This is a genomic window from Bradyrhizobium sp. CCH5-F6, assembly GCF_001556045.1.
GTDB lineage: Bacteria > Pseudomonadota > Alphaproteobacteria > Rhizobiales > Xanthobacteraceae > Bradyrhizobium.
Genome location: NZ_LSIC01000094.1, coordinates 1 through 227,286 on the forward strand (window position 1 = coordinate 1; position 227,286 = coordinate 227,286).

The window sequence follows — 227,286 nt, forward strand, 5'->3', positions numbered from 1 at the left end:
GGGGCTTCTCCCTGGTCATCGACATTGAAGGACGGGCGGTCGGCGCGTGGCGGCGCCGGCGCCGGTCGCGTGCGCGGCGGGGCCGGCTGCGATGTGGAGGCGCTGCCTTCCGCTGCGCGGGTGCTGGCCCGGCGGAAGGCATCGCCACTGCCGCCGGGGCGGGCGCCGCCACCGGGACGCGAGGCCTCGCGGGCGCGCTGGGCGGCCTCCGATTCGACCTTGCGGACAGCCTCTTCCAGCGACAGCCGCTCGCGCGTGATCTCGGATTCGGAAAGCGGCGGCTGCACGCTGCGCAGCTGCGCGATCAACGCCGTCCTCGCCCGTTCATAGAGCGCGCGACGGCTTTCGCCGGGAGCGTTGGGGTCCAGGGCGGCAATAGCGCGGGCGATCAGCGGATAGTAATCAGCCATTTCAACTCAACTATATCCGCGTCCTGGTAAGAGATCGTTAAGCTTCAAACGGATTTTGCACCAGGATAGTATCCTCGCGTTCAGGGCTGGTGGAAAGCAGCGCGACCGGGCAGCCCACCAATTCCTCGATCCGGCGGACATATTTGATGGCCTGGGCCGGCAGGTCGGCCCAGGACCGCGCATTGGCGGTCGGCTCCTTCCAGCCTTCGATGGTCTCGTAGATCGGCTCGACCCGGGCCTGGGCGCCCTCGCCCGCCGGGAAATGGTCGATCTCCTTGCCGTCGAGCTTGTAACCGGTGCAAACCTCGATCGAATCGAAGCCGTCGAGGATGTCCAGCTTGGTCAGCGCCAGCCCGTTGATGCCGCAGGTCCGGACCGCCTGGCGGACCAGCACGGCGTCGAACCAGCCACAGCGGCGGGGACGGCCGGTGTTGGTGCCGAACTCGCGACCGCGCTCGCCGATCTTGCGGCCGACCTCGTTGTCCTGCTCCGTCGGAAACGGGCCCTGGCCGACGCGGGTCGTGTAGGCCTTGCACAGGCCGAGCACGTAGCCGACCGCGCCCGGCCCGACGCCGGCGCCGGTCGCGGCCTGCGCGGCCACCGTGTTGGACGAGGTGACGTAAGGATAGGTGCCGTGGTCGACGTCAAGCAGCGCGCCCTGGGCGCCCTCGAACAGCATGCGCTTGCCTTCGCGCCGCTTGATGTCGAGCAGCCGCCACACCGTCTCGGCATAAGGCAGGAGCTGCGGCGCCAGCGCGGTCAGTTCCTTCAGGATCTCCTTGCCGTCGAACTCCGGCAAATTGAGCCCGCGGCGCAATGCGTTGTGGTGGGCAAGGAGCCGGTCGATCTTGTGCGGGAGCGTGTCGAGGTCGGCGAGATCCATCAGGCGGATGGCGCGGCGGCCGACCTTGTCCTCATAGGCAGGACCGATGCCGCGGCGGGTGGTGCCGATCGCAGTCGCCGCGTTGGCCGATTCGCGATGCGCGTCGAGTTCGCGGTGCAGCGGCAGGATCAGCGTGACGTTCTCGGCGACGCGCAGATTGTCCGGAGAGACCGCAACGCCCTGCGACCTCAGCCTGGTGACCTCGTCGAGAAAGGCGGAGGGATCGAACACCACGCCGTTGCCGATCACGGACAGCTTGCCCTCGCGCAGCACGCCGGAGGGCAGCAGCGCGAGCTTGTAGGTCTTGCCGTTGATCACCAGCGTGTGGCCGGCGTTGTGGCCGCCCTGGAAGCGGACGACGATGTCGGCCTGTTCCGACAACCAGTCGACGATCTTGCCCTTCCCTTCGTCGCCCCACTGGGCGCCGACGACGACAACGTTGGCCATTCGCGGGTAATCCTATTCAATCTGTCTCTCGGGCATGATCCTCGCGGAAAACCGGTGCCCACTCTTCCGGGTCATGCCTGCGCCAAGCCCAATCGGCGGCCGCAGCCGCCCGCGCGCAAGGCAGCCAACCGGATAAAGGAAGCAGCCCCTCTAGGCAAGCAAGAACGGGGCTTTTTCGGTGCCCAAAGCCCAACCCAAGCCTTTGATATCCCCTTAAAATCCTCTCCTCGCCGGAGCTCTTTGCGTCCTCAGGCGCGGATGCGGCCGTCGATCACTTCGATGATGCGGTCGCAGCGCCGCGCCAGGTCCATATTGTGGGTGACGAGGAGGAAGCTCGTCCCGCTGTCCCGGTTGACCTGCCGCATCAGCTCGAACACGGCATCCGCCGACCGGGTGTCGAGATTGCCCGTCGGCTCGTCCGCCAGCACGAGGTCGGGCTTCATGGCGAGCGCGCGCGCCACCGCCACCCGCTGCTGCTGGCCGCCCGACATGTTGTTGGCGAGGTTGCCGGCGAATTTCTCCAGCCCGATCTGCGCCAGCAGCCGGTCCGCCCGGGCCTCGATCTCCTCGTTCGGAAAGCCGCGGTCGACGAGCATGGGCATCATGACGTTCTCCCGTGCGGTGAAGGCCGAGATCAGGAGATGGTGCTGGAACACGAAGCCGATGGTGTGGCCGCGCAGATGCGTGATCTCGGCATCGCCGAGTGCGGCGGTGTCCTGACCCTTGATCAGGAGCCGGCCCGAGGTCGGGCGGTCGAGCAGGCCGACGATGTTGAGCAGCGTGCTCTTGCCCGAGCCGGACGGGCCGATCAGCGCGAGGAACTCGCCATGATCGAGCTCGAGGTCGATGTCGTGCAGCACCTCGGTCTGGTTCGGCTGACCGACGTTGTAGGCCTTGCAGACCTTCTCGAGCCTGAGGATTTCGCTAGCCACGGATCGCCACCACCGGATCGAGCTTGGCGGCGCGCACCGCCGGCGCCATCGCCGCGAGCAGTCCCGTGACGGTGGCGAGCAGCGCGGTGTAGACGAACAGGCTGCGCTCCATCACGAGCGGAAACAGTTCGGTGCCGTCGGCCTGGCGCGCCACCGAATGCCAATAGACCAGCGCGGCCGCACCCAACGTTGCGCCGAACAGCGAGCCGACGAAGCCGAGCAGCCCGCCCTGGATCAGGAACACGCGCAGCACCTGGCCGCGCGACGTGCCCATCGCGCGCAGGATGCCGATGTCCTTGGAGCGCTGGATGACCGAGACCACCAGCACCGCCGCGATGCCGAAGGCGACAGACAGCCCGACGAAGATGCGGATCAAGGTGTTGGTGTTCTGCTGGGCCTGCACCGCGCTGAAGAACTGCGCATTGGTCTTGATCCAGCTCTCCGCCTCGACCACGTTGGCGGCCTGGATGCGTTGGGCGATCTCCTCCGCCGCGTAGATGTCGGTGACGGTGATGTCGATGGTGGTGATGCCGCCGATCATGCCGAGCAGCGACTGCCCGGTGCGCAAGGCGACATAGCAGACGCGCTGGTTGACGCTCTTGTTGCCGAGGTCGACGAGGCCGGAGATGGTGAGCACGCGCGTCGCACCGGACGCGGCCCGGATATTGAGCTTGTCGCCGACGGTGGCGCCGAGATCCCTGGCGAGCTCGATGCCGATGATGACGTCTTCGCTGGTCAGGCGCGCATCGCCCGCGACGATGTAGTCCGGCACCCTGACGATCTTGAAATAGGAGTCCGGCTCGACGCCGGACAGATTGACCGAACGGCTGGCATCGCCGCGGATCGCGAGCACCGAGCCGAGAATCGTCGGCGAAACCGCGACCACCTCGGGCATGGCCTGCATCTGGGCCCTGATCTTCGGCCATTGATCGATCGAGATCACCCGCTGGCTCGGACGCTGCACCGCCGCGTCCTCGATCTCGCCGGGCGCGTTGCGGAGCGGACGCGCGACCTGGTCCGGCGCCAGCAGCTGGATCTGCGGCTGCGATGTCAGCACGCGCTTGATGAAATTGGCCTGCAGCCCCACCAGCATCGCCGACATGAACACGATGACCCCGACGCCGATCGCGATGCCGCCGATGATGAAGATGGTCTGGAGCCGCCCCTCGCGCAGGAAGCGCACCGCCATGGTCCACTCGATCGGCACCCAGTGGTTCATTGCAGGACGGGACGCAGGCGCTGGCCGACGAGGATGCGGGAGCTCTGCGGGATGGCGAGGTCGCCGGCACCAAGACCACTGGCGATCTCGACATGGCTGTTGCCGCGCAGGCCGACCTTCACCGGCCGCTGCACGGCGCGGCCGTCCTTGATGCCGAGCACCCAGGGATTGCCGGACAGGATGTCGTGCACGGCGCGGAGCGGCAGCACCAGCGCGTCGTCCTTCGCGGCCGTCTCGATATCGACCGACACGGTCATGTCCTGGCGCAGATAGTCCGGCGGATCGGCGACGGTCAGCTTCACCTCGACCGAGGCGCGCGAGATGTCGATGCCGGGATTGATGTAGGTGATGGCGGCACCGAAGCGCCGGTCCGGATAGGCGTCGGCCGAGGCGATCGCCTTCTGGCCGAGTGCGATCCTGCCGAGATTGCGCTCGTCGATCTGCAGCACGAGCTGGGCATCGCCCGCCGGGGCCAGCACCAGCAGGGTCTTGCCGGGCTGCACCACGGTGCCGCGCTCGACATTGCGGGTGATCAGGACGCCATCGCGGGGTGCGACGATGGTGGCGTAGTCGAGGCGGGATTCGGCGGTGTCGAGATTGGCGCGGGCCTGATTGAGCAGCGTCTGGGCCATCACGTAGTCGCTGCCGCCGGGGCTTGCGGTGTAGACCTGAAACTCGGCGGCGCGCATCTGGGCGCGGGCGACGTCGAGGGTCTTCTGGGCGTCGTCGAGCGCAGCGCGCGTCGCATAGCCGTTGCGCTCGAGCTGGGCGGTACGGTCATAGGTCTGCTGGGCATTGAGCAGCGTCGCCCTGGCCTGCGTCAGCGCCTGCTGCGCCGAAGGCAGGGTCAGCTCCTGGAGCTGGCGGATGCGCGCCTCGGCCTGGGCCACCGCGCCCTGCGCCTGCACCACGCTGGCCTTGAGCTCGCGCGATTCCAGCGCGATCAGCGGCTGGCCCTTGACGACCTTCTCGCCCTGATGGACCAGCACATCCTGCACCGTGCCGGTGAGCTGGCTGCCGATCTCGACGCGGTAAGGCGTTTCGACATGGCCGCTCGCCACCACGGTCTCGATCAGGCGTCCCCGTGCGACCCGGTCGACGACGACGGCCGGCCCCAGGATCGCGCGCACGCCCTGCCAGGCGCCCAGCGCCAGTAACACCGCCAGGGCCAGGATGAACCATTTGTGACTGAGGAATCCTGTCCATAGCGTCGCGACGGAGAACCGTCGCTTGTGCTGCGGCAGGACGATGGTTTGCTCGACCATGACAACGCCATGCGGATCGTGCCGGGCCTGCCGGCGGATTCCAGTTTCGATTTCGACGCCCGGCATGACCGGGTGACTGGATGCCACGCTAGCGTGCGATCGGAAAACGGGATTGCTCTAGGTCAAGAGGTTACGCCGAGTTTAGATGCATTGCCGTCCGGCAGATGCCCTCGAACCGAGAGTTTCGCGTGCCGGACTGTGAAACGCATGCCGAACCCGATTTCTGGCGGCGCTCTCCCGCGGAGCTCGCCAGCCATCTGGGTTGCGGCCTCACCGGCCTGACCTCGGCCGAGGCTGCCGAGCGCATCGACCGGTTCGGGCCGAACAGCGACGCGCCGCCGCGCATCGAAGGCGCGGCGCGCGCCGTCCTGCGCCGCCTGCTCGAGCCGCTCTCGCTGATCCTGCTGGTCGCTGGCCTGGTTTCGATGCTGACCGGCGACGAGATCGGCGGGCTGATCATCGTCCTTATACTGACGCTCTCGATCGGTCTCGACACGGTCCAGGAGGGCCACGCGGTCCGTGCCGCCGAGATTCTCCGCCGTTCGGTGGCGCTCAAGACCGAAGTGAAGCGCGACGGCGTCTTCCGCGACATCGACGTCGATCACGTCGTGCCCGGCGACCTCGTGCGCGTCCGTTCCGGCGACATCATTCCGGCCGACGCGCTGATCCTGGAGAGCACGGCCTTCACCGCCGGCGAGGCGGCGCTCACGGGTGAGCCCTACCCGGTCGCGAAGCGCGCCGGCGCGGCGACCGATCCCGATGATAGCTCGAACGCATTGTTCCGCGGCGCCGTCGCACAGACCGGCGAGGCCCTTGCGCTGGTGGTTCGGACCGGCCGCGACACCGTCTTCGGAGCGGCGGCCTCGGCGCTGGCGGAAGCCCAGGCGCCCTCCCCGTTCGAACGCGATCTGCGCGAATTCGGCCTCGTCGTGGCGCGCGCCACGCTGGCGCTCGTGCTGATCGTCCTGACCGTGCGCGTGGTGTTCGGCCGCCCGGTGCTGGACTCACTCTTGTTCGCGGTCGCGCTCGCGGTCGGACTGACACCGGAACTCCTTCCGATGATCACCACGGTGACGCTGTCGCGCGGCGCGCTGCGCATGGCCCGACGCAAGGTGATCGTCAAGCGGCTCACCGCGATCCACGATCTCGGCGCGATGTCGGTGCTGTGCACGGACAAGACCGGCACGCTGACCTCGGCGGAGATCACGCTGGCGCGAAGCCTCGATGCCGCCGGCGAGGACGCCCCGCGTGCCGCGCAGCTTGGCGCGGTCGCCGCATCGCTCGGCGGCGACCGGGGGTCGCTCGATGCCGCGCTGGTCGCCGGCCGGCCGGGCGCCGCCGACGGCTGGACGCTGGCCGGACGGCAGGCGTTCGACTTCTCGCGCAGGCTCGGCTCGGTGCTCGCGACGGGCCCGGAGGGCGCGCTGCTGATCGTCAAGGGCGCACCGGAGGCCGTGCTTGCCCTGTGCCGCATGGACGAGGCAGTGCGCGAGGCCGCGATGGCCCGCGTGCACGCGCTCGCGACCGAAGGCCTGCGCAGCGTGGCCATCGCCTCGCGGGCCTGGACCGGCGCGTTGCGCGAGGTCGAGACCGAGGACGAGACCGATCTCGTCTTCGAGGGATTTTGCGCCTTTGCCGATCCGCCGAAGCCGACGGCCGCCGCCGCCATCGCCCGGCTCGCGGCGCGCGGCGTGAGCCTGAAGATCCTGTCGGGGGACGATCCCGTGGTGGTGAAGCGGCTCGCGAGCCTGGTCGGTCTGAACGCGGAGCGCGTGCTGTCGGGCGCCGACATTGCCGAACTCAGCGATGACGCGCTTGCCGTGCAGGTGCGGTCCGCCGACGCCTTCGGCCGGCTCGCGCCGGACCAGAAGTCGCGCATCGTCAAGGCGCTCCAGGCCGGCGGCGAGGTGGTCGGCTTTCTCGGCGACGGCATCAACGACGCGCCGGCGCTGAAGGTCGCCGATGTCGGCCTGTCGGTGGACGGAGCGACCGCCGTGGCGCAGGCCGCCGCCGACATGATCCTGCTCGCGTCCGATCTCGAAGTCGTCGCCGACGGTGTCGAGGAGGGACGGCGCACCTTCGCCAACATCCTCAAATATGTCCGCATGGGCGCCAGCTCGAATTTCGGCAACATGCTCTCGATGGCGGCGGCCTCGATCGCGCTGCCGTTCCTGCCGATGCTGCCGACGCAGATCCTGCTCAACAACCTGCTCTACGACCTCTCCGAGCTCGGCATCCCCTTCGACCGCGTTGGACCGCAAGCGATCACAAAGCCGCAGGTCTGGAGCATGTCGCGCCTGGTGCGCTTTGCCGCGATCATGGGGCCGCTGTCCTCCGTCTTCGACGTGCTGACCTTCGTGGCGCTGCTGTACCTGTTCAAGGCCTCGCCCGAGGAATTCCGCACCGCCTGGTTCGTCGAATCCATGGCGACGCAGATCCTGGTGATCTTCGTCATCCGCACCTACGGGCGGCCGTGGCAGAACTGGCCCGATCCCGTGCTGGCGGCGTCCTCGCTGATCGCCCTTGTCGTCGCGATGGTGCTGCCGTTCACGCCGGTCGGGAGCTGGTTCGGCTTCGTCACGCCGCCGCCGCTGATGATGGCCGGCATCGCCGGTCTCGTCGTGATTTATCTCGTCTGCACCGAGCTGCTGAAGCCATTCGCGATCCGCATCCGCGGCAAGCGCTGAGGTTCCCCGCATCGCCCGCGCATGGAGGCGATGCAGGGCGCCCCGTTGAAATCCGAACCGTTTCCGTGTCTTTGGACAGGCCGGGCGACGATCCGGCCCGGACGAATGCCGGGCCGGGCCCCGGCTCATGCGGGGCCAAAACAATCACAATGTCCGCCACCGGCCAGACCACCAGCGCGGAGACATCCGGCCACGGCTGGATCGCCAACCAGCCTTATGTACTGCTCAGCATCACCGCGCTGTGCTGGGCCGGCAACGCGATCGTCGGACGGCTCGCCGCCGGCCACATCCCGCCGGTCACGCTGTCGTTCCTGCGCTGGTTCTTCGCCTTCCTGCTGGTGCTGCCGTTTGCCTTCAAGCACCTGGTGCAGGACTGGCCGGCCATCCGCGGCAAGCTCGGCCTGATGATCACGCTCTCGATCACCGGGATCGGCGCCTTCAACACGATGCAATATTGGGCGCTGGAGCATACCCAGGCGCTCAATACGTTGCTGTTGCAGTCGGCCGCGCCGCTGCTCGTGGCGCTGTGGTCGCTGATCATCCTCGGGATCCGGCTCACCGCGGCGCAGGCTTTCGGTGTGCTGCTGTCGATGTGCGGCGTGCTGACCATCCTGCTGCACGGCGATTTCACGACGCTGTCGAACATCGACTTCAACAAGGGCGACCTGATCTTCGTCTTCGCACTCTTGATCTTCGCGCTCTATTCAGTGCTGTCGCTGAAGCGGCCGCCGATGCACGGCCTCTCGTTTCTCGCCTTCACCTTCGGCTGCGGCGCCGCCTGCCTCATTCCGCTGGAGATCTGGGAACTGTCCGCACGCCCGGTCATGAAGCTCGACGGGCCGAACCTGCTGACCCTGTTCTACGTCGCCGTCTTCCCCTCGGCGCTCGCCTATCTCTGCTTCAATCGCGGCGTCCGCCTCATCGGCGCCAACCGCGCCGCGCCGTTCTTCCACGTCGTGCCGGTGTTCGGCTCGATCATGGCGATGGCATTTCTGGGCGAACACCCGCAGGCGTTCCACTTCATCGGCTTCGCCCTGGTGCTGGCGGGCGTGTTCGCGGCGTCGAGGAAGCAGACGGCGGTGCCGCAAGCTACTTCCTGAACTTGCTGTACGCTTCGCTGGTGGCGATAATGACATGTTCGGCACAGCCGTTGACGCGATGCGGATCGGCTTCGCGCTCGTAAGCCTCCGACGTCATCATGTCGACAAAGGCCGAGACGGACGGGTAATGGACCAGCGCGACGAAATCCCATTCGTTGCCTGCGTGCGGACCGAGTGCGACCGCCCTGGCCTCGCCGGTCCAGAGCAGCGTGCCGCCGCGCGCCTTGATCATCGGCACCGTGACGGCGCTGTAGCGCAGATAGGCGTCCCAGCCCGAACCGTCGCCGTCGCGCGAGCGCACGTGGAAACGCATCAGGTTCAGCATCACCACCGATTGATTCGGATCGAGCCGTTCCAGCCCCTCGATGTTCAACATATTAACCGGCAATGGCACCTCCCCGGGTCATGGCTGCATTGTAGCATTGCGACGCTGTCACTTGTGGCGCATCGGCAATCCGGCGCAAGCTCTCATCAAACGCAATGACGACCGCTTCGCCCGCGCCACCGGCCTCGAATCCGGCCAGCTGGCTCAACAACCAGCCTTATCTGCTGCTCAGCCTGACCTCGCTGTTCTGGGCCGGCAACATCGTGCTCGCACGCCATGTCGGTGCGCATGTGCCGCCGCTGACGGTGACCACGATCCGCTGGTACGGCGTGTTCCTGATTCTGTTGCCGTTCGCCTGGCCGCACCTGAAGCGCGACTGGCCCGCCCTGCGCAAGAGCCTGCCGCTGATGCTGTTCCTGTCGCTGGTCGGCTTCGCCTTCAACAACGCGATCTCGTACTGGGCGATGCAATACACCGAGGCGCTGAACGCGCTCTTGATCCAGTCGGCAGGCCCCCTGTTCGTGGCGCTGTGGTCGCTGGTGCTGTTCGGCGTGCGCCTCACCGGCGCGCAGCTCGCCGGCATCGCCATCTCCCTGCTCGGAGTCCTGATCATCATCCTGCGCGGCGATCTCGCCGCGCTCAAGAGCATCAGCTTCAACCGGGGCGACCTCATGTTCGCCTCCTCGCTGGTGGCGTTCGGGATCTACTCCGCCTTCATCCCGCGGCGGCCGAAGATCCATCAGCTCTCCTTCCTGTCCTTCACCACCTGCTGCGGCGCGACCATGCTGCTGCCGACGGCGATCTGGGAGGCCGCTAGTGGCCGCGTGCTGCAATTCGACCTGATAACGCTGGCGACGCTGGGCTACATCCTGATCTTTCCCTCCACCCTCGCCTACCTCTTCTTCAACCGCGGGGTGGCGCTGATCGGGCCGAACCGGGCGGCGCCGTTCTTCCATCTGGTGCCGGTGTTCGGCTCTGCGATGGCGATCCTGCTGCTCGGCGAAAAGCTGCAGGCGTTCCACCTGATCGGCTACGTGCTGGTGCTGGCCGGCGTCGTGATCGCATCGCGCCAGGGCTCGGCGGTGAAGTAATTCCGCGGGACGGACGCGCTCACGACCTACAGCCACCTTTCGAATCCGGTTCGGACAAGCTAGGTTCCCCGCCAACGAAAAAGAGGGAACGTCCAGACATGATTTCAGCGTTGATTCGACACCTGCGGACCGTCGGCGCGGCCGCACTTTGCCTCGCCACTGCCTCCACGGCGCAGGCCGACAACTATCCCAGCCGCAACATCACGCTGGTCTTGCCGTTCGCGGCCGGCAGCGGCACCGACACCACGACGCGGCTGATCTCGCAGCATCTGTCGCAGGCGCTCGGCGTCGGCATCGTGATCGAGAACAAGGCGGGCGCCAACGGCATGCTCGCGGCGACCTATGTCGCGAAGGCCGCCCCCGACGGCTACACGCTGCTGGTGACGACCAACACCACGCATTCGGCCAATCCCTATCTGCTCAAGAGCCTGACTTACGATCCGGTCAAGGATTTCACCCCGATCGCGCGCACCGGCGACTTGCCGTTCATGCTGGTCGTCAATCCGGAAGTGCCGGCCAAGTCCGTCGCCGAACTCGTCGCCTACGGCAAGGCCAATCCGGGCAAGCTGAGCTACGCCTCGGGCTCGTCGTCGGCGATCGTCTCGGGCGCGACCTTCGCGCACAATGCCGGGCTCGACCTGCTGCACGTGCCCTACAAGAGCTCGCCGCCGGCGCTCAACGACGTCATGGGCGGCCGCGTCTCGATGATGTTCGTGGACATCCTGACCGGCCTGCCCCACGTCAACGGCAACGCCCTGCGCGCGCTCGCGGTCACCACCAAGGAGCGATCGCCGCTGGTGCCGCATCTGCCCTCGATGCAGGAGGCCGGCGTGCCCGACTTCGACATCTCGTCCTGGCAGGGCTATTTCGGGCCGGCCGGCCTGCCGAAGGAGATCGTGGTCCGGCTCAACACCGAGATCAGGAAGATCGTCGAGAATCCGGAGATCAAGGCCAAGCTCGCCACGCTCGGCATGGACGCCTTCTCGGGGACGCCGGAGCAGCTCGGCACCTTCGTGAACGAACAGCTCGTGCTGTGGGAGAAGCTCATCACGAACGCGAAGATCGAGAAGCAGTAGGACGTGCTCCTCGGACAATGTCATCGTCCGCGAAGGCGGACGATCCAGTATTCCAGAGGCGCCTGTACTTGAGCCGAGAGGCCGCGGCGTACTGGATGCCCGCCTTCGCGGGGCATGACAGTCGAGAGAAAAAGGTGGGCACGACGCTTCGCGTCTTTGCCCACCTTACGAATTCAGCAAGAGATTACGCCGCGCGCACCTTGGCGAGGAAGTTGTCGACGGCGCTGCGCAGCGCGCCGGACTGGTTGTCCAGCTCGCGGGCGTTGGTGAGCACGTCGGTGGCTGCACTGCCGGTCGCTTCCGCGGCCGAGGTGACGCTGCCGATATGGGCGTTGATCTCGCTCGATCCGGCCGCGACCGACTGGATGTTGCGGGCGATTTCGCGGGTCGCCTCGCCCTGCTGCTCGATCGAGGCGGAAATGCCGGCGGTGATCTCGCTCATCTCGGCGATGGTCTGGGTGATGCCGGAGATGGCCGTGACCGCGTCGCTGGTCGAGGTCTGCATCGCCGCGACCTGCGCGGAGATCTCCTCGGTCGCCTTCGCCGTCTGGTTGGCGAGCGCCTTGACTTCGGAGGCGACGACCGCGAAGCCGCGGCCGGACTCACCGGCACGGGCCGCCTCGATGGTGGCATTGAGCGCGAGCAGATTGGTCTGCGCGGCAATCGAATGGATCAGCTTGACGACTTCGCCGATCTTCTCGGCGCCGGTCGAGAGCACCTGCACGGTGGCGTTGGTACGCTCGGCGTCGCTGACGGCGCGGCTCGCGACTTCCGTCGAGCGCGTGACCTGACGAGAGATCTCCGTAACCGAGCTCGACAGCTCTTCGGCGGCAGCCGCGACCGTGCCGACATTGCCTGAGGCCTTTTGCGAGGCCGCGCCGACCGTCGCGGCACGCGAGGAGGCGTCGCTGGCGGTTGCCGTCATCGACTGCGCCGTCGTCTGCATGCCGGCGGCGGCCGAGGAGACCGAGCGGACGATGCCGTTGACGCTGCGTTCGAAGTCGTTGGCGATCTCTTCCATCGCACTGCGACGTTCCGCCGCGGCGCGTTCCTTGGCATCGGCCTCGGTCTTCTCGAGGTCGCGGATGCGAACTGCGTTGTCCTTGAATATCTGCACGGTCGCGGCCATCGCGCCGACCTCGTCGCCGCGGCCGACGCCCGGAATGTCGCCCTCGAGCTTGCCGTCGGCGAGGTCCTTCATGCGGGTGCCGAGCAGCGCCAGCGGGCGGCTGATGCCGCGGCCGATCAGCCAGGCAACGCTGCCGGCGACGATGACGATGGCGAGCATCGCAAGGCCGAGCATCCAGTAGAGCGGCCCCATCTTGGCATCGATGTCGTCGAGATAGGCGCCGGTGCCGAGATACATGTCGAGGCCGGGCACCGCGACCGCGTAACCGATCTTGCGGATCGGCTTCTCCTGACCGGGCTTCACATATTCGTAGTACAGCAGGATCGACCCGTTGGCCTTGACGCCGTCCATCAGCTCGACGGACAGCTTGCGGCCGTTGGTCATGGCGTCCATGCGGTTCGTACCGATCACCTTCGGGTCGGGCGCAAGCTGCGTGATGCCGTCGTATGAGGTGCCGAACAGGTAACCGGCGCCGTTGTCATAGGTCATCGCGTTGCCGTAGCGGCGAAGCTCGGCCATGGCCGCGTCCTTCGTGATCTCGCCGGCGTCGACGCGTTTCTTGAGCGCGACAGCATAGTTGCGCGCCATCTCCACGATCGCCTTGGCCTGGTCGATGCGTGCGCTCACCATCTCCTGCTTCATCAGGTAGCCGGCGAGGACACCGGAGATGCAGAGACCCAACAGCGTCACGCCGACGAGAATGCCGAGCTTCGGGGCGATCTTCAAATCACTCAATTTCACGGCATGGCTCCGGCAAATGATGGAATACGGCGGGGCGAGATCGACCAAATTCGAATCAACTTTTAGTGCGGGGCCCTTAGCAACTTACTTACGTGCCTCCGTAGAAACCCGGACGCCACCGACGAAATCGGCGGATTTACTCCGCTCCGACAACCGTGAATTGTACGCGACAACGTCGATTTCGCGTAAAAGACGCAAAGATCCCGCCTGCGGGTGCGGGTCGCAACAAGAACCGACAAACCAAATCGGGAGCGGAGAATGCCGAAATACAGGGTGGTGACGCCGAAGGGCGCGAGTTTCACGGTCGCCGGCAGCGATTATTCCTACGAGCGCGAGGCGCTCGATCCGATCGACGCGGAGATCGTCGAGGCTCCGGCCGACGAGGCCGGGTTCATCGCCGCCGCGCAGAATGCCGACGCCATCTACGCCAAGGGCATTCCGATCACCAAGACCATCATCGACAGTTTGCAGAGCTGCAAGGTGATCACGCTCGGCTCGGTCGGCGTCGACAGCGTCGACGTCAAGGCCGCCACCGCGCGCGGCATTCCCGTCACCAACATCCCCGACACCTTCATCGAGGAGGTGGCCGACCACGCCATGATGCTGCTGCTCGCGGGCTTCCGCCGCCTGGTCGAGCAGGACCGCATGGTGCGCGACGGGCGCTGGGCCGAGGGCCGGCCGGCGCTGCTCAAGATCCCCAGGCTGATGGGCCAGACGCTCGGCTTCATCTCGTTCGGCCGCGTCGCGCGCGCGGTTGCGAAGCGCGCCGCCCCGTTCGGCCTGCGCATGATGGCCTATGATCCCTTCATCCAGGAGACTCTGATGTACGACCACGGCGTCATCCCCGCGACGCTGAACGAGGTGCTGTCGCAATCCGACTTCGTCTCGATGCATGCTCCGGCAAGGCCCGAGGTGCATCACATGCTGACGGAGAAGCACTTCCGGCAGATGAAGAAGGGCTCGATCTTCATCAACACCGGCCGCGGCGCCACGGTGGACGAGGAGAGCCTGATCAAGGCTCTGCAGGAGGGCTGGATCGCGCATGCCGCCCTCGACGTGCTGGAGAAGGAACCGCCATCCCACAACAATCCGCTGCTCGGCATGGACAACGTGACCCTGACCGCCCACGTCGCCTCGGCCTCGGCACGGTTCGACGAGGCGCGCAAGCGCCGGGTGGGCTACGAATTGTCACTGGTGCTTCAGGGCATGTGGCCGGTAAGCTGCGTCAATCCGTCGGTGCTGCAGAACACCGCGCTCCGCCGCTGGCAGCCCGTCAGCATGGACCGCGGACCGAACAGCTAGGCGGCCGGCGTAGAACGCGCCGACGACCGAAACGGCCCTTCACCGGCGATCAACGCCGGGAGGGGAGACATCATAGGGAGGAACCAATGAGGAACGACATCACACGTCGTGATGCCTTGGCGCTGGGTCTATCCGCTGCAACGCTCGCAGCCACCGGTGCTGCAGCGCAAACACAGACGTCGACGATCAAGGCCGCCGACGTGCCCGCGCCCAAGCGCGATATCGAAAAGGGCGCATCCTTGCGCATGCTGCGCCCGGTGCGCTTCGTCCAGGCCGACGAGGACGTCTTCCGCGCCAATGCGGCGAAGTTCACCAAGGAGACCGGGGTCGAGGTCAAGGTCGACTTCGTCGGCTGGGAAGACATCAACCAGCAGACCGCGGTGACCGCCAATTCCGGCGCCGGCCCCGACATCATCATCGGCTTCTCGGATGCGCCGCACATCTACATCGACAAGCTGATCGAGCTGACCGACGTCGCGGACTATGTCGGCAAGCGGTACGGCGGCTGGCTGCCGCTGGCGCAACGCTACGGCAAGAAGAACAAGAGCGACGCCTGGATCGGACTGCCGTTCGGTGCCACCGCGGGCCCCCTGATCTACCGCAAGTCGATCCTGCAATCGGTCGGCTTCGACAAGGTGCCGGAAGACCATGCCGGGATTCTCGACCTGTGCCAGAAGCTGCACAAGGCCGGCAAGCCGGCCGGCTTCGCGCTGGGCAACGCCAAGGGCGACGGCAACGGCTTCGCAAACTGGGCGCTATGGTCGCACAACGGCTCCCTGCTCGACGAGGAAGGCAACGTCGTCATCAACAGCAAGGAGACGATCGCCGCGCTGAACTGGGTCAAGCAGCTCTATCCGACCTTCATCGCCGGCACGCCATCATGGAACGACGTCAGCAACAACCGCGCCTACTCCTCGCAGGAGATCTCGCTGACCGCCAACGGCGTCTCGCTGTACTTCTCGCTGAAGAATGATCCGGCGACCAAGGCGATTGCCGAGGACAGCGAGCATCAGCTGCTGCCCAAGGGCGTTGCGAAGATTTCGCCCATGGCGGGCCTGACCCTGAACGCCATGCTGTTCAAGCACAGCCAGTATCCCAACGCCGCAAAGGCCTTCCTGCAATACATGCTGGAAAAGGACCAGTACGAGCCGTGGCTCAATGCCAACTCCGGCTACTGGTCCCAGCCGCTGGCCGCCTATGCCGAGGCCGCCGTGTGGTCGCAGGATCCCAAGGTCAAGCTGTTCAAGGACACGATGAACAGCACCTATTACGACGGCTACAAGGGCCCGATATCGACGGCGACGGGTGCCGTCAGCGCCGACTACGTGCTCATCCAGATGTTCTCTGCGGTTGCGACGGGGTCTGCCACGCCGGAGGCCGCGGCCGCGGAAGCCGAGCAGCGCTGCAAGCGGTACTTCCGGCGGCAGAAGTAACGGCCGTCATTTGGCGCGAAGCGAAGCAATCCAGTCCGCACAGCGCGGCTACAGCCTGGATTGCTTCGTCGCTACAGCGCAAAATTGCTACGCAATTTTGTCGCGAGCTCCTCGCAATGACGGTGAAGTGACTTACACAGACAGGACAACGAACTGATGTCCGTGACGACACTTTCCTCCTCCGCCCTGGCGCATCGTCAGCCCTCCTGGCTGGTCCGCCTGTTCGACTACAAGCCGTTCCTGATCGTGATGTGCCTCGCGCCCGCGATCGGCCTGCTCACCGTGTTCCTGACCTATCCGCTCGGTCTCGGCATCTGGCTTGCTTTCACCGACACCACGATCGGCCGGCGCGGCGTCTATGTGGGAATCGAGAACTTCCAGTACCTGCTCACCGACTCCCTTTGGTGGAACGCGGTATTCTACAGCATTCTCTACACGGGCGTCGCCACGTTCGGAAAGTTCGCCCTCGGCTTCTGGCTGGCGCTGCTGCTCAACAACCATTTTCCGTTCAAGAGCGTCCTGCGTGCGATCATCCTGCTGCCCTGGATCGTGCCGACCGTGCTGTCGGCGCTGGCGTTCTGGTGGATCTACGATCCGCAGTTCTCGATCATCTCTTACCTCCTGGTCGACGTGCTGCACTGGCGGTCGAGCAATATCGACTTCCTCGGCTCGCCCTGGCCGGCGCGCTTTTCGCTGATCGCCGCCAACATCTGGCGCGGCATTCCCTTCGTCGCGATCTCGCTGCTGGCGGGCCTGCAGACCATCTCGCCCTCGCTGTACGAGGCGGCGATGCTCGACGGCGCCAGCGCTTGGCAGCGCTTCCGCTACATCACGTTCCCGATGATGATGCCGATCCTCGCCATCGTCATGACTTTCTCGATCATCTTCACCTTTACTGACTTCCAGCTCGTCTACGCCATCACGCGCGGTGGCCCCGGCAACTCGACTCACCTGCTCGCAACACTGGCTTTCCAGCGCGGCATCGCCGGCGGAGAACTTGGCGAAGGGGCGGCGATCGCAGTGTCGATGATCCCGTTCCTGGTGTTCGCGACGCTGTTCTCCTATTTCGGTTTGGCCCGCCGCAAATGGCAGCAGGGAGAAAGCAATGACTGATAGTGTCGTCCAACCGGCGGTCGCGGACGCGAAGGCGGCGCCCGACACCATGGCCTGGGATTCCGGGCTGCGGCGCCTGATGATGATCTACCTCCCGCTCGGCTGCTTCGTCCTGATCCTCCTGTTTCCGTTCTACTGGATGGCGATCACCTCGTTCAAGCCGAACGCGGAGCTGATGAACTACAAGGATCACAACCCGTTCTGGATCTCCTCGCCGACGCTGGCGCACATCAAGCATCTGCTGTTCAACACGGCCTATCCGCATTGGCTATGGACGACGATGCTGGTGGCGATCGGGTCGACCACGCTGTCGTTGATCGCGAGCACGCTCGCCGCCTATGCCATCGAGCGCCTGCGCTTCCGCGGCAGCCCCTATGTCGGCCTCGGCATCTATCTCGCCTATCTGGTGCCGCCGTCGATCCTGTTCATTCCGCTCGCCACCGTCGTCGTGCAGTTCGGCCTGTTCGACTCGCCGCTTGCCCTGATCCTGGTCTATCCGACCTTCCTGGTACCGTTCTGCACCTGGCTCCTGATCGGCTACTTCAAGTCGATCCCCTACGAGCTCGAGGAATGTGCGCTGGTCGATGGTGCCACACGGCTGCAGATCCTGCGGCGGATCACGCTGCCGCTCGCGGTGCCCGGGCTGATCTCGGCCGGCATCTTCTCCTTCACGTTGTCCTGGAACGAGTTCATCTACGCGCTCGCCTTCATCCAGAGCGGCGCCAACAAGACCGTGCCGGTCGCGATCCTGACCGAGCTCGTCACCGGCGACGTCTACCAGTGGGGCGCGCTGATGGCGGGATCGCTGCTCGGCTCGCTGCCGGTCGCGATCTTCTACTCGCTGTTCGTGGATTACTACGTCTCGTCGCTGACCGGAGCGGTGAAGGAGTAGCCGGCGGCTGCGGCGTTTGGCCCGGCTTCACAAAACTGCAATGTGCCGTCCGCATAACGCATGCGTCCGCCAACAGGAGACGCACATGCGCGCGACTTTTCTCAGCACCGTCGCAACGATCATTCTGGCCGCGAGCTCCGCGCTCGCGCAGAGCGAAGGCGAATTCCCGGCCAAGCTCGCCGGCCACGTGGTGATGCCGGCCGCCTCGTTCATCGATGCGCCGGCTGACGCACCCGCCGATCTCAAGACGTCGGGCAAATACACCACCGGCAAGCGGGTCGATGCGATCGGCACCGTCATGGGCAAGTCCTATGAGCGCGCGACCGGCGTGTCGCTGCCGTTCAAGGGCCAGCCGCTCCAGGGGCATTCGGGCATCAAGACCATGTCCGACGGCAGTTTCTGGGTCATCACCGACAACGGCATGGGTGCCCGCGCCAACTCGCCGGATTCGATGCTGTACCTGAACCGCTACAAGATGGATTGGGCGAGCGGCAAGATCGAGCGACAGGAAACCATCTTCCTGCACGATCCCGACAAGAAGGTGCCCTTCCGCATCGTGCACGAGGATACCCAGAAGCGCTATCTCACCGGCTCCGATTTCGACACCGAGGGCTTCCAGATCGTCGGTGACACCTTCTGGATCGGCGACGAGTTCGGCCCCTACATCCTCAAGGCCGACAAGACCGGCAAGATCCTCGGCGTGTTCGATACGGTCGCCGACGGCAAGCCGGTGCGCTCGCCCGACAATTGGGCCGTGGGAACGCCGGCCGCGCCCGGCGCGACCTACACCAACGTCAACCTCCGCCGCTCCAAGGGCTATGAGGGCTTTGCGGCGTCCAAGGACGGCAAGTTCCTCTATGGCCTGCTCGAAGGCCCGCTGTGGGATGCCGAGAAGAAGGACTGGGAGAAGGTCGACGGCAAGGAAGCCGCCCGCATCCTCGAATTCGACGTCGCTGCCGAAAAGTTCACCGGCCGTTACTGGCAGTATGTGTTCGAGCAGAACGGCAACGCCATCGGCGACTTCAACATGATCGACCAGGCCTCCGGCCTCATCATCGAGCGCGACAACGGCGAAGGCACCGCCGACAAGGCCTGCCCGCAAGGCACCCGCGGCGAGAACTGCTTTCCCGATCTCGCCAAGTTCAAGCGGGTCTACAAGATCGAGCTCACCGACGCCAATGTCGGCAAGCCCGTGCGCAAGATCGGCTATATCGACCTGATGAAGATCAAGGATCCCGACAAGAAGGCGAAGAAGCCGCTCAACGACGGCGTCTACACCTTCCCGTTCTTCACCATCGAGAACGTCGATCGCGTCGACGACACCCACATCATCGTCGGCAACGACAACAACCTGCCGTTCTCCTCCAGCCGCGATCCCAACAAGGCCGACGACAACGAGTTCGTGCTGCTCGAGGTCGCGGATTTCCTGAAGGCGAAGTGAGCGAACCCCGCTCGCTATTCCTCTTTCCTCTTCCCGCTCCCGCGGGAGGAGGTTTGGAACGATAGCGGCTCTCCTCACCCGCCGTCATTGCGAGCGCAGCGAAGCAATCTAGCTAACCTACGCGGAAAGATTCTGGATTGCTTCGCGGCGCTCGCAATGACGAGGATAGAACTCCATTCCCACGCTGACGATGGGTTTGCAGAGACAGCCTCTCACGCTCTCCCGTTAGGATGGGGATAGGGAGTGAGAGGAAGCGTCACCGCACCGTAAAGTCCACGGGAATAGTGAAGTCCATCGAGCTGTTCCTGATTTCCGGCGGGAATGGCGGGAACGGCGCGGCCTGCCGGATCATCGACAGCGCCTTGGCATCGAACGCGGGAACGCCGGACGGGCTGATGCGGCTGGATATGATCTGGCCGTTGCGTCCGATCGTGAAACTCACCCGGACCAGCCCTCGTTGATCGTTGCCGCTCGACGGATAGGAATGAAAGCGCATCAGGTGCGCTCGAACGCGCTGATTATAGGTTGCAACCAGAGACGCGAGAGCGCCCGCGCTCATGGCTGACGCCGCAGGCGCCTCGCGCTCGGCACGCGGCGGCGCGCTGGTGCGCGGCGCGGGCGGCGCCTCCGACGGCTTCCTGGCCTCGCGACGAACCACCTTCGGCTTTTCGGACGCAGGCTTTTCTTGCGGTACGATCTTCGCCGGCTCGGGCCTGGCCGGCGTGGGCTCCAATTTATGCTCCGGAGGTGCAACCACGTCCGGCTTTTCCAGCGGCGGTGTAGGCGCGATGGTTTCCTCGACCGTCTGCCGCTGCATGGGCTCCGGCGGCGAAGCGTCGGCCTCTTCCATCACTGGCCCCGGCGCGGTGTCGACCGGCGTCGATTGCGGCGCTGACGTCACCGGCGCCATGTCGATCATGATCGCCGGCAGGCTGACGCCCTGCTCCGGCTGCGACCTGATCCAGTGCATCGCCAGCAGCGCAGCGCCGATGTGCAACGCCACGATCACGGCCGCCGAGACGCCCCAGCGCGCGCTTTCGCGCTCGCCGAGCGGCTCGTGCAGGGCAAACGCGTTCGCGGCCATCAGCTGCGCCCGTCTAGGCCCACCAGGGCGACCTTGAGATAGCCGGCATTGCGCAAGCCGTTCATCACCTCCATCAGGTCGCCGTAGCTCACGGACTTGTCGGCGCGCAGATAGATGCGCTCGTCCTTGCGGCCCTTGGTGGCGGCAGCGAGCGAGGTGCCGAGCGTGTCGCGGGTAACGAGCTCCTCGCCGACTGCAACCGAAAGATCCGGCTTCACGGTGACAAAGACCGGCTTGTCTGGCCGCGGCGCGGGCTCGGCGGCGGTCGCCGGCAGTTCGACGCCGATGTCGACCGTGGCAAGCGGTGCGGCCACCATGAAGATGATCAGCAGCACCAGCATCACGTCGATGAACGGCGTGACGTTGATCTCATGAGTCACGTCGAGCTCGCCCGCGTCGCCGCGCGAGCCGAGCTTCGATGCGCTGAGCTTTGCCGCCATGGCTCTACTCCGCCGCCCGCGCCAGACGAAATTCCCTGTGGTCGCGCTGGCGGCTGACCAGCAGCATGAGCTGTGCCGAGGCGTCGCCAAGCAGCGCGCGGTAATTGGCAACGCCTCGGACGAGGTGGTTGTAGATCACGACTGCCGGGATCGCGGCGACGAGCCCGAGCGCGGTGGCAAGCAGCGCCTCCGCGATGCCGGGCGCGACCACTGCAAGGCTGGTGGTGTGGCTCTCGGAGATGCCGATAAAGGCATTCATGATGCCCCAGACCGTGCCGAACAGGCCGACGAACGGCGCGGTGGCGCCGATGGTCGCGAGCACGCCGGTGCCCCGCGCGATCTGCCTGGACATCGCCGCCTCGACCCGCTCCAGCCGCAGCGCGACCCGCTCCTGAAGTCCGTCGTCGAGCACGCCGCCCGACAGCTCCGCCTCCCTGGCGCAGGACTGGATGAGCTGGGCGACCGCATCGCGCGCATCGCCGGCCCGTGCGGATGCCTCGGCCAGCGTGATGTTGCCTTCGAGCGCGCGCGTCCGCTGCAAGGCGAGCAAGCCCTTGCGTCGCAGCTCGATGGTCTTGGCAAGCCACACCGTCCACGTCACCAGCGAGGCGATGGCCAGTCCCACCATCACCGTTTTCACGACGATGTCGGCGCCCTGGAACATGCCCCACGGTGACAAATTGCGCGGCAACAACGCCTGGTCAATTGCGAAGGCGGGTGCCGGTGCAACCGCCACCGCGATTGTCATGATCACATGCCCAAGCCCGAATTTGCCCTGCATCCTGATCTCCCGACAGACAGAGGGAAAGTTACGCCACGGGCTGCGCCGCGATCCGGTCCGCAAGTTGCCGAAACCGCGCCAACTGGTCTCCGCGCAGCGCCCGGGTCTCGTCGCGGCCGACGAAGACCTTGAACATGATGCCGCCGTCGGCGTTCACGAAAGCGACGAAGGCGGACGTCTTGCCCATGAAGGGACGTTCGACGAAGGCGAGGGCCGCACAGCGCTCGTGGCGGAGATGGCCGTGCAGTCCCTTCGGCTGCATCAGGTTGAAATAGCCGCGGCCGATCTCGCCCGCGGGAATACGACCTGTGAACTCGAAGATCGCATCGTCCGTGTGCACGATGAGCGTGACCTCGCCCCATTCGGCGATGTCCTGCATGGCGGCGGCGAAATGCTCGCCGCCTCCCACGCGCACCATGGACGACGGCAGCGCCTCGATCACCGCGCGCGGAGTGACCTTGCGCTCGCGCGCAACGTCCTCGATCACCGCGCCGGGATTGTCCGCCATATACGCCTTGAGATCGGCGAGATCGGTGCTCAGCATGTGCGGCTTCCTATCGTGATCCGCCGCGATCTAAGCGGCCGCGTTCGTCTTGCGCTCGGTCATGATGACTTCGAACCCCTCGAACTTGGGATGGCCGAGATAGAGGCTCTCGCCGGTCTTGTTGTCGGCACGCGCATGAGCACGGCGGAACTCCTCCGAGCGCGTCCAGGCTTCGAAGGCGGCCTTGTCCACCCACACGGTGTGCGAGGAATACAGCGTATGGTCCTCGAGCACCGGCCCTTTGAGCAAATGGAATTCGACGAAGCCGGCCATGCTGCCGAGATAGGATTCGCGTGTGCGCCAGACGGTCTCGAACGCCGCTTCCGAGCCTGGCTTCACTTGAAAACGATTCATTGCGATGAACATGAAAGTCTCTCCTTCTGATCTGGACGAAAACGCACCGAAGCCGCGCTGGAGCATCAGCGCGGCCCGGCGGAGGTTGTGATGCTGCGGCACCGGTCGGCTTACGCACCTCCAAAATGGATCTTCATTCCGGCCTTGTAGACTCTGCCCGGACCCGGGCTCGACCACAGCACGTCATTCTGCGAGGTGCCGTCCGTCGAGCTGCCGGGAATGGCGTAAGGCCGGTAGTACTGGTTCAGAAGATTGTCGATCGAGGCCGTGAACACGATGTCCTTGGTCGCGTTGTAGGTCAGGTACAGATTGACCAGTTCGTAACCGGTCGCCGGGAGATAGCCGGCGGGCACATCGTTGTTGGCGCCGAACGAGGCCCACTGCGCCGTCAGGATCAGCGTGCGATCGAGCAGGCGAACACCTCCGGTCGTGACGACCTTCCGCGGAGTGATGGTCGCGAGCCCGATGTTGGTAGCGACGTTCTTGCCCTTGATGTAGTGACCGGCGACACCAATGAACCAGCTGCCGGCATCGTACATCGTCTCCGCCTCGAAGCCCTCGATGCGGGCATTGGCGATGTTCTGGTATTGGTAGTACTGGCTGAACGAACCGAATGGCGGCACCGGGGTCGGTGCCGAGGCGACGAGGTCGATGTAGTCGCTGACATCGTTGCGGAAGAGATTGATCTTGCCGCGGAACGAGTCATTGGCACTGAAGATGTTGTCATACTTCAGGTTGAAGCCGACTTCCTTGTTCTTGCCCACCTCGGGACGGAGGTTCGGGTTGGGCAGGAAGCAAAACAGGCCGACCGTGCCGTCGGGGCAGTTGAAGAAAGCAGGACCACCACCCGTCGCATGCGCACCGGAGATCACTGTCTCAGTGATGGACGGCGCGCGATAGCCTTCGGCGTAGCTGACATAGGGCTGGAAGCCCGGCACTGGCGTGACGCCGAGGGTAATCTTCGGCGAGAAGCGATCGCCACCGGCGTTGGTCCTGCCGGAGTCGAGGTCGTAACGGTCATAGCGGATCGCGCTCACCGCCTCGAACCAGGTGCTGTAGTTCTGCTTCAGCTGAATGAAACCGCCGGACACGGTGCGGATGCCGCTCGGCGTGGTGATGTTGGAGTTGCCGCGGCTGTCGGTCGTGATCACGTCGTCCTGGAAGGCATCGACACCCCAGGTGACAGCGTTGCGCCAGTCGCCCACGTTGAAGCGCGTGGTGTTGTTGACGTCGATGCCGTAGGTATTGAGGACATAGCCACGCTTGTCGCCGACGCAGCCCGAGATGTTGTTGCCGAAATTGCCGGTCCCGCAATAGGCGCCGCCGGACGTGGAGTAGTGATAGGTCTTGGTCTGGTCATTGTCGACGCGATTGCCGTAGACCGACATATGCCAGTCGAACAAATTGTCGCTCGGCAGCGAATAGTTCCAGGTGATGGTCCCGGTGTAGTTCTTCGCATCGGAGGCGTAGACCGACGAGCCCTGATAGAGCGCGCGTTGTGCCGCCGTTGCCACCGGACCGCGGTTGAACTGGCCGATATCGTATTGATAGTCCTGGAAGACGGCACCGAACTTGACCTCGTGACCGAGAGCCGGCCGGACCGTGAGCTTCATCAGGCCGCTCTCGACCTGGTTACCGGTGTTGCCGATCTCGCTGCCGTTGCCGTCCTTGTAGTTGCCTTGCGTGCGGTAGACCGCGCCGCCGAAGATATCGACATCGGGCGTGGCGCGCACGCCGCCGAACACCGAACCCAGCCCGCGATTGTTGTTGGACCCGTAGGAACCCGAGAGATCGACGCCCCAGCGCTCGCCGGGGCGCAGCACGTCGTTGATGTCCTTGGTGCGGAACGAAACCAGGCCGCCGATCGCGCCGGAGCCGTAGATGTTGGCGGTCGGTCCGCGCACCACATCGACGCCGCCGATCAGTTCGGGATCGAGGAAGAAGGAGCCGTTGGCATTGTGGCCGGTGCGCTGGTAGTTCTGCCGCGCGCCATCGACGACGACCGCGACGCGACCGAAATCCTGCAAGCCGCGGATGTTGATGACGGTCGCAGGATCGTCGCCGCGCTCCTGGAACGACACGCCGGGCACGGCATAGAAGATACCCGACAAACGGTTGGGCTGAAGCCCCTGGATCTGGTCGAGCGAAATCGAGCTGACCGGCGCGAGCGAGTCGATCGCGCGCTCCTTGGTCTTCGTTGCCGCAGCCGTGATGGTATCGAGCGCCTGAACGCCGACAACCACCTGGGCGCGGGCATTCATCACCTCAGGCGCCGCCTGCTGCGCGACCAGCGGCTTGGCCGGCTTGCGCTTGGCCTGCTTCGGCCGCTCTGACGACGCACTTTCGGCTTGCGGCGACGCGGTCTGCGCGAGGCTGCTCTCCGTCACCAATGCCGCGATTGAAACCACCGACGCGCCCAAGATCAGGGCGCGCGAATACCTAGCCCCGTCAGCCATATCAGCCCCAGCCTGCACTTCACTTTGATTTTGGAGTCTCTTGGCTGGCGTGCGCTCGCAACGCGAACGACTGGCTGGCTCGTTTCTCTAACCGCGGGAAGTCACCCCGCTGCCATAATTGGTTACGTGGCAACACTCTGACGGTCAATGACAACTGATTGCAGTTTATATCGATTGTAAATTGCCGCCGTTGGAATGCGCCTCGCGCCGCTTATACAAAGCAGGACACATCTGACTTTTCGAAGGCGCATCACAACAACAATGTCAGCAACATCCGGAGACGGCGGCGGCGTCGCGGCAGAGCCAACAACGAGAACCCTCACCATGCGAGGGAGCCGGATCGACAGCCGCGAGCTGTTTGCGGCCGAGCGCGAGATCATCATCGCGCATGGCGAGGACAGCTATCGCCTGCGCCTGACCTCGCAGAACAAGCTGATCCTGACGAAGTGAATCGCAATGGCATTTTGTCGCATCTTCGCTTGTCTCCTGCTCTCCGCTACGTTCGCGTTCGTGTCCGGCGCATACGCTGCCGGCATCAAAGTGCATGATGCGCGAAACCGCGATGTTGCCATCACCGACTTCGCGCGCACCGTCTCGATCGGCGGCGCCATCACCGAGATCCTCTATGCGCTCGGGCTCGAGAGCCGGCTGGTCGGCGTCGATACGACGAGCCTCTATCCGCCGGCGGCGCTGCACGACAAACCCAATGTCGGCTACATGCGCCAGATCTCGGCCGAGGGCGTGCTGGGCCTCAACCCCTCCCTGATCCTTGCGATCCAGGGATCGGGCCCGCGCGAGACCATGGACATCCTGGAGGCGGCCAAGGTGCCGCTGGTGCTGGTGCCTGAGACCTTCTCCGAGGAAGGCCTGATCGAGAAGATAAGACTGGTCGGCCACGCCATGGGCGCCGACGCGCGTGCCGAATGTCTGAGCGCCGCTGTCGGCGCCGATCTCGCGCAGCTCCGCGCACTGCGCGCCAAGGTGACGAAGCCGATGCGCGTGATGTTCGTGATGTCGCTCCAGAACGGACGGGCGATGGTCGCCGGGCACAAGACCGCAGCTGACGAGATCATCCGGCTCGCCGGCGCGGCCAACGCGGTTGATGATTACGATGGCTACAAGATCATCGGCGACGAGGCGATCGTGGCGGCGAAGCCCGACGTCGCACTGTCGATCGAGCGGGGCAAGGAGTCGCTCCAGGCCGACGCGGTTTATGCCCATCCCGGTTTCGCGCTGACGCCGGTCGCGGCCAACAAGAGCTTCATCACCATGGACGGGCTCTATCTGCTCGGCTTCGGGCCGCGGACGGCAGCGGCGGCGCGCGATCTTTCCGTCAAGCTCTATCCGGCATTGGCCGGCGGCGGCACGTTCACGTCGGCCTTGTCGGCGGCGAACTGCCGACAATGAGCGTGGCGGCCGGGATCGAAGCACAGAGCGCGCGACGGCGGTCCGCATCGTTCGCGATCCCCACTCTGCTCACGGTGCTGCTGGTCACCGTCATCGTCGCGCTCACGGTCGGCGCGGCGGGCATCCCCCTCTCCCGGCTGCCTGCCGCGCTGGGCCTGTCCGGCGAAAGCACTGCCATGACGGCCCGCGACCAGCTCGTGCTGTGGTCGATCCGCATTCCCCGGGTGGCGGCGGCCGCGATGATCGGCGGCCTGCTTGCCGCGGCCGGCGCGATCATGCAGGGGCTGTTTCGCAACCCGCTCGCCGATCCCGCCCTGGTCGGCGTCTCCAGCGGCGGCGCGCTCGCCGCCGCATGCGCAATCGTCTTCACGGATTCGCGCTTCGGCGAGGCGCTGCGCTTTCTCCAGACCGAGCTGTTGCCGCTGGCGGCATTTGCGGGCTCGCTGGCGACGACCGCAATTCTCTATGGCATCTCGAGCCGCTCGGGACGGACCTCGATCGCGATCTTCCTGCTCGCCGGCGTCGCCATCACCGCCATCACCAACGCCGGCATCGGCCTCCTGGTGTTCATCGCCGACGACGTCCAGCTCCGCGACATCACGTTCTGGATGCTGGGCTCGATGAGCGGCGCGACCTGGACCAAGGCCGCCGTGCTCGCGCCGGTCCTCGTCATCGGACTTGCCGCCTGCGCCTTCATCGCGCGCGGTCTCGATCTGCTGGTGCTTGGCGAGGCCGACGCCTTTCACGGCGGGGTCGATGTCGAGCGTCTGAAGCGGATCTCGATCGTCATGGTCTCCGCCATGACCGGCGTCGCCGTGTCGATCAGTGGCGTCATCGGCTTCGTCGGCATCGTCGTGCCGCATCTGCTCCGCCTCGTGATCGGGCCTGCGCATCGCCTGCTGCTGCCGGCCTCGATGCTATCAGGCGCCATCCTGATGGTCGGCGCCGACACGCTGGCGCGCACCATCGTGGCGCCGGCCGAGATGCCGATCGGCATTCTGACCGCCGCGGTCGGCGCACCGGTCTTTCTCTTCATCCTGCTGCGGCAGCGCGGGCTCGCCGCATTATGACCGCCGTCATCGAGGCCCGGGCTCTGAGCAAGCGCGCCGGCCGCGCGACGCTGCTCGATGGCGTCAGCCTCGCCGTCGAAGCCGGCGAGATGGTCGCGATCATCGGCCCGAACGGCGCCGGCAAATCGACGCTGCTACGGCTGCTCTCCGGCGATCTTCGCCCGAGCGCAGGCGAGGTGAGACTCGAGCAGCGCGACATCCGCCGCTTCACGCCGCGCGAGCTCGCCGCGCGCCGCGCCATGCTGTCCCAACACATCAACGTCACCTTCCCGTTCACGGTCGAGGAGATCGTGCTGATGGGAGCAGGCGAGCGCAGCTTGCACGAGGCTGGACCGCTCGTCGACTCGGCCCTGAACGAGGTCGGCCTCGCACGTTTCCGCGAACGGCAATTGCCGACGCTGTCGGGCGGGGAGCAGCAGCGCGCCCATTTCGCCCGCGTGCTGGTTCAGCTCGCCTGCGGCGAGGCCGAGCACGGTCCGGGACTTTTACTGCTGGACGAGCCGACCTCGAGCCTCGATCTGCGTCACCAGATCGACCTCGTCGAAGCGGCCCGCCGCCGCGCTGCCACCGGCACGGCCGTCATCGCGATCCTGCACGACCTCAACCTCGCGATCCGCTTCGCCGATCGGCTGATCGTGCTGAATGGCGGCAGGGTTGCCGCTGACGGGCCGCGCGCGGAGGTCGTCACGCGGCAGACCATCCGGGACATTTTCGAGATCGACGCCGTCGTCCATCAGACCGACGACGGCGTGCCATTCGTGCTACCGCAATCGATGCGGGCGGTGCTTCCGCAAAGTTGATGCGCTCCCCGCTTGCGGGGAGCGCTGGGGAGAGAGTGTCTCAACGACGAAGACTCCCCCACACGAAAGAGCCCTCACCCCAACCCTCTCCCGCAAGCGGGAGAGGGAGCGCACCTCGTTTGTGGCTGGCAACCTACCCCGCCGGGACGATCACTATGCTCTTGTCCTTCGGCCAGCGGATGCGCCAGGCGAAGTTGATGTCCTTGACTTCGCCGGGCCTGGCGTCGAACGACCATTCCAGCACGCCGCGCCTGTCGCGGATGTTGCTTGCGGTCGGCTGGGTACTCGAGGGCAGCATCTCGACGACGATGTCCTCGTTCTCGCTGATCGGCAATTGATCCTCGATTGCGACCTTGATCGGGAAGTCGTGGCCGTTGCGGATCGTGGTCTTGAACGAACGCTCGTCGGTCTTCGACGTCGTCACGAGCAGGCCGGCCGAACCTTCGTTGCGCTTGACCACCGCCCGCTCGATTCTGACCTTGTCGTCGGCGCCGAAGCCGAGCCGCACGATGTCGTCCTTGGCGGACGCCGTGATCTTGCCGCGGCCAACGAAAGTGCCATCACGGTAAATCGCGATCTTGCCCGGCAAGAGGCTGGTATCGTCGGTCTGCTTGAAGCTGGCTTCGAGGAAGGCAGTCGGATCCATCACCGGTGCCGCGCGCACTGCGAGATCGGCCGGTACGGTCATTGAAGCGATGCGCAGGCTCTTGGCGCCCTCGGCGGCGCCGAGGCTGACGCGGCCGGGAATTTTGAAAGTGGCCTGGAAGTCGCCGATCTCGGCGACCGCCTGTTGCTCGTCTGCGCGCTCGCGCGACTCAGTCGCCTCCGCGATCTTGGCCATGGCCGGCGATTGCGCCTGGCGCGTCATCGGCGCCGGTCGCGCCAGATCGGAAGCCGTGCCGAGAGCCAGCGGCTTGGGAACATGCGGATATTGCGCGACCAGCGAGTTCAGCTCGGGGGCGCTGCCGCCGCGGCCGATGCGGACCGTGGAAACGCCGAGCGTCACGTTCGACCAGTCCTCGCCGGTCGATTGCGTGACCTCGGCGCGGCGGACGAGTTCGAGCTGCGGTTTGCGGTCCTTGGCGCCGGTGTCGAGCCGGGCGTCATAGAGCGGCACCCAGCGCGCGTTGCGCACGGCGTAGGTCACTCGCAGCGTCGCCTTGGTCGCCGCGGCTGAGGCAACGTCGATCCGCACCTCCAGCTTGCTCGGCGGCTTCGCCGAGCGCTCGGCCTCGAGCTGTGCGATCTGGCGATCGATCTCGCGCTGCTTTCGTGTGGCATCGCGGATCGCGGTATCGGCGGTCGCGACCTCCTCGGCGACGGCGGCAAAGGCCGCTCGCCATTCGGCGATCGGCCGGGCCTCGCCCTTGTCGCCGAGGCCGGCGGGAGAGGCTTCGGCGAAATGATCCGCAAATTTGCGCCGGGCATTGGCCGAGTCGATCGCACCCTGCAGATCGGCCCGCTGATCTCTCAGCGCTTCGATGCGCTTGTCGAGCTCGGGCAAGTTCGCGGGCGCGGCGGCCTTCGGCGGCCGCGCGTCGATCGTGCCGATGGTGAGCTTGGCGCCCGCCTCGCCTTCCACGCGGAGGGACGACGGATCGAGCGAGAGCGGAAAATCCCTGGCGACCAGCGTCGAATCGCCGGAGGCGAGATCCAGCGAAATGACGCGGGTGACGGTGGCGCCGTCGGGATAGACGGTCACCGTGTCGATCGCCGACGTGGCGTCCACGTTGGCCGCCCATGACGGCCATGCGATGGCCGCGGCCACAAGGACCAGGCTCGTGGTTGCCAACCATTTGGCGGTGATGCGCATAAAGTCCCTCCTGCCGGTATCGCCGCGCCGCCAGCCGGACGCGCGCGATGAAATGCCTCGCCATCGTGATGAGACGCGGCAGGCAAGGAACTGGTTCGATTGGGGTTTCCGTGGGGCGTCGGTACGGCAGCACCATGACCGCGGAACGCGTAGCCGCGACCGCGGCCGAGACTCAGGCTTCTGTTTGCGAGCCTTTGCCGAAGATGCGCCGGAGCAGATCGGTCACGTTGCGGGCGCCGGCCTTCCGCAGGATGCTGGCGCGGTAACCCTCGACCGTCCGCGCACTCAGATGCATCCGCCGGGCGATCTCCTTGTTGGTGAGGCCCGCGGCGAGATGCTCGAGCACGTCGGCCTCGCGCGCGGTCAGGGGTTCGCAACCTGGGAGCCAGCGCTGCCGGGTCGCGCCAGGTTGCGCGAATTCGTCGATGGCGGCATCGATCCGGTCGACGACGTCCCGGGTGCGGAACGGCTTCTCGATGAAGTCGGCCGCGCCGCTCCTGATCGCATCGACTGCCATCGCGATGCTGCCATTCGCAGATGTCACCAGGACCGGCGCCATGCAATTCTCCTCGCGCAGCCGCCTGAGCACGTCGAGCGCGGAGCGATCCGGCGGCATCTCCAGCAGCACGCAGGCCGGCATCCGTGCCTTCGCTTCCGAGAGCAGGGACGCACCGTCGGCGAAGCAGATCACGTCATAGGCGCTCTGCTGGAGCGCCTTGGAAAGTAGGTCGCGTGAGGCTGCGTCAGTTTCAATGACGAATACCTCACCCTTGGAAAGCGTGTTTCCCGGCATAATCCCGATCCAGCAATGTCTTGGTCGAATGATCCGTGACGGTCGCGGGCCCGTCGCCCTGCCGCGCCGCCATGCGCACGGCATTCACGCCAGTGCTTCGGTTTTCGTTATGTATATTCCAGGCTGTTCCCGGATTTGACGGATCGGGACAGAAATTTTACATTACGGGACATCTGCGGGCATGGCTGGCAGGAACGGTTCGCATGACCGACCTCATTCGCAGCGCAGGCTTGAGCTACTTTCCGGAGGTTGCCCGGTCGGTTGGGCTCGACCCCAGGCAGATGATGCGCAAGGTCAGGCTGCCGCTGGCCTGCCTCGACGAGCCGGATACCCCCATCGCCGTAACCGGCCTGCGCCGCCTGCTCGAATTGTCGGCCGAGGCTTCCGGTGCTGAAGATTTCGGCCTGCGCCTGGCCGAGCGCGGCGGCCTGACCAATTTCGGCGCAGTCGGCCTCATCGTGCGCGAACAGGCGACCGTTGGTGAGGCCATCGATGCATTCTCGCGCTTCATCCATATCCATCACGACGGCATGCGGCTGGACGTGACGCGCGGCAAGCAGACCGTGACGGTCACGATGCACTTGCGCGGCCGGCAGCCGCGTGCGCCCCGACAGTCGATCGACATGGCGCTCGGCAGCGTCCACCGCATCATCCAGTCGCTGTTCGGCAGCGATTGGCGGCCGCAGGAGGTGCACCTGCACTATCCGCCGCCGCACGACCGCAAGCGCTACCGCGACTTCTTCGGATGCCGCGTGATCTTCAATGCGGATGACGATTCGATCCTGCTGTCGGCGCACGACATGGAGCGCCGCATCCCGAGCGCGCATCCCTTGATCGCGAACTATCTGCGCAAGCGGATCGAGGCGATCGAGACCCGGCCGGCAAATTGGGAGCAGAAGGTCGACGAGGTGGTGCGGACCCTGCTCGCCAGCGGCGATTGCACGGTCGAGCGCGTGGCCGAGCATCTCGCCTGTACTCGCCGCACCATCCATCGCCGCCTCGCCGCATCGGGCACCAGCTTCTCGGCCATCCTCGACGCGCAGCGCGCCGATCTCGTGACGCAGCTGATCGACGACCCCGCCCGGCCGCTGTCCGACATCGCGGTGCAGCTTGGCTTCTCCGCGCAGAGCGTGATGGCGCGGTGGTTCCGCGACCGCTTCGGCTGCACCATCACCGACTGGCGCAAGGGCCAGCGGCCTCCGACGGCGCCTGCAGTCGAGTTCAGCGCGCCGGAGCGGGTACGCCCATCGTAGCGAGGGCACGCCACCGGCTGCCGGCGAGCAGCGGGCCGAACGCCACGGCAAACCCCAGGAAGGCGACGACCCAGCCGCAGGCGGCGACGTGCAACAACACGTCGTCATGCGCGGGCAACATGACGGCAGCGATCCGAGCCAGAGCCGCAATGACGATTGCAGCATAGATTCCCTGGATCGCCGGCGAAGCCGTCAAGGCCTGTCCGGTATGGCCGAGGCTCGCGCGTGTCATCACTGCGAGCGTCATGGTGCCGGCCGCACCCGCCATCCAAGCGTGGATGCCGGCGCTTGGCGGCAGCACATCGAGAACCGCCAGCGCATGAAGGATGAAACCGAACGGCACGAAGAAGTAGCCGACATGCAGGATCACGAGCAGCCGCTCGCGGAACGTGCGATCGCCGGCCCAGCGCGCAAGCCGCACCAGGTGCAGCCCGCCGACGAGAGCCATCAGGATACCGGTAACGACATTCAGCGGCGCCACGATCCACGAGACGAGCGCGAGCGCACTGCATCCGATCACTGCGCCATCGAAGCGTCCGAACGGCACGGGCAGACGGCCGGGATTGAACTTGACCAGCCAATTGCGGGTGAAGCTCGGAATGATGCGGCCGCCGATCAAGGCGATCAGCAGAACGACCACGCCGATGCCGACGCGGATGCTGACATTGGCCCCGCCCTCGTAATGCGCTTCGACATGAAAGGCGACGTTGCCGGCGAGCAGAACGAGCACCAGCCCCACGACGGGCAGGTTGCGCCAGTTGCCGCCTGCGATGATCTCGCGAGTCGCGGCCGCGACGACCAATGCCAGGAAGGCGGCATCGACGATCAGCGCAAACGCCCAGCCGATATTGGCCGACACCGTCACCGCGATCCGCCCGGCAAGCCAGACAGTCAGCAACGCCCCCAACGGCATACCCTGGATCGGCAGCCGCCCAGTCCAGTTCGGGATCGCCGTGAACAGGAAGCCAGTGATGACGGCCGGCAGGAAGCCGTAGAGCATCTCGTGGACGTGCCAGTCGCGCGGTGCGAATGCGGAACTCACCGACAATTCCCCATGGAACATCGGCAGCCAGACCAGGATCGACAGCGCCGCCTGGATCGCGGCAAGCAGAAAGAAGGGCCGAAAGCTGTTCGCAAACAGCGGCCAGCCCGCAAAGTTGCGGGATCGGGCGCCAGCCATGAGGTCAACTCCAACGAATTCAGTCCGTTGTCTGGAAAAATACTGCCAGCCTGCCGGGCTGCTTTGCGCTATCGCAAACTACCTGACGATTGCAGGTGCCATGACACTCCCGAGCGCCAAGGAGGCAGAATGGCCAAGGTCGACACATCGCTGGTTGCGCATTTGCCGCTGTTTGCCGGGGTGACGCCGGAAGCTCTGGACGAGATTCTGCGTGAGGCCCGCTCGGCGCGCTATCCCAAGAACAGTGCCATCTTCGAGCAGGGGGCGGACGCGCAGTCCTTCTTCCTGCTGCTGCACGGCCATGTCCGCGCGGCCAAGACCACGCCGACCGGCGAGCAGATCGTGGTGCGCTATGTCTCGCCCGGCGAGACATTCGGCCTCGCGATGGCGATCGGAGCCGCGCGCTATCCGGCGACGGCGTTGGCGGTCGATGACAGCGTCGTGCTGATCTGGCCGAATTCGGCCTGGCCGCGGCTGGTCGAGCGGTTTCCGGCACTCGCCGCCAACACGCTCCAGACCGTCGGCACGCGGCTTCAGGAGAGTCACACCCGCATCCTGGAAATGTCGACCCAGCAGGTCGAGCAACGCGTCGCGCACGCGCTGCTGCGCCTCGCCAAGCAATCCGGCAGGAAGCTCGACCACGGCATCGAGATCGACTTCCCGATCAGCCGCCAGGACATCGCACAGATGACTGGAACCACGCTGCACACCGTCAGCCGCATCCTGAGCGGCTGGGAGAGCCAGGGCCTCGTCGAGAGCGGCCGCCAGCGCATCGTCCTGCGCGAGCCGCACAAGATCGTCGTGTTGGCGGAGCGGAACGCCGACAGCGGCGCGACGTGAGAGCCGCCGAGGACATCTCCGCCCGAGATAGGGGTCAGGGGCGCTTCCACTGACGGCGAAGGCGCTCCCTCACCGCGAATCCGCGCGCGCCCGCGCGAATTCCAGACGTTCACGCCGGCACGCAATCGCTCAGTGCGGCGAGGAATTTCTGGCGGTCGATGCCATGCTCGCGGCAGGCGTCGTCCACGGTGTGGAAGGTCGCGATCGGACAGCCGACACAAGCCATCCTGAAGGCGAGGAACACCCGGACCGTGTGCGGTGCCGTGCGCATGATGTCATCGACCAGATCGTCGGATCGGAAGGGCATGGACAACTCCGTTCCGAACAGACGATAGCGGCGCGTGCGAGAGTCTCTTTGTTGAAGCGCAAGCTGTCCCCAGTTCCTCAGCTCGTCATTCCGGGGCGCGCCACTTGGCGCGAGCCCGGAATCCATCGTGCAGCAGATGACGCGGAGAAATGGATTCCGGGCTCGCGCTTCGCGCGCCCCGGAATGACGGGCTACACCGCCCTGCTATGCAGCTGCTTCCCCGGATCCAGATGCGCGTCGAAAGCGGCGGCGACGCTGCGCACCAGGAAGCGCGAATCCTTGGCGACGGCGAGCCGGTCGCCGTCCAACCTCACGATGCCGTCAGAGATCAGCGGCTTCAGACGCGCCGCCGATTTCAGCATCGTGCCTGCCTCGGCACCATGGCGCGCACAGATGTCGCCGAGATCGGCACCGAACTCGCACATGATGCGTTCGATGATGTCGGCGCGCAGCCGGTCGTCGTCGGTAAGCCCATAGCCCTTCGCGGTGGCGAGGCGGCCGGCGGCGATGCTCTGCGCATAAGCGCCGATCTGCACCTCGTTCTGGACATAGCCCTGCGGCAGATGTCCGATCGCGCTGGCGCCGAAGCCGAGCAGGACTTCACTCTTGTCGGTGGTGTAGCCCTGAAAATTTCGCCGCAGCGTCCGCTGCTCGAGCGCCACGGCCATGGAATCGCCGGGGCGCGCGAAATGATCGAGCCCGATCTGCACGTAACCGGCCTCCTTCAGGGCATTCGCGATCGCGCAGGACTGGTCGTGACGCGCAAGGCCGTCGGCCAGCACGGCCTCATTGATCATGCGCTGGTGCTTCTTGAAATCAGGCACATGAGCATAGCCGAACACCGAGAAGCGGTCGGGCGCGAGCGCGAGGCTGCGCCGCACGGTGTCCAGGCACGAAGCGACGGTCTGGTGCGGCAGCCCGTAGATCAGATCGAAATTGATCCCCTCGATCCCGGCGCGACGGAGCATGTCGACCACGGAAGCCGTCTGCTCGAAACTCTGCACCCGGTTGATCGCCCGCTGCACCACGGGATCGAAGCTCTGCACGCCAAGGCTGGCGCGGTTGACGCCGGACAGCCGCATGGCCTCGACCATGTCGGCGGTCAATGTGCGGGGATCGATCTCGACCGCGATTTCGGCCGAAGGCAGCACGAAGAACTTCTGGCGCATCGTCGCCATCAGTTCGACGAGGGCCTCCGGCGCCATGATCGTCGGCGTACCGCCGCCGAAATGGATGTGCTCGACCTTGATACGTCGGCCGATGGTCTCGGCGGCCAGCGCGATTTCGCTGCGTAGCGTCCGCTGGTAGCCGGCGATCAGCTCGTCGCGGCGGACGATCTGGGTATGGCAGCCGCAGTACCAGCACATCTCGCGGCAGAACGGCACGTGCAGATAAAGTGACGCGCTGGCGCCCGCCGGCAGTTCCGCGAGCCACCGGGCATAGGTGTCGGGTCCGATCGCGGGCGAAAAGTGCGGTGCCGTCGGATAGCTCGTGTAGCGTGGAAGACGTTCCTCGCCGTAGATCGCCGCAAGATCAGCTCTCATGTCTTACCCAATCGTAAATTTCCGCCGCGCAGACATCACGGCAAATCACGGAATGAACTCAATTAACCCGGATGCGCGGAAGTGACTTTGCGCTTGCTCAAAGCGCGGCGGCCGGCTTCCGGCCATGATCGGAACAATTCGCGCGGCCATCCGGAGCGTTCGCCATGAGCCTTCTCGCATTCGAACTCATTCTCTCCCTGCTCGACATCCGCGGCCATATTCCGCGTTTCGATGACTTCCGGCCGGCCCCGGCCACATCAGCTCCTATCGGCATCGTGCGCGCCCTGGCCGCGGCAATCGCCGTCTTCGCCGTGCTGTCGCTGGGGGTCTGGGCAACGGTCTGGCTTGCCGTGCACCTCCTCTAGCCCTCTAGCCGAGACTTTTTCACTGATCTCGGTGCTGAAAAGGCTATGCCGAACGTTACGGTCTCGCCCGGACGCACCGGACCGGTCGAGATCGCCATTCAGCTGGAAGATGCGAACGACTTGCCGCTGATGCGGTTACGCTGAGGCTCGGCCATCCCGAGCATGGTTGGCGCCGGTAACCGCAAACGCCGAACGCGACGGCAACGATCAGTGACGTGCCAGAATGTCGACACCGCTGCCCGGCTGGCAGTCGCTCGGCTCGACATCCGCATTACGCCTTCGGAGGCGGTCAACGTCCCGCCACCGACCCCGCTCCGTTGAGGGCAAGCTAGGTATCATCGCGGAGGTGAATCACGGCAGAAGCTTGTCGCAGCGCAAACACGCTTGTCGCGATCGGCGCACACTGCATTCCGTCATCAAAACCTTTTCAGATGAAGGATGCTTCCAATGTTCACACGCAGAGCCGCATTGATCAGCGCCGCCGCGACCGCCCTGACGTTGGCGGCGCCGGCCTTCGCAGCCAGCGACCTCAAGCTGCCGCGTCAGAAGGTGGAGCTGGTCGCCCCGCCCTTCGTGCATGCGCATGAGCAGGCCACGACGCAGACACCCAAGATCGTCGAGTTCAAGCTGACCGTCGAGGAGAAGAAGGTCATCATCGACGACAAGGGCACCACCTTCCAGGCGATGACGTTCAACGGCTCGATGCCGGGACCGCTCATGGTCGTCCACGAGGGCGACTATGTCGAGCTGACGCTGGTCAATCCCGCCACCAACACCATGCCGCACAACATCGACTTCCATTCCGCGACCGGCGCGCTCGGTGGCGGCGAGCTCACGCTCGTCAATCCCGGCGAACAGGTCGTGCTGCGCTGGAAGGCGACCAAGACCGGCGTGTTCGTCTATCACTGCGCACCGGGCGGCCCGATGATCCCCTGGCACGTCGTCTCCGGCATGAACGGTGCCGTGATGGTGCTGCCGCGCGACGGGCTGAACGACGGCAAGGGCCGCGCGCTGAAATACGACAAGGTCTACTATATCGGCGAGCAGGACATGTACGTGCCGCGCGACGAGAAGGGCAACTTCAAGTCCTACGAATCGCCCGGAGAAGCCTTTACCGACACGGAAGAGGTGATGAACAAGCTGATCCCCACCCATGTCGTCTTCAACGGCAAGGTCGGCGCGCTCACCGGCAAGAACGCGCTCACCGCCAAGGTCGGGGAGAACGTGCTGATCGTGCATTCGCAAGCCAATCGCGACAGCCGTCCGCATCTGATCGGCGGCCATGGCGATTACGTCTGGGAGACCGGCAAGTTCGGCAATGCACCTGAGGTCGGGCTCGAGACCTGGTTCATCCGCGGCGGGTCGGCGGGAGCTGCACTGTACAAATTCCAGCAACCCGGCATCTACGCCTATGTCACGCACAATCTGATCGAGGCGGCCAATCTCGGCGCCACCGCGCACTTCAAGGTCGAAGGCAAGTGGAACGACGATCTGATGATGCAAGTGAAGGCGCCTGCGGAGATACCGCCTGCCAGCACCAACTAGACGCGACGAGGGGCCGGTGATCGATCTCCGGCCCCTTCTTTCTTCGGGGGAAGAACCATGCTGATCGCATTCAAACTCAAGCTGGCGCTCGCCTGCGCGGCCGGGCTCGCGGGGCCACTGGCCGTCACGCCTCTGGTTTCCGAGATGACGAGGCACGACGCGCGCGGCGAGCCGGCGACGGTCGCGGTTGCCCCCTCCAGCTTCTCATATCGTGAGGCCGGCGATTTCACCCGCGGCGGGCAGCAGGCGGAAGCGCCGCTGCGCACGATCCGGATGGAGCGGCCGCTGCACATCATGCGGAATCAGGTCTCCTCATCCGACTATCGGCTTTGCGTGCAGGACGGCGCCTGCCGCGCGCTCGACCGCGACGTCGCGATCGCCGCCGATCGCCCCGCGGTGCAGGTGAGCTGGCACGATGCCGAGGCCTATGCGGGCTGGCTGTCGCGCAAGACCGGCCACCATTATCGCCTGCCGAGCGACGAGGAATGGGCCTTTGCCGCCGGCTCCAGATTCAAGGACGATGGCGTGCCGGTCGATGCAAGCGACCCTTCGAAGCGCTGGATCAGCCGCTACGAGCGCGAGTCCGAACGCGACGTCTCCGACACCGCGGCCCACCCGTTCGGCAAGTTCGGCCAGAACGAGCATGGCATCGAAGATCTCGCCGGCAACGTCTGGGAGTGGACCGCGACCTGCTTCGTGCGCTCGCGGGTTGACGAGAGCGGCAATGCGATCCGCCCGACCGTGAACTGCGGCGTGCGCGTCGCAGAAGGCGCGCACCGCGCCTATGTCACCGACTTCATCCGCGACGCCCGCGCCGGCGGCTGCGCCCAAGGCGTGCCGCCCGCCAATCTCGGCTTCCGCCTGGTGCGGGAGGAGGCGTCATGGCTGGTCAGCGTGTCGCAGCGCCTGGGTAAAACGTGGCCGGCTAGATCATGATGTTAGCGGCGTCCATCGTTTTCTCATCAACGTCTCGCCCCGCTAATTAGAATCGATCTAAACAAATATTGGAATCTCTCTAAGTCATGTCTCTCGCGACATCGCGTCGCTGACTTTACCGCAGCGCCTGCGCTACTCAATCGGGCGTTCAATCGCCCGCCTGGGAGCAGCCCTTATGATCAATCTTCGCGTCCTCGCCGCGTCCGCGGCGGTGTTGAGTCTGACCTTTTCCTTCGTGTCGAAAGCAGCCGCCAATGGCGAGGTCAACGTCTACACCTATCGCGAGACCAAGCTGATCCAGCCGCTGTTCGACGCCTTCAGCAAGGATACGGGCATCAAGGTCAATATCGTCTCCGCAAGCTCCGGTCTGGAGCAGCGCATGAAGGCGGAAGGCGCCAACAGTCCGGCCGACGTGCTGCTCACGGTGGACATCGGCCGCATCGACGAGGCCGTGCAGGCCGGCGTCACCCAGCCGATCAAGTCGGAGGTGGTCGACAAGGTCGTGCCGGCGCAGTATCGCGATCCGGACGGACACTGGGCCGGCATCTCCATGCGCGCGCGCGTGATCTATGCCTCGAAGGATCGCGTCAAGCAGGACAAGATCACCTATGAGGAGCTCGCCGATCCCAAGTGGAAGGGCAAGATCTGCATTCGCTCGGGCCAGCACATCTACAACAACGCCCTGTTCGCGGCCTACACGGCCAAGTACGGCGAGGCCAAGGCCGAGGAATGGCTGCGCGGCGTGAAGGCCAATCTCGCGCAGAAGCCGTCGGGCGGCGATCGCGAAGCCGCGCGTGACGTTGCCGCCGGCAAATGCGACATTGGCATCGGCAATACCTATTACTGGGCGCTGATGATGAACAACGATCCCGAGAAGAAACCGTGGGCGGAAGCGACCCGCGTCATCCTGCCGACGTTCGAGGGCGGCGGCACCCACGTCAACCTCTCCGGCGTGCTGCTCGCCAAGCACGCGCCCAACAAGGCCAACGGCATCAAGCTGATCGAGTGGCTCGTCAGCGAGCAGGCGCAGCAGATGTATGCCGACCAGAACTACGAATATCCGGTGCGGAGCGGCGTCGCCATCAACTCCACCATCGCGGGCTACGGCAAGCTCGGCCCAGATCCGTTGCCGATCGCAAAGATCGCCGCCAACCGCAAGGCGGCGGCCTCGCTGGTGGACAAGGTCGGCTTTGACAACTGATCTCTGGCGACCATCGTCTCTCAATGTGGCGGAAGCTTCGGGCGCACGGCCTCGTTTGAGAGGCCGCGTCCACGCCGGACGCGCCGCAACCGCAATCGCGATCGCAACCGCGATCCTGGTCGCGGCGCCCGTGATCTCGATCGTTTCGCTGGCTTTGCGGCCGGCGCCCGATGTGTGGCACGACCTGATCAACTACGTGCTGCCGGCCGCCCTCCTGGACACCGCCCTTCTGCTCGTCGGGGTCGGCGCGCTCACACTTCTGATCGGCGCCGGCACTGCATGGGTGATATCGCGCCACGATTTTCCTGGCCGGGGCATGCTCCTCTGGCTGATGCCGCTGCCGCTGGCGATTCCGACCTATCTTGCGGCCTACGTCTATGCCGACCTGTTCGAACCGCTCGGCCTGGTGCACCGCACCCTGGCGATCTGGCTGCCGCTGCGCGATGCCCTCAGCCATCTGCCCAACCTGCGCTCGCTGCCGGGCGCCGTGTTCGTGATCGGGCTCGTGCTCTATCCTTACGTCTATCTGTCGGCGCGCGCGACGTTTCAGGTTCAGTCTGCCGAATTCGCCGAGGCGGCTACGACGCTGGGGGCCGGCCGATGGACAGTTTTCTGGCGCGTTTCGCTGCCGATGGCGCGGCCAGCGCTCGCGGTCGGCGTGGCGCTGGTCGCGCTGGAAACGCTCAACGACATCGGCGCCAGCGAATATCTCGGCATCCGCACGCTGACGGTCTCGATCTTCACCACCTGGCTCAACCGCGGCAGCCTTGCCGGCGCGGCGCAGCTCGCATGCCTGATGCTTGCGATCGTCGCCGGCCTGATCGCGATGGAGCGCTACGGCCGTCGCAACGCCAACGCGGAATTCTCGTCCGAAAGCCCGCATGTGAGGCAGCGAACCCCGCTTTCGGGCGCAAGAGCGTGGATCGCGTTCGCGGTCTGCCTGCTGCCGGTGCTGATCGGCTTCGTCGTGCCGCTGTTCTATCTGGCGCATCAGGCTCTCGGTCGCGGACTGCTTGCGAATTTCGACCCGCTCCTGTGGCGCCATACGTTCCATTCGTTTGCGTTTGCAGCGCTCGCGACGCTCATGGCTCTGACGCTTGCGCTCGCCACGACGATCGCGCACCGCTTTCGGCCGGATCCTCTGCGATATGTGGCGATGAGCATCGCACAGACCGGATACGCGCTGCCGGGTCTCGTGATTGCGCTGGGCCTGCTAACCCCGGTACTGGCGGTCGATAAGGCCCTGAGCGCGGTCGCCGCCTGGATCGGATACTCCCTCCCCGGGCTGATCCTGGTCGGCTCCGGGATGGCCGTCGTCATCGCCTATACGATTCGTTTTCTGGCCGTGCCGGTCGGCATGATCAAGGCGGGGTTCGACAGCATTCCGCGCGACTATGACGAGAGCGCGCGCTCGGTCGGAGCTGGCCAGGCGGTCATGTTGAGCCGGATCTATCTGCCGTTGCTCCGGCCCGCGATGCTTGGCGCCGTCATCATCATGTTCGTCGACTGCCTGAAGGAGCTGCCGGCAACGCTGCTCTTGCGGCCCCTCAACGTCGAAACACTGTCGACGTCGATCTACCAGTTCGCAAGCCGGGGGAATTTCGAGGACGGCGCGCTCGCGGCCCTCCTGATCATCGCCGCCAGCATCGGCCCGGTCGCCTGGCTCACCCGGTTCTCCGAGGTGCCGAGCGGCCCCGCTTGAAGGCATGGGCGCATCGTCCGCGCATCCGTGGTGCGTCGACCAATTAAGTCGTCATCGCCCAACCTGATCGCGCTGAACCAAAACCGCAAGGACGCACAAACCGTATTGTGCGATGCGCGCCCCCAGCGTTCCTGGCTTACGTGTTCTTCAGCGCGACGCGGAATTCCGCTTCGGTCTTGGACTTGACCTCGTCCAGCGAGACGCCGTCGGCGAGCTCGATCAGGGCCATGCCGCCGCTGCCGTGCTTGTCGATGGTGAACACGGCGAGATCAGTAACGACCATGTCGACCACGCGCTCGCCCGTCAGCGGCAGGTTGCACTTCTTCAGCAGCTTCGGGCCGTCCTTGGCCGAATGCTCCATCACCACGATGACGCGCTTGACGCCGGCGACGAGATCCATCGCGCCGCCCATGCCCTTGACCATCTTGCCGGGGATCATCCAGTTGGCGAGATCGCCATTCTGCGCCACCTGCATGGCGCCGAGGATCGACAGATCCATGTGGCCGCCGCGGATCATGCCGAAGGAATCGGCGCTGGAGAAATAGGAGGTCGAGGGCAACTCGCTCACGGTCTGCTTGCCCGCGTTGATGAGATCGGGGTCTTCTTCGCCCTCATAGGGAAACGGACCCATGCCGAGCATGCCGTTTTCGCTCTGCAGGCTGACGTCCATGCCGTCCGGGATGTAGTTCGAGACCAGCGTCGGGATGCCGATGCCGAGATTGACGTAGTAGCCATCGCGCAATTCCTTCGCGGCGCGCGCGGCCATCTGTTCACGGGTCCAGGCCATCAGATTTCAACTCCAGTGCCGGCCGCCGGCGCGTTCGTCGGACGCGGGCGAGTGTTGCGGAATTCGATGCGTTTCTTGGCCGTGCCGACCTCGACGATGCGCTTCACGAAGATGCCGGGCGTGTGGATGTGATCGGGATTGAGCTCGCCGGCCGGAACCAGATGCTCGACCTCGGCCACCGTGATCTTGGCGGCAGTCGCCATCATCGGGTTAAAATTGCGCGCGGTCTTGCGGTAGATGAGGTTGCCGGCGGTGTCGCCCTTCCAGGCGTGCACGATGGCGAGGTCGGCGAACAGGCCGCGCTCCATCAGGTACTTCTCGCCGTCGAACTCCTTCACTTCCTTGCCTTCGGCGATCAGCGTGCCGACGCCGGTCTTGGTGTAGAAGGCCGGGATGCCGGCGCCGCCCGCGCGGATGCGCTCGGCCAGCGTGCCCTGCGGATTGAATTCGAGTTCCAGCTCGCCCGCGAGGAATTGCTGGGCGAACAGCTTGTTCTCGCCGACATAGGACGAGATCATCTTCTTGATCTGGCGGGTTTCGAGAAGACGGCTGAGGCCGATGCCGTCGACACCGGCATTGTTGGAGACCACCGTCAGGCCCTTGACGCCGGACTCGCGGATGGCGTCCGACAACTCCTCCGCAATGCCGCAGAGGCCGAAGCCGCCCGACATGATCATCATGTTGTCTTTCAGAATGCCTGACAGCGCCGACTTGGCGTCGGGATAGACCTTGTTCATGCAGATGACCTTCTGAGCCTTCGGCTTGCGGGCGTCGCGCCTTGTTGGCGGCGATTATTAGGCGAAATCCTCCAAAGCCGTCAATGATACGGGGTTCTCCGCCGCGCCCCCGGGTGATAGAAGCTGCCCACGCGGCGGGCAGAATCGTCCGCGGCCTTGAAAGCGACAAGAAAACCCATCAAGTTGCGGGACTTAACACAGTAGGACTGGGCGCGGCCATGCAGGTTTACCGGCCCGCCCTCCAGGCTCCAACGACCAACCCGATCAGGACATGCCATTGACCATGGCCCAAGGAATGAAGCGCCTCGGGACGCCGATCGCGGCGCTGCTCGGCGTCGCGCTGATCGCCCTGATCGCGAGCTCCTGGCTCATCAACCGTGACGCGCTGCGCAAGGCGGTCGAAGCGCAGATCCGCGACGTCACCGGGCTCGAGCTCAATGTCGCAGGCAGCATCGACATCTCGGTACTGCCGGCAAGCTACATCTCCTTCCACGATGTCGGCCTCAAGGGCGGCGGCACCAGCGCTCCGGCACTCCAGGTCGACGTGCTCACCGCCAATTTGCGGCTGCTGCCGCTGCTGCTGCAACGTTTCGAGATCGCCGACCTCACGCTGCTGCGCCCGCGCATCCATGTCAGCCTCAAGCCGGACGGCGAGAGCAACTGGACGCCCTTCATCCAGACCATCGCGCGCACCATGAAGCCCGGGGCCGAGAACCAGGTCTCGTTCTCCGAGATCCGTATCCAGGACGGCGTGCTCGACTACGAGGACGCCGCCACGCATGCCACCGAGAAGTTCGAGGACATCGATCTGTCGCTGGCCTGGCCTTCGATCTCGCGCTCCTTTGCTGCGACCGGACAGTTCGACTGGCGCGGCGAGCGCGTCGACGGCTCGATCAGCTTTTCCGATTTCGTCGCCGCCCTTTCCGGCGACCGTTCCGGCCTGAAGGCGCGGATCGCCAGCCCGCCGCTCAAGCTCGCCTTCGACGGCAGTGTCGCCAATCGCACCAGCCCCATGATGGAAGGCACGCTCACCGTCGACAGCCCGTCCTTGCGCAACGCGCTGCGCTGGACGGGGCAGCCGCAGCCCGGCAGCGGCGGCTTCGGCCGCTTCGCGCTGAAGGCGCGCGCCAACGTCGTCGGCGCGTCGATCGCACTCACCAACGTCAATGTCGAGCTCGACGGCAATGCCGCCGAGGGCGTCATGACCTACGCCAATAACGGCCGGCAGACGCTGCAGGCGACGCTCGCCGCCGACGCGCTCGACTTCACGCCTTACATCTCGACGTTCCGCCTGCTCGCGAGCGGCGCGCGCGACTGGAACAGGCAGCTGTTCGACCTCAACGCATTGTCGACCACCGACCTCGACATGCGCCTGTCGGCTGCCAAGCTGACGGTCGGGCCAACGAAGCTCGGCCGCACCGCGATCGGCGCCAATTTGCGCAACGGCACGCTGGCGCTCTCGGTCGGCGAGGCGCAGGTCTATGGCGGGATCGCCAAGGGCTCCTTCGGCATCGCGCGGTCCGACACCGTCGCCGACATCAAGGCGCAATTCCAGTTCACCGACGTCGACCTCCAGGCCTGCGCCACCGAGCTGTTCGGCCTCAACAAGCTGTCCGGCCGCGGCAACATCAACGTCTCGCTCCTCGCCTCCGGCTCGAGCCCGTTCGGCCTCGTGCAGTCACTCGACGGAAGCGCCACCGTGACCGGGCATGACGGCGCGATCGCGGGCTTCAACGCCGAGCAGCTCCTCAAGCGCCTGGAGCGGCGACCGCTGTCGGGCGGCGGCAATTTCCGCAACGGCTCGACGCCCTACAACAATCTCACCATCGCCGTGAAATTCTCCGACGGGATCGCCACCGCCGAGGACATCCGCGTCGAAGGGCCGGCGGCAAAGATCACGCTCACCGGCACCGCCTCGGTGCCGACGCGCGAATACGACATGAAGGGCGTGGCGAGCCTCAACAGCGCCTCGGGCTTCGAATTGCCGTTCGTGGTGCAGGGGCCATGGGACGATCCGCTGATCTTCCCCGATCCGGAAAGCCTGATCCGCCGCTCGCCGGCCTCCGCGCCGCTGCTCGACATGCTGAAGGACCGCAAGGGCGGCGACGCCGTGCGCTCCGCGATCGAGCGCATCACGGGAAGCGGAAAGCGTCCCGCGCCGGCGGAAGCGCCGACGGCGGAAAATTCCAAAGAGAACGCCAAGTCCAACTAGCAGGTCCAACTCAGCTGACGTGTGACTCTGGGGAGTTTCAACTGAGGACGGCGCCTGTCCGGCGTTGGCCGACCATCGCGAATTGATCCGGCCGAATTGATGCGGCGATTGGATCGATGCACGCATTAAGCATCTGCTCTGGCCCGACGCCCCACGACCCAGGTCTGACAAGATGCGTTGATTGCGCTACCATCCTGCGCTAGTGTTTTATACGACCGGTTAAAAACACCGGCCGTTTGAGGGAGAAACACGTGAAATCCAAGGTTATTGGCGCAGTATCATTGGCGGTCGCTGCGGTCGGGCTTTTTGCCGCCACTGCACCCGCTTTTGCGCAACAGAAGACGATTACGGTCTGGTGGGGCAAGGGCTTCTATCGGTCCGAAGACGACGCGCTGATCGAGACGATCAAGAAATTCGAAGCCAAGACCGGCATCAAGGTCGAATTGTCGCAATACGCGATCCAGGACATGATTCCGAAGACGGTCGCGGCGCTCGATGCCGGCACCGTTCCCGACGTCGCCTATTCCGACTCCTATGACGTGCAGGCTCAGGGCAAGTGGGCCTATGAAGGCAAGCTCGAGGACCTCTCGGATGTCATGAATCCGATCAAGGACCGGTTCGTGCAGAACACGCTCGATGCATCGATCCTCTACAACGACGTCGCCAAGAAGAAGGCCTATTACGGCTTTCCGCTGAAGCAGCAGAGCATGCACGTCCAGATCTGGAACGACATGCTGGAGAAGGCCGGCTTCAAGGTGAGCGACATCCCGAACGACTGGACGGGCTACTGGACGTTCTGGTGCGACAAGGTGCAGCCGGCGATCCGCAAGGCGACCGGCCAGCGCATCTACGCCGTCGGCCAGCCGATGGGCGTGGAATCCACCGACTCCTTCCAGTCATTCTACACCTTCATGGACGCCTATCACGTCAAGCTGGTCGACGACGACGGCAAGCTGCTGGTCGACGACCCGAAGGTGCGCGACGGGCTGATCAAGGCGATGAAGGACTATACCGACACCTACATCAAGGGCTGCACGCCGCCCTCCTCGACCACCTGGAAGGATCCGGACAACAACGTCGCGTTCCACAACAAGACCATCGTGATGACCCACAACTTCACGATCTCCATCGCGGCGAAGTGGTTCGAGGACTCGCAGAACCATGCGCTCACCCAGGAGCAGCGCGACGCCGGCAAGAAGGCCTATGAGCAGGACATCATCACGGCGTCCTTTCCCAAGGCGCCCGATGGTTCGACCATCAAGTACCGCTCCGACGTCAAGACCGGGCTGGTGTTCACCGCGGCGAAGAACAAGGCCGAGGCCAAGCAGTTCATCAGCTTCCTGCTCCAGGAGGAGAACGTCCGTCCCTACATCGAGGGCGCGCTCGGACGCTGGTTCCCGGTGACCAAGGAAAGCCAGGAAAGCCCGTTCTGGCAGGCTGACAAGCACCGCAAGGCCGTCTACGCGCAGTTCAAGGGCGGCACCTCGGCGTTCGACTTCACCAAGAACTGGAAGTTCACGATTCTCAACAACGAGAATGTGTGGGCGAAGGCGATGAACCGCGTCGTCAGCGAGAAGGTTCCGGTCGACAAGGCCGTCGACGAGCTGATCGCCCGCATCAAGCAGGTCGCCGGTTAAATCAACCTCCCCTCTCCCCGCACCGCGGGGAGAGGTGTAAGAACAACACCGGCCGCGTTTCGCGGCCGGCTTCTCTTTGGAAGAGTCCGAAAAGAATGGCGATCACGCTCTCTGGCGATCAGGCAATCCCCGGCCCGCCCCTGTCTTCGCGGCTGACCCCGCCGCAGGTCTGGGGCATCATCTTGCTCGCGCCCTATCTGCTCGTTTTCCTCGCCTTCGTCGTCTATCCCGTTTGCTACGGGCTGTGGCTGGCGCGCGCCCCATCGAACTATGTGGCGCTCTACAATGATCCGATCTTCGCGCGCGCCGCGATCAACACGCTGATCTTCCTGGTCATCGGCATCAACATCAAGATGTTGATCGCGCTGTTCCTGTCCGGCTTCTTCGCCCAGCAGCGCACCTGGATCAAATGGCTCTCGGTGATCTTCATCCTGCCCTGGGCGGTGCCGTCGATCCCGACCATCCTGTCGGTACGCTTCATGCTCAATCCCGAATGGGGCATGATCAACCACTACATCTTCTCCCTGACCGGCGATGACGGCCCGAACTGGCTGAACGACCCGACCGTGGCGCTGACCATGGCGATCGCCGTGCACATCTGGAAGTCGCTGCCGTTCTGGACGCTGATCCTGATCACCGGGCGCCTCGCGATCTCGCACGACCTGTTCGAGGCCGCCGAGGTCGACGGCGCGAGCTGGTGGCAGAAATTCCGCTACATCACCTGGCCGTCGATGCAGACGCTCTACGTCACCTGCACCCTGCTCTCGATGATCTGGACGCTGGGCGATTTCAACAGCGTCTACCTGCTCACCGGCGGCGGCCCGGCCGACCTCACGCACGTGCTGGCGACGCTCGGCATCCGCTATCTCCGGCTCGACCAGCTCTCGCTGGCCATGGCATCGATCGTCTGCGCGATGCCGTTCGTCCTGCCGCTCGTGTACTTCATGATGAAACGGTTGTCGCGATGAAGCTCCCCGGCCTAAGAGAGTTTTCCTGGCGCGACGTCGGAACCGAAGCGCGGCTGCTGCTGATCGGAATTCCCGTCTTCCTGTGGACGATGATCCCGATCTATCACATGTTCCTGTTCGCGATCTCCCCGAAGGAGGACGCGTTCTCGGGCAAGCTGTGGCCGGATCACCCGACGCTGCACAATTTCGAGATCGTCTTCAAACAGCAGCATTACTTCCTGCGCGACTTCTACATCCAGTTCTGGAATTCGACCGTGATCGCGGTCTCCGTCGGCGTGCTGACACTGTTCATCGCGACCGCGGCGGCGTTCTCGATCTCGCGGCTGAAGGTGCCGGGCGGACGCACCGTGTTGAACCTCGCGCTCTTCACTTACTTCATCCCCGCGGCGTTCCTCGCCGTGCCGATGTACCGCACCATGGGCAATTACGGCCTGCTCAACAATCACTGGTCGCTGATCCTGGCCATGGTGACGATCGCGAGCCCCTACGCGATCTGGGTGCTCAAGCAGGCCTCCGACAAGCTGCCGGTCGAGCTGGACGAGGCCGCCGTGATGGACGGCGCGACCACGCTGCAGATCTTCCGCCTGGTCTACCTGCCGCTGATGATGCCGTCGCTGGTCGCGATCGGCACCTATGCGGTGCTGCTGGCCTGGAACGAATATCTCTACGCGTTCCTGCTGCTCTCGAACGACCGCGAGATCACCCTCCCCGTCGCGCTCGGCAACTTCCTCGCCGCCGACGATTCGCCGTGGGAGCTGCTCATGACGACCGGCTTCATCTACGCGCTGCCGCTACATGGTGGGCGGGCTGACGGCGGGTGCGGTGAAGTCGTAGCCGCCTCTCGTCATTGCGAGCAGAGCGAAGCAATCCAGAGTGTTTCAGCTGCGAAAGCCTGGATTGCTTCGTCGCTCCAGCGCAAAATTGCTTCGCAATTTTGTCGCGGGCTCCTCGCAATGACCGGGCCTACAACGGCGCGGCGCTCTCGCCCTGCGAGCTCGACAATTTCGAGGCGAGCGAGGCGATGACGATGACAACCGCGATCACGGCGATCACCAGCGTGCAGATCGCGTTGATCTCGGGCTTCACCCCGAGCCGCACCTCCGAATAGATCCGGATCGGCAGCGTTGCCGAGCCGGGGCCCGTGGTGAAGCTCGCGATCACGAGATCGTCCAGCGACAGCGTGAACGCGAGCATCCAGCCGGCGACGATCGCCGGCGCGATCAGCGGCAACGTGACGGACACGAACGCGCGGACAGGATCACAGCCGAGGTCCATCGCCGCCTCCTCCAGTGAGCGATCGAGCGAGCCGAGGCGGGACTGCACCACCACTGCGACGAAGCACATCGTCAGCGTGGTGTGGGCGATCGTCACCGTCCAGAAGCCGCGCTCGGCGTTCAGCGCAACGAACAGCAGCAGCAGCGACAATCCGGTGATCACCTCCGGCATCACCAGCGGCGCATAGAGCATGCCGGAGAACAGCGTGCGGCCGCGGAACCGCTCGCCGCGCGACAGCGCGACGGCGGCGAGCGTGCCCAGCAGCGTCGCGATGCTCGCGGAGAAAACCGCGACCCGCAGGCTCATCCAGGCCGCGTCGATCATGGCGCGGTCGTTGAAGAACTCGTGGTACCAGCGCAGCGACCAGCCGCCCCACACCGTCACCAGCCGCGAGTCGTTGAAGGAATAGATGACGAGGATCAGGATCGGCAAATAGAGGAATGCCAGCCCCAGCGCCAGCGAGACAATGTTGAAGCGGGACAGGCGGGAGACCTTGCGCATCGCCTCACCGCCCATGTTCGAGCTGCCGCTTCTGGAGCCGCTCGTACAGCAGCAGCGGCACCAGCAGCACCATCAGCAACACGATGGCGGCCGCGGACGCAACCGGCCAGTCCTTGTTCGTGAAGAATTCGAGCCACAGGGTCTGGCCGATCATCAGCGCGTTGGAGCCGGCCAGGAGATCCGGGATGACGAACTCTCCGACGATGGGGATGAAGCACAGCAGCACGCCCGCGCCGACACCGGGCAGCGACAGCGGAAAAGTCACGAGCCAGAACACCTGCCAGGGCGGCGCGCCGAGATCGGAGGCAGCCTCCTCCAGCGCCGGCTCCATCTTGGCGAGCGTGGCATAGAGCGGCAGGATCATGAACGGCAAATAGGAGTAGACGATGCCGATATACATCGCGGTGTCGGTGGAGAGCCACACCACGGGCTGGCTGACCAGATGCAGCGCCAGCAGGATCTGGTTGAGCAGGCCGTCATGCTGGAGGATGTTGATCCAGGCATAGATGCGGATCAGGAACGAGGTCCAGAACGGCACGATCACCAGCACCATCGCCACCGCCTGCCAGCGCTTCGGCAGCCGCGCCATGCCATAGGCGATGGGGTAGCCGATCAGCAGCAACAGGGCAGTCGCCGTGACGGCGACGGTGAGGCTGCGGACATAGGCGAACACATAGAGGTCGTCGGAGACCAGCAGCTTGAAATTGTCGACCGAGAGCGCGGCAAAGGCGCCCTTGAGCGCGTCCCATCCCGCCGTCAGGTCGAATACCGGCTCGTAGGGCGGCTGTGCGATCGCCGTCTGCGAGAGGCTGATCTTCAGCACGAAGGCGAACGGCACCAGGAAGAACAGCACCATCCAGACATAGGGTGCGATCACGGCGAAGCGCGCCGGTCGCGCGAAGATGCGGCGCGAGCTCATGACAGCAGCACCACGCAATCGTCGGGCGTGAACCAGGCGACGACATGCTGGTTCAGGCTGTAGGCATCGACGTCGAGGCGCGCGCTGTTGGCGACCGACGCCTGCACCGTCCCACCGGTGTCGAGCTTCACCTTATAGGTCGTGGTGCCGCCGAGATAGCAGATGTCGGCGATGACGCCGTCCAGCCGGTTGATCGCCGTTTCGTGACCGGCCTCGCTGACGGGACCGCGGCGTGACAACTTGATCTTCTCGGGACGGATCGCCACCGACAATTTCCCGGCGCCGACCGGTTCGCGCGGCTCGGCCACCACCAGCGCACCCGCATCACGCGTGCCAATCACCAGACGATGACCGTCGCGCAATTTGGACTCGCCGTCGAACAGATTGATGTCCCCGACGAATTCCGCGATCCAGCGCGAGCGCGGCGCCTCATAGAGTTCGCGAGGACTGGCGACCTGGGCGAGCTTGCCAGCCTTCATCACGCCGATCCGGCTCGCCATCGTCATCGCCTCCTCCTGGTCGTGCGTGACGATGATGAAGGTCATGCCCAGCCGCCGCTGCAGCTCCATCAGCTCGCCTTGCGTGCTCTCGCGCAGCTTCTTGTCGAGGGCTGCGAGCGGCTCGTCGAGCAGCAGCAATTGCGGCCGGCGCGCCAGCGCGCGGGCCAGCGCCACGCGCTGGCGCTGGCCGCCCGAGAGCTGGTCAGGCTTGCGCTTCTCCAGCCCTTCGAGCTTCACCAGCGCAACCATCTCGGCCACGCGGGTGGCGATGTCGGCGCGCGGCATGCCGGCGCGCTTCAAGCCAAAGGCGATGTTGTCGCGCACCGACAGATGCGGGAACAGCGCATAGTTCTGGAACATCATGTTGATCGGCCGCTCGTGCGGCAGCGCCTGCGCGATGTCCTTGCCGCCGAGCAGGATGCGCCCCTCGTCCGGCGCCTCGAAGCCGGCGAGCATGCGCAAAAGCGTGGTCTTGCCGCAGCCGCTCGGGCCGAGCAGCGCGAAGAACTCGCCGGCCTTGATGTCGAGCGACACGCCGTCCACCGCGCGGAACGTCCCGAAGGTCTTGGCGACGCTCTCGATGCGCAGCAGCGGCTGGCCGGGCCCAGGATATGCATCTCCGTCAGCTGCATTGGCCGCGGCGTCCGTTCTGGGCAACTCGTCCGTCATGTTCCCTGCCAACCCCGATTCCGCCGCACGCTAGCGGCCGATCGTCTCCAGCTCAACCGGTTCAGGATGAATCGTTCACACCCGCCATGAATACGGCCAGCGCGTCACGGTCGGCTACAGGCATAGTCAGGCCAAGCTTGGAGCGGCGCCACAGGATATCTTCGGGAAAGCGGGCCCATTCGCGTGCCATGAGATAGCGCACTTCGGCGCCGGTCAGCTCGGCGCCGAAGACGGGTCCAAGCTCCTCGCGGGTCCTGGCATTGCCCAGCACGGCCGATAGCCGCGAGCCGTAGGCCGCGACGAGACGCAAGGCCTCCGGCTCCGAGAGAAAGGGCCAGCGCTCGCGTGCGAGGTCCACCTCGGTGTCGAAACGATCCCAGGCGAAGTCTCCGCCGGGCAGCGCGGCGACGGCAGTCCAGGGCGGCGACATCGGATAGAACGGCGCCAACTTCGTTACCGCCCGCTCCGCGCGCAGGCGCGACGTCGTGACGTCGCCGCCGAACATGGTGACCAGCGGCGCCTTGCGCCGGCGCGCATGAAACAGTGTCGTGCCGTCGCGTCCTCGCGTGGACGCCAGCGTCAGGTTGACGCCGGAGACGGTGCGGACCACGTCGGTCGGGCCGATCCGCTCGCGAAAATAGCGACTGGCCGCTTCGCAGAGATAGCTGACGTCGGCGCCAGAGATCGCCACGATCGCGGGATCGCCGGTAAATTCATGCGTGACCGTGCCGATCAGCGTGAACTCCCGCTCGAACGGGCTTGCGAAGATCAGACGTCCGTCGCTGTTCTGGAAGACGTAGACGTTGTCTGAATCGAACAGCCGCGGCACGACGATCTGGCTCATCTGCGTGGCCGCCATGGGGGCCTGCCGATGCCGCAGCACGGTGTCCGCGACCATCGACGTCCAGGCTCCGGTGGCGTTGGCGAGGGCCCGCGCCGTGATCGTGCGGCGGTGGCCACGATCGACCACCGCGAGCCGCCAGGTATCGGTTCGATCGACGCGGACACAGCGCGCTCCGGTCCGGATCGCCGCGCCACGTTCGGCGGCATCGAGCGCCGTCAGCACCACAAGGCGGGAATCGTCGACGACGCAGTCCCAATATGCGAACGCCAGTCCTAACGGACGCTTCAATGCGTTGCCGACCGGATGATGCGTGATGTCGAGCGTCGTTGCGCCGGGCAGGCCGCTGCGGCTGGAGAGGCTGTCGTAAAGGAACAGGCCGGCACGCAGCAGCCATGGCGGACGCTCATCGGCATGCGCGGGGATGACGAATTGCATCGGCCGGACCAGATGCGGCGCGATCCGAAGCCAGGTCGGGCGCTCGGTCAGAGCCCGACGCACCCGCCGGAAACCGCGGCGCTCCAGCACCGAGAGATCGCCGTGGATCAGCCGCGGTGTCGCAGATGATGCCGCGCCGCCGAGATCGCCCTGCTCGAACAGGATGACCCGCAGGCCCCGGCCCGCCGCATCGCGGGCGAGGCTGACGCCGTTCAGGCCGCCGCCGATGATCGCGAGGTCGTAATCCGCCATGAGGCCATCGAGAAGGAGCAAAGCGCTCCTCATCACTAGCCGGTCTTGAGCGCGAGCTCCAAGACTTCAGTGCGGCCGATGAGGCCGGCATATTTCCCGATTGGAAGCGGCTTGCCGAGCAGGTAGCCCTGCACGCCATCACAGCCCTCCTTGGCGAGGAAGGCGAGCTGGTCGACGGTCTCGACGCCCTCGGCGACGATCGACATCTCGAGACCGTGGCCGAGATTGATCACGGCGCGCACGATCGCCGCCGATTGCGGGTTGCGGCCGAGATTGATGATGAAGGCGCGGTCGATCTTGATCTTGTCGAACGGGAACGCCTGGAGATAGCTCAGCGAGGAATAGCCGCTGCCGAAATCGTCCATGGAGATGCGGACGCCAAGTGCCTTCAGGCGGCGCAGCAGCGCAAGGCCACGGTCGAAATCCTCGATCAGCACGCCCTCGGTGATCTCGAGCTCGAGCCGGCCGGGTGCAAGGCCCGTCTCGATCAGGATCGAATGGACCAATCCGACCACGTCGCCGTGCATGAACTGCGCCGGCGACAGATTGACCGCGACCTGGAGCGGCTTCAGCCAGGACGCCGCCTCGCGGCAGGCCTCGCGCAGGATCCACTCGCCCATCTCGACGATCAGACCACTCTCCTCGGCGATCGGAATGAACTCGGCAGGCGAGACCTGGCCGCGCACCGGATGCTGCCAGCGCGCCAGCGCCTCGAAGCCGATGATCTCGCTTTCGGCGACGCTGTGGCCCGCGGTCCCCTGCGGCTGGAAGGCGAGCGAGAGCTCGCCGTTCTTGATCGCCATAGACAGGTCCTGATGCAGCACGCGGCGATCGCGGATCTGCTGGTCCATCTCCGGCTGATAAAGGCTGATCGTGCTGCGCGACTTCTGCTTGGCGCGGAACAGCGCCGCACCGGCATTGGCGAGCAGCGCGGCACCGTCGGAGCCATTGTGCGGGAAGATCGACATACCGGTGGTGATGCCGGCACGAACGGCCCGGCCGTCGATGTGGAATTCCGGCGCGAGCGCCTCCCCCAGCCGCTGCGCCAGCGCAAGGCCCACTTCGGGCTGCTTGCCGTCGATAATCAAACCGAATTCGTCGCCGGAGAGGCGCGCCACCAGGCCGCCGCGCGCGGCATCCTGGAGCCGCTGGGCGACCTCGATCAGGAGCTTGTCGCCAAGCGCGTGCCCGAAGACGTCATTGACCTCCTTGAGGCCGTCAAGGTCGATACAGAGGACCGCAAATTCCTCGTCGGTCCCCTCGCAGGCTTCGATCATCTGGGTCAGGGCCTGAAGGAAGGCGGCGCGGTTCGGCAGATCGGTGAGGCCGTCGTGATAGGCCATGTGCGCCATGCGCGACTCGGTCTGCCGGCGGTCGGTAACGTCCTCGTGCGTCTTGATAAGATATTGCGGCTCGCCGGCATCGTTGAGCACGGTGGCGCGGCGGGTGAGGAACAGCCGCAGGCCGTCCTTGGTGGAGATCGGATGCTCCTCGGTGATCATCCCGCGTTTCTTGATCGCGGCCTCGTCGCGCGCGATGATCAGCTTGGCTTCCTTGGGATTGAAGATGTCGGACGCGGTCAGGCCGATCGCCTCTTCGCGCCTGCGGTTGAGGATCGTTTCCGCACTGCGGTTGGCGAGCAGATAGCGGCCGTCCTTGACCTGCTCCACGATCAGCGCCACCGGGATGTTGTCGACCACGCGCTCGAGGAATCGCTTGGTGCTCTCCAGCTCCTGCGACAGCGAGCGGCGGTCGGTGATGTCCTCGAACACGATGAGAAGAAATTCCGGCTTGTTGCTCTCGTTGCGGACTACGATCCGGATCGAGGCAACCATACGCCTGACGCCGCCGCGGTCGACCTCGAATTCGTTGCGGAACTGGCCGTCCGGCGCGTTCAGCGCGGCCTGGTCGGCGGCCTCGATGCTGGCCGCGGAGCTTGGCACGAACAGCTCCCGCGCGTTCCTGCCGACGGCACAGTCCCGCGACAATCCCCAGAACCGTTCATAGGCGCTGTTCGCGAAGATGTAGCGACCGTCGTCGATGTTCTTGGCCGCCACGCAAGCCGGGACATGATCCAGCACCGATTCCAGGAACTGCTTGGTCGAGGCGAGCTGCCGCGACAACTTGCGCTGTTCGCTGACGTCGAGATGCGTCGCCACCGAGCCGCCGTTGGGCAGCACGAAATACTTCACCAGGATGGCCCGGCCGTCGGGCAGCTCCGTGATCAGACCATTGGCGCTTGCCGCCTTGTCGTAGAATTCGTCGTCCGAGGCGCTCAGCACTCCGCGCTTGCGCCGCAGCGCGAGAAGTTCGAGGCCGTTCATGCCTGTCCAGATATCCGACCGCGTCAGGCCGTAGATCTCGAGATAGCGATCATTGCAGAAGATGACGCGCCGCTGCGCGTCCGTCATCACCACGCCCTGGTTGAGATTGTTCATGGCGGAGGAGATGAAAGCGTTGCGCCGCAACTGCAAACGCCTGGTCCGGCGCAGCGAGGAATGAATCCACAGCACGATCGCAACGAGGAACGAGCACAGGACGATGCCCGCGATCAGCGCTTCCCAGATGACACTGGGATCGAGCCTGGCGAGATCGCCCGGGGCGGCAAAGCCGTCCGACGACGCATAGGCATGCGCAGGCGCGACCGCGCCGGCGAGGCACATGACGGCCTGCACAGCAATCGGAAGCGTGCTGCCCGCGTGCCAGTTCTTCTCAGCCATCAGCCACCCGCGATTTCAACGTGGGATTGTCTGGCCTCGCGGGTTTGGATCGGGTAAATGCCTGTACGTGCAATGGAAAAATGTAACGCGAACGACGGCAATTGCCCTGACATGATAAACGCCTCCTTAACGGAAAACGGCCCCGCCCCCTTATTTGCGAACCCGGTGCCACCGGCGCTTCCAGCGGACATCATCCACAACCATGGATAGGGTCGACTGCGTCGTCATCGGAGCCGGCGTGGTCGGTCTCGCGGTGGCTCGAAGGCTTGCGCAAGCCGGCCGCGAGGTGATCGTGCTCGAGGAAGCCGAGGCCATCGGCACCGTCACCTCCTCGCGCAACAGCGAGGTGATCCATGCCGGCATCTACTACCGCGCCGGGAGCTGGATGGCCCGCATGTGCGTCAGCGGCAAGCACGCGCTCTACCGCTACTGCGCCGAGCGCGGCATCCCGCACAGAAACTGCGGCAAGCTGATCGTCGCGACCAGCGCGAAAGAGACCGAGAAGCTGCAATCGATCAAGGCCCATGCCGAAGCTAACGGCGTGCTCGACATGCAGCTGCTGTCGGGGGAGGCCGCACGCGCGCTGGAGCCGGCGCTCGCCTGCGACGCTGCGCTCCTCTCGCCCTCGACCGGCATCATCGACAGCCACGCCTATATGCTCTCGCTCCGCGGCGAGGCTGAGGATGCCGGTGCGGCCTTTGCGTTTCACACCCCGCTGGTCCGCGCAAAGGCGACGGCCGGCGTCATCGAGATCGATGCCGGCGGCGAGACGCCGATGACGCTGCAGTGCAGCCTCCTCGTCAACGCCGCGGGGCTGTCGGCGACCAATGTGGCGCGCAGTATCGAGGGCATGCCGCTGGACCGGATTCCGCCGGCCTATCTCGCCAAGGGAAACTACTTCAGCTGCAACGCCAAGGCGCCGTTCTCACGCCTGATCTATCCGGTGCCCGAACCCGGCGGGTTAGGGGTACATCTGACCCTGGACATGGCGGGACAAGCGCGCTTCGGGCCCGACGTCGAGTGGATCGAAACGATCGACTACGAGGTCGACCCCTCACGGGCGGAACGCTTCTACCCGGCGATCCGCAAATACTGGCCGACGCTGCCCGACGGGGCGCTGATGCCGAGCTATTCAGGCATCCGCCCGAAGATCGTGCCGCCGGCTGTGGCCACGCAGGACTTTCTGATGCAGGGCCCGCGCGATCACGGTGTCGCGGGCCTGGTCAATCTGTTCGGCATCGAATCGCCCGGACTGACGTCGTCGCTCGCGATCGCCGATCACGTCGCCGAGCTCGCGGACATCTAGAGGTTCTCAAGCGAAGCGGATGACGGCTCGCGTCGAGAAAGACGCGTTCCAGCAGGACGCTGGCGCCGCGCAAAGATCTCGCATCCTGTGCAGGGATGAGCATGAATACTCTCACCCCTGCGTGAAGGATACGATCAACTCTACGCTGTTACGGGGGTTACTAGTGGAGCGTGTCGCTGTGCTTCAGACGCTCGATCTGGTCCTTGACCATCAACTTCCGGCGCTTCAACTCAACAATTTGCAGGTCGTCCGTTGAAAGGTGCACGAGAGCATCGTGCAGTTCGTTTTCCAGAAGTTTGTGCTTCCGTTCCAATTCAACGAGATGTGCCTGAATTGTCATTCGAAACCTCCTCGGTAGGGTTGAACCTCAGGATTCGATCCGGACAAGGAAGTCTACATCACCGATTCGTTCTGTCGATGGGTATCCGTCGTCGCAGTGTCATTTTTGAAATTTCATATGTAACGAAGCGTGACTTAAAGGGAACCGCTCGGGAAAATTCCATGATATCAATACTCCCGCGCAACGCCGCACCAGCCTGCAGAAATATGTTGCGGGAGACCGGCGAGCGAGGACCGCAGATCGCTTGCGATCACGCTGCGCAAGGACGATAATTTCCACAGGGCATCCACAGCCCAGATTCACGCCTATCGGTTTTCGGCCACCGCAGACATGACCAATGAAGATGAGCGTGAGCTCGAAGCCGAGCTCACCCGGTTGCAGCAGGAACACCGAGATCTCGACGCAGCGATCGATGCATTGCATCAATCGCCCGCACCCGACCTGTTGCGCTTACAGCGGCTGAAGAAGCGCAAGCTGTTGTTGCGTGACCGCATCGCGTTCATCGAAGACCAGATTACCCCCGACATCATCGCCTGATCGTGAGCCGGCCTTCGCCGCGGCTTCACCCCACCTGAATCCGCTTGACTCCATAAGAACAAAATAGGAACATTCTGCGACGCCTCAGAAAGCGCCCAGCAAGGACACGAGGACAACGCAGATGTCGGCAACGCCCCTTCTCGACAACCGCCACTATGAACAGGCCTGCGATCAGGCGATCGCGATGTGCGACGGCAATCTGCGCAGCACTATCAAGGCGCTGATCATGGCCAACGAATATCTGGAAGCCGAGCTGGAGGAGCTGCAGGCGGCGATTTCCGCCGGTTGCATTCCGGAGACCTCGCGCAGCAGGATGCGGAGCAAGAGCAGCGCCGCCTGATTTTCAAGATCGGAGCAACGCCATGTCGGATGTGACCTACTACGTTGCAATGCCCTTTTTTATCGACGCCGACGGATCGGCCGTCGCTGGCGCGGCGGAGGAGTGTCAGTCCTCGACGGCGGCGCTACGACGCGCCGAGATTTTGGCGCGCGGCGCGGGCCATATCGGCGCAGTCGCGTTCAGCCGCAGCGGCGACCCCATGACCGGCGAATTCGGCGATGCGACGCTGCTGCGCAAGTTCGGCAACGTGCCCGAAGATCTCGCGACCCTCTAACGCTCGCTGCCGACCAGCCTGATACGCGGCTCGTGCCGGCGTCGCGCCTTGCGCACGTACATTGCGGCATCGGCCTCTTCCAGGGCGCGGGCTGGGTCGGAGTGTGGACCGAGCAGCGCGACGCCGGCGGAGGCGCCGGCGGCCACGGATTCCCCACGAAAAACGAAAGACAGTTCGTCGATCGCCTGCTCGAAGGTCGCGGCCTTCGCCTTGGCGTCGGTCTCGCTGAGATTCCAGAGCAGCAGCGCGAACTCGTCGCCGCCGAGCCGGCCGACCACGTCGGAGGCACGAACCTGCCGCGTCAGCGTGGCGACGATCGCCTTGAGCACCTCGTCGCCGGCGGCGTGGCCGAAGGAATCGTTGATCGGCTTCAGGCGGTCGACGTCGAGCACGATCAGCGCCCCGCTGGCGCGGTAGCGCTTCATATAGGCGATGGCGCGCGCGAGCTCGCGCTCGAAGCCGCGCCGGTTGGGAATCTCGAGCAGAAAATCGGTGTCGGCCGCAGCTTCCAGTTCCGCGATCCGGCGCTGCGCCTCCTTGAGCTTGGCGCGCAAGCTCCGGATTGTCGCCCTGACGCTTTCCTTGGCTCGATCGTCGCCCGCCGCGGCGCGCCGCGTGGGCTTCGCCGGACGCCTGGTCAGCGGCTTGGCAGGGGCCTTGGATCGGCCGGCGCCGGTCGTCCGGCCCTTTTTGGCCTTCGCAGCGGTCGCCCTTTTCGGTTTCTTCATGGGCATCCTGCTCAATGAAGGCTTGCGGGGATTCACCAAGACAGGATAGTGGATTCCCTTCTCCTTGCCACCGCCTTGCGATCCGCCGGCCGGACCCGTTAATCTGGCCTATCTTTCTGTTTTTCCGGGCAAAATTGACCTCATGACCGCGCCGATCGCCATCATCATGGGAAGCCAGTCGGACTGGGACACGATGCGGCATGCCGCCGACACGCTTGACGCGCTCGGCATTGCCGCCGACAGCCGCATCGTCTCGGCACACCGCACCCCCGACCGGCTGTTTGCTTTCGCCAGGGGCGCCAAGGCCGCGGGTTACAAGGTCATCATCGCGGGCGCCGGTGGCGCCGCACATCTTCCCGGCATGGCGGCAGCGCTGACGGAACTTCCGGTCTTTGGGGTTCCCGTCGAATCCAAGACCCTCAAGGGGGTCGATTCGCTCTATTCGATCGTCCAGATGCCCGCCGGCATCCCGGTCGGCACCCTCGCCATCGGCAAGGCCGGCGCGATCAACGCCGCGCTGCTGGCGGCCGCCGTGCTGGCATTGTCCGACCCGGCCTTGTCCGACCGCCTCGCCGCATGGCGCAAGGCGCAGACTGAGGCTGTTGCCGAACGCCCGGAGGACAAGGCGTGACTGACACCAGGCACGTGAAGCTGAAGCCCGGTGACACCATCGGAATCCTCGGCGGCGGACAATTGGGGCGGATGCTTGCCATGGCGGCGGCGCGGCTCGGCCTGCGCTGCCAGGTGTTCTCGCCCGATCCGGATTCGCCCGCCTTCGACGTCGTGCTGAACGCCACTTGCGCCGAATATGCCGACGTCGAGGCGCTCGAGCTGTTCGCCAACGACGTCGACGTCATCACCTACGAATTCGAGAACGTGCCGTCGGCCGCCGCGATGGTGCTGGATGCGCGCCGCCCGGTGCTGCCCAACCGCAAGATCCTCGAGACCACCCAGGACCGGCTCGCGGAAAAGGATTTCGTCACCCGGCTCGGCATCGGCACGGCCGCCTATGCCGACGTCACCTCCGTCTCCTCGCTGCGCGAGGCGATCGCCAGAATCGGCCTCCCGGCCGTGCTCAAGACCCGCCGCTTCGGCTATGACGGCAAGGGTCAGGCCATCATCCGCGAGGGCGACGACATCGCCAAGGTGTGGACCAGCCTCGCCACCAAATCGGCGATCCTGGAGGCCTTTGTACCGTTCGAACGCGAGATATCCGTGGTCGCCGCGCGCTCGGCCGCTGGACAGGTCGAGTGTTTCGACGTCACCGAGAACGAGCACCGCGACCACATCCTGAAGATATCGCGCGCGCCTGCGCCGATCCCGGACGCGCTCGCCGAGGAAGCGCGCAGCATCGCCGGAAAGATCGCAGACGCGCTCGACTATGTCGGCGTGCTCGCCGTCGAGATGTTCGTGCTCGCCAACGGCACCGGACCGAAGGTGCTGGTCAACGAGATCGCCCCGCGCGTGCACAATTCCGGGCACTGGACGCTCGATGGCGCCTCCGTCTCGCAGTTCGAGCAGCATATCCGCGCCATCGCCGGCTGGCCGCTCGCCAAGCCCGTGCGCCACGGCGAAATCGTCACCATGACCAATCTGATCGGCGACGAGATCAACGATTACGAAAAGTGGCTGAGCGTGCCGGGCGCGACCGTGCACATCTACGGCAAGGGCGCGCCGCGCCCAGGCCGCAAGATGGGCCACGTCACCGAAGTGCGCCCCACCACACGCAAGTAGCGGGACCGCGGCGTCGGCCTGCGATCCCGCCTTGCGATCACGCCGTCTTCACACCTGCGACGACGCCGGCGGGCTCCTCGCTGAGCCAGCGATAGATCACCCCGCCCAGCGCGCCGCCGATCAGCGGTGCAACCCAGAACATCCAGAGCTGCGCGAGCGCCCAGCCGCCGACGAACAGTGCCGGGCCCGTGCTGCGCGCCGGGTTCACGGAGGTGTTTGTGACGGGGATGCTGACGAGATGGATCATCACCAGCGCGAGCCCGATCGCGAGCGGTGCGAAGCCCGCCGGCGCCCGGCCGTGCGTGGCGCCCATGATGATGAACAGGAACATCATGGTCATCACGACCTCGGTCAGGAAGCACGCGATCATGCTGTACTGACCGGGCGAATGCGCGTCATAGCCGTTGGAGGCAAAGCCCTTGGCGACATCGAATCCGGGCGCCCCGCTCGCGATGACATAGAGGAGCCAGGCGGCGACGATCGCGCCCGCCACCTGTGCGATCACGTAAGGGAGGACCTGCCCCGCAGGAAAACGGCCGCCCGCGGCGAGACCGACGGTGACGGCCGGATTGAGATGGCACCCCGAAATGTGACCGATCGCATAGGCCATGGTGACCACGCTCAGTCCGAAGGCGAAGGAGACGCCGACAAGGCCGATGCCGACCTGAGGGAAGCCGGCGGCGATGACTGCGCTGCCGCAGCCCGCGAATGTGAGCCAGAAGGTGCCGATGGCTTCGGCAGCGTATTTTTTCATGTCCATTAGGGTCCCCTTTTTGCAAAGATTCCGGAACGAAGCTCCGGTCGCGGCCCCGCCATCGGCGTCGAACCGCCCAAATCGGGGCCATACGGAGATACTTTCGCCGCATTTAATGGCCGAACTTGGCCCGAAATCCCGCTTGGGCGGTGGACATCCGAGGTTTTGTCTGATACATCCGCGCGCTCAAGGTTAAGGGCTTGCGCGTTTCGCCATCCCCTTCGTCTTACCAGAATTCAAATCCGATCCACCTAAAGAGGATGCCGCGTGCAGGTTCTCGTTCGCGATAACAATGTTGATCAAGCTCTCAAGGCGCTGAAGAAGAAGATGCAGCGCGAGGGGATTTTCCGCGAGATGAAGCTCCGCGGTCATTACGAGAAGCCCTCCGAGAAGAAGGCCCGCGAAAAGGCCGAAGCCGTGCGCCGCGCGCGCAAGCTGGCCCGCAAGAAGCTGCAGCGCGAAGGCCTGCTGCCGATGAAGCCGAAGCCGGTGTTCGGCGCCGGTCCCGGCGGCGATCGCGGTGGTCGTGGCGGCCCGGGCGCGGGTCCGCGCGCACCGCGCTGATCGTCCGGCATTTAGCAAGAGTTCAGTTTTCGATGACGCGGGCCCCTGGCCCGCGTTATTGTTTGTGAACGGTGCCTTCCTGGGACGGGGCACTACCGATGCGGCACCGGCGCGAGCGAACCGTAGATGGCTTCCCCTTTCCCTCAGCGCGGCCTGGCCCGACGACGCCGGATCTGGCAGCAGCCGCTCGCCTTGGCCTTGATGGGGATCGCACTGGGCGGCTGCTCCTTCGATCTGGGATCGCTGCTCCCGGAAAAACCCAAGGCCGCCGCGCCGGCCGAGAGCGCGGTGAGCGCCGGCAACGTCAACGAAGCTCAGGCCCACACGGCGAAGGCCCAGTCCCTGGCCAAATCAGGCGCGACCGCGGCAGCGCTCGATGAGTTCAATCGCGCAGTCGGGCTCGATCCCTACAATGCGCAGGCACTTTACGGCCGGGCCCTGATCTACCAAGGCAACAACCAGCACGACTTCGCGATCGCCGATTTCACCGCCGCGAGCGGGCTCAACCCGCAAAAGGTCGAGCCGTTGCTCGGCCGCGCCAACAGCTATCTCGCACTCGGCAAGGTCAAGGAAGCCGCAGCCGATCTCGATGAAGCCTCGGAGGCCGATCCGCACAACGCCCAGGTCTGGATCGCGCGCGGACAGGTCTATGAGCGGCTGGGCGATAGGGCCAAGGCGGCGGCGTCCTACACCAGGGCCGTCGCGCTTCGCCCACGCGATGACGCCGCCCGCAGCGGCCTCGCCCGCGTCGGCGGCTGAGGATTGGCGCAGCGCGCAAGTCTCAATCGGGGGTGGCGCTCTTCGGCAGAACGGCGTTGAACATCGACTTCATGCCCGACAGCATCTCGTCGGCGACGTTCGTCTTCTTCGGCCGCGGCATGGTGGCACCGGCATCGGCACGCAGATCGAGTGGTGGCGCTATGACCGGCACGGGAATGTCGGCCGGTGGCGTCACCCGATTCGGATCGTCGCTGCCGATCGAGGCAGTGTACGGCGGATTGGCGCCACCGTTGCCATAGACCTCAGGTGAAGGGGTCGAAACCGTGATCGGCGGCGGCAGCGGACGGACCGGGGACGGCTCTACAGCAACGACCCGCGGGGTCTCCGGCGTGCGGGCGGCCTCCCGCACCGCAGGCTCCGCCGGCCTCTCGGCTGGCTTCGCATCGGAGGACCTCACCTCGGACGGCTTGGTTTCCGAGGATTTGACCTCGGCGGCTCTGCCTTCGGGCGACTTGCGCAGGCGCTCGATCGCAGCACGTGCGAGGTCGTTGGCATCAGGGGTTGCGGCCGGAGCCGCGGCAGCTGGCGCCGAATTGGCCTCGACCACAGGGGCGGCGGAAGCAGGCGCGTTGCCGGCGGGGGTGGACGTCGGCGTGGACTTGGCGACCGCCTTTTCGCGGGCGGACGGCTTGGAGCGGGTCTCGGCCGGCGCCACGTCCGGAGCCTTCTCGGCAGCTTTCTCAGTCCCCTTGGGCTCGGCGACCGGCTGGTGATGATCGGCCGCCCTGTCCGGCGCCGGCTTGTCGGTCACGCTCTTCTCGGAGATGCCCTTGGCCTTGACGCCGGGCGCAGGAAGGTTGGCGACATCAGCAGGCTTGCCGTTCTGGCCGGCATCGGCGGGCGCAACCACGGCCGCGGGGGCGTCAGCCGCGGGCTTGGCGTTGATGTAATGATTGACGATGTAAGCCCCGATGATCGTCGCGAGCACCGAGGGGAAAATATCCATCGAGATTTTAGCGAGGTATTTCAGCATTTCTCGGCCACTCCCCGCGCGATCTGATGCGGGAACTTTAGGGCATTGTGAGGGATCAACTGCGACGGATCGATGGCAGACAGGTACGCCAACCTACGGTTTCAGCTCGATTTCAAGGAACACGATCTCAGTTGAGGTTTCGTTAAGCACGTCATGCTGAACGCCGGCCTTGCGGAAGTAGGATTTCCCGGCAGCGAGCTGCGCCTTGGACCGTTCGCCATTGGGCGCCACGATGGTCATCTCGCCGGCGACGACCGGAACAATCACATAGTCCATCCCGTGGGTGTGATGCCCGGTCGCGCTGCCGGGCGGAAGGCGCCATTCCGTCACCCGGACCTGTTCATTGTCGACCTGAATTTCGGAATTGGCAGCAAGCATCGGAATTCCCCTAGGGCACGAACACCATGAATACGTAGACGGCAAATACCACCATATGGACCAGCCCGAACAGGACATTGGTCCTGCCCGTGCCGAAGGTCAGCATGCTGAGGAGGAAGGTCAGCAGCAAAAGCACGCTGCCCTGGGCGTTGAGACCGAGCTCGAGTTCCTTGTCGAGCGCGTAGGTGGCGATGCCGACGGCCGGAATGGTCAGCCCGATGGTCGCCAGCGAGGACCCCAGCGCGAGGTTGATGCTCTTCTGGAGGTCGTTCTTGCGGGCCGCCGACACGGCCGCAAGACCTTCCGGCATCAGAATCAGCAGCGCGACCAGAAGTCCGGTGAAGGCCGGCGGCGCGCCGATCTTGGCCGCGACGGCGTCGACGACCAGCGAGAATTTCTTGGCGAGCAGCACGACCGCCAAGAGCGCAACCAGCAGCAGCACGACGCTGAGCGCCAGCATCCTGCCCGACAGATGCGCCTCGCCGCTGCCGCCGTCTCCCCGATCGTGGACGAAGTAGTCCTTGTGCAGGACGGTCTGGGTGTAGAGAAACACCCCGTACAACGCGAGCGTGACCACGTCGACGAAGCCGAGCTGAACCGCGGAATAGACCGGGCCGGGCGTGGTGGTGGTGTAGTTCGGCAGGACCAGCGTGATGGTCGCGAGCGCGAACAGGACGCTGAGATAGACGTTGGCGCCGGAGAGCTGAAAGCCCTGCTCGCGATAGCGCAGGCCACCGATAAAGATGCAGAGGCCGACGAGGCCGTTGCAGACGATCATGACCACGGCGAACACGGTGTCGCGCGCCAGTGCCGGCGCGGGCTTGTCGCCCAGCATGATCGTGGTGATCAGCGCCACCTCGATGATGGTCACCGAGAGCGTCAGCACCAGTGTTCCGTAGGGTTCGCCGACCCGCTCCGCGATCACTTCGGCATGGTGAACCGCGGCGAACACGGTGCCGAACAGGACGACCAGGAGGACGACGGCGAAGGCGAGCCCGCCGAGCGACAGCGTGAACACGTAGTCCGTCGCGCCGACGGCTGCGAACAACAGCACGGCCAGCCCCGGGAAGATCCAGGCCGACCGGGGCATCGGACTATGCGCGCTCATCCACCACTTCCATTTGCTTGAACGAGCAGTAGCAAATCAGGCGCGATATTCAATGCCAGTGCAGGATCGGCGCCACCGGCAGCAGCGTCAGCAGCAGGAACAGCGGGATCAGCACGGCGCCGGCGCGCAAGAAATAGCCGAAGAAGCTCGGCATCTTGATGCCGCTCTCGCTGGCAATGCTGCTCACCATGAAGTTCGGCGCATTGCCGATATAGGTGAGCGCCCCCATGTAGACGGCCCCCATGGAGATCGAGGCAAGCGTGCCCGAGAGCTCGTGCATCAGCACCTGCGGGTCGCCGCCGGCAAGCTCGAAGAACAGGAGATAGGTCGGCGCATTGTCGAGGAACGCGGACATCAGGCCGGTGAACCAGAAATAGGCGACATCGCGCGGCGCGCCGTCCGGCGCCGTCACCGCCGACAACAGCCAGGCGAAGGCGCCCTGATGGCCGGCATTGAGCATGGCAATGACCGGGATGATGGCGACGAAAATGCCCGCGAACAGCTTTGCGACCTCGCGGATCGGCTCCCAGGTAAAGCCGTTGGCCTGCCTGTGCTCGTCGGGCGTCAGCCACACCGACAGCGCGGCGATGGCCAGCAGCGCAAGATTGCGCAGGACGTCCTCCAGCTCCAGCTTGGTGCCCAAGATGTCGAACGCGATGCCGGACGTCCACATCGCCGACGCGAGGAGGCTCGCCACGATGGCCGCGATCAGCACGAGATTCACCAGGCCGCGAATGCGCAGCGGCTCCGCGCGACCTGTATCTACGGCCGGCGGCTCGCTGCGGAATCGCCAGACGTCGATGGCGACGAAGATGGCCAGCAGCAGTCCGGCCACGATGACGGTCTGCAACCAGATGGTCCGCGTGGTCCAGAAGAAGTCGACGCCGTGCAGGAAGCCGACGAACAGCGGGGGATCGCCGAGCGGGCTCAGCGCACCCCCGACATTGGCGACGAGGATGATGAAGAAGATGACGACATGGACGTTGTGCCGACGCGGCCGGTTGGCGCGGATCAGGGGACGGATCAGGATCATCGCGGCACCCGTGGTGCCGACGATGCTCGCCCCCAATGTGCCGAGCGCGAGGATGCCAAAATTGGTCGCCGGGGTGGCCCTGATGTCGCCGGTGATCAGAATGCCGCCGGCCACGACATAAAGCGAGAACAGCAGCACGATGAAGCCGAGATATTCGGCGAGCACGGCATGGACGAGCGCCGCCAGCGTCGCCGTGCTCCCGGCAAAGACGACGAGCGCAGCGAGTGCCAGCAGCGCCCAGGCCGCGGTGATCTTGCCGTAGTGATGATGCCAGATCCTGGGGAACAGCAGCGGCCCCATTGCGATCGAGAGCAGGAGCCCAGCAAAGGGCAGCGCATAGGGCCAGCGCATCGCAGCACCATCGAGCGCGGTCGCTGCGAGCGCATTCTGGGGCAGAAGCGTCAAGCAGAAGACGGCGAGCGCGGAACCGCAACGTGCAAATGAACTGTCAACTGCCAATGAAATCTCTCGCCGCTTCGATTGCGCCATATTGATCGAGATCGTCGTGCCCGCCGCCCACCATGCGAATGAACCGCTTGGGCTCATGGGCGAGTGCGAACAGACGCTCTCCGAACGCGATCGGAATGGCAAGATCATTGGTGCCATGCATGACGAGCAGCGGCACCGTGACGCGCGCGATGCGCTGGTCCGAATGAAAGAGATCGCGCATCAGGAGGCGGACCGGAACAAACCAGAACGACGAAACCGCAATGTCGGCCGTCGATGTATAGGGCGCCTCCAGGATGAGTTTTCCAACGCGGTGCTCCGAGGCGATGGCAACGCCCACGCCCGTTCCCAGAGAGAAGCCCCACGCGACGATGCGCTCCGCTTCATAGCGCGCAGTGGTGAAAGCATAAGCGGCCGCAGCATCGCTCAGCAGCCCCTGTTCGCTCGGCGCCCCGCTCGAACCGGCATAGCCGCGATAGGACAGCGCGACGAGGCCGGTGCCGTCGGCCGTCATTGCCTTGAAGCGGCTGATGCGACCGGCGAGATAGTCGCCGTTGCCCGGAAAATACAGGATCACGGGACGGCCAGGCTTCGCGGGCACGTGCCATGCGATGACCTTCTCGCCGTCCGACGTGGTCAGGACATGCTCCTCCGCCTCGGGCAGGCCCGCGGCGGCGGGGGCGGTGCGGCCGACGGGCGGAATCGGAAACAGCATCTCGCGTTGGCGCGCATACAGCACGAGGAGACCGACGCAATAGACGGTCACCAGCACGATGGCGGTCCACTTGACGATGGTCATCATTGCGCGGCCGGTCTCCGGCTCAGGGCTTGCGCCGGCGCAGCAATTTCATGACATCGGGCCGGAGGCTCGCCGGGACCTCGCGGCAGCCGCACGCCGCCTTGTGGGCGGCGTGCCATTCGACGCGCTGCGCGCGCGTCGCCCTGGGCGGCATGAGATGGGACCGGTGCCATTCCTTGTTGATGGCCACGATCCCCCTCGCGCGCTACATCGCCTTGACGATGTTCTCGGTGACCTTCTTGGCGTCGCCGAGCAGCATCATCGTGTTGTCGCGATAGAACAGCGGATTGTCGATGCCGGCATAGCCGGAGGCGAGCGAGCGCTTGATGAACATCACGGTGCCGGCCTTCCAGACCTGGAGCACCGGCATGCCGTAGATCGGCGAGGTCTTGTCCTCTTCGGCCGCCGGGTTGGTGACGTCGTTGGCGCCGATCACGAAGGCGATGTCGGCCTGCGCGAATTCTGAGTTGATGTCCTCGAGCTCGAAGACCTCGTCATAGGGTACGTTGGCTTCCGCGAGCAGCACGTTCATGTGGCCGGGCATGCGTCCGGCGACCGGGTGAATGGCGTATTTCACCTCGACGCCTTCCTTCTTGAGGACGTCGGCCATCTCGCGCAGCGCATGCTGGGCCTGCGCCACCGCCATGCCGTAACCGGGCACAATGATGACCTTGGAGGCGTTCTTCATGATGAAGGCGGCGTCGTCGGCCGAGCCGAGCTTGGCCGGCTTCTGCTCGCCCGTGCCGCCGCCGGCCGCGGCGGTCTCGCCGCCGAAGCCGCCGAGGATGACCGAGATAAAGGACCGGTTCATCGCGTGGCACATGATGTAGGACAGGATCGCGCCCGAGGAGCCGACCAGCGCGCCGGTGATGATCAGCGCGGAATTGCCGAGCGTGAAGCCGATGCCGGCGGCGGCCCAGCCGGAATAGGAGTTCAGCATCGAGATCACGACCGGCATGTCGGCGCCGCCGATCGGGATGATCATGAGCACGCCGAGCGCCAGCGCGAGGATGACGATCATCCAGAAGTCGAACGCGCTGCCCGACAGCACGAGGCCGACGATGAAGAATACCAGCGCCAGGGCCAGCGCGATGTTGATGATGTGGCGGAACGGCAGGAGGATCGGCGCACCGCTCATCCGCGCGGACAGCTTCAGGAACGCGATCACCGAGCCGGTGAAGGTCAGCGCGCCGATGGCGACGCCGAGCGACATCTCGATCAGGCTCTGCGGATGGATGTTGCCGGGGGTACCGATGCCGAAGGCCTCGGGCGCATAGAACGCGCCGGCAGCGACCAGCACCGCGGCCATGCCGACCAGCGAGTGGAAGGCGGCGACCAGTTCCGGCATCGAGGTCATCGGCACGCGGCGGGCAATCACCGCGCCGAGTCCGCCGCCGATCGCCACCGCTAGGATGACCAGGATCCACGCCACGCCGTCGGCCGGCGGATGGCTTGCGAGCGTGGTTACGACCGCGATCGCCATGCCGATCATGCCGAACAGATTGCCCTGGCGCGACGTCGCCGGGCTCGACAGCCCGCGCAGCGACAGGATGAACAGCACCCCCGCCACGAGATACAAGAATGCAGAGAGATTGGCGCTCATCTCAGGTCCCCATTGATCCCTTCAGCCCGAGGTGGCCGCTCACTTCGACTTCTTCTTGTACATCGCCAGCATGCGCTGGGTGACGAGGAAGCCGCCGAAAATGTTCACGCAGGCGAAGACGAGCGCGACGAAGCCGAAGCCGCGCGCCCAGCCCGAGCCGCTCGAAACCATGCCGACACCCACCGCGAGCAGCGCGCCGACCACGATCACCGAGGAGATCGCGTTGGTCACGCTCATCAGCGGCGTATGCAGCGCCGGCGTCACCGACCACACCACGAAATAGCCGACGAAGACGGCGAGGACGAAGATCGACAGCTGGAAGATGAAGGGGTCGACGAGCTGTGCTGCATGCTCCATGGCGGCTCTCCTTAAACCCGATTAAGTTGATTTGGGCTGGAAGTTCGGATGGATCACGGCGCCGTCTTTCGTCAGCGCGGTGGCCTTGACCAGTTCGTCGTCCCAGTTGACGGCGAGCTTCTTCTCCTTCTTGTCGACCATGGTCTCGATGAAGGAGAACAGATTGCGTGCGTAGAGGCTGGAGGCCGAGGCCGCGACGCGGCCGGCGACGTTGGTGTAGCCGACGATCTTGATGCCATCGAGATCGACGACCTCGCCCGGCTTCGCACCCTCGACATTGCCGCCGCGCTCGACGGCGAGATCGACCAGCACCGAACCCGGCTTCATCGACCTGACCATCTCGGCGGTGACGAGCTTCGGCGCGGGCCGGCCGGGAATCAGCGCGGTCGTGATCACGATGTCCTGCTTCTTGATGTGCTCGGCGGTGAGCGCGGCCTGCTTGGCCTGGTACTCCCTCGACATTTCCTTGGCGTAGCCGCCGGCGGTCTGCGCGTTCTTGAACTCCTCGTCCTCGACGGCGAGGAATTTCGCGCCGAGGGATTCGACCTGCTCCTTGGTCGCCGGGCGAACGTCGGTCGCGGTCACGACGGCACCGAGACGGCGTGCGGTCGCAATCGCCTGCAGGCCGGCGACGCCGACGCCCATCACGAACACCTTGGCGGCGGGCACCGTGCCTGCCGCGGTCATCATCATCGGGAAGGCGCGGCCGAAGGCCTCGGCGCCCTCGATCACGGCGCGGTAGCCGGCGAGATTCGCCTGCGACGACAGCACGTCCATCACCTGCGCGCGCGTGATGCGCGGCATCAATTCCATAGCAAAAGCGGAGACCCCGGCGTCGGCCATCGTCTTCAACGCGGCCTCGTTGCCATAGGGGTCCATGATGGCGATGACGAGCGCGCCGCGCTTGTACTGCGCGAGCTCGGACGCCTCGGGACGCTTCACCTTGATGACGATGTCGGCGTCCTTGAGCGCATCGGCGCTGACGGTGGCGCCCGCGGCGGTGAATTCCGAATCCGGCAGCCCCGACTTGAGGCCGGCGCCCGGCTCGACGGCGATCTCGGCGCCCAACGCCCTAAACTTCTTCACCGTATCAGGCGAAGCGGCGACACGCGGCTCCGACGGATCGATTTCCTTGGCAACGGCGATCTTCATGGGCCCTCCGGCGACGCGGGAAAAGCGCGCACGCGAACTTAGCGTTACTCCCGCAACGTTGGATACCGGTTTTCAATCCGGCTTAGATGCAAATTTTATGGGCACCGACGGCGCTGGCGGTGCGGCAGGCGATGGATCAGGTGAGGAAGATCGCCATCAGGATCACGATGAGCGCGACCGAGACCGTGCCATACTTCACCAGCTTGATGAAGCCCTCATAGGTCTGCTCGTGGGCAACGTAGTCGTTGCCGTCGGCCGTGGTGTAGGCCACTTCGCTATGGTCAGCCATGGATCGTCCCCAGTCGAAAGTCGAATTCTCGGCTGGCAATACCGCAAAGCTTCGGGCAGGGCAACGGCACGCAGGCGGGGTTTTCCCGCAAATCGGCTCATTTGGAATCCCAATTGTCGCGGATCCAGCGCGTCAGGCTCTCCTCGCTGACTTCGCCAGCAGCAAGTGAGAGGATGATGGCCGTCGCCTCCGCAGGATCGGGACTGAAGGCCGCGCCGTTCTTGTGCAGGAAGACCATCATCGCAATGAAGGCAATGCGCTTGTTTCCATCGACGAATGCAGGGTTCTTCGCGAGACCAAACGCGTAGGCTGCGGCGAGTTCATCCAGCGGAGCCCGCTGGTAGCGCCATTTGTTGATCGGCCGGTCCAGCGCCGATCGCAGCATGCCGTCATCGCTTAGCCCCGGCGCACCGCCAAAACGGCGAAGCTGGCGGCTGTGAATTGCGACAGCCTGCTCATGGCTGATCCACAGCGGCTCTTGAGGCTCGCTCATCCGGTCAGCCAGCTATTTTGCGAGCGTAGCGAGCGTGTCGCGATACTTGTCCATGATCTCGTCGGCGATTTCCATCGTCCGCTCGAAATCCGGATCGTAGGGCAACGCCTGGAAACCGCCGCCGGGCAATTCGACGATATGCAATTGCTGCCCGCGCTTGAGATCGAGCCGCTGCATTAGTTCGCGCGGCAGCAGCAGCCCGTCCGAATTGCCGATCTTCTTGATCTCGATTTTCATGGCTGCTCCAGCACGTTATACATGTGTATAACATCCCGAGGGGCCCAGTTCAACAGATGTTTTACTCGCGTCGGCGCGTGCGTCAGCCCATCGCCTCCAGTTCGTCGATCATGCCGGCGATGACGCTGAGCCCGCCGTCCCAGAACTTCGGGTCCTTGGCATCCAGCCCGAACGGCCGTAGCAGCTCGGAATAATGCTTGGTGCCACCGGCGGCGAGCATGTCGAGATAGCGCTCGGCAAAGCCCTCGGCCGCGTTCTCGTAGACGGCGTACAGCGAGTTCACGAGGCAGTCGCCGAACGCATAGGCGTAGACGTAGAACGGCGAATGGATGAAATGCGGGATGTACATCCAGTAGTTCTCGTAGCCCGCCTTGATCTCGATTGCCGGTCCCAGGCTCTCGCCCTGCACCGACAGCCAGATCTCGCCGAGCCGCGCCGCGGTGAGCTCGCCATTCTTGCGCTCGGTGTGGACCGCGCGCTCGAAGGAATAGAACGCGATCTGCCGCACCACGGTGTTGATCATGTCCTCGACCTTGCCGGCCAGCAGCGCCTGGCGCTGCTTTACGCTCTTGGTCTGGGCGAGCAGCCGCCGGAAGGTGAGCATCTCACCGAACACGCTCGCGGTCTCGGCCAGCGTCAGCGGCGTCGGCGCCATCAGCGCGCCGTTCTTCGCGGCCAGTACCTGGTGCACACCATGGCCGAGCTCATGGGCGAGCGTCATCACGTCGCGCGGCTTGCCCTGGTAGTTCATCAGCACATAGGGATGCGCGGACGGTGTGGTCGGATGCGAGAACGCGCCCGGCACCTTGCCCGGCCGCACTGGCGCGTCGATCCAGCGATCGGTGAAGAAGCGCTCGGCGATATCGGCCATCTCAGGCGAGAAACCGCGATAGGCCGTCAGCACCATGTTGCGTGCATCGGGCCAGCCAATGACGTCGGTCGCCGCAAAGGGCAGCGGCGCGTTGCGGTCCCAATAGGCCAGCCGCTTCCTGCCGAACCATTTCGCCTTCAGCGCATAATAGCGATGCGACAGCTTCGGATAGGCCGCGCGCACCGAGGCGACCAGCGCGTCCACCACCTCGCGCTCGACGCGGTTGTTGAGGTGCCGGGAATCCGCCACGTCCTTGAAGCCGCGCCAGCGGTCGGAGATGTCCTTGTCCTTGGCGAGCGTGTTGGTGATCAGTGCAAAGGTGCGCTCATTGGCCTTGAAAGTCTTGGCCAGCGCCTCCGCTGCGGCCTTGCGTTTGGCGCCGTCGCGGTCCTGCAGCAGATTGAGCGTCGGCTCGATCGCGAGCTCCTTGGATCCGACCTTGAAGCGCAGACCGGAGATGGTCTGGTCGAACAGGCGATTGAAGGCGGAATAGCCGGTCTGCGCCTTTTCCAGGAAGAGCTGCTCGAGCTTGTCGTCGAGCTGGTACGGCTTCTCCTTGCGCAAGTCTTCGATCCACGGACGGTAGTAGGCGAGTTCGGCCGCCTGCATCGCGCGGTTCAAAATATCGTCATCGATCCGGTTGAGCTCGAGCGCGAAAAACAACAGATGCGTGGACGCCGCCGTCAGGCGCTCGGACACGTCGCCGTAAAACTTTGAAATCGCGGGATCCATGCTGTCTCCGGCATGGACGAGGCCGGCATAGGAGCCGAGACGGCCGGCGAGATCGTCGATCGCCTCATAGCGTCGCACGGCCTCGGCGAGCCATTTTCCGCCATCTTCGTTTGCTGTCCCTGTCGCGAGCTTGCCCTTGTAGTCCGTCTCGAAGGCGACGCAGTCGGCATCCATCTTTTCGAGATCGCGCGCCACTTCGGGCGCATCGATCCCGGAATAGAGATCGGCCAGGTTCCACTCCGGAAGTCTGCCGACCTTGCTCGCAGGCTTTGCCGGCGAAGACTTTGAGTGAGAAGATTTGGAGTGACTTGCCTTGGGGAGAGATTTCTTGGCGGCAGATTTTGCGGCTGCGGATGTCTTGGTGGCTGGCTTGCGGAGAGCAGATTTCTTGAGGGCAGACTTTGTGAGAGCAGTCCTGGTGACGGCAGTCTTGGAGCGCGAAGTCATTGTGTGGGAAACCTGTGTTCAACAATCGCGACGGCGGGCGGGGGCATCAAGGCTTAAGCATGCGTTAATCGGCTTCGGCCAGAGTGCCCCGATTCGAGACAGATAGTAGTAGCGTGCGGGGAACACCATGGCTGCCAGTATTTTGATCGCCGACGACGACGCTGTAGCCCGCCGGTTGGTCGAGAACATGGTGCAGAAATGCGGCTATGAGACGGTCGTCGTGGACTCCGGCGACGCCGCGATTGCCACCCTCACCGCCCCCGACGCACCGGCCATCGACGCCGTCATCCTCGATCTCGTGATGCCCGGCCTCGACGGCATGGGCGTATTGGCGAAGATCCGCGAAGCGGGCCTGAGCATCCCCGTCATCGTGCAGACCGCCCATGGCGGCATCGACAACGTGATCTCGGCGATGCGCGCGGGCGCGGCCGATTTCGTCGTCAAGCCGGTCGGCGTGGAGCGGCTCCAGGTCTCCTTGCGCAACGCGCTCAACACCTCCGCCCTCAAGGGCGAATTGCAGCGCATCCGTCACAGCCGCGAGGGACGGCTGAGCTTCGCCGACATCATCACCCGCGCCGAGGCGATGGCTCCGGTGATGCGCGCCGCGCAGAAGGCGGCAGGTTCGTCGATCCCCGTGCTCATCGAGGGCGAGTCCGGCGTCGGCAAGGAGATGTTCGCGCGCGCCATCCATGGCAGCGGCGAGCGCAAGGCCAAGCCCTTCGTCGCGGTCAATTGCGGCGCGATCCCCGACAATCTCGTCGAGTCCATCCTGTTCGGCCACGAGAAGGGCGCCTTCACCGGCGCGACCGAGCGGCACATGGGCAAGTTTGTCGAGGCTCACGGCGGCACGCTGTTTCTGGACGAAGTCAGCGAGCTGCCGCTGACCGCGCAGGTCAAGCTGCTGCGCGCGCTGCAGGAAGGGGCCGTGGAGGCCGTCGGCGGCCGCAAGCCGGTCAAGGTCGACGTCCGCATCATCTCGGCAACCAATCGCAAGCTGCTGGAGCGGGTGAAACAGGGACATTTCCGGGAAGACCTGTTCTATCGCCTGCACGTGCTGCCGCTCACGATCCCCTCGCTGCGGGCCCGGCGCGAGGATATCCCGCACCTGCTCAGGCATTTCCTGGTGCGCTTTGCCGCCGAGGAGAACCGCCCCATCTCCGGCATCAGCGGCGAAGCGGTGGCGCAGCTTGCCCAGCTCGACTGGCCCGGCAACATCCGCCAGCTCGAGAATGCGGTCTATCGCGCCGTAGTGATGAGCGAGGGCGATCAGCTCGGCCCTGGCGATTTCCCTCTGCTCGCCTCGCAGCCGCATGCCGTCACGGACATTCCGACAGCCCCGCTGATGCTGGAGCCGGCGGCAACGCCTTCAATGGTGTCAGGTAATGATATACCAATCGCACCACTCCCCGCCGTGGGAACTCTCGCCATGCTCACTGCGACCGGAGATGTCCGCCCGCTGGAGGAGATGGAGAACGAGATCATCCGTTTCGCGATCTCGCACTATCGCGGGCAGATGTCCGAAGTGGCCCGGCGCCTCAAGATCGGCCGGTCAACGCTGTACCGCAAACTCGACGAAGCCGGGGTTCCCGGACATGGCGGCAAAAGCGGTGAGGAGACGCATTGAGCCTGGTGCGAACGGAGGTTCGGGCGACGGCGCGAGATGGCTGTAAGCCGTTAGCAGGACGACAGAATTCGACTGCCATTTGAACCGTGACCGGGAAGTGACAGACACAGGGAAAAGCGCGTGGCTGAAGCGCACAATCCGTTGCCAAGAGGCTCCCTTGAAGTCAGTTTGTCGTGAGTTGTCCCGGGTAGCGCTGGCTGCAAAATCGGGGCCTGTATATCGTCTGCGTAGGAATCGTTGCGTGCAGGCGTGCAACTTTCGAGAGGCCGGCGCAGTTTAGCCGAAGCTCATCAATAGGCGATAACGAAGCTGTTCCACGAGGGACAGCTCACCCGAGGGGTGCGACACAATGCGTGACTGTTTGAACCACCGTGCGGGCTTTGACCGTGTCTTGATGACGGTCGCGGCGACCTTCCTCACGGTGTCGGCCAGCTCGGCCCTGGCGCAGGATCAGGCGCGCAGCAGCGCCGCCGAGCTCGCGATCGAAGCCGCGATCCCGCGCCCCGAGCCGGCAAACGTCCCGCCCCCGACGGCAGCCGACATCAAGCTCGACACCACCGCGACGGTGCAGGATTCCGCGAAGGAAACGGCGAGGCAGCCGCTCAAGGCGGACGCCGCGCCAGCTCCGGACAAGGTCGAGACCAAGCCGTCCGACGTCGCCACCACACCCGCGCCTGAAGCCCCGAAGAGCGAGACGGCCAAGACCGAGGCTGCAAAGACCGAGCCTGCCAAGGCCGATACCGCGACCGCCACGCCGGCAGCTCCGACGGCGCCTGCGGCTGCAGCGGCTCCCGCCTCCGAACCGGTGAAGGCTGCGAGCAACGTGCCCGCCGCCGACCAGCCGGTCGCAGACAAGCTCAAGGACATCATCGGCGCCAAGACCTCGCGCCATTTCGACCGCAAGAACGAGCGCGCGGCGATCGAGAAGTTCTACGGCGCGCGCGATTTCGCGCCGGTCTGGACGCAGGGCGGCAACGTGACTGCTGCGGCCAAGGGCGTGATCGCACGGCTGAAGGACGCGGCCTCCGATGGCCTCAATCCCGCCGACTATCCGGTGCCGGATTTCGCCGCCGCCACCACGCCCGACGCGCTGGCCGACGCCGAGCTCAAGCTCACCGCCAGCATGTTCGACTATGCGCGCCATGCACAGAGCGGCCGCATGCACTGGTCGCAGGTCAGCGGCGACATTCTCTATCCCGAACATCCGGTCGACCCCAACGAGGTGCTCGCCAAGGTCACGACCGCGGCTGACGCCTCCGCAGCGCTCGACAGCTACAACCCGCCGCACAAGCTCTACAAGGAGCTGAAGGCCAAGCTCGCCGAGCTGCGCGGCCAGGGCAATGGCCCGGTGATCGAGATCGCCGACGGTCCGGCGCTGAAATACACCCCGGCCAGCAAGAAGCAGGCTGAAATCGTCGTGGAAGATCCGCGCGTGCCGCAGCTCCGCGCCAAGCTCGGCCTCGCCGAGAATGCCAGCGACACCCGCTACGACGCGGCGGTCGCCGAAGCCGTGCGCAAGTTCCAGAGCGGCGCCGAGATGAAGGCGACCGGTATCCTCGACGACAAGACCGTCAAGGCGCTCAACACTCCGAAGCGCGACAAGCAGATCGACGTGGTGCTGGTCAACATGGAGCGCTGGCGCTGGCTGCCGCGCGACCTCGGCGCGCCTTCGCTGGGAGATGCTTATGTCATCCTCAACGTTCCCGATTTTACATTGAAGGTGATGCAGCGCGGGCAGCAGGTCTGGACCACCCGCGTCGTGACCGGCAAGCCCGGCAAGCATGCCACCCCGCTCCTCACCGAAACGATGAAGTACATCACGGTCAACCCGACCTGGAACGTGCCGCCGTCGATCGTCTACAACGAGTACCTGCCGGCGCTGCAGCAGGACCCGACCGTGCTCCAGCGGATGGGTCTGAGGCTCGAGCAGAACCGCGACGGCTCGGTGCACATCTCGCAGCCGCCCGGCGAAGCCAACGCGCTTGGCCGCATCCGCTTCAATTTCCCGAACAAGTTCCTGGTCTATCAGCACGACACGCCGGACAAGCACCTGTTCGCCAGGGACGAGCGAGCGTTCAGCCATGGCTGCATGCGCGTGCAGAATCCGGATCAGTACGCCTCCGTGCTGCTCAATATCGTCATGCCAACCGAGAAGTACACGCCGGAGCGCATCCGCAGCATGTACGGCAAGAGCGAGATCGACCTGAAATTCCCGACGGCGATCCCGGTGAACATCACCTATCAGACCGCGTTCGTGGATGACGCCGGCAAGCTGCAATTCCGCAAGGACATCTATGGCCGCGACGCTGCCATGATCAACATCCTGAAGAACAGCCGCGGCAAGGACCTCGAGAACATCGTCGCGCACTCCCAGCCGAGCTATTCGCGACCGGCGACGACGCTGCCCTCCGGCGTCGCGGTGGCCAACAATGGCGGCGGCTTCGGCTCGTCCGGTCCGAACTTCTTCGAGCGGCTGTTCGGGGCGCCATCCCCGCCGCCGGCGCCGGTCGGCCGCCGGCCGCAGCAACAGCGGGTGTTCACCCGCTGAGGCACCGGCTCCTGATTGCCTGAAATTCTGCAATGAAATCAACGACCCCATCCCCTGGATGGGGTCGTTTAACGTTAACCATTCTCCACCAGTGTCCGGGCAGCGGGCTTTTTTTAGCCACAGTCAACCGCTTAGGATTGCATTCTGACTTGGTTTGGGGGCGAGAAGGTCAACCTCAAATTAACCTTCTCGCTTTAAGAAAGCGTTCATCCTCTTTCGCGCGCTAACGGGGTTGGCGGGAGAGTCCATTGAACGCTCGTCGACTGGGTGGGCTCATACGTGCTGACTGGTCTCGCACGCAAATTCGCTGTGCTGTCGTTGTCCCATGCGGGAGTGAAGGCCGGATCCAGAATCGGTCTTGCTGCCGCATTGCTGCTTGCTGCCGCGGGTTCGGTTCATGACGCGGCCGCGCTGAACGAGACCAAGACGCTCTCCTTCCACCACACCCATTCCGGCGAAGACCTCACCGTCACCTTCAAGCGCGACGGCCGCTACGACGAAACGGCGCTGAAACAACTCAATCGTTTCCTGCGCGACTGGCGCACCCAGGAGGAGACGGTCATGGACCGTCGCCTCTTCGACATCCTCTGGGAAGTCTATCGCGACGTCGACGGCAAGCAGCCGATCCAGATCATTTCCTCCTATCGCTCCCCCGCCACCAACGCCATGCTCCGCCGCCGCTCCTCCGGTGTGGCGCGCTCCAGCCAGCACATGCTGGGACATGCGATGGATTTCTACATTCCGGGCGTGCCGCTGGAGCAGATCCGCTTCGCCGGCCTGCGCCTCCAGCGCGGCGGCGTCGGTTTCTATCCGACCTCCGGCTCGCCCTTCGTCCATCTGGATACCGGCAGCGTCCGGCACTGGCCGCGCATGACGCATGACCAGCTCGCCCGTGTCTTCCCGGATGGAAAGACTGTGCATCTTCCGACCGATGGCGTTCCGCTGAAGAACTATGAGCTCGCCAAGGCCGAGATCGAGCGGCGCGGCAGCGGCGACGATGCCGGCAGCAAGCCGAATTTCTTTGCGGCTCTGTTCAAGAGCAAGTCGGCTCCCGCCGCGAGCAGCGACGAGGATGATGAGGGCGCGCCCGCGACGGCTGCGAAGCCGGCGGCGCCGACCGTGGTCGCAGCCGCTGCCAAGCCCGCCGAGCCGGTGCCGACGCCGCGCGCCAAGCCGCAAATGGCCGCAACCCTCCAGCTCGCTTCGGCCGACGCGCAGATCGTCGCGCTGCCCAAGCCGAAGCCCGTGGCCGACAAGCCGGCGGCCGGCAAGTCTGTTGATGGCAAGCTGGAGACCCCGGCCGACATCATCAATGCCCGCGGCTTCTGGGATGACGTGCCGGCCGCGCCGCAGCAGGCGACGCCGGCGCAGGTCGCAGCATTGAAGGCGCGCCAGGCGCTGGCCGCAGCCACCGATCCTCAGCCAACCGCGAGCGTGTCCAACGCAGCCTTCCAGGCGCTGGCTTACGCGCCCGCCGCCTCCCCGGTCGACCGCGCCAATGTCGTCGCCGCCTCCGCGCCGATCCCGCGCTCTGCCCGGCCCGCCTCGCGCCATCTTGCGCAGGCAACCGAGATCAACACGGTCGTCGGCAAGAGCATCGACGGCAGGATCGCAACCGCCACCCGCCTCTCCGCGGCCAAGGGCGAGAGCATCTGGCTCAAGATCGTGATGCTGTCGCCGAGCGCCAGCCGCGCGATGTCAGTGACGCTGATGGGCGAGCTCGACACGGTTGCGCTGCGTGCCTATTTCGTCAAGCCGCGGTCCGTGATCGCGATGGGCTTCGTCGACGATCCGATGCAGGGCCTGTCCTGCGACAGCTTCTCGGGCAGCGCCACCGCGAAGCTGGAGACGACGTCCTTCGTCGTGCGCACCGCCGCGCTGCGCTGATTCTTCCTCTTCCCGAGGAAACTCCGTCTCATCGCCGCGAAGTCTGTTTCGCTTTGCGGGCCCGCGGATCCAAATGATACGTCAGCGCCAGCGACAGGCAGACGGTGAGTTCCTGCTTCGGTAGCTTGCCTGATACGGGCAACAAGAGCGCCCGCGTCTGCCGGAACTCGAACTGATCGGGAAAGCGCTCGCGAAACGCATCGACCAGCGCCGTCCTGCAATTGAAGAGAACCGCGGCCTGCTCGGAATCCTTCAGATGACCGAGCCGGATCGTGGAGCCGCTGCCCGTCTCCTCCGTCAGATAAGCGGGTTCGCCCCATTTCAGCGTTTCAGTGAGCCGACCGACCTCCTGATGCGCTGCGGCGGTGCTGAAGATCAGCGCCCGCACCTGAAGCAGCCGCTTGCGGATCAGCGCCGGAAGAGCATCGAAGGCACGGCTCACCTCGGGCGGCAGCGGCTCCACGATCCGGCTCGGTCATCTGAAGGAGGTGCAACCCGCCGATTGTAGCCGAGTCTGGCTGGCTGGCGGCGGGGCTTCAGATCATCCCCAGCGCCTGCATGTAGGTCTCGAGAATGGTCTCGGCCTCGGCGCGCTCGTTGGGATCCTGCTTGCGCAGGCGCACGATGGTGCGTAGCGCCTTGACGTCGTAGCCGTTGCCCTTGCTCTCGGCATAGACGTCGCGGATGTCGTCGGAGATCGCCTTTTTCTCTTCCTCCAGCCGCTCGATACGCTCGATGATGGATTTGAGCTGGTCCTTGGCAAATTTCGTCGCGGGCTCGTCGTCGCGGACGGCGGCGGAGGTGGCCATCTTGGTACTCCCAATGGAACTGGCAAAACGAGGTGACGCCGGCATCCTCACCGCGCGTGCTGGGGAGAACCCTTAGGGTTGGCGTCACCTGCGTTCAAGCAAGCATCGCGCTCGTCCACAGCGCGCCCACACCTTCCTGCGCCGAGGCGAAGAAAGCTGTTGTCTGGTGCGACTCAGGCGATCGAGATCGGGGCCGTTCAATGCCCGCGGGGGTGGACCTTCTTCATCGCCTCGAGCTGCTCGGGCGTGGCCGTGCCCTGATACTTCGCCTTCCACGTCTCGTAGGGCATGCCGTAGACGGCCTCCCGGCTCTCGTCCTTGCTCAAGGGCACGCCCTGGGCGTCGGCGGCGTCCTTGAGCCAGTTGGACAGGCAGTTGCGGCAGAAGCCCGCCAGATTCATCAGATCGATGTTCTGGACGTCCGTCCGCGTCTTCAAATGGTCGACCAGGCGGCGGAAAGCTGCCGCCTCGAGCTCCGTTCTGGTTTTGTCATCGATTGCCATGGCTGTATTCCTCAAGGCCCGTCGCGATTGCGGTCACCCTTACGGGATCAGGTGGGGCCTGTCACAGATTTTGCCATATCGCGGCGCAAACGAGCCAAAGCCAGGCTTCGGGGCGCGTCCCCGGCCCTACGCCAAATCGTCAATGATCTGGTATAGCTTCCGCGACAATGATTGCCGAATCTCCCCGCTCCCAGCTTTGCCTGCTCACCCGGTTGGTCCCGGTGCTGGCAGTCGCCCTGCTGTGCCTCTATGCCAGCCCGGCCTCCGCCGATTTCCGCCTCTGCAACAACACCTCGAGCCGGGTCGGCATTGCGCTCGGCTACAAGGACGCCGAGGGCTGGACCACCGAGGGCTGGTGGAACATCTCGTCCCGCTCCTGCGAGACGCTGCTGCGGGGCACGCTGGTCGCCCGCTACTACTACATCTACGCCATCGATTATGACCGCGGCGGCGAATGGTCGGGCCAGGCCTTCATGTGCTCGCGCGACAAGGAATTCACCATCCGCGGCACCGAGGACTGCCTGGCGCGCGGCTACGACCGCACCGGCTATTTCGAGGTCGACACCGGCGAGCAGCGGGCCTGGACGGTGCAGCTCACCGACGCCAACGAACAGCCGTCACAACAACGCGTACCTGGCTTGCCCGGCCCGGTTGGCCCGGGTGGGGTTCCCGGTTTGCCCAATGGCCCGCCCGGTGCTACGCCCCCGGGCTCGCCCGGCCTGCCACCCCCGCCTGGAAATAAGCCATGAGGCGTCTTCGCCGTATCAAGATTCTCGCGACCCTGGGACCGGCCTCTTCAGACCTCGCAATGATCCGCCGCCTGTTCGAGGCCGGCGCCGACCTGTTCCGCATCAATATGAGCCACACACCGCATGACAAGATGCGGGAGCTGGTGGCGACGATCCGCAACGTCGAGAGCAGCTACGGCCGCCCGATCGGCATCCTGGTCGACCTCCAGGGACCGAAGCTCAGGTTGGGGGCCTTCGCCGAAGGCTCGGTGCAGCTCCAGAACGGCCAGACCTTCACGCTCGATTCTGACAAGACGCCCGGCGATGCCACCCGCGTCCATCTTCCCCATCCGGAGATCCTGGCTGCGCTGCGGCCCGGTCACGCGCTGCTGCTCGACGACGGCAAGGTACGGCTGATCGCGGAAGAGACATCGAAGGAGCACGCGGTGACGCGTGTCGTGGTCGGCGGCAAGATGAGCGACCGGAAGGGCGTCAGCCTGCCCGACACCGACCTGCCGGTCTCCGCCATGACGCCGAAGGACCGCGCCGACCTCGAGGCGGCGCTCGTCACCGGCGTCGACTGGATCGCGCTCTCGTTCGTGCAGCGCGCCGAGGACGTGATCGAAGCCAAGAAGATGATCCGCGGCCGCGCCGCGGTCATGGCCAAGATCGAGAAGCCGCAGGCGATCGACCGTCTTGCCGACATCCTCGAAGCCTCCGACGCACTGATGGTGGCGCGCGGCGATCTCGGCGTCGAACTGCCGCTCGAGCGCGTGCCGAGCCTGCAGAAGCAGATGACGCGGATGGCGCGCCGCGCCGGCAAGCCGGTGGTGATCGCGACCCAGATGCTGGAATCGATGATCCAGTCGCCGGTGCCAACCCGCGCCGAGGTCTCCGACGTCGCCACGGCGGTCTATGAGGGCGCCGACGCCATCATGCTGTCGGCGGAATCGGCCGCCGGCAAATTCCCGGTCGAGGCGGTCTCGACCATGAACCGCATCGGCGAGGAGGTCGAGCGCGACCCGATTTATCGTTCCGTGCTCACCGCGCAGCGCCCCGCGCCGGAAGCCACCGCGGGCGACGCCATTGCCGACGCCGCGCGGCAGATCGCCGAGACGCTCGATCTTCCGGCCTTGATCTGCTGGACCTCATCGGGCTCGACCGCCGTGCGGGTGGCACGCGAGCGGCCGAAGCCGCCGATCGTGGCGATCACGCCGAACATCAACGCCGGCCGCCGGCTCGCGGTGGTCTGGGGCGTGCACTGCGTGGTGGCGGAGGATGCGCGCGACCAGGACGACATGGTGAGCCGTGCCGGACAGATCGCGTTCCGGGACGGCTTCGTCCGCGCCGGCCAGCGCGTCATCATCGTCGCCGGCGTGCCGCTCGGCATCCCCGGCACCACCAACATGGTGCGCATCGCCTCGGTCGGCCCCGAGGGCGACGCCGACATCTGAGTCCGGCCGCTCAAACAAAAAGTGCGAAAACAACCCCATGCACAGTAGAAAGCCGCTTCGGCGCGCGTGCTGCGGTTTTTCGAAAAAGCGAGCCCGGCCAACGGCCTGAGCGCGATCGGGTCTCCACCTCGGTCGCGTGACCGATTCTACGCCCCAACCAGTGCCTTGGTCGTCGGCAGCAGCGTCTGCTGCACCACCAGACCTCTGGCGCGGGCGTCCATGACGCCCACGGCGCGCAGCGCCAGCAGCGTCACGGTCTGCACGGCGTCGCGCATCTTGACGGGGTCATCGAGATTGTCGGGCGCGAGCGGCCCGACCAGGGACTCGTGCAGCGCACCGAGCAATGCGGTGGCGGCGAGCGCGGTGTCCTGCGCCGGCAGATGGCCGGCACGCACGGCCGCGTCGATCCGCGAGGCGATCTCGCCGGCGATCTCGCGCCGGCTGGCAAGGCGCGAGGCGCTGACATCGACATCGACGGGCTCGGCCAGGATGCCCCAGGCCAGCCTGCGCTGCGACAGCGTATGGACCGCCACGGTCGTCACCGCGGCCGCCAGCGCCGAGGACGGCCCCGGCGCGGCATCGGCCGCCCTTCGGATCGCCGCGAGCTCGTCGCGGGAGACCTCGGCGATGAGCTCGGAGATCAGCTCCGCCTTGGAAGGGAAATAGCGGTAGACCGTGCCGGCTGCGACATTGGCCCGGACCGCGACCGGCGCGATCTGCACCGCGGCCATCCCGCCTTCGGCCGCCGCCTCCCGCGCCGCCGCCAGTATCGCACTGCGCCGCGCCGCCAGGCGCTTCACCACTTGATGCGTCCGCCGATAAACCATGGCGCGCTTCCTGTCCCACACGCCAGCCGCACGCCCTGCGGCCAAACGCTTCGTCACGTCGAAAGATGCAAATCGCCCCGCAAGGACTGAACAACTATTCAGACTGAATGACAAGATGGGAAATGCGCGAAGCGTCACTGCGAGCGGACGGAGGCGCCAAGCCTGGCTGCCAACACCATTAGTATTGCTCGCGGCGCCATGCCGCCGAACCTGCTTGCCCGTAAAGGCATGCACTCCATAGCGGCGGTGTTGGCGAGTGGGCTCGGGATGCGAGAGGCTGTTTGCGCGACTTCCAACTGAAACGATCGCCGCTCGGTCTCCACACTTTTGGTTGCGTGATGGTGCTTTACTCTCGAGCGCGAGGAGGAAGGACGGCTCTGCCGAGGTGAAGTGACCGACGTCCACCAGGATGAGATTACGCTGTCGATGAATCTTGATGTCCCTCGCCGGGTCGTTTGGAGCAGAAGCCGCCAGACCATCACGATCGAAGGCATCGAGGGTGATGCAGCGCGACCTCGCACTGTCGTGCAATGTCGGGAAATCCCGCCTCGAACAATGATGGAATTTCATAGGGACCGGCGAGGGCGCCGCATCTGCCGAATCGGATGGAGACGGCAATGATCCGCGAAAGAAGAGCGATGCACCGGCCACTCAACCTGCTGCAAACCAGCGTCGAGGACTGAACAAGGATGAGAAGCAGATGCGTGCCCCTGTCGCGGGCTTCGCCGACTGGACCGGCAAGCCTCACCCAAGAGAACTGAAGCCTCGCCCAAAAGGAAAGAGCCCCGTCCGAGACGGGGCTCTCGAAACCGTCAGATCGTCCCGGCCTTACTTGAGGCTGGTCGAGATCGAGGTGAACTTGGTGTTCAGCGAGGTGCCGAGGTTGTTGACGACGGTGATGATCGCCAGCGCGATGCCGGCAGCGATCAGGCCGTATTCAATGGCGGTGGCGCCGGATTCATCCTTCAGGAAACGCGCAACGAGGTTCTTCATAGAGTGCTCCAAATGAGTACACGAGGCTACAACAGATCTGGTCTTTTCGGCTTCCCAGCGCCGCCCGACCATGGAACCGAACGTAGGGGCAAAGAATTTCGCCGCAGTTAATTCGACTGCGTAAACACCGGGCGGTTTGCGTGTATTCGCCCATGGTAAATTGAACTCTAAAACAATCCGTTAAATTGTCCGGACACGATGCCGAACCGGCGCAACCGGTTTACCCGAAGTTATGACCGCCGTGCTCCAATGCCGCTCGCTCAGAGCTGCGCGCGATGAGATGAATTCGTTCGCCGCGCTTGAGGTTATCGTTTGGGCATGATCTTTCGGGAAAACCGCTACACACTCTTCCGGATCATGCTCGGGCCGACGAGAACACCAGGACGACGAGGCGGCATGTCCCTTTCCTTTGCCAACAGCATCGCGGCGCAAAGCCGCGCGCGGGGCCTGGTGCCGCTGTGCGTCGGCGCCGGCGCCTATCTGTTCTTCCTCTATCTCGGCGACACGCTGCTTCAGGATTCCGACTCGTTCTGGCAGATCAAGATCGGGCAATGGATCCTCGATCACGGCGCCATGCCGTATGCCGACTTCTACTCTTTCACGCGCACCGGCGAAGCCTGGATCTCGACATCGTGGCTGTCGCAGGTCTTGTTCGCCTTCTCCTACACGCAATGGGGCTGGGCGGGCCCCGTCATCATCACCGCGATCGGGGTCGCGCTCGCCGCCGCCCTCTTCGTCCATTTCCTCGAGGCGCAGATCGAGGCACCGCGCGCGGTGCTGTTTGCGATGCTGGCGATGCTGCTGGCGATGAATCACGTGCTCGCCCGCCCGCATATTCTGGCGCTGCCCGTCATGGTGGCGTGGTTCGGCCTGCTGATGGCGGCTGCCGACCGCAAGAGCGCGCCGTCCTGGACCTGGCTGCCGCTGATGGCGCTCTGGGCGAACCTGCACGGCGGCTTCGTGCTGGGCCTCGCGCTGATCGGCCCGATCTCGCTCGAAGCGGTCGAGCATGCCGAGAAGGGCCGACGGCTTCGGTTGTTCATGCGCTGGGTCCTGTTCGGAATCGGCGCGCTGATCGCGAGCTGCTGCACACCGTATGGCTGGCGAACGCTGCAGGGCGCGACCAACATCCTCAGCCTCGGCGAGCTGCTGTCGCTGATCTTCGAATGGATGCCGGCGAACTTCACCACGTTCACCCCGTTCGAGGGCGCCCTGCTCGCGCTGATCGCATTCGGCTATTACCGTGGCCTCGTGCTCTCCGCGCCCCGGATCTTCCTGATTCTCTTCCTGACCTGGAGCGCGCTGACGCATGTCAGGAGCATCGAAGCATTTGCGTTCCTGATGCCGCTGGTGCTGGCAAAGCCGCTCGGCGAGATGTTCCCGCGCCCGGCGCCCGACGTCGCCGGGGCCGACCGCTGGCCGGCCCGCTATGTCACCGCCCTCGGCGCGCTGATGATCGTGGCGGCGGCCTGGACCTCGACGTCGCTCTACATGGGGCACCACCGATTCACCTTCACGATGACGCAGACGCCGGTTGCGGCGGTCGACCTGCTCGAGCAGCGCAAGGTGCAGCGCATCTTCAACGCCTACCAGTTCGGCGGCTACCTGATCTCGCGCGATATTCCCGTTTTCGTCGACGGCCGCGCCGAGCTCTATGGCGAGAAATTCGTCATGGACTTCTTCAAGGCGACGGAAGGCAAGAAGCCCGAATTGCTGCCGCGCCTGCTGGATGAATACAGGATCGACGCGACGCTCCTGGTCGCCGACGCGCCGGGTCCGCAGATCCTCGACCAGCTCAAGGGCTGGAAGCGGATCTATGCGGACGACATTGCAGTGATCCATGTGCGCGAAGACCGGCAGACCGGCGTGGTGCCGGGAGCGGAACTCCCGAAGGATGCTCTCAAATGAGCATGTCCCTTCAACCGTCGGTGCCCACTCCAGCGCGTCGCCGGATCCAAATCCCCCTGATGTTCCTGCCGGCCTTGGCGATCGCGGCACTGTTCGGCTGGGGCATCCTGGTCTCCACCTTCGTCCATCCTGGATGGATCGGACTGAACCACATCGCCCCCGGCACCGACTGGATGGTGTTCTACGGCGCCATCAGATCGATGCTCTCCGGCAATCTCGCGCTGGTTATCGATGCCGAGGCATTCACCGCGCATCTCAACCAGTCGTTCGCATCATGGCTCACGGCGCCGCTGGCGTTCCGTCCATGGTTCTATCCGCCCAGCTTTCTGGTTCTGCTGCTGCCGTTCGCACCGCTCGGCTTTCTTGGCTCCTATGTCGCGTTCCAGGCTGCGACCGCAGGCCTCCTGGCCTGGGCGCTGCGCAACCGCGCCGAGCAGCCGCAACTGACGCCCTACATCATCGCAGCCGTGCTGATATCGCCATCCGCATCGCTCAATCTGGCCGATGGACAATGCGCGTTTCTCGTCGCCGCACTGTTGGTGGCGGGCATCAGGCTGCTCGGACCGCGGCCGCTGCTTGGCGGCGCCATCCTGGGACTGCTGAGCTTCAAGCCGCAATTCTTTCTGCTCGTCCCGTTCGCGCTGCTGGGCCTGCGCCAATATCGCGGCCTGTGCGCGGCTGCATGCTCGGCGTTCGCATTGGCGCTCGCAAGCGCCATGATCTTCGGCATCGAGTTGTGGATCCGGTGGGTACCGCAGGCATTCGCCAATCTGGTCAGCCCCGATGAGAAATGGCTGGCCTATGGCCGCATCTGGGGTCACAGCGTTTGGGCTTGCGCGGTACTGCTGGGCGTGCCGGAGCGGCTTGCCTCGGTCCTGCAATTGGGCGCGATCCTCTCCAGCGCGGCAGCGACCTTCGTGGCGTTTCGCTCCTCGCTCGGCACCGACAGCAAGTTGATCGTGTTGCTTGCGGCAACCGTGCTGGCGGCCCCGCATTCCGGTCCCTACGATGCGACGCTGCTGGCGGTCGCCGTCGTGCTGTGGCTCGCCGCATCGATCGATGCTCCGCGCCTTCTCGACTGGCTGATCGGGCTCGGCATCTGGATGGTCCCGCTGCTCAGCCCGGCGGTTTATGTACCTGCGGGACGTCTGTCACCGCTCCTCACGATCGCTCTCATCGCCCTCGTGTTCGGAAGAGAGCATAGCCGGACGAGGTCTCGCGAGGCGGGAATTCCACCGCTGTCTTCAATTCGATCCACCGCTTGAGATCAGAGTCGCGGACAAGACCCAGCACCGCGCTCAAACCCAGCGATCCCCTGACATGGTGTCTTCCGATAGTCCGACCTTGACCATCCCGGATCGTCTCCGCTCCGACCGATCCGTGGCGATTGGCGTTCTTGCAATGCTGGCGGCGGTCTCGTTTCTTCCGGTGCTGCTGACTCCGATTCCTGCGATGGTCGATTATCCCAATCACCTCGCCCGCATGTACATTCTGAGCCAGAACGGTACCCCCAGCGCAAATCCGTATTACGAGGTGGTGTGGGCGTTCTATCCCAACCTCGGCATGGATCTGCTGGTCCCGCAGATGGCGCAACTGATGAGCGTCGAGAACGCCACACGGCTGTTCCTGCTGCTGAGCCAATTGCTGATCGTCTCCGGCGCGCTGCTTCTCGAATGGACACGAAAGGGACGGATTGAATTTGCCGGCTTCGCTGCGCTCGCTTTCCTCTACTGCCTGCCGTTCAGCTGGGGTTTCGTGAATTTCGAGTTCGGACTGGGCGTCGCTCTCTGGGGCATCGCCGTCTATCTCATGCTGGCGGAAGGCCCATGGCCGCTGCGTTTCGCGGCCAACGCGATCTTCGTCGCGGCGCTGTTCGTGGCGCATTTCTTTTCGCTTGGCATCTACGGCGCCACTCTCGGCCTCTACGAGCTTTGGCGCGCCCGACACCAGCAAGCGTACGGGATCGCGGCCGCGCGGCTCGGCGCGTTGGCCATCCCGGCGCTTGTCCTGTTGGGGGTCATGCATATGACGGCGGGCGCGATAGGAAGCGAAGGGACGAGCTGGTTCCTCGGGTTCAAGCCGATTTGGCCGCTCCGCATCATGAACGGCTACAATCTGACGGCAGCGGCGGCGACCGGGCTGACGCTCGCGATCTTGCTGTACTTCGCCACAAGACGCGGCGTCCTCAAGCTCGATCCAACCGGGATATGGCTCGCGATCGGCCTTGCGCTGCTGTACGTCGCCATTCCTTCGAAACTGTTCGGAACCTCGTTCGTCGATCTCCGCGTGATTCCCGCCGCCGCCCTGATCCTGCCGGCCTTCTGCTCGTTATCGCTGCCCGGCCGGGCGTGGAGAATCGCCGCGCTCGCTGTGATCAGCGGCATCACATTGATCAATCTTGCCGTCGTCTTCGCGGTGTGGCTGCCTTACCGCGCCGATTATGCGGCGATCATCGAGTCGTTCCGCAAGCTGGATCGCGGCTCGCGCGTCCTCGTCGGCAGCACGGGCGACGAGGGCGACCCGCCCTTCGCCGACCTCACCTCTTATCCGATGTTCTATGCGCCGACGCTGGCCATCCATTATGCCAACGCATTCGTGCCCAACCTCTTCACCGAAGAGGGCAAGCAGCCGGTGCGGGCGCGCGAGGCCGTGCGCCGTCTTGCCATTCCCTACGGAGGGCCGGTGCCTCTGGACCTGCTTGGCGCGATAGCAGCAGGCCAGCCTCCAGCGGACGTCCCGCCATTTGTCCGCACCTGGGTCCGAGACTACGACTATCTCTATGTGCTCGGACCGCGGGCCGCGAACCCGCTGCCGGACCTGCTCGAGGTGCTGGACGCCTCGGAGCGATTTGTTCTCTACAAGATCCGCAAATCCTAGACCGAAGCGGCGGCGCAGCCCCGCCTGCAGGACCCGCCATCGGACGGCCCAATCCCGGCGTCTCGTCCCCGGAAACCCTAACGGTTGCGGCAAGGCCGCCTTAACCATCGACGAACTAGACTTGCGCCCCTGCACCCCGGGTTGGATTCCTTCGCATGGCGGCCAGTTCCAGATCGATCCGCTACAGCCTCGTCATCCCCGTGTTCAACGAGGAAGCCGTGTTGCCGGTCCTGTTGCGCCGGCTCGACCTGGTATTGTCCCGGCTCGACGGGCCGGCGGAAGCGATCTTCGTCGATGACGGCAGCAGCGATTCCAGCTCGATCGTGCTGCGGGCGCTCGCCGCGCGCGACCCGCGCTTTCGTTATATCGGCCTGTCGCGAAATTTCGGCCATCAGATCGCCATCACCGCCGGCATGGACGCCGCCGAAGGTGACGCGATCATCGTCATGGATGCCGATCTGCAGGATCCGCCCGAGGTGATCGAGCAATTGATCGCAAAATGGCAGGAAGGCAACGACATCGTCCACGCCCGCCGGCTGTCGCGCGAAGGCGAAAGCCGCTTCAAACGTGCGACCGCGCATTTGTTCTACCGGCTTCTCGGCAGGATGTCCTCCGTCGGCATCCCCGCCGATGTCGGCGACTTCCGCCTGATCGATCGCAAGGTGCTCGACGCCCTTCGGCAAATGCCGGAGCGGGATCGCTTCGTACGCGGCATGATCGCCTGGCTCGGCTTCCGCCAGACCGAGGTCGCCTTCCATCGCCTCGAGCGTGCAGCCGGCGAAACCAAATACCCGCTGTTCAAGATGGTCCGGCTGGCGATGAACGCCGCCCTTGGCTTTTCCGATCTGCCCTTGCGGCTTGCCATCTGGTGCGGATTGACGGTCTCCGGACTCGCACTGCTCTACGGCGGCTGGGTGATCCTGTTGTGGATCGGCAACGACGGTCATCTCGTGACCGGCTGGTCCTCGACGATCGTCGTCGTGTCGCTGCTGTGTGGAATCAACATGCTGATGACAGGCATCGTGGGGCTCTATGTCGGCCGCATCCATGCCGAGGTGAAACGTCGCCCGCTCTACGTGGTGCAGACACGCGCCGGCTTCGACCGCGACGAGACGGCGGCACCGGCGATTCACGCCGTCAACGAATGACTGGCATGAGCGAAACCTTCGACAGTTACTACGACAATTACCGCGACGTCGTCCAATCCTCGATCGACTTCTCCGGTTTGCCGCACCACTTCTTCATGCGCGCCAAGGCTGATTTGCTCGGCGAGCTGATCGCGCAGCGGCTCGACACGGACAGGCCCGAAATGCTGGACGTCGGCTGCGGCATCGGCATCCTTCATCCGCTGCTGCACGGCATCGCCGGCCGCCTAAGCGGCATCGACGTTTCTTCGGCGAGCCTGGCGCGGGCGCGCGTCGACAACGCCGGGGTCGATTATCGCGACTATGACGGGCGCACCTTTCCTTTCGGCGATGCCAGCTTCGATCTGGTCACGGCCATCTGCGCGATGCACCATGTCGCGCCCGGTCAATGGGGGCGCTTCGTCGCCGAGATGCGGCGTGTGACGCGCCCCGGGGGGCTCGTCTGCGTGATCGAGCACAATCCGTACAATCCGCTGACGCGCCTTGCCGTGTCGCGCTGCGAGTTCGACCGGGATGCCGTCCTGCTTGGCGCCGGCACGACCCGGAAGTTGATGGCTGCCAGCGGTCTGCGGGAGATCAGCGCGCGCCATTTCCTGCTGCTACCCTGGGACACCAAGCCGGCGCGGCGGTTCGAAGCCGCCCTGAGCGGCACGCCGCTCGGCGCCCAATACGCCGCCTTTGGGACCGCCTGAGCTTATCTTGCCGCGCTATCCCGCCGCTTGTGCACGACCGCCACGTCATCGCTATAGACGCGCTGCCACCCGGGTAGCCGGTCGAGCATCGCGACGGCTGGCGTATGCGGCGTGAGCAAAGTCGCGCCAATGCGATATTCGTCCAGAAGGTTGAGAAAATCTCCGAGATCGATCAGCGCCAGGGCACGATTGTAGCGGTCGATGAACGGTCCGCCGAAAAGCTCGGAGCGACCATCGATGAAGGTGGGGATGCCGGCGAAGATCAAGTAGCCGCCGAAAGAATAGTCGTTGAGCACGGGCCCCGCCTTGGCGAGGTCGGCTTCAGCGATGGCGGCCTGGGGTGAGATTGCCGCGGGCGGTCTCACGTCATGCGCCAGGGCTACCGCGCTCGTCGCGATCAAGACGCCAAGCCCGGCCAGAGTCAGGCCACGCGACGAGACCGCCGCACTGTCCCCGGCCGGTCCGCCGAACTGCCGCCCCAGCGGAGCCGCCAGGTAGAGCGGCGCCAGCACAGCCAGCAGATCCGCATTGCGCATCTGCGCCAGCGCAAAATGGAGCAAGCCGATCACCACCAAGACCCGCACGACCGGCAACGTCACGCCGCGCGAGAGCGCAAAGATTGCACCCAGCAACAGCAACTCGAAACCGCCGACATGGCCGAAATCCTGGGGACGCCATTCCGCGATCCAATGGAGCGCCTGGCCGGCGCCGAGCGTCGTCAGCGGCATGAGCAGCGGTTCCGGCCCATGCGGTGTCAGGCAGGAGGCTGCAATGGCGAGGGCCGTGAATGGCAGCCATCTTAAGAATGCGCGGGGCCATTCGCTGCGCTTCTCGCGCAACAGCGCTTCGAGCCCCGCGGGGCCGATCAGCCCGAGCGCCAACACACCGCTGCCGTGAAGATTGGCCCACAGCACCAGCAGCGGCAGGGCCCAGTAGGGCGGAGGTCCCGCACGATCCATGCAGCGGACCAGGGCAGCCGCCCAGATCACCATCAGCGGCAGGACGAGGACATGTGGACGCGCCAGCATGTGCGGCGCCAGCAGGATGACGGCCGCGAGCACCATGAGCAGCGTCAGGGTCGGCGAAAGCTCGCGCAGCAGGAAGAAGGTCAACAAGCCGAAGGCGAGCGCGATCGCCGCCGCGCCGACGACCACCACGCCCGGCCACCCGGCAATCGCGTACGCGCCGGCATAGATGACCTCGGACAGCCATTCGAAGGTGATCCAGGGCGCGCCATGCTTCGAAAACGAAAAGGCATCGCTTTCCGGCAGAGCGCCATGCGCCATGATCCAGCGCCCGAGCGCGATGTGAGAATAGCTGTCGGGATCGCCGAGCAGCCGCGGCCCACAAATGAGCAGAGCGGCATAGACGCTGAGGCCCACCAGCCAAGGGAGCGCTGCACGTGCCGGAAACGGTTGAACCGCGCTGTGGACGACCTGGTCAGACATGGCGGGCCAAACTAGAACGCAAGCGTTAAGTTCTTCTTTAATGTTCCCGCATTCGCCCCGAGGCGGACCACACCGCGAGCGGCTCTCGGAGCGCGCGCGGTCCGCATCGCGCCCGCGGGCCTCGCCGCGCAGCCCGGCCGCGGTGAAGCTCCAGATTATCTGGAGCCAGTCGAACCGATGTCGAAACCCGGCTGGACGGTCTGGCGCGTGCGCAAATGAGGGCATGCGACCGCGCCTGAAGCCGTCGCTATCCGAAGAGATCGACCAGGAGCAATGCGGCGCTTGTGAATAGCCCTGCAACCGGCACCCAAACGGGAACGACGAACACGCCGGCGGGAGGCTGTGCTTCGTTTGCCTTGATTCGAAGCAGTGCCAGATTGACCAAGGCGAAGATCCCAAGCGTCAATCGCGAGGTCCATTCCGCCAATCCCGTCAGTGGACCGCCGAGCGCGAGGATCAGGATGGCGCCGACGCCGATGAGGGTCGCGACGACCGGCGTCCTGCTTCTGGCATTCACCCTCGCGAGAAGAGCCGGAAGGCTGCCCTGGTCCGCAAGGCCGTACAGCACACGTCCGATCATGATCATGTGAACGATGATTCCATTGATTGTCGCCACGACCGCAATCGCGCTCAGAACCGAGAGGGGAAGCCCGGTCAGACGCTGAAATACCAGAGCAAGAGGAGCTGATGAATGCGCGAGCTCGGCCGGCGGCACGGCAACCACCGCAATCCAGGCAACCGCCATGTAGAGGAGCGCCGTCACGCCGAGGGTGATGAAGAGGGCCCAAGGCAGGGTGCGCGAAGGATTCTTCATTTCCTCGGAGATGTTCACCAGGTGCTCGAACCCGATGAACGCAAACACGGCGAGCAGCGAGGTCTGTGCGATCCCGGTCCAGGCTGCCAGGTCGCTCGTGGGAGCCCACAATTCGGGCAGCCGAGAGACCAGAGACTCTCCCTCGAACAGGCCGGCACCGATGATGAGGATCAATCCTCCGATCTCCACCACCGTCATCAGTCCAGCGAAACTGATGGACTGAACCGCCGACAGGCAGGCGATCGCTCCCATCGCAAGCACGACGCCGGCGATGATCCAGGCGGCAGGCAGCGGCAGAAATACACCGATGTAGCCGGCGCTTCCGACCGTGATGGTGGCCCCTGAAATCGTCGCCGCGGCCACCACGAGCAATCCTGCGGCACCGCCGAGCCATTTGCGGTGAAATGCGGCTTCGACATAAGCCGCCTCGCTCGCCGCAACCGGCAGCCGCGTGCCCAGTTCAGCAAAGGTCCCGGCTGTGATGCCCATCACGACGGCAGCAACGAGGAACGCCAGAGGTGCATGCATCCCGCTCCGTGCGGCGGCCGCCCCCACCAGGACGTAGATTCCTGCGCCGATCGTGACGCCGAGCCCGTAGAGCACCGCGTGCGTCAGCGTGAGCGATCTGATCAGCTTTGAAGACTTGTGCGGCGTTGTCCTGCTGCCCGGTCGATGAGTTGCAGCATCTGTTCTCACCTCTTGCATGGACAAACGTCAATGCGAAAACAGAATCGGGATCGGCGGCTTGGACAGCAGGCTTCTCGTCGCACCGCCGAGCACGAATTCGCGCCACCTGGGCGTTCCGTACGCGCCCATCACGAGCACGTCGATGCCGTGAGACAGCACGTACGCTTCGAGGACCTCGCCGATCGGCTTGCCTTCGGCGTCGATCTTGTCCAGCACGACCGCGATGCCGTGACGGGCCAGGTTCTTTGCCAGCTCTTCGGCGGAACGTTTGGAATCCAAAGCCTTTTCATGCGTGACGGTAACGACGCGCACGTTTTTCGCCATTTCAAGCAAAGGAAGCGCGTCGGAAACCGCTCGGGCGGCGGTCCGGCTGAAGTCCCAGGCCACGCAAACGGCATCGAGCCGGAATGGACGCGAGCGCGGAGCCCTAGGCAGGATCAGCGTCGGCCTGCCGGATTCGAAGATCACCTCCTCGGCATCCCACCGCTCGTGGGATTCCCGCATCGGCATGATCGTGAGATCGCGAAGCCTCGCATACTCGACCAGCAGCCCCGGCTCGCCTTGGGTTGCACATTGCTCGAAGATGGTCTCATGCCGAATGCCCGACTTTGCGGCCGCCGCTTCGAACGCCGCGAGCAGTTCTTGCGCATTCTGGCGGCTCCTGGCGGCCTCGCGCGCGATCATCGCAGGGATGTCTATGATCGCATCCCCAAGCAAGCTCCCGCGCACTTCCAAATGCACTTCGCAGGAAATGGCAGCGAGGTGCGCATCCAGGACGGCGGCTAGCGAAACCGCATCGTCGATCACCGAGACCGGCGTCGGTTCCGGATAGCTCGTCAGGGTCAGCAGTACATCCTTGAAAGCCATGTTTCCCTCCTTGAAGATTTCAGCCTAGCGGCGTCGAGGTCCCCCTTCTTGACCCACCGCAACAGGTTCAGCCGAGTTGGCTGCGGCAAAACGGCCAAGGCTCGAATGAAGGGCCGGCGGGAACATGAATGCACCGGTTCGGCGGTGCTCACTCCGCTGGAGGGATTCAGCGGAGGCCGGCTCGCGAACGCGCATTCAGTCAATAAAAAACGCGGCGTTTCCGCCGCGCTCTTCAATTCGGTCTGCCGCTTGCGATCAGGCCTGCGGCTGCGGCTCCAGGCCCGGATCCGGATCGGGACGCGGGCGCGGCTTGCCCGCGGGGGGCACCGCGGAGGCGCGCGGCGTGGTGGGCTCGAGCACGGATTCGCGGTTCGGCTTCTTGCCCTTGAGCAGATCGATGATCTCGTCGCCGCTCAGCGTCTCGAACTCGAGCAGGCCCTTGGCAAGCGCTTCGAGGTCGGCGCGCTTCTCGGTGAGGATGCGGGTCGCTTCCTTGTAACCTTCCTCGACCAGGCGCCGAATTTCGGAGTCGATCTTCTGGACGGTCGCTTCGGAGGCGTTCTGCGTGCGCGACACCGACATGCCCAGGAACACCTCGTCCTGGTTCTCGCCATAGGAGACGGTGCCGAGCTCTTCCGAGAGGCCCCAGCGCGTCACCATCATGCGGGCAAGGCGCGTGGCCTGCTCGATGTCGGAAGCTGCGCCCGAGGTCACCTTCTCGCGGCCGAAGATCAGCTCTTCGGCGACACGGCCGCCCATCATGATGGCGAGGCGCGAGGTCATCTGCTCCAGGGACATCGACAGCTTGTCGCGCTCCGGGAGCTGCATGACCATGCCGAGCGCACGGCCGCGCGGGATGATGGTCGCCTTGTGGATCGGATCGGTGGCGGGCACGTTGAGGCCGACGATGGCGTGGCCGCCCTCGTGATAGGCCGTCAGCAGCTTCTCCTCCTCGGTCATGACGAGCGACTTGCGCTCGGCGCCCATCATCACCTTGTCCTTGGCTTCCTCGAACTCGGCCTGCGTCACCATCCGCTTGTTGCGGCGGGCGGCGGTGAGCGCGGCTTCGTTGACGAGGTTCATCAGGTCGGCGCCGGAGAAGCCCGGCGTGCCGCGCGCGATGGTCTTGAGGTTGATATCGGGGGCCAGCGGCACCTTGCGCACGTGAACCTTCAGGATCTGCTCGCGGCCGACGACGTCAGGATTGGGCACCACGACCTGGCGGTCGAACCGGCCCGGACGCAGCAGCGCGGGATCGAGCACGTCAGGGCGGTTGGTCGCAGCGATCAGGATCACGCCCTCGTTGGCTTCGAAGCCATCCATCTCGACCAGCAGCTGGTTCAGCGTCTGCTCGCGCTCGTCATTGCCGCCGCCGAGACCGGCGCCACGGTGACGACCGACCGCGTCGATTTCGTCGATGAAGATGATGCAGGGCGCGTTCTTCTTGGCCTGCTCGAACATGTCGCGGACGCGGGAAGCGCCAACGCCGACGAACATCTCGACGAAGTCCGAACCGGAAATGGTGAAGAAAGGCACGTTGGCTTCACCCGCGACCGCACGCGCGATCAGGGTCTTACCGGTGCCGGGAGGGCCGACCAGCAGCACGCCGCGCGGAATGCGACCGCCGAGGCGCTGGAATTTGCCGGGGTCGCGCAGGAATTCGACGATCTCCTGCAGGTCCTGCTTGGCCTCGTCGACGCCGGCGACGTCCTCGAAGGTGACGCGGCCGTGCGCTTCGGTGAGCATCTTGGCGCGCGACTTGCCAAAGCCCATCGCCTTGCCGGCGCCGCCCTGCATCTGCCTGGACAGGAAGATCCAGACGCCGATCAGCGCGATGAAGGGCAGCCAGGAGACCAGGAGCGAGACGAACCAGGGCACGTTGTCGCCCGGCGGCTTCGCGGTGATCTGCACCTTGCTGTCATAGAGGCGCTTCACCAGCGTCGGATCGTTCGGCGCATAGGTCTGGAAGCTCGAGCCGTTGGTGAAGGTGCCGTGGATGTCCGGCCCCTGGATCACGACGTCGCGCACATTGCCGCGATCAACTTCGCTCAGGAGCTGGGAGAAGGCGATGTCCTGCGAGGACGCCCGCTGACCCGGATTCTGGAAGAGCGTGAACAACGCCAACAGCAGCAAGACAATGATGACCCAGAGGGCGAAATTGCGCAGATTGGCGTTCATCGATCTTCCTTCGTGGTCGCGCGGATCGCGACCCTGATCCTTGGGCAGTGGCTTTGGTCAATGCGAGGAAATCCCAAGGAGTCCTCTCGGTTAGACGGATACAATTTAGGTGCCGCCCCGGTCGATGCCAAGGGAACGAGATGGGACTATTTATCCCATCTTAGAGCGATTCCCGCGGAAATAATGGCGCCCGATCGGGTGTTTTTCGGGCCTGGTTAAGGTGGCCTGACGGCGCGGCGGCGAAACGGCCGGTGCCATGATCCGCCCTGATTCGTGCTCATCTTCCGGCGCGCCGCCGGGCCGGTGCCGGCGCGACGTGGATACGCCCGCCGGCAAGGCTGATCAAGGCTCCCGCAAGCGTCTGCTTCAGGACCGGCCGGCTGCCGGCGCGGGCGCGGCGATATGCGGCCATGGCCTGGTCCAATGCCGCCATCAGGGTTTCGACCTTGCCGAGTTCCGCCGGCCCTTCATGTCCAACCGCGTTGATGGCCCGCAGCAGCAGCCGCAGCCGAACCTCCTCCGGAAGGGCGGCAAAGGCCGAGGTCTCGAAGCTTAGGACGCCCGTCTGCGGCGCATCGCCGCGATCCCGCAAGCGGAGGAAGCGCTCGGCGCCGTCGGCCAGCACCTCGACCGCCGCATTGGCCCGCGCCAGCCTTGCTGCGAGCCGCGCGAGCGTGCGGGCATCGCCGCCCTCGGCCGCGAGAAGCGGCAGCAGCGCACGCAGCCGCGGCCGGGTGAAGGCGGTGTCCCGGTTGGTGGGGTCCTCGACAAAGCCGACCTTCGCCCGCCTCAAAGTGGCGATCAGCTGCGACTTCGGGACATCGAGCAGCGGCCGCGCCAGCACGATTCCGTCGCGCGCGCTGAGGGGAGCCATGGCCGAAAGCCCGGCAAGTCCGCTGCCGCGGAGGAGGCGCATCAACAGCGTCTCGGCCTGGTCGTCGCGGGTGTGGGCCGTCAGCACATGGCTCGCACCGGCGGCACGCGCGGCCCCTGCGAGCAGGCGGTAACGGACCTCGCGCGCTGCGGCTGGCAGCCCCGTCTTCGGCTTCGCGCCACGCCAGCGCAGGGTCCGGTGCGGCAATCCGAGCTCGGCGGCGAGCCGCTTGACCTCGCGCGCCTCGCGCGGCGCCTCTCGCCGCAGGCCATGATCGATCGTGACGACGGTGAGATGCGGGCCGCGCGCGAGGCTGCGCCGCCAGCGCGCCGCAAGCCACATCAGCGCGACCGAGTCGGGCCCGCCCGAGACCGCGAGCACCAGCGCAGGCGCGCTTTTCAGGCCGGCGAAGAGCCGCCTCGCCTCGCGCGCCGAGATCGGAGAATTGTCGTCGTCTGACATGACGCGGCCCAGCATCATCAGCGGATGATCGCGACGACGTTTAGCGCAGCACCATCCGTGTTGTCAGGACGGAAATGCCGGGCGTCAGCACTTCACCCGCTTCTGCTCGCGATCGACCGCGGCTTTGACGCCGGCGGAGGCGCGCGGATATTTGCGGCCAACCTCGCCGAAGGCGGCGCAGGCGGCCTCCTTCTCCTTCAGCGCGGCGAGAGACTGGCCGAGCCGCAGCAGCGCATCCGGCGCCTTGGCCGATTTCTCGTATTTGGTGGTGACGGCGAGGAAGGCTTCCGCGGAGTCGCGATACTGCTGGCGCTGGAAGTAGCTCTCGCCGAGCCAGTATTGCGCTTCCCCGACGAGCGGGTCGCTCGGAAATTTCTGCGCAAAGTTCTTCATGGTCTGCTCGGCAAGCGCATAGTCCTTGCGCTGCATGTAGCCGATGCCGAGGTCAAACTCGTCGCGCGGCGTGGCCGAGGGCGGCAGGGTGGTCAGGCCAGCGCCGCCGGCCGGCGCTGGATAGCCCGGCTGCACGGCAGGGGGCGCGGCTTGCGGATAGCGAGGAGCGGTGTTGGCGAGATCGAGCGGTTCGCCCGCGTTGCGGCCGCCGGGCGCGCCGTTCGGAACTCCCGCCGGCATCGGCTGCTGCCCGCCGCCGAGCGCGCGCGGCGCGCCGGGCGCATTCGGGTTCTGGTTCGGATCGAAGGCATCGCCGCGGCGGCGCGTACCGGGTGCGCCGGGCGCCGGCTGCTCCTGAACGATCGGCGCAGGAGCAGCGATCTGAGGCTGCTCGTAACTCGGCTGCGCGGCCTGCTGCTGCGGCTGGCGATAGCCGGGCGCGACCTGACTTGGCGCGACCTGACTTGGCACGGCTTGACTGGGCGCGATCTGCGCGGGCGGCATCGCCGCGACGTTGGGCGCCTGTCCGGGCGCGCCTTGGGCGCCGCCTTCGAGCGCCCGCAGCCGCTCTTCGAGCTGGCGGTTGCGGTACTGCAACTCTTCGTTCTGGCCGGTGAGCTGGCGCAGCTGGTTCTCCAGCCGCTCGATCCGCATCTCCGCATCGGCATCGTCCGACTGCGCGAAGATCGACTGCGCAAATGCGGGCGAGCACAAGGAGAGCAGCGCGGCGGTCGCCACAGTGCCCGTAAAGACCTTAAATCTGGATGACATCTTGCCCTGACGACGAAAGCGAAATGGCCTGTGACGGAACATTCGACGCGCCACACATTGAAGTGGAGTACGCCAAAAATGTGACTGGTACCAAGGGGTTTCTGTCACAGAATGCTGAAACGAAACCGGCGCCCGAGAGGGCGCCGGCATCATCCAATTCCGAAGCTGAACGGCGGCTGACTGAACGTCAGGAGCTCGCATTCAAGACGGTGACGGCACGGCGGTTCTGCGACCAGCAGGAGATGTCGTTACAGACGGCGACCGGCCGTTCCTTGCCGTAGGAGATCGTGCGCATGCGGTTCGGATCGATGCCGCGCGAGGCGAGGAACGAGCGCACCGACTGGGCCCGGCGGGCGCCGAGGGCGATGTTGTATTCGCGGGTGCCGCGCTCGTCGGCATGACCTTCTATGGTGAAGCTGTAGCGCGGGTAGGTCTGGAGCCACTGCGCCTGCTTCTCCAGCGTCACGATCGCCTGCGGGGTCAGATCGGTCTGGTCGCTCTCGAAGAACACGCGGTCGCCGACATTGACGACGAAATCCTGCTGGCTGCCGGGGGTCGCAGCGTTGGCCATCGCATCCGTGGCGGCATTCTTGTTGGCGCAGGCGCCCATCGACAGCGCGACGGCAAGCACCGCGGCCAGCTTCAATCCCTGGAGGATACGCATAGGATGTTTCATTCCGGAGCCTCCACGCTCGCGTTAGTCCACTGCTGTCCGGTCTACAGGGGGTTGGTTAAGCGAACGTTCCGTCAACCTTGACGGAACCTTGCCTCATCCGGTCAAATGCCCCCAACCAGCGAAAAGCACCCATCGTGGTTAATGGGTTGTAAATGTGGCGCAAGGGTGAAGGCAAGCCTTGCCAACGACCAAAACGTGCGCTTTCGCGGGGTAAACCCCTACTCTGCGCAGGACCGAACCACAAACGAGCTGGAGGAATCAGGCCTGGGCGACGGCGCCGGCAACAAGAACCGGTCGGGACGGGGCGATCCGGTGGGTGCCCCGTTCAAACAGCATTCGCCGCTCGAACGCGCTCGAACGCATGATCGGGAAACGCGTCAGGATCTTTTCCCGGACCTTGGGATAGTCCGAGGCCATCAGGACGGCCTTCTTCGTCGGCCAGCCCGGGAATGAACGCGGCTCAGTGAGAGTCTCGGACAGGAACACGCGGCGGTAGAACGCCTGATGATCGGTCCGCACCATCGAGAGGCCGACGTCGGCATTGAAATGCTCGCAGGCGACGAAGGGAAGCCGCACGGTCAGATAAGGCAGTTCGGGAAACCGCTGCTGCATTTCGGGATCAGCAACGAATCGACACGGATCGATAAAAATCTCGCCCCGGTCGAGGCGGGGATGCAGGACGTCGCCGAACACCTCGGTCGTGTAGGACATCCGCCATTCCGACGTCAGAACGTGGATGCGAACGGAACTGCAGAGTTCGTCGTCGACGTAGACGCCGAAGTTCCAGACATTGGGCGCGTCGTCGAAACGGTCCGTCACCCGCTGCGACTCCGACGGCGGGATCAGACCGGCCTGCAAATAGGCCCGGTAACGCATCAGGTGGAGGCGATCCTTTTCCTCCGGCGTTTCGACGAGCCGGTAGTCGATACGCTCAAACAGCGCGGCTCCGCGTGGAACAAGCGCCGTTTGCGGTTCGGCCCCGGATTTCATCAACAACCCCTGCACTGGCAACTTCTGCGAGTGGGTTGAGATTAATGGTTCCTTAATCAAATTGCAAAGCGTTAGAAACGTTAGGGTTAACCTTTTGCCTCCGTAGAATCTCGGGAAAACGAGACGCCGTCAAAGATCGAGGAAGGAAGATCAGGCGATCGATCGCGCCGACGCTGCGACCGCCTGATCCGCGCCGCAGCGAACGCCGTAGGACGCATTGAGCAACTGGCGAATGCGCACCGCCGGAACGGGCCGGCTGAACAGGTAACCCTGAGCTTCGGTCACCGTCCCGTCGGCATTGATGAGTTCGAGCTGCTCGTTGGTCTCGATTCCTTCGACCACGACAGACATGCCGAGGTCGGCAGACAGCCGCGCCACACCTCGCAACAGCGTCAGCGGTCGGTCCGAGTCGATGCCTTCGAGGAATGAGCGATCGATCTTCACCTTCTGCATCGGGAAGTTGTGCAGATAGCTGAGGCTGGAATAGCCGGTCCCGAAATCGTCGAGCGAGATGTGAACGCCGAGGGCATGCAATTGCGACAGGATGTCGTGCGTGAGCTGGGTGTTGCGCAGCAGCGAGGATTCGGTGATCTCGATCTCCAACCGATGTGCCGGCAGGCCCGACACCTCGAGCGCGTAGCGAATCTCGCTCAGGACGTCGCGCTGGTGGAATTGCTGCGGAGAGAAGTTCACGGCGACGCTGACGCCCTCCGGCCACTTCATGCATTCCATGCAGGCGCGGCGCAGGATCCAGCGTCCGAGATCGACGATCAGGCCCATGTCCTCGGCGACCGGGATGATGTCCACCGGCGAGACCGTGCCGCGCACCGGATGATTCCAGCGCAGCAGCGCCTCGCAAGTGGTGATCTTGCCCGACTTCAGATTGACGAGCGGCTGATAGAACAGCTCGAACTCCTCGTTGGCGAGTGCCTTGCGCAGGTCGAGCTCGAGGATCCGGCGCGCCTCGACGGTCGCCGCCATCTCGTCGCGGAAGAAGCAGAAGGTGCCGCGCCCGTCGGCCTTGGCGCGGTAGAGCGCCATGTCGGCGTTCTTGAGCAGCGTATCGGCGCTCACGCCCTCCGGCGAGGTCAGCGCGATGCCGACGCTGGCGCCGATCTCGACCAGATGGTTGTCGATGCGATAGCGCTCGCTCAGCCGCTCGACGATACGGCGGGCAAGCGACGCGGCGTCCTCGGACGAAGAGATGTTCTGCTGGAACACGACGAATTCGTCGCCGCCGAAGCGGGCGACGAAATCCTCCGGGCGCAGCATCTCGCGCAGGCGGTTGGCGACCGCACAGAGGAGCTGGTCGCCGCAGGGATGGCCCAGCGTATCGTTGACCTGCTTGAACTGGTCGAGGTCGATGAAGAGCAGGGCCGACAGACGTTCCGAATGCCGTGCCACTGCGAGCAACCGCTCTATCTCGTCGCGGAAATTGAGACGGTTCGGCAGCGCCGTGAGCTCGTCGTAGCGAGCCAGATGGCTGATCCTGGCCTCGGCGTTGCGCCGCTCGGTGATGTCCTCGAGCAGCACCACCGCACCGCCGTCAGCCATCGGCTGCACGGTCCATGACAGCGAGCGGTTCCTGTGCGGATCGGGGTCGGTGGTGATGATTTCCTTCGCCTGGGCGGCTTCGATCTCGGCAATGATCGCGTCCCCGCTCGCCGCCGAAATCGATCCCGCCTGGACGCAAGCGGCGACGACCTCTCGCGCATTCGTGTTGGTCTGCGCGAGATTGTCGGTCAGGTTCATCATCTCGCCAAAGCGGTGATTCATCACCGCGAGCTGGCCATCGACGCGGAACATGCAGAGCCCGTGCGGCATGTTGTTGAGCGCCGTATCGAACTGCCCGGCGAGCGCCGCCTCGCGCTCGCGCGCGACAACCGCCCGCAGGAATATCCTGTGCAGATTGCCCGAGAGCCGCATGACGGAGAACAGAAACGCGGCGCAGACGACGGACATCGCCACGTAATAGGGCGTGCCGTGCAGCGCCAGCGCGACCACGGCCGGGCCGAATATCAAAGTGGCTTGCAGACGAAATATCCACTGCCGCCCGTAAGCTCTCCCCGCTCCTCCCGCCACGATGCCGGTGGTGACCGAGAGGGCGATCATGTGAGCGATGGCGTCGTCATTGCTCAACAGGGTGGTCGAACACCACAGACCGATCACGGCGGCCTGGATGAGCGCTCCGATCTGGTAGCGCTTCTGCCAACGCGCCGCTTGTTCAACGCTCAGGACGGATTTCTGGGCCTGGTAGCGGCTCAGGTCGAAAGCGCGTATCGCTCCCGCGAGAATGAGAAGCGGGACGAATCCCCAGATCAGGATCTGGTCGGTCTTGAGCGCCGTCAAGGAAGCCGAGAATGCAGAGAAGACGATGCCGGTGAGCACCGTGCCGGGAGCCTCGAACAGCGAATCGGTCAGCGCCGCCGAAATCGTCGGCGAGGCCTGCTGCTGGTCCGGCTCTCCGCTCTGGCTTGAGAACTGCATATGAGTTTGTACGCGCGTCCTGTTTGGCGCCTACTCTTACTCAAGCCAGATGAAGCCTTTCTGAGGGAACATCGTTAAAGCCGGGTTGTTTTTCGGCAATAGCGAACCCGTTTCTGCTGACATTTCAAGCAACTAGGCAAGCCTTGCCGGGCTCAAGGTGAAGGAAAGCTTACCTGGCGTTGTAAATTGGAGAATCGACGCGCCTTTTCGACGGCATCGCGCGTCTGAGCGCGCGATGTTTCAGCCGCGATCCTGTCAGCCCGACGTCGAGGATAGCAGCGGCGACCACGCGGGATCCGAGGCGAAGCCCGGCGTCGGTACCTTCAGCTCGTTGCGGCCGGAGATGTCGACGCTGTACAGCGAAGGCCCGCCGTTGCCGCCGGGATCTCGGAAGAACATCAGCACGCGGCCATTCGGCGAGAAGGTCGGCCCCTCGTTGTGGAAGCCGGAGGTGAGAAGCCGCTCGCCGGAGCCGTCCGGCTTCATGACGCCGATCGCGAACTGTCCGCCGCCCTGCCTGGTGAAGGCGATGTAGTCGCCCTTTGGCGACCACACCGGCGTCGAATAGCTGGCGTTGGTGTCGTCCTTGGAGAAAGAGATGCGCTGCGCCTGTCCTCCGCCCGCCGCCATTACGTAGATCTGCGACCTGCCGCCACGATCGGACTCGAAGCAGATGCGGGTGCCGTCGGGCGAATAGGACGGCGAGGTGTCGATCGCCGGCGTATCGGTGAGGCGCGTGGTCGAGCGCGAGCGCAGATCCATCACGAACAGGTTGGAGTTGCCGCCCTGCTGCAGGCTCATGATGACGCGCTGGCCGTCCGGAGAGAAGCGCGGTGCGAAGGTCATGCCCGGGAAGTTGCCGACGATTTCGCGCTGGCCGGTCTCGATGTTGTAGAGATAGACCTTCGGATCGCCCTGGCCGAACTCCATGTAGGTGATCTCTTGCGAGTTCGGCGAGAAGCGCGGCGTCAGCACGAGGTCGGAGCCACGGGTCAAATAGCGCACATTGGCGCCGTCCTGGTCCATCATCGCGAGCCGCTTGACGCGGCGCTCTTTCGGGCCGGTCTCGTCGACGAACACGACGCGGCTGTCGAAATAGCCCTTCTCGCCGGTCATCCGCTCGTAGATCTGGTCGGAGATGATGTGGGCAATGCGGCGCCAATATTCGGGCGAGGTGAAATATTGCTGGCCTGCAAGCTGCTGGCCGGAGACCACGTCCCACAGGCGGAATTCGGCCTTGAGCCTGCCGTCCGGCTGCCGCGTCATGCGGCCGGTGACCAGGGCCTGGGCGTTGATGGTCTTCCAGTTCTGGAATTGCGGCGCGACGTCGATGTTGCTGATGCGCTCGATGAAGGCGGCCTGATCGATCGGCGCGAACAGGCCTGAGCGCTTCAGATTATTGGTGATGACTTGCGTGACGCCGTTGCCCACGTCGCCGTCGGAGGGCGAGCCCGGCACGAAGTTGCTGATCGCGATCGGGATCGGCTGGAATTCGGTGGGATCAATGCGGATGCGCGGCTGGCCCTGAGCCAGGGTACGACCGCCGCCGAGCATCGCGAGCGTCGATCCGGTCAGGGTCATGAAGCGGCGGCGGTTCATCGAGCTGGCGTCATTCATCTCAAAATTCTTTTGTTCGGATGTCACAACATGTCTTTCAGACCGAAAGTCATCGGAATGAGCTTCCAGCTCTCGTATTGCTGCTTGGGCATGAAGGAATAGACTTGGCACTGGACGATGGCGCGCTTGGCACTCTCCGCCACGGCCTGCGCAATCGACCGTGAAGGTCCACGTACCGCGACAACGATCGGCTCAGCGGCGAGCGATCCGTCGATCTTCATGGGAATGTCGATGTCGGCCTCGTACTGATCGGCGTCCTGCCCGTTATAGGTCGGCGTGAAGCAGCGCTTGACCGCACCCTGGAATGCGCCCCTCCAGGTCGCGACATTGTTAGCCGCAGTCCCTGTCGCTGCTCCCAGCGAAGCCGATGCATTCAGCGCCGTTCCTGTGAGCTCGTGCCGGGTGGCAGCGCGCTTGTCGAGGTCCCGCTGGATCTGCGCGGGATCGAACGTGCGCTCCTTCGGCTTCGGCTGCTGCTGCGGCTGCACCGCCGCGACCTTCTGCTCGACCGGCTTCGGCGGCGGCTTCTTGGTCTCCAGCTTCTTCTGGAGCTCGGCGATCGGATCTTCCTTGGCCGGATCAGGCTTCTTTTCCTGCGGCTTCGGCTCTTCCTTCGGCTTGGCCTCGGTGACGGGCTTCGGCGGCTCGGGCTTCTTCTCGACCGGCTTCTCGACGGGTTTCGGCGGCGGCTCCGGCGTCGAGTTGGTCTTGATCAGCTCTTTCTTCTCGGTGACCTTGCCGACCGCGTCTTCCTCCGGCTTGGGCTCCGCGATCTTATCGACCTTGGGCTTCGGCTTGTCCTTTTCGCCGGTCTTCTGCCCCGCCATCATCTTGGCGAGCTGGTCGGTGGAGATGATGTCGACCGGAAGCGATTCCTCCGGCGCGACGTAGGCCTTGCTGCTGAAGGTGACGAGCCCCCATCCCAGCACGAGGACGTGGAGGGCAATCGACGCAACGAGTGTCTTGTCGACGTTCACCTTCACCGTCTACCCCTGATCCGCTTCGGTGACGAGGGCCAGCTTCTTGAAGCCGGCGCCGGACAGCAGGCCCATGACCTTGGCAACGGTCCCGTAGTCGGCCTTCTTGTCGGCGCGCAGATAGATGCGTTCCTCGAGCCCGCCGCGCGCATCCGTGATCGCCTTGAGCTTGGGCACCAGTTCGTTCAGCGCGACCTCGGCATCGTTGATGAACACCTTGCCCTTGATGTCGACCGACATCTGGATCGGTTTCTGGTCGTTGTTTTCGATGCTCTTGGCCTGGGTCTGCGGCAGGTCGAGCGGCACGCCGACCGTCAGCATCGGCGCCGACACCATGAAGATGATGAGCAGCACCAGCATCACGTCGACCATCGGCGTGACATTGATTTCGGCCACGACGGGCTTACGCCGGCCACGGCGTCCGCCGCCTCCGGATGAACCCGCAACGTTCATGCCCATGGTCTGGTGTCCAAATTGCCCTTCACATTATACACGCCGTCGGTCAGCCGCGCTCGTCGATCTGACGGGACAGAATGGCTGAGAATTCGTCGGCGAAGCCTTCGAGCCGCTGGGCCTGCCGGTTCACCTCCGACGTGAACTTATTGTAGAAAATAGTGGCAGGAATGGCGGCGATAAGGCCGACTGCGGTCGCAAACAGCGCCTCCGCGATACCGGGGGCCACCACCGCCAGAGAGGTATTTTTCGACGCCGCGATCGACTGGAAGCTCGACATGATGCCCCAGACCGTGCCGAACAGGCCGACAAAGGGGCCGGCGGAGCCGACGGTTGCGAGCACCAGCAGCCTGCGTTCCAGCCGCTCGACCTCGCGCGCGATCGAGACGTTCATCACCTTGTCGATACGCATCTGCAGGCCCGCGACCGAGCGCGCATGGCTCTCGAAGGAACGCTTCCACTCGCGCATCGCCGCCACGAAGCAGGCCGCCATGGAATGCGTCGGCTTGGCCGAGAGCGTGCGATAGAGCTCCTCGATCGACTCGCCCGACCAGAACGCCTGCTCAAACCGGTCCATCGACCGGCGTGTGCGCGCGTACAGAAAGATCTTGTCGATCGCGATTGCCCAAACCCAGACCGAGCAGGCCAGGAGTCCCAGCATCACCGCTTTCACGATCCAGTGAGCCTGCCAGAACAGCGCAATCAGCGACACGTCGGCGGAGGCAGCAACCGGAAGGGCTGACTGAGCCACGTCGGCCGGATTCATAAGCAGCATCCTCTCAAGGCGATCGTTACCTAATGTCCTTCGGCCAGCAAAACCGCGGCCGGTGCTCCCCAACGGCCGCGCTGGAACCGGCGCGGCCGGCAAGCCCGCTCAAAGCCTTGTCTTTCTGGGGTGCAGGGCTCGTCCAAAGCCGGCCGCCTGCATTCCCCGCCAAGATGTCAAAACTATGGGCCTCGACACGGCTCCGGGCGCGACTGTCCGCAATTACCTGAGCCCGGCGTTGGTTAATGCGAGGTTATCAGGCACGAATTTGTCTGCGTAAAGCGCAGGCAGCGCAGGGAGATGGGCGGGCGGTGCCGGGCGCGAGGCCTGAAAAGTGGCGGCTCAAGCCGCGGAGGCGGGTTCCTGGCAATTGGTCAGCCGTGCGGGATTGCCGATGGCCGTGCAGCCGGCGGGCACATCGCCGGTCACGACCGTGCCGGCGCCGATCTTGGCAAAATTGCCGACACTGATGTCGCCGAGAATGGTCGCGCCGGCGCCGATGAAGACGCCGCGACCGATCCGCGGCGAGCGCGTCGGCAGTTCGCTGCCGCGGCCAATGCTGACGTTCTGGAGGATGGTGACCTCGTCGCCGATGACGACATTGGCACCGATCACGATGCCGGTGGCGTGGTCGAGATACACCGACGATCCAAGGCTCGCAGCCGGATGAATGCTGACCTGCAAGACGTTCGACGCCTCGTTCTGAAACAGCAGCGCCGCGTCGGTATGGCCTCGCCGCCAGAGCCAGTTCGACACGCGCCAGGCCTGGAGCGACGCATACCCTTTGAAATGCAGCATCGGCGGCAACAAGCCGGTCACGGCCGGGTCGCGAAAGGCGATGGCTTGCAGATCGCGGCTTGCCGCCTCGACCAGATCCGCCTCGCCGTGGAAGGCTTCATCGGCGAATGCCGTGAAGCGCGTACGCAGGGCGGCGCTGCCAGCAAGCCGTCGCCCGACCAGATCGGACAAGGCGGCGGCGAAATCGCCGTGGGCGAGAATGGCATCCGCAAGGACCGCGCCGAAGACGGGATCGGTGGCGGCGGCGCGCCAAGCCTCTGCGCGCAGCTGCCGCCAGAGGTCGTCGCTGGTCACGGTCACAGCTCCCGGCATCGTCGCCTCCGTCTCCTTCCCAGGCGACGAATATAGGTCGGCGGCGGACGGCGCGCCAAGCTGGCCAGCGGCTCAGCGCCGCAGGCCGGTTTCCGTGCGCGGACGTGCTTGCATACCAGGCATTCAAAGCCATATGCTCAGTTATAGAGCTTCGGCCGACTCCGGCTGCAATGTAGCGCCAGAGCATCGTTCACGACCCCGCGATGGCACGCCATCAGCGGGGTTTTTCACACCCGGCCGCCTCTAGCTCCGCCGGAGCGAAGCCGCATCCTCATCATTCAAGGTCAGCCTGAAAACATGTCGCCTAACACCGCCGCCGACGACCAGCACGACGACATCATGTATCCCTCCGCCCTACCGTTCCTGCTGGTCCATCTCGGCTGCGTTGCCGCGATCTGGACGGGAATCACTTGGCAGGCCGTCGCGATCTGCGTCTCACTCTATTGCTTGCGCATGTTTGCGATCGGGGCCGGCTACCATCGCTACTTCTCGCATCGGGCGTTCGCAACCAGCCGGGTGTTTCAGTTCATACTGGCCTTTCTCGCGCAGAGCAGCGCGCAGAAGAGCGTCTTGTGGTGGGCCGCCAAGCATCGGCACCATCACCTGCATTCCGATACCGAGATCGACGTGCATTCGCCGCGTCACCGCGGCTTCCTCTACAGCCATCTCGGCTGGATTTTTTACCGGCGTCACGATGCGACCGACCTCGTGAAGGTCGCCGATCTCGCCGCCTATCCGGAGCTGATGTGGCTGCATCGGCTGGAACTGCTGCCGGCCTTTGTACTCGCGGCGCTCTGCTTCCTGGCTGCCGGCTGGTCAGGCCTAGTCGTCGGCTTCCTCTGGAGCACGGTGCTGCTCTATCACGCGACCTTCTGCATCAATTCGCTTGCCCATGTTCATGGACGCAAGCGCTACGTCACCGGCGATGATTCCCGCAACAACTGGCTGCTGGCGTTGTTCACCCTGGGCGAGGGCTGGCACAACAATCACCACGCCTACCAGAGCAGCGTGCGACAGGGCTTTCGCTGGTGGGAGATCGACGTGACCTATTACATCCTGAAGGTCATGTCGTGGATCGGCGTCGTCTGGAACATGAAGGCACCGCCCGAACAGGTGCTGCGCAACGAGCAGCCGCTCGGCGCAAGGGTCATCAAGCGGGCGGCCCGCGAGCTTGCCGGACGGTTCGATGCGCAGACACTGGCGCATGCGATCTCGTCGGCGCGGCGCCGGGCCGACCTCGCCCAGCTGCAGCTGCCCTCGCTGCACGACATCCTCAATCGCGCGCATGACGGCGTCGATGCGTTGACGCATCTACATCTGCCGAAGATTCCGACCCGCGACGAGTTTCTCGCGGAAGCCAGGGCGATGTTCGCGCGCACGCGCTCGCTCAACGAGATCGTGGATCATGCCTACGAGCACTTCTTGATGTCGGTTCGCGCGCAGCTGGCCAAAGCGAATTGACACATTCGGGCTGACGAAAGCGAGCTGACCAGGCCGATCCGAACGTTGCAGCTGCCGGCCGCGCTCCCCCAAAACCAGACCGCCCGCCTGCGGGTTGCGCAAGCGGGCGGCTCGGGGCCATCAGGACTTTGGGGGCATGCGCCTGAAGGCTTTCAGAGGTGGCAGCCTCCAGATCAGCCTTGCTGCTGATCGGTCGGCGGCGGGGTCGGACGCGTCTTGTGCTGCGCCATGAACTGGTCGAACTCTTCCTTGTCCTTGGCGTGACGCAGACGATCGAGGAAGTTCTTGAACTCGACCTGCTCCTCCTCGAGCCGGCGCAGCGTCTCGGAGCGATACTCGTCGAAGGCGCGGTTGCCGGAGGACGGCGGGCCGAAGCCAAAGCCGAAGCCGCTGCGCTCCATGCGGCCGCGCATGCGGTCCATCTTGTATTGCATCCGCTCCATCTTGTTCTGCCAGCGATCCTGGTTGCTCCAGCACGACATTCTTCTGCTCCCGAGTGTGAAAAAGAGAAGGGCAAGTCCGATCGGCCACCAGATGATGAAGCCGAGAATGGTTACTGCGATCCAGCCGGGATGCCAGGGCGTATCGAGCATGCGAGGACGCTCGTACGGCTGCTGTTGGTCCGCGGGGCCGCGCCATCGATTGACATCAGCGGTGTAGGCCATTTCCCTCTCCATCACGGCACCAGCGCCGTTGTGAATGTAAATAACATTTACATAGCTAGACGATCCCGCGATTTTGTCAAGCTGGCGAGAAGACACGCCCGCGTGATTATCTGCGCAATCTTATTTCGGCTTGCCCCAGGGACTACCCGGCGGGAGGCCCGAAGCGGAGGACGCCTCCGGTGGCACCGGCGGCGGCTCGGCGCCCTTGGCCGGAGGACGACGGTCGGTTGGGAAGCCCAGGCCGCGCAGATAGATCAACACTTCGGCCTCCAACAGTTCGTCAGGCGACATCGGCAATTTGCGACGCGCGGCATCGCCGCGGGAGAACAGCGAGGCGACCCCGTGGGACATCGACCAGATGTGCAGCGCCATCATCATCGCCGGCGGCCGCGGCGTGCCGGGGGGCGTCAGCGCCGCGAGGCGCTCGGCGGCGGCGCGAATGATGTTGAAGGCCCGTTCGCTGGCGGCCTGGAGTGCGGGATTGGCGTCGACGGGCACGCCCGATTCGAACATCGCGTTGTAGAAGGCGGGCTCCTCGCGGGCGAAGGCGAGATAGGCCTTGCCGACGCGCTCGAACGCGGTGACCGTGTCCGGGCGTCCGTCGTCCCAGGCCGCGGCCAGGCGCGCCTCGAACTGCTCGAAGCCGCGCTGGGCGATCGAGGACAACAATTCCTCGCGGTCGCGGAAATGCCGATAGGGCGCCGCCGCGCTGACCCCGGCCATGCGCGCGGCATCGGCGAAGGTGAAGCCGGCCGCGCCCTTCTCGGCGATCAGGCCGAGGGCGGCCTGCAACAGGGCCTCCTTCAGATTGCCGTGGTGATAGCCGCGCTCGGCGCGGCCCTGTTCCTTGCGCCAGCTCATGTGAACGACCTTTACATGAGCGGGGCGCGAAGGTCACTAGCGGCGATGAGCCAGGATTAACCCCGTCCTTGCACCGTCACGACCGGCAGACCCGTCAACGTCGAGCCCGCCGGCAGCGAGCTCGCGACGCTACATCTGGGGAATCGGCAGCACGGGCATGACCTCAATCGCCTCGCCTGGGAAGATCGCAAAATGCGGATGGTTCTCGAACAGCTTGGCGGCCTCCTCCTGCGAGGCGGCGCGCACCACCGTGAAGCCGGTCAGCGCGTTGCTGACCTCGGTGATGCCGTTCGCGTCGATCCTGCGGGTCTTGCCGAGCGGGCCACCCATCTCCACGATAACGGCCTGGTGCTTCTCGACCCAGCCATGCCAGGCGGCCATGCCCTCCTGTTCCCTCGCCTTCCGTTCGGCCTCGGGCAGCGCGCGCCAGGCCGTCATTTTCGAGCCGCTCGTGCTGCCGAGATAGACGGCGAGGAATTTGTGTTCGGTGCTCATCGGTTCTCTCCCTTGTTGTTCGATCGGCGGTCGCCGCGATTCACGGCCACCCACTACTTCCTGAGTTCGTCGAACCCGGCTGCGGCCTGTTGCACCTCGGGCGGAAAGTCGCTCATCTCCTGCACCTGCCGGATCTCGATGATTTCGTTCGGCGCGGCCGGACACTTCTTCGCCCAGGCGATGGCCTCCTCGCGCGAGGCGACCTCGATCATCCAGTAGCCGCCCAGGACTTCCTTGGCTTCAGTGAAGGGGCCGTCGGTGACGATGGGCTTGCCGGTCGCGAACGAGACGCGTGCGCCCATCGAGGGCGGGTGCAGGCCGTCGAGCGTGATCAGCACGCCGGCGTCCCGGAGCGCTTCATTGTAGCGCATCATCGCGGCAACGCGTTCCGGATCGAGCTGCACGTCCGGGGACGCGCTCTCGTAACCGAGCGGGATCATCAGCATCATGAATCGCATCGACAAGCTCCGTGACATTCTCCGGCCGGCCGGGACCGGCGTTCCCCTGCAAGACGAACGTCCCGCCGCGGAGCCGACATGGGAACCGAAATTATTCCGCTGACCCGTGGGCAGGAGGCGATTGGCGCTGCGAGGGCCTTCCGTGGCGGGATCGAAGCGACGTAAAAGGAAGCGGCGCCCGCGCGCCCCTTCCCGACACAGGACAGATCAGCAAATGCCGCAAGCCCCGCTCAAAGTCGCCCTCGTCACCGGAGCCGCGCGCGGCATCGGGCTTGCGACCGCGAAGAAGTTCCTTTCCGAGGGCTGGCGCGTGGCGCTGCTCGACATCGAGGGCGAACTGCTCAGCCGGAGCGAGGCGACGCTGGCACTGACCTGCGACGTCTCGGACGCCGCCGCGGTCGCTGCGGCGATGACGACGATCGAGCAACGGTTCGGCCGGCTAAATGCGCTCGTCAACAATGCGGGCATCGCGGTGTTCGCGCCGCTCATGGAGACGTCCGAGGCCGACTGGCGCCGCGTGCTCGACGTCAACCTCACCGGCCCTTTCCTCTGCACAAAGGCCGCGGTGCCCCTGATGCGCGACGGCCATGGCGGCGCCATCGTCAACATCACCTCGATCTCGGCCGTGCGCGCCTCGACGCTGCGCTCGGCCTACGGCACCAGCAAGGCGGGCCTTGCGCACCTCACCAAGCAACTCGCGGTCGAGCTCGCCTCGCTCAACATCCGTGTCAACGCGGTCGCGCCGGGACCGGTCGACACCGCGATGGCGAAGCAGGTTCACACCAAGGAGATCCGCGCCGACTATCACGACGCGATTCCGCTCAACCGCTACGGCCTGGAGGAGGAACTCGCGGAGGCGATCTATTTCCTGTGCTCGGCAAGCGCGAGCTACATCACCGGCCAAATTTTGGCCGTGGATGGCGGCTTCGATGCGGCGGGGATCGGCCTGCCGACGCTGCGCGGCCAGCGACGGAACGGATAGGTACGGAAATTGTATGGTGGGCAAAGGCGCGCGAGTGCCTGCCCACCGCCTCTCCGGATTTGCGGTGCCCCTTGGGGGCATGGCTTGCCCGCCCTACGACGTCGAGATTTCGGAGAGTGCCATGCGACGCATCGCCTTCCTCAAAGCCTTCATGCTCGCGTCCGCGCTACTCGCCGTCACGCCGGCCGCGGCCGAAATCCGCATCATCCAGTCTCCAGGAGGGCAGGTCGGACCGTTCCTGGACTTGTTCGAAAAGGTGCGCGAGAGCGGCGAGCGCGTGGTGATCGACGGTCCCTGCCTGTCCGCCTGCACGCTGGTGCTGAGCATCGTGCCGGGCGAGCGCATCTGCGTCACCAAGCGCGCCGTGCTCGGCTTCCACGCCGCGCGGTCGGTGGACCGGCACGGGCGCTTCTATGCCGAACCGGAAGCATCGGTCGCAGTGCTTGCCGCCTATCCCGGCCCGGTGCGCGACTGGATCAGCCGCCGCGGCGGGCTGAGCTCACGGCTGCTGCTGTTGAAGGGGCGCGATCTCTCCGCGATCTATCCCCGGTGCCGGTGACGAACTCGCCGGCACCAAGAATGCGATCGAAGGCTCTGTGAACCGCGTCACACGAGCGCCAAGCCGGCTCATCCGGCCCGCGCGCTGGCTTCATGCGGACACGCGAACCTCGTCGTCATGACCGCTCTTCAAAAGAGAGTCTGAACCAACGGTGCCAGCTTCATGCTGGCACAGATGAACATACCCCACAGTGCGAAATTGATCTGCAGCGCCGTCGCCATCGGTCGCTCCCTTCCAAGTCGCCCATCCCAGTTTGTAGATTTTATGAAACACAATTAGCGATTCGAGCGTGCAGATCACAGCCCAATATTGCGCCAGTTGTTGTGCGATGCAGTGGTTTCACGAAGCGGCCTCACTCCGCTCGCAAAGTGATGCGAAAGCACGACTCATATTCGCCATGCCGGCTAGTTGTTTTTGCCTTGAGTTCCATTCAACCGTCGCAATGCGCGTGTCTCGTGCGGACTCTGCGCGGCGCATAGGCAGCAAAGGCCCGGCATGATTCGAAACCGATTCATCTTGCTCACATTCTGCGCAGTGCTGATCGGATGCGCAGACGCACCAGCACAGGAGCGTCGCCCCATCGCGTGGGATGGTCTCGGCAAGGATCCAAACCGTCCTCATGTGACGAAGCGGCGCGTCACGAATCAGGCGCCCGCGGCAGGCGACCCCAATCCCAACCGGGAGCGGGAACGGGTGCTCGGCACCTTGCGTCCCTATTCCGAAGCGTGGTGGGCGGTTCATGACGAGATACAGGCGGAGAACGACAGGCAGCTCGGCAGCAGGCTCGTGATCTGCCCTCGCTGCGTGGAGTCCTCGCCGCCGCAGGGCGAGGACGTCACCGGATCAATCCGGTGAGGGTAAACGGCCGCTGTCCGCATGACGTAGCAAATTGATGCGTGTCCCCCCTCTCTCCCGCAGCATTGGAGAGAGAGGAGGTCGCAACTCAGCGGACCATGCGCGCGGTCGCGCCCGTCACATTCCTTCCGCCGGGCAGTTCACCATCCAGGGAATGCCGAACTTGTCGACGCACATGCCGAAGCCCTTGGCCCAGAAGGTTTTGCTGAAGGGCATGGTGACGGTGCCGCCGTCGGCGAGTGCGTTGAATTTGCGCTCGCCGTCAGCGGGGTCCTTGACCGTAAGCGAGATCGAGAAGCCCTGCGCCTTCTGAAAGTGCTCGGGCGGGGAGTCGGAAGCCATCAGCACGCTGCCGTCGGGCAGCGACATCCGTGCATGCATGATCATCTTTTCGCGTCCGGGCGTGGCGGGCACCTCCGGCGGGGCGTCCGAGGCGCGCATCATCGCATCGATCTTGCCGCCGAGAACCTTGGCGTAATAGTTGAACGCAGCTTCGCAAGAGTCCTGGTAGAACAGATAGGGATTGAGCATCGTTTCTCTCCTCTTCGTTTGCAGTGAGGCTTATTGCTTCTCGGTGAGCTTCTTCAGGCCGGCGAGACCTGCCTCGAAATCCTTGCCGATCATGCTGTCCATGTTGATGAACACCTGCATGACCTTGGACAGGAACGGGGCCGGACCGTACATTGTCCAAGTGACGAGTGTGGCATCGCCTTGCGGCACAAAGGTGAACTCGGCGGTGTTGTGGCCTTCGAACGGCCGCTCGAAATCCAGCTTGATGCGGAGCTTGGAGGACCCATTCGCCTCCAGGATCTCCATCTGGCCGGCGCCGACATTGTTGTTGCCGTCCCAGGCGTAGGTCGCACCCTTTCCTGCCGCGCTTCCGCCGAACGCCCGTTTCATGGCGGGATCGCGCCCTTCATAGGGCGACCAGGAGGTCCAGCGATGGAAATCGGCGACCAGCGGATAGATCGCATCCGCCGGCGCCTTCACGGCGAGGCTACGCTCGACCCGGAACGTGTCCGGTTTCGTCAATGCGAAAACCAGGACTGCGGCTATGCCGACGGCAAGCACGATGGCGATGACGGAAATGGCTTTCAGCATGAACGACTCCCGGGGATACGGAGCCTAAAGCGCGATGCGATTAGGACGAATCGTTATCGCGCTTTAGGTTGTTGTTTAAGCATGATCTTTTCGGAAAACCGCTGCGCACTTTTCCGGTTCATGCTTTAGGACGAACGGAGGGAGCCGGGGCCGACAAGATGAAATGAATTTTTCCCCGTCATTCCGAGGCACCCGAAGGGTGACCCCGGAATCTCGAGATTCTCAGGTGTGCAATTGCGCACCGTAGTTCGGTCCTGCGGACCGCCCCGGAATGACGGCGTGGTTGATGCCTCTGACCAAGCCCGCGCACGACGACGTGGAGGCCCCTTGCCCTATTTCGCCTTGGCGCTTTCCTGCTTCGGCTGGCTGTCCCGGATCAGGCGATCGAGATGCATGCGGATGTGAGCGGCTTCGGCCGACGTATTGGCGAGCGCGATGGCACGGTCGAAGGCGACGCGGGCCTGGTCGTTGCGGCCGAGTTGCATCAGGAACGCGCCGCGCACGCCGTAGAAATGGAAATAGTTGGCAAGCTTCGGCGCCAGCGGCTCGATCAGATCGAGCGCAGCCTGCGGCCCGCGCACCTTGGAGACGGCGACGGCGCGATTGAGCGTCACCACCGGCGATGGCTGCACCACTTCGAGCGCGCCGTAGAGCAGGTCGATCTGCGTCCAGTCGGTCTCCTCCGGCGTCGCTGCGCGCGCATGCAGCGCGGCGATCGCAGCCTGGATCTGATAGGGACCGCTGCGGCGGTGGCGCATCGCCTTGTCGATCAGCGCGAGACCTTCCGCGATCATGGTGCCGTTCCACAAGGAACGATCCTGATCGTCCAGTAGGATCAGCGTGCCGTCCTCGGCAAAGCGCGCGGCGCTGCGCGCGTGTTGCAACAGGATCAGCGCCGTCAGGCCCATGATCTCCGGCTCGCCCTGAAACAGCCGCAGCAGCAGCCGCGCCAGCCGGATCGCCTCTTCGCAGAGCGGCTTCCTGATCTCGGCGGTGTCGCCGCTCGCCGAATAGCCCTCGTTGAAGATCAGGTAGATCATCGCCGCGACGCCGGCGAGCCGCTCGGAACGCTCGACCGCGCCGGGCGCTTCGAAGGGTACGCCCGCGTCGGCGACCTTCGCCTTGGCGCGCGTGATGCGCTGTTCCATTGCGGCTTCCGAGACGAGGAAGGCGCGTGCGATCTGCTTCACCGTGAGGCCCGAGACGATGCGCAACGCCAGCGCGATCTGCTGCGTCGCCGGCAGTTGGGGATGGCAGCAGATGAACATCAGCCGCAGGATGTCGTCGCGATAATGCGAGCCGTCGAGCCGCTCGGCGAGCGCACCTTCGGCGTCGTCGAGATCGGAGATCGCCTGATCGTCCTCCGGCAGCGGCTGCTGCTTGCGGGCCCGGCGCACCTCGTCGATCGCGACGTTGCGACCGACCATGATCAGCCAGGCTGCGGGGTCGCGCGGCGGCCCGTTCTGCGGCCAGGACTTGAGCGCGCGCAGGCAGGCGTTCTGAAAGGCCTCCTCTGCGGTGTCGAGATCGCGGAAATAGCGCAGCAACGCGCCTACCGCCTGGGGTCGCGCCGAGGTCAGCGCGGTCTCGATCCAGGCGGTGTCGGTCTCGCTCACCTGAGATCTCCTCCGGGCCGGAATACGCCCACGGGACGCACCTCGTAGGCGCCGCCGGGATTGGCGGAGCCGAGTTCGCGCGCGACATCGAGCGCGTCGTCGAGATTCTTGCAGTCGACGATGTAGAAGCCGAGCAATTGCTCCTTGGTCTCGGCATAGGGGCCATCGAGCACCAGAGGCGGGTCTTCCTTGCGCAAGGTCGCCGCCGCCGTGGTCGGCAACAGCCGCGCCACCGGGCCAAGCCGGCCCTGCTGGATGAGCTTCTCCTGCACCACGGCCAGCTTCTTCATCACGGCCTCGTCCTGGTCCTTGGTCCAGGACCCGACGAAGTCTTCATCGTGATAGCAAAGAATGGCGTAAAGCATGGGCGACATTTCCTCGTCTGCTCTAAAGACGCGCCAATATGCCCCGCGCCGACAGGGCTGCGGAAAAAATTTGCAAGAAAAATCCGGCAGATCGTGCCAAGGAGGGCCCTCTCAAGCGGAACCGACGAGGCACTTCGAATGACCAAAGGTACACTGGCCGTCCTGATCAACAGCACCCAGCAGAACTGGCTGCCGGCGCGCTGGAAGGCCCGTTTCGAAGCGGTCTGCGGCGAGCGTCGCGTGGTGCTGCTGCCGGATGCCGGGCTCGATCCGGCGGAGGTGCACTATGCGGCGGTGTGGAAGCCGGTGCCGGGCGATCTCGGTGCGTTCCCCAATCTGCGCGCGATCTTCAATCTCGGCGCCGGCGTCGATGCGCTGATGGCGGACAAAAGCCTGCCCGACGTACCGCTGGTGCGCGTCGCCGTGCCCGATCTCACCAATCGCATGACCGAATATGTCGTGCTGCACGTGCTGATGCATCACCGTCAGGAGCTTTACCTCAGGCAATCGCAGCGCGAGAAACGCTGGGAGCCAAAGTATCAGTGGCCGGCGAGCGCGATCACGGTCGGAATCATGGGATTGGGCACGCTGGGCGCCGATGCAGCCCATGTGCTGCGGCGGCTCGGCTTCCGCGTCGCCGGTTGGAGCCGCAGCCCGCGGACGATCGATGGCGTCGAATGCTTCCACGGCGCCGGCCAGATCAACGCTTTCCTGCGCGCGACCGACATCCTGGTCTGCCTGCTGCCGCTGACGTCGGATACGCATGGCATCCTCAACCGCGACATCTTCACAAAGCTCAACCGCAAGAGCCCGCTCGGCGCGCCGGTGCTGATCAATGCCGGCCGCGGGGGGCTACAGAACGAAGCCGATCTCTTGGCCTGCCTCGACGACGGCACGCTGGGCGCCGCCTCGCTCGACGTCTTCGTGCAGGAGCCGCAGCCGGCGGACAGCCGCTTCTGGACCCATCCCAAGGTGGTGTTGACGCCGCACAACGCGGCCGACACTGACGCGGACGCGATCTCGGCCTATGTAGCCGAGCAGATCGCGCGCTTCGAGGCTGGAAGCTCTCTGGAGAACGTGGTGGATCGGGCAAGGGGGTACTAGGGACCCAGTTGTCGCCAAAGCGTTTTCTGGCGGCTAGGGCTCTGCCCTGGAAAGCGCTCGAGGGCGACGAGCGCCGGGCTCGCCGGCAGAACCCAGCTACCCCTTGAACCCCAGCATCACGTCAATCGCACCCTTCACGATCGCCTCGAGGTCCTTGCGCGGGACGCGGGCGCGCGAGCGGATGGCAATGGTGTGGACGGTGGCGGAGGCGATCTGCGCCAGCGCGACCGGATCGGCGCTCTCCTGCAACTCACCCTTCTCTTTGGCGCGGCGGAAGCAACTCGCAAAAGCCTTGTCGAGTCCGGCGAGGCCGTCCAGCACCATGGCGCGGATCTCGGGATCGCCAACGGCCTCGGACGCCGCGGTCACGACCGTGAAGCAACCGCGCGGTCCCGTGTCGCCAGAGAGGTAGATGTCCAGCGCGGCAGCGTAGATGCGCTCCAGCCGCTGCCGCAGCGGCATCTCCTCGCGGAAGATCGCCGCCATCGCCGCGCCAGCCTGGTCGCGATAACGCTGGTAGCTCTTGATGTAGAGCTCACGCTTGTCGCCGAAGGCGCCGTACAGGCTCGGTCGGTTCATGCCGGTTGCTGCGCTGAGATCGTCGAGCGAGGTCGCGGCGAAGCCTTGCTTGCGGAACAGATCGAGCGCCTTTCCGAGCGCGATATCGGGCTCGTAGGCGCGTGGACGGCCGCGGCGCTTGGGCTGATTGGCAACAGCGGGCGGCTTTTGTTTTTGTACCATTTCGCAAAATAATCCTTGACCGCGCTCATATTATGCAAGATGGTACAAAAATCAATCTGGCCAGGTTGAGCAACACGCAAAGAGGTATTGCCCAAGGAGGCTACAGATGGATCTCTATTTCTCGCCGCTCGCCTGCTCGATGGCGACACGCGTCGCACTTTACGAAGCCGGCGCGGAGGCCAATTATCTCGAAGTCGATCCGCCGACCAAGACGGTGCTGAACGACGGCTCCGACTTCCGCACGGTGAATCCGATTGGTCTCGTGCCGACGCTGCGCACCGACGAGGGCGTGGTGCTGACCGAGAACGCCGCCATCCTGCAATATGTCGCGGACCGCTTCCCGCAATCCGGCCTCGGCGCCGCCGCCGGCATCGAGCGCACGCGGCTGCATCAATGGCTCTGCTTCATCGGCACCGAGCTGCACAAGAGCTTGTTCGTTCCCCTGCTCGATCGCAAGGCGCCCCAGGATGCGAAGGCCTACGCGCTGGAGAAGAACCTGTCGCGGCTCGACCTTCTCGACAATCATCTCGAGGGACGTGAATTCCTGCTCGACCATTTCAGCGTCGCCGACGCCTATCTCGTCACGGTCATCAACTGGACCATGGCGACACCGCCGATCGAGCTGGCGAAATGGCCGAACCTGAAAGCCTATTACGAGCGCCTGCGCCAGCGGCCCTCGATCGCCAGGGCGATCGCGGAAGAGTTCGAGCTGTACAAGGCCGAGCAGGCGCGGAAGAAGGCCGCTGCGTAAGCTTCGCGGATCGAGACGCCGTCCCGGCTGTGCAGCCGGGGCGGCACAGAGCTACCCGTATAGAACGCGCGGCAAGATCGTGACGATTCCGGGCCACAGCGTCAGCAGCAGCACGAAGCCGATCATGATGATCAGATACGGCATCGTCACGCGGGCGATGTAGCCGAGGCCGTCGTCGGTCAGGCCCTGGATCACGAACAGGTTGAAGCCGACCGGCGGCGTGATCTGCGCCATCTCGACGGCGAGCACGAGAAAGATGCCGAACCAGACTTCGTCGAAGCCGGCGCCCTTCACGATCGGCAGCACGATCGGGAGCGTCATCACGATCATCGAGAAGCCGTCGAGGAAGCAACCGAGGACGAGATAGAAGACGATCAGCACCACGATCAGCATGAAGGGCGACAGGCCGAGCCCCTTGACGAAGGCCGCCACCGCCTGCGGTATGCCGAGGAAGGCCGCGGCATTGCCGAGGATCGATGCGCCGAGCACGATCAGCGCGATCATCGAGCAGGTGACGACCGAGCCGATCAGCACGTCGCGCACCACCTGCTGCGACATCGCGCCTTGCGCCCAGGCCACGAGCGCGGCGCCGAGGACGCCGACGGCGGCGGCCTCCGACGGCGTCGCGAGCCCGCCATACATCGAGCCGAGCACGCAGGCGATCAGAAACAGTGCCGGCGCGAGGTCCTTCAGCGCGGCGAAGCGTTCGCTCCATGGCACCTGCGAGAGCCTGGCTTCCGCTTCCGGCACCATGCTGCGATCGAGGCTGGTGTGCAGCATCACCCAGGCCATGAAGGTGGCGGCCAGCAGAAATCCCGGCAGCACGCCGGCCGTGAACAGTTTCAGGATCGAGACGTCGCCGAGCACGCCATAGATGATCATGATGTTGGACGGCGGGATCAGGAACCCGAGCGTGCCGGCGCCGGCGAGCGAGCCGATCGCGATGTCGCGGGAATAGCCGCGGCGCAATAGCTCGTTGAGCGACATGCGGCCGATCACCTGCGTGGTCGCAGCCGACGAGCCCGAGATCGCCGCGAAGATGGTGCAGCCGATCACGTTGACATGCAGCAGTCGGCCGGGCAGCAGCCCGGCCCAGGGCGCAAGTCCCTGGAACAGCGATCGCGACAGGCGGGTGCGAAACAGCAGCTCGCCCATCAGGATGAACAGCGGCAGCGCCAGGAGCTCCTGCGTGGTCAGGATGTTCCAGGCGTATTGAGGCAGCAGCTTGTCGAGCGGGATCGAGCGAAACATCGCGAGCAGAAGCGTCGCGGTGAGCGCCAGCGTCAGGCCGATCCAGACGCCGCACGCCAGAAGTGCGAACAGGATCGCGAACAGGGCGACGACTTCGATGGTCATGCGAACTTGAATCCGGGAGCGAGCAAAGCGGTCATTCGACGGGCGAGGCCTTCATGCGATGATCCTCCAGCGGCAAGCCGAGCGCGGCCTGGATTGCGCGCGCCAGGAACTGGAGCGTCAGCAGCAGCATGCCGAAAGTGACGACCGCTTCCGGAAACCACAGCGGCGTGTCGCTCGAGGTCGAGACCTGGCCGCGCACGAACGCGCTCCACGCGAACTTCGCCATGGCCGAGGTCAGGAACGCCATGAAGGCGAAGCCGGCCGCGGCCGAGAGGATTTCGAGCGCGCGCTGCACGGGCGCCGGCGCGTTTTTCAGGAGCAACACGACGCGGATATGGCCGCCGACACGTAGCGTCATGGCGGCGCCGAAGGTGAAGGACGCCGCCATCAGATAGGACGAATATTCCCAGGCGATCGAGATGCTGGGCGGGAAGAACGGCAGGAAGTTCGAGAGGAAGCGGGTTGCCACCTCGCAGAGCATCAGCAGCGTCAGCATCAAGAGACAGCCGCCGCCGATCCAGCCGTCGAGCCGGCCGAGGCGGTCAATGCCGTCGAGGACGATGCGCAGCGGCGCAGGCGCCGCTGCATTGAGACTCTGCGGTGCCGCAGGGACGACGCTCGTCACAGCCTCGTCCTCACCGCTTCATTTCGGCGAGATAGGCCCGCACCGGCTTGTCGGCGGCCGGCACGCGCTTGAGGAAGGCGTCGAGTTGCGGCGCGGTCTTGGCCCGGATCTCCGTCATCATGGCTTGCGAGACCGGCACCACCTCCATGCCGCCTTCCTTGAGGCGGTTGAGGCTGTCGACATCGGCCTTGAGCGAGTTCGCCCAGAAGCCCGGCTCCATCTTGGCGGCAATGCCGGAGACGAGCTGTTGCTGATCGGCGCTCAGCGCCTTCCAGGAATCGAGGTTGACGGTGAGCATCTGCGACGACCAGACGTGGTTGGTCGGGTAGACGTATTTCAGGAATTCCCAGAACTTGCCGTCGACGCCCGACACCGACGAGGTGGAGACGCCGGCCACCGCGCCGGAGGCGAGCGCGGGAATCGTCTCGCCCCAGGGAATCATCACGGCCGCCATGCCGATCGCGTTCAGCATGTCGACCGCGTTCTTGTCGGGCACGCGGATCTTGATGTTCTTCAGGCCGTCGACGTCGGCGACCTTCGCCTTCAGATGCAGATACTGCGTCGGCCACGGCACGATGTAGAGGATCTTCTGGTTGTTGCGCGCGGCGATCTTCTCGTATTCGGGCCGCACATATTTGTGCAGCACCTTGAGCTCGTCTACCGAGCCGCAGAGGAAGGGGATGCTCTCGACGCCCATGAAGGGCTCGTCGCCGACCTGCTGGATGTTGAGGACGTCGGCGAGCGGCACCAGGCCGTCGCGCACGGCGCGCAAGTGCTCGGGGCCCTTGAAACCGAGCTGACCGCCCGCTTTCACGGTAATGGCAACCGAGCCGCCGCTTTGCTTCTTGACCTCCTCGGCGAAGGCCATCGCGTTCTGGGTGTGGAAATTGCCGTCGGGCCATACCGTCGACATGTCCCAGCTCACCGTCGCCGCCCGCGCACGGGTGGAGATGTGGCCTGCGGCAAGCAGCGTCGCTGCGCCCGCGGTGAAATTCCTTCGCGTGATCATTTGCAATCCTCCGTTTGCTCCGCGCACGACGCCTGAGGCGTCACCGCGAGTACCCATAAACTGCGACCGCCTTGTCGACGGACACGAGTCCGCTTTCGACGTCGTCATTGACCGCCGCGCGCTGGCGCTTGGCGGGATCGCCGATGCCCGCGCCGCCCGGTGTCAGCACCACCAACCGGTCTTCTGGCGGCACCTGCTGAAAGCCCTTCCCTCGCAGCTTCTTTCCGGACTTGAGGCCGACATAGCCGGCCTCGCCGTCCCGGCCGCCATCGCGGCCGCGCGGCGGATGATCGATGCGGTCGAACGCAGCGAGAATGTCGAACGGCGCATCGACGCCGCTGCCGACCTCGATGATCTGACCGAGGCCGCCACGGGTGCGCCCTGCTCCGCCGGAATCCGGGCGCAGCTCCTTGCGCCAGAAGATCAGAGGCGTCTGCGTCTCTGCGATCTCGACCGGCGTGCCGCGCACACCGCTTGGGTAAGCGGTCGCCGACAGGCCGTCCTTGCCGAAGCGCGCGCCTGTGCCGCCATTGGACGTCACCGCCATGGAGAACCCGTAATTGCCGCCGACGCCGGAGCGGGTTTGCCCACGCACATTCAGATTCCACAGGCACGAGGTGCCCTCTGCAGGCACGCGCTCGGGAATGATCTGACGCAGGCAACCGAACACGACATCCGGCAGCATCTGGCCGATGATGTGGCGCGAGGCCACCGGCGCAGGCTTCGGCGCATTGAGGATCGCTCCCGCGGGCGCCGATACTGTCAGCGGCGAGAGCGAGCCTGCATTGTTGGGGATCTGTGAGGCGACGACGCAGCCGAGGCCGAACACGGTATAGGCGGTGGTGTAGGACAAGGGCACGTTGATGCCGAATTTCGAGGCAGCCGAGGTGCCGTCGAAATCGACGTGAATGCCTTGGTCCGAAATCGTCAGGGTCGCGGCCAGCGTCACCGGCGCGTCATAGCCGTCGACCACCATCGTGTTGCGCCAGCTGCCCTTCGGCAGCTTTGCGATCTCGGCGAGCACGGCCTCGCGCGAGCGGTCGCAGATGTAGTCGCCGAGCTCGTCCAGCGTGTCGATGCCGAACTCAGTCATCATCTCGACCAGGCGCTCGCAGCCGACGTCGTTGCAGCCGGCGAGCGAATAGGTGTCGCCCTCGGTGTCGATCGGCAGCCGCGTATTGGTGCGGATCATCGCCATCAGCGTCTCGTTGACGACGCCCTGGTCGATCAGCTTCAGCATGGGGATGTAGAGCCCTTCCATGAACACGTCGGTGGCATCGGGTCCGAAGCCGATGCCGCCGATGTCCATGAGATGGCTGGTGCAGGAGAACAACGCGACCGGCTTGCCGTCCTTGAAGCAGGGCGTGGTGACGACGAAGTCGTTGAGATGGCCGGTGCCCATCCAGGGATCGTTGGTGATGTAGGCGTCGCCTTCCTTCATCGTCTCGATCGGAAAATGGGCAATGAAGTGCTTGACCGATTCCGCCATCGAGTTGACGTGACCGGGCGTGCCGGTCACCGCCTGCGCCAGCATGCGGCCCTTGAGATCAAACACGCCGGCGGAGAGGTCACCGCATTCGCGCACGATCGGGCTGAACGCCGTGCGGAGCAGCACCTGCGCCTGCTCCTCGACCACGGCGATCAGCCGGTGCCACATGATCTGAAGGTCGATCAGGCTCGCGCCGCTTGCCTTGCTCATGATCAAGCCGCCTTTCGTTCCATGACGATGCTGCCCGCACCGTCGATATGCGCGTCAAAACTGTTGGAGACGAAGGTCGAGGTTTCGTCCTCCGCGATCACGGCCGGGCCCGCGATCGTCGCACCCGGCGCCATGTCCTCGCGGCGATACAGCGGAATCTCGATCACCTCGCCTGCCCGGCCATCGAAGAATCTGCGGCTGCCGACCGCCTTGCCGGCGGGCTTGCGCGCGACGGCTGCGACCGCGGGCGGATTGCGCGCATCCGTGGTCGCGAGCACCGACCAGCTCAACACCTCGATCGCGGCGCCCGGGATCGGCCGCTCGAACATCGCGGAATAATCAGCCTCGAACTTCTGGCGCAGGCCGGCGAGATCGGCCGCCGTCAGCCGCCGGTTCGGCAGCTCGACCGGAATCTCGTGTCCCTGGCCGACATAGCGCATGAAGGCGGCGCGGCGCTCGCGAACCGGCGCGCCGGCTGCACCCGGCTCCACCAGCGCGCGCGCTTCCGTCGCCATCTCCTGCAGGAGATCGGAGACCGCCTCGGTGTCGAAGTCGTCGAGCCGGACGTGGCGGCTGCGCACCAGCTCATAGGCGATGGGCGCGGCCAGGAAGCCGACGGCCGAACCGACGCCGGCATTCGACGGCACGATCACGCGGGAGACGCCGATCTTCTCGGCGACGCGGGCCGCATGCAGCGGCGCGGCGCCGCCGAACGCGATCAGCGTGTGCTGGCCCACCACGGCACCGCGCTCGACCGCATGCACGCGCGCCGCGCTTGCCATGTTCTCGCAGACGACTTCGTGCACCGCATAGGCGGCGGTTTCCGCGGAGAGGCCAAGCGGCTCGCCGACGTCACGCAGCAGCGCCTGTTTCGACAGCTCCGGGTCGAGCTTGATCGTGCCGGCCGCAAAGGCGTCGGGATCGATCATGCCGAGCGCAACGTCCGCATCGGTCACGGCCGGACGCTGACCGCCGCGGCCGTAGCAGGCGGGCCCCGGCTCCGAGGAGGCGCTCTCGGGACCGACGGTGACGCGCTTCATCGCATCGACATGCGCGATCGAACCGCCGCCGGCGCCGATCTCGACCATCTCGATGACGGGAATGCGCACCGGCAGGCCGGAGCCCTTGAGGAAGCGCGCGGCACGATCGACCTCGAACACGCGCGAGGTCTCGGGCTGGTACTTTTCGATCAGACAGATCTTCGCGGTGGTGCCGCCCATGTCGAAGGAGAGCACCTTGCTCTCGCCGAGGCGCGCCGCGATCTGGGCCGCGAAGATCGCGCCGCCGGCAGGGCCGGATTCGACGAGACGCACGGGAAAGCGACGCGCCGTCTCGATCGAGGTGACACCGCCACCGGATGTCACGAGATAGATGGCGCCGCGGAATTGCTCGACTTGCAAGGCCTCGGCCATGCGAGCGAGATAGCCGTCGATCAGGGGTTGCACATAGGCATTGGCGACCGCAGTCGATGTGCGCTCATACTCGCGAATCTCGGGACAAACGGCTGAGGACACCGTCACGGAGATGCCGGGCATCTCCTCGCCCAGGATAGCGGCCGCGCGACGCTCGTGCTCCGGATTGGCATAGGAGTGCAGGAAAGCGATCGCGACGCTCTCGACCTTCAATTCGCGCAATTTTGGCGCGAGTGCGCGCACCGAAGCTTCGTCCAGCGGGAGACGAACGGCACCATGAGCGTCGATGCGCTCGGGCACGGTGAAGCGCAGGGAGCGCGGCGCCAGCGGCTTCGGCTTGTCGATGCTGAGGTCATATTGGTCGTAACGGCTCTCGGTGCCGATATCGAGCACGTCGCGGAAGCCCTCGGTCGCGATCAGCGCGGTCTTTGCGCCGCGACGCTCGATGATGGCGTTGGTCGCGAGCGTCGTGCCGTGAATGAAGACGTCGATGTCGCTGATATGCGCACGCGCATCGGCGAGAATGAGGCGCATGCCGTCCAGCACGGCCTGCTCGGGGCGCTGCGGAGTTGTCAGCAGCTTGCGGGTTTTGCGATCTTGCCCCACGTCCAGCACGATGTCGGTGAACGTGCCACCGATATCAACGGCAAGCCGCACCTCGGCTCCCTCAAGCATTCCAAATTCTCCGTGCTGGTCGTCAAGACTGGGGACAAAAGCGCAGCAATTTCCATGCCATGGACGACGAGATGAATGCCGCGCCCCGCTATTCTGCTTGGCACCTATGCAATAGGCAAGGCGTGTCCGCCGCCACCCTGATCAGAGCAGGAATGCAAGCGCCGTCTCGCAGCGCTCCTCGACCTTCAGCGTCAGCAGATCGTCGGCACGGGTGCGCCCGAGATTGACCGCCGCGATCGGAATGTCGCGCCGCGCAGCCGCCTGCACGAAGCGGAAGCCGGAATAGACCATCAGCGAGGAGCCGACGACCAGCATGGCGTCGGCTTGCGCCAGATGATCCTGCGCGGTGGCGACGATGTCGCGCGGGACGTTCTCACCGAAGAACACGACGTCGGGCTTGAGGATGCCGCCGCAGGCTTCGCATGGCGGCACTTCGAAGGACGAGAAGTCCTCGTGCTCCAGATCGGCGTCGCCGTCAGGTGCATCCGCGGCATCGAGCGTCAGCCATGCCGCATTGGCGCGGCCAAGAGCGTGCTGAAACTTCTCGCGCGGTGTCTTGCCGCCGCAGCCCATGCAGCGGACCAGATCGAGCCGGCCATGGAGATCGATGACCTGCCGGTGGCCGGCCGACTGATGCAGCCGATCGACGTTCTGAGTCAGCAGCATCTCGCACCGGCCGTTCGCCTCGAGCCGGGCCAGCGCATGATGCGCATCGTTCGGCTTCGCCTGTCCGAACCGCCGCCAGCCGATCAGGCTTCGGGCCCAATAGCGCCGCCGCGTATGCTCGTCCGACATGAAGGCCTGGAAGTTGACCGGCTGGGTCCGCTTCCAGTTGCCGTGGCTGTCGCGGTAATCGGGAATGCCTGAATTGGTGCTGCAGCCGGCACCGGTCAGCACGAACAGACGCTCGTGGCGGCCGACGAAATTCTGGAGCGGAGTTGTTGACATGCCACCAGATGTAAGCCGCCGGGCGGGTTTTTCCAGATTACTGCCGGCGGGACGGGCGCCCCGGGATAGCTGATGGACGGGATTTCTCTTGGTTTGCCGTGCGGGCGGCTTGCTGCAGCGTCCGCCGAAACTCGTCCCGCTTTTCGTGCACCGCGGCGATCGCGTGCCCGACCGCGACTCCGAGGCCGACCAGCGCGGCTTCTGAAAGCTGCAGGCTCGCCTCGATCGTCTCCGGCACCGCGTCGGTTGCGCCGATTTCATAGAGATGGCGGGCATGATCCGCGTCCCGCGCACGTGAGACGATCAGCACGTCCGGCCGCGCTGCACGGATCCGCTCGACCACGGCATCGATCGCCGTTCGCGACTGAATGGTAATGATCACGCCGGTGGTCTGCATCAGGCCGCACGCTTCGAGGAAGCCCAGCTCGGTCGCGTCACCGAAATAGACCTTGTGACCGTCGCGCCGGTCGCGCGCCACCGCGATCGGCTCGTGATCGATTGCGATGTAGTCCACGTCATGGGTGGTGAGCAGCGAACAGACGACCTTTCCGACCCGACCGTAGCCAATCACGATGGCCTGTGTTCGGTTGCCGGGCGGCCGAACCGCCAGTTCGGGATCCAGGATTCGCTCCTCGGCGAGTCTCGCGGACAATCGTCGTCCGAGCGCACCCAACAATGGCGTCAGCGCCATCGTCACGGCGGTGACGGCGACGACGAAGCCCGATACGCGAGGCTCGATCAGGCCGAGCGCCGCCGCCATTCCGATGCTGACAAAGGCGAACTCGCCGACAGGGCCCAGCAAGAGGCCGATTTCGATCGCCGCCGCCCACGAGAGCTTGAAGAGCCGGCCGAGGATAATGAGTACGATCGCCTTGCCCGCAAGAACGCCGATGACGGCAGCCAACAGCCAAACGGGCTCGCGCATGAACACGCGGAAGTCGATGGCCATGCCGACGGTGAAGAAGAAGATGCCGAGCAGCAGGCCCTTGAATGGCTCGACCGTGGCCTCGATGGCCTTGCCATACTCCGTTTCCGCGAGCATCAGTCCTGCAACGAATGCTCCGAGCGCCATCGACAGGCCCGCCTGGTGAGCCGCAAGACCTGCACCGACGATGACGAACAAGGTCGCCGCGACAAACAATTCCGTCGAATGGGTGCCCGCGACCATCTGGAACAGCGGACGCATCAGCAGCCGGCCGATCAGAATGAGGAAAGCCACGGCCAGCGCGGCCTTCAAGACCGCACTGGAGATGTGCGTCAGGACGGAGCCGCCGCTGTCTGCGCCGAGCACCGAGATGAAGACCAGAATGGGAACCACTGCCAGATCCTGGGCCAGCAGGACCGAGAAGCTGGCGCGCCCGGCGGTGGTCGCAAGTCGCCGCTCGGCGGACAGAAGCTCGAGCACGATGGCTGTCGAGGACAACGCAAGGCTCGCACCAAGGATGACGGCCGTATCGGAACTCTGCCCGGCGAAAAGCGCCGCGCCGAATATCATGGCCGACGTCGCCAGCACCTGCAGGCCGCCGAGTCCGAACACCAGGCGCCGCATCGTGACGAGCCGCCTGAAAGACAGTTCGAGCCCGATCAGAAATAGCAGGAACACGATGCCGAGATTGGCGATGCCCTCGACGTTGTGCGCGTCCGTGACCGTAAACCAATACAGGAACGGGATTTCTCGAACGAGCGAGCCGAGCCCGAGCGGACCGAGAATGGCGCCGGCGCCGAGATAGCCGAGCACAGGGTTGATGCCCCAGTGGCGCACGATCGGCACGACCACGCCGGCGGTGCCGAGAACCACGAGCGCGTCGCTATAGGCGTTGATGTTGATGGCTGCGGTCACGAGTCCTTCACGCGTCGGCGCTCGCAGATAGCGGCAGCGTCGTCCACGGTCGATAGCACACGGCGCCGCAGACCCCAACCGGACCACGACCGCCATCTTCGCATAGGGCATTGGTGGCGGCCGATGGGCGCGGTCCAAAGCGGACGTTCAGCTTGCCCAGTTCTCCCGGAATTCGGGGAACAGCGTCAGGCCCCCGCACGCATAGATGGTCTGCCCCGTGATGTAGCTCGCATCATCCGAGGCGAGGAAGGCGAACACGGCGGCGATCTCTTCCGGAGTTCCCACGCGGCCGAGCGGAATATGGCTGGTCACGACACCGCGCTTCTCCGGGTCTCCGGTCCAGGCTGCGTTGATCGGCGTGTCGATTGCGCCCGGACCGACCGCGTTGACGCGGATGCCGCGGCCAGCGAATTCGAGCGCCAGCGTGCGCGTCAGATTGGCCATGCCGCCCTTGCTGATCGAATAGGCGAGATAGCCGGGCTTCGGGATGATCTGGTGGACGCTGGAGCAGTTGATGATGCTGCCGCCTCCGCCGCGCGCGACGAAATGCGCCAGCGCCTTCTGCGCACAGAGCACGGCGCCGTTGAGATTGACGTCGATGATCCGGCGGTAGGTCTCGACGTCGAGCGCCTCGCTCGGCGATTCCTTCTGGAAGCCGGCGTTGTTGACAAGACAATCGAGACGTTTCCAGCGAGACAGGATCGTCTCGAACATCGCAGCAATGTCCTGGTCGTCACCGACATTGGCCTTGACGATGCAATGATCGGGCTCGCCGTGCCCGCGATCGCTCGAAGCCGCGCGAGCTAGCGCGAGCGTCTCCTCCGCCCGCTCCACGTTCTCGAAATAGTTGATGGCGACGGCTGCGCCTTCCTGAGCGAGCCGGACGGCGACGGCGCGGCCGATCCCTTGCGAGGCTCCGGTCACCAGGGCGTACTGACCGACGAGGCGCGAAGGAAATGAGGTTGAGCGTTCGGCTTGCGGCATGTGTTCTCTCCAGATGCGTCATCATGGATGGAACCGGCGTTTTGTTCCATACACTCGTGCATGCGCTGGACGCAGCGTCGCCCAGCAGATGCCCATCATTCCACATCTGACCGTCTGGCAGGAGCTCGGCTGACGTCTTCGTCGCCGGGCGCGGTCAACCCTTCAGGGCGGTGACCACCACCTCGATCAGCGCGCCGCCGCCGAGATCCGCGACGCCGACGGTGGCGCGGGTGGGGAGATCGTCACCGAAGAACTCGGTCCAGGCCGCATCCATCTCCTTCTTCCTGGACAGATCCGTGACGAAGATCGACGCGCTGACGACGCGAGACTTGTCGGTGCCGGCTTCCTTCAGATAGCCGGCGATCTTGCCGAGGATGTTGCGGGTCTGGTCGCCCATCGAGACCGAGGTGTCGTCGGCGATGGTGCCGCCGAGGAAGACGAAGCCGTTGGCCTCGACGGCGCGGTGCATGATGGGCGTGCGGATGCTGCGGGTGATGCTCATGATGTCCTCTTTTTCTAGAGCGTTGAAGGATGGAAGCGGTCGATGCCGAGATCGCTGATGCGGGTCTGGGTGCCGCCATTGACGATCAGCTCCGCCATCACGGCGCCGGCGCCGGGGCCGAGCTGAAATCCGTGCAGCGAGAAGCCGAACTGGTGATAAAGGCCCTTGTGACGGCTACTCGGCCCAAACACGGGGATATCATCCTTCATCTTCGCCTCGATGCCGGCCCAGGCGCGGACGATGTTGGCGCTGCGCATCACCGGAAACAGCTCGAAGACGGTGCGGGCGCTGACGGCAAGGCTCTTCCAGTCCAGCACCGTCTCGTTGCGGTCCTGATAAGGCGTCGCCAGATGGCCGCCGCCGATCAGCACGGTGCCGTTGGAGAATTGCTTGAAGGAGAGCTTGCGCCCACGCAGGATCACGACGGGGTCGATGAAGTGCGGCACGCGCGAGGTGATCATCAACATCGGCGCAACGGTCTCGACCGGAACGGGTTCGCCGAGATCGGCCGCGATCTTGCCGGCCCAGGCGCCGGCAGCGTTGACCAGCACCGGCGCGACGAAGGTTTCCGTGCCGACGTCGACGTGCCAGAGCCCGTCGCTGTACCGGATGTTGCTGGCGGCGACGCCCTCGCGCACGGTCGCGCCGAGCTGTTCGGCCTTGCGCCGGAACGCCGTCGTCGTCTGCGCCGGATTGGCGGCGCCATCACGGCGCGAGACCACGCCGCCGGGACAGGTCTCGGCCACGGCCGGCACCAGCCGTCGCAATTCAGTCGCGTCGATCAGCTCTTCATGGGTGAAGCCGAGCGCATTGAGTTCGGCCACACGCGCGCGACAGGCCGCGAGTTCCTCCTCGTTCTCGGCGACCAGCACCTGGCCGTAGCTCTCGAAGCTGCAATCGTCGTCGAGGAGCTCGGAGATCTTCTCCCAGATCCCCATCGAGCGGATCGAGAGTGGAATCTCCGGAATGTGCCGCGCAAGCTGACGCACGCCGCCGGCATTGACGCCCGAGGCATGACGACCAGCATAGTCCTTCTCGATCAGCACCGGCCTCAAGCCGGCGAGGCACAGATGCAGCGCGGTCGAACATCCGTGGATGCCGCCGCCAACGACGATCGCATCCACGTTTCTGGTCATCCGCGCACCACCGCCTTGACGTCGGCCTCGCTCTTGGGAACGGCGGCGAGCTCGGCGAGCGTGATCGGCTTCACCGGCGCGCGCAGCCGGTAATAGCCGATCTCCTGGGGGCTCTTGCCGCGCGCCTGCGCCATCAGCTCAGTGACGGTGAGGCCACAGAGCCGGCCCTGGCACGGACCCATGCCGGTGCGGCGATAGGCCTTGAGCTGGTTCGGCCCGGTCGCGCCGATCGCGACGGAGTCGAGAACGTCCTTGGCCGTCACCTCTTCGCAGCGGCAGACGATGGTGTCGCCTTTGGGAATCCGGAACTGCGGCGCGGGACGAAACAACGTGTCGAGGAAGACGCGGCCGCGCTCGGCCTTGGCGAGATCGGCGCGGAGCGTTGCGATCGCGGGAAGCTTCGCAGCGGCCGCCGGCGCCAGCGCTTCCACAGCCGCGCGCGCCGCGATGCGGCCGCGAACCATGGCTGCATTCGCGCCGCTGATGCCCGCGCCGTCGCCCGCGATGGCAATGCCAGCGACCGACGACGAACCGTTCGCATCCAGCACCGGCGACCAGCACAATTGCAGATCATCCCAGCGATGCTCGATTCCCGCCGCCATTGCCAGATTGACGTTCGGTACGACGCCTTGATGCAACAGCAACAGATCCGTCGGGATGGTCTCGCGACTGCGACCGGCGACATAGCTCACGCTCGCGAGCTGGCCATCACCGGAGGCCGCGAGCTCGGTGACACCCGAGACGACCCGCACCTTCGCCTTCACTTCGCGCATCATGGCGAGGCCCTTGGCGAAATAGGGCGAGGTCAGGAAGGCGAAGGCGTGCGGCAGCGCGGCGTAATAATTGCGGCGCTCGGTGGTATCGAGGATGCGGTCGATGCGGCCGCCGAGGCGCAGGATCTGCGCGGCGAGCAGCCAGAGCAGCGGCCCCTGCCCCGCGATCACGGTGCGGCCATCGGGCACGAGCGCCGATGATTTCAGCATGGTCTGCGCCGCGCCGGCCGTCATCACGCCCGGCAACGTCCAGCCGGGGATCGGGAACGGCCGCTCCAGCGCGCCGGTCGCGAGGATCACGCGCCTGGCCTTGACGAAGGCGGATGCGCCACCGATCGAGACCGCGATCTCGAGATTACGGTCCAGGCTCCACACGGTGGCACGATGAATGATTTCGGCGTTGCTCGCGCGCAGCGACTGCACGAGATCGGCACCCACCCAATAGTCCGCGCCGAGCTGATTGCGCTCCGTGACCGGCGTCGAGGAAATCGCGCGGAACACCTGGCCGCCGGGGCCGATATTCTCGTCGAGCAGCAGCGTCGACAGGCCGGCTTCGGCCGAGGTCGCCGCCGCAGCAAGACCCGCAGGCCCGGCGCCGATCACCACGACGTCATAGTCTTCGCGCTTGGGAGCCACAGTCATTTTCCGATCTCCCGCTTGCCCTTCTGGATTTCGATCTGCATGCCCTCGGCGACAGGCACGAGGCACCCCTGCCGGTTGCCGACGCCGTCGATGGTAACGAGGCAGTCGAAGCACACGCCCATCATGCAATAGGGCAGACGCGGCGCGCCGCTCACCGCGGTGGAACGCCGTGCGTCGACGCCGGAGGCCAATAGCGCGGCGGAGACGGTGTCGCCCTGGCGCGCGGCGACGGCAACGCCGTCGACGAAGATCTGCACTTGCGGACGCTTGTCCTGTTCGGATCGCCTGAACATGGGAATGCCCCTTGGCTCCTTCCTGAAATCTCTAATAGCCGCTATTGTTGGCTGCGCCCGCGCCGCCAAACCGGCTGGCGGAGAACGCGCCGACCAGCTCCGGCTCGAGCGCGCCCTGCGCCACCATGCGCGCGATGTCGAAGGCGTGGTTGGACGCGAGCGTGACGCCGGAATGGCAGCAGGCGACGAAGGCGCCGGGATGCGTCTCCGACTGATCGTAGATCGGAAAGCCGTCCTGGGGCATCACGCGGATGCCGGCCCAGCTCCTGACCACGTTGAGCCGCGACAGATGCGGAAACATCCGCTGGGCGCGATCCGTCATGACCGCGCTGATCGAATGCTTCAGCGTGCGATCGTCGAGCTCGTCCTCCTTGCTGTCGCCGATCATCACCGTGCCCTCGTCGGTCTGGCGGATCGTGGTCAAGGGGTGCGGCAGGAACGGCATGGTGCGCTCGGTCACGACGATCTGGCCGCGGGTCGGCCCCATCGGCGCGTAGAGACCGACCATCGGCGCCAGCGTCTGATTGGCATTGCCGGCGGCCAGCACAATCTTGGCCGCGCGCAGCTCGCCCTCCGGCGTCGTCAGACGAAACTCGCCGCCGCTTTTGCTGATCGCCGAGACCGGTCGCCCCGGAAAATAATCGATCCCGAACGCCCTGAAGCCGGTGTGGAAGGCGCGGAACGTGCGCAGCGAATTGACATGGCCATCCAGCGGACAATAGCTGCCGCCGGAAACTTCCGGGCCGATCAGCGGCAGTGCCTTCTTGACCTCGGATGCGGATAGCATCTCCATCTTGTAGTCGGCCGCGCCGACCTGGTTGTGCATGCGCTTGACCAGCTCGGTGCGCTGGCCGAATTCGTCCTCGCCGAGCGTGAGGTGAAAGCCGCCGTTCTGCTGGAGGCAGACGTCGAGGCCGGTCTGCTGCTTCAGTTCGGAGGCGAGCCGGGCCCACGCATGTGACGCCTGCACGGTCCAAACCGTATAGGCCGGCATGCCGAGTCCCTTGCTCTGCACCCAAACCAGCGCAAAGTTCGCGCGCGAGGCGCGCTTGGTGATATCGCCTTCGTCGAGCACGGCCACCTTCTTCCCGAGGCGGCCGAGGCCCCAGGCAATGGCGGAGCCGAGCAGTCCGCCGCCGACGACGGCGACGTCGTATTCTCCTGACATGAGTTCTCCTATCGTCCCGTATCGCCCTTGCCGGCGAGCACACGGTCGAGCCCGTAGAAGCGGTCGAGCAGAATGAGGGCGGTCATAGTGATCGCGATCACGCAGGCCGAGACCGACGTCACCAGCGGATCGATGTTGTCCTGGATGTAGAGGAACATGCGCACCGGCAACGTCTCGGTGCCGGGTGCCGCGAGGAAGACGGTCATGGTGAGGTCGTCGAAGGATTGGATGAAGGCGAGCGCCCAGCCGCTGATGACGCCGGGCAGGATCAGCGGCAGCGTCACGCGGCGGAACAGCGTCCAGCCGCCGGCGCCGAGCGAGACCGCCGCCATTTCGACGGTGCGATCCATGCCGGTTGCGGCGGCAAGCGTCAGCCGCAGCGCGAACGGAAACACGATGATGACATGCGCGACGATCAGCGCGGCGAAGCTGCCGCCCAGCCCGACCGACGTGAAGAAACGCAGGAAAGCGATGCCGAGCACGACATGCGGGATCATCAGCGGCGAGAGGAACAGCGCCGCCAGCGCATCGCGGCCGCGGAAGCGGTAGCGCGCGATCGCGAGCGCCGCCGGCACCGCGAACAGAAGCGCGACGAAGGACGAGAGCGCGCCGAGTCCGAGGCTGACCCAGAAGGCGTGGATGAATTCAGGATAGTTCGCGATCGTCCTGAACCAGCGCAGCGAAAAGCCGTTGGTCGGCAACGAGAGGAAGCCTTCTGGCGTGAAGGCGACGAGGCAGACGACCAGGATTGGCGCCACCATGATGATGACGAAGATGGCGTGGAAGATCAGCGCGAGCGGGCCGTTCCGTCTCATCGGAACACCTCCGCGTAGCGGCGCTCGATCAACGCGTTGCTGCCGACGACGATCAGCACCAGCGCGACCAGCAGCAGCGTCGCGACCGCAGCCCCGAGCGGCCAGTTCAGCGTGTTGAGGAACTCGTCATAGGCGAGCGTCGCCGCGACCTTGAGCCGCCGGCCGCCGATGATCGCCGGCGTCGCGAAGGCGCTGGCCGAGAGCGAGAATACGATGATGGCGCCCGACAGCACACCCGGCATGATCTGCGGCATGATGATGCGGCGGATCGTCGTGATCGGGCCGGCGCCGAGCGACATCGCGGCATTCTCGATCTGCGGATCGAGGCGTTGGAGTGCGGCCCACACCGACAGCACCATGAACGGCATCATCACATGCGCGAGCGCGACAATCATTCCCGTCTCGGTGAACATGAAGGGGATGGGGGAGCGCATGACCCCGAGCGACATCAGGAGCTTGTTGACGAGACCGTTGTTGCCGCCGAACAGCAGCGCCCAGCCGAGCGTGCGCGCAACGACGGAGATCAAGAGCGGCCCGAGAATGACCAGCAGGAAGAAGCTCTTCCAGCGGCCGCTCATGCGGTTGAGGATGTAGGCTTCGGGCGCGCCCAGCAGAGCCGTGAGCAGCGTGGTCAGGATCGCGATGCGAAACGTCCGCCAGAACATTTCTGCATAGTAGGGATCGGTCGCAATCTCGTGCCAGTTCTTGAGGATGAAAACCGGCTCGATGCCCTTGTACTGGCCCCAATCGTGGAACGACAGCATCACCGTCATCGCCAGCGGAATCAGCAGTACGCCGACGAACAGCATCAAGGCGGGCGCCGTCAGCGCCCACGGCGCACGCGCGCTGCGTTCCTCCGCGACCGCGCTCATGCGCCGGCCCCCGCGCGCACGCTCATGTCCTCGGGCCGCCAGGTCAGGCAAACCGCCTCGCCTTCCGCCGGCTGCGCCTTGCCGTCATTCTGGCGGATCACGATCGCCGGACCGCATTCGCTCTCGCACTGGAACAGCCAGTGGTTGCCCTGGAAGATGCGCGTGACGATCTTCGCTGTGAGGCCGGCATCGCCGAACCCGATGCGCTCGGGGCGGATGCTGACAGTGACGGCACCGTGGAGGCCGGCAGGTGCCGGCGCGCTCCAGGAGCCCGCCACCAGTCGCGCCGGCGTCGCGGTCCGGTCGATGGTTGCGGCAAAGTCATTCGTCTTGCCGAGGAACTGCGAAACGAAGGCCGAGGCCGGCTTCTCATATGTTTCTTGCGGCGTGCCGATCTGCTCGATCTTGCCCTGGCTCATCACCACGATGCGGTCGGACAGCGACATCGCCTCGTTCTGGTCGTGGGTGACGAGGATCGTGGTGGTGCCGATGGTGCGCTGGATCTGGCGCAGCTCGATCTGCATCTCCTCGCGCAGCTTTGCGTCGAGATTCGAGAGCGGCTCGTCGAGCAGGAGCACGCTCGGCTTGATCACCAGCGCGCGCGCCAGCGCCACGCGCTGCTGCTGGCCGCCGGACATGCGGCGCGGATGGCGGTCCTCGTAACCGGCAAGGCCGACCATCGCGAGAGCGGCACGGACGCGTTCAGCCCGTTCCGCCCGCAGCACGTTGCGCATCTCCAGACCGAAAGCGACGTTCTCCGCCGCCGTCATATGCGGAAACAGCGCGTAGCTCTGAAACACGATGCCGAGGCCACGCTTCGCCGGATGAATCGCGGTCAGATCCTTGCCCTCCAGGCGGATCGCGCCGCGCGTGGGGTCGAGAAAGCCCGCGATCATCTGGAGAGTTGTGGTCTTGCCGCAGCCGGACGGGCCGAGGAAGGAGATGAACTCCCCCTTCCCCACCGACAGACTGAAGTCGTCGACCACAGTCTGCGCGCCGAACTGCTTTGCGACCCGATCGAGCTCGAGATAGGCCATGACGCTGTCTCCGCCGCGAGCGATCAGCGCTCGACCTCGCGATTCCAGCGCTTGGTCCACTCCTCGCGCTTCTCGTTGATGACGGTCCAGTCCGGATTGTAGAGCTTGGCCGCGCGCTCGCCGATCGGCGCCATCTTGCCGAGCTCCGGCGGGATCACCAGCGATTTCAGCACCGGGCCATAACCGTAATCCTTCAGCAGCACGAGCTGGATTTTTGGATCGAGCAGCGTCTTGATGAAGCTTGCGGCGAGCGGCGAAGCATTGGGCTTGTTGATCGGACAGGCCGTCGTCAGCAGCGTCGCGGCGCCTTCCTTGGGATAGACGAAGTCGACGGGAAAGCCGGTGTTGGCGAAGCTCTGCACCCGGCCCGTGCCCCACACCGCGATCACGGCTTGGCCGGACTGGAACAGCTCGGTCATCTTGCCCGGCGACGGCTCATAGGCCAGCACGTTCGGATTGATCTGCTCCTTGAAGATCTTGAAGCCGGAATCGACGTTGGTCTCGCCACCGCCGTTCATCTTCGACAGCATCACCAGCGCTTCGAGACCATAGGTGTTGTTGATCGGCGGAATCACGAGCTGCTTGGCGTATTTCGAGTCCTTCAGATCGTTCCAGGAGGTCGGCGGTGCCCAGCCTTTCTCCTTGAACACCTTGGTGTTGTACATCAGGCCGGTGGCGACGATACCGATCGCGACCGCGCGATCGTCCTTGAAGCGGGCGGTGTCGTACAGATCGGCTGGCAGTCCGTCGAGCTTGCCGCAGAAGCCGAGCTGGATCGCCTGGTACATCGGGCCGTCATCGACGATGGCGACGTCGATCTGCTGGTTGCCCTTCTGCGCCTGGAGCTTGGCCAGCGTGTCGGTGGAGTTGCCGGCGACGTACTCGACCTTGACGCCGTTCTCCTTCTCGAAGGCCGGGATCACCTCGTCGCGGATCGTCTTCTCGAAGGAGCCGCCATAGCCGGCAACGTAGAGAGTCTTTTGCTGGGCCGAGGCGGCCGACGGGGCGGCAACGAGCGCCGCGATGCTGACCGCTGTCAGAAGGCGAAGAGTCTTCATATGGACCGATCTCCAATACCGGAATGAGGTGACGTGCCGACAAGCTCCGGCCGAAGCGCCTGCCGCATTTCCTTCCGCGCCAATCCCACTTTGATCAGGGCTCCGGCCCCTGCTCGGCAGGTTTGGCGCGATTTGGAGGTTCGAACCCCTCCAATCTGCCGAAAAAGCGGGCTGTCTCCAGCTCTGATGAAAAAGATCGCAACCTAGACTTCCATCGTCCAATGAATAATGGCACCCTTTGCATGCCAAAATGTTATGGATGGAAGTTGGAGATGGCGCGGATCAATTCGCGGCAGGTTGAGGCTTTCCGCGCGACGATGCTGACCGGCAGCGTCACCGAGGCGGCCAAGCTGATGGTGGTGACGCAGCCCGCGGTCAGCCGCCTGCTGCGCGACTTCCAGGCGCTGCTGAAGATGGAGCTTTTCGAGCGGCGCGGCACCGGCCTCGTGCCGACCGCGGCGGCGATGGCGCTCTATACCGAGGTCGAGCGCTCCTTCGTCGGTCTCGAACGCATCACCGCGGCTGCCGAGGAGATCCGCGGCCGCCGCACGGGCTCGCTGCGGATCGCCGCGCTGCCGGCGCTCGCGAACGGCTATCTGCCGCGGCTCGCCGGTCACTTCTTGATGGAGCGGCCCAACCTCAACCTCGCCTTCTTCGGCGTGATCTCGCCGATCGTGGTCGACTGGGTGCTGAACAACCAATGCGACATCGGCTTTGCCGAGGTGCCGATCGCCCATTCCGGCCTGCCGAGCCTGCGGCTGCCGGCACTGCCGCGCGTCGCGGTGCTGCCGACGGGCCATCGCCTGGCTGAGAAAGAGGTGCTGGAGCCGCGCGATTTCGAGGGCGAGACGTTCATCTCGCTGTCGGCGGGATCGTCGAGCCGGCACCTCGTCGATCAGGTTTTTCACCGCAGCGACGTTCGCCGCGTGCTCAGGGTCGAGACCACGCTGTCGGAAATCATGTGCGGCATGGTGTCGTCGGGACTCGGCGTGTCGATCTGCGATCCCTTCACCGCGCAGGAATTTGCAACGCGCGGCGTCGTCGTGAGACGATTCCTGCCGCGCATCGACTTCGAATTCTCGGCAGTCTTTCCGGCACAGCGCAGCCCGTCGCCGGTGGCGCTGGATCTGGTCGAAACCATGCGCAAGGCGCTCGTGGAGTTCGAGCATTAGTGCCGGCCTGCTTGATCTCCGCCGGAAGCTCGGCCGCCTGCGCCGACGTCACGAAATCAATCTGCGTCGAGAACGGCCGGCTCGATGACGCCGGCGCGCTCGGTGATCACCCTGTATTGCTCGGGCCGCCGGTGCGCGGCGAAATTGAACATCTTGTCCTTGCCCTGGCGGCAGAGGTCGAGGTCGATGTCGGCGACGATCACCTCGTCCGCAAGCGTCTGGGCCTGCGCGACGATGCGGCCGTTGGGATCGACGATGCAGGAGCCGCCGATCAGCCCGGAGCCATCCTCCTCGCCCGCCTTGGCCACAGAGATCGCCCAGGTCGCGTTCATGTAGGCGTTGGCCTGCGTCACCAGCGTCGAGTGGAAAGTGCGCAAGGCGCCGTCTTCGGTGGTGCCACCGTTTGGATCATAGGCCGCCGAATTGTAGCCGATGCAGACGAGCTCGACGCCTTGCAGGCCGAGCACGCGCCAGGATTCCGGCCAGCGCCGATCGTTGCAGATCATCATGCCCATGATGGCATGGGCCCAGGACGAGCCGGCGCGGAAGGCGGGAAAGCCGAGATCGCCATATTCGAAATAGCGCTTTTCGAGCTGCTGGTAGCGCGCGCCCGGACGCGGCTCGACCGACCCCGGCAGGTGCACCTTGCGGTAGCGGCCGAGAATCTCACCGTCGCGATCGACGAGGACAGAACAATTGTAGCGCCGGCCGTCCGGCGTCAGCTCGGCATAGCCGACATAGAAGCCGACGCGCAGCGCACGCGCCCGATCGAACAGCTTGGCCACCGCCGGATTCGGCATGCTCCGCTCGAAATACCGGTCGAGGGCCTCGCCTTCGAGCAGCCAGCGCGGGAAGAAGGTGGTGAAAGCTAGCTCGGGAAACACTACAAGGCTCGCCCCGCGGCCAGCCGCCTCCTCCAGCATGTCGAGCATCCGCGCCAGCGTATGCTCGCGCGTATCGGCTTTTTGCGTCGGCCCCATCTGAGCGGCGGCGGCGCGAAGGACACGAACCAAGTTTGCCTCCAATCTATGCGTAGTGCCGCCTCAATGGGCGAGTGAACCCTTTGATACGACGCGCAAATCCGCTGCCATTACGGGCAAGCGGGGCTGCAAAATCAATTCGCTTTGCTATGATCTTTTGGCCCTGAGTATAATCGGCAGTGATATGAACCTGCGTCAGCTCGAGATTCTGCGTGCGGTCATCCGCCACCGAACCACGGTTGCGGCTGCGGACGAGCTGGCGCTGTCGCAGCCCGCGGTGAGCAATGCGCTGAAGACGATGGAGGCGCAGGCCGGCTTCGCGCTGTTCGAGCGTGTCAACAACCGGCTGTTTCCGACCGCCGAAGCAATGGCGCTCTACAAGGAAAGCGAAGCGATCTTCGCCTTGCACGCGAAGCTCGAGAACCGCGTGCGCGATCTGCGCGAGAACCGCTCCGGACATCTTGCGATCGTGGCGACCCCGCCGCTCGCCTACAGCATCATCCCTTCCGCGCTGTCGGGCTTCCTGCGCCGACGCCCGGAGACGCGCGTGTTCTTCGACGTGCGCCGCTACGAGGGTATCATCGAAGGCGTGCTCAGCCGCGTCGCCGAACTCGGCTTCGCCCTCGGGCTGACGCATCATCCCGGCATCGCGCATGAGGTGGTGCATACCGGCGAGATGGTGTGCGTGCTGCCGCCGCAACATCCGCTCGCCGGCAGGCCGGTGATATCCGCTTCCGATCTTTCCGGCCTGCCCTTCATCGGACTCGAGCGCGGCACGCGGCTTGGTGAAGCCGTGCGCGACAGCTTCGCCCGCGCCGGTGCGTCGTTCCGGCCGACTGTCGAGGTGCGCTACTGCAACACGGCCTGCGTGCTCGCGGCCGCCGGCGTCGGCGCTGCGGTGGTCGATCCGTTCTCGCCGCGGCAGAACGTCGGCAGCGGCCTCGTCGTCCGCCCGTTCACGCCGGAGACCCGGGCGGTCGCCTATATGCTGTGGTCGGAAGCCGAGCCGCTGTCGCGTCTGGCAAAGGCCTTCCTCAACGAGGTCCGCAAGGAGAGCGCGCTGCTCGAGCGCACAGCGCCGCACCAGCAACATGGGGCAGAAAGCGACTGAGCTTGCGATTACACGCGCAACCTTCTACCCGAGGCGCACATGGCACGCATCACCATCATCGAAACCGGGCTCGTTCCTCCAGAGCATCGCGAACGGCACGGCTCGTTTCCGGACATGTTCGCGCGCATGATCCGCGCCGAGGACTCCACAGCCACGGTCGACGTGGTCAGCATCCCGAATGGCGATACACTCCCCGACCCACGCGAGGTGGAGACGATCCTGATCACCGGCGCGGCCGCCGGCGTCTATGACGAACTCGCGTGGATCGCACCGCTGGAGGATTTCGTGCGCAAGGCTTACGTCAACCAGACACCGATGGTTGGTGTCTGCTTCGGCCATCAGCTGATCGCGCAGGCCCTCGGCGGCACCGTACGCAAGTCTGAGAAGGGCTGGGGCATCGGCCGGCACATCTATCGGGTGCTGCCGGAGAACGGCGTGATCGACGCAGAGTCGGTCGCCATCGCCGCCTCGCATCAGGACCAGGTGATCGAGCCGCCGAGCGACGCGCTGACGATCCTGTCGTCCGAGTTCACCCCGCATGCCGGCCTGCTCTACGCCAACGGCACGACCCTGACGGTGCAGCCGCATCCGGAGTTCGACGTGGAGTTTGCGCAGGTGTGTTGCGATCTGCGCGACGGCAATGCGCCGGATGACGTCGTCGCAACGGCGAGGGCGTCGCTGGCGCAGCCGATGGATAACGCAAAGCTGGGCGGGGCGATTACGAGATTTTTGAAGAAGCGCACGGCTCCTTAGTCCGCAGCACTCGCCACGCGGACTCTTCCCTTCTCCCCTTGTGGAGAAGGTGGCGCGAAGCGCCGGATGAGGGGTATGCGTCCGCGCATTCAAACGAGAGTTAGACTCGCGGAGAGAGACCCCTCACCCGTCTCGCCGCTATGCGGCGAGCCACCCTCTCCCACAAGGGGCCCACAAGGGGAGAGGGTGAAGCACCGCCGCTCATAAGAGAGCTCAGAACGGATCCGTCCCCAGCCCTGCCACATCCGCCGGCCTTGGCCCCGGGGCCGGCCAGTGAAACCGGCGATCCTTCTCCGTGATCGCGATGTCGTTGATCGAGGCTTCGCGCCGCTTCATCAGGCCGTGCTCGTCGAACTCCCACTGCTCGTTGCCGTAGCAGCGATACCACTGGCCATTCCCATCGTGCCATTCGTACTGGAAGCGCACCGCGATGCGGTTGCCGTCGAAGGCCCACAGGTCCTTGATCAGCCGGTAGTCATGCTCCTTCTCCCATTTGCGGGTGAGGAACGCGACGATGGCCTCGCGGCCCTGGAAGACTTCGGAACGATTGCGCCAGCGGCTATCCTCGGTATAGGCGAGCGACACTCGCACCGGATCGCGTGAATTCCAGGCGTCCTCGGCCATGCGGGCCTTTTGCGCGGCGGTCTCGCGGGTGAAGGGTGGAAGCGGCGGGCGCGACATGATGGCCTCATCGGTTGATCGGGGCCGTGAATTTATCGCCGCAATTCGCGGAGTCGATAGGCCATCACAAATCAGGCGATCATGAAATCAGATCGGCTTTCATCAGCGTGCGTATCGACTTCGGAATCGGCTGGGCGCGACCGCCGCTGATGAAGGCAACGCGGACCTCGGCCTTCACCAGCACGTCATGACCGCGCCGCACCTCCTGCGCCAGCATGATGGACGCACCCTTCACCGCGATCGGCCAGGTCACGACGTCGAGCACGTCGTCCATTCGCGCGGGCTTGAGGAAATCCAGATGCATCGAGCGGACGACGAAGGCAAAGCCTGCGCCCTCCGTCTCGACCTGCTCGAACAGCGCCTGCTGCTCGGCGCCCATCAGCCTGAGATGATTTGTTCGTCCGCGCTCCATGTAGCGCAGATAATTGGCGTGATAGACGATCCCCGAGAAATCCGTGTCCTCGTAATAGACGCGGACCTGCATGTGGTGGCGGCCGTCGCGGATCTCGCCGTCGAGATGAGCTGTCACGTCGCGAGCCTCTTCGCTTGTCGCTGTCGGCCCGTTTTGCGCAAAATCCGCGGTCCGCGCAAGCGTGTTAGGACACAACCGGTGCGGTCCGCCCCAGTCTCACCTCGACGATCTCCGGGGGCACGCCGACGCGGAGCGGCATGATGCTGCAACCGAGGCCGCCGGAGATGATGACGTCGCATTTCAGCCTGACATGACCATAAGCGAGGTGGACGCCCTGCTGCGGCGGCACCGCGGGGGACCAGCCGAGCAGGCGGACCTGGCCGCCATGGGTATGGCCGGACAGTTGCAACGCGACCCGCGCCGGCACGCGCGGCGCAATGTTGGGCTCATGCGCGAGCAGGATGATGGGTGCATCGTCCGTGACCTTGGCGAGCGTCGCGCCGAGATCGTCGGCGCCGAACCGTGCCGTGCTGCGAAACCGGCGCGCCGGCAGGAACGCGAGTTGATCGCCGAGACCGGCGAGCCAGAACGGCCGGCCGTCCTTGGTGAGGCGCACCACGTCGTTCTCGTAGACGGGGATTCCGGCCGCTTCCAGCGCACGATGCGCGACGGTCGTCCCCTGCCCGGCTCGCTGCACGGCCCTGTCGTCCCAATAATCGTGATTGCCCATGACGGCGTGGACGCCCAGCGGCGCCTTGAGGCCGGCCAGCACGCGTGCCCATTCGCTGCACGGAATGATGCGCGTGACCTGATGCAGGCCGGCGACATAGTCGCCGAGCAGCACAATGATGTCGGCGTTCAGCGCATTAGTGCGGTCGACGATGGCCGCGACGCGGTCCAGCGGCATCCAGGGATCGCAGGCATGGAGGTCGGCGATGACGGCGATCTTCAACGGAAGGTCCGCCGGCCATTGCCGCGGCGTCGGATGATAGCGGGTGACGCGGAGCCGCAGCATCGGCTCGACGCCGACACCATAGGCGGCGGTCGAGACGCCGAGGGCGGACAGGCCGCCGATGGAGCGGATGAGATGACGGCGCGTGATCATGGAAGCCCGTTTCTGATGCAGCCTCTCGATGCGATGCGATTGAAGCGGAATTGGGATGCGCTCGTGCAGATCGTCTGCATCCTCGTGCAGACACCTGCACGGGGATCACCAGCGACTATCGCCGATCAACGCATCCAGCCGCGTCTTTAGTTCGTCCGGCGCGCGGTAGTACCAGACACCGCCGAGCAGATCGCGAAAACGTTCATTGACACGCGCCTCACGCTCGATGCGGTCGATCGTCACGGCGCTGATCACATCTTCGAGGGGACCTGCGGCCAGCAGCGACAGCAATACCGGATTGGCCTCGATCTTCAGGATCTCCAGGATCAGGTCGATCATTCGGTCGGGATCATCCTCGCGCAGGTCTCGCTCGAAATCCATGATCGCGAACAAATTGTCATCCTGGTCGCGATCGGACTTGGAATATTGCTCGACCCAGGCACGGGCGAGCGCTGCGGTCGACATGCCGGCGCAATCGAGCGGCTCGCGCGGCGTGCGCTGCGCCAGATGGTCGGCCTGCCAGGCCTCGCTGTCGGCAAGTCCTGCAATACGCGACATCAAGGGGTCGCCGGGATCGACATGTACGCCGCCGAGCAGCCAGCGCAGGCGGTCATTGTGTTCGGCTTCGCGCTCGATGCGCGCGATCACCGCCTCGCCATGTGCATAGAGCAGCGACAGCAGGAACTTGTCGTTGAGCTGCATCACGGTCGGCTTGTCGGTCTCGGTCTTGAGCACCTCCAGCACGAGATCGAGCGCCTGTTGCGGCCGGCGGTGAGGCAGATGATCGAAATAGAGTTTCAAGGCCCAGACGCTGCCGACCTGGTCGCGCCGGCTGACGCGTTGAAGCGCGCACCACATCGACGCCAGTTCGCCGACCGGCATCGGGTCCAGGAACGCCTCGGTGTCGTCAGGCGTGCGCAGCTGTGGCGTGGCCGCAAGGGCCTCGAGCAATCCAGCGTCGTCCGTCAGCGCCATTCTTCCCACTCCAATCCGTGCAGGTGAGCGGCGATGCCATCCGCCGCGCGTTCGGATTAGTGATGGGATTGAAGCGGTGGGTTCACCGGTTGCGGCAGTCAGTCGTCATCGGCCCGATCAGTGCCGAACAAGCCGAACTGGGCCGGATCGCGATGAGGCTCGGCGAGACCGAGATGGCGGAAGGCGTGCGAGGTGAGCAGCCGGCCGCGCGGGGTGCGCTGCAGATAGCCGCACTGGATCAGATAGGGCTCGATGATGTCCTCGATGGCATCGCGCGGCTCGGACAGCGCTGCGGCCATCGTCTCGACGCCGACCGGGCCGCCGCCATAATTGAGCGCGATGGTCGAGAGATAGCGGCGATCCATCGCGTCGAGACCGGCGGCGTCGACCTCGAGCGCGCTCAGCGCGTGATCGGCGATCTTGCGATCGATCGTGGCGGCATCGGCCGCGGAGGCGAAATCGCGGACGCGCCGGAGCAGGCGGCCGGCGATACGCGGCGTACCACGGGCGCGGCGCGCGATCTCGTTGGCGCCATCGGCGCTCATGCCGACATTGAGCACGCGGGCGCCGCGGCTGACGATGCTCTCCAGTTCCTCAATGGTGTAGAAGTTGAGCCGCACCGGAATGCCGAAGCGGTCGCGCAGCGGATTGGTCAAAAGGCCGGCGCGCGTGGTCGCGCCGACGAGCGTGAATTTGGACAGCTCGATCTTGACCGAGCGCGCCGCCGGGCCCTCGCCGATGATGAGGTCGAGCTGAAAGTCCTCCATCGCGGGATAGAGCACTTCTTCCACGGCCGGGCTGAGGCGATGGATCTCGTCGATGAAGAGCACGTCACGCTCTTCGAGATTGGTCAGCAGCGCCGCGAGATCGCCGGCCTTGGCGATCACCGGGCCTGATGTGGCGCGAAAGCCGACGCCGAGCTCCTTGGCCACGATCTGCGCCAGCGTGGTCTTGCCGAGGCCGGGCGGCCCGACGAACAGCACGTGATCCAGCGCCTCGCCGCGCTTGCGCGCCGCCTCGATGAAGATCGACAGGTTCTTGCGCGCCTGCTGCTGGCCGACGAAGTCGGACAGCGATTGCGGCCGCAGCGCGGTATCGCCGACATCGTCGCTGCGGCGCTCGGGCGTAACGATGCGTGGGGGCGTTGTCATGAGGGCAGGATAACACGATGCAAAGGTTTCGCGAGCCACCAGCACAGGCTGGCCGGAATGACGGCGACGATGGCGAGCATCGCCGAAAGCTTCAGCGCCTCTGGCACGGAACGGACACTCGGCACGATCACCGCCGAGGTTTCGGAGGGCACAACGAACATGCCGAGCGCGACGAAGCCGGACGCAGCCACGGCCGCGGCGAGCCACGCCATCCAGATCATGTTGACATCGGCGTAGACCGCAGCAAACGCGAATATCAGGCCGGCAACGACTGCAGGAAGAAACGAGGCGAGAACCGTGGCGATGGCCAGCAGCAAGATCGCGATCGAAGCCAGGGCGCGCAGAGCCTCCAGATCGAGGAGCACAAAAAACATCTGCAGCACCGCGGCACCGAGCGCCGTCACCACGACCGAAACCAGCGCGGCGGTCGTCAGCGGCCCCACAACGGAGAAAACCACGACGATACCGACCACGCACGAAAGGCGACGAAAGAGAGCGGGGACGGGATTGGCGCGTGCTGCGCTCACTTCGACAGCTCCTTCAGGCCGAGCCGAATGAGCTGCGCGGTCTCGGCATTCTCACCAGCGCTCCGCGAGGCCGACGCGATCGCCGCGGCCGCCTGCGGCTGGCCATAGCCGAGATTGACCAGCGCCGAAATCGCATCCGCTACCGGCCGCGGCGCGCGCTGGTCGTCGACGGCGCCGGCGAGATGCACGACGGCCGGGTCGACATTGGCGAAGGCCGGCGCCTTGTCCTTGAGCTCGGTGACGATGCGCTCGGCGACCTTGGGGCCGACGCCGGGGGTACGCGCCACCGCGGCCTTGTCGCGCAGCGCAATGGCATTGGCGAGATCGGCCGGCGACAGCGTGCCGAGCACGGCGAGCGCGACCTTGGCGCCGACACCCTGCACGGTCTGGAGCAGGCGAAACCATTCGCGCTCCTGGTCGGTGCGGAAGCCGAACAGCTTGATCTGGTCCTCGCGAACATAGGTCTCGATGGAGAGCACGGCGGCCTCGCCGGGCGACGGCAGATGCTGTAGCGTACGTGCCGAACAGTGCACCTGATAGCCGACACCACCGACATCGAGGACCACGTAGTCCTCGCCGTAGGAATCGATCAGGCCCTTGAGCTTGCCGATCATAGACCCGCCACCTTCAGCCGCAGCGCCGTGCTCTGGCGGTGATGGGCATGGGTGATGGCGATGGCGAGCGCGTCGGCCGCATCCGCGGACGGCGGCTCGGCCTTGGGCAGCAATATCTTCAGCATCATGGCGATCTGTTGCTTGTCGGCGTGGCCGGCGCCGACCACGGTCTTCTTGACCTGGTTCGGCGCGTACTCGGCGACAGAGATGCCGAACATCGCGGGCGCCAGCATGGCGACGCCGCGGGCCTGGCCGAGCTTCAGCGTCGCAACGCCGTCCTTGTTGACGAAGGTCTGCTCGACCGCCGCTTCCACCGGCTGGTGGTTGGAGAGAACGGCCGCGAGCCCCTCATGGATCGCGAGCAGGCGGCTCGCCAGCGGCAAATCGTCCGGCGGCTCCACCGAACCGCAGGCGACGTAGATCAGCCGGTTGCCCTCGGCCTCGATCACGCCCCAGCCGGTGCGGCGCAGGCCGGGGTCGATGCCGATGATGCGAACGGGGCCACGAATCGGGAGCGCGGTCATGGGCCAGTGATAGCGGCTGGCTGTCGCGGGGGAAACAGAAACAGAACGGAAGTAACAGGGGAAAGGGAGCACATTGAGGGGCGGCCGACGCCCACCTCGCTTTCGGTCGTCATACCCCGCGAAGGCGGGGTATCCAGTACGCCGCGTCCTATCCGTATCCCTCTGGCGTCTCTGGAATACTGGATCGCCCGCCTTCGCGGGCGATGACAGCGATGGATAAGGCTGACAGACGGCCCTACCCGCCCATCTTTGCGACCAGCGCGTCCGATATCTCGAAATTGGCGTAGACCTGCTGGACGTCGTCGTGCTCGTTGAGCAGGTCCATCAGCTTGAGCAGCTTCTCGCCGGTCTCGTCATCGACGGCGACCGTGTTCTGCGGCTTCCAGATCAGCGCGGCCTTGCGCGGCTCGCCGAACCTGGCTTCCAGCGCCTTGGCGACGTCGCGGTAGCCTTCGGTCGAGGCGTAGATCTCGTGGCCGCTCTCGCCCGAGACCACGTCGTCGGCGCCGGCCTCGATCGCGGCGTCCAGCATCGCATCGTCCGAGGCGACGCTGCGGTCATATTCGATGACGCCGGTGCGGTCGAACATGAAGGAGACCGAGCCGGTTTCGCCGAGATTGCCGCCGGACTTGGTGAAGAAGGAGCGGATGTCGGACGCGGCGCGGTTGCGGTTGTCGGTCAGCGCTTCGACGATGACGGCGACGCCGCCGGGGCCGTAGCCCTCATAGCGGATCTCGTCATAGTTCTCGCCCTCGCTGCCGAGCGCCTTCTTGATGGCGCGCTCGATGTTGTCCTTCGGCATGTTCTCCTGGCGCGCGGCGATCACGGCGGCGCGCAGGCGCGGGTTCATGGCGGGGTCGGGCGTGCCGAGCTTGGCCGCGACGGTGATTTCCCGCGCCAGCTTGCCGAACAGCTTCGACTTCTGGGCATCCTGCCGCCCCTTGCGGTGCATGATGTTCTTGAATTGGGAATGTCCGGCCATGCGTGGTCTCTTGAATGGTCTTTTGGGGTCGTTCACCGATGGGGGTGGGAAGCGCGGCCTTATAGGCCGCCAACCCACCGGAATCAAAGGGCTCCGGTGCCTTGGGGTCGTACCGCGAAGGTAGCTGCCGTAATGGTTCCTGCCTAGATGTCAGGCATCGTTAACCATGACTTCATTCCGGCCTGCGAAAATAGCGCCCGACCGTCCCCCCGCAAGAGAGACCCGATGGCGTTCGGATTATTTCGGAAGCGTCTGCCGGACCAGGCTGAGCCTGCGACAGCCCCGGAGGCTCCGCAGCCGGCGGCCCACTCCGAGCCGGCCGCGGCCGCCGAGGGTGATTCGGCCCGGGAGATCCTGGAATTGCTGGAACTCGAGCTCGGCGCCATGATCCGCCAGCTCGAGCGCGCCGCCAATTCGGTGGCCGGCGGCGCCGAGGCCACCGCCGCGACGCTTGCCGCCATTCGCGACCGCACCGATGCCCTGACCGGCCGGACCAACGCGGCGCAGTCGACCGCCTCCACCTTCGCCCATGCCGCCGACAAGTTCACCCAGTCCGCCCAGGGGATCGGTGCGCAGGTCCGCAATGCCGGCAAGCTCGCCGACGAGGCCAGCGCCGCGGCGCAGGAAGCCCGCGCCAATGTCGATCGCTTGCGCGAGTCCTCCGCCGCCATCGGCAACGTCGTCAATCTGATCGCACAGATCGCACGGCAGACGACGCTGCTCGCGCTCAACTCGACCATCGAAGCCGCGCGCGCGGGCGCTGCGGGTAAGGGATTTGCGGTCGTCGCCACCGAGGTCAAGGCCCTCGCGGTGCAGACGCAAGGAGCGACCGAGGAGATCACCCGGAAGATCGACGCGCTCCAGCGCGATGCCGCCGGCTCCGCGGACGCGGTGCATCGCATCTCGCAGGCGATCGAGGCGATCCGCCCGGTGTTCGAGACCGTCAACGGCGCCGTCGCCGAGCAGAACGCGACCACCAGCGAAGTCTCGGGCAACGCCGCCAGCGCGTCGGAGTTCATCGTGTCGGTGGGCGAGAGCGCGGCCGAGATCGATGCCGCGACCAAGGCGGCCGAGACCCATGGCGCGAACGTCGCCAGTGCCGGCAAGGCCGTCACCACTTTTGCGCAGAAGCTGAAATCGCGTTGCGCCGTGCTGCTCCGCCAGAGCGAGCACGCCGACCGCCGCAAGACCGAGCGGCTGCCCTGCCACCTCAAGTTCGAGACCGCGCGCGGCGTGATGCCGGTCTATGAAGTCGCGATGGACGGCGTGCTGATCGGCGGCACGGACGCGAGCCGGCTCGCGCCGCAAGCGATGATCGAAGGCACCCTCGAAGACATCGGCGCCTGCCGCCTTCGCGTGGTCGAGCAATCCAAGGCCGGCGCCCGCGCGCAATTCGCGGGTCCCAGCGCCGCGCTCAACGAGAAGATCGAGGACAAGCTCTGGTCGATCCATGAGGAGAGCACGGAGCTGGTCACCCGCGCCATGGAGGCGGGCAATGCGCTGACGAAGATATTCGAGCAGGCGGTTGCGCGCGGCGAAGTCAAGCTGGAGGACCTGTTCGACACGGACTACGTGGAGATTGCCGGCACCAATCCGCAGCAATACCGCACGAAATATCTCGACTGGGCCGACCGCGCCCTGCCGCCGTTCCAGGAGGCGTTTCTGGCGAGGGAACCGCGGATGGCGTTCTGCGCCATGGTCGACCGCAACGGCTTCCTGCCGGTGCACAACAAGATCTATTCGCATCCGCAGCGGCCCGGCGACGTCGCCTGGAACACGGCCAACAGCCGCAATCGGCGGATGTTCAACGATCCGGCGGGGTTGGCTGCCGCGCGCAACCTGCGCTCGTACCTGGTCCAGAGCTATGCGCGGGACATGGGCAACGGCAACACCGTGATGATGCGCGAGATCGACGTGCCGATCCGCGCGCAGGGCCGGCACTGGGGCGGATTTCGCACGGCCTACAAGCTGTAGTGCACGCTCAGGCAAGACGGCAGGGGCGAATCATCCTCTAAGGTCGAATCTGGAATGGGAATGCCACCGAGCCGGTGAACGGCTCTGACTGGAGGACTCATCGAACATGTCCGTCGTACAACTTGCCGTCATGGACACCGGCTCCAACCGCACCCTCGCCGAACGGCTGATCGACCAGCTCGCCGACCGCATCGGCGGCCTCGGCGTGGAACTCGCCGACATCGCCGGCAACGTCCAGGAGGTCGCAAACCGCGTCGCGAGCCAGTCGGAACGCTTCCACCACCTGCAGAAGACGGCCGAGACCATGGTGTCGGCCAACCACGACATCGCCAACGCGTCGCAGGCCGTGCAAACGACGACGTCCGCGGCGGTCGGCGAGATCGTGCAATCGCGCGGCGCGGTCGATACCGCGGTCAGCCACATCTCCGAGCTGGTCGCGGCCGTGGAGCGGATCGAGGCGCGCCTCAGTGCCGTCGGCTCGGCACTGGCGCAGGTGGCAAAGGTATCCGGCTCGATCGAGGCGATCGCGAAGCAGACCAACCTGCTGGCGCTGAACGCAACCATCGAAGCGGCGCGCGCCGGCAACGCCGGCCGCGGCTTCGCGGTGGTCGCGAGCGAGGTCAAGAACCTCGCGGAAGCCACCCGCCAGGCCACGCACCAGATCTCCGACACCGTGCGCGATCTCGACGGCCAGATCGAAGGCCTGATCGGCGAGAGCAGCGACGCTTCGCAGCGTGCCAAGACCGCCGGCGAAGGCGCGCAAGCGATCTCCGGCATCATCTCGCGCGTCCAGCAGGGCTTTGCCTCCGTGGAAGCGGAGATCGGCAGCGTCACGCGCGCGGCGACCTCCAACCTCGGGCATTGCGACACCGTCATCAGCGAGCTCAACGAGCTCGCCAAGGGCGTCGACCTGTCCTCGCGCGATCTCAAGAACGCCGACGAGCGCGTGGCGAAGCTGCTCGACGCCTCCGAAGGCCTGATCGCGCTGATCGCCGACAGCGACGTGGAGACGTCGGACACGCCGCTGATCCGCGTGGTGGTCGAGACCGCCAAACGCATCTCCGCCGAGTTCGAGGCTGCGATCGAGCGCGGCGAGATCACGCTCGACCAGCTCATGGACGAGACCTACCGGGAGATCCCCGGCACCGATCCACGGCAGTACCTCACCAACTACGTCGACTTCACCGATCGCGTGCTGCCCGCGATCCAGGACCCGATCCAGAAATCGGATCCGCGCATCGTCTACTGCGTCGCCTGGGCAAGGAGCGGCTATCTGCCGACCCACAATCCGAACTACCGCCTGCCGCAGGGCAAGGACCCGGTCTGGAACAACGCCAATTGCCGCAACCGCCGCCTGTTCACCGACCGCACGGTGAAGAAGGTCGCAGGCAGCACGAAGCCGTTCCTGCTGCAGACCTACCGCCGCGACATGGGCGGCGGGCAGTTCGTGCTGATGAAGGATCTGTCCTCGCCGATCGTCATCCGCGGCAAGCATTGGGGCGCCTTCCGGATGGGCTTTCGGCAGGGCTGACGGCCGTTGCGCGACCGCGCTCCGGCCTCGCCAAAACAAAAAGTTCGAAAACAACCCCATGCACAGTAGGCGGGGTCAATGGAATCAACGGCTTGCGATGGCGCCAACGACTCGCATTGGGACGTCAGCGAAGCGGTTTGATTTGTCGGGCAAAACAGGGGTAGATTGCCATTATTCCGAAATTGTGAGAGGCGTGCGGTTCTCCCCCGCCGCCTGCCGAGCACCAAAAGCCGCCTGCACTGGTGCGGCGGCCGATGTTGCCCTAGACATGCCGCCGCGCATTCGGGGCGCGAACCCGAACACAATCAGATGGTTTTCGATGTCCTGTCCACCCGCCCAAATCGGCGCGCCGTTTTCCGAGATCGATACACCGGCGCTGATCATCGACCTCGACGCCTTCGAGCGCAATCTCGACACGATGGCGGCACAGGTCGGCAAGCTCGGCGTTCGCTTGCGTCCGCACGCAAAGACCCACAAATCACCGATCATTGCGGCCAAGCAGATCGCGCGCGGCGCGGTCGGCATGTGCTGCCAGAAGGTCGCCGAGGCCGAGGTCCTGGTGGCGGGCGGCGTGAGCGACGTGCTCGTCAGTAACGAGGTGGTAGGCGTGCGGAAGCTGGAACGGCTCGCCGCGCTGGCGCGCCATGCCCGCATCAGCGTGTGCGTCGACGATGCAATCGTTGTCGAGCAACTGGCGCACGCCGCGGAGCGGGCGGGATCGCACATCGAAGTCCTGGTCGAAATCGACGTCGGTGCCGGTCGCTGCGGCGTCAGGCCGGGGCCGGCGGCAGCCACCCTGGCGCGGCAGGTGGCGGGCTCGCGCTTCCTGTCGTTCGGCGGCTTGCAGGCCTATCACGGCGCCGCCCAGCATTTGCGCACGCCGGAGGAGCGGCACGCGGCCATCGCCGCTGCCGCGAACGCCACCGCGGAGACACTGCGCGTCCTCGAGGAAGCAGGCTTTCAATGCCGTACCGTTGGCGGTGCGGGCACCGGGACGTTCGAGCTCGAAGGCGCGAGCAGCATCTGGAACGAATTGCAGGCGGGCTCCTATATCTTCATGGACGCCGACTACGCCAAAAACGTCGCCGATGGCGCGCGCAACGCCAATCCGTTCGAGCATGCGCTGTTCGTGATCGCGACCGTGATGAGCACCGGCGCAGGCGAACGCGTGGTCATCGATGCCGGCCACAAGGCCCTGTCGAACGACAGCGGATTTCCGGTCGTGCTCGGCCGGCCCGATTTGCGCTATCACCGGCCCTCCGACGAGCACGGCCTGCTCGACTATGGCAGCGCGTCGTCACGGCTGACGATCGGCGACAGGGTGACGCTGATCCCCGGCCATTGCGACCCGACCGTCAATCTCTACGACTGGTATGTCGGCGTGCGCGGCTTCAACACGCCGGATGCCCGCGTGGAGGCACTTTGGCCCGTCGCGGCGCGGGGCGCGGTCACTTGACAGTCTCACTCTACAAGCGGCGCTCAAGAAGCTTTTTGACCAAGCTCTCGGTGGTAATGATGGGCACAGTTGCGCCATCAAAAGCAGCAAACAGTCGCTTGGTCGCGTCGTCGACAAATTGGGGAAGAGCTGAAAGCGGTGTCTCAAGTGGCAATTGAACGCACGTTTCGACGATATCATCATGCGCTTTGCCGCCATCCCGCAAGATGTATTGTTGGTTCGCCCAATTGGTCAGCGATCTTCCTGATAGCTGGTGCCACCGGAAGGCAAAACCAAGAGTCGTTTTCTCCGGCTCGCAGCCCAAAGCTCTGGACAGCGCAATGCCGACCGCCATTGCCTCTGCCACTCGCAAGATCATTAGCGTCGGATCGAGCACGTGACCGGGCCGAATTCGAGCAGGTACACCGTCATCTTGAAGAAGCCTGTGGAGAAAGAACTCACCTTTAGGATCAAGACGGGAAAAATCGATGTGATCCGAGAACTCCGGTGATGCGGACACAACGAGGTATTCGAATGCGCCCTCTCGCACTTTCGTGCGATTTTCTGCGTCGGACATCGTTCTAGCGTCCATCCAGACAGGCCACCCAGTATATCGAGGATTGCTGACTGCCAAGCGATCTAGCAACTCCTGATTGGCGATAGCGTTTTGCCGGGGTGGGTCAACGACGAGGGCAACACTCCAAAAGGCGCGCCCGACGAGTGGCTTCTGCTCGGCAGAAAGCTTCCGATTGTCGATGCGCTCTTTGTATCGGCTCTCACCAGCATCTATGACGCCCAATGCTCTATCGCAGAGCGTTGGCGCCTGTGACTGGCTCGTCGAAAGCTTCAACAATGAACTTAAATCAAGCCCGGGCAAATGGCGGCGAATGAACCGCCCTACGTCCGCCTCTCGATTATCAAAGCAAATCTCAACTATTTCTGCCCAATCGCGTGCTAGCGCCTCAGAGGTGCTGACAGTGCCGTTCGACGAAAGAGACCGGAAATAGACGGCATTGTTTCTTATCAGAGTTTGCGAACCGTCTTTGAGCTCGCGTTTAGCTGCGACAGGCACTTTGACGCCAGATGGCACTGATATCACTGGGTACAATACCCCGTCGCGTTCGCTCCAAGTTACAGCAATCTCAAATGGCTCAGAGGCGTATTTTGAGATGATCCCCTGGATGACATCTACATGGAAAATCGCGTCGGCGTTCGCCGGTCGCTTAGCTGCATCTGGCATCAAGGTCTTGTCGTCGAAGCCGATAACAAAAAAGCCCCCATTGCGATTGCGGAGAGCCATCGCTCCCTTAGCGATTTTTGCAATGCCTGCTGGCTGCGTCGGATCGATCCAAGTCTTGATCTCCACCGTTAAGCTCTCAGAGGGGGATGCGACTATTGCATCTACCACCGACTTCTCTGCCATGTAGATTTCCGTCCTCTGGCCCCGAGTGCGCCATCGCCTGCTCGAAATGGTAGCATTCAAGCGCAGCACTTCCACTCGCGCAAGGTGCACCATCACTTTGGCACATCTACGATGGCTGCGGATCGAGCGCCGCACCACCCGTTTCGGTACGGGCACCGCACGCTATCGATAGATCAGGCGGTATGGGTCCCGGCTTTCGCCGGGACGACACCGGGTGATTTGGCTTCGCGTTTCAGCTCAACCAGAATTTCGGCGTCGCCGGCTCCAGCCTTCCACCCATGCGCACCGGCGCAATCTTCAGCGCGAGCCCCGTCGCATCGTCCGTCTCTACCGCGACGCCGCTGAGCGTTGCCGCGCCCGCGGCCGGCTCGAAGCGGGCTGACGGAATGCCGGACGTGAACCGGCGCAGTGGCTCTTCCTTCTGCATGCCGATGATGGAATCGTAATCGCCGGTCATGCCGGCATCGGTCATGTAGGCGGTGCCGCCTGCGAGGATCTGGTGGTCGGCGGTCGGCACATGGGTGTGCGTGCCGACGACGAGGCTGGCGCGGCCGTCGCAGAAGAAGCCGATACCCTGCTTCTCGCTGCTCGCCTCGCAATGAAAATCGACGACGATGGCGTCGGCGGCAACGCCGAGCGGACAGGCGCCGAGCTCGCGCTCGAGCGCTGCAAAGGGATCGTCGAACGGGGTCATGAAGACGCGGCCCAGGGCGTTGACGACGAGGGCGTGCCTGCCGTTCTTGGTCTCGACCAGAGCGGCGCCGCGGCCGGGCGTGCCGCGCGGATAGTTCGCGGGACGCACCAGGCGCTCGGCGCGCTCGATGAAGACGAGGGCCTCGCGCTGGTCCCAGGAATGATTGCCGAGCGTCACCGCGTCGGCGCCGGCGTCGAGGAATTCCTGATAGATCGCTTCGGTGATGCCGAACCCGCCGGCGGAATTCTCGCCGTTGACGACGACGAGATCGAGGGACCAATCCTTGACCATGCCGGGCAGATATTCGGCGATTGCCGTGCGCCCGCTACGGCCGACGACGTCACCCACGAAGAGAATGCGCAACTTCAGAACTCCGGAAATCGAACACGTCCGATTCCGTTAGCACATAATCCAGCGCCACGTCGTGGGCTAGTGCCGGAACGGCCTCGATCTCTTGCGCTGCAAAAGCAAGCCCGATGCCGAGGATATTCTTGGTCTTGCGCAGATGCGCGAAGGTGAAATCGTAATGCCCCGCACCATAGCCGATGCGATGGCCGAGACGATCGAAGGCGGCCAGCGGCGTCAGCATGATGTCCGGGATCACTTCGGCGGCCGCCGGCGACGGCTCGGGAATGCCGAGCGGGCCGAGCATCAAGCGGTCGCTCGGATGGAAGATGCGGAAGACCAGCGACTGGCCGCGCGCGGTGACGCAAGGCAGCGCCAGCTTTGCGCCCTGCTCGGCGAGCCGCTTCATCAGCGGCAGCGGATCGATCTCGCTGCGGATCGGCGAGTAGCCGGAGACGATGCTGCCGGGCATGAGCTCGAACGGCAGCCCGCGCTTGGCGAGCTTGGCAGCGGCGGCAGCGCGTTTCTTGTCGCTCAGCGCGTCGCGCCTGGCGAGGGCTTTGGCACGAAGCTCGGCTTTGGAGTTGGGCATGCTTCGGTCCCCACGTCATCACCCGCGAATGCGGGTGATCCAGTATTCCAGAGGCGGTGGTGATTCACACAAAGGCCGCGGCGTACTGGATTCCCCGCTTTCGCGGGGAATGACACCTACTGAATTGGCCGCAGTCGTTTCGACAGGCACAACCAAGCAAACAAAAGTGCGAAGCCGCGTACGCCGTTGAAGCACTCGATCCCGGAGTTCCCTACGAAAGTAGGTGGGCACCATATGTCCGGGCCCACGGGCCCGGCCAGGGACAGTTCCCTAAAGGATCGATAAGGCCCCGGGGATATATGGCTCCTGACGCACGTCGCAGCCTCGCCCAGGCAATGTAACAACGATACTGACGAATCGCCAGTGGCGCGAATACGCTCGCGGCCATCCTTCGAGACGCCCGCCTGCGGCGGGCCCTCAGGATGAGGACTGAGTGCTTAGCAGCCACTTCTACAGGCAAAGCCGCCGGTCAGCCTCATCCTGAGGAGCCCGCGCAAAGCGGGCGTCTCGAAGGACGAGGCGCTTGCGCAAGCCTAACGGCAGCATTCCTACCCGATCGCAATCCCGTTGCCGACGGTGCGGTTCAGCACCTGGGTCGACTTCTCGATGCGTTCGGCCGCGGCGTTGAGTGCGTTCACCACCGCGGTCTGCGTCATCCGGGCGCGCTCAACGGCGGCGTTGCGGAAGTCCCTGAGCTCGGTCAGCTCCTGCTCCAGCGTGCGGACGCGGTTGCTGGTGTCGATCAGTTCATCGCACACGGTGAGCGCCGCCATTACCGTGAGGCGCGCATCGCCGATCTCGCCGAACTTTCCGCGCAAGGACTGGATGCGGGTTTCCAGGGTTTCGGCGAGCTTGAGCAGCCGCACCTCCTGGCCCTCCTCGCAGGCCATGCGATATTGCCGGCCATTGATGGTGACGTTGATGTGGCTCATCCGTCCTCTCCGGTATCGAGCACCGAGCGTATCGTGACGATTGCGGAATCCAGCCGGTCGGAGATCTCGCGATTGGTGCGCTCGAGCTTGCGGGCCTTCACCAGCGCGCCGTCGAGTTCGTCGGCGAGCCGCGACCGATCGGCGCCGAGCGCCTGAATCCGCGCCGCGAGCTCGTTCTCGTCGCGATCGGCATCGCGCCGCCGCTCCACCGCGCTTTCGAGCGCGTCGAGCGCCGCCGTGAGCCTGCGGGTCGCAATCTCGATCTCGACGGCGGATGATTCCGTCATGGCGGAACTGTTGGACACGCGATCGTTCATGCAGTCAGCGGCGGAACCTGGCGGCCTTTGCCCAGTGGCCTTTCCCTGGAGCTTGCCGTCCGGCAAAAGACTCGGTTCGGCAAGCGGTTAGAAGCAGAAATTTACGTGGCAAGCTAGCCCAGCGCAACGCCGCCGCAAAACTATGCACCGATCAATCGGGATGCGGCTGCGAATCGTCGGATTCCATCCGGCACGATCCCGGGGGAAAACCGATCTCCGCACGGCAACTTTTACGGCCGAACCGGCGTTTGACCGCCTTGGACTCCCGGAACCGAGGTGCTATCCCAGCCCCGACTTTCAGTGGCCGCCAGGCTCCTCCCGCGCGGGCGTACCTCGCCTCCAAGCGCCTCGTTTCAGACGGATTTCAGACATGACGCAGGTCGATCACTCCCGTATGGCCAACGCGATCCGCGGCCTTTCGATGGACGCCGTCGAGAAGGCCAAGTCGGGCCATCCCGGCCTGCCGATGGGCGCTGCCGACATCGCCACGGTGCTCTTCACCCAGTTCCTGAAATTCGATGCCGCCGCGCCCGCCTGGCCGGACCGCGACCGCTTCGTGCTCTCGGCCGGCCACGGCTCGATGCTGCTCTATTCGCTGCTGTATCTCACCGGCAATGCCGAGATGACGCTGGACCAGATCAAGCAGTTCCGCCAGGTCGACTCGCTCACCCCCGGCCACCCCGAGAACTTCCGCACCAAGGGCATCGAGACCACCACGGGGCCGCTCGGACAGGGCATCTCGACCGCGGTCGGCATGGCGCTCGCCGAGAAGATGCTGGCGGCCGAGTTCGGCAAGAAGATCGTCGATCACCACACCTATGTGCTCGCCTCCGATGGCGACCTGATGGAGGGCGTGTCGCAGGAAGCGATCGCGATGGCCGGGCACTGGAAGCTCAACAAGCTGATCGTGCTCTATGACGACAACGGCATCTCGATCGACGGCCCGACCTCGATCTCCGATTCCGTCGACCAGGTGAAGCGCTTCAAGTCGGCGGGCTGGGCCGCCGAGAAGATCGACGGCCACGACCAGGCCGCCATCGCCGCCGCCATCGCGCGCGCGCAGAAATCCAGCAAGCCGACGCTGATCGCCTGCCGCACCACCATCGGCTTCGGCGCGCCGCACAAGCAAGGCACCTCGAAGGTGCATGGCGAGGCGCTCGGCGCCGACGAGCTCAAGGCCGCCAAGGAAAATCTCGGCATCTCGCTCGAGCCGTTCTCGGTGCCCGACGACGTGCTGAAGGCGTGGCGTGCTGCCGGCAGCCGCGGCGCCGCGGCGCGTCAGGAATGGGAAGCACGACTCGGAGAGCTCGGCAGCCGCAAGCGCGCCGAGTTCGAGCGGCGCCTGCGCCATGAGCGTCCGGCTTCGCTGGCGAAGGCGCTGAAGGCGCACAAGAAGGAGCTGCTCGAGAAGCCGCTGACGGCCGCAACGCGCAAATCGTCGGAAGCGGCGATCGAGGCGATCGCCGCGGCGATGCCGATGGAATTTTTGGCCGGCTCCGCCGACCTCACCGGCTCCAACAACAACAAGGCGAAGTCGGCGACCGCCTTCTCGGCCAAGACGCCGAAGGGCCGCTTCATCCATTACGGCATCCGCGAGCACGGCATGGCCGCCGCGATGAACGGCATCTTCCTGCACGGCGGCTTTGCGCCGAACGGCGCGACCTTCCTGGTGTTCACCGACTACGCACGTCCCGCGATGCGCCTCGCGGCGCTGATGGGCGCGGGCGTCGTCTACGTGATGACGCATGATTCCATCGGCCTCGGCGAAGACGGTCCGACCCATCAGCCGGTCGAGCATCTCGCCGCGCTTCGCGCCATCCCGAACATGCGCGTTTTCCGTCCCTGCGATTCCATCGAGGTCGCCGAATGCTGGGAGCTCGCGCTCAACCGCATCGACGGCCCGACGGTGCTGGCGCTGACGCGGCAGAACCTGCCGCAGCTGCGGACCACCGCGCCGAACGACAATCCCTGCGCGACTGGGGCCTATGAACTGGTCGCAGCCCAGGGCGAAGCCAAGGCGACGCTGTTCGCCTCCGGCTCGGAAGTCGAGATCGCGGTCGCCGCCCAGAAGCAGCTCGCGGAACGCGGCGTCGCGGCGCGCGTTGTCTCCGTTCCCTCGCTCGAACTGTTGTTAGCGCAACCAGAGGCCAAGCGCGCCGCCATCATCGGCAACGCGCCGGTGAAGATTGCGATCGAGGCCGCCGTACGCTGGGGCTGGGACGCCGTGATCGGCCAGGATGGGGAATTCATCGGCATGCATTCCTTCGGCGAAAGCGGACCTGCCAAGGAGCTCTACAAGCATTTCGGCATTACCGCCGAGGCTGCGGTTAACGCTGTCCTGAAGCGCGTTTCCTGAGAGTTGAGCTTGCCGCAAAAAAGGACTACCTAATCTCCCATATGATCAAGCACCGCCCGGCCGAACCGGGCGTCCGCCCCTAAAAAACCCTCGCAGGCGCGCTATCCGCGCGTTGTGCGGGATGACAACGGTCATTGAAGGAGACGAAACATGGCAGTCCGCGTCGGAATCAACGGTTTTGGCCGCATCGGCCGCAACGTCCTGCGGGCTATCGCGGAGTCAGGCCGCAAGGACATCGAGGTCGTCGGTATCAACGATCTCGGCCCGGTCGAGACCAACGCCCATCTGCTTCGTTTCGATTCCGTCCATGGCCGCTTCCCCGGCACCGTCACCGTCGATGGCGACTCCATCAGCCTCGGCAACGGCAAGATCAAGGTGACCGCCGAGCGCGATCCCTCGAAGCTGCCGTGGAAGGATCTCGGCGTCGACATCGCGCTGGAATGCACCGGCATCTTCACCTCGAAGGACAAGGCCTCCGCCCATCTGACCGCCGGCGCCAAGCGCGTGCTGGTCTCCGCGCCCGCCGACGGCGCCGACGCCACCATCGTCTACGGCGTCAACCACGACACCCTGACCAAGGACCACATGGTCGTCTCCAACGGCTCCTGCACCACCAACTGCCTGGCGCCGGTGGCCAAGGTGCTGAACGATCTCGTCGGCATCGAGACCGGCTTCATGACCACGATCCACGCCTATACCGGCGACCAGCCGACGCTCGACACCATGCACAAGGATCTCTATCGCGGCCGTGCGGCGGCGATGTCGATGATCCCGACCTCGACCGGCGCGGCGAAGGCGATCGGCCTCGTGCTGCCCGAGCTGAAGGGCAAGCTCGACGGCGTCGCGATCCGCGTGCCGACCCCGAACGTCTCGGTGGTCGATCTCAAGATCATCGCCAAGCGCGCCACCGACGCCAAGGAGATCAACGCGGCGATGAAGCGCGCCAGCGAGCAGCAGCTCAAGGGCATCCTCGGCTACACCAGCGCGCCGAACGTCTCGATCGACTTCAATCACGATCCGCACTCTTCGACCTTCCACGAGGACCAGACCAAGGTGCAGAACGGCACCCTGGTGCGCGTGATGTCCTGGTACGACAACGAGTGGGGCTTCTCGAACCGCATGGCGGACACCGCCGTCGCGATGGCGAAGGTGATCTGAGGAAGCAACGTGCTTCCTCACTGGATCGGCATCCCTGGCGTCATATTGTTGATCGCGTTGATCGCGTACGGATTTCGCCAGGGCCTCACAGTGAGGTCTCCGAAAGACGGTGGAGGGAGTGGCGACCATGGCCATTTGCCTCTCTCCGATTCCGATACTCCGACGCACGGATGATGAACGATGTCCGCTAAATTCCGCACCCTCGACGACGTCGACGTGAAGGGCAAGCGCGTATTGCTGCGCGTCGACCTCAACGTGCCCATGGAGAACGGGCGCGTCACCGACGCGACCCGGCTCGAGCGCGTCGCGCCGACCATCACCGAAATCTCGGACAAGGGCGGCAAGGTCATCTTGCTCGCGCATTTCGGCCGGCCGAAGGGACGCGATGCCAAGGACTCGCTCAAGCCCGTGGCCGAAGCGCTGTCCAAGGTCGTGAAGAAGCCGGTCGGCTTCGCCGAGGATTGCATCGGCGAGCCCGCTGCCAAGGCGGTGGCCGGCTTGAAGGACGGCGACATCCTGTGCCTGGAAAACACCCGCTTCCACAAGGAAGAGGAAAAGAACGATCCCGCCTTCGTCGCGGAGCTCGCCAAGCTCGGCGACATCTGGGTCAATGACGCCTTCTCGGCGGCGCACCGCGCCCATGCCTCGACCGAAGGCCTCGGCCACAAGCTGCCGGCCTATGCCGGCCGCACCATGCAGGCCGAGCTCGATGCGCTGGAGAAGGCGCTGGGGTCGCCGACCAAGCCGGTCATCGCCATCATCGGCGGCGCAAAGGTCTCGACCAAGATCGACCTGCTCGAAAATCTCGTCACCAAGGTCGATGCGCTCGTAATCGGCGGCGGCATGGCCAACACCTTCCTGCACGCCCAGGGCGTTGCGGTCGGCAAGTCGCTGGCCGAGAAGGATCTCGCGCCGACCGCGCTGCGCATCATGGAGAAGGCGAACGCCGCCAACTGCGCCATCATCCTCCCGGTGGACGCCACGGTCGCCTATCATTTCGCCGCCAACGCGCCCTCGCATGCCTATGGGCTCGACGCGATTCCGGCCGACGGCATGATCCTCGACGTCGGCCCGCAATCGATCGCGCGCGTCCATGCCGCGATCGACGATGCGGCGACCCTGGTCTGGAACGGGCCGCTCGGCGCCTTCGAGATGCAGCCGTTCGACCGCGGCACGGTCGCGGCCGCCAAGCACGCCGCCGAGCGCACCAAGGCCAGGAAGCTGATCTCGATCGCGGGCGGCGGCGACACCGTCGCCGCGCTCAACCAGGCCCACGTGGCCGGTGACTTCACCTATGTCTCGACCGCCGGTGGCGCGTTCCTTGAATGGATGGAAGGCAAGCCCCTGCCGGGCGTCGAAGTTCTGCGTATCAAGTAATCAAGCGGCCTTTCAAGTCAGCCTTGCAGGCCCCAACGGGAGAAAAAGACAGATGGCTCGGATCACGTTACGTCAACTGCTCGATCACGCGGCGGAGAACGAATACGGCGTACCGGCCTTCAACATCAACAACATGGAGCAGGCGCTGGCGATCATGGACGCGGCCAACCAGGTCGACGCGCCCGTCATCATCCAGGCCTCGCGCGGCGCCCGCTCCTACGCCAACGACGTCATGCTCAAGCACATGATGGACGCGGTGACCGAAATCTACCCGCACATTCCGGTCTGCGTGCATCTGGACCACGGCAACGAGCCCGCGACCTGCATGACCGCGATCCAGGCCGGCTTCACCTCCGTCATGATGGACGGCTCGCTCAAGGCCGACGGCAAGACCCCCGGCGACTGGGCCTACAATGTCGGCGTCACCAAGACCGTGACCGACATGGCCCATCTGGGCGGCATCTCGGTCGAGGGTGAGCTAGGGGTGCTCGGCTCGCTCGAAACCGGCATGGGCGACAAGGAAGACGGCCACGGCGCCGAAGGCAAGCTCAGCCACGACCAGCTGCTGACCAATCCGGACGAAGCCGTGAAGTTCGTGCAGGAGACCAAGGTCGACGCGCTCGCGATCGCGATGGGCACCTCGCACGGTGCCTACAAATTCACCCGCAAGCCCGACGGCGACATCCTCGCCATGAACGTGATCGAGGAGATCCACCGCAAGCTGCCCAACATGCATCTCGTCATGCACGGCTCGTCCTCAGTGCCGCAGGACCTCCAGGACATCATCAACACCTATGGCGGCAAGATGAAGCCGACATGGGGCGTGCCTGTCGCCGAGATCCAGCGCGGCATCAAGAACGGCGTGCGCAAGATCAACATCGACACCGACAACCGCATGGCGATGACCGGCCAGATCCGCAAGGTGTTGAAGGAGCACCCGGAAGAGTTCGATCCCCGCAAATATCTGAAGCCGGCGATGGAGGCGATGACCAAGCTGTGCAAGCAGCGCCTGCAGGAGTTCAATACGGCGGGCCAGGCCTCCAAGATCAAGAAGGTGCTGACCACTGCCGAAATGGCCAAGCGCTACGCCAAGGGCGAGCTCGATCCCCGCGTCGCGTAGCGATCGCGAAGGTGGCGTGAGGCCGCAGGCACCTGCTTCCGTCATTCCGGGGCGCGCGGAGCGCGAGCCCGGAATCCATGGTGCCACCAACGCTGCGGATTGATGGATTCCGGGCTCGCGCCAAGGGGCGCGCCCCGGAATGACCGGCATCTCCCGTGACCCTGCGACGAACGTTAACTCGGCAATTGCCCGAGAACGGTCTATTTTCCCGGGCAAGGGCAGGATCATTTTGGGAGGACCTCGATGAATCTGACTGAACTCAACAGGATCGCGACGGAGATGGTCGCGCCCGGCAAGGGCATCCTTGCCGCCGACGAATCCTCCGGCACCATCAAGAAGCGCTTCGACGCGATCGGCGTGGAATCGACGGAAGAGAACCGCCGCGACTATCGCGAGATGCTGTTTCGCTCCAGGGAGGCCATGAGCCAGTACATCTCGGGCGTGATCCTCTATGACGAGACGATCTGGCAGGATGCCAGGGACGGCACGCCGCTGGTCAGGCTGATCGAGGAGAGCGGCGCGATTGCCGGCATCAAGGTCGACGAAGGCACGCAAGCCCTGCCGATGTGCCCGGGCGAACTCGTCACCGTGGGCCTCGACAGGCTCGCCGAGCGGCTGAAGAAATATTACGAGCGCGGCGCACGCTTTGCCAAATGGCGCGCGGTGATCGACATCGGCAGCGGCACTGACGGCCGGGGCATCCCCTCGATGACCGCCATCAGCGTCAACGCCCATGCGCTGGCGCGCTATGCCGCGCTGTGCCAGGCCGCGCAGATCGTGCCGATCGTCGAGCCGGAAGTGCTGATGGACGGCGATCATGACATCGATCGCTGCTATGAGGTGACGCAACGCGTGCTCAACAAGACGTTTCAGGAGTTGCGCGTGCAGCGCGTCGCGCTCGAAGGCATGGTGCTGAAGCCGAACATGGCGATCTCTGGCAAGAAGTGTCCGAAGCAGGCTTCCGTCGAGGACGTCGCGGAGAAGACGATACGGCTGCTCAAGGCCTGCGTGCCCGCGGCCGTGCCCGGTATCGCCTTCCTCTCCGGCGGCCAGTCCGACGAGGAGGCGACCGCGCATCTCAACGCCATGCACAGGCTCGGCCCGCTGCCCTGGGGCCTGACCTTCTCCTATGGCCGCGCGCTCCAGGCCGCGCCGCAGAAGGCCTGGTCCGGCAAGGCCGAGAACATCGCGGCCGGCCAGCGCGCCTTCAGCCATCGCGCGCGGATGAACGGGCTGGCGTCCAAGGGCGAATGGCAAAGCAGCCTGGAACAGAAGGCAGCCTAGATCTTGTCGAACAAACCGCCTCCGCCGCGCCCGGCGCCGCGTCTCTACCTCGCGACGCCAATTGTCGAGGACCCTGCGAGGCTCGTCGCCGAGCTGCCGGACCTGCTCGCTTCGGCCGACGTCGCCGCCGTGCTGCTGCGGCTGAAGGAGACCGACCAGCGCACCATGATCTCGCGCATCAAGGCGTTGGCGCCGCCGGTGCAGAAGGCGGGCGCAGCGCTCCTCGTCGACGGTCATCCTGACCTCGTCGCGCGCGGCGGTGCGGACGGCGCGCACCTCACGGGCCTTGCAGCGCTGGAAGAGGCCGCGCCGTCGCTCAAGCCCGATCGCATCGCGGGCGTTGGCGGCCTCGCGACGCGCCACGATTCCATGAGCGCAGGCGAGATGGGTGCCGACTATGTGCTGTTCGGCGAGCCCGACAAGAACGGCCAGCGGCCGTCGTCCCAGGCCATCGCCGAACGGCTGGACTGGTGGGCCGAGCTGTTCGAGCCGCCCTGCGTGGGATTTGCCATTTCGCTGGAAGAGGCCCACGATTTCGCCGCCAGCGGCGCCGATTTCGTGCTGGTCGGCGACTTCATCTGGGCCGATCCGCGCGGGCACAAGGCCGCGCTGATCGAAGTCGATGCTGCGATCAAGAAGGCCCATGCGACGGCGCCGGCGGGCCAGGATCCTGCGGGCCAGGAGCACGGCTAGCGCCCGACATGAAGCTCCCATGCATCACCATGCTGGCCACGCTGCTGCTCACGGCGCCCGCGGCGGCGCAGCTCCAGATCACCCCGCCGGCCACAACGCCGAGCGCACCCGCGGAAAAGCAAAAGCCCAAGCCGCCCACGACCGCCAAGAAGGAGGCCGCACCCGCGCCGAAACCTTCGGCCTCGCCCAAACCTTCGCCCGCGCCCAAGCCTTCGCCCTCGCCCAAGCCGGCCGCGACCGTGATCCCGGCGCCAGCGACCGAGGATCCCAACGTCGATCTGGTGTTCGGCGCCTATCAGCGCGGCCAGTACAAGACGGCGTTCGAGCTCGCCACCGCCCGCGCGCAAGCCGGCGATCCCAAGGCGATGACCATGCTCGGCGAGCTCTATTCCAACGCCATGGGCATCCGGCGCGACTACGCCAAGGCGGCCGAATGGTACAAGCGCGCCGCGGATGCCGGCGATCGCGAGGCCATGTTCGCGCTCGCCATGCTGCGCATTTCGGGCCGCGGCGGCTCCGTCGACAAGGGCGAAGCGGTCAGGCTGATGGCCTCCGCCGCCAAGCTCGGCGAGCCCAAGGCGGCCTATAACCTCGCTCTGCTCTATCTCGACGGCCAGACCCTGCCGCAGGACGTCAAGCGGTCCGCCGAGCTGCTGCGCCAGGCCGCCGATGCGGGCCTGCCGGAGGCGCAATACGCGCTCGCGACCTTCTACAAGGAAGGCACCGGTGTGCCGAAGGACCCTGAACGCGCGGTGCGGCTGCTCCAGGCCGCCTCGCTCGCCGACAATGTCGATGCCGAGGTCGAGTATGCGATCGCGATGTTCAACGGCACCGGCACGCCGAAGAACCAGCCGGCGGCCGTCGCGCTGCTCCGCAAGGCGTCCCGCCAGGGCAGCGCGATCGCGCAGAACCGGCTGGCATGGGTGCTGATCAACGGCGTGGGCACATCCATCGACAAGGTCGAGGGCTTCAAATGGCACCTGGTGGCCAAAACAGCCGGCAAGGGCGATCCCGAGCTCGACAAGCAGTTATCCGAACTGCCGGCCGAGGAGCGGGCCAAGGCGGAGGCCGCCGCCAGGAAATGGCTCGGGACCAAATGACTTGACGTTGGGGCGCTCGCAGGGCACCCAATCCCCCAAACAGGCGGGATTTGCCGCCCTTCCCCCCCGATCAAGTCCAGAGCTCATGCTGTATTCAGCCACTATCAACGTCATGGTCAAAGCCGCGCGCCGCGCGGGCCGCAGCCTCAAGCGCGATCTCGGCGAGATCGAGCATCTCCAGGTCTCGTTGAAGGGACCGGCGAATTTCGTCTCGCTCGCCGACAAGCGCGCGGAGGAGATGCTCTACCAGGATCTCGCCAAGGCCCGGCCCGGCTACGGCTTCATCGGCGAAGAGGGCGGCAACCGTGAGGGCAGCGACAAGAGCCACACCTGGATCGTCGATCCGCTCGACGGCACCACCAACTTCCTGCACGGCATTCCGCAATTCGCAATCTCGATCGGTCTTGCGCGCGAGGGCACGGTGATCGCCGGCGTGATCTACAACCCCGCCAATGACGAGCTCTACATCGCCGAGCGCGGCAAGGGTGCCTTCCTCAACGACCAGCGCCTGCGCGTGGCGGGCCGCCGCCAGCTCAACGAATGCGTGGTGGCCTGCGGCCTGCCCCATATCGGACGCGGCGACCACGAGGAATTCCGCCGCGAGATGACCGCTATTCAGGATCGCGTCGCAGGCCTGCGCCGCTTCGGCGCCGCCTCACTCGACCTCGCCTTCGTCGCCGCCGGCCGCCTCGACGGCTATTGGGAGCGCAACCTGCAGCCCTGGGACATCGCCGCCGGCCAGATCATGGTCAAGGAAGCCGGCGGCACCGTGAGCGACATCGACACGCCCGGCGATGCGCTGGTGACCGGGCACGTGGTGTGCGGCAACGAGTTCGTGCACGGGGAATTGGTGAAGATTTTGCGGAAGCCGGCGTAAGGCGGGAGCTCGCGCTCCACACTCCGCCGTCATTCCGGGACGCGCCATTGGGCGCGGGCCCGGAATCCATTCATCGACTGTGATTGCGGCCCGATGGATTCTCAGATGCGCAATTGCGCATCATAGTTCGCGCTGCGCGCGCCGCGGAATGACGAAAAGAACCGTCAGTGCCCGGTATGCGCCTGCGCCGGCGGGCCGTAGGCTTCGCCTTCCTTCGCGACCTTCGGCTCCCGATCCCCGCCCAGCACGCGCTGCACCGAGACGAAGAACACCGGCACCATCAGGAGCGCCAGGATCACCACCGCGATCATGCCGCCCATCACGACGCTGCCCAACGCCTGCTGGCTGGCGCCGCCGGCACCATGCGCGATCGCCATCGGCAGCACGCCGCAGATGAAGGCGAGACCCGTCATCAGGATCGGGCGGAAGCGCAGGCGGCAGGCCTCGATGGTGGCTTCCACCAGCGGCTTGCCTTCCTTGCGCAGATCCTTCGCGAACTCGATGATCAGGATCGCGTCCTTTGCGGCGAGGCCGATGATGGTGATCAGGCCGACGGTGAAGTAGACGTCGTTGGGCAGGCCGCGCAGCATGGCGGCGACGACCGCGCCGACGATGCCGAGCGGCACGGTGAGCAGCACCGCGAGCGGAATGGTCCAGCTTTCATAGAGTGCGGCGAGACACAGGAACACCACGAACACCGAGAGCGCGAGCAGGAACGGCGCCTGCGAGCCCGACAGCTTCTCCTGGAGCGATTGTCCGGTCCATTCATAGCCGAAGCCGCGCGGCAGTTTGCCCGCAAGCCGCTCCATCTCCGCGATGGCGTCGCCCGAGGTGAAGCCGGGCCTAGCTTCGCCGGAGATGCGCACCGCCGGATAATAGTTGAAGCCGGCGATCTGCGTCGGGCCGCGTGCCCATTCTATCGTGGCAAAGGATGAGAACGGCACCAGTTGGCCGCGGCTGTTCTTGACGTTGTAATTGAGGATGTCCTCGGTCCGCATGCGGTCGCGCGCGTCGGCCTGCACCACGACGCGCTGCATGCGGCCGCGGTTCGGGAAGTCGTTGATGTAGTTCGAGCCGAGATTGGTCGAGATCGTGTTGTTGATGTCCTCGAAGGTGACGCCGAAGGCGCCGGCCTTCTCACGGTCGATCATGAGATTGACGACACCAGCCTCGGGCAGGCCTTCGATATAGACCTTCTGCAGCACGGGACTCGCATTGGCCTCCGCAATCAGCTGGTCGGCCGCGCGCATCAAGGCCGCATAGCCCTTCTGGCCGCGATCCTGGAGGCGGAACGAGAAGCCGGAGGAGTTGCCGAGATTGTCGATCGGCGGCGGCTGCAGCGCCGAGATCTTGGCATCGCGAACCGACGTCCCCAGGTCGCGGTTGACGTCGTTGACGATCGCGGCGGCGGAGTCCTGCGGCCCACGCTCCGACCAGTCCTTCAACGTGATGAAGGCCTGCGCGGTGTTCATGCCCTGGCCGGAGAAACTGAAGCCCGTGAGGAAAGTGACGTCTTTGACGCCCGGCCGTGCGGCGAGGTATTTTTCGACCTTCTCGATCACGGCCTCGGTGCGGGCGTAGGACGAATCCGACGGCGTCTGCACGTCGGTGGTGACGAAGCCCTGGTCGTCGACGGGCAGGAAGCCGCCGGGCAGGCTGACGAAGGCCCAGGACAAGCCGACCAGAAGCGCGACATAGACCAGCATCAGGCGTCCAGTGCGCTTCAGCGAAAAACCGACCGTACCCGCGTAGCGAAATCGCGCGGACTCCAGCATGCGGTTGAACCAGCCGAAGACGAAATTGCTCGAATGACCGTGTCCCTTGGCGACGGGCTTGAGCAGGGTCGCACACAGTGCGGGAGTCAGCGACAGCGCCAGGAAGGCGGAGAAGCCGATCGCGGCGACCATGGTGACGGAGAACTGGCGGTAGATGATGCCGACCGAGCCCGGGAAGAACGCCATCGGCACGAACACCGCCATCAGCACCAGGGTGATGCCGATGATGGCGCCGGTGATCTGCGACATCGCCTTGCGCGTCGCTTCCTTCGGCGGCAGCCCTTCCTCGGCCATGATGCGCTCGACGTTCTCGACCACGACGATGGCGTCGTCGACGAGGATGCCCACCGCGAGCACCATGCCGAACATCGAGAGCATGTTGATGGAATAGCCGGCGAGCAGCAGCACCGTGCAGGCGCCCAGCAGCGCCACCGGCACCACGATGGTCGGAATGATGGTGTAACGGATGTTCTGGAGGAACAGGAACATCACCACGAACACCAGCACCACGGCCTCGACCAGCGTCATCAGCACCTTCTTGATCGAGGCCTCGACCACGGGCGTGATGTTGTAGGGAATTTCATAGGTGATGTTGGCCGGGAAGAAGCGCGACAGCTCCTTCATCTTCGCCTCGACCGCGCTCGCGGTCGCCAGCGCATTGCCGGTCGGCGACATCAGCACCGACAGACCCGCGGTCGGTTTGCCGTTGAGGCGCGTGTTGAACTGGTAGCTGAGACCGCCGACCTCGATCCGCGCGACATCGCGCAGGCGCACGGTCGAGCCGTCGGCGTTGGCGCGCAGGATGATGGCGCCGAATTCATCCGGCGACGAAAGCTGGCCCTTGACCAGCACCAGCGCGGAAGTGCGTTGGCCGGACGTCGACGGCTCGGCGCCAATGCTGCCGGACGCCACCTGAGCGTTCTGGGCCGCGATGGCCTTGTTGACGTCGTCGGCGGTCAGCCCGTAGCCGACGAGCTTGGCTGGATCGACCCAGACGCGCAGCGAGCGCTCGGTCGAATACAGCGTGGCGCGGCCGACGCCGGGAATGCGGCGGATCTCGCCCAGCACGTTGCGGATCATGAAGTCGCCGAGCCCGACCTCGTCGAGAGTGCCGTCGGTCGAGCTCAGCGTGATGATCTGGAGCACGGCGCTGGAGGCCTCCTCGATCAGGATGCCCTGCTGCATCACCGCACGCGGCAGACGCGCCTCGACGCGCTTGATACGGTTCTGGACCTCCACCGAGGCGTCGTTGGTATCGGTGCCCGGCTGGAAGTTGGCGATGATCTCGACCTGGCCGAGCGAGTCGCTGGTCGATTCGAAGTTGAGGATGCCGGAGGCGCCATTGAGCTCCTCCTCGATCAGCCGCGTGACGCTGTTGTAGAGATTTTCCGGCGAGGCGCCGGGATAGCTGGTCGAGATCGAGATCGAGGGCGGCGCGATGATCGGGTACTGCGCGATCGGCAGCAGCGGCACCGCGATCGCACCGATCAAGCAGATGAAAAGCGCGACCACCCAGGCGAAGATCGGCCTGTCGATGAAGAAGCTCGGCATGGCGCGTTACCGCGTGAGCTGCTGGGCGTGCCGGTTATCCGCGGTGGCATCCGCTTCCGACCAGGATTGCGGCTTGACCTTGTCGCCGGCCGCGAACTTCTGGAACCCTTCGACCACGACCTTGTCGCCAGCCTTCAGGCCTTCGGTGACGAACCAGAGCCCGTCCTGCACCGACCCGGTGCGCACCGGCTGCACGGCGATGTGGTTGTCGTCCTTGACGACGAACACCTCGCTGCCGCCACCGCCATTGCGCTGGACCGCCTGCTGCGGCACCGCGATCGCGTCGGAATCGAGACCCTGGTCGATGCGGACCCGGACATACATGCCGGGCAGCAGTTCGCGCCTGGGATTGGGGAACTCGCCGCGCAACGTCACCTGCCCGGTGTGGGCGTCGACCTTGGCGTCGGAGAACAGCAGCCTGCCTTCGAGCGAATAGATGGTGTTGTCGTCGAGCACCAGACGTACCTTGGCGGTATCCGAGGCGATGCGCTCGAGGTCGCCGGTCTCGAAGGAACGGCGGAGCTGGTTGAGCTCGTTCACCGACTGGGTGAAGTCGGCATAGATCGGATCGAGCTGCTGGATGGTGGCGAGATTGGTCTCGTTCTGCACGGCGAGCGCGCCCTCGCTGACCAGCGCCGCACCAACCACGCCGTCGATCGGCGCACGCACCGTAGCGTAGTCGAGGTTGAGCTTTGCGCGAGCGAGCTCGGCCTTGCGGCCCTCGACTTCGGCATGGGCCTGGCGTTCGGCCGCGATCGCCTTCTCGTTCTCGGCTTCCGGGGCAGCGCGATCCTTGGTGAGGGTGGCGATGCGATGCGCCTGCTGCCTGGCCTGCATCAAGGCCGCTTCGGCCTTGGCAAGCGCGGCCTCGTTGGCCATCACCTCGACCTCGAACGGACGCGGATCGATGCGGTAGAGCGGATCGCCCGCCTTCACCTCGCTGCCCTGGCGAAACAGACGCGCGACCACGATGCCGGAGACGCGCGGCCGCACGTCGGAGACGCGCGTCGGTGCGATACGGCCCGGCAGCTCGCGCACGACGGCGCGTGGCTGCGGCTTGACGACGACGACGCTCACGTCAGGGACGGCCGGTTGGGCCGCGGACACCGCGGAGCTGGATTCGTCGCAAGCACCAAGCAGCGGCGCAAGGGCCGCGAGCATCAATGCAACGCATGCCGATCGCGCGCGAAGTCCTGACATGAAGTGTGGTGCCCCGATGTTGTTGATACTGATCGCGTTCCGCCCGGGCCTATTCTAGACCATTCTTCGCGCGGCCGACGGCACTAAAATAGAAGGGACTTGCTGCGACGCAACGCATGTTGCGGGCGGCTCATTGTCACACGCCATATCTCATTGATTCAATTCAGGTTTCAGAGATTCACCTGATTGTGAGTCTCGTTCCATCGCCGCGTGCTGTGACGGAACCTCGCAATCACTCGGCGGCCTTCATCCGATAGTGGCTGACACCCCATTCGGTTCCATCGGCGTAACCGAACAGGCCTGATGTCGCGAGGAAGAACCAGCGCCAGCGACGCATCCAGAGTGCGGTCTCCTCACCATAGACCCTGCGCAGGGCGGCCTCGATGGCGTCGCGATGCGTGTCGAAATTGGCGAGCCAGTCGTTCGCGGTGTGCTGGTAGTGCGTGCCGCTCCAGCACCATTCCTTCTCGATGGCGAAGATGTCGTCGAATTGCCTGACGAGGTGGTGACTCGGCATCAAACCGCCCGTGAAGACGTACTGCGCAATCCAGTCCTCGCGATCGGTCCGGTCGAACAGATGCGAGCCGGAGCGATGGGAGACCAAGTGTATGAACAGCCGCCCCTCGGGTGCCAGCCATGCGCGCAGGTGCGTCATCAGCTTGCGCCAGTTCATCATGTGCTCGAACGTCTCGACCGAGACGATGCGGTCGAACTGGCCCTCGGGCGCGAACACGTTCATGTCGGCAGTGACGACGCGCAGGTTGAGGAGCCCGCGCCGCTGCGCCTCGCCCTCGACATGGGCGCGTTGCGCCTGCGAGGCCGAGACCGCCGTCACCTTCGCGTGCGGAAACTGCCGGGCCATCCGGAGCGACAGCGAGCCCCAGCCGCAGCCGAGCTCGAGAATCGTCTGGCCATCGGCAAGACCCGCGTGCTCGACGGTCTGGCGCAGCGCCTCCTCCTCCGCCTCCTGCAAGGTGGTCGCGTCGGTCTTGTAGAAGCAGGAGGAGAATTTGCGGTTGGGGCCGAGCACTTCGGCGAAGAAGGACGCAGGCACCTCGCGAAGCCCGGCCCCCGAGCCCTCTGCGATCGGGCGCAGCATCATCCGCCCGGCAAAGGCAGCATCGTCGCCGGCGCCCCGCGCAGACAGGCGCGTCGCCGTGCGGGAGCACAGTCGCTGGATCGCAGCACGGATCACGACGTCCGGCAGCGGCACGCGTTCGGCAGTCCCGATGATCGCGGAAACGACGCTCATGCGCCCCCCGAATGGCGAGCTTCTGCAGATACTTGCTTATCAAAGCCCCGCTTCCGGTCCGGGTTCCCCAAGCTGTCCCCGAAATCGGCTCATCCGGCGCTTTTTTTGGGCGGGCGCTGTGCCATAGTGCGCACCGCAAGCAAAGCTTACGTAACGGATGATACCGCCCATGCCGCCTGGCACTTCCCGCTCCACCATGGATATCGAGTACACCAAGCTGTCCTCGCCCAGCGTTTTCCTGGTGCGGATGCTGGTCTTCCTGGTGCTGTGCACGCTGGTCGGCGTGGTGCTCTACAAGCAGATCATCCAGGCCTTCTTCGCCAATCCCGGGCTCAACGCCCTGATCGGGGCGGTGCTGTTCATCGGCATCGTGCTGGCCTTCCGCCAGGTCATCCGGCTCTATCCCGAAGTTTCCTGGGTCAACAATTTCCGCATCGCCGATCCCGGACTGGCACCGGCCCGCCACCCCAAGCTGTTGGCCCCGATGGCCGCGATCCTCGGCGGCGAGCGCTCCGGCCGCATGACCATCACCCAGACCACCATGCGGCACCTGCTCGATTCGATCGCGACCCGCCTCGACGAAGCCCGCGACATCTCCCGCTACATGACCGGCCTCCTGGTCTTCCTCGGCCTGCTCGGCACCTTCTGGGGCCTGATCGAGACGGTCGGCTCGGTCGGCAAGGTGATCGACGGGCTCAAGGTCGGGAGCGATTCCGGCGCGCTGTTCGACACGCTGAAGGAAGGCCTCGCAGCCCCGCTCGGCGGCATGGGCATCTCGTTCTCCAGCTCGCTGTTCGGCCTTGCCGGCTCGCTGGTCCTCGGCTTCCTGGACCTGCAATCGAGCCAGGCGCAGAACCGCTTCTACACCGATCTCGAAGACTGGCTCGCCACCACCGTGCGCGAATATGGCAGCGGCGAAGCGCCCGTTGCGACAGGCGGCGGCGTCGCCAGCGGCGAGCTGCAGGCCGCCTTCGAGCGGCTGCGCTCCGTGCTGGAGGAAGGCAGCGGCAGCCGCGGCACCACCGCGGCGATGGCGAGCCTTGCCGAAGCCATCCAGGCGCTGGTCTCGCACATGCGCACCGAGCAGCAGATGATTCGCGAATGGGCCGACGGCCAGGGCGAGCAGAACCGCGAGATCCGGCGCCTGCTGGAGCGAATCGCCCGTCAGCCGGAAAAGAGCTAGGCGCTTCGCCTGCTCGACGCGGCGTAGCGCAGCGGTCGCCGCGCCGAGGCAGGTCGCAGGGACGAGGAATGCGTCCCGGCTCTGCGCGGCAGCGTTGCACGCTGCGGCGCGTCCGGGACACGAGAAAACGGAGACGTAAATGGCTCTTGCCCGCGCCCGCCGCAACGAAGGCGGCCTCAACTACTGGCCCGGCTTCGTCGACGCGCTGTCGACGCTGGTGCTGTCGATCGTGTTCCTGCTCTCGGTGTTCCTCGTGGTGCAGTTCTTCCTGTCCCAGGAGGTGACCGGCAAGGACAAGGCGCTGGAGCAGCTCAACGCCAAGATCGCGCAGCTCAACGAGCTCCTGTCGCTGGAAAAGCTCGGCAAGCTCACCCTCGACGACCAGGTCTCGCAATTGAAGGCGGGCCTCGCCTCGGCGGAGTCCGAGCGCGACCGCATCAAGGGCCTCTATGACGGCTTGGCCGCCGCCGGCAACGACGCGCAGGGCAAGACGGCCGAGCTCGGCAAGGCGCTGGACTCGGAGAAGGCGGTCTCGGCGCGCGCCCTGGCGCAGATCGAGGTGCTGAACCAGCAGATCAGCGCGCTGCGCCGGCAATTGGCGGCGCTGGAAGAGGCGCTGGATGCCAGCGAGAAGCGCGACAAGGAATCGCAAAATCGGATTGCCGATCTGGGCTCTCGCCTGAACGTCGCGCTGGCGCAGCGCGTGCAGGAATTGTCGCGCTACCGCTCCGAATTCTTCGGCCGCCTGCGCGCGATTCTCGGCAACCGGCCCGACATCCGCATCGTCGGCGACCGCTTCGTGTTCCAGTCCGAAGTGTTCTTCGACACCGGCCAGGCGACGCTGCTGCCCGAGGGCCGCGCCGAGCTCGACACGCTGGCGACCGCGCTGATCGAGCTCGACAAGAAGATCCCGAGCGAGATCCCCTGGGTGCTGCGCGTCGACGGCCATACCGACGTGCGTCCGGTGAGTGGCGCGAACTTCAAGTCCAACTGGGACCTGTCGGCAGCGCGTTCGATCTCGGTCGTGCAGTATCTGATCTCGCTCGGCGTGCCCGCCCAGCGCCTTGTCGCGGCCGGCTTCGGCGAATTCCAGCCGCTCGATCCCGGCAACACGGAGGAAGCCTACAAGCGCAACCGCCGCATCGAGCTGAAGCTGACGGAGCGGTAGTGAGCGCGCTCCACCTTCGCCCCTACCACCCCGAGGACGAGGCCGCTGCGATCGAGCTCTGGCATCGCACCTGGCAGCAGGCCTATCCGCAGATCGACTTCGCGGCGCGTCTTGCGTGGTGGCGCGAGCGCTGGCGCAAGGATCTGGTGCCGAAGGCGTCCATCGTGGTCGCCGAACAGAACGGCGCCCTCACCGGCTTCGTCACGATCGATGGCGACGGCTATCTCGACCAGCTCGTCGTCGATCCCGCCCATTGGGGCTCGGACGCAGCAAGGTTGCTGGTGGAGGAGGCCAAGCGCCTGTCGCCATCCGGCGTCACGCTGCTCGTCAACAGGGACAATGCCCGCGCCATCCGCTTCTACGAGCGCAACGGCTTTGCCCATGCCGGCGACGACGTGAACCCCACCTCCGGCCGGCCGGTGCTGAAGTTGGAATGGAAGCCGTAGGCGTTCGCTCCAGCGTTGACCCGCTCTCACGCCCGCTCGAACTGCAACCGCGCGAGCCTCGCATAGAGTCCGTTCGCCGCGACGAGCTCGGCATGCGTGCCCTGCTCGACGATCCTGCCCTGGTCCATCACCAGGATGCGGTCGCAGGAGAGCACGGTTGCGAGGCGATGCGCGATCACGAGCGTGGTGCGGTGACGCATCAGCTCTTCCAGCGCGGTCTGCACCAGCGTCTCGCTTTCGGCGTCGAGCGCGGAGGTGGCCTCGTCCAGCAGCAGCAGCGGCGCATCGCGCAGGATGGCGCGCGCGATCGCGATGCGCTGGCGCTGGCCGCCGGAAAGCGTCACGCCGCGCTCGCCGAGCGCCGTCTCGAAACCTTCCGGCAGGCGGCGGATGAACTCGGCGGCATGCGCGAGCTCGGCGGCGCGCTCGACCTCGGCATCGGTCGCATCGGGCCGGCCGAAGCGGATGTTCTCGCGGGCGGTCGCGGCGAACACCACCGAGTCCTGCGGCACCAGCGCGATGCGGGCGCGGAAATCGCGCGGATCGGCGGATTTGACCGGCACGCCGTCGAGCGAGATCGTCCCGCTGCGCGGATCGTAGAAGCGCAGCAGAAGATGAAAGATCGTGCTCTTGCCGGCGCCGGAGGGACCGACGATCGCGACCTTCTCGCCGGGGCGCACGGTGAACGACACGGCATCGAGCACCTTGACGTCGGACCGCGCCGGATAGGCGAAGCTGACCTGATCGAAGCCGACCTCGCCGCGCGCCGGCACCGGCAGCGCCCGCGGCGATGCGGGCGCGTTGATCTCGGGCCTCACATGCAGGATCTCGAACAGGCGCTCGGCCGCGCCTGATGCCGCCGAGACCTCGCCCCAGACCTCGCTGAGCTGGCCGAGACCCGCCGCGGCGAACACGGCATAAAGCACGAACTGACCGAGCCGGCCCGGCGTGATGGCGCCGCTCAGCACGTCGTGCGAGCCGATCCAGAGGATGGCGACCACGCTCGCGAACACGATGAAGATGATGATGGCCGTGAGCACGGCGCGGGCCTGGGTCGAGGTTCGCGCGGCCTCATAGGCCTGCTCGACCTCGCCGCCGAAACGCTTCTCGGCGAACTGCTCGCTGGTATAGGCCTGCACGGTGCGGATCGCGCCGACCAGCTCGCCGGCATAGGCGGAGGCTTCGGCGAGCGTATCCTGCGCATTGCGCGACAGCCGCCGCACCCAGCGCCCGAAGGCCACCAACGGCAGCACGATCAAGGGAATGGCCAGCAGCACGAAGCCCGACAGCTTCGGGCTCGTGATCACCATCATCGTCGCGGCGCCCAGGAACATCATCAGGTTGCGCAGCGCGATCGAGACGGAGGCGCCGACGGCCGATTTGAGCTGGGTGGTGTCGGCGGTGAGCCGCGAGATCAGCTCGCCGCTGCGGGCGGAATCGAAGAAAGCGGGCGAGAGCGAGAGCAGATGGGCGAAGACGTCGCGCCTGAGGTCGGCGACGATGCGTTCGCCGATCGTCATCACGAGATAGTAGCGCGCCGCGCTGGCGAGCGCGAGCACACCCACCACCGCGAGCATCACCGAGAAATAGCTGTTGATCAGCTCGATGCCCTCAGGCGTCAGGCCGAAATCGATCATCCTGCGCACCGCGATCGGCACCAGCAGCGTCGTCAGTGCGGCGATCGTCAGCGCGACGAAGGCCAGCGCCGCCCGGCCGCGATAGCGGGCCACATAGGGCGCGAGCGCGAGCAGCGGCCGCAGCTTGGCGCGGCCCTTGGCGGGCTCTTCGATCAGCTCGGCCTCGATCGACGGCGTGTCTGCGGCGTTCATTTGAGGCCGATCGACAATCTGGTCATCCAGCCGTTCCACTGCGCTCATGAGATCCGACCCATTGCATGCTTTCGCTCCCAATAGGCCGGTGCAAGGGTAGTGGCAAATCCGGGATGTCCCTTAGGGGCAAACCCGGCTCGCCAGCCCGGCATGGCTTGTTTTGCAAGGTTTCGTGAGGTATAGAGCCGCCCAAATCCGTCATTAGCTAGCCACCCAAGAAGGCGCCGGAGCGCCGAGGAATTGCCATGAAAGCCGAAATTCATCCGGATTATCATACGATTAAGGTCGTCATGACCGACGGAACCGAGTACCTGACCCGCTCGACCTGGGGCAAGGAAGGCGACACGCTGAACCTCGACATCGACCCGAAGTCGCACCCGGCCTGGACCGGCGGCTCCGCGCAGATCATGGACCGTGGCGGCCGCGTCTCGCGCTTCCAGAAGAAGTTTTCGGGCTTCCTCAAAAAGGATTGAGCCCCGGCCGCAAGGCTGGAGACGAAAACGCCCCCGCAAGCCGGGGGCGTTTTTGTTTTGCGGGGAGATCTGTAGGGCGGGCAAAGCGAAGCGTGCCCACCACTTCTTGTCACGATGTCGAAGGACTGATGGTGGGCACGGCGCTGCGTGCCTTTGCCCCACCCTACGGCACCTGTGACTTACCGCTCGAACGCCGCCTTCAGCGCGTTGAGGTGCGGCACCAGCGGGTTGCCGATCGCGGCGTGCTCAGCCGGCGGGGTATGGATCGTGCTGTCGAGGCGGCGCACGCGGGTCTGCAGGCTCATCGAGCGATGAATCAGGTCCTGGAGCTGCGCGGGGAGCTTCTCGACGGTGTCGGCGGGACCGGGATCGGCGGCGGTGAGCTTGACCTTGGTCTTCTCGCGGTTGGCCTGGCTCAGCGTCATCTCGCCTTCCTTCACCGCGCGGTGCAGCAGCAGCCACGAGGCGAGCTGCATCAGGCGGGTGGTGAGACGCATGCTCTCGGTCGCATAGGTGAGGCTGACGGCGCGGTCGAGCGCCTTGGCCTCGACCCGTCCGGCGCCATCGAGATAGGCAGCGGTTTCCTCGACGAGGTCCATGCCCTCACGGAACAGGTTGCCGAAAGCCGCAGAGTTGGTGAACCGCTCGCTGAGTTGAACGAGAGCGCCGTCGGCCTGCAAACGTTCCATGGTTAACGCCTCTTACGCAACTGTTTGACTGTCCGGCTTTGGCGCCGGCTTATGATGAACAAATCATTGCGCGGGCGAGACGCGGAGTCCAGCGACAAGCGCGGATATGGTTTCCACGGGTCATTCGTCGGAATGCAACCGGGCGGAGACTTTCGTCCGGCGCGTCTTCGTGACGCGAACCGGTATCCGCCCCGCCCCAAATCGCTTTGGGCAAAAAAAAGAGCCGCCGGAGACCGGCGGCTTTGAAAGTTGATAACAGGGAGGCGTCAAACAGAGTGGACAGGAGCCACTCGGTGTCCAAACGAGGACAGTTCCAGTCATAAACCCGAAAGCTTAATCGACCGTAAACGAGCTAATTTTTTGAGAGTTTGTTAGCCATGTCGGCCAGCGGCCGAGCTTTATCATCGCGCCCCGGATCATCGTGCCTGGACGCAGCGTCAAGTCCTACGACTTGAAAATACTGTTCGCCGCATCGCGCGAAGCGCGCTTTCTGGTGGCGGCTTCCTCGAGCCTCGCGATCTCAGTCTTGAGCAAGGTCACGCGCTCGGTCAGTTCCTCGACCGACAACAGGGAGAGATCCTGACCGATTTCGTGCGTGATCTTCCTGCGCGGGCGGTCGTCGTCTTCGATCGGCATCCTCGTTCCTCCTGCGTTCGCGCTGGGCCATGGCTGAGGCGGTTGCCAGCTTGGATGGCGCTGGCTAAGCAAGGGCCTCGCTTCATCCCGCACCTTTGCCCAAGGACACATCATGGACAAGCTGCCCGCGCAAATGACCGTGGTCGCCATCTCCAAGCCCGGTGGACCGGAGGTGCTGGTGCCGGAACAACGCGCCGTGCCGCAGCCCGGTCCCGACGAGATTTTGGTCAAGGTCGAGGCCGCGGGCGTCAACCGGCCCGACGTGGCACAACGCTCCGGTGCCTATCCGCCGCCGCCCGGCGCCAGCGACCTGCCGGGGCTCGAGATTGCGGGCGAAGTGGTCGCGGTCGGCAGCAATGCCAAGCGGCACAAGATCGGCGACAAGGTGATGTCGCTGGTCGCAGGCGGCGGCTATGCGCAGTACTGCATCGCCCAGGATACCCAGGCGATGAGCGTGCCGCCGGCATTGTCGATCAAGGAGGCTGGCGCGCTGCCGGAAACCCTGATGACGGTCTGGCACAACGTGTTCGAGCGCGGCGGCCTCAAGGCCGGCGAGACGCTGCTGATCCATGGCGGCTCCTCCGGCATCGGCACCATGGCGATTCAGCTCGCCAAAGCCTTCGGCGCCAAGGTGTTCGTCACCGTGGGATCGCAGGACAAGATCGACGCCTGCCTCAAGCTGGGCGCCGATCGCGCCATCAATTACAAGACCGAGGATTTCGTCGCCGTGGTCAAGGCGGAGACCAACAACGTTGGCGTCAACCTGATCCTCGACATGGTCGCCGGCGAGTATGTCGATCGCAACTATGATGCCGCCGCGGTCGACGGCCGCATCGTCCAGATCGCGACCCTCAACGGCCCCAAGGTCAGCGTCAACATCGCCAAGGTGATGGTCAAGCGCCTGACCCATACCGGCTCGACTCTGCGCCCCCGTACTAATGCGGACAAGGCGGCGATGGTGGCCGCGATCGAGGCGAAAGTGATGCCGCTTTTGCGCGAAGGCCGCATCAAGCCCGTGATGGACAGCACTTTCCCGCTGGAAAAGGCGGCGGATGCCCACCGGCGCATGGAGACGAGCGCACATATTGGCAAAATTGTGTTGGAGGCCTAGGCCAGCGGCCGACTGGACAAGGCGGAAACCCTTTGATTTTCCTCGCTTTCGTGGCATCTATCGCCACGCACCGAAGCACTTCCGTCCGGTCTGAAATCGCCTTTTAGATTCGCCTTGCACTCAGAGTTTGCGTCGAACGCGGAGAACTGACCTTGCGTCTGATCAGGTGCCTCGCGCCCATCGCGCTGGGCCTCATGATTCTCGTCGCCGCGTATCCCGCGCGCGCGCTCGACGCCGTCAGCGTCCGCAGCGACGCGCCTGCGATCGACCTCACCGGCGTGCTCGAGCATCAGCGCAGCGATGCCGACCGCATCCAGGTCTCGACCGCGCCCGGCACCGACGGCATCGTCCGCCGCATCGAGGTGCGTGCCCGCGAAGGCGGCCAGAACTGGGTGGTGTTCGCGCTCGCCAACAACACCGACGACCAGCTCGACCGCCTGATCGTCGCGCCGCATTACCGCATCGTCTCCTCGGGGCTGCTGTGGCCCGACCTCGGCCTGTCGCGCATCGCGACCATCACGCCCTCGATCGGCGACCGGCCGGAACGCCAGGAAAGCGCCACCGCAGACGTGTTCCGCATCACGCTCGACCCGGGCGCGGTTGTCACCTTCGTTGCGGAGCTGCGCACCGACAAGCTGCCGCAGCTCTATCTGTGGGAGCCGGAAGCCTACAAGGACAAGGTCAACTCCTTCACGCTCTACCAGGGCATCGTGATCGGCATCTCCGGGCTCCTGGCGCTCGTCCTCACCATCCTGTTCGTGGTCAAGGGCAGCATCATGTTCCCGGCCGCGGCGGCGCTGGCCTGGGCGGTGCTGGTCTATATCGGCGTCGATTTCGGCTTCTGGGGCAAGGTGCTCGACATGTCGAACAACGCCGAGCGCATCTGGCGCGCGGCGGGTGAGGCGATCCTTGCCGCTACGCTGTTGGTGTTCTTGTTCGCCTATCTCAATCTCAGCCGCTGGCACGTGCGCTATTCGCACATCACGGTGGGCTGGCTGGCGTTTCTGGGATCCCTCGTCGCGCTCGCGCTGTTCGATCCCGCCGTCGCCTCCGGCATCGCCCGCATCTCGCTGGTGCTGATCGCCTTCGCCGGCTTTGCGCTGATCGTCTATCTCTCCACCCACGGCTTCGACCGCGCCGTGCTCCTGATCCCGACCTGGTTCCTGCTGGTGGTCTGGGTGGTCGCGGCCGGCATGACGGTCGCCGGCTCCGTCACCAACGACATCGTCGGCCCGGCGTTGCTCGGCGGCCTCGTGCTGATCGTGATGCTGATCGGATTCACGGTGATGCAGCATGCCTTTGCCGGCGGCGGCGCCACCACCGGCATCGTGTCCGACATCGAACGGCGCGCGCTCGCGCTCGCCGGCTCCGGCGATCTGATCTGGGACTGGGACGTGTCCGCCGACAAGGTCTTCACCAGCCCCGAGACGGAAGCCTTGCTCGGCCTCAAGCGCGGCACGCTGGAAGGCCCGGCCGCATCCTGGCTCGAGGTGCTGCATCCGCTAGACCAGGATCGATTCCGCGCCGCGCTCGACAGCGTGCTCGATCAACGGCGTGGCCGCCTGGTGCAGGATTTCCGCCTGCGCACGCCCGACGGTCACTTCATGTGGTTCGCGCTGAAGGCGCGCCCGGTGGTCGGCTCCGATGGCGAGGTCTCGCGCGTGGTCGGTACCCTCACCGACGTCACCGAGCAGCGCAACGCCGAAGAGCGCCTGCTGCACGATTCCGTGCATGACAACCTGACCGGCCTGCCAAACCGCAAGCTGTTCATGGACCGGCTGGGTGCCGTCGCGAACTTCGCCAAGTCGATGCCGACGCTGCGGCCGACGCTGATGGTGATCGACCTCGACCGCTTCAAGCAGGTCAACGATTCCGTCGGCATCGCGGTCGGCGACTCCATTCTGCTGACGCTGGCCCGCCGCCTCACCCGCATCCTGAAGCCGCAGGACACGCTGGCGCGGCTGGCCGGCGACCAGTTCGGCCTGATCCTGCTCTCGGAGCAGGACCCGGCGCGCATCACCGCCTTCGCCGAAACCATCCGCAAGACCATCCGCGCGCCGATCGCCTTCAACGACCGGGAGATATTCCTCACGGCCTCGATCGGCCTCGCTTTGTCCGATCCGCAGACCCAGCTCACGGACGAGATCATCAAGGACGCCGAGTTGGCGATGTATCACTCCAAGCGCATCGGCGGCGACCGCATCGACGTCTACAAGCCAGCCATGCGCGCGCGGAAGACCGATCGGCTGACGCTGGAGAGCGAATTGCGCCGCGCCATCGAGCGGCAGGAGATCACCATCCTGTACCAGCCGATCGTGCGGCTGGAGGATCGCTCGATCGCCGGCTTCGAGGCCCTGGCGCGGTGGGATCACCCCAAGCTCGGACGCATGGCCCCGTCGGAGTTCATCACCATCGCGGAAGAGACCGGGCTGATCGTCGACCTCGGCATGTTCGTGCTCGACCAGACCGCAAAGCAGCTCTCGGTGTGGCAGCGCGCGATGCGCTCGCGCGACCCCATCTTCGCCTCTGTCAACGTCTCGTCGCGGCAGTTGCTGCGCCACGACCTGATCCACGACATCCGCACCGTGCTGTCGCGCTCCTCGGTGGCGCGCGGCACGCTCAAGCTCGAGCTGACGGAATCGCTGGTGATGGAGAATCCGGAGCACGCGGCGCAGATGCTGACGCGGATCCGCGAGCTCGGCACCGGCCTGTCGCTCGACGATTTCGGCACCGGTCACTCGTCGCTCGCCTATCTCCAGCGTTTCCCGTTCGACACCATCAAGATCGACCAGTCCTTCGTGCGCACCACCAGCCGCGGCACCCGTCCGGTAATCCTGAAGTCGATCATCGCGCTCGCACACGATCTCGGCATGGACGTGGTTGCGGAGGGGGCCGAAACCGATTCCGATGCGGTCGAGCTCTACCAGATGGGCTGCGAATACGCGCAAGGCTTCGCCTTCGGCGAGCCGATGGACGCCGATGCGGCGATGCGCCTGCTGACGGAAGTGCGGCTGGAAGCGGCGAGCTGACGGTTCTCTCTCCTTCTCCTCTTGTGGGAGACTGTTAATTGCGGTTGCTGCGGTGATTGTCAGCGTGGCCAGCATGGGCTTCAACTAGGCGGAGGCGAACCTGGATGCGCCGAACTCCTTCGCTTCCAATGCCCACATCGTCCAGGACGCCAGCTACATCGACTTAGGCTGCTGACGCAAAAGGCTTCGCGAGGGGGCCTTTTGGTTTGGCGAGTCGATGGGCGGGTAGGACAAACGGCCAAAGCTGCTCCTTGCGCCATCTCCTTGTCCCCGTTGCTGGACACAGAGGTCTAGTCCTTACGCGGCTCCCTTCCAACACCGGCTGGCCTATGTCGGAAATACTTGAGATGACCGTTCCGACTTCGGACCTTCCTGTGCGATGCACTCGCTTGAGCAGGACAATTGATTGTGCGCACGCAAAAGGAGCTGTTGGCAATCACCCGAGGCGCTTAAAGATCGCGCCAATCGTCGATGCGGCTTGCGGCCCGTAATAGTAGAGGACGAAGAGAGAAGACGTCCCGAAGAGGACGCTCCTAGACCAATTCAAGCACATCCCGATCAGGATGAGCCAAAATCCCTTGGCGCCGAACGCGGAAGCCGCGTGAGACTGCGCGATGATCGCCTCCAGGTCCCCCATCTTAGGGCGCACCTGTGCCCTCCCCCCGGAAGGAAGTTTATTGGATGTCATAACCAAACCCCATAAGGATTCTAGCCGCCACCTACGAACGGGGGGCTCATTTCCCTTCAATGCTCATACAGACAAACAGTTCGTCGCAGTACAAAGTGCTGATTCGTTTGGCGGTTTTCAAACTTCATTGGAGTTTAAGGCGCGCTATTTTCTGCGATAAATTCAATGGCTTACGCAGGCGCATATAAACACACTCGTTAAAACCTGTCCGGGTGCTACAAACTAAAATTACAAACTAAGAACTTACTGACTTACTTGTTGCAGATAGATTCACCCCGGATTGAGCGATGCCTATCCAATTTACAAGCACACAGGACTTCTTTTTCAATACGCCTCTCTATACCGAAGTCGAAATTGACTACGGCACGGCCACGAATGTTTTCCGTAAGAGCCACCGGGTCGACGGTTGGTGCAGATGGTGTGGACGAGAAAGCACGTTCTCCTACAATCCTACGAATACGGGCCCGTTAGGCCATACAAGCGAAAAACCTCACTTCTCTGGAACGCTCTGGTTCAAGTGCGTGCGGGACGAGGAGCATCATATCGCAACCTTCCACTGCCGCATGGTCTCTGGCCTGCTGCAGAAGATCGGCCAGTATCCTTCCTTCGCCGATATCGCCCAGGACCAGGGTAAGACGTACACGAAGCTGCTCGGCTCGAAATACTCTTCCGAATTCCATAAGGCGATCGGCCTCGCCGCCCACGGGGTTGGGATCGGCTCCTTCGTCTATATGCGACGGATCTTCGAGAAGCTGATCCAGGACCGCTTTGATGAATACAAGGCCGCTGAGAACTGGAAGGACGACGACTTTCGGAATATGCGGATGGTTGAGCGTATTCAGTTGCTCAAGGGCCACCTGCCCGACTTTTTGGTCCGCAACACCAAGCTCTATTCCATCATGAGCCGCGGCATCCATGAGCTGGACGAGGAGACCTGCCTCTCCGCCTTCAATCTCATCAAGGGCGCGACAATCATCATATTGGAGGAGGACCAGAAGAAAAAGGAAGAGCTGGCACGTCAAGCGGCGTTCGAGAAAGAGATCGCCGCCTTTGATGCTCCGAAAGCCGATGGCGAGAAGATGTCCCTTGCTAACCTCGAAGAGAGATACTTTCAAACTGGAGAGGACGTGTCTTAGGATTCATACGCAACGTCCAACTCCGCGCAGCTTTTGCGGTCATGGGACCCTTCAGCCGCAAGATCGTCGGCTGGGCGATGCAAGAACATATGCAGGTCGAGCTCGTCTCCGCGGCGCCGAAAAAATGGTCATTCGCATCGCGCTCGCCCGCAAGCTCTAATCCGGCGCTTCGCGCCACTTCCTCCCGCAAGGGAAGTAGGCAAAAGGCACCGAGCTAACTCTGCTTGCGCCGCAAACTCGCCACCAAACCAATCCCCGCCAGCAGCGACATCGCCGCAAGCCCGCCCCAGACCATGCCCGCCTGCTCCAGATATACATCCTGCGAGACCGGATCGTAGCAGCGGCCGAGCTCGTTGAAGCAGTCGCGCCAACGCCAGTAGCGGGCTTCGAAGGCGAGCGCGAATAGCACGCCCAATCCGATCAGTGCTGCGCCAAAGATCCCCCTCAGCCAGCGCAGGATCATGCGGGGCGAATTCACCGCTTCTGCGACTTCTGCTTTCTGAACCGCACGCTCTGGCCGTCCGGCATGCGCGTCGCGACGAAGCCGGCGGCGAGGCAGGCTTCGCGCTGCGGCATCTGGATGTCGGGGCTGCGCAGGCTGTCCCACCAGGAGGCACGATGCGCCGCGCGCGGCAGCGCCGCGCCGATGATCTCCTCGATCTGCTCGAAGCTCAGCACGAATTCCTCCTGCTTCTGCCGCATCAGATAGTCGCGCAACGCGTCGTAGTCGTTCACAAGCGCCCTCTCGTCCGAAGTCCCGCCCGGTCTGCCTAAAACCGTTCGGCCCATATACCGATTCTTAACTCATTGCGGCAGCGCCGTCCTGCCTTAAACACTACGCAAGTTTTCGGGCGCATCCACTTGTGTCGGGAGCGAACGATGCTGTCTGGATGGCGCGACGTCACCGCCCGCCGGCCGTGGCGGATTTCGGCGAAGCTGCTGATCATCTCGTCCGTCGTGACGGTGATCGGCTTCTCCGCCGTGTGCGTCAACGTGATGCTGGACGCGCGCCGGGGCGAGGAGGCCCTGGCCCGCCAGATGCTGGAGAACCTCGCGACCACCATCGAGTCCGACGTCAGCCGCAACATCGAAATCTACGACCTGTCGCTGAAGGCGGTCGCCAGCAACATGCTGCTGCCCGAGCTCGCCACGGTCTCCAAGCCGATCCGCCACCTGATCCTGTTCGACCACGCGACGACGGCCCGGCATTTCAGCGCCATCCAGGTGTTCGACGCCGAGGGCCGGCTGATCATCGACGCCTCCACGCTCGATCCCCTCACCGAGAACCGGAGCGCGGAGGACTATTTCACGGTCCACCGCGACAATCCCGGCGCCGGGCTCTTCATCAGCCGCCCGATGCTGTTTCGCGGCGCCTATTCCATCGTGCTGAGCCGGCGCATCAGCGACACCGATGGCGGCTTCCTCGGCATCGTCGTCGGCTCGATCCGCTTCAGCTATTTTCACGAATTGTTCGAGCGGCTGAACCTCGATCCTGAAGACACCATCACCGTGCTCAAGCGCGACCGCACCATCATGATGCGGCGGCCGTTCGATCTCGACATCATCGGCACGAACCTGAACGACCGCTGGCGCTGGAAGGCCGACAATCTCCAGGCCGGTGCCTCCTATTCCGGACAGGGCCCGGTCGATCCGACGCCGCGGCTCTATGTCCGCAGCGGCGACGGCGGACCGCTGTTCGTGGTCGCCGGCAAGCCCCTGACCGCAGTGTTCGCACTCTGGCAAAGGGAGGCGTTCCGCATCGGCGCCGTGGTGCTGTTGCTCGCGCTGTTCGTGCTGGGATCGACGCTCGTACTCGCGCGCGAGATCGGCCGGCGCGCCGACGCCGAGCGAAAGCTCGAGGAGATGGCGACGACGGATGCGCTCACGGGCCTGAGGAACCGCCGCAAGTTCGATACCGTCATCGACGTCGAATGGCGGCGCGCGATGCGCCAGAAGGCACCGCTCGCGCTCCTGATGATCGATGCCGATCATTTCAAGGCCTACAACGACACGTTCGGCCACCAGGCCGGCGACCAGGTGCTGGTCGGCATCGCCATCTGCATCTCAGATTCGGTGAGCCGCGCCGGCGACTGCGCGGCGCGCTATGGCGGCGAGGAATTCGCCGTGCTGCTGCCTAACACCTCGGCCGACGACGCCTTCAAGGTCGCCGAGAAGATCCGCTTCAAGGTGCAGGGCTGGTCCGACGATCAGGCGGTCTCGACGGTCTCCTGCGGAATCGCCAGCCTCGTGCCCGCCGCCGGCATGGACTGGCCGATCCTGGTCGCCGCCGCCGACAAGGCGCTTTATGCCGCGAAAGCCGCTGGGCGCAACCGGTCGGTGGTCGCGAGCCTGTCGAAGCTGTCGCTGGTGGCTTGAGGCTTACTACTCGTCATTGCGAGCGAAGCGAAACAATCCAGAGTCTTTACCACAGACGCCGTCTGGATTGCTTCGTCGCTTCGCTCCTCGCAATGACGAGGGGGTGAGCTATTGCCCCAGATACTTCTTCATCTCGGCGATCAGCCCGTCGCGCAATTCCGGACGCTTCATGCCGTAGGCGATGTTGGCGCGGAGGAAGCCGGGCTTGGAGCCGCAATCGTGGCGCTCGCCCTCGAACTCGACGCCGTAGAATTTCTGCGTCTTGGCAAGCCCGATCATCGCGTCGGTGAGCTGGATCTCGCCGCCGGCGCCGCGCTCCTGGGTTTCCAGGATCTTGAAGATCTCCGGCTGGAGGATGTAGCGGCCGGTGATCGAGAGATTGGAGGGCGCCGTGCCCTTGGCCGGCTTCTCCACCATGCCGTCGACCTCGAACATCTTGCCGTTGCGCTTGCCGACGCCGCAGATGCCGTATTGATGGGTCAGGTGGTCGGGAACCGCCTCGACCGCGATCAGATTGGATTTCTCGCCGAGCGAGGATGCCATCTCGATCATCTGCTTCAAGCAGCCGGGCGTGTTGAGCACGAGCTCATCGGGCAGCACGACGGCGAACGGCTCGTTGCCGACGATGTCGCGCGCGCACCAGACGGCGTGACCGAGGCCGAGCGGCGCCTGCTGGCGGGTGAAGCTGACGGCGCCCGCTTCCGGCTGGTTCTGCGCCAGAATCTCCTGCTCGGTCTTCTTGCCGCGCACTGCCAGTGTCGTGTCCAGCTCGAACATGCGGTCGAAATGATCCTCGATCACATTCTTGTTGCGGCCGGTAACGAAGATGAAGTGCTCGATGCCGGCTTCCTTCGCCTCGTCATAGACGTACTGGATCAGGGGCTTGTCGACGATGGTCAGCATTTCCTTCGGCATCGCCTTGGTGGCAGGCAGGACGCGGGTGCCGAGGCCGGCGACGGGGAATACGGCTTTGCGAATTTTCATGTGATCGATCGAATACCTGGGGGCACATGGGAACGGAGCAATGCATCTTGCTAGCCTGTTTGCAGCCGCCAACAAAGGCGGATGTGGGGCCTCGCCCCGACAGAGTTGAGAAAAAGGCCGTCACCAAAATTTCACCTTTGTTAAGCTATTGGCAACGCTAACCAGGCCTCCTGTGGCGGATATCAGGCCGACGGGTGGGACATGACGCAAACGATGGCAGGGCCGGCAAGACGGGTGGGATTTTTGACCGGCGCAGCGATGATTGCTGCCGCCCTGCTGCTGCCGGCCTGCGCGCACGCCCAGGCGCAGAACGGCCTGTCCAACCTGTTCGGCGGCATCTTCTCCGGCCCGAACCCCGCGCCCACGCAACCTGCGCCCGGCCCGCAAACGGGAGCGTTACCCTGGAGCGGCGAGGACGGCGCCTCCGGCCATCCGCTGATGACGGCCGCCGCGATCCGCGAGGCCGCCGGCAACTTCAACAATTGCGTCGCCGCGATGTGGCCCGATGCCGCACGGCGCGGCATCACGCAGGAGAATTTCCAGCGTTTCACGGCCGGGCTCTCGCCCGACCTGCGCATCATGGACCTCATGGACTCGCAGCCGGAATTCACCAAGTCGATCTGGGCCTATCTCGACATCCTGGTGAACGACAACCGCCTCGCCAAGGGCCGCGAAGTTCTCGCGAAGTACAAGGCGCAGTTCGACGCCACCGAAAGGGCCACCGGCGTCGACCGCTACATCATCGCCTCGATCTGGGGCATCGAGTCCAATTACTCGACCCAGATGGGCGACCGCAGCGTGCTGCAATCGACCGCGACGCTCGCCTGCATCGGCCGCCGCCAGGCGTACTTCAAGGACGAGTTCCTCTCCGCGCTGGAGATCCTCAATCGCGGCGATCTGCGCCCAGAGCAGCTGCGCGGCTCCTGGGCCGGCGCCTTCGGCCCGACGCAGTTCATGCCGACCGCGTTCAAGCGTTTTGCGGTGGACGGCGACGGCGACGGCAGGCGCGACGTCGTCGACAATCCGACCGACCTGATCGCCTCCACGGCCAACAATCTGAAGAAGGACGGCTGGCAGTCCGGCCAGACCTGGGGCTACGAGGTCGTGGTGCCGCAGGGCTTCAACTACATGCTGGCCGACCGCGCCAAGGCGATGCCAATCGCGCATTGGGAGAAGCTCGGGCTGAAACGGGCGACAGGCCAGCCCTTCCCGCATCCGGCCGAGAAGGCCTATCTGCTGGCACCGGCGGGCGCGCAAGGACCGGGCTTCCTGATGCTGCAGAACTACCGCGTCATCATGAAGTACAACCCGGCCGAGGCCTATGCGCTGGCGATCGGCCATTTCGCCGACCGTTTGCGCGGCGGACAGCCCTTCGTGCAGCCCTGGCCGCGGCAGGAGCGGGAGCTGTCGCGCACCGAACGGCTGGAACTGCAGCAATTGCTGGCCCAGCGCGGCTTCTACAAGGGTACCCCGGACGGCCAGTTCGGCGGTCAGACCCGGGAAGCCCTGCGCAGCTTCCAGGCCTCGATCGGAGTGCCCGCCGACGGATTTGCATCGTCCGACGTGCTGGACCGGCTGCGGGCGCGCTGAAATCGCGGCGAAATTCACCTTGAACGGGGATTTTGCCCGTCAGCCTTGACGGGGGCGCTGTTCCCCCGTGTATGGGCGAGAATCTGCAAAGAAACTGCCCGTTTGGCGCCTGATTCCGCTATTATATCCGAGCAACTTCCGATCCCCGTTGCGCGTGTCCGAGATCGCATGTCGAAGAAGTCCTTTTTCAAGGCGCTGACCGAGACCGGCCCGTTGATCGCGCTGGGGACGTCGCTTGCGATCCTGGTCTCGATCGTGGGACCCGCCTCGGCGCAGTTCTTCAACTTCCCCGGCTTCGGCGGCCCGCCGCAGCGTGCGGCGCCACCCCCGCCCCGCGGTGGCGGCGGTGGAGGCGGCGGCTGGTTCGGCGGCGACTTCTTTGCACCATTCCAGCAGCAACCGCCGCAGGCGCCCCGCCAGGACTTTTCGCGCGCACCGGCGCCGGCCAAGCGCGACACCATCCCTGAGAAGAACGTGCTGGTGATCGGCGACGCCATGGCCGACTGGCTCGCCTATGGCCTGGAAGACGCCTACAGCGAGCAGCCCGACATGGGCGTGATCCGCAAGCACAAGACCACGTCCGGCCTGATCAAGTACCAGCCCAAGGGTGAGCCCGCGGACTGGGCGGCGGCGGCCAGGGGCATTCTCGAGACCGAAAAGCCCGACGTGATCGTCGTGATGCTCGGCCTCAACGACCGCATCGCCATCCGCGAGCCCGCTTCCGACAAGACGGACAAGGCGGCCGCCGAAAAGGACAAAGACAAGAAGAGCGACAAAGGCGCGCGCGCCAAGCCGCAGGCAAAGCCGGGTGACGCCAAGCCTGGCGAGACGAAGCCCGGCACCGATACTGCCGCCAAGCCGGACGACAAGCCTGCCGACGCCGACCTGCCGCAGGACGACGCCGACAATGCCGACACGCCGGCGGCCGCGCCGGAGAAGACCGCCCGCAACCCGAACGGCCTCTACGAATTCCGTGACGACCGCTGGGTCGAGCTCTACGGCAAGAAGATCGAGGAGCTCGCCAACATCCTCAAGGCCAAGGGCGTGCCGGTGCTCTGGGTCGGGCTGCCCGCGGTTCGCGGACCGAAGGGCACCGCGGACACGCTGTTCCTGGATTCGCTGTACCGCGAGGGCGCGGCCAAAGCCGGCATCACCTATGTGGACGTTTGGGACGGCTTCGTCGACGAAGCCGGCCGCTTCCTTCAGAAGGGCCCCGACTTCGAAGGCCAGATCCGCCAGCTCCGCAGCTCCGACGGAATCTATTTTACCAAAGCCGGCGCGCGCAAGCTCGCGCACTATGTCGAGCGCGAGATCACGCGCCTGCTTGCGGGACGCTCCGGCCCGATCGCGCTGCCGAGCGAGCCTGGGACCCCCGATACCAGCGCCGAGCCGGGCAAGCCCGCGCCGCGGCCGCTGGCCGGGCCGATCGTGCCGCTGGTTGCTGCCTCGATATCGACCGATCAGTTGCTGGGTGGCCCGGGCACGCGTCCCGCCGCCGTCGACGCGCTCGCTGCGAAGACCATGGTGAAGGGTGAGCCGCTGGCGGCTCCGGCCGGTCGCGCCGACGATTATGCCTGGCCGCGCCGCGAAGTCGGCCGCGAGCAGGCCAAGGGCGATACCCCAATGGCAGCAACCACGCCCGACGGCGGCGCGTCTCAAGGCTCGCCAGGCGCGGCCGCGGCGATCGCCCCGCCAAAGCTCGCGCCGAAGAAGCCGCAGGTCCTGCCGCAGCAGCCGGCGCAGTCGACGCCCTCAGCCCGGGATTTCTTCGGGTTCGGCTCGCCGCAGCCACCGCCGCCGCCACGCCAACTGGCGCCGGCGCCAGGGCCGCGTAATCCGAATTCAAATCCAGGGATCCCGCGGCCCCCCGCCAATGTCGGGCGAGCGGCCGAGATGTTCCGTTAGTTCGCTTGCGTGATTTGGGATGTCATTCCGCGGCGCGCGCAACGCGAGCCCGGAAATAACTTCACCTGTACCAACGAATGAATTCCGGGCCCGCACCAGAAGGTGCGAGCCCGGAATGACGTGGTATTGGCTCAATCTCAATAGCGCCAGCGCGGCGGCGGGCGGCGGGCGGGTCGCGACATCAGGAGCGCCAGCGCGAAGCCGATGCCGCCGGCGACCAGCAGCGCGCCGAGCGGGTTGTCCTGCACCTTCTGCGCAATGGCCTTAGAACCGTCGCGGAAGGTTTCGCCACTGTTCTCGTAGGCGTCCTTGGCATAGCTCGCCGCGGTGTCCGTGGCATCACGCACCGCATCCTTGGCCTGGCCGTAGAGATTCTGCACCGTGCCTGCAGCTTCCCGTGCCTTGCCCGACGCCTGCGTCTTGGCATCGCCTGCGATGTCTCCGATCGCGCCTTCCGCGCGTCCGGCAAATTCCTTGGCCGATCCAACAATACGATCCGTGTCCATGACGTTCCTCCTCGGGGGTCAGCCCAAGTAACCGATCAGGGGCAGCGCAGTTCCATGACGTTTAGAGAATGAGCCCACCATCGACGACCAGCGTCTGGCCGATGATGTAGGACGACAGCGGCGAGGCCAGGAACAGCGCCGCGCCCGCCATGTCGGCCGGCGTGCCCAATCGTCGCAGCGGGATGCGCGCGAGTGCGCCTTCGAGCCGCTTCGGATTGTCGGTCGTCACCTTCGTCATCTTGGTGTCGACGAGACCGGGTGCGATGCCGTTGACGCGGATGCCGTCCTCGGCCCAGGCCTCGCCCAAAGTCCGCGTCAATCCGACCGCGCCGGTCTTCGACGCATTGTAGGCGGGATTGCCCATGGTGGAATGATAAGCGGCGGTCGAGGACACGATGATCAGCGACCCCTTGGAATCCCGCAACATGGAATGGAAGCGCGTCGCGCAGGCCATCAGGCTCATCAGGTTGACCTCGACCACCTTGCGAAAGCCGGCCATCTCGAACTCGCCGCGGCGATAGAGCACCGCGCCCTGCGCCAGCACGAGCACATCGAGCCTGTCGAAGGACGGCTTGAACGCCTCGACCGCTCCGGCATTTCCGACATCGAGCTGGGCATAGGCGAGGCCCGTGAGATCGGAGCCTTCCTCGATGGAATATTCCGCGGGCCGGGCACGCGTGCCGCAAACCGCGACATGCGCGCCTCTCGCGCGAAACGCCTGCGCGATGCCGTTGCCGATGCCGCTGGAACCGCCGACCACCAGCACCTGCTTGCCTGAGAAATCGAGCTCGTTCGCCATCGCGGCCTCCCCTTGCTTGTTTTCGTCTTGCTTGTTTGACCTGTCTGCGGATCGATGCCAGCCTTGTCAATCACAACAAGAACAAGCACAGCGCGAGGAACAGCATGTCCGACGTCAAGGAGCTCAGCCGGTCCGTGAAGGGTCTGACCGTCCTCATCACCGGCGCGGCCAGCGGCATGGGGCGCGCGACTGCGCGCGTGTTCGCCACCGAGGGCGCCAACGTTGCGGTCACGGATTTCGACGAGCAGGGCGCGCATGCGGTCGCCAAGGACATCACGGCGAGCGGTGGCGCAGCAAGAGCGTGGAAGCTCGACGTCGGCGACGGCGGCGAGATCAAGCGCGTGGTCGGCGATGTCGCCGCGCATTTCGGGGCGATCGACATCGTCGTCAACAATGCCGGCATCTCCGTGCGTGTCGCGATCGACGATGAGGCCTATGAGGACGCCTGGGCCAAGGGCATCGCCGTGATGCTGACGGCGCATCCGCGCATCATCCGTGCCGCGCTGCCGCACCTGCGCAAGTCGAGGAGCCCGCGCATCGTCAACATCGCCTCGACCGAGGCGCTCGGCGCCACCGCGCTGCACAGTCCCTATTCGGCGGCGAAGGGTGGCGTCGCCAGCCTCACCCGCTCGCTGGCGGTGGAGCTCGGCCGCGAGGGCATCACCGTCAACTGTATCTGCCCCGGACCGATCCGCACCGCCATCACCGACCGAATCTCCGAGGAGCACAAGGCGATCTACGCCAAGCGCCGCACCGCGCTCGGCCGCTACGGCGATCCTGAAGAGGTCGCGCATATGACGCTGAGCCTGTGCCTGCCGGCGGCGTCGTTCCTCACCGGCGCCGTGATCCCGGTCGACGGCGGATTGATGGCGCGGAACGCGTGACGGCCATGCGCGGCGAGCGTTGACAACGACTGACGCGGGAGTAGCTTTTTCGCCAACAGGGCGGGACCAACCGCTCGCGACCCGCGGGAGAGAACGTCATGACGATCGCCATCCGGCAGCTCCAGAAGCATTTTGTCGGCGAGGTGTCCGGCCTCGATTTGCGAAAGCCTCTCACCGAGGCTGAAGCGCGCCAGGTCGAGGCCGCCATGGACAAATACGCGGTGCTGGTTTTCCACGACCAGGACATCACCGACGAGCAGCAGATGGCCTTCGCGCTGAACTTCGGCCAGCGCGAGGACGCGCGCGGCGGCACCGTCACCAAGGAGAAGGACTACCGGCTGCAATCCGGCCTGAACGACGTCTCCAATCTCGGCAAGGACGGCAAGCCGCTGGCGAAAGACAGCCGCGCGCATCTGTTCAATCTCGGCAATTGCCTGTGGCACTCCGACAGCTCGTTTCGTCCCATCCCGGCGAAATTTTCACTGCTGTCGGCGCGCCTGGTGAATCCGAAGGGCGGCAACACCGAATTCGCCGACATGCGCGCGGCCTATGACGCTCTCGACGACGAGACGAAAGCGGAGATCGAGGACCTCGTCTGCGAGCACTCGCTGATGTATTCGCGCGGGTCGCTCGGCTTCACCGAATACACCGACGATGAGAAGGAGATGTTCAAGCCGGTGCTGCAGCGGCTGGTGCGCACCCATCCCGTCCATCGCCGCAAATCGCTGTATCTCTCGTCGCATGCCGGCAAGATCGTGGGCATGAGCGTTCCCGAGGGCCGGCTGTTGCTGCGCGATCTGACCGAGCACGCGACGCAACCCGAGTTCGTCTACGTCCACAAATGGAAGCTGCATGACCTCGTGATGTGGGACAACCGCCAGACCATGCACCGCGTCCGCCGCTACGACCAGTCGCAGCCTCGCGACATGCGCAGGGCGACAGTGGCGGGGACCGAGCCGACGGTGCAGCAGCAGGCGGCGGAGTAGCGCGCGTCACGCGCAGCTCAGCAAATGGTGTCATCGCCCGGCTTGACCGGGCGACGACAGCGGCGAATAGGAGCGAATACAGCGGACCTGATGCTACGCGTGCCCGGCCTCGTTCGAGAGCATGCCGGGATCGATACCGATCTTCTGCAAAGCACGGGTGTATTTGTCGTCGACGTCGTCGCCGAAGATCAAATCCGCATCGGCATCGCAATGCAGCCAGCCGTTGCTCTGGATCTCCGTTTCGAGCTGTCCCGGCGCCCAGCCGGCATAGCCGAGCGCGAGGATGGCGTGCTTGGGGCCGGAGCCGTTGGCGATCGCGCGCAGGATGTCGACGGTCGCGGTGAGGCAGACGCCGTCGTCGATCCGCAGCGTCGCATTCTCGATGTAGAAATCGCTGGAATGCAGCACGAAGCCGCGGCCGGTGTCGACCGGGCCGCCCCGCAGCACCTTCATGCTTTCGGCATTCTCCGGCAGCTTGATGTGCTCGCCCTTCCTGATGATGCCGAGCTGCTGCAAGAGCTCGGGGAAATCGATGCTGCCGGCCGGGTGATTCACGATGATGCCCATCGCTCCCTCGGCGGAATGGGCACAGAGATAGATCACCGAGCGCTCGAACCTGGAATCGCCCATCACGGGCATCGCGATCAGGAGCCGGCCGTCGAGATAGCCGGCCGAACTGGGCGGCGCGTGGCCCGAGCTGCGGGTGCTTTCGCCCGTCCTCTTGCCTGTGGGAGCCATCGGTGAAGCACTCCGGTTTCAATTCCTATCCTGATGTCGGACCGGGCGGCTGTCAAATCAAGGCTTGCGGCGACTTGATCGGAGACTCAAGTCCATCCATCACAAGCAATTCAATGGTTTGGCCCTGGGCGACCCTGTAAAGACGTACCATGCTCACGAGAGTTCCCCTGCATGCGGCGATTGGCGTCGCGGCAACCCTGCTTGCGTCGTCTTTGACCATCGCGGCCCGTGCCGATGACGCGTCGCCGTGGCAACGCGACGGACATTCCGCGGTGCGGCTATTGGCGGGATCGCGCAGCGGCGCGGTCCTGCTCGGCGGTATCGCGTTCCAGCTCCAGCCCGGCTGGAAGACCTATTGGCGTACGCCCGGCGATTCCGGCGTTCCACCGCGGTTCGACTTCTCGAAGTCCGACAATGTCGAGGCGGTGACGATCATGTGGCCGGCGCCGCTGAAATTCGACGACGGCGCGGGCGGCCATTCGATCGGCTATCACAACCAGATCGTGCTGCCCTTGCGCATCGTCGCCAAGGCGGCCGACAAGCCGGTGACCTTGCGCGCGGAGATCAACTACGCGGTGTGCGAGAAGCTCTGCATTCCGGTCGAGGCCAGCGTCGAGCTCGGCTTCAACAGCGTCGCCTCGACCGAGGATGCGAACTTGCGGGCCGCGCTCGATACCGTGCCCAAGCCCGCCAATATCGGCGACCCCAATCCGCTCACCATCCGCGACGTCAAGCGTGACGGACCCAAGAACGTGGTGGTCGACGTGGTGACGCCGGACAGCCGCAACGTCAATCTGTTCGTGGAAGGCCCGACACCCGATTGGGCGCTGCCGATTCCGGAGCCGGTCAAAGAAAGCCCGGCCGGCGTGAAGCGTTTTTCGTTCGAGCTGGACGGCCTGCCGCCGGGCGCAAAGCCGGATGGCGCGGCGTTGAAGTTCACGCTGGTCGGGCCTGACAAGGCGTACGAGTTCAATACGAATCTGGATTAGCGAAGGATTGAGTCTGGCGAAGCCTCGTGATTGCGAGTTTTCTCGAGTAGCCAGCATTTGGAATCATCGGTCCCGGAGAGTGGGGCAATAGCGCCCCCACCCAACCGAATCTTAACGAATGGTTGCTAAGTCCCAGGCCTGCCGCAGCATGCGAAAAATCGGGGACTGTTCGACGTGGCCGTGATGGATGCACAACCCGCAACGACCGGACCGGCCGCGCTGATGGCGCGGCTGAGGGCCAAGTTGACGGGCGGATCGAGCGAAGCATCGCTGACGCGGCGGCTCGCCGGCACCATCTTCATCATCCGCGTGATCAGCGCGGGACTAGCCTATGTCTCGCAGGTCCTGCTCGCGCGCTGGATGGGCACGTCCGACTACGGCGTCTATGTCTATGTCTGGACCTGGGTGCTGCTGCTCGGCAGCATGATGGATTTCGGCATCTCCGCCTCCGCGCAGAAGATCATCCCGGAGTACCGCACCAGCGGCGAGCAGGCACTGCTGCGCGGCTTTCTCTCCGGCAGCCGCTGGCTGACCTTTGCCGTTTCCGCGCTGGTCTCGCTCGCCCTTGCAGGCATCGTCAGGCTGCTGTCGCCCTGGATCGACCCGGCCGAGGAACTGCCGCTCTATATCGGCTGCATGACCCTCCCTGCTTTCGTCGTCGCCAATACCCAGGACGGGATCGCGCGCTCGCATGACTGGATGCAGCTCGGCCTGATGCCGCAATTCATCATCCGCCAGGCGCTGATCATCTGCCTCACGGCCGCGGCCTTCCTGCTCGGCTATCATCTCGGTGCGGTCGCCGCGATGGTCGCGAGCGCAGGTGCTGTCTGGATCGCCATGACCGGGCAGATGCTGGTGCTCAACCGCAAGCTCGCCGGTCACATCGAGCCGGGACCGAAAGCCTATGACGTCAAGGGCTGGCTCGCCGTCTCATTGCCGATCCTGCTGGTCGAGAGCTTCTACCTGCTCTTGTCTTACACCGACGTGCTGGTGCTGCAGCAGTTCCGCCCCTCGGACGAGGTCGGCGTCTATTTCGCCGTGGTGAAGACGCTGGCGCTGGTCTCGTTCATCCACTACGCGATGTCGGCAACGACGGCGCATCGCTTTGCGGAATACAATGCACTCGGCGACAAGGCGCGCCTGTCGGCCTATGTGGCCCACGCCATCAACTGGACCTTCTGGCCGTCGCTGGCCGCGACCATTGTGCTGCTGGCGCTCGGCAAGCCGTTGCTCTGGCTGTTCGGGCCACAATTCGTGATCGGCTACGACATCATGTTCGTCGCTGCGATCGGGCTCGTGGTGCGCTCCGCGATCGGGCCGGTGGAGCGGCTGCTCAACATGCTCGGGCAGCAGAAGATCTGTGCGCTGGCCTATGCACTGGCCTTCGTGATGAACCTCGTGCTCTGCATTGCGCTGGTGCCGCGCTATGGCGGCCATGGCGCCGCGGCCGCGACCTCGATCTCGCTCAGCTTCGAGACGGTGCTCTTGTTCTGGATCGTGCGGCAGCGGCTCGGCTTAGCCGTCGCCCCCTCAGCCGCTCTGAAATGCGACGACCGCGGCATCCGCCACCAGCAGCGCGTCGAGCATCTTGCGGCCTGACGTATCCGCCTGCATCAGCGGGTCGGACTTGAACATCGCCTTGAGATAGCTCGAGACGGCTCGGATACGCGGCACGAACTGGAGGTCGCTGTGGACGTTGATCCAGACGTCGCGCGTCGTCGACATCTTCTCGTGCAGCACCGGAACCAGATCGCTGCGGCCGGCCACCGCAAAGCTCGGCAGCAGCACCAGGCCGATGCCGCCGGCCGCTGCGTTCATCTGCGCGATCATGCTGTTGGAGTGAAAGCTGACCGGCGGATTGCGGATGATGTCGTCGAGCCAGCGCACCGAGTCGAGCTGGATCAAATCGTCGATGTAGGTGACGAAGCTGTGGCGCGCGAGGTCCGCGGGCCGTTCGGGCATGCCCTCGCGTGCCAGGTAATCTTGTGAGCCGTAGAGGGCGAGCTGAAAGCTGCCGAGCCGCTCGGACGCCATGCCCTGTCCCGGCGGACGGAAGAAGCTCAGGAAGATATCGGCCTCGCGGCGATTGACCGAGACCGCCTGCGGCGAGGTCAGGAGCTCGACGGTGAGATCCGGATAACGTTGCCGCAGCGGTGCGAAGCGAAATGCGAGATAGAGCGAGGCAATACCTTCCATCGTCGCGAGCCGGACGCGGCCCGCCATCCGGCTGCCGCCGCGCTGCACGTCCTGATGCATCGCAATGACGGCGCTCTCGATCCGCTCGGCGTGACAGAGCAGGCGCTCGCCGGCTTCGTTGACACGCAACCCCTGCGGTGAACGCTCGAACAACGTCGCGCCCAGCGCGCATTCGAGATGCGCGATCCGCCGGCTGATGGTGGATTGGTCGACCCGCAGACGTTTGGCCGCGCTGCCCAGGCTTCCGCCGCGGGCCGCGTGAAGGAATATCTTGAGGTCGTCCCAGTCGAGTGAGTTGAACTCCTGCATGCCCCACCCGACAGCAAGCGCTGTGCCAGCGGCGATGCACGCTGGGACGGATTGTCGCCCCCTGCAAGCCGTCTTGCAGGATTGTCTGTATCGGAGCCCCCGGGGACCCCACTAGCCTGTCCTGAACCAAGGACAAAGCCATGCTTCCTCGCTTCAAGGCCGCCGCGGTGCATGCCGCGCCGGTGTTTCTCGACCGCTCGGCGACCACAAAGAAGGCAATCTCGCTCATCCGGGAGGCAGCGGCCGCGGGCGCCGAGATCGTGGCATTCTCCGAGACGTTCATTCCCGCATTCCCGGTATGGGCTGCGCTCTGGGCTCCGATCGACAATCACGACCTGTTCGTCCGCATGGCGGACCAGTCCGTGCTGGTCGACGGCCCCGAGATCAAGGCGATCCGCGACGAAGCGCGCGCGCTCGGCGTCGTGGTATCGATCGGCATCAGCGAGAAGTCGCCGGCGAGCGTCGGTGCCATCTGGAATACCAACCTCCTGATCGGCGAGGACGGCGAGATCCTCAACCACCACCGCAAGCTGGTGCCGACCTTCTACGAGAAGCTGATCTGGAGCGGCGGCGACGGCGCGGGCCTGCGCGTCGTCGACACCAGGCTCGGCAAGATCGGGCAACTGATCTGCGGCGAGAACACCAACCCGTTGGCACGTTATTCGCTGATGGCGCAGGGTGAGCAGCTTCATATTTCGAGCTGGCCGCCGGTTTGGCCGACCCGCCGGCCGGCCGGCGGCGGCAATTACCACATCGCAGCAGCCACCCGGATCCGGGCGAGCGCGCATTGCTTCGAAGCAAAGGTGTTCGGCCTCGTCACCGCGGGTGTGCTCGACAAGGCGGCGCGCGACATGCTGGTGGCGCGCGACGCCTCCGCCGCCGCCGTGCTCGACGCGACACCGCGCGCGGAAACCTTCTTCCTCGATCCGACCGGCGAGCAGATCGGCGAGGCGCTGCGCGACGAGGAAGGCATCCTCTACGCCGAGATCGATCTCAACCGCTGCGTCGAGCCCAAGCAGTTTCATGACGTGGTCGGCTACTACAACCGATTCGACATTTTCGATCTCAGCGTCAACCGCCGCCGGCTCAATCCCGTGTCCTTCACCGGAAGCGCGGCGTCCCAGCCGGACGCGGAGAGCGATCACATCGATGCCGGGTCGTGAGCCCGGCTCGTACCCAACCGCATTTCACCGGCCGATCCGGCGGTGATGAAACATGGAAGGTGAGTCATGAAGCTTGATCGTCGTCAGATTCTGCTCGGAAGCGCAGGCGCCGCTGCCGGTCTCGTGCTTCCAGGTAGCGCCGCCTGGGCGCAGACGCCGGCCAGCATCGGCACCTTCCCGGACGGCGTCACCGCGGACTCGGTCTTCGTCGGACTGACCATTCCGCTCACCGGCGTTTTCTCCGGTGACGGCGGCGATCTCAAGCTTGGTTACGAGCTTGCGATCTCGGAGATCAACGCGGGCAGCGATTCCGCGAAGAAATGGGGCCTGCAAGGCAAGGGCGTGCTCGGCCGCCAGATCCGCTACAAGGTGTCTGACACCGAGGGCAAACCCAATCTCGACGTACAGAGCGCCACGCAGTTCATCCAGCGCGACAAGGCGATCATGCTGTCAGGCTCGGTGTCGAGCGCGAGCGCAATCGCGCTGGAGGAGTTGGGCTCGCGCGAAAAGGTGCTCTACATGGTGGGCATCGCCGGCTCCAACGACATCACCGGCAAGAACTGCCAGCGCTATGGCTTCCGCTCGCAGCAGAACGCCTACATGGCCGCCAAGGCGCTCGCGCCTGTCGTCGCCAAGGCGCTCGGCAAGAACATGAAGACCGCCTTCCTGGTACCGGACTACACTTACGGTCATACGGTCTATGACAGCTTCGCGAAGTTCTCGAAGGAGCAGGGCTGGCAACAGGTCGCCAAGGAAGTGGTCCCGCTCGGCACCACCGACTATTCCTCGGCGCTTCTCAACATCGCCAACAGCGGTGCGGACGTGTTCGTCAACATCGCCTTCGGTGCCGACGCGGTCGCCTCGACCAAGCAAGCCGAGCAATTCGGCGTGCTCAAGAAGATGAAGCTGGTGGTGCCGAACCTGTCCTCCTTCCAGGACAAGGAGCTCGGCGCCGAAATCATGCAGGGCGTCTATGGTAGTTGCGACTTCTGGTGGACGCTGTCGGATCGCTATCCGCTCGCCAAGGGCTTCGTCGACGCCTTCGTCGAGAAGAACAAGTATCACCCGCGCTGGGGCGCCCATATCGGCTACATGCAGACCTATCTCTGGGCGCTGACGGTCGAGCGGGTGAAGAGTTTCAATCCGGTCGAGGTCATCAAGGCGATGGAGGCCTCGAAGGAGCAGCCTTACGAGACCACGATCGGCAAGGTCTATTTCCGCGCCGAGGATCACCAGATGGTGCGTCCGATCCCGGTCCTGCGCGGCAAGGCGCCGGCGGCGATGAAGGGGCCCGAGGACTATTACGAGATCGTCGACGTCGCCGAAGGCGAGAGCGTGATGAATCCGCCGGACCTGTTCGGCTGCAAGCTCGGCCCCTATACCTGAGCCGCCCAGATGCCAAGCTGGCCCGCCCTCGCCTCGCAGGCCTTCAACGGCCTCGCCCTCGGTTCGCTGCTGGCGCTCGTCAGCAGTGGCCTGACGATCATCCTGGGCACGCTCGGTGTCCTGAACTTCGCCCACGGCGCGTTATTCGCCGTGGGCGCCTATGCCGCCTTCGTCATGCTGCAATACACCCAGTCGTTCCTGCTCGCGATCGCGGTCGGCTGCGGCTTCATGCTGGTGCTCGGCTTCCTGCTTGAGCGTCTGATCATCCGCTTCTTTTACGGCCGGCCGCATGAAGACCAGATCCTCGTCACCTACGGCATCGGCATTGTGCTCGTGGAGTGCGTGCGCGCCGTCTTCGGCGGCAACGCGCAGCGCGTGCCGACGCCGTCATGGGGACAGGGCGCAACGCAGCTCGGCTTCCTGATCTATCCGACCTACCGTCTCCAGCTCATCGCCATCATCGCAACGCTGCTGGTCGGCCTCTATCTCGTGCTCTACCGCACTTCGATGGGTCTCGTGGTTCGCGCCGGAATCGAGAACCCCGGCATGGTCGGCATCCTCGGCATCAATCTGCGGCGCACCTTCCTGCTGGTGTTCGCGATCGGCGTCGTCGCGGTTGGTCTTGCCGGCATGCTGTACGCGCCGGTCGTCGCGGTGACACCGGACATGGGCGCGAATTTCATGGCGCAGTCCTTCGTCGTGATCGTGCTCGGCGGCCTCGGCTCGTTCCCCGGCGCGGTGGTCGGCGGGCTGATCGCCGGCGAGATCATCAGCCTCACCAGCGCGTTCAACTCCTCCTATTCGGAAGTGATGCTCTACGCGCTGATGGCGCTGCTCCTGGTGCTGCGCCCGCAGGGCCTGTTCGGCTCGGAAGGACGGGTATGAACAAGTCGCGATCGAACGGGCTGCGGAGCCACATTCCGGAGCTCGCGATTCTTGCCACGCTGATTGCGGCACCGGTGGTGCTGCCGCATCTCGGCTTCTCCATCGATCTGCTGACGCGGGTGCTGAACTGGGGACTGATCGGGCTCGGCTTCGACATCCTGTTCGGCCTCGCCGGCCTCCTGTCATTCGGCCAGGCCGCGTTCTACGGCGTCGGCGGCTTCGTCACGGCGTATCTGCTGGTTTCCGGCACGCTGAGCAGCGTGTGGCTGGCGCTCGCCGCCGGTACAATATCGGCCGGCGCATTCGGGCTCGTCGTCGGCTGGCTCGCGGTGCGCCGCATCGGCATCTACTTCACGATGATCACGCTGGCGTTCGGCCAGATGGCCTATTTCATCGAGAACTCGCCGCTGTCGCACTACACGGGTGGCGAAAACGGCATTCCCGGGGTGCCGGTGCCCGTGCTCGGCTTCGGCGAGCATGCCATCCGCATCGGCGCAGGTCTGCCGATGTACGTGCTGTTCGCGGTGATCTTCTTCGGTGGCTACGTGCTGGCGCGCCGCATCGTCCGCTCTCCCGTGGGCGCGATCCTGCTCGCGATCAAGGAGAACACCGCGCGCGTCGCAATGCTCGGCCACAACGTGCCGGCCTACAAGCTCGCAGCCTTCGTCATCGCCGCGCTCTATGCGGGACTCGCCGGCGGCCTGCTCGGCTCGTTCCAGAGCTACATGCCACCGGATGCATTCTCGCTGGAGACGTCGGGCCAGCTCGTGGTCCAGACCATCGTCGGCGGCGCCAACACCCTGATCGGACCGCTGGTCGGCGCCGCGGTCTGGCTCTGGCTGCGCGACAACCTCCAGCTCATTCCCGGCCTCACCACGCTGTGGAAGCTGGTGCTCGGCATCGCCTTCATCGTGCTGGTCGTGGGCCTGCGCCGGGGCATTTGCGGCGAGATCATCCATTGGTTGACCGAGCGCCGGACCCTTTCCGCACGTCAGGCCGCTGAGGCCGCAACCGAGGCGATCGAGGCCGGCGGCGCGGTGAAAGCTGCATCGGGCGGCCGTCGCGACACTGCCCTGCCATTGCCCTCACCCGCCACCGGCGACAGCGACATTGCCCTGGAAGCCTGCGCGCTCGCGCGGCACTATGGCGGCCTGAAAGCCGTCGACGGCGTTTCGTTCAAGGTGCGCTGCGGCTCCATTCATGCCGTGATCGGCCCGAACGGCGCCGGCAAGAGCACGCTGTTCAAGATGCTGCTGGACGAGGTCAGCCCGACCTCGGGTCATGTGCTGTTGTTCGGATCGCAAGTGACCGGCCACGGCGTCAGCCGGACCGCGCAATTCGGCATCGCCAAGTCCAACCAGTTGAACCAGCTCTTTCCGAATCTCTCGGTGCGGAAGAATTTGCGCATCGCCGCCTTGGCACGCTGCCGCGGACCGCTGCGGATCGACCTGCTGCGAACGGCCGACAGCCTGCCGGAGGTGGAGGCACAGATCGACGCGATCATGGCGCTGCTCGATCTTACAGCGCGGGCCGACACGCCGGCGCACATCCTCGCCTACGGCGAGAAGCGGCGGCTCGAGATCGGCATGGCGTTTGCGACGAGCCCGAAGGTGCTGTTGCTCGACGAGCCCCTCGCCGGCATGAGCCCGTCGGAACGCGCCGCGACCTGCACACTGATCCGCGACATCGCCCGGACCTGCACCATCGTCATCGTCGAGCACGACCTCGACGCGATCTTCGGCCTCGCCGAACGCATCACCGTGCTCTACGAAGGCCGCTTGCTCGCCGACGGCACGGCGGACGAGATCCGCGGCAACCGGCAGGTTCAGGACGCTTACCTCGGAGGGCTTCACGCGCATGAGCCTGCTTGAAGTCGACCGCATCAACACGCTCTACGGCGATTCCCATGTCCTGTTCGACCTCTCGATCCGGGTCGAGGAAGGCGAGGTCGTGGCGCTGCTCGGCCGCAACGGCGCCGGCAAGACCACGACGCTGCGCTCGATCATGGGCGTGCTCGCCCCGAGGAGTGGCGAGATCCGGCTCGATGGCAAACCGATCAGCGGTCTCGCTCCATCCGCCATCGCCAACATGGGCGTGCAGCTCGTCCCCGAGGAGCGCGCGATCTTCGGCGGCCTGACGGTCGAGGAAAACCTGCGCATCGCGGCCTTGACCGCGCCGAAGGCGTGGTCGTTCGATCGCATCTACGGTGTGTTTCCGCGCCTGAAGGAACGACGCAAGTCTCTCGGACGAACGCTGTCGGGCGGCGAGCAGCAGATGCTCTCGATCGCCCGCGCGCTGATCCGGGACGCCCGCATCATCCTGCTCGACGAACCGTTCGAGGGCCTGGCGCCGCTGATCGTGCGCGACCTCGTCAACGTTGCCGCCGACCTCGCGCGCGAAGGCCGCACCATGATCGTGGTGGAGCAGAACGTCGCCGCAGCGCTGAGCTTCGCCACCCGCGTCTACGGCCTCAACAACGGCCACGTGGTGTTCGAGGGCACCTCCGCCGAGCTGACCGCAAACCCTGCCCTGGCGCGGGATTTCCTCGGCGTCGGCGCGTGAGCACCGCGAACGGCTGTTTCGCAGGAGGGCACCGAGTTGGGCGAAACGACTGCCCATCGCCCCGGCGCGGAAAGATCTTTCTCATTTGATCGAAAAGCTTGCCCATCAGGGAAGGTTCATTCTACGTCGTATTGCCCAGCCGACGAGATCAACCTAAGCTTCCCCTCGATATGTTCGATCCACTTTACGTCGCTTCCGGATTCGCCGTCGGCCTGCTTGTCGGGATGACCGGCGTCGGCGGCGGCTCGTTGATGACGCCGCTGCTGATCCTGTTGTTCGGCGTCCACCCCGCCACCGCGGTCGGCACCGACCTGCTCTATGCCGCCGCCACCAAGGCCGGCGGCAGCGTGGTGCATGGCTGGTCGCGCAGCGTGCACTGGCCGGCGGTGCTGCGGCTCGCCTGCGGCAGCATTCCCGCCAGCGCGGTGACGCTGCTGGTGCTGTGGAAGCTCGACCTCAAGAGCGATGCCGAGCGCAGCCTGGTCAATCTGGTGCTGTGCTTTGCGCTGCTGCTGACTGCGACCTCGCTGATCTTTCGCAAGTCGATCATGGACCGCTATCGAAAGCGACTCGAGCAGGTCGACGAGCGCACGACTTTGATCGCGACCGTGATCACCGGCATCGTGCTGGGCGTGCTGGTCTCGATCTCCTCTGTCGGCGCCGGCGCGGTCGGCGTCACCGTGCTGCTGCTGCTCTATCCGCGCCTGCCGATGGCGACCATCGTCGGCTCCGACATCGCCCATGCGGTGCCGCTGACACTGGTTGCCGGCATCGGACACTGGGCGCTCGGTGACGTCGACTGGGCCCTGATGGGCGTGCTGCTGCTGGGCTCTCTGCCCGGCATCATCGTCGGCAGCTTCAGCGCGACGCGCGTGCCCGAGACGGTGCTGCGGCTGACGCTTGCCTGCGTGCTGTTCGCGGTCGCCGGCAAGATCATGTTTGCGGAGTTGAATTTGTCGTCGGCCATCGTGACGGCGCTGGCCTGGAGCCATTGAGGCCGGGACCGGACGATAGAATCCTGGGGTGAGCAAAGCGAAGGCGTGCCCACCATGTCACGTCGATAGGGAACGCCGGGTGGGCACGGCGCAACGCTCCTCTGCCCACCCGGCGGCACTGCCTCGTCGTGCTTACTCCGCGGTCCAGCCGCCGTCGATCGAGAGATTGGTGCCGGTGATCTGCGCGGCATCGTCGCTGCACAGGAACAGCGCGAGCGCCGCGACCTGCTCGGAGGTGACGAACTCCTTGGTCGGCTGCGCGTCGAGCAGCACGTCGTTGATGACCTGCTCGCGCGTCAGATTGCGCGCCTTCATCGTGTCGGGGATCTGCTTTTCGACCAGCGGCGTCCAGACATAGCCGGGGCTGATGCAGTTGCAGGTGATCTTGTGGGTCGCGACCTCCAGCGCCACGGTCTTGGTGAGACCGGCGATGCCGTGCTTGGCAGAGACGTAGGCCGACTTGAAGGGCGAGGCAACCAGCGAATGCGCGGATGCCGTGTTGATGATGCGGCCCCAGCCCTTCTTCTTCATGCCGGGGACGGCGGCACGGATGGCATGGAAGGCCGAGGACAGGTTGATCGCGATGATCTGGTCCCACTTCTCCGGCGGAAACTCCTCGATCGGCGAGACGAACTGGATGCCGGCGTTGTTGACCAGGATGTCGACCGAGCCGAACGTCTTCTCGCCGAGCGCGATCATGCCGGCGATCTCGGCGGGCTTGGTCATGTCGGCCGGCGAGTAGATCGCCTTGACCTTGAAGTCCGACTCGATCTTGGCGCGTTCCTTCTCGATGTCCTCGGCCGAGCCGAAGCCGTTGATGACGACGTTGGCGCCGGCGGCGGCGAATGCGCGCGCGTAAGCGAGCCCGATGCCGCTGGTCGACCCGGTCACGACAGCGTTCTTGCCTGACAGACTACCCATTCTATTCGCTCCTTTTTGCCGGGGCCGCGGAGACGTCCCCCGTGAGATCGTAGGTCACCATGGTCTCGCCGGACTGCGGCCGCTCGAGCCAGTCCCTATGGCGCATCGACAGATGCACGTCGCGCACGCCGGCTTCCCAATGCTCGACCATGGCAACATGCGAGAAGTCGTAATCTTTCGACGAGGATTCGTAGTTCTTGCTGCGGTAGATCAGATGCACCACCGTGACGGTGCTTTCGCGCGACACTTTCGCCAGGAACTCGACCGAAGGATCGTTCTTGAGATAGTCGGGCAATTTTCCGATGAGGTCGCGCACGGCCCTGCGCGCGTTGTGCAGCTGCTTGTTCTTGTCGGTGTTCATCCGCGTGCGGCTGGAATAGCGAATGTCCTTCTCGCGCTCGGCTGCCTCCAGCAGCGAATTCGGCAGATCGCCGCGCGCGGAAAACAGGTCGACCTGGAAGATCAGCATGTCGCGGTCGAGCTCGGTATCGAGCACGTAGTCGAGCGGGGTGTTGGAGGCGATGCCGCCGTCCCAATAATGCTCGCCGTCGATGACGACGGACGGAAAGCCCGGCGGCAGCGCACCCGAGGCCATGATGTGCTCGGGGCCGATGGCCTTGCCGAGCTTCTTGAACTCGTAATTGTCGAAATACTTGAAATTGCCCGAGGTGACGCCCACCGCGCCGACCGACAGCCGCGTCTTCAGATCGTTGATGCGGTCGAAATCGACGAGACGCTCCAGCGTCTTCTTGAGCGGCGAGGTGTCGTAATAGCTTTCCGCTTCGGGATGCCCCGGCGGCCAGAGCGGCGCCGGCGGAATGCGCGGGGTGAAGAAGCCGGGCACGCCGAAGGTCGCAATCAGCGCAGCACTGGTCGAATTGAACAGTTCGCGGCTGTGGTCGCTCTTGCCGAGCGGCTTCCACGGCACGGGTGCCGAGACCATTTCCCAGAATTCCTTGAGCCGCTTGACCCGCGTCTGCCCTTCATTGCCGGCAATGATGGCGGCGTTGACCGCGCCGATCGAGATGCCGGCCACCCATTCCGGCTCGAAGCCGTAGCCGCACAGCGCCTGATAGGCGCCGGCCTGGTAGGAGCCGAGCGCGCCGCCGCCCTGGAGGACCAGGACGCGTTGCGCATTCGTCGGGATCGTTGCGATGTCCGGACTGTGATCTGTCATTCGGGAACAATAGCAAAAGGCTGGCCACCGTGGCGACACCCCGCCGCGGCGTCAATGCATCCCGGGATCAAGTCTTGCTTATCGAGGCTCCGTCGAGGCCAGGATCATGGTCCAGAACACCTTGTACTTGGTGCCGGGAGCATAGCTCGCCGCAATGCCCAATTTTGTGACACCGCCCTTGAGCATGTTGGCGCGGTGAGGCGGCGAGTCGCGCCAGCCGGAAAACGCTTCCGCCAGCGTATGATAGCCGGCCGAAATGTTCTCGACTGCCACGGTCGCGGGATACCCGCCGGCGGCCAGACGCTTGGCCAGCGGCGCGCGGACGTCGTGGTCCATCTTGTTGGCCGCCGCCATCGCACCCGACTGGGACTCGGCGAGCCGCATCAGATCAGGATCGATCACGACGGTGCCGAGCCCGTTGTTCTGTCGGTACTGCGAGATCATCACGGCAGCCGCCTGCGCATCGAGCCTGGAGCCCGGGACCGCCATGTCGGCATACATGGACGGCTGCTGGACCGGTGCTTCGTTGCCGGCGCAGCCGGCGAGCAGCAAAGTGACGAGGATTGCGGCCGCAGCGCGCATGAATCGAGGCCCCCAAATGAGCGGCCGTTGTTGCATACCAACCGTGGCTGAAAGGTGAATTTTGAAGAAAATCGACGCAAGTCGTTCGGGGGCGATGCGGGCACCTAACCCGGAATCTCGTTCCATGACATCGAGATTCCGGACTCGCGCTGACGCGCGCCCCGAAACGGCGGGGGTTTAATCCGCAAATATCCGGTAGCGGCGAGGCTCCAGGCCGATCGTGTCGCCGGCGCGAAGTTCCTTGTCGCGAGGGGCATCGATCTCGATGGTCTGGCCGCCCAAGAGCGCGACCTCGGCACGCTGCACCGGGCCGAAATTGCGGACATGCCGGACCGCGCCCTCGAAGGCGCCGCTGCCGGGCGGGCCGACCAGCATGTCATGTCGCCGCACGAACAGTCTCGACGCGCCAGGCGCAAGCCCCTCTGCCGCAAGCCGAAGCGGCCTGCCTCCGAGCCTGATGGCACCGCCCTCGACCTCGACCGGCAGCTCGATCGATTCACCGATGAAGCCGTGGACGAAGGCGGTCGCGGGACTTTCATAGACGTCATCGGGCGAGCCGATCTGCTCGATCCGGCCCTTGTCCATCACCACGACGCGGTTGGCGACTTCCAGCGCCTCCTCCTGGTCGTGGGTGACGAAGATCGAGGTGACGTTGATTTCGTGGTGCAGCGCGCGCAGCCACTTTCGCAGCTCCTTGCGGACCTTGGCATCGAGCGCGCCGAAGGGCTCGTCGAGCAGCAGGATGCGCGGCTCGATCGCGAGCGCGCGGGCGAGCGCGATGCGCTGGCGCTGGCCGCCGGAGAGCTGGTTCGGATAGCGCTCGGCAAGCCAGTCGAGCTGCACGAGATCGAGCAGTTCCTTGACCCGGGCGCGGATTGCAGTCTCGTCCTTGCGGATCGCGCGCGGCTGCACGCGCAGGCCGAAGGCGACGTTCTCGAACACGGTCATGTGGCGGAACAGCGCGTAATGCTGGAACACGAAGCCGACATGCCGCTCGCGCGCACCTTGCGCCAGCGCGTCCTCACCATTGATGAAGAGCTCGCCGGAATCGGGCCAGTCGAGCCCGGCGACGATCCGCAGCAGCGTGGTCTTGCCGGAGCCGGACGGACCGAGCAGCGCCACCAACTCTCCGCTGTCGACCTTGAGATCGACGCCGTCGAGGGCTCTGAAGCTGCCGAACGACTTGACGAGATTCCTGACTTCAATGGTCATTTGGGTCTTGTCCTTCGTCCAGACGGCGTTCGAGAACGGTTTTCACGATCAGCGTGATCAGCGCCAGCATCGCCAGCAGCGAGGCGATCGCGAAGGCGGCGACGAACTGGTACTCGTTGTAGAGAATCTCGACAAGCAGCGGCATCGTGTTGGTCTCGCCGCGAATGTGGCCGGAGACGACGGAGACGGCGCCGAACTCGCCCATCGCGCGGGCGTTGCAGAGCAGGACGCCGTAGAGCACGCCCCATTTGATGTTGGGCAGCGTGACGCGGAAGAAGGTTTGCAGGCCCGAGGCGCCCAGCGAGATCGCGGCCTCCTCCTCCTGCGTGCCCTGCTCCTGCATCAGGGGGATCAGCGCGCGCGCCACGAAGGGGAAGGTGACGAAAGTGGTGGCGAGCGCGATGCCCGGCACCGCGAACAGGATCTGGATGTCGTGCTCTCGCAGCCAGCTGCCGAAATAGCCCTGTGCGCCGAACAGCAGCACGAAGACGAGGCCCGAGATCACCGGACTGACCGAGAAAGGCAGGTCGATCAGCGTGATCAGGAACGTCTTGCCCGGGAAATCGAACTTGGCGATGGCCCAGGCGGCGACGAGGCCGAACACCAGATTGAGACCTACCGAAATCGCGGCGACCAGCAAGGTCAGCCTGATTGCGGCCAGCGCCTCCGGCTCGGCGAGCGCGGCGAGATAGGCGAAGATGCCTCTCGAGAACGCCTGCGCAAACACGACGACGAGCGGCAGCACGACGAAGACGGTGAGGAAGATCATCGCGAGCGCGATGATGGCGATGCGCACCGCGCGCGGCTCGGTACGCAGATTGTCCCGCGCTGCCGCCGCCTGCGCACGCGCCTTCGCGTCGGAGGCCGAGAGCGATATGGAATCTGCGATCTGCATCGTCATGATCCGCCCTCAGCGCTCCGGAATCCGGCTCTGCGCCCAGCGCTGCAGCCGGTGGACGGCAAAGATGATCACGAACGACACGACCAGCATGACCACCGCGATCGCGGTCGCATCGGCATAGCGGAACTCGGAGAGCCGGATCACGATCAGGAGCGGCGCGATCTCGGAGACGTTGGGCAGATTGCCGGCAATGAAGATGACCGAACCGTATTCGCCGACCGCGCGGGCGAAGGCGAGCGCAAGGCCGGTGAGCAGCGCCGGTGCCAGCGAGGGCAGGATCACGCGCATGATGGTCTGCCAGCGGCTGGCCCCAAGGCTGCCCGCAGCTTCCTCGATCTCGGGGTCGAGATCCTGGAGCACCGGCTGCACCGTGCGCACCACGAAGGGAATACCGATGAAGATCATGGCGACGAAGATGCCGAGCGGCGTGAACGCCACCTTGAGGCCGAGCGCGGCAAGCGGCGCGCCCAGCCAGCCCTTCTCCGCGAACAGCGCAGTCAGGGCCACGCCGGCGACCGCTGTTGGCAGCGCAAACGGCACATCCACGATGGCGTCGAACAGCCGCCGGCCCGGGAAGCGGTAGCGCACCAGCGCCCAGACGATGATGCTGCCCATGACGAGATTGACGCAGGCCGCAGCAAAAGCGAGGCCGAACGAGACGCGGAGCGCGTTCAGGGTGCGGCGGCTGGAAAGGATATTCCAGAACTGTTCGGGGCTGAGTTCGAGCGATTTCAGGAACAGGCCGGCGAGCGGAATCAGGATGATCACGGACAGCCAGGTCAGCGTCAGTCCCATGGTGAGACCGAAGCCCGGCAATGTCCGGCGTCGTGCTGCAACTGCGCTCACCAGGCCCCCCGCAAAAGCCTCTTATGACAGCGCCTGATCAGTTCTTGTAGATCTGATCAAAGACGCCGCCGTCGGCAAAATGTTCCTTCTGGGCCTTCGTCCAGCCGCCGAAGACGTCGTCGATCGTGAACAGCTCGACCTTGGCGAAGGCATTTTCATACTTCTTGGCGATTTCGGCATCCCGCGGGCGGTAGAAATTGCGCGCGGCGATCTCCTGACCCTCCCTCGTATACCAGTACTGGAGGTAGGCATCCGCGACGTTGCGATTGCCCTTCCTGTCGGCAACCTTGTCGACGATCGCGACCGGCGGCTCGGCCAGGATCGATTGTGGCGGCGCCACGATCTCGAACTTCGCGGAGCCGAACTCCTTCAAGGCGAGGTGCGCCTCGTTCTCCCAGGCGAGCAGCACGTCGCCGACGCCACGCTCGACGAAGGTCACGGTAGCACCGCGCGCGCCGGTATCAAGCACCGGCACCTGCTGATAGAGCTTTCCGATGAAATCCTTGGCCTTGTCGGCGGAGCCGAGCTTCTTCTGCGCGAAGCCCCAGGCCGCGAGATAATTCCAGCGCGCCCCGCCCGAGGTCTTCGGGTTCGGCGTGATCACGGCAACGCCCGGCTTGATCAGATCGTCCCAGTCCTTGATGCCCTTGGGATTGCCCTTGCGCACCAGGAAGACGATCGTCGAGGTATAGGGCGATGAGTTCTGCGGCAGGCGCTTTTGCCAATCCGCCGCGACCAGGCCCTTGGCCGCGATGGCATCGATGTCATAAGCGAGCGCAAGGGTCACCACATCGGCCTGCAATCCGTCGATCACTGCGCGCGCCTGCGAGCCGCTGCCGCCATGCGACTGCTTGATCTCGACGCTCTTGCCGGTCTCCTTCTGATAGGACGTCGCGAAAGCCTTGTTGAACTCGACATAGAGCTCACGCGTCGGATCGTACGAGACGTTCAAAAGATTGATGTCGGCGGCGAACGCCGAGCTTGCCCAGAGGAGTCCTGCAGCGAGCGGAACGATACGGCGCATCATGTCCATCTCCATTCACCTCGACGACATCGGCGTCATCGATGGCAGGCATAACTCGGGGCGAAAGGCGCTCAAGTCAACGGAACCGGATTTTCTTGTTCGCAGCGTGGCAGCGCAACCGTGCTACGAAATCTTCATCGTGTGAATGCCGCATTCTGTCTTGGCGCGGCCCCGCCAGCGGCCGGCGCGAGAATCCTCGCCCTCGGCCGTTCTGCTGGTGCACGGCATGCACCCCACCGACAGGAATCCTGACGCAACCAAAGGATGCCGCGGCAACCTAGCAACGGTAAAGATCGCCTCGATCTCCTCGCGCGAAACGTTGGCGAAGGGATTGAACTTCAGCCGTGCGCCGTCGCTCTCGACGACGGGAATGTCGGCACGCGCACTGCCCTGAAACCGCTTGCGGCCATTGAGCCAGGCCGAGAACGGCTTGAGCGCACGCGCCAGCGGTTCCACCTTGCGGATGCGGCAGCAGGCATCGGGATCGGAGAACCAGAGGTCGCGGTCGGGATCGTCGCGCGCCAGCGTCTCGTCGGCCGGCTTGATCGATCGGACGTCCGTCAGGCCCAACATTTCGATCAGCGTGTCGCGGTAGGCGAGCGTCTCCTCGAATAGCCAGCCGGTATCGAGAAAGATCACCGGGATCGCCGGATCGACGTCCGCCATCACTTTCAGAAGCGTCGCCGATTCCGTGCCGAAGGACGACACCAGCGCGAGATTGTCGCGCCCGACCGTCTTCAGCGCCGCAGCAATCACCTCCGCAGGCGAGGAATCGCGCAAGGCGCGATCGAGCTCTTCCGCCGAAGGGAACGCGGGGACGGACGCGGAGGACATCTGAGGCGCGATTGCGTTCACGTGCCGACCCTTTCGGAGTGGCGCAGCTGCATGCGCCGATGCAGCGCCGTGATGCGGCCGTCGCCGGTCGGCTGATAGAACACCGAATAGCGCTTCGCCGTCTGCATGAAGGCTTCCGCGTCCGCCTGCTTCTTGACCTCGAACGCGTCGAAGCCGGCGCGCAGCATGAACACGAACTGGTCGCGCAGCACCTGGCCCGTGGCGCGCAACTCGCCGCGGTAATTGTAACGTTCTCGCAGCAGCCGCGCCTGGCTGTAGGCACGCCCGTCGCGGAAAGTCGGAAACACCAGCGCGACCGCCGCCAGCTTGCCGAGATACGACGCCAGCTCGGCGATGTCGCGATTGTTCGGCCAGATCACGCCGACCTTGCCGGCACGCGCGAGCAAGCCTTCGGCATCGCTGAGGAAACGCTCGGCCGGCACCAGAATGTCGCCGCGCTCGGGCAGCGGCGTATCGACGGCGAGCTTGACGAAGCCGTCGTCGACGATCTTTCCGCCGTTAACGAGTGGCATAGACGCGCTCCTTGAAGGGTTCGACGCCGAGGCGCTTCACCGTGTCCATGAACAGCTCTTCGGGCCGCTCGCGCAGCGCCAGATAGGCTTCCACGATGTCCTCGACGACGTCGGCGACCTCGTCGAACTTGACGCCGGGACCAATCAGGGTCCCGAGCGCGGCGTTTTCGTCGGCGCGGCCGCCGATGGTGATCTGGTAGACTTCCTCGCCGTTCTTCTCGACGCCGAGAATGCCGATATGGCCGACATGGTGATGGCCGCAGGCATTGATGCAGCCGGAGATGTTGATGTGGAGACGGCCGATGAGATTGGCGAGCTCGTGATTTGCGAAGCGCCGCGTCAGCTCCTGCGCGATCGGGATCGAGCGCGCATTCGCCAGCGAGCAGTAGTCCAGCCCCGGGCAGGCGATGATGTCGGTGATCAGATTGACGTTCGGCGTCGCAAGCCCGAGCTTGTCGAGCGCCTTCCACAGCGCCGGCAGGTCGCGCTTGGCGACGTGCGGCAACGCCAAATTCTGCTCGTGGCCGACGCGAATTTCGCCGAACGAATATTTGTCGGCGAGATCGGCCAGCGCATCCATCTGCTCGGCGGTGGCATCTCCCGGAGGCGCGCCGATCGGCTTCAGCGAGATCGTGACGATGGAATAGGCCGGGTTCTTGTGCGCGGCGACCGAGTTCTTGCGCCAGGCCTCGAAGTCGGGATCTGCCGCGGCCTGCCGCAGTTCGTCCGGCATGTGCGGCAGCTTTTCGTAGGCCGGATAGATGAAGCGCGAGCGGATGTCCTCGATCACCCCGTCGTCGATCTGGAGCGAGGAATAGCGTATATGCTGCCACTCCTCCTCGACTTCGCGCGAGAACTTCTCGATACCGAGCTCGTGCACCAGGATCTTGATGCGCGCCTTGTAGATGTTGTCCCGGCGTCCGTACTGGTTGTAGACGCGCAGGATGGCCTCGATGTAGCTCAACAGATCGCGGCCATGGACGAAATGCTTGATGGTCTTGCCGATGAACGGCGTGCGGCCGAGACCGCCGCCGACCAGCACTTCGAAACCGGTTTCGCCCTTCTCGTTCTTGATCAGGCGCAGGCCGATGTCGTGGACCTTGATCGCAGCGCGGTCGTGGTCCGACGCGGTGATCGCGATCTTGAACTTGCGCGGCAGGAACGAGAATTCCGGATGCAGCGTGGTGTGCTGGCGGATCAGCTCCGACCAGATGCGGGGATCCTCGATCTCGCCGGGCGCGACGCCGGCCCACTGGTCCGAGGTGACGTTGCGCATGTTGTTGCCGGACGTCTGCATCGCGTGGATGCCGACCTCGGCGAGATCGGCGAGCGCATCCGGCAGGTCCGACAGCTTGATCCAGTTGAACTGGATGTTCTGGCGCGTGGTGAAATGGCCGTAGCCGCGGTCGTACTTGCGGGCGACATGGGCGAGCCGCCGCAACTGGTTCGACGCCAGCGTCCCATAGGGGATAGCGACGCGGAACATGTAGGCATGCAGTTGCAGATAGACGCCGTTCTGCAGGCGCAGCATTTTGAATTCGTCTTCGGTGAGCTCGCCCGAGAGACGGCGCTGCACTTGGTCGCGGAATTCCGAGACGCGCTCGTTGACGAGCGTGCGGTCGATTTCGTCGTAAGCGTACATAAGAGCGCGCCTTAAACCTGGGCCGGCTGGCCGATGGTGACGCCGGTGCGGCGGATCTGTTCGCGCAGATTGCCGGGCAGGATCTTGCCATCTTCGCCGATCTGCACCGGCGCGATATAGGGACCGATCGCGCCGACGTCATCGGCTACGGCTTCGGCAAGCAGCGCCTTCGCCTCGTCGGAGTTGCGCACGATCGCGGCTTCTGCGAGTTCCGCCGACCAGCCCTTGTTGGCGGTTCTGTAGACGACGATGCCGTCCCAGGTACGGTTGGCGGTCACGACGGAGGGACCGGCGATCTTGATTTTCTGTTGCAGGGGAGAGGTCATTCGGCAGCATCCAGCAGGTCAGAGATGATTTGTTTGGGCGTTTCGCGGCGAGGCGAACCGGCATGCCGGACCACCTCGCCGATGATGAGGATGGCGGGACCGCCATGGATCCGCCCCACGAGCTCGGGCAGATCGCGCAGCGTACCGATCGCGCCCTGCGCATCGGGCCGCGTGACGCGGGCGAACACGCCGACCGGCGTTTCCGGTGCCGCCGTCATGCCCATGTAGACCACGACGGTCATTTTCGTGTCGGTCAGCATCGACCAATCGATATTCTCGGCATCCCGCGCCTTGTGCGCGGTGAGGAAGGTGATCCGGGTCGCTTCATGACGATAGGTGAGCGGCACCTCGAAATCGGCGGCGCCGCCGAGCCCGGCCGTGATGCCGGGAATGATCGAATAGGCGACGCCGGCGGCGCGCAGCGCTTCGACCTCTTCGCCGCCACGGCCGAACACGAAGGGATCGCCGCCCTTCAGCCGTACCACCCGCTGGCCTGATTGCGCCGCCTCGATCATGCGCTTGTTGATGGCGTCCTGGCCGATGCCGGGCTTGCCGACGCGGCGGCCGACGGCAACGCGCGTGGTGTCGCGGCGGATGCGATCGAGGATTTCCGGCGAGACCAGCTCGTCGTGAAAGACGATGTCGGCGTCCTGCAATGCGCGCAACGCCTTGATGGTGAGGAGATCGGGATCGCCGGGACCGGCGCCGACCAGCGCGACCGAGCCTTCCGGCTTGTCGGCACGCGCGAATTCGGTGGGATCGGCAATGGCCTTGAGCGCAGCGTCCGCCTCGCTTTTGCGGCCGGCGAGCACGGACGCACCGATTGGGCCGTCGATGACGCGCTCCCAGAAGCGGCGGCGCAGCGGAAACTCGGCGATACGCTCGTTGATGGATTTGCGGAAGCCGCCGATGAACTCGGCAAGCTCGCCGATGCGGGCCGGCAGCAGGGCCTCGATCTTCTCGCGCACGCGCCGTGCCACCACCGGCGAGGTGCCGCCGGTGCCGACCGCGACCACGACGTCGCCGCGATCGACGATCGCCGGAAAGATGAAGCTGGAATGCTCGAGATCGTCCATGACGTTGACGGGCAGGCCGAGCGCCTTCGCACGCACGGACATCGCAACGCCCACGTCGCCCGCACCCGCGCAGACGATGGCGATGACACCTGAGAGATCAGCGGTAAGTGGATCGCCGCCCGCGACTTCAATGCGCGCCGCGTCCTCGGAGCTGAGGCCAAAATCCTGATTGCCGTCGATCGCATGCACGCGAAGGCGCGCGCCGGCAGCGGCGAGCACGCGCATCTTGGCGCGCAGAAGCTCGCCCGCACCGATGAGGACCACCGGGCCGGCCTTGAGATCGAGAAACACCGGCAAGAACCGCATGCGCTACTCGCTTCCCCACAAACGGGGTTGACTGGAATTATTTTCTATATATGTCTCGTTTCGAGCGCGCAAAGAGAAAATTTTTTCTTCTCTTCCGCGCTGCAACTATAGAATTTTCGCCTTCAAACGCAAAGTGGCAGAGATGCATCTTCTCAAGGACGATTCCGCTGCTGATCGACTGAGCAACCCGGCGCTGGCCGAGCGCGCGCGTGCGCAAGAATTTTCTGCCGAGCTTGCCCCCAGCATGGACCATCTCGATCAGCTCGAGGCCCAGAGCATCTACATCTTCCGCGAGGCCTTCGCCCGGCTGAAGAAGATCGCCCTTCTGTGGTCGCTCGGCAAGGACTCCAACGTGATGATCTGGCTGGCGCGGAAAGCCTTCTTCGGCAAGATGCCGTTCCCCGCCCTTCACGTCGACACCGGCAAGAAGTTTCCGGAGATGTATCGCTTCCGCGATCATTACGGCAAGGAGTGGGAGCTGGATTTGCGCGTCGAGCCCTGCCCGCCGATCGATGCCGTCGATCCGACGCTGCCGCCGGCCGCGCGCTCCGCCGCGCGCAAGACCGAAGGCCTCAAGATGGCGCTCGCCAAATACGGCTTTGACGGCCTGATCGCCGGCATCCGCCGCGACGAGGAGGCGACGCGCGCCAAGGAGCGCGTGTTCTCGCCGCGCGGGTTGGAGGGCAATTGGGACGTGCGCGACCAGCCGCCGGAGTTCTGGGATCATTTCAATGCCTCGCCGCCGCAAGGCGCGCATCTGCGCATCCATCCGATCCTGCATTGGACCGAGGCCGACATCTGGGCCTACACCAAGCGCGAGAACATCCCGATCATCCCGCTGTATCTCGCCAAGGACGGCAAGCGCTATCGCTCGCTGGGGGACCAGGACATCACCAATCCGGTCGCCTCGAACGCCTCGAGCATCGACGAGATCCTGATCGAGCTCGAACAGACCAAGGTGCCGGAGCGCGCCGGACGCGCGCTCGACCACGAGACCGAGGACGCTTTCGAGCGCCTGCGCGTCGCCGGCTATCTCTGACCTCAAGGACGACACGCGGCCATGAACATGATCGTCACGCCTGCTTCGCCCGCCACCCCGAACGGCACCACGCGTCCCCAGGTACGCATCGTCATCGTCGGCCATGTCGATCACGGCAAGTCGACGCTGGTCGGCCGCCTCCTGCACGAGACCGGCAGCCTGCCCGAGGGCAAGCTGGAAATGCTGAAGGCCGTGAGCGCGCGGCGCGGCATGCCGTTCGAATGGTCGTTCCTGCTCGATGCGCTCCAGACCGAGCGCGACCAGGGCATCACCATCGACACCACGCAGATCCGCTTCCGCACCAATTCGCGCGACATCGTGCTGATCGACGCGCCCGGCCACGCCGAGTTCCTGCGCAACATGATCACCGGCGCTTCGCAGGCCGACGGCGCGGTGCTGATCATCGACGCGCTCGAAGGCGTGCGCGACCAGACGAGGCGGCACGGCTATCTCCTGCATCTGCTCGGCGTGAAGCAGGTCGCGGTCGTCGTCAACAAGATGGACCGCGTCGATTTCTCCGCCGCGCGCTTCAAGGACATCAGCGACGAGATCTCGGCGCATCTGAGCGGCCTCGGCGTGACGCCGACCGCCGTGATCCCGATCTCGGCGCGCGACGGCGACGGCGTCGCGGAGCGCACGGGGCGCATCGGCTGGTACAAGGGACCGACCGTGGTCGAGGCGCTCGACCGGCTGGAGCCGGCGCGGGCGTTGGAAGCGCTGGCGCTGCGCCTGCCAGTGCAGGCGATCTACAAATTCGACGACCGCCGGATCGTGGCGGGCCGCATCGAATCCGGCAGCCTCAAAGCCGGCGACGAGATCGTGATCATGCCGGCCGGCAAGATCGCCAGGATCAAGACGGTCGAAAGCTGGCCGGTGACGCCGCTGGCGGGACGACAGGGCGCCGGCCGCTCGGTCGGCATCACGCTCGACCGCGAATTGTTCATCGAGCGCGGCGACATCGTCGCGCATGCAGGCAGTGCCCCGCGCGAGACGCGGCGGCTGCGTGCGCGCATCTTCTGGCTGCACGACAAGCCGCTCGCCAAGGGCGACCAGATCCTGGTGCGCAGCGGTCCGAAGGAGAGCCGTGCCACCGTCGTCGCAATCGAGAAGGCCGTCGATCCCGGCGAACTGTCGAGCACCGAGAACAAGGCGATCGGTCGCAACCATGTCGGCGAGATCGACATTTCGCTTTCCAGCCCGATTGCGACCGATCCCTACACCGAGAATCCGCGCACCGGCCGTCTCGTGATCGAGGTCGCGGGACGCATCGCCGGCGGCGGCCTGGTGCTGTCGGTGGACGCCGGCCAGCGTGCCGTGCCGGTCGATATCGTGCCGGTGGAATCCGCCCTGCGACCCGACGAACGCTCCGCGCGCTACCGCCACAACGGCGCCGTGGTCTGGCTCACAGGTCTGCCCGCCTCGGGCAAGTCGACGCTGGCGAAGGCGCTGGAGCGGCGGCTGTTCAGCAATGGCGGCTCGCCAATCCTGCTCGACGGCGACACGCTGCGCGCCGGGCTCAACAGCGATCTTGGCTTCTCCGCCACTGACCGCAGCGAGAACATCCGCCGTCTCGCCGAGGTCGCCACGCATCTGGCCCGCAACGGCCATATCGCCATCGTCGCCGCGGTCTCGCCGGCGCGCGAGGACCGTGCCACCGCGCGCCGCATCGCGGATACTGCGTTTCGCGAGATCCACGTCGCGACGCCGGCACAGGTGTGCGAGGAGCGCGATCCCAAGGGCCACTACAAGAAGGCGCGCGCCGGCACGCTGGCCTCGTTCACCGGCATCGGCAACGACTACGAAAGACCGGAGGCCGCCGAGCTCGTGATCGATACCTCGACGAGAACGGTCGCTGAGGCCGCCGACGAGATCGAGCAGATGCTGAAGGCGACCGGCGTGCTGTTCGACGAGGTCGTGGACCTCGCCGCGAATATTTGAGCGTGCCCTAACCCCCGCTGTCGTCGTCCGGCTTGCCGTCTTCGCTAAAGCTTCGCCGGCCCAACATCGAAGAGCCCGGCGAAGCCTTTGGCGTAGCCGGGACCGGGCGGCCCAGTTTTCCAGAGCCAGCGTGGGGATACCGAGAGGCCACGGCGTCCTGGATTCCCCGCTTTCGCGGGGAATGACAGCCGATGCGTTGGGGTCCGCACCTTCCTTGACATTTTGACAAGCCTTTGGGGGTCTTCTCACCGCCCCGATTTTGGGGCTAATAGGTCCCGAAAGCCGCCCCTCGTGGGTGCATTTTGCTGCTGACGGGTCAAAAGCAGCCAAAAACAGCCATTTCCAACAAGAAAGCCCATCATGAAACGCGTCGATGCCCACGGATTGAAGATCGCTCCCGTCCTGTTCGATTTCATCGCCAAGGAAGCGGCCCCGAAAACGGGGATCGCGCCGGATGCGTTCTGGGCGGGGCTTGCTGCCATCATCAAGGAACTGGGCCCGAAGAACCGCGAGCTGCTCGCATTCCGCGACACGCTGCAGGCCAAGATCGACGACTGGCACCGCGCCAACAAGGGCAAGGCCTTCGACCTCGATGCCTACACCGGCTTCCTGAAGGAGATCGGCTATCTGGTCCCCGAACCGGCGACGCAGAAGGTCGAGACCGCCAATGTGGACGAGGAGATCGGCAAGATCTGCGGCCCGCAGCTGGTCGTGCCTCTCACAAACGCGCGCTACGCGCTGAACGCGGCGAATGCACGCTGGGGCTCACTCTACGATGCCTTCTACGGCACCGACGCGATCCCGCACGATCCCTCGGAAAGCGGCAAGGGCTACAACAAGGCGCGCGGCGACAAGGTGATCGCCAAGGCCAAGGCGTTCCTCGACAGCGCCGTGCCGCTGGCAACCGGCAGCCACACCGACGTCACCGCCTACAGCGTCGTCGCGGGCCAGCTCGCGGTGAAGCTGAAGAGCGGCAACGCCACCGCGCTGAAGAACGCCGCGCAGTTCGCGGGCTTCCAGGGCGATGCCGCCGCGCCGAGCGCGGTGCTGCTCGTCAACAACGGCCTGCATGTCGAGGTCAAGATCGACCGCAGCAGCGCCATCGGCAAGGACGATCCGGCCGGCGTCGCCGACATGATCATGGAAGCGGCGGTCTCGACCATCCTCGACATGGAAGACTCGGTCGCAGCGGTCGATGCTGACGACAAGGTGCTGGTCTACCGCAATACGCTCGGCCTGATGAACGGCACGCTGTCGGCCGATTTCGAGAAGGGCGGCAAGACGTTGACGCGCTCGCTCAACGCCGACCGTTCTTACAAGACACCGGACGGCAAGGGCGAGGTGACGCTGCACGGCCGCAGCCTGCTGCTGATGCGCAATTGCGGTCACCACATGTTCACCGACGCGGTGCTCGATGAGAAGGGCGAGGAAATTCCCGAGGGCCTGCTCGATGCTGCCGTCTCCGGCCTGCTCGCGATCCACGACCTCAAGGGTCTTTCCAAGGTCAAGAACAGCCGCACCGGCTCGGCCTATATCGTCAAGCCGAAGATGCACGGCCCGGACGAGGTGTCGCTGACCTGCGAGATCTTCGATCGCGTCGAGAAGATGCTGGGCCTGCCGGAAAACACGCTCAAGGTCGGCATCATGGACGAGGAACGGCGCACCACCGTCAACCTCAAGGCCTGCATCCAACGCGCCTCCAAGCGCATCATGTTCATCAACACCGGCTTCCTCGACCGCACTGGCGACGAGATCCACACCTCGATGGAAGCGGGCCCGATGATCCGCAAGAACGAGATGAAGGCGCAGGCGTGGATCAAGGCCTATGAGGACTGGAACGTCGACATGGGCCTGACCTGTGGCTTGCCCGGCCATGCGCAGATCGGCAAGGGCATGTGGGCGGCGCCCGACAAGATGGCGGATATGCTGGCGCAAAAGCTTGGCCATCCGCAGGCCGGCGCCACCACTGCCTGGGTGCCGTCGCCGACGGCCGCGACGCTGCACGCGCTGCACTACCACCAGGTCAACGTCACCGCGCGCCAGGAAGAGCTCACCAAGGGCGGACCGCGCGCGAAGCTCTCGGACATCCTCACCATTCCGGTGTCGAAATCGAATTGGGCGCCCGACGACGTCAAGCAGGAGATCGACAACAATTGCCAGGGCATCCTCGGCTACGTCGTGCGCTGGATCGACCAGGGCGTCGGCTGCTCCAAGGTGCCCGACATCCACGATGTCGGACTGATGGAAGACCGCGCGACC

General features: G+C 65.1%; 210 protein-coding genes, 1 other RNA gene and 2 pseudogenes (1 of these 213 only partly in view). 86 read left to right on the forward strand and 127 right to left on the reverse strand.

Features of this window, described 5'->3' with window-relative positions; genetic code table 11:
* The 5 genes and pseudogenes from AX729_RS16470 to AX729_RS16490 form a co-directional block, all read right to left on the reverse strand.
* Positions 1–410: pseudogene (locus tag AX729_RS16470) on the reverse strand (hypothetical protein); the annotation flags it as partial.
* A gap of 37 nt (positions 411–447) precedes the next feature.
* Positions 448–1,740, reverse strand: coding sequence for an adenylosuccinate synthase (locus tag AX729_RS16475; protein ID WP_061024833.1), 1,293 nt, complete (start codon positions 1,738–1,740; stop codon positions 448–450).
* Between the two features lie 248 nt (positions 1,741–1,988).
* A complete protein-coding gene (locus AX729_RS16480; protein WP_061024835.1) occupies positions 1,989–2,672 on the reverse strand; it encodes an ABC transporter ATP-binding protein in 684 nt (227 codons plus the stop codon).
* Positions 2,665–3,891, reverse strand: coding sequence for an ABC transporter permease (locus AX729_RS16485; RefSeq protein WP_061024838.1), 1,227 nt, complete (start codon positions 3,889–3,891; stop codon positions 2,665–2,667). The genes AX729_RS16480 and AX729_RS16485 overlap by 8 nt, the downstream gene beginning before the upstream one ends.
* Positions 3,888–5,156 (reverse strand): efflux RND transporter periplasmic adaptor subunit, encoded by a 1,269-nt coding sequence (locus tag AX729_RS16490; RefSeq protein ID WP_061025281.1) that lies wholly within the window; start codon positions 5,154–5,156, stop codon positions 3,888–3,890. The genes AX729_RS16485 and AX729_RS16490 overlap by 4 nt, the downstream gene beginning before the upstream one ends.
* A 164-nt stretch (positions 5,157–5,320) precedes the next feature.
* Here AX729_RS16490 and mgtA point away from each other — a divergent pair, with 164 nt between their 5' ends.
* Positions 5,321–7,843: a magnesium-translocating P-type ATPase gene (mgtA, locus tag AX729_RS16495; RefSeq protein ID WP_061024840.1), complete on the forward strand. Its 2,523-nt coding sequence runs from the start codon at positions 5,321–5,323 to the stop codon at positions 7,841–7,843.
* Between the two features lie 149 nt (positions 7,844–7,992).
* On the forward strand, positions 7,993–8,943 hold the full coding sequence (locus AX729_RS16500) for a DMT family transporter (protein ID WP_061024842.1): 951 nt from the start codon (positions 7,993–7,995) through the stop codon (positions 8,941–8,943).
* On the opposite strand, the gene AX729_RS16505 is transcribed toward AX729_RS16500, so the two are convergent.
* Complete coding sequence (locus AX729_RS16505; RefSeq protein ID WP_082770452.1) at positions 8,933–9,319, reverse strand: DUF1330 domain-containing protein; 387 nt, start codon at positions 9,317–9,319, stop codon at positions 8,933–8,935. The two genes, AX729_RS16500 and AX729_RS16505, sit on opposite strands and share 11 nt — an antisense overlap.
* A 104-nt stretch (positions 9,320–9,423) precedes the next feature.
* Between AX729_RS16505 and AX729_RS16510 the strand changes: the two genes are divergently transcribed.
* Positions 9,424–10,359, forward strand: coding sequence for a DMT family transporter (locus AX729_RS16510; RefSeq protein ID WP_061024846.1), 936 nt, complete (start codon positions 9,424–9,426; stop codon positions 10,357–10,359).
* Positions 10,360–10,457: 98 nt separating this feature from the next.
* Complete coding sequence (locus AX729_RS16515) at positions 10,458–11,435, forward strand: Bug family tripartite tricarboxylate transporter substrate binding protein (RefSeq protein ID WP_061024848.1); 978 nt, start codon at positions 10,458–10,460, stop codon at positions 11,433–11,435.
* Positions 11,436–11,619: 184 nt separating this feature from the next.
* Here AX729_RS16515 and AX729_RS16520 read toward each other — a convergent pair whose 3' ends face one another.
* Positions 11,620–13,305 (reverse strand): methyl-accepting chemotaxis protein, encoded by a 1,686-nt coding sequence (locus AX729_RS16520; protein ID WP_061025282.1) that lies wholly within the window; start codon positions 13,303–13,305, stop codon positions 11,620–11,622.
* Positions 13,306–13,563: 258 nt separating this feature from the next.
* Between AX729_RS16520 and AX729_RS16525 the strand changes: the two genes are divergently transcribed.
* The 5 genes from AX729_RS16525 to AX729_RS16545 all read left to right on the forward strand — a co-directional run bounded on the left by AX729_RS16525 (position 13,564) and on the right by AX729_RS16545 (position 19,486).
* Positions 13,564–14,607, forward strand: a complete 1,044-nt coding sequence (locus AX729_RS16525; RefSeq protein ID WP_061024850.1) for a C-terminal binding protein — start codon at positions 13,564–13,566, stop codon at positions 14,605–14,607.
* A gap of 86 nt (positions 14,608–14,693) precedes the next feature.
* Positions 14,694–16,040: an ABC transporter substrate-binding protein gene (locus AX729_RS16530; protein WP_061024852.1), complete on the forward strand. Its 1,347-nt coding sequence runs from the start codon at positions 14,694–14,696 to the stop codon at positions 16,038–16,040.
* A 156-nt stretch (positions 16,041–16,196) separates the two neighbouring features.
* Positions 16,197–17,153, forward strand: coding sequence for a carbohydrate ABC transporter permease (locus AX729_RS16535; protein ID WP_061024853.1), 957 nt, complete (start codon positions 16,197–16,199; stop codon positions 17,151–17,153).
* Positions 17,154–17,202: 49 nt separating this feature from the next.
* A complete protein-coding gene (locus AX729_RS16540) occupies positions 17,203–18,045 on the forward strand; it encodes a carbohydrate ABC transporter permease (RefSeq protein ID WP_245325234.1) in 843 nt (280 codons plus the stop codon).
* A gap of 85 nt (positions 18,046–18,130) precedes the next feature.
* Positions 18,131–19,486, forward strand: coding sequence for an esterase-like activity of phytase family protein (locus AX729_RS16545; protein WP_061024857.1), 1,356 nt, complete (start codon positions 18,131–18,133; stop codon positions 19,484–19,486).
* A 256-nt stretch (positions 19,487–19,742) separates the two neighbouring features.
* On the opposite strand, the gene AX729_RS16550 is transcribed toward AX729_RS16545, so the two are convergent.
* From AX729_RS16550 to AX729_RS16575, 6 genes are all read right to left on the reverse strand, one after another.
* A complete protein-coding gene (locus AX729_RS16550) occupies positions 19,743–20,570 on the reverse strand; it encodes a TonB family protein (RefSeq protein ID WP_061024860.1) in 828 nt (275 codons plus the stop codon).
* Complete coding sequence (gene exbD, locus AX729_RS16555; RefSeq protein ID WP_061024863.1) at positions 20,570–21,010, reverse strand: TonB system transport protein ExbD; 441 nt, start codon at positions 21,008–21,010, stop codon at positions 20,570–20,572. The genes AX729_RS16550 and exbD overlap by 1 nt, the downstream gene beginning before the upstream one ends.
* A gap of 4 nt (positions 21,011–21,014) precedes the next feature.
* Positions 21,015–21,791 carry a tonB-system energizer ExbB gene (gene exbB, locus AX729_RS16560; protein WP_061024865.1) on the reverse strand — a complete coding sequence of 259 codons (777 nt, stop codon included), beginning with the start codon at positions 21,789–21,791 and terminating at the stop codon, positions 21,015–21,017.
* A gap of 28 nt (positions 21,792–21,819) precedes the next feature.
* A complete protein-coding gene (hutX, locus tag AX729_RS16565; protein ID WP_061024868.1) occupies positions 21,820–22,335 on the reverse strand; it encodes a heme utilization cystosolic carrier protein HutX in 516 nt (171 codons plus the stop codon).
* A gap of 30 nt (positions 22,336–22,365) precedes the next feature.
* Positions 22,366–22,701, reverse strand: coding sequence for a heme-degrading protein HmuQ (gene hmuQ, locus AX729_RS16570; RefSeq protein ID WP_061025284.1), 336 nt, complete (start codon positions 22,699–22,701; stop codon positions 22,366–22,368).
* A 98-nt stretch (positions 22,702–22,799) separates the two neighbouring features.
* Positions 22,800–25,145 (reverse strand): TonB-dependent hemoglobin/transferrin/lactoferrin family receptor, encoded by a 2,346-nt coding sequence (locus AX729_RS16575; protein WP_082770453.1) that lies wholly within the window; start codon positions 25,143–25,145, stop codon positions 22,800–22,802.
* A 324-nt stretch (positions 25,146–25,469) separates the two neighbouring features.
* Between AX729_RS16575 and hemP the strand changes: the two genes are divergently transcribed.
* From hemP to AX729_RS16595, 4 genes are read left to right on the forward strand one after another with little or no spacing between them, the layout of a single operon-like run.
* Positions 25,470–25,595 carry a hemin uptake protein HemP gene (gene hemP / locus AX729_RS16580; protein WP_081492870.1) on the forward strand — a complete coding sequence of 42 codons (126 nt, stop codon included), beginning with the start codon at positions 25,470–25,472 and terminating at the stop codon, positions 25,593–25,595.
* Between the two features lie 6 nt (positions 25,596–25,601).
* Positions 25,602–26,552 carry a heme/hemin ABC transporter substrate-binding protein gene (locus AX729_RS16585; protein ID WP_061024874.1) on the forward strand — a complete coding sequence of 317 codons (951 nt, stop codon included), beginning with the start codon at positions 25,602–25,604 and terminating at the stop codon, positions 26,550–26,552.
* Positions 26,549–27,622, forward strand: a complete 1,074-nt coding sequence (locus AX729_RS16590; RefSeq protein WP_061024876.1) for a FecCD family ABC transporter permease — start codon at positions 26,549–26,551, stop codon at positions 27,620–27,622. Before AX729_RS16585 ends, AX729_RS16590 begins: the two co-directional genes overlap by 4 nt.
* Positions 27,619–28,422 (forward strand): heme ABC transporter ATP-binding protein, encoded by an 804-nt coding sequence (locus tag AX729_RS16595; protein WP_061024878.1) that lies wholly within the window; start codon positions 27,619–27,621, stop codon positions 28,420–28,422. Before AX729_RS16590 ends, AX729_RS16595 begins: the two co-directional genes overlap by 4 nt.
* Before the next feature lie 133 nt (positions 28,423–28,555).
* Here the strand turns inward: AX729_RS16595 and AX729_RS16600 are convergent, their stop codons facing one another.
* Both AX729_RS16600 and AX729_RS16605 read right to left on the reverse strand, forming a co-directional pair.
* Positions 28,556–30,235, reverse strand: coding sequence for a mucoidy inhibitor MuiA family protein (locus tag AX729_RS16600; RefSeq protein ID WP_061024880.1), 1,680 nt, complete (start codon positions 30,233–30,235; stop codon positions 28,556–28,558).
* A 172-nt stretch (positions 30,236–30,407) separates the two neighbouring features.
* A complete protein-coding gene (locus AX729_RS16605) occupies positions 30,408–31,028 on the reverse strand; it encodes a response regulator transcription factor (protein WP_061024882.1) in 621 nt (206 codons plus the stop codon).
* 203 nt (positions 31,029–31,231) lie between these two features.
* Here AX729_RS16605 and AX729_RS16610 point away from each other — a divergent pair, with 203 nt between their 5' ends.
* Positions 31,232–32,281 carry an AraC family transcriptional regulator gene (locus tag AX729_RS16610; RefSeq protein ID WP_061024884.1) on the forward strand — a complete coding sequence of 350 codons (1,050 nt, stop codon included), beginning with the start codon at positions 31,232–31,234 and terminating at the stop codon, positions 32,279–32,281.
* Here the strand turns inward: AX729_RS16610 and AX729_RS16615 are convergent.
* A complete protein-coding gene (locus AX729_RS16615; protein ID WP_061024887.1) occupies positions 32,250–33,461 on the reverse strand; it encodes an NnrS family protein in 1,212 nt (403 codons plus the stop codon). The genes AX729_RS16610 and AX729_RS16615 overlap by 32 nt on opposite strands.
* A gap of 129 nt (positions 33,462–33,590) precedes the next feature.
* On the opposite strand from AX729_RS16615, the gene AX729_RS16620 reads away from it, so the two are divergent.
* Positions 33,591–34,301, forward strand: a complete 711-nt coding sequence (locus tag AX729_RS16620; RefSeq protein WP_061024889.1) for a Crp/Fnr family transcriptional regulator — start codon at positions 33,591–33,593, stop codon at positions 34,299–34,301.
* Between the two features lie 109 nt (positions 34,302–34,410).
* Here AX729_RS16620 and AX729_RS16625 read toward each other — a convergent pair whose 3' ends face one another.
* Positions 34,411–34,608, reverse strand: coding sequence for a DUF1858 domain-containing protein (locus AX729_RS16625; protein WP_061024890.1), 198 nt, complete (start codon positions 34,606–34,608; stop codon positions 34,411–34,413).
* A 191-nt stretch (positions 34,609–34,799) separates the two neighbouring features.
* Complete coding sequence (gene hemN / locus AX729_RS16630; RefSeq protein WP_061024892.1) at positions 34,800–36,152, reverse strand: oxygen-independent coproporphyrinogen III oxidase; 1,353 nt, start codon at positions 36,150–36,152, stop codon at positions 34,800–34,802.
* Positions 36,153–36,316: 164 nt separating this feature from the next.
* On the opposite strand from hemN, the gene AX729_RS16635 reads away from it, so the two are divergent.
* The 5 genes from AX729_RS16635 to AX729_RS16655 all read left to right on the forward strand — a co-directional run bounded on the left by AX729_RS16635 (position 36,317) and on the right by AX729_RS16655 (position 41,901).
* Entirely contained in the window at positions 36,317–36,517 is a 201-nt protein-coding gene (locus tag AX729_RS16635) for a hypothetical protein (RefSeq protein ID WP_061024894.1), read from the forward strand.
* 447 nt (positions 36,518–36,964) lie between these two features.
* Entirely contained in the window at positions 36,965–38,062 is a 1,098-nt protein-coding gene (gene nirK, locus AX729_RS16640) for a copper-containing nitrite reductase (RefSeq protein ID WP_061024897.1), read from the forward strand.
* 57 nt (positions 38,063–38,119) lie between these two features.
* On the forward strand, positions 38,120–38,998 hold the full coding sequence (locus tag AX729_RS16645; protein WP_061024898.1) for an SUMF1/EgtB/PvdO family nonheme iron enzyme: 879 nt from the start codon (positions 38,120–38,122) through the stop codon (positions 38,996–38,998).
* A 175-nt stretch (positions 38,999–39,173) separates the two neighbouring features.
* Positions 39,174–40,199 carry a Fe(3+) ABC transporter substrate-binding protein gene (locus AX729_RS16650; protein ID WP_061024900.1) on the forward strand — a complete coding sequence of 342 codons (1,026 nt, stop codon included), beginning with the start codon at positions 39,174–39,176 and terminating at the stop codon, positions 40,197–40,199.
* A 55-nt stretch (positions 40,200–40,254) separates the two neighbouring features.
* The gene (locus tag AX729_RS16655; protein WP_061024902.1) at positions 40,255–41,901 is read left to right on the forward strand and encodes an ABC transporter permease; all 1,647 of its coding nucleotides are present in this window, start codon (positions 40,255–40,257) and stop codon (positions 41,899–41,901) included.
* A gap of 136 nt (positions 41,902–42,037) precedes the next feature.
* Here the strand turns inward: AX729_RS16655 and AX729_RS16660 are convergent, their stop codons facing one another.
* Complete coding sequence (locus AX729_RS16660; RefSeq protein ID WP_061024905.1) at positions 42,038–42,688, reverse strand: CoA transferase subunit B; 651 nt, start codon at positions 42,686–42,688, stop codon at positions 42,038–42,040.
* Complete coding sequence (locus AX729_RS16665; protein ID WP_061024907.1) at positions 42,688–43,425, reverse strand: CoA transferase subunit A; 738 nt, start codon at positions 43,423–43,425, stop codon at positions 42,688–42,690. Before AX729_RS16665 ends, AX729_RS16660 begins: the two co-directional genes overlap by 1 nt.
* A 283-nt stretch (positions 43,426–43,708) precedes the next feature.
* On the opposite strand from AX729_RS16665, the gene AX729_RS16670 reads away from it, so the two are divergent.
* From AX729_RS16670 to AX729_RS16685, 4 genes and pseudogenes are all read left to right on the forward strand, one after another.
* Positions 43,709–45,637, forward strand: a complete 1,929-nt coding sequence (locus AX729_RS16670; protein ID WP_061024909.1) for an AsmA family protein — start codon at positions 43,709–43,711, stop codon at positions 45,635–45,637.
* A gap of 251 nt (positions 45,638–45,888) precedes the next feature.
* Positions 45,889–47,274: an ABC transporter substrate-binding protein gene (locus tag AX729_RS16675; RefSeq protein WP_061024910.1), complete on the forward strand. Its 1,386-nt coding sequence runs from the start codon at positions 45,889–45,891 to the stop codon at positions 47,272–47,274.
* Between the two features lie 95 nt (positions 47,275–47,369).
* The gene (locus tag AX729_RS16680; protein ID WP_061024912.1) at positions 47,370–48,242 is read left to right on the forward strand and encodes a carbohydrate ABC transporter permease; all 873 of its coding nucleotides are present in this window, start codon (positions 47,370–47,372) and stop codon (positions 48,240–48,242) included.
* Positions 48,239–49,076: pseudogene (locus AX729_RS16685) on the forward strand (carbohydrate ABC transporter permease). Before AX729_RS16680 ends, AX729_RS16685 begins: the two are co-directional and overlap by 4 nt.
* 129 nt (positions 49,077–49,205) lie before the next feature.
* On the opposite strand, the gene AX729_RS16690 reads toward AX729_RS16685, so the two are convergent.
* The 5 genes from AX729_RS16690 to AX729_RS16710 form a co-directional block, all read right to left on the reverse strand.
* Positions 49,206–50,018, reverse strand: a complete 813-nt coding sequence (locus tag AX729_RS16690; protein WP_061025286.1) for an ABC transporter permease — start codon at positions 50,016–50,018, stop codon at positions 49,206–49,208.
* A 4-nt stretch (positions 50,019–50,022) separates the two neighbouring features.
* The gene (locus tag AX729_RS16695; protein WP_061024913.1) at positions 50,023–50,937 is read right to left on the reverse strand and encodes an ABC transporter permease; all 915 of its coding nucleotides are present in this window, start codon (positions 50,935–50,937) and stop codon (positions 50,023–50,025) included.
* Positions 50,934–52,106 (reverse strand): ABC transporter ATP-binding protein, encoded by a 1,173-nt coding sequence (locus tag AX729_RS16700; RefSeq protein WP_061024915.1) that lies wholly within the window; start codon positions 52,104–52,106, stop codon positions 50,934–50,936. Before AX729_RS16700 ends, AX729_RS16695 begins: the two co-directional genes overlap by 4 nt.
* 61 nt (positions 52,107–52,167) lie before the next feature.
* The gene (locus tag AX729_RS16705) at positions 52,168–53,637 is read right to left on the reverse strand and encodes a glycerol-3-phosphate dehydrogenase (protein ID WP_061025288.1); all 1,470 of its coding nucleotides are present in this window, start codon (positions 53,635–53,637) and stop codon (positions 52,168–52,170) included.
* 35 nt (positions 53,638–53,672) lie between these two features.
* The gene (locus tag AX729_RS16710) at positions 53,673–56,357 is read right to left on the reverse strand and encodes a sensor domain-containing protein (protein ID WP_061024916.1); all 2,685 of its coding nucleotides are present in this window, start codon (positions 56,355–56,357) and stop codon (positions 53,673–53,675) included.
* 202 nt (positions 56,358–56,559) lie between these two features.
* On the opposite strand from AX729_RS16710, the gene AX729_RS16715 reads away from it, so the two are divergent.
* The gene (locus AX729_RS16715) at positions 56,560–57,663 is read left to right on the forward strand and encodes an NAD(P)/FAD-dependent oxidoreductase (protein ID WP_061024918.1); all 1,104 of its coding nucleotides are present in this window, start codon (positions 56,560–56,562) and stop codon (positions 57,661–57,663) included.
* A 160-nt stretch (positions 57,664–57,823) separates the two neighbouring features.
* Here AX729_RS16715 and AX729_RS16720 read toward each other — a convergent pair whose 3' ends face one another.
* Positions 57,824–58,003, reverse strand: coding sequence for a YdcH family protein (locus AX729_RS16720; protein ID WP_061024920.1), 180 nt, complete (start codon positions 58,001–58,003; stop codon positions 57,824–57,826).
* 330 nt (positions 58,004–58,333) lie between these two features.
* Here AX729_RS16720 and AX729_RS16725 point away from each other — a divergent pair, with 330 nt between their 5' ends.
* The 3 genes from AX729_RS16725 (at position 58,334) to AX729_RS16735 (ending at position 59,154) form a co-directional block, all read left to right on the forward strand.
* Positions 58,334–58,540 (forward strand): YdcH family protein, encoded by a 207-nt coding sequence (locus AX729_RS16725; protein WP_008546179.1) that lies wholly within the window; start codon positions 58,334–58,336, stop codon positions 58,538–58,540.
* Between the two features lie 121 nt (positions 58,541–58,661).
* Positions 58,662–58,880: a hypothetical protein gene (locus AX729_RS16730; protein WP_061024922.1), complete on the forward strand. Its 219-nt coding sequence runs from the start codon at positions 58,662–58,664 to the stop codon at positions 58,878–58,880.
* Positions 58,881–58,902: 22 nt separating this feature from the next.
* Positions 58,903–59,154: a hypothetical protein gene (locus tag AX729_RS16735; RefSeq protein ID WP_061024923.1), complete on the forward strand. Its 252-nt coding sequence runs from the start codon at positions 58,903–58,905 to the stop codon at positions 59,152–59,154.
* On the opposite strand, the gene AX729_RS16740 is transcribed toward AX729_RS16735, so the two are convergent.
* Positions 59,151–59,882, reverse strand: a complete 732-nt coding sequence (locus AX729_RS16740) for a GGDEF domain-containing protein (RefSeq protein ID WP_082770454.1) — start codon at positions 59,880–59,882, stop codon at positions 59,151–59,153. The genes AX729_RS16735 and AX729_RS16740 overlap by 4 nt on opposite strands.
* Before the next feature lie 142 nt (positions 59,883–60,024).
* Here AX729_RS16740 and purE point away from each other — a divergent pair, with 142 nt between their 5' ends.
* Together purE and AX729_RS16750 are read left to right on the forward strand one after the other, a co-directional pair.
* Complete coding sequence (purE, locus tag AX729_RS16745; RefSeq protein WP_061024927.1) at positions 60,025–60,513, forward strand: 5-(carboxyamino)imidazole ribonucleotide mutase; 489 nt, start codon at positions 60,025–60,027, stop codon at positions 60,511–60,513.
* Positions 60,510–61,616, forward strand: coding sequence for a 5-(carboxyamino)imidazole ribonucleotide synthase (locus tag AX729_RS16750; RefSeq protein ID WP_061024929.1), 1,107 nt, complete (start codon positions 60,510–60,512; stop codon positions 61,614–61,616). Before purE ends, AX729_RS16750 begins: the two co-directional genes overlap by 4 nt.
* A 37-nt stretch (positions 61,617–61,653) precedes the next feature.
* On the opposite strand, the gene aqpZ is transcribed toward AX729_RS16750, so the two are convergent.
* Positions 61,654–62,376, reverse strand: coding sequence for an aquaporin Z (gene aqpZ / locus AX729_RS16755; protein WP_061024931.1), 723 nt, complete (start codon positions 62,374–62,376; stop codon positions 61,654–61,656).
* Between the two features lie 261 nt (positions 62,377–62,637).
* On the opposite strand from aqpZ, the gene rpsU reads away from it, so the two are divergent.
* Both rpsU and AX729_RS16765 read left to right on the forward strand, forming a co-directional pair.
* Positions 62,638–62,934, forward strand: coding sequence for a 30S ribosomal protein S21 (gene rpsU / locus AX729_RS16760; protein ID WP_061024933.1), 297 nt, complete (start codon positions 62,638–62,640; stop codon positions 62,932–62,934).
* Between the two features lie 126 nt (positions 62,935–63,060).
* Positions 63,061–63,693 carry a tetratricopeptide repeat protein gene (locus AX729_RS16765; RefSeq protein WP_061024934.1) on the forward strand — a complete coding sequence of 211 codons (633 nt, stop codon included), beginning with the start codon at positions 63,061–63,063 and terminating at the stop codon, positions 63,691–63,693.
* Between the two features lie 22 nt (positions 63,694–63,715).
* On the opposite strand, the gene AX729_RS16770 is transcribed toward AX729_RS16765, so the two are convergent.
* From AX729_RS16770 to AX729_RS16825, 13 genes are all read right to left on the reverse strand, one after another.
* Positions 63,716–64,687 (reverse strand): hypothetical protein, encoded by a 972-nt coding sequence (locus AX729_RS16770; protein ID WP_061024936.1) that lies wholly within the window; start codon positions 64,685–64,687, stop codon positions 63,716–63,718.
* A gap of 93 nt (positions 64,688–64,780) precedes the next feature.
* A complete protein-coding gene (locus tag AX729_RS16775) occupies positions 64,781–65,065 on the reverse strand; it encodes a cupin domain-containing protein (RefSeq protein ID WP_061024938.1) in 285 nt (94 codons plus the stop codon).
* Between the two features lie 10 nt (positions 65,066–65,075).
* Positions 65,076–66,173 (reverse strand): calcium:cation antiporter, encoded by a 1,098-nt coding sequence (locus AX729_RS16780; protein WP_061024940.1) that lies wholly within the window; start codon positions 66,171–66,173, stop codon positions 65,076–65,078.
* A gap of 49 nt (positions 66,174–66,222) precedes the next feature.
* The gene (locus tag AX729_RS16785) at positions 66,223–67,557 is read right to left on the reverse strand and encodes a sodium:proton antiporter (RefSeq protein WP_197433613.1); all 1,335 of its coding nucleotides are present in this window, start codon (positions 67,555–67,557) and stop codon (positions 66,223–66,225) included.
* 97 nt (positions 67,558–67,654) lie between these two features.
* Positions 67,655–68,452, reverse strand: coding sequence for an alpha/beta hydrolase (locus tag AX729_RS16790; protein WP_061024943.1), 798 nt, complete (start codon positions 68,450–68,452; stop codon positions 67,655–67,657).
* Positions 68,453–68,474: 22 nt separating this feature from the next.
* On the reverse strand, positions 68,475–68,642 hold the full coding sequence (locus tag AX729_RS40500) for a hypothetical protein (RefSeq protein ID WP_197433610.1): 168 nt from the start codon (positions 68,640–68,642) through the stop codon (positions 68,475–68,477).
* Positions 68,643–68,657: 15 nt separating this feature from the next.
* Positions 68,658–70,055 carry an NAD(P)(+) transhydrogenase (Re/Si-specific) subunit beta gene (locus AX729_RS16795; RefSeq protein ID WP_061024946.1) on the reverse strand — a complete coding sequence of 466 codons (1,398 nt, stop codon included), beginning with the start codon at positions 70,053–70,055 and terminating at the stop codon, positions 68,658–68,660.
* A gap of 39 nt (positions 70,056–70,094) precedes the next feature.
* The gene (locus AX729_RS16800; RefSeq protein ID WP_061024947.1) at positions 70,095–70,412 is read right to left on the reverse strand and encodes a proton-translocating transhydrogenase family protein; all 318 of its coding nucleotides are present in this window, start codon (positions 70,410–70,412) and stop codon (positions 70,095–70,097) included.
* A gap of 21 nt (positions 70,413–70,433) precedes the next feature.
* The gene (locus tag AX729_RS16805; protein WP_061024949.1) at positions 70,434–71,564 is read right to left on the reverse strand and encodes a Re/Si-specific NAD(P)(+) transhydrogenase subunit alpha; all 1,131 of its coding nucleotides are present in this window, start codon (positions 71,562–71,564) and stop codon (positions 70,434–70,436) included.
* Positions 71,565–71,700: 136 nt separating this feature from the next.
* Entirely contained in the window at positions 71,701–71,853 is a 153-nt protein-coding gene (locus tag AX729_RS16810) for an aa3-type cytochrome c oxidase subunit IV (RefSeq protein ID WP_008546229.1), read from the reverse strand.
* 97 nt (positions 71,854–71,950) lie between these two features.
* Positions 71,951–72,346, reverse strand: a complete 396-nt coding sequence (locus AX729_RS16815) for a type II toxin-antitoxin system death-on-curing family toxin (protein WP_082770456.1) — start codon at positions 72,344–72,346, stop codon at positions 71,951–71,953.
* A gap of 12 nt (positions 72,347–72,358) precedes the next feature.
* Positions 72,359–72,583: an AbrB/MazE/SpoVT family DNA-binding domain-containing protein gene (locus AX729_RS16820; protein ID WP_061024951.1), complete on the reverse strand. Its 225-nt coding sequence runs from the start codon at positions 72,581–72,583 to the stop codon at positions 72,359–72,361.
* Between the two features lie 82 nt (positions 72,584–72,665).
* On the reverse strand, positions 72,666–74,633 hold the full coding sequence (locus AX729_RS16825) for a M3 family oligoendopeptidase (RefSeq protein ID WP_061024953.1): 1,968 nt from the start codon (positions 74,631–74,633) through the stop codon (positions 72,666–72,668).
* A 127-nt stretch (positions 74,634–74,760) separates the two neighbouring features.
* Here AX729_RS16825 and AX729_RS16830 point away from each other — a divergent pair, with 127 nt between their 5' ends.
* The 3 genes from AX729_RS16830 (at position 74,761) to mepK (ending at position 80,692) form a co-directional block, all read left to right on the forward strand.
* On the forward strand, positions 74,761–76,257 hold the full coding sequence (locus AX729_RS16830) for a sigma-54-dependent transcriptional regulator (protein ID WP_061024955.1): 1,497 nt from the start codon (positions 74,761–74,763) through the stop codon (positions 76,255–76,257).
* 349 nt (positions 76,258–76,606) lie between these two features.
* A complete protein-coding gene (locus tag AX729_RS16835; protein WP_061024957.1) occupies positions 76,607–78,805 on the forward strand; it encodes a L,D-transpeptidase family protein in 2,199 nt (732 codons plus the stop codon).
* Between the two features lie 279 nt (positions 78,806–79,084).
* Positions 79,085–80,692, forward strand: coding sequence for a peptidoglycan L,D-endopeptidase MepK (gene mepK / locus AX729_RS16840; protein WP_245325230.1), 1,608 nt, complete (start codon positions 79,085–79,087; stop codon positions 80,690–80,692).
* A 28-nt stretch (positions 80,693–80,720) separates the two neighbouring features.
* Here mepK and AX729_RS16845 read toward each other — a convergent pair whose 3' ends face one another.
* The 3 genes from AX729_RS16845 to AX729_RS16855 form a co-directional block, all read right to left on the reverse strand.
* Positions 80,721–81,158 carry a DUF1801 domain-containing protein gene (locus tag AX729_RS16845; protein WP_061024961.1) on the reverse strand — a complete coding sequence of 146 codons (438 nt, stop codon included), beginning with the start codon at positions 81,156–81,158 and terminating at the stop codon, positions 80,721–80,723.
* Between the two features lie 70 nt (positions 81,159–81,228).
* Positions 81,229–81,501 carry a DUF2312 domain-containing protein gene (locus AX729_RS16850; protein ID WP_008546273.1) on the reverse strand — a complete coding sequence of 91 codons (273 nt, stop codon included), beginning with the start codon at positions 81,499–81,501 and terminating at the stop codon, positions 81,229–81,231.
* Positions 81,502–81,698: 197 nt separating this feature from the next.
* Positions 81,699–82,004 carry a DUF1244 domain-containing protein gene (locus AX729_RS16855; RefSeq protein WP_061024963.1) on the reverse strand — a complete coding sequence of 102 codons (306 nt, stop codon included), beginning with the start codon at positions 82,002–82,004 and terminating at the stop codon, positions 81,699–81,701.
* Between the two features lie 167 nt (positions 82,005–82,171).
* Here AX729_RS16855 and AX729_RS16860 point away from each other — a divergent pair, with 167 nt between their 5' ends.
* Positions 82,172–82,753, forward strand: a complete 582-nt coding sequence (locus AX729_RS16860) for a DUF1036 domain-containing protein (RefSeq protein ID WP_061024965.1) — start codon at positions 82,172–82,174, stop codon at positions 82,751–82,753.
* Entirely contained in the window at positions 82,750–84,186 is a 1,437-nt protein-coding gene (pyk, locus tag AX729_RS16865) for a pyruvate kinase (protein ID WP_061024967.1), read from the forward strand. The genes AX729_RS16860 and pyk overlap by 4 nt, the downstream gene beginning before the upstream one ends.
* A gap of 146 nt (positions 84,187–84,332) precedes the next feature.
* On the opposite strand, the gene AX729_RS16870 is transcribed toward pyk, so the two are convergent.
* Both AX729_RS16870 and AX729_RS16875 read right to left on the reverse strand, forming a co-directional pair.
* Entirely contained in the window at positions 84,333–85,013 is a 681-nt protein-coding gene (locus AX729_RS16870) for a TetR/AcrR family transcriptional regulator (RefSeq protein ID WP_061025292.1), read from the reverse strand.
* A gap of 828 nt (positions 85,014–85,841) precedes the next feature.
* Positions 85,842–86,006, reverse strand: a complete 165-nt coding sequence (locus AX729_RS16875) for a Flp family type IVb pilin (RefSeq protein ID WP_061024969.1) — start codon at positions 86,004–86,006, stop codon at positions 85,842–85,844.
* Between the two features lie 396 nt (positions 86,007–86,402).
* Here AX729_RS16875 and AX729_RS16880 point away from each other — a divergent pair, with 396 nt between their 5' ends.
* From AX729_RS16880 to AX729_RS16900, 5 genes are all read left to right on the forward strand, one after another.
* Positions 86,403–87,914 carry a hypothetical protein gene (locus AX729_RS16880; protein ID WP_061025294.1) on the forward strand — a complete coding sequence of 504 codons (1,512 nt, stop codon included), beginning with the start codon at positions 86,403–86,405 and terminating at the stop codon, positions 87,912–87,914.
* Complete coding sequence (locus tag AX729_RS16885) at positions 87,911–89,179, forward strand: glycosyltransferase family 87 protein (RefSeq protein WP_245325231.1); 1,269 nt, start codon at positions 87,911–87,913, stop codon at positions 89,177–89,179. Before AX729_RS16880 ends, AX729_RS16885 begins: the two co-directional genes overlap by 4 nt.
* A 55-nt stretch (positions 89,180–89,234) precedes the next feature.
* Positions 89,235–90,791, forward strand: a complete 1,557-nt coding sequence (locus AX729_RS16890) for a hypothetical protein (protein WP_061024972.1) — start codon at positions 89,235–89,237, stop codon at positions 90,789–90,791.
* A gap of 155 nt (positions 90,792–90,946) precedes the next feature.
* Complete coding sequence (locus tag AX729_RS16895; protein WP_061024973.1) at positions 90,947–91,939, forward strand: glycosyltransferase family 2 protein; 993 nt, start codon at positions 90,947–90,949, stop codon at positions 91,937–91,939.
* 5 nt (positions 91,940–91,944) lie between these two features.
* Complete coding sequence (locus tag AX729_RS16900) at positions 91,945–92,628, forward strand: class I SAM-dependent methyltransferase (protein WP_061024976.1); 684 nt, start codon at positions 91,945–91,947, stop codon at positions 92,626–92,628.
* A 2-nt stretch (positions 92,629–92,630) separates the two neighbouring features.
* Here the strand turns inward: AX729_RS16900 and AX729_RS16905 are convergent, their stop codons facing one another.
* From AX729_RS16905 to AX729_RS16970, 14 genes are all read right to left on the reverse strand, one after another.
* Positions 92,631–94,076, reverse strand: coding sequence for a hypothetical protein (locus AX729_RS16905; protein WP_061024978.1), 1,446 nt, complete (start codon positions 94,074–94,076; stop codon positions 92,631–92,633).
* 247 nt (positions 94,077–94,323) lie between these two features.
* On the reverse strand, positions 94,324–95,595 hold the full coding sequence (locus AX729_RS16910; protein ID WP_063817253.1) for an APC family permease: 1,272 nt from the start codon (positions 95,593–95,595) through the stop codon (positions 94,324–94,326).
* Positions 95,596–95,604: 9 nt separating this feature from the next.
* Entirely contained in the window at positions 95,605–96,444 is an 840-nt protein-coding gene (locus AX729_RS16915; RefSeq protein ID WP_061024980.1) for a universal stress protein, read from the reverse strand.
* Between the two features lie 255 nt (positions 96,445–96,699).
* On the reverse strand, positions 96,700–98,622 hold the full coding sequence (ftsH, locus tag AX729_RS16920; RefSeq protein ID WP_061024983.1) for an ATP-dependent zinc metalloprotease FtsH: 1,923 nt from the start codon (positions 98,620–98,622) through the stop codon (positions 96,700–96,702).
* 277 nt (positions 98,623–98,899) lie between these two features.
* Complete coding sequence (gene tilS, locus AX729_RS16925) at positions 98,900–99,958, reverse strand: tRNA lysidine(34) synthetase TilS (protein WP_061025298.1); 1,059 nt, start codon at positions 99,956–99,958, stop codon at positions 98,900–98,902.
* An 84-nt stretch (positions 99,959–100,042) separates the two neighbouring features.
* Positions 100,043–101,122, reverse strand: a complete 1,080-nt coding sequence (gene ybgF / locus AX729_RS16930; RefSeq protein ID WP_061024984.1) for a tol-pal system protein YbgF — start codon at positions 101,120–101,122, stop codon at positions 100,043–100,045.
* Positions 101,123–101,309: 187 nt separating this feature from the next.
* Positions 101,310–101,798 carry a peptidoglycan-associated lipoprotein Pal gene (gene pal, locus AX729_RS16935; protein ID WP_018641585.1) on the reverse strand — a complete coding sequence of 163 codons (489 nt, stop codon included), beginning with the start codon at positions 101,796–101,798 and terminating at the stop codon, positions 101,310–101,312.
* A 258-nt stretch (positions 101,799–102,056) separates the two neighbouring features.
* The gene (locus AX729_RS16940) at positions 102,057–102,788 is read right to left on the reverse strand and encodes an N-acyl amino acid synthase FeeM domain-containing protein (RefSeq protein WP_061024986.1); all 732 of its coding nucleotides are present in this window, start codon (positions 102,786–102,788) and stop codon (positions 102,057–102,059) included.
* A gap of 150 nt (positions 102,789–102,938) precedes the next feature.
* On the reverse strand, positions 102,939–105,275 hold the full coding sequence (locus AX729_RS16945; RefSeq protein ID WP_061024988.1) for a putative bifunctional diguanylate cyclase/phosphodiesterase: 2,337 nt from the start codon (positions 105,273–105,275) through the stop codon (positions 102,939–102,941).
* A 255-nt stretch (positions 105,276–105,530) separates the two neighbouring features.
* A complete protein-coding gene (gene tolB / locus AX729_RS16950) occupies positions 105,531–106,874 on the reverse strand; it encodes a Tol-Pal system beta propeller repeat protein TolB (protein ID WP_061025300.1) in 1,344 nt (447 codons plus the stop codon).
* Between the two features lie 41 nt (positions 106,875–106,915).
* Positions 106,916–107,875, reverse strand: a complete 960-nt coding sequence (gene tolA / locus AX729_RS16955; protein WP_061024990.1) for a cell envelope integrity protein TolA — start codon at positions 107,873–107,875, stop codon at positions 106,916–106,918.
* Between the two features lie 3 nt (positions 107,876–107,878).
* Positions 107,879–108,328, reverse strand: coding sequence for a protein TolR (tolR, locus tag AX729_RS16960; RefSeq protein ID WP_061024993.1), 450 nt, complete (start codon positions 108,326–108,328; stop codon positions 107,879–107,881).
* 43 nt (positions 108,329–108,371) lie between these two features.
* The gene (gene tolQ / locus AX729_RS16965; RefSeq protein ID WP_014492404.1) at positions 108,372–109,088 is read right to left on the reverse strand and encodes a protein TolQ; all 717 of its coding nucleotides are present in this window, start codon (positions 109,086–109,088) and stop codon (positions 108,372–108,374) included.
* Between the two features lie 342 nt (positions 109,089–109,430).
* Positions 109,431–110,198, reverse strand: a complete 768-nt coding sequence (locus AX729_RS16970) for a serine acetyltransferase domain-containing protein (protein WP_061024995.1) — start codon at positions 110,196–110,198, stop codon at positions 109,431–109,433.
* Positions 110,199–110,495: 297 nt separating this feature from the next.
* Between AX729_RS16970 and AX729_RS16975 the strand changes: the two genes are divergently transcribed.
* On the forward strand, positions 110,496–111,659 hold the full coding sequence (locus tag AX729_RS16975) for an acyl-CoA desaturase (protein WP_061024996.1): 1,164 nt from the start codon (positions 110,496–110,498) through the stop codon (positions 111,657–111,659).
* A gap of 173 nt (positions 111,660–111,832) precedes the next feature.
* Here the strand turns inward: AX729_RS16975 and AX729_RS16980 are convergent, their stop codons facing one another.
* From AX729_RS16980 to AX729_RS16995, 4 genes are all read right to left on the reverse strand, one after another.
* The gene (locus AX729_RS16980; RefSeq protein WP_061024998.1) at positions 111,833–112,324 is read right to left on the reverse strand and encodes a DUF2852 domain-containing protein; all 492 of its coding nucleotides are present in this window, start codon (positions 112,322–112,324) and stop codon (positions 111,833–111,835) included.
* 120 nt (positions 112,325–112,444) lie between these two features.
* A complete protein-coding gene (locus AX729_RS16985) occupies positions 112,445–113,185 on the reverse strand; it encodes a TetR/AcrR family transcriptional regulator (RefSeq protein WP_061025000.1) in 741 nt (246 codons plus the stop codon).
* 129 nt (positions 113,186–113,314) lie between these two features.
* Positions 113,315–113,680, reverse strand: a complete 366-nt coding sequence (locus AX729_RS16990) for a YciI family protein (protein ID WP_061025003.1) — start codon at positions 113,678–113,680, stop codon at positions 113,315–113,317.
* A 53-nt stretch (positions 113,681–113,733) separates the two neighbouring features.
* Positions 113,734–114,138, reverse strand: a complete 405-nt coding sequence (locus AX729_RS16995) for a YciI family protein (protein ID WP_061025005.1) — start codon at positions 114,136–114,138, stop codon at positions 113,734–113,736.
* A 214-nt stretch (positions 114,139–114,352) separates the two neighbouring features.
* Between AX729_RS16995 and AX729_RS17000 the strand changes: the two genes are divergently transcribed.
* The 3 genes from AX729_RS17000 (at position 114,353) to AX729_RS17010 (ending at position 116,534) form a co-directional block, all read left to right on the forward strand.
* Positions 114,353–115,120 (forward strand): SDR family NAD(P)-dependent oxidoreductase, encoded by a 768-nt coding sequence (locus AX729_RS17000; RefSeq protein ID WP_061025008.1) that lies wholly within the window; start codon positions 114,353–114,355, stop codon positions 115,118–115,120.
* A gap of 121 nt (positions 115,121–115,241) precedes the next feature.
* On the forward strand, positions 115,242–115,679 hold the full coding sequence (locus tag AX729_RS17005; RefSeq protein WP_061025302.1) for a hypothetical protein: 438 nt from the start codon (positions 115,242–115,244) through the stop codon (positions 115,677–115,679).
* 495 nt (positions 115,680–116,174) lie between these two features.
* Positions 116,175–116,534 (forward strand): hypothetical protein, encoded by a 360-nt coding sequence (locus AX729_RS17010; protein WP_061025010.1) that lies wholly within the window; start codon positions 116,175–116,177, stop codon positions 116,532–116,534.
* 117 nt (positions 116,535–116,651) lie between these two features.
* Here the strand turns inward: AX729_RS17010 and AX729_RS17015 are convergent, their stop codons facing one another.
* The 4 genes from AX729_RS17015 to AX729_RS17030 all read right to left on the reverse strand — a co-directional run bounded on the left by AX729_RS17015 (position 116,652) and on the right by AX729_RS17030 (position 119,616).
* On the reverse strand, positions 116,652–117,065 hold the full coding sequence (locus AX729_RS17015; protein ID WP_061025012.1) for a VOC family protein: 414 nt from the start codon (positions 117,063–117,065) through the stop codon (positions 116,652–116,654).
* Between the two features lie 30 nt (positions 117,066–117,095).
* Positions 117,096–117,635, reverse strand: a complete 540-nt coding sequence (locus tag AX729_RS17020; RefSeq protein WP_061025014.1) for an SRPBCC family protein — start codon at positions 117,633–117,635, stop codon at positions 117,096–117,098.
* 332 nt (positions 117,636–117,967) lie between these two features.
* A complete protein-coding gene (locus AX729_RS17025) occupies positions 117,968–119,251 on the reverse strand; it encodes an RNA polymerase sigma factor (protein ID WP_061025016.1) in 1,284 nt (427 codons plus the stop codon).
* Complete coding sequence (locus AX729_RS17030) at positions 119,248–119,616, reverse strand: YciI family protein (protein WP_061025017.1); 369 nt, start codon at positions 119,614–119,616, stop codon at positions 119,248–119,250. Before AX729_RS17030 ends, AX729_RS17025 begins: the two co-directional genes overlap by 4 nt.
* 138 nt (positions 119,617–119,754) lie before the next feature.
* Here AX729_RS17030 and AX729_RS17035 point away from each other — a divergent pair, with 138 nt between their 5' ends.
* Positions 119,755–120,720, forward strand: coding sequence for a 2-hydroxyacid dehydrogenase (locus AX729_RS17035; RefSeq protein ID WP_061025019.1), 966 nt, complete (start codon positions 119,755–119,757; stop codon positions 120,718–120,720).
* A gap of 96 nt (positions 120,721–120,816) precedes the next feature.
* Here AX729_RS17035 and AX729_RS17040 read toward each other — a convergent pair whose 3' ends face one another.
* Positions 120,817–121,461, reverse strand: coding sequence for a TetR/AcrR family transcriptional regulator (locus AX729_RS17040; RefSeq protein ID WP_061025020.1), 645 nt, complete (start codon positions 121,459–121,461; stop codon positions 120,817–120,819).
* Between the two features lie 106 nt (positions 121,462–121,567).
* Here AX729_RS17040 and AX729_RS17045 point away from each other — a divergent pair, with 106 nt between their 5' ends.
* Entirely contained in the window at positions 121,568–122,212 is a 645-nt protein-coding gene (locus AX729_RS17045; RefSeq protein ID WP_061025024.1) for a glutathione binding-like protein, read from the forward strand.
* Positions 122,213–122,263: 51 nt separating this feature from the next.
* Here AX729_RS17045 and AX729_RS17050 read toward each other — a convergent pair whose 3' ends face one another.
* The 17 genes from AX729_RS17050 to AX729_RS17130 form a co-directional block, all read right to left on the reverse strand.
* Complete coding sequence (locus tag AX729_RS17050) at positions 122,264–123,568, reverse strand: TRAP transporter large permease (protein ID WP_061025025.1); 1,305 nt, start codon at positions 123,566–123,568, stop codon at positions 122,264–122,266.
* A gap of 31 nt (positions 123,569–123,599) precedes the next feature.
* Entirely contained in the window at positions 123,600–124,193 is a 594-nt protein-coding gene (locus AX729_RS17055) for a TRAP transporter small permease subunit (protein WP_061025027.1), read from the reverse strand.
* 10 nt (positions 124,194–124,203) lie between these two features.
* Positions 124,204–125,202: a TRAP transporter substrate-binding protein gene (locus AX729_RS17060; RefSeq protein WP_061025029.1), complete on the reverse strand. Its 999-nt coding sequence runs from the start codon at positions 125,200–125,202 to the stop codon at positions 124,204–124,206.
* Positions 125,203–125,242: 40 nt separating this feature from the next.
* Positions 125,243–126,901, reverse strand: a complete 1,659-nt coding sequence (locus tag AX729_RS17065; RefSeq protein ID WP_061025031.1) for a hydantoinase B/oxoprolinase family protein — start codon at positions 126,899–126,901, stop codon at positions 125,243–125,245.
* Between the two features lie 2 nt (positions 126,902–126,903).
* A complete protein-coding gene (locus tag AX729_RS17070; RefSeq protein ID WP_061025033.1) occupies positions 126,904–128,988 on the reverse strand; it encodes a hydantoinase/oxoprolinase family protein in 2,085 nt (694 codons plus the stop codon).
* Positions 128,989–129,129: 141 nt separating this feature from the next.
* On the reverse strand, positions 129,130–129,936 hold the full coding sequence (locus tag AX729_RS17075; RefSeq protein WP_061025035.1) for an NAD-dependent protein deacetylase: 807 nt from the start codon (positions 129,934–129,936) through the stop codon (positions 129,130–129,132).
* Between the two features lie 37 nt (positions 129,937–129,973).
* Positions 129,974–131,776 (reverse strand): cation:proton antiporter domain-containing protein, encoded by a 1,803-nt coding sequence (locus tag AX729_RS17080; RefSeq protein ID WP_061025037.1) that lies wholly within the window; start codon positions 131,774–131,776, stop codon positions 129,974–129,976.
* Between the two features lie 147 nt (positions 131,777–131,923).
* Positions 131,924–132,760, reverse strand: coding sequence for an SDR family oxidoreductase (locus AX729_RS17085; protein ID WP_061025039.1), 837 nt, complete (start codon positions 132,758–132,760; stop codon positions 131,924–131,926).
* 154 nt (positions 132,761–132,914) lie between these two features.
* Entirely contained in the window at positions 132,915–133,262 is a 348-nt protein-coding gene (locus AX729_RS17090) for a RidA family protein (protein ID WP_061025041.1), read from the reverse strand.
* Between the two features lie 14 nt (positions 133,263–133,276).
* Positions 133,277–134,398 (reverse strand): NAD(P)/FAD-dependent oxidoreductase, encoded by a 1,122-nt coding sequence (locus tag AX729_RS17095; protein WP_061025043.1) that lies wholly within the window; start codon positions 134,396–134,398, stop codon positions 133,277–133,279.
* Complete coding sequence (locus AX729_RS17100; RefSeq protein ID WP_061025044.1) at positions 134,395–135,813, reverse strand: FAD/NAD(P)-dependent oxidoreductase; 1,419 nt, start codon at positions 135,811–135,813, stop codon at positions 134,395–134,397. The genes AX729_RS17095 and AX729_RS17100 overlap by 4 nt, the downstream gene beginning before the upstream one ends.
* Positions 135,810–136,106 carry a (2Fe-2S)-binding protein gene (locus tag AX729_RS17105; RefSeq protein WP_061025046.1) on the reverse strand — a complete coding sequence of 99 codons (297 nt, stop codon included), beginning with the start codon at positions 136,104–136,106 and terminating at the stop codon, positions 135,810–135,812. Before AX729_RS17105 ends, AX729_RS17100 begins: the two co-directional genes overlap by 4 nt.
* A gap of 31 nt (positions 136,107–136,137) precedes the next feature.
* Positions 136,138–137,274 (reverse strand): NAD(P)/FAD-dependent oxidoreductase, encoded by a 1,137-nt coding sequence (locus tag AX729_RS17110; RefSeq protein ID WP_061025048.1) that lies wholly within the window; start codon positions 137,272–137,274, stop codon positions 136,138–136,140.
* Between the two features lie 8 nt (positions 137,275–137,282).
* Positions 137,283–138,089 (reverse strand): ABC transporter permease, encoded by an 807-nt coding sequence (locus AX729_RS17115; protein WP_061025050.1) that lies wholly within the window; start codon positions 138,087–138,089, stop codon positions 137,283–137,285.
* Positions 138,086–138,961 carry an ABC transporter permease gene (locus tag AX729_RS17120; RefSeq protein ID WP_061025052.1) on the reverse strand — a complete coding sequence of 292 codons (876 nt, stop codon included), beginning with the start codon at positions 138,959–138,961 and terminating at the stop codon, positions 138,086–138,088. Before AX729_RS17120 ends, AX729_RS17115 begins: the two co-directional genes overlap by 4 nt.
* Positions 138,958–139,998, reverse strand: a complete 1,041-nt coding sequence (locus AX729_RS17125; protein WP_061025304.1) for an ABC transporter ATP-binding protein — start codon at positions 139,996–139,998, stop codon at positions 138,958–138,960. The genes AX729_RS17120 and AX729_RS17125 overlap by 4 nt, the downstream gene beginning before the upstream one ends.
* Positions 139,999–140,021: 23 nt before the next feature.
* Positions 140,022–141,056, reverse strand: a complete 1,035-nt coding sequence (locus tag AX729_RS17130) for an ABC transporter substrate-binding protein (protein WP_061025054.1) — start codon at positions 141,054–141,056, stop codon at positions 140,022–140,024.
* A gap of 272 nt (positions 141,057–141,328) precedes the next feature.
* On the opposite strand from AX729_RS17130, the gene AX729_RS17135 reads away from it, so the two are divergent.
* Complete coding sequence (locus AX729_RS17135; RefSeq protein WP_061025057.1) at positions 141,329–142,228, forward strand: LysR substrate-binding domain-containing protein; 900 nt, start codon at positions 141,329–141,331, stop codon at positions 142,226–142,228.
* Between the two features lie 56 nt (positions 142,229–142,284).
* On the opposite strand, the gene AX729_RS17140 is transcribed toward AX729_RS17135, so the two are convergent.
* Complete coding sequence (locus tag AX729_RS17140) at positions 142,285–143,241, reverse strand: N-carbamoyl-D-amino-acid hydrolase (protein WP_082770460.1); 957 nt, start codon at positions 143,239–143,241, stop codon at positions 142,285–142,287.
* Positions 143,242–143,392: 151 nt separating this feature from the next.
* On the opposite strand from AX729_RS17140, the gene AX729_RS17145 reads away from it, so the two are divergent.
* Positions 143,393–144,319 carry a LysR family transcriptional regulator gene (locus AX729_RS17145; protein ID WP_061025061.1) on the forward strand — a complete coding sequence of 309 codons (927 nt, stop codon included), beginning with the start codon at positions 143,393–143,395 and terminating at the stop codon, positions 144,317–144,319.
* 39 nt (positions 144,320–144,358) lie between these two features.
* The gene (locus AX729_RS17150; protein ID WP_061025063.1) at positions 144,359–145,072 is read left to right on the forward strand and encodes a type 1 glutamine amidotransferase; all 714 of its coding nucleotides are present in this window, start codon (positions 144,359–144,361) and stop codon (positions 145,070–145,072) included.
* Positions 145,073–145,285: 213 nt separating this feature from the next.
* On the opposite strand, the gene AX729_RS17155 is transcribed toward AX729_RS17150, so the two are convergent.
* The 9 genes from AX729_RS17155 to AX729_RS17195 all read right to left on the reverse strand — a co-directional run bounded on the left by AX729_RS17155 (position 145,286) and on the right by AX729_RS17195 (position 152,043).
* Positions 145,286–145,753: a nuclear transport factor 2 family protein gene (locus tag AX729_RS17155; RefSeq protein ID WP_061025066.1), complete on the reverse strand. Its 468-nt coding sequence runs from the start codon at positions 145,751–145,753 to the stop codon at positions 145,286–145,288.
* A gap of 79 nt (positions 145,754–145,832) precedes the next feature.
* Positions 145,833–146,282 (reverse strand): tol-pal system-associated acyl-CoA thioesterase, encoded by a 450-nt coding sequence (gene ybgC / locus AX729_RS17160; RefSeq protein ID WP_082770461.1) that lies wholly within the window; start codon positions 146,280–146,282, stop codon positions 145,833–145,835.
* Between the two features lie 67 nt (positions 146,283–146,349).
* On the reverse strand, positions 146,350–147,270 hold the full coding sequence (locus AX729_RS17165) for a metallophosphoesterase (protein ID WP_061025070.1): 921 nt from the start codon (positions 147,268–147,270) through the stop codon (positions 146,350–146,352).
* Positions 147,271–147,375: 105 nt separating this feature from the next.
* Positions 147,376–148,245, reverse strand: a complete 870-nt coding sequence (locus tag AX729_RS17170; RefSeq protein WP_061025072.1) for a DUF6869 domain-containing protein — start codon at positions 148,243–148,245, stop codon at positions 147,376–147,378.
* Positions 148,246–148,343: 98 nt separating this feature from the next.
* Positions 148,344–149,396: a Holliday junction branch migration DNA helicase RuvB gene (gene ruvB, locus AX729_RS17175; protein WP_061025073.1), complete on the reverse strand. Its 1,053-nt coding sequence runs from the start codon at positions 149,394–149,396 to the stop codon at positions 148,344–148,346.
* Positions 149,393–149,923, reverse strand: coding sequence for a hypothetical protein (locus tag AX729_RS17180; RefSeq protein ID WP_061025075.1), 531 nt, complete (start codon positions 149,921–149,923; stop codon positions 149,393–149,395). The genes ruvB and AX729_RS17180 overlap by 4 nt, the downstream gene beginning before the upstream one ends.
* Positions 149,920–150,537, reverse strand: coding sequence for a Holliday junction branch migration protein RuvA (gene ruvA / locus AX729_RS17185; RefSeq protein WP_061025077.1), 618 nt, complete (start codon positions 150,535–150,537; stop codon positions 149,920–149,922). The genes AX729_RS17180 and ruvA overlap by 4 nt, the downstream gene beginning before the upstream one ends.
* The gene (gene ruvC, locus AX729_RS17190; RefSeq protein WP_061025079.1) at positions 150,534–151,061 is read right to left on the reverse strand and encodes a crossover junction endodeoxyribonuclease RuvC; all 528 of its coding nucleotides are present in this window, start codon (positions 151,059–151,061) and stop codon (positions 150,534–150,536) included. The genes ruvA and ruvC overlap by 4 nt, the downstream gene beginning before the upstream one ends.
* A 235-nt stretch (positions 151,062–151,296) precedes the next feature.
* Positions 151,297–152,043 carry a YebC/PmpR family DNA-binding transcriptional regulator gene (locus tag AX729_RS17195; RefSeq protein ID WP_061025081.1) on the reverse strand — a complete coding sequence of 249 codons (747 nt, stop codon included), beginning with the start codon at positions 152,041–152,043 and terminating at the stop codon, positions 151,297–151,299.
* A 225-nt stretch (positions 152,044–152,268) separates the two neighbouring features.
* Between AX729_RS17195 and AX729_RS17200 the strand changes: the two genes are divergently transcribed.
* From AX729_RS17200 to AX729_RS17210, 3 genes are all read left to right on the forward strand, one after another.
* Complete coding sequence (locus tag AX729_RS17200; RefSeq protein WP_061025083.1) at positions 152,269–154,017, forward strand: methyl-accepting chemotaxis protein; 1,749 nt, start codon at positions 152,269–152,271, stop codon at positions 154,015–154,017.
* Between the two features lie 106 nt (positions 154,018–154,123).
* The gene (locus AX729_RS17205) at positions 154,124–155,548 is read left to right on the forward strand and encodes a methyl-accepting chemotaxis protein (RefSeq protein ID WP_061025085.1); all 1,425 of its coding nucleotides are present in this window, start codon (positions 154,124–154,126) and stop codon (positions 155,546–155,548) included.
* Positions 155,549–155,867: 319 nt separating this feature from the next.
* Positions 155,868–157,004, forward strand: a complete 1,137-nt coding sequence (locus tag AX729_RS17210; protein WP_061025087.1) for a DSD1 family PLP-dependent enzyme — start codon at positions 155,868–155,870, stop codon at positions 157,002–157,004.
* A 10-nt stretch (positions 157,005–157,014) separates the two neighbouring features.
* Here the strand turns inward: AX729_RS17210 and AX729_RS17215 are convergent, their stop codons facing one another.
* The 6 genes from AX729_RS17215 to AX729_RS17240 all read right to left on the reverse strand — a co-directional run bounded on the left by AX729_RS17215 (position 157,015) and on the right by AX729_RS17240 (position 161,286).
* Complete coding sequence (locus AX729_RS17215; protein WP_063817254.1) at positions 157,015–158,406, reverse strand: hypothetical protein; 1,392 nt, start codon at positions 158,404–158,406, stop codon at positions 157,015–157,017.
* Positions 158,407–158,638: 232 nt separating this feature from the next.
* Entirely contained in the window at positions 158,639–159,463 is an 825-nt protein-coding gene (locus AX729_RS17220) for a TIGR00282 family metallophosphoesterase (RefSeq protein ID WP_061025091.1), read from the reverse strand.
* Positions 159,441–160,037, reverse strand: a complete 597-nt coding sequence (locus AX729_RS17225; RefSeq protein ID WP_061025093.1) for a 5-formyltetrahydrofolate cyclo-ligase — start codon at positions 160,035–160,037, stop codon at positions 159,441–159,443. Before AX729_RS17225 ends, AX729_RS17220 begins: the two co-directional genes overlap by 23 nt.
* A gap of 167 nt (positions 160,038–160,204) precedes the next feature.
* Positions 160,205–160,365, reverse strand: a non-coding RNA gene (gene ssrS / locus AX729_RS17230) — 6S RNA.
* A 220-nt stretch (positions 160,366–160,585) separates the two neighbouring features.
* Positions 160,586–160,969 (reverse strand): cell division protein ZapA, encoded by a 384-nt coding sequence (locus AX729_RS17235; protein WP_061025095.1) that lies wholly within the window; start codon positions 160,967–160,969, stop codon positions 160,586–160,588.
* Positions 160,966–161,286, reverse strand: coding sequence for a DUF4164 domain-containing protein (locus AX729_RS17240; RefSeq protein WP_014439722.1), 321 nt, complete (start codon positions 161,284–161,286; stop codon positions 160,966–160,968). The genes AX729_RS17235 and AX729_RS17240 overlap by 4 nt, the downstream gene beginning before the upstream one ends.
* Before the next feature lie 370 nt (positions 161,287–161,656).
* On the opposite strand from AX729_RS17240, the gene tkt reads away from it, so the two are divergent.
* From tkt to AX729_RS17280, 8 genes are all read left to right on the forward strand, one after another.
* On the forward strand, positions 161,657–163,642 hold the full coding sequence (gene tkt / locus AX729_RS17245; RefSeq protein ID WP_061025097.1) for a transketolase: 1,986 nt from the start codon (positions 161,657–161,659) through the stop codon (positions 163,640–163,642).
* A gap of 150 nt (positions 163,643–163,792) precedes the next feature.
* Positions 163,793–164,800, forward strand: a complete 1,008-nt coding sequence (gap, locus tag AX729_RS17250) for a type I glyceraldehyde-3-phosphate dehydrogenase (RefSeq protein WP_061025099.1) — start codon at positions 163,793–163,795, stop codon at positions 164,798–164,800.
* 180 nt (positions 164,801–164,980) lie between these two features.
* Positions 164,981–166,177, forward strand: a complete 1,197-nt coding sequence (locus AX729_RS17255) for a phosphoglycerate kinase (protein WP_061025101.1) — start codon at positions 164,981–164,983, stop codon at positions 166,175–166,177.
* Positions 166,178–166,229: 52 nt separating this feature from the next.
* Positions 166,230–167,297, forward strand: a complete 1,068-nt coding sequence (gene fba / locus AX729_RS17260) for a class II fructose-bisphosphate aldolase (protein WP_061025104.1) — start codon at positions 166,230–166,232, stop codon at positions 167,295–167,297.
* 243 nt (positions 167,298–167,540) lie between these two features.
* The gene (locus AX729_RS17265) at positions 167,541–168,581 is read left to right on the forward strand and encodes a class I fructose-bisphosphate aldolase (protein WP_061025106.1); all 1,041 of its coding nucleotides are present in this window, start codon (positions 167,541–167,543) and stop codon (positions 168,579–168,581) included.
* A 3-nt stretch (positions 168,582–168,584) separates the two neighbouring features.
* Positions 168,585–169,274, forward strand: a complete 690-nt coding sequence (locus tag AX729_RS17270) for a thiamine phosphate synthase (protein WP_061025107.1) — start codon at positions 168,585–168,587, stop codon at positions 169,272–169,274.
* 8 nt (positions 169,275–169,282) lie between these two features.
* On the forward strand, positions 169,283–170,374 hold the full coding sequence (locus AX729_RS17275; protein ID WP_061025109.1) for a tetratricopeptide repeat protein: 1,092 nt from the start codon (positions 169,283–169,285) through the stop codon (positions 170,372–170,374).
* A gap of 85 nt (positions 170,375–170,459) precedes the next feature.
* Positions 170,460–171,251, forward strand: coding sequence for an inositol monophosphatase family protein (locus AX729_RS17280; RefSeq protein ID WP_061025112.1), 792 nt, complete (start codon positions 170,460–170,462; stop codon positions 171,249–171,251).
* Between the two features lie 164 nt (positions 171,252–171,415).
* On the opposite strand, the gene AX729_RS17285 is transcribed toward AX729_RS17280, so the two are convergent.
* The 3 genes from AX729_RS17285 to AX729_RS17295 all read right to left on the reverse strand — a co-directional run bounded on the left by AX729_RS17285 (position 171,416) and on the right by AX729_RS17295 (position 177,029).
* Complete coding sequence (locus tag AX729_RS17285) at positions 171,416–174,577, reverse strand: multidrug efflux RND transporter permease subunit (protein ID WP_061025114.1); 3,162 nt, start codon at positions 174,575–174,577, stop codon at positions 171,416–171,418.
* 6 nt (positions 174,578–174,583) lie between these two features.
* Positions 174,584–175,777: an efflux RND transporter periplasmic adaptor subunit gene (locus AX729_RS17290; RefSeq protein ID WP_156457014.1), complete on the reverse strand. Its 1,194-nt coding sequence runs from the start codon at positions 175,775–175,777 to the stop codon at positions 174,584–174,586.
* Between the two features lie 232 nt (positions 175,778–176,009).
* Entirely contained in the window at positions 176,010–177,029 is a 1,020-nt protein-coding gene (locus AX729_RS17295; protein ID WP_061025118.1) for an SAM-dependent methyltransferase, read from the reverse strand.
* Between the two features lie 169 nt (positions 177,030–177,198).
* Between AX729_RS17295 and AX729_RS17300 the strand changes: the two genes are divergently transcribed.
* The 3 genes from AX729_RS17300 to AX729_RS17310 all read left to right on the forward strand — a co-directional run bounded on the left by AX729_RS17300 (position 177,199) and on the right by AX729_RS17310 (position 179,826).
* Positions 177,199–178,212 carry a hypothetical protein gene (locus AX729_RS17300; protein ID WP_061025120.1) on the forward strand — a complete coding sequence of 338 codons (1,014 nt, stop codon included), beginning with the start codon at positions 177,199–177,201 and terminating at the stop codon, positions 178,210–178,212.
* Positions 178,213–178,351: 139 nt separating this feature from the next.
* Positions 178,352–179,380 carry a peptidoglycan -binding protein gene (locus AX729_RS17305; RefSeq protein ID WP_061025122.1) on the forward strand — a complete coding sequence of 343 codons (1,029 nt, stop codon included), beginning with the start codon at positions 178,352–178,354 and terminating at the stop codon, positions 179,378–179,380.
* Entirely contained in the window at positions 179,380–179,826 is a 447-nt protein-coding gene (locus tag AX729_RS17310) for a GNAT family N-acetyltransferase (RefSeq protein WP_061025124.1), read from the forward strand. The genes AX729_RS17305 and AX729_RS17310 overlap by 1 nt, the downstream gene beginning before the upstream one ends.
* Before the next feature lie 26 nt (positions 179,827–179,852).
* Here the strand turns inward: AX729_RS17310 and AX729_RS17315 are convergent, their stop codons facing one another.
* On the reverse strand, positions 179,853–181,703 hold the full coding sequence (locus AX729_RS17315) for an ABC transporter ATP-binding protein/permease (protein WP_061025126.1): 1,851 nt from the start codon (positions 181,701–181,703) through the stop codon (positions 179,853–179,855).
* Between the two features lie 197 nt (positions 181,704–181,900).
* Between AX729_RS17315 and rpmE the strand changes: the two genes are divergently transcribed.
* Positions 181,901–182,128 carry a 50S ribosomal protein L31 gene (gene rpmE / locus AX729_RS17320; RefSeq protein ID WP_024337552.1) on the forward strand — a complete coding sequence of 76 codons (228 nt, stop codon included), beginning with the start codon at positions 181,901–181,903 and terminating at the stop codon, positions 182,126–182,128.
* 179 nt (positions 182,129–182,307) lie between these two features.
* On the opposite strand, the gene rcdA is transcribed toward rpmE, so the two are convergent.
* Complete coding sequence (gene rcdA / locus AX729_RS17325; protein WP_061025128.1) at positions 182,308–182,817, reverse strand: protease adaptor protein RcdA; 510 nt, start codon at positions 182,815–182,817, stop codon at positions 182,308–182,310.
* A 444-nt stretch (positions 182,818–183,261) separates the two neighbouring features.
* Positions 183,262–183,453 (reverse strand): DUF1192 domain-containing protein, encoded by a 192-nt coding sequence (locus tag AX729_RS17330; RefSeq protein ID WP_061025130.1) that lies wholly within the window; start codon positions 183,451–183,453, stop codon positions 183,262–183,264.
* 112 nt (positions 183,454–183,565) lie between these two features.
* Between AX729_RS17330 and AX729_RS17335 the strand changes: the two genes are divergently transcribed.
* The 3 genes from AX729_RS17335 to AX729_RS17350 all read left to right on the forward strand — a co-directional run bounded on the left by AX729_RS17335 (position 183,566) and on the right by AX729_RS17350 (position 189,417).
* Entirely contained in the window at positions 183,566–184,564 is a 999-nt protein-coding gene (locus AX729_RS17335; protein ID WP_061025131.1) for an NAD(P)H-quinone oxidoreductase, read from the forward strand.
* Between the two features lie 152 nt (positions 184,565–184,716).
* On the forward strand, positions 184,717–187,593 hold the full coding sequence (locus tag AX729_RS17340; RefSeq protein WP_061025133.1) for an EAL domain-containing protein: 2,877 nt from the start codon (positions 184,717–184,719) through the stop codon (positions 187,591–187,593).
* A 975-nt stretch (positions 187,594–188,568) separates the two neighbouring features.
* Positions 188,569–189,417 (forward strand): hypothetical protein, encoded by an 849-nt coding sequence (locus AX729_RS17350; protein WP_061025138.1) that lies wholly within the window; start codon positions 188,569–188,571, stop codon positions 189,415–189,417.
* Positions 189,418–189,631: 214 nt separating this feature from the next.
* Here AX729_RS17350 and AX729_RS17355 read toward each other — a convergent pair whose 3' ends face one another.
* Positions 189,632–189,880, reverse strand: coding sequence for a hypothetical protein (locus AX729_RS17355; RefSeq protein ID WP_061025139.1), 249 nt, complete (start codon positions 189,878–189,880; stop codon positions 189,632–189,634).
* Between the two features lie 11 nt (positions 189,881–189,891).
* Positions 189,892–190,152 (reverse strand): DUF7662 domain-containing protein, encoded by a 261-nt coding sequence (locus AX729_RS17360; protein ID WP_061025142.1) that lies wholly within the window; start codon positions 190,150–190,152, stop codon positions 189,892–189,894.
* Between the two features lie 144 nt (positions 190,153–190,296).
* On the opposite strand from AX729_RS17360, the gene AX729_RS17365 reads away from it, so the two are divergent.
* Positions 190,297–191,793: a sensor domain-containing diguanylate cyclase gene (locus AX729_RS17365; protein ID WP_061025143.1), complete on the forward strand. Its 1,497-nt coding sequence runs from the start codon at positions 190,297–190,299 to the stop codon at positions 191,791–191,793.
* 108 nt (positions 191,794–191,901) lie between these two features.
* Here AX729_RS17365 and AX729_RS17370 read toward each other — a convergent pair whose 3' ends face one another.
* Positions 191,902–192,777, reverse strand: coding sequence for a UTP--glucose-1-phosphate uridylyltransferase (locus AX729_RS17370; protein WP_061025145.1), 876 nt, complete (start codon positions 192,775–192,777; stop codon positions 191,902–191,904).
* A 201-nt stretch (positions 192,778–192,978) separates the two neighbouring features.
* Here AX729_RS17370 and AX729_RS17375 point away from each other — a divergent pair, with 201 nt between their 5' ends.
* Entirely contained in the window at positions 192,979–194,367 is a 1,389-nt protein-coding gene (locus AX729_RS17375) for a lytic murein transglycosylase (RefSeq protein ID WP_197433611.1), read from the forward strand.
* 168 nt (positions 194,368–194,535) lie between these two features.
* A complete protein-coding gene (locus AX729_RS17380; protein ID WP_061025148.1) occupies positions 194,536–196,272 on the forward strand; it encodes an SGNH/GDSL hydrolase family protein in 1,737 nt (578 codons plus the stop codon).
* Between the two features lie 137 nt (positions 196,273–196,409).
* Here AX729_RS17380 and AX729_RS17385 read toward each other — a convergent pair whose 3' ends face one another.
* Together AX729_RS17385 and AX729_RS17390 are read right to left on the reverse strand one after the other, a co-directional pair.
* Positions 196,410–196,778, reverse strand: a complete 369-nt coding sequence (locus tag AX729_RS17385; RefSeq protein WP_061025150.1) for a CsbD family protein — start codon at positions 196,776–196,778, stop codon at positions 196,410–196,412.
* A gap of 61 nt (positions 196,779–196,839) precedes the next feature.
* Complete coding sequence (locus AX729_RS17390; protein WP_061025152.1) at positions 196,840–197,577, reverse strand: SDR family NAD(P)-dependent oxidoreductase; 738 nt, start codon at positions 197,575–197,577, stop codon at positions 196,840–196,842.
* 104 nt (positions 197,578–197,681) lie between these two features.
* On the opposite strand from AX729_RS17390, the gene AX729_RS17395 reads away from it, so the two are divergent.
* Together AX729_RS17395 and AX729_RS17400 are read left to right on the forward strand one after the other, a co-directional pair.
* A complete protein-coding gene (locus tag AX729_RS17395; protein WP_061025306.1) occupies positions 197,682–198,461 on the forward strand; it encodes an SDR family NAD(P)-dependent oxidoreductase in 780 nt (259 codons plus the stop codon).
* Between the two features lie 98 nt (positions 198,462–198,559).
* Positions 198,560–199,447 carry a TauD/TfdA dioxygenase family protein gene (locus AX729_RS17400; protein ID WP_061025154.1) on the forward strand — a complete coding sequence of 296 codons (888 nt, stop codon included), beginning with the start codon at positions 198,560–198,562 and terminating at the stop codon, positions 199,445–199,447.
* A gap of 93 nt (positions 199,448–199,540) precedes the next feature.
* Here the strand turns inward: AX729_RS17400 and AX729_RS17405 are convergent, their stop codons facing one another.
* Positions 199,541–200,185 carry a YqgE/AlgH family protein gene (locus AX729_RS17405; RefSeq protein ID WP_061025155.1) on the reverse strand — a complete coding sequence of 215 codons (645 nt, stop codon included), beginning with the start codon at positions 200,183–200,185 and terminating at the stop codon, positions 199,541–199,543.
* 149 nt (positions 200,186–200,334) lie between these two features.
* Between AX729_RS17405 and AX729_RS17410 the strand changes: the two genes are divergently transcribed.
* Positions 200,335–201,174, forward strand: a complete 840-nt coding sequence (locus AX729_RS17410) for a protein-disulfide reductase DsbD domain-containing protein (protein WP_061025158.1) — start codon at positions 200,335–200,337, stop codon at positions 201,172–201,174.
* A gap of 174 nt (positions 201,175–201,348) precedes the next feature.
* A complete protein-coding gene (locus AX729_RS17415; RefSeq protein ID WP_245325232.1) occupies positions 201,349–202,773 on the forward strand; it encodes a flippase in 1,425 nt (474 codons plus the stop codon).
* Here AX729_RS17415 and AX729_RS17420 read toward each other — a convergent pair.
* Positions 202,705–203,679, reverse strand: a complete 975-nt coding sequence (locus AX729_RS17420; RefSeq protein WP_061025160.1) for a LysR family transcriptional regulator — start codon at positions 203,677–203,679, stop codon at positions 202,705–202,707. The genes AX729_RS17415 and AX729_RS17420 overlap by 69 nt on opposite strands.
* A gap of 140 nt (positions 203,680–203,819) precedes the next feature.
* Here AX729_RS17420 and AX729_RS17425 point away from each other — a divergent pair, with 140 nt between their 5' ends.
* The 6 genes from AX729_RS17425 to AX729_RS17450 all read left to right on the forward strand — a co-directional run bounded on the left by AX729_RS17425 (position 203,820) and on the right by AX729_RS17450 (position 210,670).
* Positions 203,820–204,842 carry a carbon-nitrogen hydrolase family protein gene (locus tag AX729_RS17425; RefSeq protein ID WP_061025167.1) on the forward strand — a complete coding sequence of 341 codons (1,023 nt, stop codon included), beginning with the start codon at positions 203,820–203,822 and terminating at the stop codon, positions 204,840–204,842.
* A 66-nt stretch (positions 204,843–204,908) separates the two neighbouring features.
* The gene (locus AX729_RS17430) at positions 204,909–206,228 is read left to right on the forward strand and encodes a substrate-binding protein (protein ID WP_061025169.1); all 1,320 of its coding nucleotides are present in this window, start codon (positions 204,909–204,911) and stop codon (positions 206,226–206,228) included.
* Between the two features lie 9 nt (positions 206,229–206,237).
* A complete protein-coding gene (locus tag AX729_RS17435) occupies positions 206,238–207,113 on the forward strand; it encodes a branched-chain amino acid ABC transporter permease (protein WP_061025171.1) in 876 nt (291 codons plus the stop codon).
* Positions 207,110–208,984: a branched-chain amino acid ABC transporter ATP-binding protein/permease gene (locus tag AX729_RS17440; protein ID WP_061025173.1), complete on the forward strand. Its 1,875-nt coding sequence runs from the start codon at positions 207,110–207,112 to the stop codon at positions 208,982–208,984. The genes AX729_RS17435 and AX729_RS17440 overlap by 4 nt, the downstream gene beginning before the upstream one ends.
* The gene (locus AX729_RS17445; protein ID WP_061025175.1) at positions 208,971–209,675 is read left to right on the forward strand and encodes an ABC transporter ATP-binding protein; all 705 of its coding nucleotides are present in this window, start codon (positions 208,971–208,973) and stop codon (positions 209,673–209,675) included. The genes AX729_RS17440 and AX729_RS17445 overlap by 14 nt, the downstream gene beginning before the upstream one ends.
* Before the next feature lie 170 nt (positions 209,676–209,845).
* On the forward strand, positions 209,846–210,670 hold the full coding sequence (locus AX729_RS17450; RefSeq protein WP_061025177.1) for a sulfite exporter TauE/SafE family protein: 825 nt from the start codon (positions 209,846–209,848) through the stop codon (positions 210,668–210,670).
* Positions 210,671–210,802: 132 nt separating this feature from the next.
* Here AX729_RS17450 and AX729_RS17455 read toward each other — a convergent pair whose 3' ends face one another.
* The 7 genes from AX729_RS17455 to AX729_RS17485 form a co-directional block, all read right to left on the reverse strand.
* Entirely contained in the window at positions 210,803–211,591 is a 789-nt protein-coding gene (locus AX729_RS17455) for a 3-hydroxybutyrate dehydrogenase (RefSeq protein ID WP_061025180.1), read from the reverse strand.
* Between the two features lies 1 nt (position 211,592).
* A complete protein-coding gene (locus AX729_RS17460) occupies positions 211,593–212,768 on the reverse strand; it encodes a DUF3734 domain-containing protein (protein WP_061025182.1) in 1,176 nt (391 codons plus the stop codon).
* 78 nt (positions 212,769–212,846) lie between these two features.
* Positions 212,847–213,350: a CAP domain-containing protein gene (locus AX729_RS17465; RefSeq protein WP_061025184.1), complete on the reverse strand. Its 504-nt coding sequence runs from the start codon at positions 213,348–213,350 to the stop codon at positions 212,847–212,849.
* A gap of 177 nt (positions 213,351–213,527) precedes the next feature.
* Positions 213,528–214,562, reverse strand: a complete 1,035-nt coding sequence (locus AX729_RS17470; RefSeq protein WP_061025186.1) for a sulfate/molybdate ABC transporter ATP-binding protein — start codon at positions 214,560–214,562, stop codon at positions 213,528–213,530.
* Positions 214,552–215,463, reverse strand: a complete 912-nt coding sequence (cysW, locus tag AX729_RS17475) for a sulfate ABC transporter permease subunit CysW (RefSeq protein ID WP_061025188.1) — start codon at positions 215,461–215,463, stop codon at positions 214,552–214,554. Before cysW ends, AX729_RS17470 begins: the two co-directional genes overlap by 11 nt.
* A gap of 9 nt (positions 215,464–215,472) precedes the next feature.
* Entirely contained in the window at positions 215,473–216,309 is an 837-nt protein-coding gene (gene cysT / locus AX729_RS17480) for a sulfate ABC transporter permease subunit CysT (RefSeq protein ID WP_082770459.1), read from the reverse strand.
* A 37-nt stretch (positions 216,310–216,346) separates the two neighbouring features.
* Entirely contained in the window at positions 216,347–217,348 is a 1,002-nt protein-coding gene (locus AX729_RS17485) for a sulfate ABC transporter substrate-binding protein (RefSeq protein ID WP_156457018.1), read from the reverse strand.
* Between AX729_RS17485 and AX729_RS40505 the strand changes: the two genes are divergently transcribed.
* On the forward strand, positions 217,335–217,478 hold the full coding sequence (locus AX729_RS40505; RefSeq protein WP_197433614.1) for a hypothetical protein: 144 nt from the start codon (positions 217,335–217,337) through the stop codon (positions 217,476–217,478). The two genes, AX729_RS17485 and AX729_RS40505, sit on opposite strands and share 14 nt — an antisense overlap.
* Here the strand turns inward: AX729_RS40505 and AX729_RS17490 are convergent.
* Genes AX729_RS17490 through cysG form a run of 5 tightly spaced genes read right to left on the reverse strand, consistent with a single transcriptional unit; the run spans position 217,457 to position 222,050 of the window.
* The gene (locus AX729_RS17490; protein ID WP_061025191.1) at positions 217,457–218,188 is read right to left on the reverse strand and encodes a phosphoadenylyl-sulfate reductase; all 732 of its coding nucleotides are present in this window, start codon (positions 218,186–218,188) and stop codon (positions 217,457–217,459) included. The two genes, AX729_RS40505 and AX729_RS17490, sit on opposite strands and share 22 nt — an antisense overlap.
* Complete coding sequence (locus tag AX729_RS17495; RefSeq protein ID WP_061025193.1) at positions 218,185–218,700, reverse strand: DUF934 domain-containing protein; 516 nt, start codon at positions 218,698–218,700, stop codon at positions 218,185–218,187. The genes AX729_RS17490 and AX729_RS17495 overlap by 4 nt, the downstream gene beginning before the upstream one ends.
* Positions 218,687–220,342 carry a nitrite/sulfite reductase gene (locus tag AX729_RS17500; protein WP_061025196.1) on the reverse strand — a complete coding sequence of 552 codons (1,656 nt, stop codon included), beginning with the start codon at positions 220,340–220,342 and terminating at the stop codon, positions 218,687–218,689. The genes AX729_RS17495 and AX729_RS17500 overlap by 14 nt, the downstream gene beginning before the upstream one ends.
* Positions 220,343–220,353: 11 nt before the next feature.
* Positions 220,354–220,668, reverse strand: a complete 315-nt coding sequence (locus tag AX729_RS17505; RefSeq protein ID WP_061025198.1) for a DUF2849 domain-containing protein — start codon at positions 220,666–220,668, stop codon at positions 220,354–220,356.
* Entirely contained in the window at positions 220,665–222,050 is a 1,386-nt protein-coding gene (gene cysG, locus AX729_RS17510) for a siroheme synthase CysG (RefSeq protein ID WP_061025199.1), read from the reverse strand. Before cysG ends, AX729_RS17505 begins: the two co-directional genes overlap by 4 nt.
* Positions 222,051–222,294: 244 nt before the next feature.
* Between cysG and cysD the strand changes: the two genes are divergently transcribed.
* The 3 genes from cysD to AX729_RS17525 form a co-directional block, all read left to right on the forward strand.
* Positions 222,295–223,089, forward strand: coding sequence for a sulfate adenylyltransferase subunit CysD (gene cysD / locus AX729_RS17515; RefSeq protein ID WP_061025312.1), 795 nt, complete (start codon positions 222,295–222,297; stop codon positions 223,087–223,089).
* A gap of 21 nt (positions 223,090–223,110) precedes the next feature.
* A complete protein-coding gene (cysC, locus tag AX729_RS17520) occupies positions 223,111–225,027 on the forward strand; it encodes an adenylyl-sulfate kinase (RefSeq protein WP_061025201.1) in 1,917 nt (638 codons plus the stop codon).
* A 360-nt stretch (positions 225,028–225,387) separates the two neighbouring features.
* Positions 225,388–227,286: the 5' portion of a malate synthase G gene (locus AX729_RS17525; RefSeq protein ID WP_061025203.1), read on the forward strand. 267 nt of this gene lie beyond the right edge of the window; 1,899 of the gene's 2,166 nt are visible here — the first part of the coding sequence; its start codon is at positions 225,388–225,390; its stop codon lies off the right edge, out of view.

What these genes read in the sequence shown, in the direction of transcription:
- mgtA (WP_061024840.1), top strand. Translation starts at nt 5,321, where the DNA reads ATGCCCTCGAACCGAGAGTTTCGCGTGCCGGACTGTGAAACGCATGCC.
- hemN (WP_061024892.1), bottom strand. Translation starts at nt 36,152, where the DNA reads ATGAGAGCTGATCTTGCGGCGATCTACGGCGAGGAACGTCTTCCACGC.
- AX729_RS16575 (WP_082770453.1), bottom strand. Translation starts at nt 25,145, where the DNA reads ATGGCTGACGGGGCTAGGTATTCGCGCGCCCTGATCTTGGGCGCGTCG.
- AX729_RS17395 (WP_061025306.1), top strand. Translation starts at nt 197,682, where the DNA reads ATGTCCGACGTCAAGGAGCTCAGCCGGTCCGTGAAGGGTCTGACCGTC.
- AX729_RS16505 (WP_082770452.1), bottom strand. Translation starts at nt 9,319, where the DNA reads ATGTTGAACATCGAGGGGCTGGAACGGCTCGATCCGAATCAATCGGTG.
- AX729_RS16665 (WP_061024907.1), bottom strand. Translation starts at nt 43,425, where the DNA reads ATGAACAAGGTCTATCCCGACGCCAAGTCGGCGCTGTCAGGCATTCTG.
- AX729_RS17470 (WP_061025186.1), bottom strand. Translation starts at nt 214,562, where the DNA reads ATGACCATTGAAGTCAGGAATCTCGTCAAGTCGTTCGGCAGCTTCAGA.
- AX729_RS17070 (WP_061025033.1), bottom strand. Translation starts at nt 128,988, where the DNA reads ATGCTTGAGGGAGCCGAGGTGCGGCTTGCCGTTGATATCGGTGGCACG.
- AX729_RS17155 (WP_061025066.1), bottom strand. Translation starts at nt 145,753, where the DNA reads ATGTCGCGCCCGCCGCTTCCACCCTTCACCCGCGAGACCGCCGCGCAA.
- AX729_RS17040 (WP_061025020.1), bottom strand. Translation starts at nt 121,461, where the DNA reads ATGGTACAAAAACAAAAGCCGCCCGCTGTTGCCAATCAGCCCAAGCGC.
- ruvA (WP_061025077.1), bottom strand. Translation starts at nt 150,537, where the DNA reads ATGATCGGCAAGCTCAAGGGCCTGATCGATTCCTACGGCGAGGACTAC.
- AX729_RS17100 (WP_061025044.1), bottom strand. Translation starts at nt 135,813, where the DNA reads ATGACTGTGGCTCCCAAGCGCGAAGACTATGACGTCGTGGTGATCGGC.
- AX729_RS17035 (WP_061025019.1), top strand. Translation starts at nt 119,755, where the DNA reads ATGACCAAAGGTACACTGGCCGTCCTGATCAACAGCACCCAGCAGAAC.
- AX729_RS16990 (WP_061025003.1), bottom strand. Translation starts at nt 113,680, where the DNA reads ATGAGCACCGAACACAAATTCCTCGCCGTCTATCTCGGCAGCACGAGC.
- AX729_RS17210 (WP_061025087.1), top strand. Translation starts at nt 155,868, where the DNA reads ATGTCCTGTCCACCCGCCCAAATCGGCGCGCCGTTTTCCGAGATCGAT.
- AX729_RS16695 (WP_061024913.1), bottom strand. Translation starts at nt 50,937, where the DNA reads ATGAGCTCGCGCCGCATCTTCGCGCGACCGGCGCGCTTCGCCGTGATC.
- AX729_RS16815 (WP_082770456.1), bottom strand. Translation starts at nt 72,346, where the DNA reads ATGAGCGAGCCTCAAGAGCCGCTGTGGATCAGCCATGAGCAGGCTGTC.
- AX729_RS17240 (WP_014439722.1), bottom strand. Translation starts at nt 161,286, where the DNA reads ATGAACGATCGCGTGTCCAACAGTTCCGCCATGACGGAATCATCCGCC.
- cysC (WP_061025201.1), top strand. Translation starts at nt 223,111, where the DNA reads ATGAACATGATCGTCACGCCTGCTTCGCCCGCCACCCCGAACGGCACC.
- AX729_RS17400 (WP_061025154.1), top strand. Translation starts at nt 198,560, where the DNA reads ATGACGATCGCCATCCGGCAGCTCCAGAAGCATTTTGTCGGCGAGGTG.
- ruvC (WP_061025079.1), bottom strand. Translation starts at nt 151,061, where the DNA reads ATGACCGCGCTCCCGATTCGTGGCCCCGTTCGCATCATCGGCATCGAC.
- AX729_RS17170 (WP_061025072.1), bottom strand. Translation starts at nt 148,245, where the DNA reads ATGGCGCTGACGGACGACGCTGGATTGCTCGAGGCCCTTGCGGCCACG.
- AX729_RS16880 (WP_061025294.1), top strand. Translation starts at nt 86,403, where the DNA reads ATGTCCCTTTCCTTTGCCAACAGCATCGCGGCGCAAAGCCGCGCGCGG.
- AX729_RS17130 (WP_061025054.1), bottom strand. Translation starts at nt 141,056, where the DNA reads ATGAAGACTCTTCGCCTTCTGACAGCGGTCAGCATCGCGGCGCTCGTT.
- AX729_RS17435 (WP_061025171.1), top strand. Translation starts at nt 206,238, where the DNA reads ATGCCAAGCTGGCCCGCCCTCGCCTCGCAGGCCTTCAACGGCCTCGCC.
- AX729_RS17095 (WP_061025043.1), bottom strand. Translation starts at nt 134,398, where the DNA reads ATGACCAGAAACGTGGATGCGATCGTCGTTGGCGGCGGCATCCACGGA.
- AX729_RS17105 (WP_061025046.1), bottom strand. Translation starts at nt 136,106, where the DNA reads ATGTTCAGGCGATCCGAACAGGACAAGCGTCCGCAAGTGCAGATCTTC.
- AX729_RS17085 (WP_061025039.1), bottom strand. Translation starts at nt 132,760, where the DNA reads ATGCCGCAAGCCGAACGCTCAACCTCATTTCCTTCGCGCCTCGTCGGT.
- AX729_RS17505 (WP_061025198.1), bottom strand. Translation starts at nt 220,668, where the DNA reads ATGACCTCTCCCCTGCAACAGAAAATCAAGATCGCCGGTCCCTCCGTC.
- AX729_RS16660 (WP_061024905.1), bottom strand. Translation starts at nt 42,688, where the DNA reads ATGGCCTGGACCCGTGAACAGATGGCCGCGCGCGCCGCGAAGGAATTG.
- aqpZ (WP_061024931.1), bottom strand. Translation starts at nt 62,376, where the DNA reads ATGGACATGAAAAAATACGCTGCCGAAGCCATCGGCACCTTCTGGCTC.
- AX729_RS17405 (WP_061025155.1), bottom strand. Translation starts at nt 200,185, where the DNA reads ATGGCTCCCACAGGCAAGAGGACGGGCGAAAGCACCCGCAGCTCGGGC.
- pyk (WP_061024967.1), top strand. Translation starts at nt 82,750, where the DNA reads ATGAGGCGTCTTCGCCGTATCAAGATTCTCGCGACCCTGGGACCGGCC.
- tolQ (WP_014492404.1), bottom strand. Translation starts at nt 109,088, where the DNA reads ATGAATCCGGCCGACGTGGCTCAGTCAGCCCTTCCGGTTGCTGCCTCC.
- AX729_RS16670 (WP_061024909.1), top strand. Translation starts at nt 43,709, where the DNA reads ATGGCCCAAGGAATGAAGCGCCTCGGGACGCCGATCGCGGCGCTGCTC.
- AX729_RS16485 (WP_061024838.1), bottom strand. Translation starts at nt 3,891, where the DNA reads ATGAACCACTGGGTGCCGATCGAGTGGACCATGGCGGTGCGCTTCCTG.
- AX729_RS16945 (WP_061024988.1), bottom strand. Translation starts at nt 105,275, where the DNA reads ATGCAGTTCTCAAGCCAGAGCGGAGAGCCGGACCAGCAGCAGGCCTCG.
- AX729_RS17440 (WP_061025173.1), top strand. Translation starts at nt 207,110, where the DNA reads ATGAACAAGTCGCGATCGAACGGGCTGCGGAGCCACATTCCGGAGCTC.
- AX729_RS17090 (WP_061025041.1), bottom strand. Translation starts at nt 133,262, where the DNA reads ATGAGCATCACCCGCAGCATCCGCACGCCCATCATGCACCGCGCCGTC.
- AX729_RS16905 (WP_061024978.1), bottom strand. Translation starts at nt 94,076, where the DNA reads ATGTCTGACCAGGTCGTCCACAGCGCGGTTCAACCGTTTCCGGCACGT.
- AX729_RS16585 (WP_061024874.1), top strand. Translation starts at nt 25,602, where the DNA reads ATGGCATTTTGTCGCATCTTCGCTTGTCTCCTGCTCTCCGCTACGTTC.
- AX729_RS16610 (WP_061024884.1), top strand. Translation starts at nt 31,232, where the DNA reads ATGACCGACCTCATTCGCAGCGCAGGCTTGAGCTACTTTCCGGAGGTT.
- AX729_RS16835 (WP_061024957.1), top strand. Translation starts at nt 76,607, where the DNA reads ATGCGTGACTGTTTGAACCACCGTGCGGGCTTTGACCGTGTCTTGATG.
- AX729_RS17135 (WP_061025057.1), top strand. Translation starts at nt 141,329, where the DNA reads ATGGCGCGGATCAATTCGCGGCAGGTTGAGGCTTTCCGCGCGACGATG.
- AX729_RS17425 (WP_061025167.1), top strand. Translation starts at nt 203,820, where the DNA reads ATGCTTCCTCGCTTCAAGGCCGCCGCGGTGCATGCCGCGCCGGTGTTT.
- AX729_RS17485 (WP_156457018.1), bottom strand. Translation starts at nt 217,348, where the DNA reads ATGGAGATGGACATGATGCGCCGTATCGTTCCGCTCGCTGCAGGACTC.
- AX729_RS16715 (WP_061024918.1), top strand. Translation starts at nt 56,560, where the DNA reads ATGGATAGGGTCGACTGCGTCGTCATCGGAGCCGGCGTGGTCGGTCTC.
- AX729_RS16550 (WP_061024860.1), bottom strand. Translation starts at nt 20,570, where the DNA reads ATGGCCGCGAACGCGTTTGCCCTGCACGAGCCGCTCGGCGAGCGCGAA.
- AX729_RS40505 (WP_197433614.1), top strand. Translation starts at nt 217,335, where the DNA reads ATGTCCATCTCCATTCACCTCGACGACATCGGCGTCATCGATGGCAGG.
- AX729_RS17275 (WP_061025109.1), top strand. Translation starts at nt 169,283, where the DNA reads ATGAAGCTCCCATGCATCACCATGCTGGCCACGCTGCTGCTCACGGCG.
- purE (WP_061024927.1), top strand. Translation starts at nt 60,025, where the DNA reads ATGACCGCGCCGATCGCCATCATCATGGGAAGCCAGTCGGACTGGGAC.
- AX729_RS16510 (WP_061024846.1), top strand. Translation starts at nt 9,424, where the DNA reads ATGACGACCGCTTCGCCCGCGCCACCGGCCTCGAATCCGGCCAGCTGG.
- tkt (WP_061025097.1), top strand. Translation starts at nt 161,657, where the DNA reads ATGACGCAGGTCGATCACTCCCGTATGGCCAACGCGATCCGCGGCCTT.
- AX729_RS16725 (WP_008546179.1), top strand. Translation starts at nt 58,334, where the DNA reads ATGACCAATGAAGATGAGCGTGAGCTCGAAGCCGAGCTCACCCGGTTG.
- AX729_RS16790 (WP_061024943.1), bottom strand. Translation starts at nt 68,452, where the DNA reads ATGACCATCGTCAAGTGGACCGCCATCGTGCTGGTGACCGTCTATTGC.
- hmuQ (WP_061025284.1), bottom strand. Translation starts at nt 22,701, where the DNA reads ATGTTCATCGCAATGAATCGTTTTCAAGTGAAGCCAGGCTCGGAAGCG.
- AX729_RS16625 (WP_061024890.1), bottom strand. Translation starts at nt 34,608, where the DNA reads ATGCCCTTCCGATCCGACGATCTGGTCGATGACATCATGCGCACGGCA.
- AX729_RS16540 (WP_245325234.1), top strand. Translation starts at nt 17,203, where the DNA reads ATGGCCTGGGATTCCGGGCTGCGGCGCCTGATGATGATCTACCTCCCG.
- cysW (WP_061025188.1), bottom strand. Translation starts at nt 215,463, where the DNA reads ATGACGATGCAGATCGCAGATTCCATATCGCTCTCGGCCTCCGACGCG.
- AX729_RS16915 (WP_061024980.1), bottom strand. Translation starts at nt 96,444, where the DNA reads ATGGCTTTCAAGGATGTACTGCTGACCCTGACGAGCTATCCGGAACCG.
- AX729_RS17410 (WP_061025158.1), top strand. Translation starts at nt 200,335, where the DNA reads ATGCTCACGAGAGTTCCCCTGCATGCGGCGATTGGCGTCGCGGCAACC.
- AX729_RS16530 (WP_061024852.1), top strand. Translation starts at nt 14,694, where the DNA reads ATGAGGAACGACATCACACGTCGTGATGCCTTGGCGCTGGGTCTATCC.
- AX729_RS16500 (WP_061024842.1), top strand. Translation starts at nt 7,993, where the DNA reads ATGTCCGCCACCGGCCAGACCACCAGCGCGGAGACATCCGGCCACGGC.
- AX729_RS16650 (WP_061024900.1), top strand. Translation starts at nt 39,174, where the DNA reads ATGATCAATCTTCGCGTCCTCGCCGCGTCCGCGGCGGTGTTGAGTCTG.
- AX729_RS17010 (WP_061025010.1), top strand. Translation starts at nt 116,175, where the DNA reads ATGATTCGAAACCGATTCATCTTGCTCACATTCTGCGCAGTGCTGATC.
- AX729_RS17495 (WP_061025193.1), bottom strand. Translation starts at nt 218,700, where the DNA reads ATGCCACTCGTTAACGGCGGAAAGATCGTCGACGACGGCTTCGTCAAG.
- AX729_RS17200 (WP_061025083.1), top strand. Translation starts at nt 152,269, where the DNA reads ATGGCGTTCGGATTATTTCGGAAGCGTCTGCCGGACCAGGCTGAGCCT.
- AX729_RS16895 (WP_061024973.1), top strand. Translation starts at nt 90,947, where the DNA reads ATGGCGGCCAGTTCCAGATCGATCCGCTACAGCCTCGTCATCCCCGTG.
- AX729_RS17145 (WP_061025061.1), top strand. Translation starts at nt 143,393, where the DNA reads ATGAACCTGCGTCAGCTCGAGATTCTGCGTGCGGTCATCCGCCACCGA.
- AX729_RS17005 (WP_061025302.1), top strand. Translation starts at nt 115,242, where the DNA reads ATGCGACGCATCGCCTTCCTCAAAGCCTTCATGCTCGCGTCCGCGCTA.
- AX729_RS17205 (WP_061025085.1), top strand. Translation starts at nt 154,124, where the DNA reads ATGTCCGTCGTACAACTTGCCGTCATGGACACCGGCTCCAACCGCACC.
- AX729_RS16730 (WP_061024922.1), top strand. Translation starts at nt 58,662, where the DNA reads ATGTCGGCAACGCCCCTTCTCGACAACCGCCACTATGAACAGGCCTGC.
- tolB (WP_061025300.1), bottom strand. Translation starts at nt 106,874, where the DNA reads ATGAACCGCCGCCGCTTCATGACCCTGACCGGATCGACGCTCGCGATG.
- AX729_RS17000 (WP_061025008.1), top strand. Translation starts at nt 114,353, where the DNA reads ATGCCGCAAGCCCCGCTCAAAGTCGCCCTCGTCACCGGAGCCGCGCGC.
- AX729_RS16620 (WP_061024889.1), top strand. Translation starts at nt 33,591, where the DNA reads ATGGCCAAGGTCGACACATCGCTGGTTGCGCATTTGCCGCTGTTTGCC.
- AX729_RS16635 (WP_061024894.1), top strand. Translation starts at nt 36,317, where the DNA reads ATGAGCCTTCTCGCATTCGAACTCATTCTCTCCCTGCTCGACATCCGC.
- AX729_RS16525 (WP_061024850.1), top strand. Translation starts at nt 13,564, where the DNA reads ATGCCGAAATACAGGGTGGTGACGCCGAAGGGCGCGAGTTTCACGGTC.
- AX729_RS17465 (WP_061025184.1), bottom strand. Translation starts at nt 213,350, where the DNA reads ATGCGCGCTGCGGCCGCAATCCTCGTCACTTTGCTGCTCGCCGGCTGC.
- AX729_RS17330 (WP_061025130.1), bottom strand. Translation starts at nt 183,453, where the DNA reads ATGCCGATCGAAGACGACGACCGCCCGCGCAGGAAGATCACGCACGAA.
- nirK (WP_061024897.1), top strand. Translation starts at nt 36,965, where the DNA reads ATGTTCACACGCAGAGCCGCATTGATCAGCGCCGCCGCGACCGCCCTG.
- AX729_RS16600 (WP_061024880.1), bottom strand. Translation starts at nt 30,235, where the DNA reads ATGCGCATCACCGCCAAATGGTTGGCAACCACGAGCCTGGTCCTTGTG.
- AX729_RS16940 (WP_061024986.1), bottom strand. Translation starts at nt 102,788, where the DNA reads ATGAAATCCGGGGCCGAACCGCAAACGGCGCTTGTTCCACGCGGAGCC.
- tilS (WP_061025298.1), bottom strand. Translation starts at nt 99,958, where the DNA reads ATGTCAGACGACGACAATTCTCCGATCTCGGCGCGCGAGGCGAGGCGG.
- gap (WP_061025099.1), top strand. Translation starts at nt 163,793, where the DNA reads ATGGCAGTCCGCGTCGGAATCAACGGTTTTGGCCGCATCGGCCGCAAC.
- AX729_RS16765 (WP_061024934.1), top strand. Translation starts at nt 63,061, where the DNA reads ATGGCTTCCCCTTTCCCTCAGCGCGGCCTGGCCCGACGACGCCGGATC.
- AX729_RS17265 (WP_061025106.1), top strand. Translation starts at nt 167,541, where the DNA reads ATGAATCTGACTGAACTCAACAGGATCGCGACGGAGATGGTCGCGCCC.
- AX729_RS17455 (WP_061025180.1), bottom strand. Translation starts at nt 211,591, where the DNA reads ATGGGTAGTCTGTCAGGCAAGAACGCTGTCGTGACCGGGTCGACCAGC.
- AX729_RS17305 (WP_061025122.1), top strand. Translation starts at nt 178,352, where the DNA reads ATGGCTCTTGCCCGCGCCCGCCGCAACGAAGGCGGCCTCAACTACTGG.
- AX729_RS16910 (WP_063817253.1), bottom strand. Translation starts at nt 95,595, where the DNA reads ATGCAAGAGGTGAGAACAGATGCTGCAACTCATCGACCGGGCAGCAGG.
- AX729_RS16615 (WP_061024887.1), bottom strand. Translation starts at nt 33,461, where the DNA reads ATGGCTGGCGCCCGATCCCGCAACTTTGCGGGCTGGCCGCTGTTTGCG.
- AX729_RS16985 (WP_061025000.1), bottom strand. Translation starts at nt 113,185, where the DNA reads ATGAGCTGGCGCAAGGAACAGGGCCGCGCCGAGCGCGGCTATCACCAC.
- AX729_RS16980 (WP_061024998.1), bottom strand. Translation starts at nt 112,324, where the DNA reads ATGGCCTACACCGCTGATGTCAATCGATGGCGCGGCCCCGCGGACCAA.
- AX729_RS16810 (WP_008546229.1), bottom strand. Translation starts at nt 71,853, where the DNA reads ATGGCTGACCATAGCGAAGTGGCCTACACCACGGCCGACGGCAACGAC.
- AX729_RS16645 (WP_061024898.1), top strand. Translation starts at nt 38,120, where the DNA reads ATGCTGATCGCATTCAAACTCAAGCTGGCGCTCGCCTGCGCGGCCGGG.
- AX729_RS17380 (WP_061025148.1), top strand. Translation starts at nt 194,536, where the DNA reads ATGTCGAAGAAGTCCTTTTTCAAGGCGCTGACCGAGACCGGCCCGTTG.
- AX729_RS16800 (WP_061024947.1), bottom strand. Translation starts at nt 70,412, where the DNA reads ATGGAGCATGCAGCACAGCTCGTCGACCCCTTCATCTTCCAGCTGTCG.
- AX729_RS16860 (WP_061024965.1), top strand. Translation starts at nt 82,172, where the DNA reads ATGATTGCCGAATCTCCCCGCTCCCAGCTTTGCCTGCTCACCCGGTTG.
- AX729_RS16705 (WP_061025288.1), bottom strand. Translation starts at nt 53,637, where the DNA reads ATGGCGGATTACGACCTCGCGATCATCGGCGGCGGCCTGAACGGCGTC.
- AX729_RS17295 (WP_061025118.1), bottom strand. Translation starts at nt 177,029, where the DNA reads ATGAGCGTCGTTTCCGCGATCATCGGGACTGCCGAACGCGTGCCGCTG.
- AX729_RS16720 (WP_061024920.1), bottom strand. Translation starts at nt 58,003, where the DNA reads ATGACAATTCAGGCACATCTCGTTGAATTGGAACGGAAGCACAAACTT.
- AX729_RS16775 (WP_061024938.1), bottom strand. Translation starts at nt 65,065, where the DNA reads ATGCTTGCTGCCAATTCCGAAATTCAGGTCGACAATGAACAGGTCCGG.
- AX729_RS17285 (WP_061025114.1), bottom strand. Translation starts at nt 174,577, where the DNA reads ATGCCGAGCTTCTTCATCGACAGGCCGATCTTCGCCTGGGTGGTCGCG.
- AX729_RS16825 (WP_061024953.1), bottom strand. Translation starts at nt 74,633, where the DNA reads ATGACTTCGCGCTCCAAGACTGCCGTCACCAGGACTGCTCTCACAAAG.
- AX729_RS17290 (WP_156457014.1), bottom strand. Translation starts at nt 175,777, where the DNA reads ATGTCAGGACTTCGCGCGCGATCGGCATGCGTTGCATTGATGCTCGCG.
- AX729_RS16690 (WP_061025286.1), bottom strand. Translation starts at nt 50,018, where the DNA reads ATGCGCAAGGTCTCCCGCCTGTCCCGCTTCAACATTGTCTCGCTGGCG.
- AX729_RS17115 (WP_061025050.1), bottom strand. Translation starts at nt 138,089, where the DNA reads ATGAGACGGAACGGCCCGCTCGCGCTGATCTTCCACGCCATCTTCGTC.
- cysD (WP_061025312.1), top strand. Translation starts at nt 222,295, where the DNA reads ATGGACCATCTCGATCAGCTCGAGGCCCAGAGCATCTACATCTTCCGC.
- AX729_RS16830 (WP_061024955.1), top strand. Translation starts at nt 74,761, where the DNA reads ATGGCTGCCAGTATTTTGATCGCCGACGACGACGCTGTAGCCCGCCGG.
- AX729_RS16855 (WP_061024963.1), bottom strand. Translation starts at nt 82,004, where the DNA reads ATGGCAATCGATGACAAAACCAGAACGGAGCTCGAGGCGGCAGCTTTC.
- AX729_RS16820 (WP_061024951.1), bottom strand. Translation starts at nt 72,583, where the DNA reads ATGAAAATCGAGATCAAGAAGATCGGCAATTCGGACGGGCTGCTGCTG.
- AX729_RS16870 (WP_061025292.1), bottom strand. Translation starts at nt 85,013, where the DNA reads ATGGTTTATCGGCGGACGCATCAAGTGGTGAAGCGCCTGGCGGCGCGG.
- AX729_RS17050 (WP_061025025.1), bottom strand. Translation starts at nt 123,568, where the DNA reads ATGACCATCGAAGTCGTCGCCCTGTTCGCGATCCTGTTCGCACTTCTG.
- AX729_RS17125 (WP_061025304.1), bottom strand. Translation starts at nt 139,998, where the DNA reads ATGGCCTATCTCGAGCTCGATCGGGTCGCAAAGCAGTTCGGCGCGCAG.
- AX729_RS16795 (WP_061024946.1), bottom strand. Translation starts at nt 70,055, where the DNA reads ATGAGCGCCAATCTCTCTGCATTCTTGTATCTCGTGGCGGGGGTGCTG.
- AX729_RS16680 (WP_061024912.1), top strand. Translation starts at nt 47,370, where the DNA reads ATGGCGATCACGCTCTCTGGCGATCAGGCAATCCCCGGCCCGCCCCTG.
- AX729_RS16475 (WP_061024833.1), bottom strand. Translation starts at nt 1,740, where the DNA reads ATGGCCAACGTTGTCGTCGTCGGCGCCCAGTGGGGCGACGAAGGGAAG.
- AX729_RS17235 (WP_061025095.1), bottom strand. Translation starts at nt 160,969, where the DNA reads ATGAGCCACATCAACGTCACCATCAATGGCCGGCAATATCGCATGGCC.
- AX729_RS17060 (WP_061025029.1), bottom strand. Translation starts at nt 125,202, where the DNA reads ATGATCACGCGAAGGAATTTCACCGCGGGCGCAGCGACGCTGCTTGCC.
- AX729_RS17255 (WP_061025101.1), top strand. Translation starts at nt 164,981, where the DNA reads ATGTCCGCTAAATTCCGCACCCTCGACGACGTCGACGTGAAGGGCAAG.
- AX729_RS17030 (WP_061025017.1), bottom strand. Translation starts at nt 119,616, where the DNA reads ATGCTTTACGCCATTCTTTGCTATCACGATGAAGACTTCGTCGGGTCC.
- AX729_RS17355 (WP_061025139.1), bottom strand. Translation starts at nt 189,880, where the DNA reads ATGATCCTGCGCTGGCTGAGGGGGATCTTTGGCGCAGCACTGATCGGA.
- AX729_RS17120 (WP_061025052.1), bottom strand. Translation starts at nt 138,961, where the DNA reads ATGAGCGCGGTCGCGGAGGAACGCAGCGCGCGTGCGCCGTGGGCGCTG.
- AX729_RS17500 (WP_061025196.1), bottom strand. Translation starts at nt 220,342, where the DNA reads ATGTACGCTTACGACGAAATCGACCGCACGCTCGTCAACGAGCGCGTC.
- AX729_RS16515 (WP_061024848.1), top strand. Translation starts at nt 10,458, where the DNA reads ATGATTTCAGCGTTGATTCGACACCTGCGGACCGTCGGCGCGGCCGCA.
- AX729_RS17335 (WP_061025131.1), top strand. Translation starts at nt 183,566, where the DNA reads ATGGACAAGCTGCCCGCGCAAATGACCGTGGTCGCCATCTCCAAGCCC.
- AX729_RS16970 (WP_061024995.1), bottom strand. Translation starts at nt 110,198, where the DNA reads ATGCCGGGAGCTGTGACCGTGACCAGCGACGACCTCTGGCGGCAGCTG.
- ruvB (WP_061025073.1), bottom strand. Translation starts at nt 149,396, where the DNA reads ATGACAACGCCCCCACGCATCGTTACGCCCGAGCGCCGCAGCGACGAT.
- AX729_RS17065 (WP_061025031.1), bottom strand. Translation starts at nt 126,901, where the DNA reads ATGAGCAAGGCAAGCGGCGCGAGCCTGATCGACCTTCAGATCATGTGG.
- AX729_RS16700 (WP_061024915.1), bottom strand. Translation starts at nt 52,106, where the DNA reads ATGACGGACGAGTTGCCCAGAACGGACGCCGCGGCCAATGCAGCTGAC.
- AX729_RS16785 (WP_197433613.1), bottom strand. Translation starts at nt 67,557, where the DNA reads ATGCGCTGGCCCTATGCGCTGCCCTTTGCTGGGCTCCTGCTCTCGATC.
- AX729_RS16545 (WP_061024857.1), top strand. Translation starts at nt 18,131, where the DNA reads ATGCGCGCGACTTTTCTCAGCACCGTCGCAACGATCATTCTGGCCGCG.
- AX729_RS16875 (WP_061024969.1), bottom strand. Translation starts at nt 86,006, where the DNA reads ATGAAGAACCTCGTTGCGCGTTTCCTGAAGGATGAATCCGGCGCCACC.
- hutX (WP_061024868.1), bottom strand. Translation starts at nt 22,335, where the DNA reads ATGCTGAGCACCGATCTCGCCGATCTCAAGGCGTATATGGCGGACAAT.
- rcdA (WP_061025128.1), bottom strand. Translation starts at nt 182,817, where the DNA reads ATGGAACGTTTGCAGGCCGACGGCGCTCTCGTTCAACTCAGCGAGCGG.
- AX729_RS17150 (WP_061025063.1), top strand. Translation starts at nt 144,359, where the DNA reads ATGGCACGCATCACCATCATCGAAACCGGGCTCGTTCCTCCAGAGCAT.
- AX729_RS17375 (WP_197433611.1), top strand. Translation starts at nt 192,979, where the DNA reads ATGACGCAAACGATGGCAGGGCCGGCAAGACGGGTGGGATTTTTGACC.
- AX729_RS17365 (WP_061025143.1), top strand. Translation starts at nt 190,297, where the DNA reads ATGCTGTCTGGATGGCGCGACGTCACCGCCCGCCGGCCGTGGCGGATT.
- cysG (WP_061025199.1), bottom strand. Translation starts at nt 222,050, where the DNA reads ATGCGGTTCTTGCCGGTGTTTCTCGATCTCAAGGCCGGCCCGGTGGTC.
- AX729_RS17350 (WP_061025138.1), top strand. Translation starts at nt 188,569, where the DNA reads ATGCCTATCCAATTTACAAGCACACAGGACTTCTTTTTCAATACGCCT.
- AX729_RS17385 (WP_061025150.1), bottom strand. Translation starts at nt 196,778, where the DNA reads ATGGACACGGATCGTATTGTTGGATCGGCCAAGGAATTTGCCGGACGC.
- AX729_RS17045 (WP_061025024.1), top strand. Translation starts at nt 121,568, where the DNA reads ATGGATCTCTATTTCTCGCCGCTCGCCTGCTCGATGGCGACACGCGTC.
- AX729_RS16885 (WP_245325231.1), top strand. Translation starts at nt 87,911, where the DNA reads ATGAGCATGTCCCTTCAACCGTCGGTGCCCACTCCAGCGCGTCGCCGG.
- pal (WP_018641585.1), bottom strand. Translation starts at nt 101,798, where the DNA reads ATGAAACATCCTATGCGTATCCTCCAGGGATTGAAGCTGGCCGCGGTG.
- AX729_RS16995 (WP_061025005.1), bottom strand. Translation starts at nt 114,138, where the DNA reads ATGCGATTCATGATGCTGATGATCCCGCTCGGTTACGAGAGCGCGTCC.
- AX729_RS16595 (WP_061024878.1), top strand. Translation starts at nt 27,619, where the DNA reads ATGACCGCCGTCATCGAGGCCCGGGCTCTGAGCAAGCGCGCCGGCCGC.
- AX729_RS17445 (WP_061025175.1), top strand. Translation starts at nt 208,971, where the DNA reads ATGAGCCTGCTTGAAGTCGACCGCATCAACACGCTCTACGGCGATTCC.
- AX729_RS17280 (WP_061025112.1), top strand. Translation starts at nt 170,460, where the DNA reads ATGCTGTATTCAGCCACTATCAACGTCATGGTCAAAGCCGCGCGCCGC.
- AX729_RS16890 (WP_061024972.1), top strand. Translation starts at nt 89,235, where the DNA reads ATGGTGTCTTCCGATAGTCCGACCTTGACCATCCCGGATCGTCTCCGC.
- AX729_RS16770 (WP_061024936.1), bottom strand. Translation starts at nt 64,687, where the DNA reads ATGCTGAAATACCTCGCTAAAATCTCGATGGATATTTTCCCCTCGGTG.
- AX729_RS16850 (WP_008546273.1), bottom strand. Translation starts at nt 81,501, where the DNA reads ATGGCCACCTCCGCCGCCGTCCGCGACGACGAGCCCGCGACGAAATTT.
- AX729_RS17110 (WP_061025048.1), bottom strand. Translation starts at nt 137,274, where the DNA reads ATGTCAGGAGAATACGACGTCGCCGTCGTCGGCGGCGGACTGCTCGGC.
- hemP (WP_081492870.1), top strand. Translation starts at nt 25,470, where the DNA reads ATGCGAGGGAGCCGGATCGACAGCCGCGAGCTGTTTGCGGCCGAGCGC.
- AX729_RS17300 (WP_061025120.1), top strand. Translation starts at nt 177,199, where the DNA reads ATGCCGCCTGGCACTTCCCGCTCCACCATGGATATCGAGTACACCAAG.
- AX729_RS17315 (WP_061025126.1), bottom strand. Translation starts at nt 181,703, where the DNA reads ATGAGCGCAGTGGAACGGCTGGATGACCAGATTGTCGATCGGCCTCAA.
- exbD (WP_061024863.1), bottom strand. Translation starts at nt 21,010, where the DNA reads ATGGCGGCAAAGCTCAGCGCATCGAAGCTCGGCTCGCGCGGCGACGCG.
- AX729_RS16490 (WP_061025281.1), bottom strand. Translation starts at nt 5,156, where the DNA reads ATGGTCGAGCAAACCATCGTCCTGCCGCAGCACAAGCGACGGTTCTCC.
- AX729_RS17390 (WP_061025152.1), bottom strand. Translation starts at nt 197,577, where the DNA reads ATGGCGAACGAGCTCGATTTCTCAGGCAAGCAGGTGCTGGTGGTCGGC.
- tolR (WP_061024993.1), bottom strand. Translation starts at nt 108,328, where the DNA reads ATGGGCATGAACGTTGCGGGTTCATCCGGAGGCGGCGGACGCCGTGGC.
- AX729_RS16900 (WP_061024976.1), top strand. Translation starts at nt 91,945, where the DNA reads ATGAGCGAAACCTTCGACAGTTACTACGACAATTACCGCGACGTCGTC.
- exbB (WP_061024865.1), bottom strand. Translation starts at nt 21,791, where the DNA reads ATGCAGGGCAAATTCGGGCTTGGGCATGTGATCATGACAATCGCGGTG.
- AX729_RS17420 (WP_061025160.1), bottom strand. Translation starts at nt 203,679, where the DNA reads ATGCAGGAGTTCAACTCACTCGACTGGGACGACCTCAAGATATTCCTT.
- AX729_RS16740 (WP_082770454.1), bottom strand. Translation starts at nt 59,882, where the DNA reads ATGAAGAAACCGAAAAGGGCGACCGCTGCGAAGGCCAAAAAGGGCCGG.
- AX729_RS17225 (WP_061025093.1), bottom strand. Translation starts at nt 160,037, where the DNA reads ATGCCCAACTCCAAAGCCGAGCTTCGTGCCAAAGCCCTCGCCAGGCGC.
- AX729_RS17430 (WP_061025169.1), top strand. Translation starts at nt 204,909, where the DNA reads ATGAAGCTTGATCGTCGTCAGATTCTGCTCGGAAGCGCAGGCGCCGCT.
- AX729_RS17020 (WP_061025014.1), bottom strand. Translation starts at nt 117,635, where the DNA reads ATGCTGAAAGCCATTTCCGTCATCGCCATCGTGCTTGCCGTCGGCATA.
- AX729_RS16780 (WP_061024940.1), bottom strand. Translation starts at nt 66,173, where the DNA reads ATGAGCGCGCATAGTCCGATGCCCCGGTCGGCCTGGATCTTCCCGGGG.
- AX729_RS16590 (WP_061024876.1), top strand. Translation starts at nt 26,549, where the DNA reads ATGAGCGTGGCGGCCGGGATCGAAGCACAGAGCGCGCGACGGCGGTCC.
- AX729_RS17075 (WP_061025035.1), bottom strand. Translation starts at nt 129,936, where the DNA reads ATGTCAACAACTCCGCTCCAGAATTTCGTCGGCCGCCACGAGCGTCTG.
- AX729_RS16535 (WP_061024853.1), top strand. Translation starts at nt 16,197, where the DNA reads ATGTCCGTGACGACACTTTCCTCCTCCGCCCTGGCGCATCGTCAGCCC.
- rpmE (WP_024337552.1), top strand. Translation starts at nt 181,901, where the DNA reads ATGAAAGCCGAAATTCATCCGGATTATCATACGATTAAGGTCGTCATG.
- fba (WP_061025104.1), top strand. Translation starts at nt 166,230, where the DNA reads ATGGCTCGGATCACGTTACGTCAACTGCTCGATCACGCGGCGGAGAAC.
- AX729_RS17370 (WP_061025145.1), bottom strand. Translation starts at nt 192,777, where the DNA reads ATGAAAATTCGCAAAGCCGTATTCCCCGTCGCCGGCCTCGGCACCCGC.
- AX729_RS17165 (WP_061025070.1), bottom strand. Translation starts at nt 147,270, where the DNA reads ATGATCACGCGCCGTCATCTCATCCGCTCCATCGGCGGCCTGTCCGCC.
- AX729_RS16605 (WP_061024882.1), bottom strand. Translation starts at nt 31,028, where the DNA reads ATGCCGGGAAACACGCTTTCCAAGGGTGAGGTATTCGTCATTGAAACT.
- AX729_RS16805 (WP_061024949.1), bottom strand. Translation starts at nt 71,564, where the DNA reads ATGAAGATCGCCGTTGCCAAGGAAATCGATCCGTCGGAGCCGCGTGTC.
- AX729_RS17215 (WP_063817254.1), bottom strand. Translation starts at nt 158,406, where the DNA reads ATGGCAGAGAAGTCGGTGGTAGATGCAATAGTCGCATCCCCCTCTGAG.
- AX729_RS17450 (WP_061025177.1), top strand. Translation starts at nt 209,846, where the DNA reads ATGTTCGATCCACTTTACGTCGCTTCCGGATTCGCCGTCGGCCTGCTT.
- AX729_RS16710 (WP_061024916.1), bottom strand. Translation starts at nt 56,357, where the DNA reads ATGGCTGAGAAGAACTGGCACGCGGGCAGCACGCTTCCGATTGCTGTG.
- AX729_RS17460 (WP_061025182.1), bottom strand. Translation starts at nt 212,768, where the DNA reads ATGACAGATCACAGTCCGGACATCGCAACGATCCCGACGAATGCGCAA.
- AX729_RS17015 (WP_061025012.1), bottom strand. Translation starts at nt 117,065, where the DNA reads ATGCTCAATCCCTATCTGTTCTACCAGGACTCTTGCGAAGCTGCGTTC.
- AX729_RS16735 (WP_061024923.1), top strand. Translation starts at nt 58,903, where the DNA reads ATGTCGGATGTGACCTACTACGTTGCAATGCCCTTTTTTATCGACGCC.
- AX729_RS17195 (WP_061025081.1), bottom strand. Translation starts at nt 152,043, where the DNA reads ATGGCCGGACATTCCCAATTCAAGAACATCATGCACCGCAAGGGGCGG.
- AX729_RS16975 (WP_061024996.1), top strand. Translation starts at nt 110,496, where the DNA reads ATGTCGCCTAACACCGCCGCCGACGACCAGCACGACGACATCATGTAT.
- ybgF (WP_061024984.1), bottom strand. Translation starts at nt 101,122, where the DNA reads ATGTCATCCAGATTTAAGGTCTTTACGGGCACTGTGGCGACCGCCGCG.
- ftsH (WP_061024983.1), bottom strand. Translation starts at nt 98,622, where the DNA reads ATGAACGCCAATCTGCGCAATTTCGCCCTCTGGGTCATCATTGTCTTG.